General features: G+C 59.6%; 226 protein-coding genes and 7 pseudogenes (1 of these 233 only partly in view). 151 read left to right on the forward strand and 82 right to left on the reverse strand.

Annotation, left to right across the window (positions count from 1 at the left end; all coding sequences use genetic code 11):
- The 22 genes and pseudogenes from YH3_RS26560 to trmD all read left to right on the forward strand — a co-directional run.
- Positions 1–2,152, forward strand: partial view of a pyruvate carboxylase gene (locus YH3_RS26560; protein WP_003942675.1) — the 3' portion only. The gene continues 1,253 nt to the left of window position 1, outside the view; only the last 2,152 of its 3,405 coding nucleotides appear in the window; its start codon lies off the left edge, out of view; it ends in the stop codon at positions 2,150–2,152.
- A complete protein-coding gene (rsmD, locus tag YH3_RS26565; protein ID WP_064444394.1) occupies positions 2,149–2,715 on the forward strand; it encodes a 16S rRNA (guanine(966)-N(2))-methyltransferase RsmD in 567 nt (188 codons plus the stop codon). Before YH3_RS26560 ends, rsmD begins: the two co-directional genes overlap by 4 nt.
- On the forward strand, positions 2,712–3,206 hold the full coding sequence (coaD, locus tag YH3_RS26570) for a pantetheine-phosphate adenylyltransferase (protein WP_003942776.1): 495 nt from the start codon (positions 2,712–2,714) through the stop codon (positions 3,204–3,206). The genes rsmD and coaD overlap by 4 nt, the downstream gene beginning before the upstream one ends.
- 131 nt (positions 3,207–3,337) lie before the next feature.
- Positions 3,338–4,099 (forward strand): DivIVA domain-containing protein, encoded by a 762-nt coding sequence (locus YH3_RS26575; RefSeq protein ID WP_003942696.1) that lies wholly within the window; start codon positions 3,338–3,340, stop codon positions 4,097–4,099.
- A 189-nt stretch (positions 4,100–4,288) separates the two neighbouring features.
- A complete protein-coding gene (locus tag YH3_RS26580) occupies positions 4,289–4,849 on the forward strand; it encodes a DUF177 domain-containing protein (protein WP_007729319.1) in 561 nt (186 codons plus the stop codon).
- 2 nt (positions 4,850–4,851) lie between these two features.
- A complete protein-coding gene (gene rpmF, locus YH3_RS35140) occupies positions 4,852–5,034 on the forward strand; it encodes a 50S ribosomal protein L32 (RefSeq protein ID WP_007729318.1) in 183 nt (60 codons plus the stop codon).
- 19 nt (positions 5,035–5,053) lie between these two features.
- Entirely contained in the window at positions 5,054–5,827 is a 774-nt protein-coding gene (rnc, locus tag YH3_RS26585) for a ribonuclease III (RefSeq protein WP_003942759.1), read from the forward strand.
- 8 nt (positions 5,828–5,835) lie between these two features.
- Positions 5,836–6,705 (forward strand): bifunctional DNA-formamidopyrimidine glycosylase/DNA-(apurinic or apyrimidinic site) lyase, encoded by an 870-nt coding sequence (gene mutM, locus YH3_RS26590; protein WP_003942752.1) that lies wholly within the window; start codon positions 5,836–5,838, stop codon positions 6,703–6,705.
- Positions 6,706–6,747: 42 nt separating this feature from the next.
- The gene (locus YH3_RS26595) at positions 6,748–7,200 is read left to right on the forward strand and encodes an OsmC family protein (protein WP_003942740.1); all 453 of its coding nucleotides are present in this window, start codon (positions 6,748–6,750) and stop codon (positions 7,198–7,200) included.
- Positions 7,200–8,123 (forward strand): SMP-30/gluconolactonase/LRE family protein, encoded by a 924-nt coding sequence (locus tag YH3_RS26600; protein WP_064444395.1) that lies wholly within the window; start codon positions 7,200–7,202, stop codon positions 8,121–8,123. The genes YH3_RS26595 and YH3_RS26600 overlap by 1 nt, the downstream gene beginning before the upstream one ends.
- A 5-nt stretch (positions 8,124–8,128) precedes the next feature.
- Positions 8,129–8,413: an acylphosphatase gene (locus YH3_RS26605; protein WP_054187763.1), complete on the forward strand. Its 285-nt coding sequence runs from the start codon at positions 8,129–8,131 to the stop codon at positions 8,411–8,413.
- Between the two features lie 26 nt (positions 8,414–8,439).
- A pseudogene (smc, locus tag YH3_RS26610) lies at positions 8,440–11,954 on the forward strand (chromosome segregation protein SMC).
- 42 nt (positions 11,955–11,996) lie between these two features.
- Complete coding sequence (gene ftsY / locus YH3_RS26615; protein ID WP_030535428.1) at positions 11,997–13,424, forward strand: signal recognition particle-docking protein FtsY; 1,428 nt, start codon at positions 11,997–11,999, stop codon at positions 13,422–13,424.
- Positions 13,425–13,671: 247 nt separating this feature from the next.
- Positions 13,672–14,931 carry an ammonium transporter gene (locus YH3_RS26620; RefSeq protein ID WP_042450902.1) on the forward strand — a complete coding sequence of 420 codons (1,260 nt, stop codon included), beginning with the start codon at positions 13,672–13,674 and terminating at the stop codon, positions 14,929–14,931.
- A 56-nt stretch (positions 14,932–14,987) separates the two neighbouring features.
- Complete coding sequence (locus tag YH3_RS26625) at positions 14,988–15,326, forward strand: P-II family nitrogen regulator (RefSeq protein WP_003942772.1); 339 nt, start codon at positions 14,988–14,990, stop codon at positions 15,324–15,326.
- Positions 15,316–17,823, forward strand: coding sequence for a [protein-PII] uridylyltransferase (locus YH3_RS26630; RefSeq protein WP_054187792.1), 2,508 nt, complete (start codon positions 15,316–15,318; stop codon positions 17,821–17,823). Before YH3_RS26625 ends, YH3_RS26630 begins: the two co-directional genes overlap by 11 nt.
- Positions 17,824–17,938: 115 nt before the next feature.
- Complete coding sequence (gene ffh, locus YH3_RS26635; RefSeq protein WP_003942713.1) at positions 17,939–19,516, forward strand: signal recognition particle protein; 1,578 nt, start codon at positions 17,939–17,941, stop codon at positions 19,514–19,516.
- 3 nt (positions 19,517–19,519) lie between these two features.
- On the forward strand, positions 19,520–20,602 hold the full coding sequence (locus YH3_RS26640) for an amidohydrolase family protein (protein ID WP_054187760.1): 1,083 nt from the start codon (positions 19,520–19,522) through the stop codon (positions 20,600–20,602).
- Positions 20,603–20,811: 209 nt separating this feature from the next.
- On the forward strand, positions 20,812–21,282 hold the full coding sequence (gene rpsP / locus YH3_RS26645; protein ID WP_003942818.1) for a 30S ribosomal protein S16: 471 nt from the start codon (positions 20,812–20,814) through the stop codon (positions 21,280–21,282).
- Positions 21,279–21,521, forward strand: coding sequence for an RNA-binding protein (locus YH3_RS26650; RefSeq protein ID WP_003939023.1), 243 nt, complete (start codon positions 21,279–21,281; stop codon positions 21,519–21,521). The genes rpsP and YH3_RS26650 overlap by 4 nt, the downstream gene beginning before the upstream one ends.
- 14 nt (positions 21,522–21,535) lie before the next feature.
- The gene (gene rimM / locus YH3_RS26655) at positions 21,536–22,108 is read left to right on the forward strand and encodes a ribosome maturation factor RimM (RefSeq protein WP_064444396.1); all 573 of its coding nucleotides are present in this window, start codon (positions 21,536–21,538) and stop codon (positions 22,106–22,108) included.
- A gap of 9 nt (positions 22,109–22,117) precedes the next feature.
- Positions 22,118–22,822: a tRNA (guanosine(37)-N1)-methyltransferase TrmD gene (gene trmD, locus YH3_RS26660; protein WP_003942745.1), complete on the forward strand. Its 705-nt coding sequence runs from the start codon at positions 22,118–22,120 to the stop codon at positions 22,820–22,822.
- On the opposite strand, the gene YH3_RS26665 is transcribed toward trmD, so the two are convergent.
- The gene (locus YH3_RS26665; protein WP_054187758.1) at positions 22,819–23,394 is read right to left on the reverse strand and encodes a dihydrofolate reductase family protein; all 576 of its coding nucleotides are present in this window, start codon (positions 23,392–23,394) and stop codon (positions 22,819–22,821) included. The genes trmD and YH3_RS26665 overlap by 4 nt on opposite strands.
- 68 nt (positions 23,395–23,462) lie before the next feature.
- On the opposite strand from YH3_RS26665, the gene YH3_RS26670 reads away from it, so the two are divergent.
- Positions 23,463–24,041 (forward strand): TetR/AcrR family transcriptional regulator, encoded by a 579-nt coding sequence (locus tag YH3_RS26670; RefSeq protein WP_003942695.1) that lies wholly within the window; start codon positions 23,463–23,465, stop codon positions 24,039–24,041.
- A 4-nt stretch (positions 24,042–24,045) separates the two neighbouring features.
- Here the strand turns inward: YH3_RS26670 and YH3_RS26675 are convergent, their stop codons facing one another.
- A complete protein-coding gene (locus tag YH3_RS26675; RefSeq protein WP_007729301.1) occupies positions 24,046–24,492 on the reverse strand; it encodes a GtrA family protein in 447 nt (148 codons plus the stop codon).
- Entirely contained in the window at positions 24,489–26,687 is a 2,199-nt protein-coding gene (locus YH3_RS26680; protein ID WP_064444658.1) for a hypothetical protein, read from the reverse strand. The genes YH3_RS26675 and YH3_RS26680 overlap by 4 nt, the downstream gene beginning before the upstream one ends.
- Positions 26,688–26,859: 172 nt before the next feature.
- Here YH3_RS26680 and YH3_RS26685 point away from each other — a divergent pair, with 172 nt between their 5' ends.
- Positions 26,860–27,846, forward strand: coding sequence for a glycosyltransferase (locus tag YH3_RS26685; protein WP_003942691.1), 987 nt, complete (start codon positions 26,860–26,862; stop codon positions 27,844–27,846).
- Complete coding sequence (gene rffA, locus YH3_RS26690; RefSeq protein WP_003942806.1) at positions 27,836–28,978, forward strand: dTDP-4-amino-4,6-dideoxygalactose transaminase; 1,143 nt, start codon at positions 27,836–27,838, stop codon at positions 28,976–28,978. The genes YH3_RS26685 and rffA overlap by 11 nt, the downstream gene beginning before the upstream one ends.
- A 26-nt stretch (positions 28,979–29,004) precedes the next feature.
- Here the strand turns inward: rffA and YH3_RS26695 are convergent, their stop codons facing one another.
- On the reverse strand, positions 29,005–29,991 hold the full coding sequence (locus YH3_RS26695; protein ID WP_007729299.1) for a serine hydrolase: 987 nt from the start codon (positions 29,989–29,991) through the stop codon (positions 29,005–29,007).
- A 75-nt stretch (positions 29,992–30,066) separates the two neighbouring features.
- Here YH3_RS26695 and YH3_RS26700 point away from each other — a divergent pair, with 75 nt between their 5' ends.
- The 6 genes from YH3_RS26700 to YH3_RS26725 all read left to right on the forward strand — a co-directional run bounded on the left by YH3_RS26700 (position 30,067) and on the right by YH3_RS26725 (position 35,762).
- Positions 30,067–32,406 (forward strand): Tex family protein, encoded by a 2,340-nt coding sequence (locus YH3_RS26700; RefSeq protein ID WP_003942690.1) that lies wholly within the window; start codon positions 30,067–30,069, stop codon positions 32,404–32,406.
- A gap of 104 nt (positions 32,407–32,510) precedes the next feature.
- The gene (locus tag YH3_RS26705) at positions 32,511–33,398 is read left to right on the forward strand and encodes a hypothetical protein (protein WP_003942742.1); all 888 of its coding nucleotides are present in this window, start codon (positions 32,511–32,513) and stop codon (positions 33,396–33,398) included.
- An 89-nt stretch (positions 33,399–33,487) separates the two neighbouring features.
- The gene (gene rplS, locus YH3_RS26710) at positions 33,488–33,829 is read left to right on the forward strand and encodes a 50S ribosomal protein L19 (protein WP_003942791.1); all 342 of its coding nucleotides are present in this window, start codon (positions 33,488–33,490) and stop codon (positions 33,827–33,829) included.
- Between the two features lie 55 nt (positions 33,830–33,884).
- Complete coding sequence (gene lepB / locus YH3_RS26715) at positions 33,885–34,688, forward strand: signal peptidase I (RefSeq protein ID WP_003942787.1); 804 nt, start codon at positions 33,885–33,887, stop codon at positions 34,686–34,688.
- 50 nt (positions 34,689–34,738) lie between these two features.
- Positions 34,739–35,419, forward strand: a complete 681-nt coding sequence (locus YH3_RS26720) for a ribonuclease HII (protein WP_024487346.1) — start codon at positions 34,739–34,741, stop codon at positions 35,417–35,419.
- A 37-nt stretch (positions 35,420–35,456) separates the two neighbouring features.
- Positions 35,457–35,762: a DUF2469 domain-containing protein gene (locus tag YH3_RS26725; RefSeq protein ID WP_003942715.1), complete on the forward strand. Its 306-nt coding sequence runs from the start codon at positions 35,457–35,459 to the stop codon at positions 35,760–35,762.
- Positions 35,763–35,846: 84 nt separating this feature from the next.
- Here YH3_RS26725 and YH3_RS26730 read toward each other — a convergent pair whose 3' ends face one another.
- From YH3_RS26730 to YH3_RS26740, 3 genes are all read right to left on the reverse strand, one after another.
- A complete protein-coding gene (locus tag YH3_RS26730; protein ID WP_007734861.1) occupies positions 35,847–37,028 on the reverse strand; it encodes an RtcB family protein in 1,182 nt (393 codons plus the stop codon).
- 97 nt (positions 37,029–37,125) lie between these two features.
- Positions 37,126–37,344, reverse strand: coding sequence for a hypothetical protein (locus YH3_RS26735; protein ID WP_003942716.1), 219 nt, complete (start codon positions 37,342–37,344; stop codon positions 37,126–37,128).
- A gap of 81 nt (positions 37,345–37,425) precedes the next feature.
- Positions 37,426–38,433: an iron-siderophore ABC transporter substrate-binding protein gene (locus YH3_RS26740; RefSeq protein ID WP_030535438.1), complete on the reverse strand. Its 1,008-nt coding sequence runs from the start codon at positions 38,431–38,433 to the stop codon at positions 37,426–37,428.
- A gap of 144 nt (positions 38,434–38,577) precedes the next feature.
- On the opposite strand from YH3_RS26740, the gene YH3_RS26745 reads away from it, so the two are divergent.
- A complete protein-coding gene (locus YH3_RS26745) occupies positions 38,578–39,384 on the forward strand; it encodes an AraC family transcriptional regulator (RefSeq protein ID WP_007734863.1) in 807 nt (268 codons plus the stop codon).
- Positions 39,385–39,498: 114 nt separating this feature from the next.
- On the opposite strand, the gene YH3_RS26750 is transcribed toward YH3_RS26745, so the two are convergent.
- The gene (locus YH3_RS26750; protein ID WP_007734864.1) at positions 39,499–40,233 is read right to left on the reverse strand and encodes a hypothetical protein; all 735 of its coding nucleotides are present in this window, start codon (positions 40,231–40,233) and stop codon (positions 39,499–39,501) included.
- A 262-nt stretch (positions 40,234–40,495) separates the two neighbouring features.
- Here YH3_RS26750 and YH3_RS26755 point away from each other — a divergent pair, with 262 nt between their 5' ends.
- The 4 genes and pseudogenes from YH3_RS26755 to YH3_RS37405 all read left to right on the forward strand — a co-directional run bounded on the left by YH3_RS26755 (position 40,496) and on the right by YH3_RS37405 (position 43,224).
- Positions 40,496–40,852 (forward strand): YraN family protein, encoded by a 357-nt coding sequence (locus YH3_RS26755; RefSeq protein ID WP_039973464.1) that lies wholly within the window; start codon positions 40,496–40,498, stop codon positions 40,850–40,852.
- Positions 40,852–41,766 (forward strand): annotated as a pseudogene (locus YH3_RS26760) (YifB family Mg chelatase-like AAA ATPase); the annotation flags it as partial. The gene YH3_RS26755 and the pseudogene YH3_RS26760, both read left to right, overlap by 1 nt.
- A 342-nt stretch (positions 41,767–42,108) precedes the next feature.
- On the forward strand, positions 42,109–42,417 hold the full coding sequence (locus YH3_RS26765) for a hypothetical protein (protein WP_064444397.1): 309 nt from the start codon (positions 42,109–42,111) through the stop codon (positions 42,415–42,417).
- Between the two features lie 465 nt (positions 42,418–42,882).
- The gene (locus YH3_RS37405; RefSeq protein WP_178377385.1) at positions 42,883–43,224 is read left to right on the forward strand and encodes an HNH endonuclease; all 342 of its coding nucleotides are present in this window, start codon (positions 42,883–42,885) and stop codon (positions 43,222–43,224) included.
- 38 nt (positions 43,225–43,262) lie between these two features.
- On the opposite strand, the gene YH3_RS26770 is transcribed toward YH3_RS37405, so the two are convergent.
- A complete protein-coding gene (locus tag YH3_RS26770; protein ID WP_082920676.1) occupies positions 43,263–43,760 on the reverse strand; it encodes a DUF3846 domain-containing protein in 498 nt (165 codons plus the stop codon).
- Between the two features lie 66 nt (positions 43,761–43,826).
- Entirely contained in the window at positions 43,827–44,354 is a 528-nt protein-coding gene (locus YH3_RS26775; RefSeq protein ID WP_064444399.1) for a hypothetical protein, read from the reverse strand.
- Positions 44,355–44,662: 308 nt separating this feature from the next.
- Between YH3_RS26775 and YH3_RS26780 the strand changes: the two genes are divergently transcribed.
- Positions 44,663–45,670, forward strand: coding sequence for an IS481 family transposase (locus tag YH3_RS26780; protein WP_154100305.1), 1,008 nt, complete (start codon positions 44,663–44,665; stop codon positions 45,668–45,670).
- Positions 45,671–47,141: 1,471 nt separating this feature from the next.
- On the opposite strand, the gene YH3_RS37410 is transcribed toward YH3_RS26780, so the two are convergent.
- Positions 47,142–47,372 (reverse strand): hypothetical protein, encoded by a 231-nt coding sequence (locus YH3_RS37410; protein ID WP_064444400.1) that lies wholly within the window; start codon positions 47,370–47,372, stop codon positions 47,142–47,144.
- Positions 47,373–47,551: 179 nt separating this feature from the next.
- Between YH3_RS37410 and YH3_RS26790 the strand changes: the two genes are divergently transcribed.
- Positions 47,552–47,833, forward strand: coding sequence for a transposase (locus tag YH3_RS26790; RefSeq protein WP_047269524.1), 282 nt, complete (start codon positions 47,552–47,554; stop codon positions 47,831–47,833).
- A 235-nt stretch (positions 47,834–48,068) separates the two neighbouring features.
- Positions 48,069–48,419: pseudogene (locus YH3_RS36250) on the forward strand (integrase core domain-containing protein); the annotation flags it as partial.
- Positions 48,420–49,890: 1,471 nt separating this feature from the next.
- Here the strand turns inward: YH3_RS36250 and YH3_RS37415 are convergent.
- Positions 49,891–50,121 (reverse strand): hypothetical protein, encoded by a 231-nt coding sequence (locus YH3_RS37415; protein WP_064444400.1) that lies wholly within the window; start codon positions 50,119–50,121, stop codon positions 49,891–49,893.
- A 179-nt stretch (positions 50,122–50,300) separates the two neighbouring features.
- Between YH3_RS37415 and YH3_RS36880 the strand changes: the two are divergent.
- Both YH3_RS36880 and YH3_RS26810 read left to right on the forward strand, forming a co-directional pair.
- Positions 50,301–50,468, forward strand: a pseudogene (locus YH3_RS36880) (transposase); the annotation flags it as partial.
- Positions 50,435–51,418, forward strand: a complete 984-nt coding sequence (locus YH3_RS26810) for an IS3 family transposase (protein WP_238592737.1) — start codon at positions 50,435–50,437, stop codon at positions 51,416–51,418. The pseudogene YH3_RS36880 and the gene YH3_RS26810, both read left to right, overlap by 34 nt.
- A gap of 524 nt (positions 51,419–51,942) precedes the next feature.
- Here the strand turns inward: YH3_RS26810 and YH3_RS26815 are convergent.
- The 7 genes from YH3_RS26815 to YH3_RS26850 all read right to left on the reverse strand — a co-directional run bounded on the left by YH3_RS26815 (position 51,943) and on the right by YH3_RS26850 (position 54,699).
- Positions 51,943–52,224 carry a hypothetical protein gene (locus tag YH3_RS26815; protein ID WP_064444401.1) on the reverse strand — a complete coding sequence of 94 codons (282 nt, stop codon included), beginning with the start codon at positions 52,222–52,224 and terminating at the stop codon, positions 51,943–51,945.
- Between the two features lie 25 nt (positions 52,225–52,249).
- Entirely contained in the window at positions 52,250–52,390 is a 141-nt protein-coding gene (locus YH3_RS36255; protein WP_158304207.1) for a hypothetical protein, read from the reverse strand.
- Positions 52,387–52,653 carry a hypothetical protein gene (locus YH3_RS26820; RefSeq protein ID WP_064444402.1) on the reverse strand — a complete coding sequence of 89 codons (267 nt, stop codon included), beginning with the start codon at positions 52,651–52,653 and terminating at the stop codon, positions 52,387–52,389. The genes YH3_RS36255 and YH3_RS26820 overlap by 4 nt, the downstream gene beginning before the upstream one ends.
- Entirely contained in the window at positions 52,650–52,865 is a 216-nt protein-coding gene (locus YH3_RS26825) for a hypothetical protein (RefSeq protein ID WP_064444403.1), read from the reverse strand. The genes YH3_RS26820 and YH3_RS26825 overlap by 4 nt, the downstream gene beginning before the upstream one ends.
- A complete protein-coding gene (locus tag YH3_RS26830; RefSeq protein ID WP_030537810.1) occupies positions 52,865–53,104 on the reverse strand; it encodes a hypothetical protein in 240 nt (79 codons plus the stop codon). Before YH3_RS26830 ends, YH3_RS26825 begins: the two co-directional genes overlap by 1 nt.
- Before the next feature lie 268 nt (positions 53,105–53,372).
- A complete protein-coding gene (locus YH3_RS26840) occupies positions 53,373–53,792 on the reverse strand; it encodes a YopX family protein (protein ID WP_064444405.1) in 420 nt (139 codons plus the stop codon).
- A gap of 256 nt (positions 53,793–54,048) precedes the next feature.
- Positions 54,049–54,699 carry a recombinase family protein gene (locus YH3_RS26850; protein ID WP_064444407.1) on the reverse strand — a complete coding sequence of 217 codons (651 nt, stop codon included), beginning with the start codon at positions 54,697–54,699 and terminating at the stop codon, positions 54,049–54,051.
- Between the two features lie 59 nt (positions 54,700–54,758).
- On the opposite strand from YH3_RS26850, the gene YH3_RS26855 reads away from it, so the two are divergent.
- The gene (locus YH3_RS26855; RefSeq protein ID WP_154100355.1) at positions 54,759–54,941 is read left to right on the forward strand and encodes a hypothetical protein; all 183 of its coding nucleotides are present in this window, start codon (positions 54,759–54,761) and stop codon (positions 54,939–54,941) included.
- On the opposite strand, the gene YH3_RS26860 is transcribed toward YH3_RS26855, so the two are convergent.
- The 6 genes from YH3_RS26860 to YH3_RS26885 all read right to left on the reverse strand — a co-directional run bounded on the left by YH3_RS26860 (position 54,938) and on the right by YH3_RS26885 (position 58,777).
- Positions 54,938–55,426 (reverse strand): hypothetical protein, encoded by a 489-nt coding sequence (locus tag YH3_RS26860; protein ID WP_154100356.1) that lies wholly within the window; start codon positions 55,424–55,426, stop codon positions 54,938–54,940. The two genes, YH3_RS26855 and YH3_RS26860, sit on opposite strands and share 4 nt — an antisense overlap.
- An 83-nt stretch (positions 55,427–55,509) precedes the next feature.
- Positions 55,510–56,229 carry a ParB N-terminal domain-containing protein gene (locus YH3_RS26865; protein WP_064444410.1) on the reverse strand — a complete coding sequence of 240 codons (720 nt, stop codon included), beginning with the start codon at positions 56,227–56,229 and terminating at the stop codon, positions 55,510–55,512.
- Between the two features lie 41 nt (positions 56,230–56,270).
- Positions 56,271–56,870, reverse strand: a complete 600-nt coding sequence (locus tag YH3_RS35705; protein WP_154100358.1) for a hypothetical protein — start codon at positions 56,868–56,870, stop codon at positions 56,271–56,273.
- Positions 56,857–57,066, reverse strand: coding sequence for a general stress protein (locus YH3_RS26875; protein WP_064444660.1), 210 nt, complete (start codon positions 57,064–57,066; stop codon positions 56,857–56,859). Before YH3_RS26875 ends, YH3_RS35705 begins: the two co-directional genes overlap by 14 nt.
- Positions 57,063–57,602, reverse strand: coding sequence for a hypothetical protein (locus tag YH3_RS26880; RefSeq protein WP_154100359.1), 540 nt, complete (start codon positions 57,600–57,602; stop codon positions 57,063–57,065). The genes YH3_RS26875 and YH3_RS26880 overlap by 4 nt, the downstream gene beginning before the upstream one ends.
- A gap of 203 nt (positions 57,603–57,805) precedes the next feature.
- Positions 57,806–58,777, reverse strand: a complete 972-nt coding sequence (locus YH3_RS26885; protein ID WP_064444413.1) for an ERF family protein — start codon at positions 58,775–58,777, stop codon at positions 57,806–57,808.
- A 555-nt stretch (positions 58,778–59,332) separates the two neighbouring features.
- On the opposite strand from YH3_RS26885, the gene YH3_RS35160 reads away from it, so the two are divergent.
- From YH3_RS35160 to YH3_RS26930, 9 genes are all read left to right on the forward strand, one after another.
- On the forward strand, positions 59,333–60,040 hold the full coding sequence (locus tag YH3_RS35160) for a replication-relaxation family protein (RefSeq protein ID WP_193777203.1): 708 nt from the start codon (positions 59,333–59,335) through the stop codon (positions 60,038–60,040).
- A gap of 102 nt (positions 60,041–60,142) precedes the next feature.
- A complete protein-coding gene (locus YH3_RS26895; RefSeq protein WP_082920681.1) occupies positions 60,143–60,715 on the forward strand; it encodes a DUF3560 domain-containing protein in 573 nt (190 codons plus the stop codon).
- 2,007 nt (positions 60,716–62,722) lie between these two features.
- On the forward strand, positions 62,723–63,178 hold the full coding sequence (locus YH3_RS26900; RefSeq protein ID WP_064444416.1) for a hypothetical protein: 456 nt from the start codon (positions 62,723–62,725) through the stop codon (positions 63,176–63,178).
- A 163-nt stretch (positions 63,179–63,341) separates the two neighbouring features.
- Complete coding sequence (locus YH3_RS26905; protein ID WP_064444417.1) at positions 63,342–63,893, forward strand: CAP domain-containing protein; 552 nt, start codon at positions 63,342–63,344, stop codon at positions 63,891–63,893.
- Complete coding sequence (locus YH3_RS26910) at positions 63,890–64,159, forward strand: hypothetical protein (RefSeq protein WP_064444418.1); 270 nt, start codon at positions 63,890–63,892, stop codon at positions 64,157–64,159. Before YH3_RS26905 ends, YH3_RS26910 begins: the two co-directional genes overlap by 4 nt.
- Positions 64,156–64,698 (forward strand): YopX family protein, encoded by a 543-nt coding sequence (locus tag YH3_RS26915; RefSeq protein ID WP_064444419.1) that lies wholly within the window; start codon positions 64,156–64,158, stop codon positions 64,696–64,698. Before YH3_RS26910 ends, YH3_RS26915 begins: the two co-directional genes overlap by 4 nt.
- A complete protein-coding gene (locus YH3_RS26920; RefSeq protein WP_064444420.1) occupies positions 64,695–64,991 on the forward strand; it encodes a hypothetical protein in 297 nt (98 codons plus the stop codon). Before YH3_RS26915 ends, YH3_RS26920 begins: the two co-directional genes overlap by 4 nt.
- A gap of 1 nt (position 64,992) precedes the next feature.
- Positions 64,993–65,676: a GIY-YIG nuclease family protein gene (locus YH3_RS26925; RefSeq protein WP_064444421.1), complete on the forward strand. Its 684-nt coding sequence runs from the start codon at positions 64,993–64,995 to the stop codon at positions 65,674–65,676.
- A gap of 153 nt (positions 65,677–65,829) precedes the next feature.
- Entirely contained in the window at positions 65,830–66,264 is a 435-nt protein-coding gene (locus YH3_RS26930; RefSeq protein ID WP_064444422.1) for a hypothetical protein, read from the forward strand.
- Here YH3_RS26930 and YH3_RS26935 read toward each other — a convergent pair.
- Positions 66,261–66,491, reverse strand: a complete 231-nt coding sequence (locus YH3_RS26935; RefSeq protein WP_064444423.1) for a hypothetical protein — start codon at positions 66,489–66,491, stop codon at positions 66,261–66,263. The genes YH3_RS26930 and YH3_RS26935 overlap by 4 nt on opposite strands.
- A 101-nt stretch (positions 66,492–66,592) precedes the next feature.
- Between YH3_RS26935 and YH3_RS26940 the strand changes: the two genes are divergently transcribed.
- Positions 66,593–66,997, forward strand: a complete 405-nt coding sequence (locus tag YH3_RS26940; RefSeq protein WP_064444424.1) for a hypothetical protein — start codon at positions 66,593–66,595, stop codon at positions 66,995–66,997.
- Here YH3_RS26940 and YH3_RS26945 read toward each other — a convergent pair whose 3' ends face one another.
- On the reverse strand, positions 66,998–67,966 hold the full coding sequence (locus YH3_RS26945; protein ID WP_082920682.1) for a transglycosylase domain-containing protein: 969 nt from the start codon (positions 67,964–67,966) through the stop codon (positions 66,998–67,000).
- Positions 67,967–68,387: 421 nt separating this feature from the next.
- Between YH3_RS26945 and YH3_RS26950 the strand changes: the two genes are divergently transcribed.
- The 6 genes from YH3_RS26950 to YH3_RS26980 all read left to right on the forward strand — a co-directional run bounded on the left by YH3_RS26950 (position 68,388) and on the right by YH3_RS26980 (position 72,729).
- Entirely contained in the window at positions 68,388–68,759 is a 372-nt protein-coding gene (locus YH3_RS26950; protein WP_064444426.1) for a hypothetical protein, read from the forward strand.
- Positions 68,756–69,172 carry a YopX family protein gene (locus YH3_RS26955; protein ID WP_064444427.1) on the forward strand — a complete coding sequence of 139 codons (417 nt, stop codon included), beginning with the start codon at positions 68,756–68,758 and terminating at the stop codon, positions 69,170–69,172. The genes YH3_RS26950 and YH3_RS26955 overlap by 4 nt, the downstream gene beginning before the upstream one ends.
- A complete protein-coding gene (locus YH3_RS26960; protein ID WP_064444428.1) occupies positions 69,169–69,426 on the forward strand; it encodes a hypothetical protein in 258 nt (85 codons plus the stop codon). Before YH3_RS26955 ends, YH3_RS26960 begins: the two co-directional genes overlap by 4 nt.
- Positions 69,423–69,722: a hypothetical protein gene (locus YH3_RS35710; protein ID WP_154100360.1), complete on the forward strand. Its 300-nt coding sequence runs from the start codon at positions 69,423–69,425 to the stop codon at positions 69,720–69,722. Before YH3_RS26960 ends, YH3_RS35710 begins: the two co-directional genes overlap by 4 nt.
- 800 nt (positions 69,723–70,522) lie before the next feature.
- Positions 70,523–71,530: an IS481 family transposase gene (locus YH3_RS26970; RefSeq protein WP_154100349.1), complete on the forward strand. Its 1,008-nt coding sequence runs from the start codon at positions 70,523–70,525 to the stop codon at positions 71,528–71,530.
- Positions 71,531–71,892: 362 nt separating this feature from the next.
- Positions 71,893–72,729, forward strand: coding sequence for a hypothetical protein (locus YH3_RS26980; RefSeq protein ID WP_064444431.1), 837 nt, complete (start codon positions 71,893–71,895; stop codon positions 72,727–72,729).
- Between the two features lie 85 nt (positions 72,730–72,814).
- On the opposite strand, the gene YH3_RS26985 is transcribed toward YH3_RS26980, so the two are convergent.
- From YH3_RS26985 to YH3_RS26995, 3 genes are all read right to left on the reverse strand, one after another.
- Complete coding sequence (locus YH3_RS26985; protein WP_193777204.1) at positions 72,815–73,306, reverse strand: Pycsar system effector family protein; 492 nt, start codon at positions 73,304–73,306, stop codon at positions 72,815–72,817.
- The gene (locus YH3_RS26990) at positions 73,303–74,043 is read right to left on the reverse strand and encodes a hypothetical protein (RefSeq protein ID WP_238592711.1); all 741 of its coding nucleotides are present in this window, start codon (positions 74,041–74,043) and stop codon (positions 73,303–73,305) included. Before YH3_RS26990 ends, YH3_RS26985 begins: the two co-directional genes overlap by 4 nt.
- Positions 74,044–74,110: 67 nt before the next feature.
- Entirely contained in the window at positions 74,111–74,830 is a 720-nt protein-coding gene (locus YH3_RS26995) for an adenylate/guanylate cyclase domain-containing protein (RefSeq protein WP_030537842.1), read from the reverse strand.
- Between the two features lie 111 nt (positions 74,831–74,941).
- On the opposite strand from YH3_RS26995, the gene YH3_RS27000 reads away from it, so the two are divergent.
- From YH3_RS27000 to YH3_RS27060, 13 genes are all read left to right on the forward strand, one after another.
- Positions 74,942–75,475 carry a terminase small subunit gene (locus YH3_RS27000; RefSeq protein ID WP_064444432.1) on the forward strand — a complete coding sequence of 178 codons (534 nt, stop codon included), beginning with the start codon at positions 74,942–74,944 and terminating at the stop codon, positions 75,473–75,475.
- Positions 75,447–75,845 carry a hypothetical protein gene (locus YH3_RS27005; protein ID WP_064444433.1) on the forward strand — a complete coding sequence of 133 codons (399 nt, stop codon included), beginning with the start codon at positions 75,447–75,449 and terminating at the stop codon, positions 75,843–75,845. The genes YH3_RS27000 and YH3_RS27005 overlap by 29 nt, the downstream gene beginning before the upstream one ends.
- An 85-nt stretch (positions 75,846–75,930) precedes the next feature.
- Positions 75,931–76,938 (forward strand): IS481 family transposase, encoded by a 1,008-nt coding sequence (locus tag YH3_RS27010; RefSeq protein ID WP_154100361.1) that lies wholly within the window; start codon positions 75,931–75,933, stop codon positions 76,936–76,938.
- Positions 76,922–77,965 carry a hypothetical protein gene (locus tag YH3_RS27015; protein ID WP_154100362.1) on the forward strand — a complete coding sequence of 348 codons (1,044 nt, stop codon included), beginning with the start codon at positions 76,922–76,924 and terminating at the stop codon, positions 77,963–77,965. The genes YH3_RS27010 and YH3_RS27015 overlap by 17 nt, the downstream gene beginning before the upstream one ends.
- 16 nt (positions 77,966–77,981) lie before the next feature.
- On the forward strand, positions 77,982–79,970 hold the full coding sequence (locus tag YH3_RS27020; RefSeq protein WP_082920684.1) for a DUF935 family protein: 1,989 nt from the start codon (positions 77,982–77,984) through the stop codon (positions 79,968–79,970).
- Positions 79,971–80,155: 185 nt separating this feature from the next.
- Positions 80,156–80,572: a transposase gene (locus YH3_RS27025; protein WP_030537394.1), complete on the forward strand. Its 417-nt coding sequence runs from the start codon at positions 80,156–80,158 to the stop codon at positions 80,570–80,572.
- Positions 80,573–80,751: 179 nt separating this feature from the next.
- Entirely contained in the window at positions 80,752–81,570 is an 819-nt protein-coding gene (locus tag YH3_RS27030) for a DDE-type integrase/transposase/recombinase (protein ID WP_081377669.1), read from the forward strand.
- A gap of 91 nt (positions 81,571–81,661) precedes the next feature.
- Entirely contained in the window at positions 81,662–82,255 is a 594-nt protein-coding gene (locus YH3_RS27035) for a phage minor head protein (RefSeq protein ID WP_064444437.1), read from the forward strand.
- 677 nt (positions 82,256–82,932) lie between these two features.
- The gene (locus tag YH3_RS27040) at positions 82,933–84,198 is read left to right on the forward strand and encodes a phage protease (protein WP_154100363.1); all 1,266 of its coding nucleotides are present in this window, start codon (positions 82,933–82,935) and stop codon (positions 84,196–84,198) included.
- Positions 84,199–84,573, forward strand: coding sequence for a DUF2190 family protein (locus YH3_RS27045; RefSeq protein ID WP_064444439.1), 375 nt, complete (start codon positions 84,199–84,201; stop codon positions 84,571–84,573). It abuts the gene before it with no gap.
- A 19-nt stretch (positions 84,574–84,592) separates the two neighbouring features.
- Entirely contained in the window at positions 84,593–85,522 is a 930-nt protein-coding gene (locus tag YH3_RS27050; protein WP_064444440.1) for a hypothetical protein, read from the forward strand.
- A gap of 18 nt (positions 85,523–85,540) precedes the next feature.
- The gene (locus YH3_RS27055; RefSeq protein WP_064444441.1) at positions 85,541–85,759 is read left to right on the forward strand and encodes a head fiber protein; all 219 of its coding nucleotides are present in this window, start codon (positions 85,541–85,543) and stop codon (positions 85,757–85,759) included.
- Positions 85,759–86,163 (forward strand): hypothetical protein, encoded by a 405-nt coding sequence (locus YH3_RS27060; protein WP_064444442.1) that lies wholly within the window; start codon positions 85,759–85,761, stop codon positions 86,161–86,163. Before YH3_RS27055 ends, YH3_RS27060 begins: the two co-directional genes overlap by 1 nt.
- A 72-nt stretch (positions 86,164–86,235) precedes the next feature.
- Here YH3_RS27060 and YH3_RS35715 read toward each other — a convergent pair whose 3' ends face one another.
- Both YH3_RS35715 and YH3_RS36260 read right to left on the reverse strand, forming a co-directional pair.
- Positions 86,236–86,553 (reverse strand): hypothetical protein, encoded by a 318-nt coding sequence (locus tag YH3_RS35715; RefSeq protein WP_154100364.1) that lies wholly within the window; start codon positions 86,551–86,553, stop codon positions 86,236–86,238.
- A gap of 15 nt (positions 86,554–86,568) precedes the next feature.
- Entirely contained in the window at positions 86,569–86,739 is a 171-nt protein-coding gene (locus YH3_RS36260) for a hypothetical protein (RefSeq protein ID WP_193777205.1), read from the reverse strand.
- Positions 86,740–86,986: 247 nt separating this feature from the next.
- Here YH3_RS36260 and YH3_RS35165 point away from each other — a divergent pair, with 247 nt between their 5' ends.
- The 25 genes and pseudogenes from YH3_RS35165 (at position 86,987) to YH3_RS27170 (ending at position 103,712) form a co-directional block, all read left to right on the forward strand.
- Complete coding sequence (locus YH3_RS35165; RefSeq protein WP_082920685.1) at positions 86,987–88,786, forward strand: hypothetical protein; 1,800 nt, start codon at positions 86,987–86,989, stop codon at positions 88,784–88,786.
- Between the two features lie 19 nt (positions 88,787–88,805).
- Positions 88,806–89,060: a hypothetical protein gene (locus YH3_RS35720; RefSeq protein WP_154100365.1), complete on the forward strand. Its 255-nt coding sequence runs from the start codon at positions 88,806–88,808 to the stop codon at positions 89,058–89,060.
- Positions 89,061–89,069: 9 nt separating this feature from the next.
- Positions 89,070–89,528, forward strand: coding sequence for a restriction endonuclease (locus tag YH3_RS27070; protein WP_064444444.1), 459 nt, complete (start codon positions 89,070–89,072; stop codon positions 89,526–89,528).
- Positions 89,529–89,698: 170 nt separating this feature from the next.
- Complete coding sequence (locus YH3_RS27075; protein WP_064444445.1) at positions 89,699–90,217, forward strand: hypothetical protein; 519 nt, start codon at positions 89,699–89,701, stop codon at positions 90,215–90,217.
- A gap of 56 nt (positions 90,218–90,273) precedes the next feature.
- Positions 90,274–90,441, forward strand: a pseudogene (locus YH3_RS36885) (transposase); the annotation flags it as partial.
- A complete protein-coding gene (locus YH3_RS27085) occupies positions 90,408–91,391 on the forward strand; it encodes an IS3 family transposase (protein ID WP_238592737.1) in 984 nt (327 codons plus the stop codon). The pseudogene YH3_RS36885 and the gene YH3_RS27085, both read left to right, overlap by 34 nt.
- Positions 91,392–91,496: 105 nt before the next feature.
- Positions 91,497–91,835 (forward strand): phage protein Gp36 family protein, encoded by a 339-nt coding sequence (locus YH3_RS37420; protein ID WP_371595643.1) that lies wholly within the window; start codon positions 91,497–91,499, stop codon positions 91,833–91,835.
- Between the two features lie 3 nt (positions 91,836–91,838).
- Positions 91,839–92,309 carry a phage virion morphogenesis protein gene (locus YH3_RS27095; RefSeq protein ID WP_064444447.1) on the forward strand — a complete coding sequence of 157 codons (471 nt, stop codon included), beginning with the start codon at positions 91,839–91,841 and terminating at the stop codon, positions 92,307–92,309.
- A 38-nt stretch (positions 92,310–92,347) separates the two neighbouring features.
- Positions 92,348–92,809: a hypothetical protein gene (locus YH3_RS27100; RefSeq protein ID WP_154100366.1), complete on the forward strand. Its 462-nt coding sequence runs from the start codon at positions 92,348–92,350 to the stop codon at positions 92,807–92,809.
- Positions 92,810–92,847: 38 nt separating this feature from the next.
- Complete coding sequence (locus YH3_RS36265; RefSeq protein WP_193777206.1) at positions 92,848–93,015, forward strand: hypothetical protein; 168 nt, start codon at positions 92,848–92,850, stop codon at positions 93,013–93,015.
- The gene (locus YH3_RS27110) at positions 93,005–93,964 is read left to right on the forward strand and encodes a phage tail tube protein (protein ID WP_274522696.1); all 960 of its coding nucleotides are present in this window, start codon (positions 93,005–93,007) and stop codon (positions 93,962–93,964) included. Before YH3_RS36265 ends, YH3_RS27110 begins: the two co-directional genes overlap by 11 nt.
- A 148-nt stretch (positions 93,965–94,112) precedes the next feature.
- A complete protein-coding gene (locus YH3_RS27115; protein WP_064444451.1) occupies positions 94,113–94,379 on the forward strand; it encodes a hypothetical protein in 267 nt (88 codons plus the stop codon).
- A gap of 329 nt (positions 94,380–94,708) precedes the next feature.
- Complete coding sequence (locus YH3_RS27120; RefSeq protein WP_154100367.1) at positions 94,709–96,832, forward strand: phage tail tape measure protein; 2,124 nt, start codon at positions 94,709–94,711, stop codon at positions 96,830–96,832.
- Positions 96,829–97,653, forward strand: coding sequence for a phage tail domain-containing protein (locus tag YH3_RS27125; RefSeq protein WP_064444453.1), 825 nt, complete (start codon positions 96,829–96,831; stop codon positions 97,651–97,653). The genes YH3_RS27120 and YH3_RS27125 overlap by 4 nt, the downstream gene beginning before the upstream one ends.
- Before the next feature lie 57 nt (positions 97,654–97,710).
- Positions 97,711–98,742: a hypothetical protein gene (locus tag YH3_RS27130; protein WP_064444454.1), complete on the forward strand. Its 1,032-nt coding sequence runs from the start codon at positions 97,711–97,713 to the stop codon at positions 98,740–98,742.
- Positions 98,739–99,260: a hypothetical protein gene (locus YH3_RS27135; protein ID WP_064444455.1), complete on the forward strand. Its 522-nt coding sequence runs from the start codon at positions 98,739–98,741 to the stop codon at positions 99,258–99,260. The genes YH3_RS27130 and YH3_RS27135 overlap by 4 nt, the downstream gene beginning before the upstream one ends.
- Entirely contained in the window at positions 99,261–99,770 is a 510-nt protein-coding gene (locus YH3_RS27140) for a hypothetical protein (RefSeq protein ID WP_064444456.1), read from the forward strand.
- The gene (locus YH3_RS27145; RefSeq protein WP_064444457.1) at positions 99,767–100,201 is read left to right on the forward strand and encodes a hypothetical protein; all 435 of its coding nucleotides are present in this window, start codon (positions 99,767–99,769) and stop codon (positions 100,199–100,201) included. Before YH3_RS27140 ends, YH3_RS27145 begins: the two co-directional genes overlap by 4 nt.
- 24 nt (positions 100,202–100,225) lie before the next feature.
- A complete protein-coding gene (locus YH3_RS35725) occupies positions 100,226–101,209 on the forward strand; it encodes a hypothetical protein (protein WP_154100368.1) in 984 nt (327 codons plus the stop codon).
- A 22-nt stretch (positions 101,210–101,231) separates the two neighbouring features.
- Positions 101,232–101,579, forward strand: coding sequence for a hypothetical protein (locus YH3_RS27150; protein WP_042951595.1), 348 nt, complete (start codon positions 101,232–101,234; stop codon positions 101,577–101,579).
- Position 101,580: 1 nt separating this feature from the next.
- Positions 101,581–101,937: pseudogene (locus YH3_RS37425) on the forward strand (M23 family metallopeptidase); the annotation flags it as partial.
- Between the two features lie 99 nt (positions 101,938–102,036).
- A complete protein-coding gene (locus tag YH3_RS36895; protein ID WP_238592740.1) occupies positions 102,037–102,459 on the forward strand; it encodes a hypothetical protein in 423 nt (140 codons plus the stop codon).
- A 10-nt stretch (positions 102,460–102,469) separates the two neighbouring features.
- Entirely contained in the window at positions 102,470–102,667 is a 198-nt protein-coding gene (locus tag YH3_RS27160) for a hypothetical protein (RefSeq protein ID WP_064444459.1), read from the forward strand.
- A 150-nt stretch (positions 102,668–102,817) separates the two neighbouring features.
- Positions 102,818–103,177, forward strand: a complete 360-nt coding sequence (locus YH3_RS27165; protein WP_064444460.1) for an Lsr2 family protein — start codon at positions 102,818–102,820, stop codon at positions 103,175–103,177.
- A 229-nt stretch (positions 103,178–103,406) separates the two neighbouring features.
- Positions 103,407–103,712 (forward strand): hypothetical protein, encoded by a 306-nt coding sequence (locus tag YH3_RS27170; RefSeq protein ID WP_148209200.1) that lies wholly within the window; start codon positions 103,407–103,409, stop codon positions 103,710–103,712.
- 70 nt (positions 103,713–103,782) lie between these two features.
- Here the strand turns inward: YH3_RS27170 and YH3_RS27175 are convergent, their stop codons facing one another.
- The 9 genes from YH3_RS27175 to YH3_RS27210 all read right to left on the reverse strand — a co-directional run bounded on the left by YH3_RS27175 (position 103,783) and on the right by YH3_RS27210 (position 109,362).
- Positions 103,783–104,052, reverse strand: a complete 270-nt coding sequence (locus tag YH3_RS27175; RefSeq protein WP_064444461.1) for a hypothetical protein — start codon at positions 104,050–104,052, stop codon at positions 103,783–103,785.
- Complete coding sequence (locus YH3_RS27180) at positions 104,045–104,335, reverse strand: hypothetical protein (RefSeq protein ID WP_064444462.1); 291 nt, start codon at positions 104,333–104,335, stop codon at positions 104,045–104,047. Before YH3_RS27180 ends, YH3_RS27175 begins: the two co-directional genes overlap by 8 nt.
- Positions 104,332–104,586, reverse strand: a complete 255-nt coding sequence (locus tag YH3_RS27185) for a hypothetical protein (protein ID WP_154100369.1) — start codon at positions 104,584–104,586, stop codon at positions 104,332–104,334. The genes YH3_RS27180 and YH3_RS27185 overlap by 4 nt, the downstream gene beginning before the upstream one ends.
- Positions 104,587–104,609: 23 nt before the next feature.
- Positions 104,610–104,798, reverse strand: coding sequence for a hypothetical protein (locus tag YH3_RS27190; protein WP_064444464.1), 189 nt, complete (start codon positions 104,796–104,798; stop codon positions 104,610–104,612).
- The gene (locus YH3_RS27195; protein WP_064444465.1) at positions 104,782–107,034 is read right to left on the reverse strand and encodes a type IV secretory system conjugative DNA transfer family protein; all 2,253 of its coding nucleotides are present in this window, start codon (positions 107,032–107,034) and stop codon (positions 104,782–104,784) included. Before YH3_RS27195 ends, YH3_RS27190 begins: the two co-directional genes overlap by 17 nt.
- A 118-nt stretch (positions 107,035–107,152) precedes the next feature.
- Positions 107,153–107,323, reverse strand: a complete 171-nt coding sequence (locus tag YH3_RS36270) for a hypothetical protein (RefSeq protein ID WP_193777207.1) — start codon at positions 107,321–107,323, stop codon at positions 107,153–107,155.
- Positions 107,324–107,483: 160 nt separating this feature from the next.
- Complete coding sequence (locus tag YH3_RS27200; RefSeq protein ID WP_154100370.1) at positions 107,484–108,491, reverse strand: IS481 family transposase; 1,008 nt, start codon at positions 108,489–108,491, stop codon at positions 107,484–107,486.
- A gap of 317 nt (positions 108,492–108,808) precedes the next feature.
- The gene (locus YH3_RS27205; RefSeq protein WP_154100371.1) at positions 108,809–109,072 is read right to left on the reverse strand and encodes a hypothetical protein; all 264 of its coding nucleotides are present in this window, start codon (positions 109,070–109,072) and stop codon (positions 108,809–108,811) included.
- Entirely contained in the window at positions 109,069–109,362 is a 294-nt protein-coding gene (locus YH3_RS27210) for a hypothetical protein (protein ID WP_154100372.1), read from the reverse strand. The genes YH3_RS27205 and YH3_RS27210 overlap by 4 nt, the downstream gene beginning before the upstream one ends.
- A 263-nt stretch (positions 109,363–109,625) precedes the next feature.
- On the opposite strand from YH3_RS27210, the gene YH3_RS35175 reads away from it, so the two are divergent.
- Positions 109,626–110,396 (forward strand): TetR/AcrR family transcriptional regulator, encoded by a 771-nt coding sequence (locus YH3_RS35175; RefSeq protein ID WP_154100373.1) that lies wholly within the window; start codon positions 109,626–109,628, stop codon positions 110,394–110,396.
- Here YH3_RS35175 and YH3_RS27215 read toward each other — a convergent pair.
- The gene (locus YH3_RS27215; protein WP_082920691.1) at positions 110,347–111,822 is read right to left on the reverse strand and encodes a recombinase family protein; all 1,476 of its coding nucleotides are present in this window, start codon (positions 111,820–111,822) and stop codon (positions 110,347–110,349) included. The two genes, YH3_RS35175 and YH3_RS27215, sit on opposite strands and share 50 nt — an antisense overlap.
- Before the next feature lie 46 nt (positions 111,823–111,868).
- Between YH3_RS27215 and YH3_RS27220 the strand changes: the two are divergent.
- The 4 genes and pseudogenes from YH3_RS27220 to YH3_RS27235 form a co-directional block, all read left to right on the forward strand.
- Positions 111,869–112,468 (forward strand): annotated as a pseudogene (locus YH3_RS27220) (ATP-binding protein); the annotation flags it as partial.
- Entirely contained in the window at positions 112,465–113,592 is a 1,128-nt protein-coding gene (dprA, locus tag YH3_RS27225) for a DNA-processing protein DprA (protein WP_007734867.1), read from the forward strand. The pseudogene YH3_RS27220 and the gene dprA, both read left to right, overlap by 4 nt.
- A 460-nt stretch (positions 113,593–114,052) precedes the next feature.
- Positions 114,053–114,412, forward strand: coding sequence for an Lsr2 family protein (locus tag YH3_RS27230; protein WP_003942721.1), 360 nt, complete (start codon positions 114,053–114,055; stop codon positions 114,410–114,412).
- 293 nt (positions 114,413–114,705) lie between these two features.
- On the forward strand, positions 114,706–115,476 hold the full coding sequence (locus YH3_RS27235; protein ID WP_007734868.1) for a siderophore-interacting protein: 771 nt from the start codon (positions 114,706–114,708) through the stop codon (positions 115,474–115,476).
- On the opposite strand, the gene YH3_RS27240 is transcribed toward YH3_RS27235, so the two are convergent.
- Positions 115,473–116,645: a multidrug effflux MFS transporter gene (locus tag YH3_RS27240; protein WP_007734871.1), complete on the reverse strand. Its 1,173-nt coding sequence runs from the start codon at positions 116,643–116,645 to the stop codon at positions 115,473–115,475. The two genes, YH3_RS27235 and YH3_RS27240, sit on opposite strands and share 4 nt — an antisense overlap.
- A gap of 84 nt (positions 116,646–116,729) precedes the next feature.
- On the opposite strand from YH3_RS27240, the gene YH3_RS27245 reads away from it, so the two are divergent.
- Both YH3_RS27245 and YH3_RS27250 read left to right on the forward strand, forming a co-directional pair.
- Positions 116,730–117,656 carry a tyrosine recombinase XerC gene (locus tag YH3_RS27245; RefSeq protein ID WP_003942767.1) on the forward strand — a complete coding sequence of 309 codons (927 nt, stop codon included), beginning with the start codon at positions 116,730–116,732 and terminating at the stop codon, positions 117,654–117,656.
- Between the two features lie 123 nt (positions 117,657–117,779).
- Positions 117,780–118,889 carry a MinD/ParA family protein gene (locus tag YH3_RS27250; RefSeq protein ID WP_003942711.1) on the forward strand — a complete coding sequence of 370 codons (1,110 nt, stop codon included), beginning with the start codon at positions 117,780–117,782 and terminating at the stop codon, positions 118,887–118,889.
- Positions 118,890–118,914: 25 nt separating this feature from the next.
- Here the strand turns inward: YH3_RS27250 and YH3_RS27255 are convergent, their stop codons facing one another.
- Complete coding sequence (locus YH3_RS27255; RefSeq protein ID WP_007734876.1) at positions 118,915–119,409, reverse strand: M23 family metallopeptidase; 495 nt, start codon at positions 119,407–119,409, stop codon at positions 118,915–118,917.
- Between the two features lie 313 nt (positions 119,410–119,722).
- On the opposite strand from YH3_RS27255, the gene rpsB reads away from it, so the two are divergent.
- The 6 genes from rpsB (at position 119,723) to YH3_RS27285 (ending at position 124,770) form a co-directional block, all read left to right on the forward strand.
- Positions 119,723–120,580, forward strand: a complete 858-nt coding sequence (rpsB, locus tag YH3_RS27260; protein ID WP_003942709.1) for a 30S ribosomal protein S2 — start codon at positions 119,723–119,725, stop codon at positions 120,578–120,580.
- 152 nt (positions 120,581–120,732) lie between these two features.
- Entirely contained in the window at positions 120,733–121,560 is an 828-nt protein-coding gene (gene tsf, locus YH3_RS27265; protein ID WP_007734877.1) for a translation elongation factor Ts, read from the forward strand.
- A gap of 200 nt (positions 121,561–121,760) precedes the next feature.
- On the forward strand, positions 121,761–122,489 hold the full coding sequence (pyrH, locus tag YH3_RS27270; protein WP_003942722.1) for a UMP kinase: 729 nt from the start codon (positions 121,761–121,763) through the stop codon (positions 122,487–122,489).
- 43 nt (positions 122,490–122,532) lie between these two features.
- Positions 122,533–123,090 (forward strand): ribosome recycling factor, encoded by a 558-nt coding sequence (gene frr / locus YH3_RS27275; protein WP_003942777.1) that lies wholly within the window; start codon positions 122,533–122,535, stop codon positions 123,088–123,090.
- 48 nt (positions 123,091–123,138) lie between these two features.
- Entirely contained in the window at positions 123,139–124,035 is an 897-nt protein-coding gene (locus YH3_RS27280; protein ID WP_003942673.1) for a phosphatidate cytidylyltransferase, read from the forward strand.
- Between the two features lie 6 nt (positions 124,036–124,041).
- Entirely contained in the window at positions 124,042–124,770 is a 729-nt protein-coding gene (locus tag YH3_RS27285; RefSeq protein WP_058038631.1) for a class I SAM-dependent methyltransferase, read from the forward strand.
- 79 nt (positions 124,771–124,849) lie between these two features.
- On the opposite strand, the gene YH3_RS27290 is transcribed toward YH3_RS27285, so the two are convergent.
- Both YH3_RS27290 and YH3_RS27295 read right to left on the reverse strand, forming a co-directional pair.
- Entirely contained in the window at positions 124,850–125,692 is an 843-nt protein-coding gene (locus YH3_RS27290) for a CoA ester lyase (protein ID WP_030535660.1), read from the reverse strand.
- 95 nt (positions 125,693–125,787) lie between these two features.
- Positions 125,788–126,198: a lipopolysaccharide assembly LapA domain-containing protein gene (locus YH3_RS27295; protein WP_073512295.1), complete on the reverse strand. Its 411-nt coding sequence runs from the start codon at positions 126,196–126,198 to the stop codon at positions 125,788–125,790.
- Between the two features lie 102 nt (positions 126,199–126,300).
- Between YH3_RS27295 and rlmN the strand changes: the two genes are divergently transcribed.
- On the forward strand, positions 126,301–127,410 hold the full coding sequence (gene rlmN, locus YH3_RS27300) for a 23S rRNA (adenine(2503)-C(2))-methyltransferase RlmN (protein ID WP_003942816.1): 1,110 nt from the start codon (positions 126,301–126,303) through the stop codon (positions 127,408–127,410).
- A gap of 78 nt (positions 127,411–127,488) precedes the next feature.
- Here rlmN and YH3_RS27305 read toward each other — a convergent pair whose 3' ends face one another.
- The gene (locus YH3_RS27305) at positions 127,489–127,758 is read right to left on the reverse strand and encodes a DUF2631 domain-containing protein (protein ID WP_003942762.1); all 270 of its coding nucleotides are present in this window, start codon (positions 127,756–127,758) and stop codon (positions 127,489–127,491) included.
- Positions 127,759–127,878: 120 nt separating this feature from the next.
- Between YH3_RS27305 and dxr the strand changes: the two genes are divergently transcribed.
- The 5 genes from dxr to YH3_RS27330 all read left to right on the forward strand — a co-directional run bounded on the left by dxr (position 127,879) and on the right by YH3_RS27330 (position 134,338).
- Positions 127,879–129,036 carry a 1-deoxy-D-xylulose-5-phosphate reductoisomerase gene (gene dxr, locus YH3_RS27310; RefSeq protein WP_054187754.1) on the forward strand — a complete coding sequence of 386 codons (1,158 nt, stop codon included), beginning with the start codon at positions 127,879–127,881 and terminating at the stop codon, positions 129,034–129,036.
- Positions 129,037–129,043: 7 nt separating this feature from the next.
- Positions 129,044–130,261: an RIP metalloprotease gene (locus YH3_RS27315; RefSeq protein WP_007734886.1), complete on the forward strand. Its 1,218-nt coding sequence runs from the start codon at positions 129,044–129,046 to the stop codon at positions 130,259–130,261.
- Between the two features lie 87 nt (positions 130,262–130,348).
- Positions 130,349–131,506, forward strand: a complete 1,158-nt coding sequence (gene ispG, locus YH3_RS27320) for a flavodoxin-dependent (E)-4-hydroxy-3-methylbut-2-enyl-diphosphate synthase (protein ID WP_007734888.1) — start codon at positions 130,349–130,351, stop codon at positions 131,504–131,506.
- 111 nt (positions 131,507–131,617) lie between these two features.
- Positions 131,618–132,454: a GNAT family N-acetyltransferase gene (locus tag YH3_RS27325; protein ID WP_003942692.1), complete on the forward strand. Its 837-nt coding sequence runs from the start codon at positions 131,618–131,620 to the stop codon at positions 132,452–132,454.
- A 69-nt stretch (positions 132,455–132,523) separates the two neighbouring features.
- Positions 132,524–134,338 (forward strand): penicillin-binding transpeptidase domain-containing protein, encoded by a 1,815-nt coding sequence (locus YH3_RS27330; protein WP_042450801.1) that lies wholly within the window; start codon positions 132,524–132,526, stop codon positions 134,336–134,338.
- 4 nt (positions 134,339–134,342) lie between these two features.
- On the opposite strand, the gene YH3_RS27335 is transcribed toward YH3_RS27330, so the two are convergent.
- A complete protein-coding gene (locus YH3_RS27335; RefSeq protein WP_042450799.1) occupies positions 134,343–135,152 on the reverse strand; it encodes a LuxR C-terminal-related transcriptional regulator in 810 nt (269 codons plus the stop codon).
- 178 nt (positions 135,153–135,330) lie between these two features.
- Here YH3_RS27335 and YH3_RS27340 point away from each other — a divergent pair, with 178 nt between their 5' ends.
- Positions 135,331–136,953 carry an AMP-binding protein gene (locus YH3_RS27340; protein ID WP_007734891.1) on the forward strand — a complete coding sequence of 541 codons (1,623 nt, stop codon included), beginning with the start codon at positions 135,331–135,333 and terminating at the stop codon, positions 136,951–136,953.
- Between the two features lie 55 nt (positions 136,954–137,008).
- Here YH3_RS27340 and YH3_RS27345 read toward each other — a convergent pair whose 3' ends face one another.
- Genes YH3_RS27345 through YH3_RS27370 form a run of 6 tightly spaced genes read right to left on the reverse strand, consistent with a single transcriptional unit; the run spans position 137,009 to position 142,751 of the window.
- The gene (locus tag YH3_RS27345; protein WP_007734892.1) at positions 137,009–137,794 is read right to left on the reverse strand and encodes an ABC transporter permease; all 786 of its coding nucleotides are present in this window, start codon (positions 137,792–137,794) and stop codon (positions 137,009–137,011) included.
- Positions 137,769–138,671 (reverse strand): 2-aminoethylphosphonate ABC transporter permease subunit, encoded by a 903-nt coding sequence (locus YH3_RS27350; RefSeq protein WP_007734893.1) that lies wholly within the window; start codon positions 138,669–138,671, stop codon positions 137,769–137,771. Before YH3_RS27350 ends, YH3_RS27345 begins: the two co-directional genes overlap by 26 nt.
- Complete coding sequence (locus YH3_RS27355) at positions 138,668–139,843, reverse strand: ABC transporter ATP-binding protein (protein ID WP_007734894.1); 1,176 nt, start codon at positions 139,841–139,843, stop codon at positions 138,668–138,670. Before YH3_RS27355 ends, YH3_RS27350 begins: the two co-directional genes overlap by 4 nt.
- Positions 139,844–139,845: 2 nt before the next feature.
- On the reverse strand, positions 139,846–140,895 hold the full coding sequence (locus YH3_RS27360) for a 2-aminoethylphosphonate ABC transporter substrate-binding protein (protein ID WP_007734895.1): 1,050 nt from the start codon (positions 140,893–140,895) through the stop codon (positions 139,846–139,848).
- Between the two features lie 25 nt (positions 140,896–140,920).
- Positions 140,921–141,598 carry a phosphonatase-like hydrolase gene (locus tag YH3_RS27365; RefSeq protein ID WP_007734897.1) on the reverse strand — a complete coding sequence of 226 codons (678 nt, stop codon included), beginning with the start codon at positions 141,596–141,598 and terminating at the stop codon, positions 140,921–140,923.
- 25 nt (positions 141,599–141,623) lie between these two features.
- Positions 141,624–142,751, reverse strand: a complete 1,128-nt coding sequence (locus YH3_RS27370) for a TIGR03364 family FAD-dependent oxidoreductase (protein ID WP_007734899.1) — start codon at positions 142,749–142,751, stop codon at positions 141,624–141,626.
- 96 nt (positions 142,752–142,847) lie between these two features.
- Here YH3_RS27370 and YH3_RS27375 point away from each other — a divergent pair, with 96 nt between their 5' ends.
- Together YH3_RS27375 and YH3_RS27380 are read left to right on the forward strand one after the other, a co-directional pair.
- Entirely contained in the window at positions 142,848–143,591 is a 744-nt protein-coding gene (locus YH3_RS27375; RefSeq protein ID WP_042450792.1) for a GntR family transcriptional regulator, read from the forward strand.
- A 102-nt stretch (positions 143,592–143,693) separates the two neighbouring features.
- The gene (locus tag YH3_RS27380; protein WP_030535650.1) at positions 143,694–144,545 is read left to right on the forward strand and encodes an SDR family oxidoreductase; all 852 of its coding nucleotides are present in this window, start codon (positions 143,694–143,696) and stop codon (positions 144,543–144,545) included.
- Between the two features lie 15 nt (positions 144,546–144,560).
- On the opposite strand, the gene YH3_RS27385 is transcribed toward YH3_RS27380, so the two are convergent.
- The 7 genes from YH3_RS27385 to YH3_RS27415 form a co-directional block, all read right to left on the reverse strand.
- Positions 144,561–145,688 (reverse strand): NAD(P)/FAD-dependent oxidoreductase, encoded by a 1,128-nt coding sequence (locus YH3_RS27385; protein WP_064444470.1) that lies wholly within the window; start codon positions 145,686–145,688, stop codon positions 144,561–144,563.
- Between the two features lie 9 nt (positions 145,689–145,697).
- Positions 145,698–146,384: a TetR/AcrR family transcriptional regulator C-terminal domain-containing protein gene (locus YH3_RS27390; protein ID WP_064444663.1), complete on the reverse strand. Its 687-nt coding sequence runs from the start codon at positions 146,382–146,384 to the stop codon at positions 145,698–145,700.
- A 305-nt stretch (positions 146,385–146,689) separates the two neighbouring features.
- Positions 146,690–147,835 carry a serine hydrolase gene (locus tag YH3_RS27395; protein ID WP_064444471.1) on the reverse strand — a complete coding sequence of 382 codons (1,146 nt, stop codon included), beginning with the start codon at positions 147,833–147,835 and terminating at the stop codon, positions 146,690–146,692.
- A 126-nt stretch (positions 147,836–147,961) separates the two neighbouring features.
- Positions 147,962–148,867: a hypothetical protein gene (locus tag YH3_RS27400; protein ID WP_238592712.1), complete on the reverse strand. Its 906-nt coding sequence runs from the start codon at positions 148,865–148,867 to the stop codon at positions 147,962–147,964.
- Between the two features lie 126 nt (positions 148,868–148,993).
- A complete protein-coding gene (locus YH3_RS27405) occupies positions 148,994–150,352 on the reverse strand; it encodes an L-serine ammonia-lyase (protein ID WP_064444473.1) in 1,359 nt (452 codons plus the stop codon).
- Positions 150,349–151,563 (reverse strand): amidohydrolase, encoded by a 1,215-nt coding sequence (locus tag YH3_RS27410; RefSeq protein ID WP_064444474.1) that lies wholly within the window; start codon positions 151,561–151,563, stop codon positions 150,349–150,351. Before YH3_RS27410 ends, YH3_RS27405 begins: the two co-directional genes overlap by 4 nt.
- A gap of 84 nt (positions 151,564–151,647) precedes the next feature.
- Positions 151,648–152,991: a DUF3100 domain-containing protein gene (locus YH3_RS27415; protein WP_064444475.1), complete on the reverse strand. Its 1,344-nt coding sequence runs from the start codon at positions 152,989–152,991 to the stop codon at positions 151,648–151,650.
- Positions 152,992–153,127: 136 nt separating this feature from the next.
- On the opposite strand from YH3_RS27415, the gene YH3_RS27420 reads away from it, so the two are divergent.
- Positions 153,128–154,126 (forward strand): Lrp/AsnC family transcriptional regulator, encoded by a 999-nt coding sequence (locus YH3_RS27420; protein ID WP_238592713.1) that lies wholly within the window; start codon positions 153,128–153,130, stop codon positions 154,124–154,126.
- Positions 154,127–154,162: 36 nt separating this feature from the next.
- Here YH3_RS27420 and YH3_RS27425 read toward each other — a convergent pair whose 3' ends face one another.
- The 4 genes from YH3_RS27425 to ppk2 are packed head-to-tail and all read right to left on the reverse strand — an operon-like array spanning position 154,163 to position 160,488.
- A complete protein-coding gene (locus tag YH3_RS27425; protein WP_064444477.1) occupies positions 154,163–155,128 on the reverse strand; it encodes an endonuclease/exonuclease/phosphatase family protein in 966 nt (321 codons plus the stop codon).
- A 48-nt stretch (positions 155,129–155,176) separates the two neighbouring features.
- Entirely contained in the window at positions 155,177–156,871 is a 1,695-nt protein-coding gene (locus YH3_RS27430; protein ID WP_003942720.1) for a SulP family inorganic anion transporter, read from the reverse strand.
- 17 nt (positions 156,872–156,888) lie between these two features.
- On the reverse strand, positions 156,889–159,630 hold the full coding sequence (locus tag YH3_RS27435; RefSeq protein ID WP_064444478.1) for a cation-translocating P-type ATPase: 2,742 nt from the start codon (positions 159,628–159,630) through the stop codon (positions 156,889–156,891).
- 27 nt (positions 159,631–159,657) lie between these two features.
- Entirely contained in the window at positions 159,658–160,488 is an 831-nt protein-coding gene (gene ppk2 / locus YH3_RS27440) for a polyphosphate kinase 2 (RefSeq protein ID WP_238592738.1), read from the reverse strand.
- A gap of 191 nt (positions 160,489–160,679) precedes the next feature.
- On the opposite strand from ppk2, the gene YH3_RS27445 reads away from it, so the two are divergent.
- Together YH3_RS27445 and YH3_RS27450 are read left to right on the forward strand one after the other, a co-directional pair.
- A complete protein-coding gene (locus YH3_RS27445) occupies positions 160,680–160,931 on the forward strand; it encodes a three-helix bundle dimerization domain-containing protein (protein WP_007734945.1) in 252 nt (83 codons plus the stop codon).
- Positions 160,932–161,064: 133 nt separating this feature from the next.
- Positions 161,065–161,442, forward strand: coding sequence for an SHOCT domain-containing protein (locus tag YH3_RS27450; protein WP_007734948.1), 378 nt, complete (start codon positions 161,065–161,067; stop codon positions 161,440–161,442).
- Here the strand turns inward: YH3_RS27450 and YH3_RS27455 are convergent.
- Both YH3_RS27455 and YH3_RS27460 read right to left on the reverse strand, forming a co-directional pair.
- Positions 161,420–162,865: a hypothetical protein gene (locus tag YH3_RS27455; RefSeq protein WP_064444479.1), complete on the reverse strand. Its 1,446-nt coding sequence runs from the start codon at positions 162,863–162,865 to the stop codon at positions 161,420–161,422. The two genes, YH3_RS27450 and YH3_RS27455, sit on opposite strands and share 23 nt — an antisense overlap.
- Before the next feature lie 75 nt (positions 162,866–162,940).
- Positions 162,941–163,339, reverse strand: a complete 399-nt coding sequence (locus tag YH3_RS27460) for a hypothetical protein (RefSeq protein ID WP_064444480.1) — start codon at positions 163,337–163,339, stop codon at positions 162,941–162,943.
- Positions 163,340–163,501: 162 nt separating this feature from the next.
- Between YH3_RS27460 and YH3_RS27465 the strand changes: the two genes are divergently transcribed.
- Positions 163,502–164,095, forward strand: coding sequence for a GNAT family N-acetyltransferase (locus YH3_RS27465; protein WP_050656477.1), 594 nt, complete (start codon positions 163,502–163,504; stop codon positions 164,093–164,095).
- 17 nt (positions 164,096–164,112) lie between these two features.
- Here YH3_RS27465 and YH3_RS27470 read toward each other — a convergent pair whose 3' ends face one another.
- The 4 genes from YH3_RS27470 to YH3_RS27485 form a co-directional block, all read right to left on the reverse strand.
- Positions 164,113–165,189, reverse strand: a complete 1,077-nt coding sequence (locus YH3_RS27470; protein WP_223304443.1) for an iron-siderophore ABC transporter substrate-binding protein — start codon at positions 165,187–165,189, stop codon at positions 164,113–164,115.
- Between the two features lie 142 nt (positions 165,190–165,331).
- A complete protein-coding gene (locus YH3_RS27475; protein ID WP_007734963.1) occupies positions 165,332–166,168 on the reverse strand; it encodes an AraC family transcriptional regulator in 837 nt (278 codons plus the stop codon).
- Between the two features lie 55 nt (positions 166,169–166,223).
- Entirely contained in the window at positions 166,224–166,550 is a 327-nt protein-coding gene (locus YH3_RS27480) for a multidrug efflux SMR transporter (protein WP_007734966.1), read from the reverse strand.
- Positions 166,547–166,897: a multidrug efflux SMR transporter gene (locus tag YH3_RS27485; RefSeq protein WP_003942817.1), complete on the reverse strand. Its 351-nt coding sequence runs from the start codon at positions 166,895–166,897 to the stop codon at positions 166,547–166,549. The genes YH3_RS27480 and YH3_RS27485 overlap by 4 nt, the downstream gene beginning before the upstream one ends.
- Before the next feature lie 53 nt (positions 166,898–166,950).
- Between YH3_RS27485 and YH3_RS27490 the strand changes: the two genes are divergently transcribed.
- The 5 genes from YH3_RS27490 (at position 166,951) to YH3_RS27510 (ending at position 171,641) form a co-directional block, all read left to right on the forward strand.
- A complete protein-coding gene (locus tag YH3_RS27490) occupies positions 166,951–167,670 on the forward strand; it encodes a transglutaminase domain-containing protein (RefSeq protein WP_007734968.1) in 720 nt (239 codons plus the stop codon).
- Between the two features lie 29 nt (positions 167,671–167,699).
- Entirely contained in the window at positions 167,700–168,557 is an 858-nt protein-coding gene (map, locus tag YH3_RS27495) for a type I methionyl aminopeptidase (protein WP_007734970.1), read from the forward strand.
- 8 nt (positions 168,558–168,565) lie between these two features.
- Complete coding sequence (locus YH3_RS27500) at positions 168,566–170,077, forward strand: cobyric acid synthase (protein WP_007734972.1); 1,512 nt, start codon at positions 168,566–168,568, stop codon at positions 170,075–170,077.
- Positions 170,078–170,161: 84 nt separating this feature from the next.
- Complete coding sequence (locus YH3_RS27505; RefSeq protein WP_007734974.1) at positions 170,162–170,731, forward strand: RNA polymerase sigma factor; 570 nt, start codon at positions 170,162–170,164, stop codon at positions 170,729–170,731.
- Between the two features lie 76 nt (positions 170,732–170,807).
- Entirely contained in the window at positions 170,808–171,641 is an 834-nt protein-coding gene (locus YH3_RS27510; protein WP_030535633.1) for a GAF and ANTAR domain-containing protein, read from the forward strand.
- On the opposite strand, the gene YH3_RS27515 is transcribed toward YH3_RS27510, so the two are convergent.
- Both YH3_RS27515 and YH3_RS27520 read right to left on the reverse strand, forming a co-directional pair.
- Positions 171,638–172,063 carry a DUF6069 family protein gene (locus tag YH3_RS27515; protein WP_007734977.1) on the reverse strand — a complete coding sequence of 142 codons (426 nt, stop codon included), beginning with the start codon at positions 172,061–172,063 and terminating at the stop codon, positions 171,638–171,640. The genes YH3_RS27510 and YH3_RS27515 overlap by 4 nt on opposite strands.
- Positions 172,064–172,148: 85 nt before the next feature.
- Complete coding sequence (locus YH3_RS27520; RefSeq protein ID WP_238565257.1) at positions 172,149–173,018, reverse strand: PhzF family phenazine biosynthesis protein; 870 nt, start codon at positions 173,016–173,018, stop codon at positions 172,149–172,151.
- Between the two features lie 121 nt (positions 173,019–173,139).
- On the opposite strand from YH3_RS27520, the gene YH3_RS27525 reads away from it, so the two are divergent.
- Both YH3_RS27525 and YH3_RS27530 read left to right on the forward strand, forming a co-directional pair.
- Positions 173,140–173,601 carry a PPOX class F420-dependent oxidoreductase gene (locus tag YH3_RS27525; protein WP_039973451.1) on the forward strand — a complete coding sequence of 154 codons (462 nt, stop codon included), beginning with the start codon at positions 173,140–173,142 and terminating at the stop codon, positions 173,599–173,601.
- 209 nt (positions 173,602–173,810) lie between these two features.
- Complete coding sequence (locus YH3_RS27530) at positions 173,811–174,356, forward strand: alpha/beta fold hydrolase (protein ID WP_003942671.1); 546 nt, start codon at positions 173,811–173,813, stop codon at positions 174,354–174,356.
- A gap of 77 nt (positions 174,357–174,433) precedes the next feature.
- On the opposite strand, the gene mtr is transcribed toward YH3_RS27530, so the two are convergent.
- Positions 174,434–175,810: a mycothione reductase gene (gene mtr, locus YH3_RS27535; protein ID WP_007734989.1), complete on the reverse strand. Its 1,377-nt coding sequence runs from the start codon at positions 175,808–175,810 to the stop codon at positions 174,434–174,436.
- Positions 175,807–176,856: an alpha/beta hydrolase gene (locus YH3_RS27540; protein ID WP_003942674.1), complete on the reverse strand. Its 1,050-nt coding sequence runs from the start codon at positions 176,854–176,856 to the stop codon at positions 175,807–175,809. The genes mtr and YH3_RS27540 overlap by 4 nt, the downstream gene beginning before the upstream one ends.
- A 146-nt stretch (positions 176,857–177,002) precedes the next feature.
- Between YH3_RS27540 and mqo the strand changes: the two genes are divergently transcribed.
- From mqo to YH3_RS27590, 10 genes are all read left to right on the forward strand, one after another.
- Positions 177,003–178,541 (forward strand): malate dehydrogenase (quinone), encoded by a 1,539-nt coding sequence (gene mqo, locus YH3_RS27545; protein ID WP_003942820.1) that lies wholly within the window; start codon positions 177,003–177,005, stop codon positions 178,539–178,541.
- Positions 178,542–178,552: 11 nt separating this feature from the next.
- The gene (locus YH3_RS27550; protein ID WP_064444665.1) at positions 178,553–179,029 is read left to right on the forward strand and encodes a GNAT family N-acetyltransferase; all 477 of its coding nucleotides are present in this window, start codon (positions 178,553–178,555) and stop codon (positions 179,027–179,029) included.
- A gap of 224 nt (positions 179,030–179,253) precedes the next feature.
- A complete protein-coding gene (locus YH3_RS27555) occupies positions 179,254–181,215 on the forward strand; it encodes a magnesium chelatase subunit D family protein (RefSeq protein ID WP_064444666.1) in 1,962 nt (653 codons plus the stop codon).
- 21 nt (positions 181,216–181,236) lie between these two features.
- Positions 181,237–181,851: a cob(I)yrinic acid a,c-diamide adenosyltransferase gene (cobO, locus tag YH3_RS27560; protein WP_003942784.1), complete on the forward strand. Its 615-nt coding sequence runs from the start codon at positions 181,237–181,239 to the stop codon at positions 181,849–181,851.
- The gene (locus YH3_RS27565; protein ID WP_064444481.1) at positions 181,845–183,221 is read left to right on the forward strand and encodes a cobyrinate a,c-diamide synthase; all 1,377 of its coding nucleotides are present in this window, start codon (positions 181,845–181,847) and stop codon (positions 183,219–183,221) included. The genes cobO and YH3_RS27565 overlap by 7 nt, the downstream gene beginning before the upstream one ends.
- A 13-nt stretch (positions 183,222–183,234) precedes the next feature.
- On the forward strand, positions 183,235–183,618 hold the full coding sequence (locus YH3_RS27570) for a cobalamin biosynthesis protein (RefSeq protein WP_082920707.1): 384 nt from the start codon (positions 183,235–183,237) through the stop codon (positions 183,616–183,618).
- Positions 183,615–184,841: a uroporphyrinogen-III C-methyltransferase gene (gene cobA, locus YH3_RS27575; RefSeq protein ID WP_007735001.1), complete on the forward strand. Its 1,227-nt coding sequence runs from the start codon at positions 183,615–183,617 to the stop codon at positions 184,839–184,841. The genes YH3_RS27570 and cobA overlap by 4 nt, the downstream gene beginning before the upstream one ends.
- An 11-nt stretch (positions 184,842–184,852) precedes the next feature.
- The gene (locus tag YH3_RS27580; RefSeq protein ID WP_064444483.1) at positions 184,853–186,349 is read left to right on the forward strand and encodes an MFS transporter; all 1,497 of its coding nucleotides are present in this window, start codon (positions 184,853–184,855) and stop codon (positions 186,347–186,349) included.
- An 80-nt stretch (positions 186,350–186,429) separates the two neighbouring features.
- Complete coding sequence (locus YH3_RS27585; RefSeq protein ID WP_007735005.1) at positions 186,430–186,858, forward strand: CBS domain-containing protein; 429 nt, start codon at positions 186,430–186,432, stop codon at positions 186,856–186,858.
- 35 nt (positions 186,859–186,893) lie between these two features.
- Positions 186,894–188,402 carry a YdiU family protein gene (locus tag YH3_RS27590; protein ID WP_064444484.1) on the forward strand — a complete coding sequence of 503 codons (1,509 nt, stop codon included), beginning with the start codon at positions 186,894–186,896 and terminating at the stop codon, positions 188,400–188,402.
- A gap of 12 nt (positions 188,403–188,414) precedes the next feature.
- Here YH3_RS27590 and yaaA read toward each other — a convergent pair whose 3' ends face one another.
- A complete protein-coding gene (gene yaaA, locus YH3_RS27595) occupies positions 188,415–189,158 on the reverse strand; it encodes a peroxide stress protein YaaA (RefSeq protein ID WP_047271360.1) in 744 nt (247 codons plus the stop codon).
- 55 nt (positions 189,159–189,213) lie between these two features.
- Here yaaA and YH3_RS27600 point away from each other — a divergent pair, with 55 nt between their 5' ends.
- From YH3_RS27600 to YH3_RS27620, 5 genes are all read left to right on the forward strand, one after another.
- Entirely contained in the window at positions 189,214–190,959 is a 1,746-nt protein-coding gene (locus YH3_RS27600) for a proline--tRNA ligase (protein WP_042450750.1), read from the forward strand.
- Positions 190,960–191,038: 79 nt separating this feature from the next.
- On the forward strand, positions 191,039–191,710 hold the full coding sequence (locus YH3_RS27605; protein WP_042450748.1) for an O-methyltransferase: 672 nt from the start codon (positions 191,039–191,041) through the stop codon (positions 191,708–191,710).
- Between the two features lie 22 nt (positions 191,711–191,732).
- Positions 191,733–192,392, forward strand: a complete 660-nt coding sequence (locus YH3_RS27610; RefSeq protein WP_021343988.1) for a rhomboid-like protein — start codon at positions 191,733–191,735, stop codon at positions 192,390–192,392.
- A gap of 58 nt (positions 192,393–192,450) precedes the next feature.
- Positions 192,451–194,181 carry an acyl-CoA dehydrogenase family protein gene (locus YH3_RS27615; protein WP_007735018.1) on the forward strand — a complete coding sequence of 577 codons (1,731 nt, stop codon included), beginning with the start codon at positions 192,451–192,453 and terminating at the stop codon, positions 194,179–194,181.
- Complete coding sequence (locus YH3_RS27620; protein ID WP_030535621.1) at positions 194,178–194,957, forward strand: nuclear transport factor 2 family protein; 780 nt, start codon at positions 194,178–194,180, stop codon at positions 194,955–194,957. The genes YH3_RS27615 and YH3_RS27620 overlap by 4 nt, the downstream gene beginning before the upstream one ends.
- Positions 194,958–195,032: 75 nt before the next feature.
- On the opposite strand, the gene YH3_RS27625 is transcribed toward YH3_RS27620, so the two are convergent.
- The gene (locus YH3_RS27625) at positions 195,033–195,458 is read right to left on the reverse strand and encodes a pyridoxamine 5'-phosphate oxidase family protein (RefSeq protein WP_003942732.1); all 426 of its coding nucleotides are present in this window, start codon (positions 195,456–195,458) and stop codon (positions 195,033–195,035) included.
- Between the two features lie 159 nt (positions 195,459–195,617).
- Between YH3_RS27625 and YH3_RS27630 the strand changes: the two genes are divergently transcribed.
- Positions 195,618–196,910 carry an aromatic acid/H+ symport family MFS transporter gene (locus YH3_RS27630; RefSeq protein WP_064444667.1) on the forward strand — a complete coding sequence of 431 codons (1,293 nt, stop codon included), beginning with the start codon at positions 195,618–195,620 and terminating at the stop codon, positions 196,908–196,910.
- A gap of 91 nt (positions 196,911–197,001) precedes the next feature.
- A complete protein-coding gene (locus YH3_RS27635) occupies positions 197,002–197,958 on the forward strand; it encodes a DMT family transporter (RefSeq protein ID WP_007735024.1) in 957 nt (318 codons plus the stop codon).
- Here YH3_RS27635 and YH3_RS27640 read toward each other — a convergent pair.
- The 3 genes from YH3_RS27640 to YH3_RS27650 form a co-directional block, all read right to left on the reverse strand.
- Entirely contained in the window at positions 197,920–198,753 is an 834-nt protein-coding gene (locus tag YH3_RS27640; protein ID WP_064444485.1) for an SDR family NAD(P)-dependent oxidoreductase, read from the reverse strand. The genes YH3_RS27635 and YH3_RS27640 overlap by 39 nt on opposite strands.
- Positions 198,750–199,247 carry a nuclear transport factor 2 family protein gene (locus tag YH3_RS27645; RefSeq protein ID WP_064444486.1) on the reverse strand — a complete coding sequence of 166 codons (498 nt, stop codon included), beginning with the start codon at positions 199,245–199,247 and terminating at the stop codon, positions 198,750–198,752. Before YH3_RS27645 ends, YH3_RS27640 begins: the two co-directional genes overlap by 4 nt.
- Before the next feature lie 93 nt (positions 199,248–199,340).
- Positions 199,341–199,976, reverse strand: a complete 636-nt coding sequence (locus YH3_RS27650; RefSeq protein ID WP_003942694.1) for a TetR/AcrR family transcriptional regulator — start codon at positions 199,974–199,976, stop codon at positions 199,341–199,343.
- A gap of 83 nt (positions 199,977–200,059) precedes the next feature.
- Between YH3_RS27650 and YH3_RS27655 the strand changes: the two genes are divergently transcribed.
- Positions 200,060–201,484, forward strand: a complete 1,425-nt coding sequence (locus YH3_RS27655) for an MFS transporter (protein WP_064073682.1) — start codon at positions 200,060–200,062, stop codon at positions 201,482–201,484.
- A 51-nt stretch (positions 201,485–201,535) separates the two neighbouring features.
- Here the strand turns inward: YH3_RS27655 and YH3_RS27660 are convergent, their stop codons facing one another.
- Both YH3_RS27660 and YH3_RS27665 read right to left on the reverse strand, forming a co-directional pair.
- Positions 201,536–201,991, reverse strand: a complete 456-nt coding sequence (locus YH3_RS27660) for a ferritin-like domain-containing protein (protein WP_064444487.1) — start codon at positions 201,989–201,991, stop codon at positions 201,536–201,538.
- Complete coding sequence (locus YH3_RS27665; protein WP_042450877.1) at positions 201,988–202,437, reverse strand: hypothetical protein; 450 nt, start codon at positions 202,435–202,437, stop codon at positions 201,988–201,990. The genes YH3_RS27660 and YH3_RS27665 overlap by 4 nt, the downstream gene beginning before the upstream one ends.
- Positions 202,438–202,708: 271 nt before the next feature.
- On the opposite strand from YH3_RS27665, the gene rimP reads away from it, so the two are divergent.
- From rimP to YH3_RS36900, 4 genes are all read left to right on the forward strand, one after another.
- On the forward strand, positions 202,709–203,329 hold the full coding sequence (rimP, locus tag YH3_RS27670; RefSeq protein WP_064444488.1) for a ribosome maturation factor RimP: 621 nt from the start codon (positions 202,709–202,711) through the stop codon (positions 203,327–203,329).
- Positions 203,326–204,357, forward strand: coding sequence for a transcription termination factor NusA (gene nusA, locus YH3_RS27675; RefSeq protein ID WP_003942738.1), 1,032 nt, complete (start codon positions 203,326–203,328; stop codon positions 204,355–204,357). Before rimP ends, nusA begins: the two co-directional genes overlap by 4 nt.
- A gap of 44 nt (positions 204,358–204,401) precedes the next feature.
- Positions 204,402–204,752: a YlxR family protein gene (locus YH3_RS27680; protein WP_019748063.1), complete on the forward strand. Its 351-nt coding sequence runs from the start codon at positions 204,402–204,404 to the stop codon at positions 204,750–204,752.
- 108 nt (positions 204,753–204,860) lie between these two features.
- The coding region (locus YH3_RS36900; protein ID WP_154100380.1) for a translation initiation factor IF-2 N-terminal domain-containing protein at positions 204,861–205,100 on the forward strand (240 nt) is incomplete at its 3' end.

Consider the following 205,100-nt stretch of genomic DNA (forward strand, 5'->3'; position numbering starts at 1 on the left):
CTCGACCAACATTCCGTTCCTGCAGGCGGTTCTCGACGACCCGGACTTCCGGGCGGGACGCGTGACAACCTCCTTCATCGAGGAACGTCCTCAGCTGCTGACTCTGCGTTCTTCGGCAGACCGCGGCACGAAGATCCTGACCTACCTCGCGGATGTGACTGTCAACAAGCCGCACGGGGAGCGGCCCTCGGCGGTGTACCCGCAGGACAAGCTGCCCAAGATCGATCTTTCGACGCCTCCTCCTGCCGGTAGCCGTCAGCGCCTGCTCGAACTCGGACCCGAAGGTTTCGCGAAGGCACTGCGTGAGCAGAAGGCCGTCGGCGTCACCGACACCACCTTCCGTGACGCGCACCAGTCGTTGTTGGCCACGCGAGTTCGGACCAGCGGACTGCTCGGAGTAGCCGGGCACGTTGCGCGGTTGACGCCGGAACTGCTCTCGATCGAAGCCTGGGGCGGCGCGACCTATGATGTGGGACTTCGCTTCCTGCACGAGGATCCGTGGTACCGGCTCGCCGCACTCCGCGAGGCGATCCCGAACATCTGCCTTCAGATGCTTCTTCGCGGCCGAAACACGGTGGGCTACACGCCGTATCCCGAAAAGGTCACGCGCGCATTCGTTCAGGAAGCCACCGACACCGGTATCGACATCTTCCGAATCTTCGACGCGCTCAACAACGTCGACCAGATGCGGCCTGCCATCGACGCGGTGCGTGAGACCGGAACGGCCCTCGCGGAGGTGGCGCTGAGCTACACCGGTGATCTGTCGGATCCGAACGAAACTCTGTACACGCTCGACTACTACCTGAAGTTGGCCGAAGAGATCGTCGATGCCGGCGCTCACGTGCTCGCGATCAAGGACATGGCAGGCCTGCTGCGCGCTCCGGCAGCTACCAAGCTGGTGACCGCGCTACGCAGCAACTTCGATCTGCCGGTTCACGTTCACACGCACGACACTCCCGGTGGACAGCTGGCGACGTACTTCGCCGCTTGGCAGGCGGGCGCCGACGCAGTCGACGGTGCTTCCGCGGCACTGGCCGGAACCACCAGCCAGCCTGCGCTCTCGGCCATCGTCGCCGCTGCCGCGCACTCCGAGTTCGACACCGGACTGAACCTGCAGAACGTGTGCGACCTCGAGCCGTACTGGGAGGCGCTGCGAAAGGTGTACGCGCCGTTCGAATCCGGATTGCCGGCGCCGACGGGTCGCGTGTACACGCACGAGATTCCGGGAGGCCAGCTCTCCAACCTCCGGACCCAGGCCGTTGCTCTCGGTCTCGGCGACCGGTTCGAAGAGGTCGAAGCCAAGTACGCCGACGCGGACCGCATGCTCGGGCATCTCGTGAAGGTGACGCCGTCGTCGAAGGTCGTCGGCGACCTCGCCCTCCACCTTGTCGGCGCCGGCGTGCCTTCGGAGGAGTTTGCCGCAGATCCGGCGAAGTTCGACATTCCCGACTCCGTGGTGGGCTTCCTGCGCGGTGAACTCGGTACGCCTCCCGGTGGTTGGCCGGAACCGTTCCGCAGCAAGGCACTCGAAGGACGTGGCCAGGCCAAGCCCGAAGCGACGTTGTCCGCTGAGGACGAGGTGCTGCTCGAGGGCTCGTCGAAGGACCGTCAGGCGACGCTGAATCGTCTGCTGTTCCCCGGCCCGACAAAGGAATTCCTCGAACACCGCGAGAAGTACGGTGACACGTCGCGGCTTTCGGCGAACCAGTTCTTCTACGGTTTGCGGCGCGGCGACGAACACCGCGTCGAGTTGGCTCCCGGCGTTGAGCTGATCATCGGTCTCGAAGCGATCTCCGAGCCCGACGAGCGCGGCTACCGCACTGTCATGTGCATCCTGAACGGCCAATTGCGCCCGGTCTCGATCCGCGATCGCTCCATTGCCAGTGACGTACCGGTGGCGGAGAAGGCCGACAAGAACAACCCGGGCCACGTGGCTGCACCGTTCGCGGGCGTCGTGACGCTCGCGGTGAAGGAAGGCCAGAAGATCGAGGCCGGCGACACCGTGGCCACGATCGAAGCAATGAAGATGGAAGCGGCGATCACCTCGCCGCGCGCCGGCGTCGTCTCTCGGATCGCGATCAGCGCCGTCCAACAGGTCGAGGGCGGAGACCTGCTGGTAGTCGTCTCGACGGGGGAGAGCGCCGCAGAGTGACACGCATCATCTCGGGACTCGCGGGCGGTCGACGCCTGCGAGTCCCGCCGAGCGGCACCCGTCCGACGTCGGATCGGGTTCGTGAGGCGCTGTTCAGTGCTCTCGAAGCGCGCATCGATCTCGAAGGGTGCGCGGTTCTCGACCTCTTTGCGGGTTCGGGTGCTCTCGGCCTCGAGGCGCTCTCGCGGGGAGCCGAGCACGTTGTTCTCGTGGAATCGGATGCCAAGGCTGCTGCCGTCATCAAGGCGAACATCGGCACTGTCGCGTTGCCTGGGGCGACGGTTCGCGCAGCTCCGGTTGCGGCCGTGGTCTCGGGTCCGAGCGCGCGTGAATACGACATCGTGATCGCGGACCCACCGTATGCGGTGACCGACGAGGCCGTCGTGTCCATGCTCACCGATCTGCAGGCCAACAAATGGGTGGGGGAGGGCACGATCGTGGTACTCGAACGATCGTCGCGCTCGCCGGAGACCGTGTGGCCTCAGGGCTACGAGCCGATCAAGGTCAAGAACTACGGTGAAGCCCGCATCGAGCTGGCCACCTGCTACGGTCTGGACTCATGACTGGCGCCGTCTGCCCCGGATCCTTCGACCCTGTGACCAACGGTCACCTCGACGTAATCGGAAGAGTTGCTGCGCAATTCGACGAGGTCGTGGTCACCGTGCTGATCAACAAGAGCAAGCGTGGCATGTTCACGATCGACGAGCGGATCGAGATGCTCGAAGACGCGACGAGTCACCTGCCCAACGTTCGCGTCACGTCGTGGCACGGATTGTTGGTCGACTACGCGAAACAAGAAGGTCTCAGCGCGATCGTCAAGGGTCTGCGCGGCGCGAACGACTTCGATTACGAGCTGCAGATGGCTCAGATGAATCAGAAGCTCACGGGCGTCGACACACTGTTCGTCGCCACGAATCCGACGTACAGCTACCTGTCGAGTTCTCTGGTGAAGGAAGTCGCGACTTTCGGCGGCGACGTCTCCGACATGTTGCCGGCCAAAGTGCATTCTCGGCTACTCGCACGTATCGCCGAGCGAGCAGCCGAAAACAGCTGATCCCCGACACACCGACCACGACGACACCCCGTTGGCCGTTCTTCCGGCAAACTTGGACAGGAACGGGCACAGGTCCGAGTGGACCGGTGACGATGTGGGCCGATTTCGGCCGGTAGAGATTGGGGTTGCTTGTGTACCGCGTATTCGAGGCACTGGACGAACTGGTCGCAATTGTCGAAGAGGCGCGCGGTGTTCCCATGACCGCAGGGTGTGTTGTGCCTCGCGGTGACGTACTCGAGCTACTCGACGACGTCCGGGACGCAATTCCGAGCGAGCTGGACGACGCTCAGGACGTCCTCGATCATCGCGACAAATTGGTCGGTGACGCGCGAGCAAACGCCGAGAAGACGGTCAGCAGCGCCAATGCCGAGGCAACCTCGACTGTGGAGAACGCACGCGACGACGCCGACCGGATTCTGTCCGATGCCAAGGCTCAGGCCGATCGCATGGTTGCCGAAGCGCGTGCGCACGCCGATCAGTTGGTCGAGGACGCCGAAGCAGAAGCGGAACGGACCGTCACCGACGGCCGTCGTGAGTACGAGGCCGTCACCGGACGGGCGCGTGCCGAGGCCGATCGGATGATCGAGTCCGGCCAGGCCTCGTACGAACATTCGGTGGCGGAGGGAACGGCGGAGCAGGCTCGTCTGGTGTCGCAGACCGAGGTTGTCCAGTCAGCTCACGCGGAATCCGCGCGAGTGATCGACGCCGCTCATGCCGAGTCCGACAGGATGCGTTCAGAGTGTGACCTGTACGTGGACACCAAGTTGGCCGAGTTCGAAGAGTTCCTCACCGGAACGGTTCGATCGGTCGGGCGTGGTCGTCAACAGCTTCGAACGGGTTCGGGGGTTCCCGACTACCAGGACGACGATCGTCGTTCCGAGCGGCGCCGATAGAGCAGACAAGTCAGTCGAGGGTGGGTCGTCCGATATGGGGCGGCCCACTTTTTCGTGGATCGAATTGGGATTTGCCTTGTAGCTGCCGTATTGTGGAGTGGTTGCCCATACCAGTTTCAACAGTTAGGTGAGTTCTCTTTGTCAACGCATCGTCGTAGTTCGTCGCATCAGTCAAGTGATGCGGGATTTTTGCTGGACACGGTCAAGCTCGGTCGTCGTCCAGGGTCGATGCGTACCGTCGAGAGAACAATTCAGTCCCCGAACCGTATCGGTCTCGATCTGATCGCGATCGAAGCGGGCGCGGACATAGATCTCGATCTTCGTCTCGAAGCAGTGTCCGAAGGCGTTCTCGTCACCGGAAACGTGCACGCACCCACCAAGGGTGAATGCTCGCGGTGCCTTGAACCTTTCACCGACACCGTGGACATCTATCTCACGGAGTTGTTCGCTTACCCGGACAGCACCACCGAGGAGACGACGGAAGAGGGAGAGGTCTACGCGGTCGAAGACGACGAAATCGACCTCGAACCGGTCATCGTCGATGCAGTCGGGCTGGCGCTTCCGCTCCAGCCTCTGTGCAGTGACGATTGCCTGGGATTGTGCTCAGAATGTGGCATTCGCCTGGCGATTGCGGAATCTGGGCATGGGCATGACATACTTGATCCTCGCTGGGCTGGTCTCGCGGCCAAATTTGGCGTGGAATCAAACACCAGCGAAAATCTTGTGATCACCGAAGCCGAGGAGAAGTAGAAGTGGCTGTCCCCAAGCGCAAAATGTCGCGATCCAACACGCGGTCGCGTCGTAGCCAGTGGAAGACCACTGTGCCCACCCTCGTTACCTGCCCCAACCGTGGCTGTGGCGAGCAGACCCTTCCCCACATCGCATGCCCGTCATGCGGTACTTACAAGGGCCGCCAGGTAACCGCTGCTGTCTAGTTCTCCCCGGAGAAAGACTATGACGAGCGAAAATACAGTTTCAGCCGCCGGCGGCGAGGGCAATCACGACAAGCTCCTCGCCGCTGTCGGCGTAGATATAGAGCCCGGTCTTCTGACCCTGGCTCTCACGCACCGCTCGTACGCGTACGAGAACGGCGGACTGCCCACGAACGAGCGCCTCGAGTTCCTCGGGGATTCCGTTCTCGGCGTCACGGTGACCGAAAATCTCTACCTGTCCCACCCGGACAAATCCGAAGGTGATCTGGCGAAGATCCGTGCCAGCGTGGTCAACATGCATGCACTCGCCGAGGTTGCCAGGACTCTGGGTGAAGGTGGACTCGGAGCACACCTGCTGCTGGGTAAGGGCGAGGAAATGACGGGCGGCCGTGACAAGCCGTCCATTCTCGCCGACGGTATGGAGTCGATTCTCGGCGCCATCCACCTGCAGCACGGCATCGAGACTGCGCGACGCGTCGTCCTCGATCTGTTCGACGATCTCCTCACTCGCGCACCGCTTCTGGGCGCGGGTCTGGATTGGAAGACGAGTCTGCAGGAACTGACCGCAGAACACGGTGCCGGAGTTCCCGTTTACGAGATCACCGCCACAGGACCCGATCACGACAAGGAATTCACGGCCACCGTTCTCATCAGTGGCAAACCCTTGGGTGTCGGTGTCGGTCGTTCCAAGAAGGAAGCCGAGCAGAAGGCAGCAAGTTCGGCATGGAAGACGATGTCGGAGAATGCCGCTGCTACCGCAGTCGCTGCTGACGACACGCCTGATCTTGCCGGCTGAGTTCACTCTTGCCTGAGCTTCCCGAAGTCGAAGTCGTTCGCCGCGGCCTACAGTCTCATGCTGTAGGTGCGGCGATCGAGGCCGTCGAGGTACTCCATCCCCGCGCGATCAGGCGCCACATTCTCGGTTCCGAGGACTTGATCGGCCAACTCACCGGGCAGACCATCGCTTCGGCAGAGCGTCGCGGCAAGTACCTGTGGCTGGTTCTCGAGCCTGCCGGTGTCGGACTGGTGGTTCATCTCGGGATGAGCGGACAGATGCTGGTCCAACCCCCGACAGTCGACTGGGAAAAGCACCTACGCATTCGGTTGGCCCTCGATTCCGGGGCCGATCTTCGATTCGTCGATCAGCGGACCTTCGGTGGCTGGTCGATTTCACCCCTCGTCGAGGTCGATGGAACGATGCTGCCCGAGTCGGTGGCGCACATCGCCCGCGATCCCATGGATGCGGCGTTCGATCTCGAATCCGTCGTGAAAGTCCTGCGGGGCAAGCACACCGAGATCAAGCGCGCGATTCTCGACCAGACGGTGGTCTCCGGAATCGGAAACATCTACGCCGACGAATCATTGTGGCGCGCCAAGATTCACGGCAACCGAATCGCCGAAACGCTTACCAGGCCCAAACTTCGAGAGCTGTTGACCGCGGCACACTCGGTGATGGGTGAAGCGCTCGATCAGGGCGGTACGTCCTTCGACGCGCTGTACGTGAACGTCAACGGGGAATCGGGCTACTTCGACCGGTCGCTGTCGGCGTACGGGCAGGAAAACCTCCCGTGCCCGCGATGCGGCGCGCCGATCAAGCGTGAGAAGTTCATGAATCGATCGTCGTTCAGTTGCCCGCGGTGCCAGCCGACCCCGAGGGCACGGCGAATCGCCTAGGTCTCCCGCCCCTTCGGTTCGGCGGAGTGGCAAGATTGCGTCATGGCTGAACAGACTCCCGACACCACTGCAACCGCCCCGGCTCACACGGAGCTTTGGGTCGAACGAACCGGAACCCGCCTCTACACCGGCAAGAGTTCGCGCGGCGCAGAGGTTCTCATCGGCTCCGAATCGGTGCCAGGAGTCTTCACGCCCGGCGAACTCCTCAAAATTGCACTGGCCGCATGCACCGGGATGAGCTCCGACTTCCCGATCTCGCGCCGGCTCGGTGACAACTACGACGCGACGGTCCGAGTGTCCGGAGCCGCCGATCGTGAAAACGAGGTCTACCCGCAGCTCGACGAGGTCCTCGAGCTCGATCTCAGCGAGTTGGATGCCGAGGCACAGCAGCGCCTCATCACTCTCGTCGAGCGTTCCGTGGACAAGGTATGCACGGTCGGGCGCACGCTCAAGGCCGGAACCAAGGTCACTCTGTCGTTCGACACGGAAGCCTGATGTTCCGCGCCGGCAGCGTTGTCGCTGCGATCGCACTGGGTTCCGTTGTGGCGCTGAGTGCTCCAGCGCAGGCCTCGGTCCCGGCCGACGGCTCGGCCGGTAGTTGCGGCACATGGACGTCGAGCGTCGTGACGACTGGTGCCGGAATGCTCGAGAACCTCGAATTCGACGGCAACGGATCGATGGTGTTGTCGCAGTCGGCTCTGATCGGGCCGGGTGCACTGCTGAAAGTGGCGCCGGACGGAACACGGACAACTTTGGTCGGTGACGTCACCGGACCTGGCGGTCTGGTCGCGCGTGAGGGATCCGTGTACTTCACCACGGGCAACTCGACTGTCTCGGGACTGTTCGGAATCGCCGACGGCAGCCTCCGCAAGGTCGACGTCGCAGACGGGTCGGTGACAACGATCGCCGACGGTCTGGTGATGCCGAACGGGCTTGTGCAGCTGGACGATAACCGTTTCCTCACTGCCCGCACACTCACCAGGCCGGGGCTCACGGTCGTCAACAGTGACGGAAGCAGTTCGATCGTTCGTGAAGACCTCGGCACCGTCGACGGCCTCGCACGCTCCGGTTCGACGATCTACGTGAGCACGACCTTCGACATGGTCACCGCCGTCCACATCCTCGACGCAAACGATCTGGGCGGGCCGGTGCGAACGATCACGCTCCCCGGGTTCGGTCCGGCAAACATGGCGGACGATCTGACCGTCGGACCGGACGGCGCGTTGTACGTCGCATTCAATGCAGGCGGCAAAGTTGTTCGCGTCGATCCTGATTCGGGATCTTCGTGTGAGATCGCCTCGGGTCTGCCGTTCACATCTGCGGTCAAGTTCGGCGCCGGACCGGGCTGGGATCCCAACGCGCTCTACACCACCGGATTCCTGGGTGACGTTCACCGTCTCGAACGTGTGGCGGGCTGAGCGTCATGGCTGAAGCAGCGCCCGTGCGGTTGACGGCGTGGGTTCACGGATACGTTCAAGGCGTCGGGTTCCGGTGGTGGACCAGGGCCCGCGCTCTCGAACTCGGATTGATCGGATATGCGTCCAATCAGCGTGACGGTCGAGTGCTCGTCGTGGCGGAAGGCCAACGCACGCAGCTCGAGCGATTGGTGGAGATGCTGCGCTCCGGCACTACCCCGGGCACGGTGGATCTCGTGGTCGACAGCTGGGACACCGCCAGGGGCGACCTGACAGGGTTCGTCGAACGCTGACCGGTTTGGCGGTAAAGTTTCCCCCCATGCACCTCAAGAGTCTGACACTCAAGGGATTCAAATCCTTTGCGTCGGCAACGACTCTTCGGTTCGAGCCGGGAATTACCTGTGTGGTCGGCCCGAACGGCTCGGGTAAATCCAACGTCGTCGATGCGTTGACCTGGGTGATGGGCGAGCAGGGCGCCAAGGCCCTGCGCGGCGGCAAGATGGAAGATGTCATCTTTGCCGGCACCTCCGGCCGCGCGCCGCTGGGCCGCGCCGAGGTGACCTTGACCATCGACAACGCCGACGGGGCGCTCCCGATCGAGTACTCCGAGGTGTCGATCACGCGCCGGATGTTCCGCGACGGTGCGGGGGAGTACGAGATCAACGGCTCGTCCTGCCGTCTGATGGACGTCCAGGAACTGCTCAGCGACTCCGGCATCGGCCGCGAAATGCATGTCATCGTCGGGCAGGGACGGCTCGCCGCGATCCTCGAATCCCGTCCCGAAGATCGACGCGCCTTCATCGAAGAAGCCGCGGGAGTCCTCAAACATCGCCGCCGCAAGGAAAAAGCGGTGCGCAAACTCGATTCCATGCAGGCCAATCTCGCTCGCCTCAGTGACCTCACCGCGGAACTGCGTCGGCAACTCAAACCGCTGGGACGCCAAGCCGAGGTCGCTCGGCGAGCACAGACGGTCCAGGCTGACCTGCGTGATGCAAAGATGCGTCTGGCCGCTGACGATCTGGTGACCCGTCGAAACCAGTTGAACGACCAGGCGCAGGACGAGAAAGCGGCCCGTGAACAGCACAACCAGGTGGCGGCTGCGCTCGACGAGGCCAACCTCGAACTCGGGCGCCAGGAGCAAGCTCTCGCTCGTCTGACTCCGGGATCGGAAGCGGCTGCGCAGAGTTGGTTCCAGCTTTCCGCGCTTGCCGAACGCGTCAACGCCACCGTGCGCATCGCCCGCGAGCGTGCGCGTCATCTCGACTCCGAACCCGTCGGCAACCGCGGCCAGGACCCGGACGAGATGGAGGCGCGCGCCGAACGTCTTGCTGCCGAGGAGGCCGAACTCCTCGAAGGCGTCGAAATCGCGCGAGCGGCGTCGGAAGCTGCTCGGGACCAGCTCGCAGCCACCGAAGATGCTGCAGCAGAAGCGGAACGGGCGCACATGGCAGAAGTTCGTGCCGTCGCCGACCGCCGTGAAGGTCTTGCTCGACTCTCCGGTCAGGTCGACACTCTGCGTACCCGCGTCGAATCCGTCGACGCGGAAGTGTCTCGGCTGACCGAGGCGATCGACGAGGCTCGTCTGCGTGGCGATGCCGCACAGGCCGAGTTCGACACGGTGCAAGAAAGCATCGGGGACCTCGACGCCGGTGAAGTCGGCCTCGATACCAATCACGAACGCGCCATCGAGGCTCTCGAGATGATCGACGCGCGCGTCGAAGAGCTTCGTGAGGAAGAAAAAACGAGCGGGCAACGCATCGCTTCGCTCCGGGCGCGCATCGAGGCACTGTCGATGGGTTTGCAGCGCAAGGACGGTGGCGGCTGGCTGCTCGAACACCGCGGCGACGACGGCATCACCTCGCTGGTCGGATTGATTCACGTCGAACCCGGCTACGAAGCTGCGATCGCTGCCGCGATGGGGCCGGCGGCGGACGCCGTCGTGGCGCAGTCGCTGGACTCGGCTCGCTCCGCTGTCACAGCACTGGCCGATCAGGACGGTGGACGTGCATCACTGATCGTGAGCGGTGAACCGGCGATCAAGCGCGAGGCCGAGATCGTGCCGGGTAGTCGTCCGGCCGTCGACGTCATCGACTGCCCTGACGAGTTGCGTGCCGGATTGACCGCCATCCTCGATGGCGTCGTCCTGGTCGAGACTCTCGATGACGCGATTCGAGTTGTTGCTGACCGCAAGGGAATTCGCGCAGTGACGCGTTCCGGCGATCTGCACGGTTCGGGGTGGATGATCGGTGGCTCGGATCGGCAACCGAGCACGCTCGAGGTGCAGGCGGCGATCGACGCGTCAGCAGCGGAACTGGCGGCAACGGAGAGCCGATCCGAGGAACTCGACGCTGCGCTGTCCGGCGCTCTGGCCGAACAAGCCGCTCGACGCGAGACCGCGGAGCAAACTTTGGCCGCGCTCAACGAGTCGGACGCCGCCATGTCCGCCATCTACGAGCAGTTGGGCAGATTGGGGCAGGCAGCACGAGTCGCCCACGCGGAATCCGAGCGGTTGACCGCCCAGCGAGTGCGTGCCGAGGAGGGCCGCGGTGAGTCGCTGACAAAGCTCGCGGATCTGGAGGAACGTCTGCGCGTCGCCGAAACCGACGGCAGTGCACCGGGACACGGTGCGGAATCGACCGCTGCCGATCGCGAAATGGCCGCAGCAGCGCTCGCGGAAGTGCGCATCGTCGAAATGGATGCTCGCCTTGCCGTGCGCACCGCCGAAGAGCGTGCGGAATCCGTACGCGGAAAGGCTGATTCGCTTCGCCGCGCCGCGGCCGCCGAACGAGAAGCGCGGAGCGTGTGGCGGCCGAACTCGAGACCGTCGTCGCCGCGGCTCTTGCTCACCGTGACGAGTTGGCTCGGGCCCGCACCGAGTGCACGGCCAAGCTGGATCAGGTCCGCGAGACAGTCCGAGCACTGACTGGACAACTCGCTTCGCTCACCGACGCCGTCCACCGCGACGAGGTAGCGAAGGCACAGGCAGCGCTGCGCATCGAACAACTCGAGGAGTCGATCCTCGATCAGTACGGTATCGGCCTCGACGATCTGATCGCCGAGTACGGGCCCGAGGTCGAACTGCCGCCGACCGCTCTCGAAATCGAGGAGTACGAGCAGGCCAAGGAGCGTGGGGAGCAGGTCACCGCCCCCGCTCCGCTTCCGTACGACCGCGCGACTCAGGAACGGCGCGCCAAGCGGGCCGAGAAGGACCTCGCCACCCTCGGCAAGGTCAATCCGCTGGCGCTCGAGGAATTCGCAGCTCTCGAGGAGCGGTACACCTTCCTCTCCACTCAGCTCGAGGACGTCAAGACCGCACGCAAGGACCTTCTTGCTGTGGTCGCAGACGTCGACGCACGAATTCTGCAGGTGTTCACCGAGGCCTATGCCGACGTCGAGCGTGAGTTCGTGGGAGTGTTCGAGAAATTGTTTCCCGGGGGAGAAGGGCGGCTGGTCCTCACCGATCCCTCGGACATGCTCACCACCGGCATCGAAGTCGAGGCGCGTCCGCCCGGTAAGAAGGTCAAACGGTTGTCGTTGCTGTCGGGCGGCGAGAAGTCGTTGACCGCGGTGGCCATGCTGGTCGCGATCTTCCGGGCACGCCCGTCCCCGTTCTACGTGATGGACGAAGTCGAGGCGGCGTTGGACGACACCAACCTGCGGCGGCTGATCGGACTCTTCGAACAATTGCGGGAGAAGTCGCAGTTGATCGTGATCACTCACCAGAAACCGACGATGGAAATCGCCGATGCGTTGTACGGCGTCAGCATGCGCGGCGACGGCATCACCACCGTGATTTCGCAGCGACTTCGCGGTCAAGACATGGCCTCGACGTAAGCCCTGCTCACTTTCCGGGTCGGAGCCTGAAACAATGGGCCGGTGACTACCCAGGCTTGGATCATCATCGCGGCTGTAGCGGCCGTACTACTCGTCGTTCTCGTTGCCGGATTCCTGCGCTACCGCAAGGGGCAGGTATCGCTGAAGGCGCCCGAGACGAAGCCGGAGCTCGGCGCCCCCGAGAAGGACAAGTCAGGCGGCTACAAGGCCGGTGGCGGGTTCAACTTCAGTCAGGGGTCGACGGCAACGGCGCCACCTCCGGTAGTTCCGACACCGCCGGTCGCCGAGATGCCGCCCGTCGTCGAAGAACCTGTCGTCGAAAAACCGATCGTCGAAGAACCGGTTGCGGAGAAGCCGGCCGTTGTCGAGGAGCCGGTTGTCGAAGAACCCGCTGTTGTCGAGGAACCGGTTGTCGAAGAGCCGGTAATCGAAAAGCCGGTCGTAGAAGAACCAGCGGTAGCAGAACCTGTTGTCGAAGAACCTGTCGTTCCCGAACCTGTCGTCGTTCCCGCGCCAGTCGAGCCTGCACCGCGCGTGCTGGACGAGATCGACCCGACCGAGGGTCGGTTGGACCGACTGCGCGGGCGCCTTTCCCGCTCGCAGTCAGCAGTCGGCAAGAGCTTGCTGGGTCTGCTCGGTGGCGGCGATCTGGACGAGGACTCGTGGGAAGAAGTCGAGGACACCCTCCTCATCGCAGACCTCGGCTCCGCGACCACGGAAAAAGTCGTCACGAAGCTTCGTGAGCAGATGGCGGCCCGCAGCGTCCGGACCGAGGCTGCCGCCCGCGCCCTTCTGCGCGAGGTGTTGATCGCCGAACTGCGTCCCGAACTGGACCGCTCCATCCGCGCATTGCCGCACGATGATCACCCGGCTGTTCTGCTCGTCGTCGGCGTCAACGGGACCGGCAAGACAACGACCACCGGCAAGCTGGCTCGCGTGCTCGTCGCCGACGGTCGTCGCGTCGTGCTCGGTGCCGCGGACACGTTCCGCGCCGCCGCCGCCGATCAGCTCCAGACGTGGGCCGAGCGTGTCGGCGCTGAAGTTGTTCGTGGCAAGGAGGGTGGCGATCCCGCTGCGATTGCCTTCGACGCGGTCTCACGGGGCATCGCGGACGGCGTCGACGTGGTCCTGATCGACACCGCCGGCCGTCTGCACACCAAGACCGGTCTGATGGACGAGCTCGGCAAGGTCAAGCGGGTTATCGAGAAGAAGGCCTCGGTCGACGACGTTCTGCTGGTTCTCGATGCGACGGTCGGCCAGAACGGATTGGCGCAGGCTCGAGTGTTCGCGGAGGTCGTGGACATCACCGGCGTCGTACTGACCAAGCTGGACGGAACCGCCAAGGGCGGAATCGTCTTCCAGGTTCAGCATGAACTGGGTGTGCCGGTGAAGTTGGTCGGTCTCGGTGAAGGTGCCGACGACCTGGCGCCCTTCGAGCCGGGTGCGTTCGTCGACGCCCTCCTGGGCTGACGCCCCCGTGCGCCTTTTTGGTAGCGCGAACTACCAAAAAGGCGCACAGGGTTGGTAGAACCCCCTGGCGAAACCTGTTTGCAACAAAGTTGGGCAATTGGTTCACGTCTGCGAAACGCGACAGCGCCATGGACGAAACACCAGCCCAGCACTCTTCTCCTTAACGACGTGCTGCCCGGCACGTGCGACTAGGAGGTAGTAAGTGAGTACCGACGATTTGTTGGCGAACTCCGGTAACGCCGCATGGATGCTGATGGCTGCATCTCTGGTCTTGCTGATGACACCCGGCCTCGCTTTCTTCTACGGCGGGATGTCTCGGTCCAAGTCCGTCCTGAACATGATGATGATGTCCTTCGGGGCCATGGCCGTCATCGGCGTCATCTACGTTCTGTGGGGATGGTCGATGTCCTACGGCACCGAGAACATCGGGGGCATTTTTGCCAACCCGTTCGAGTTCTTCGGCCTCAAGAACAGCATCACCGATGCTGACGGCAACTTCATCGCCGGCGCCTGGGGCTACCCCAACGTCATCGACATCGCGTTCCAGGTGACATTCGCGATCATCACCACCGCCCTCATCAGTGGTGCCCTGGCCGAGCGGGTCAAGTTCGGCACCTGGCTCCTGTTCTCGGGTATCTGGGTCACCGTCGTCTACTTCCCGCTCGCACACATGGTGTGGGGTGGCGGACTCCTCTCGGGTTCCGAGGACGGCATCGCGGCAAAGCTCTTCGGCACCACGGTCAACGACGACGGAGTCACCGTCGCCAACGTCGCTCCGATCGACTTCGCCGGTGGCACAGTCGTTCACATCAACGCGGGTATGGCCGGTCTGGTCCTCGCACTCATCGTCGGCAAGCGTCTCGGCTTCGGCAAGACCGCCTTCCGTCCGCACAACCTGCCCTTCGTGATGCTCGGCGCCGCACTCCTCTGGTTCGGTTGGTTCGGCTTCAACGCCGGCTCGGCATTCGCCGCCGACGGTAACGCCGGTCTCGCCTGGGTCAACACGACCACCGCGACGTGTGCCGCAGTCCTGGCCTGGCTCGCTACCGAGCGTATTCGTGACGGCCACGCCACCAGCCTCGGCGCAGCTTCCGGTGCGGTCGCCGGTCTGGTCGCCATCACCCCTGCTGCCGGTGCGCTCAACCCGGTCGGTTCCATCTTCCTCGGCGCAGTAGCCGGCATCCTGTCCGCTCTCGCAGTCGGCCTGAAGTTCCGCTTCGGCTTCGACGACTCGCTCGACGTCGTCGGTGTTCACCTTGTCTCCGGCCTGTGGGGCACGATCGGTATCGGATTCTTCGGCACCGCAACCGGCCTCTTCTACGGCGGCGACTACAAGCAACTGGTGGTTCAGATCGTGATCGCACTCGCAGCACTCGTCTTCACCGGCGTTCTGACGACGATCATCGGCTTCGCACTCAAGCCCCTGGGCTGGCGAATCTCGGCCGAGGACGAGGCACGCGGCATCGATGAGACCGAACACGCAGAGACCGCATACGACCTCGCGTGATCAGCACGTGATTAAAGTGAATTCAGGCACTTCAGAGTTTGGAAAGGGATGAGCACATGAAGCTGATCACAGCAATCGTCAAGCCGTTCACGCTCGAGGACGTCAAGACCGGACTCGAGCAGGCCGGAGTGCTGGGTATGACAGTCAGCGAAGTTCAGGGCTACGGCCGACAGAAGGGCCACACCGAGGTGTACCGAGGCGCGGAGTACTCCGTGGACTTCGTACCCAAGGTCCGGGTCGAGGTCGTCGTCGACGACGCGGCCGTTGACAAGGTGGTCGAGGTGATCGTCGAGGCCGCTCGAACCGGCAAGATCGGTGACGGCAAGGTGTGGGTCTCGCCAGTCGAGTCGGTCATCCGGGTTCGCACCGGGGAACGCGGTGGCGATGCACTCTGACCCGAAAGGGTCCGAGAACTTCGGCCCTGGTTCCGTCGCGAAAGCGACGGGGCCAGGGCCGGTCTCGTCAGGGGGATCCGACGAAGCTGCGGACCTGGCCCGCGCACGCAAGGCCCTACTCACCGGAGGCGTCAAGAACAGGAGGCTCGACGCCCCCGCGCTGCGACATGCACTGGTCGATCTGCACGAATTCTGGTTGACCACCAAGGGGACCGAACTGGGCATCAAACCGGATTGTGGGTTTGCCATCGTCGCCGTGGGTGGTCTCGGCCGACGCGAACTGCTGCCGTATTCCGATCTCGATCTGATTCTGCTGCATGACGACATGGACCCGGCGGTCGTGGCCCAGGTCGCGGACAGCCTGTGGTACCCGCTGTGGGACGCGCACATCAAACTCGACCACAGCGTGCGGACGCTTCCGCAGGCGCTTCAGGTTGCGGCCACCGACATGACGGCAGCACTCGGAATGCTCGAAGCACGCCACATTGCCGGCGACGTGGAGCTGAGCAACTTGTTGATCAGTGGTGTCCGACGACAGTGGCGCATGGACATCCGCAGCCGATTCGACGAATTGATCACCCAGACCCGTACGAGGTGGGAGCGCAGCGGCGAGATCGCCCATCGCGCCGAACCGGATCTCAAGAGCGGTCGTGGCGGGCTGCGAGACGTCCAACTGCTCAACGCCCTGTCCATCGCGCAATTGACCGACGGGATGCCAGGGCTGGGACCCAACTCGCCCGGCGGCGGTCTGGCACTCGCGCACAGGCGGTTGCTCGACGTGCGCACCGAACTTCACCGCGTTGCCGGTCGCGCCCGCGACCAACTGCGAGCACAGGACGCCGACGAGATCGGTGCGGCGCTACGGATCGGTGATCGCTTCGATCTGGCCCGCCTTCTCAGCGAATCGGCGCGCACCATCAGCTATTCGGTCGACGTCGGTATCCGTACCGCCGGAAACTCCTTGCCCCGGCGTGGTTTGTCGCGGCTGCGTCGCGCGCCGGTGCGACGACCACTGGACGAGGGTGTCGTCGAGCATGCCGGCGAAGTAGTTCTGGCGCGCGATGCGAGACCGAAGAAGGATCCCGGTCTGGTGATGCGGGTCGCGGCAGCGGCGGCCACCAACGGCATGCCGATCTCCGCGTCGACGCTCAATCGCCTGGCGGACAATGCCCCCGAATTGCGTGAACCGTGGCCGAAAAATGCAGTCAACGATCTCTTGGTCGTGCTGGGTTCGGGATCGCGTGCGGTTCCGGTGATCGAGGCGATGGACCGGACCGGGCTCTGGGGTCGACTCCTGCCGGAGTGGGGGACCATTCGCGATCTTCCGCCGCGCGACGCCGTCCACACGTGGACGGTGGATCGGCACCTGGTCGAAACCGCCGCGTATGCAAGCGGATTCACCACTCGCGTCGCTCGGCCGGATCTGCTCATGCTCGGTGCGTTGATCCACGACATCGGGAAGGGGCGAGGGGGAGACCACAGCGTCGTCGGTGCCGAATTGGCCACCGCGATCGGAAATCGCTTGGGACTTTGGCCTTCCGACGTCGCGACGTTGACGGCGATGGTGCGCTACCACTTGCTGTTGCCGGAAACCGCCACCCGTCGCGACCTCGACGATCCGGCAACGGTGCAGCGAGTGGTCGACGCACTCGAGGGAGACGGGACCCTTCTCGATCTCCTGCATTCGTTGGCGGAAGCGGATTCGCTGGCCACCGGGCCTGGTGTCTGGGGCGACTGGAAGTCGTCGTTGATCGGCGAGCTGGTGCGTCGTTGTCGTTTGCTGATGGCAGGGGAGGAGCTCCCGCAACCCGATCCACTCGCTCCCGAGCAATTGGCCATCGCCGAGGAGGGCGGGGTTCACGTCTCGCTCGTTCCGGCCGAGAATGCGCACACCTACGTCGTGACCGTCATCGCGCCCGACGCTCCCGGGCTGCTGTCTCGGGCTGCCGGAGTTCTGGCGCTGCAGTCCTTGCGGGTGCATTCCGCATCGGTGGGGTCGCATGCAGGTTCGGCGGTCAACTCGTTTGTCGTGACGCCGAGGTTCGGCACACCCCCGCAGGCGGTGCTGCTCCGGCAGGAATTGATCCGGGCTTCGGCCGGTGAACTGAATTTGCTCGAACTTCTCGACGCGAAGGACGAGGAGGCACGGGCAGAGCAGTGGGACGACCCGATCCAGACCAACAAGGATTCCGCGGTTCCGGTGCTCTATGCGCAGGCGCCGCCGCGGGTCATCTGGTTCGACGCGCCCGGTGACGGTCAGGCGATCCTCGAATTGCGTACCGAGGACCGCGTCGGCCTGCTCTGCCGACTGGCCGCAGCACTCGAACACAGTGGAGCCGACATCCGGTGGGCGAAGGTCGCCACCTTGGGTTCCTCGGTGGTCGACGCGTTCTGCCTCGACTTCGGTGAGGCCGATACCCGCGCGGCGCGAGAGCGCGTCGAGGAGGCGGTGCTGGCGGTGGTTCCGGTGCCACAACCCAAGAAGAAAGAGGATTGACGGACCGGTTTCGGCAGTTACGCCCGCATCGGCTGGGATCGGTGCGGGCGTAGCGGCTAGGCTGGTGCCCGAGAATATCCACGGCTAACTCGCACGACCTTCAGGAGCGCACTCGGTGTTCGAATCCCTTTCCGACAGATTGACCGGATCTCTCAAGGATCTGCGTGGCAAGGGTCGTCTGTCCGGCGCCGACATCGACGCTACGGCCCGCGAGATCCGCCTTGCCCTGCTCGAGGCCGACGTCGCGCTTCCCGTAGTGCGCAGCTTCATCGCCAAGATCAAGGAACGCGCCAAGGGCGCCGAGGTCTCGGGTGCACTGAACCCGGCTCAGCAGGTCGTCAAGATCGTCAACGAAGAGCTGGTCGAGGTTCTCGGCGGCGAAACTCGTCGACTGCAGTTCGCCAAGACTCCGCCGACGGTCATCATGTTGGCCGGTCTGCAGGGTTCCGGTAAGACCACGCTGGCCGGAAAGTTGGCCAAGTGGCTCAAGGATCAGGGGCACACGCCCCTCCTCGTCGCCTGTGACCTTCAGCGTCCCGGCGCCGTCACTCAGCTTCAGATCGTCGGTGAGCGTGCAGGCGCCGCAGTCTTCGCGCCGCATCCCGGTACCTCCATCGGCGGCGGCGAGAACGCACTGGGCGTGTCCGCAGCCGACCCCGTCGAGGTCGCCCGCGCCGGCGTCGAAGAAGCACGCAACAAGCATTACGACGTCGTGATCGTCGACACCGCCGGTCGCCTCGGTATCGACTCGGAGCTGATGGCGCAGGCCGCCGGTATCCGTGACGCCGTCAACCCGGACGAGACCATCTTCGTCCTCGACGCCATGATCGGTCAGGACGCGGTCAGCACGGCCGACGCTTTCCGTGAGGGAGTCGGCATCACCGGTGTCGTCCTCACCAAGCTCGACGGCGACGCCCGCGGTGGTGCCGCGCTGAGCGTCCGCGAGGTCACCGGCCAGCCGATCCTCTTCGCGTCCACCGGCGAGAAGCTCGAAGACTTCGACGTCTTCCATCCCGATCGCATGGCCAGCCGGATCCTCGGCATGGGCGATGTCCTGAGCCTCATCGAGCAGGCCGAGCAGGTGTTCGACGCCGATCAGGCCGAAGCGACCGCAGCGAAGATCGGTTCCGGTCAGCTCACCCTCGAAGACTTCCTCGATCAGATGATGGCCGTCCGCAAGATGGGCCCGATCGGCAACCTCCTCGGTATGTTGCCGGGTGCCGGCGGCATGAAGGACGCGCTGGCCAACGTCGACGAGAAGCAACTCGATCGCATTCAGGCCATCATCCGCGGTATGACGCCGGCCGAGCGCGACGATCCGAAGATCATCAACGCCTCACGCCGACTGCGCATCGCGAACGGTTCGGGCGTCAAGGTTTCCGACGTCAACCAGTTGGTGGATCGTTTCTTCGAAGCCCGCAAGATGATGGCTGCCATGGCCGGCCGTATGGGCATGCCCGGCGCGCGTAAGCAGGTTCGCAGCAAGAAGGGCAAGAAGGGCAAGAAGGGCGGCAAGGGCCCGACGCAGCCCAAGATGCGCGGAGGATTCCCCGGCATGGGCGGATTCCCGGGTATGCCCGGCGGAATGCCGGCCGGCATGCCCGACCTGTCGAACATGCCCAAGGGTCTCGATCAGTTGCCGCCCGGACTGGAAGGCATCGATCTCTCCCAGCTCAAGCTGCCCAAGAAGTAGTCGGTGGCTGCGCTTCATCTGCGGGGTATCGGTCTGCCCGATGCCGAGCCGATCGAATTGTGGATCGTCGACGGGCTGATTTCCTTCGAGCCGGTGTCCGGTGCGGAGACGATCGTCGAATCGGGTTGGATCACACCGGGTCTCGTGGATGCGCACTGTCACGTCGGTATCCGCTACGGCGGTGGCGGCGGCGAAACCGTCGACGGCTTGCTGGGGCAGGCGAAGACCGAACGTGACGCGGGCGTGCTGTTGCTTCGTGACGCCGGATCGCCGGTCGACACCAGGTTCATCGACGAGCGCCTCGATCTGCCGCGGATCATTCGCGCAGGTCAGCACATCGCAGCACCGAAGCGGTACATCGCGGGCCTGCCGGTCGACCTGGACGACGAATCTCAGTTGCCGGCCGAGGTGGTGCGTCAGGCACGCGCCGGTGACGGTTGGGTCAAGCTCGTCGGGGACTGGATCGATCGTTCCATCGGTGACCTCGCCCCGTTGTGGAGCGACGAGATTCTGGTCGAGGCCATCGCTGCCGCCCATGCCGAAGGCGCAAGGGTCACCGCTCACGTCTTTGCCGAGGATGCTCTGCCCGGCCTGATCAACGCCGGCATCGACTGCATCGAGCACGGCACCGGATTGACGGACGCGACCATCGAGTTGATGGTCGCTCACGGCACCGCCTTGGTTCCGACGCTGATCAACATCGCAACTTTCCCCGAGATCGCGGACTCTGCCACCCGGTATCCGATCTACGCGGCGCACATGCGGGATCTGCACGCTCGTCGACATCGGACGATCGGTGCCGCTCACGAGGCCGGGATTCCGATCTATGCCGGAACGGATGCCGGCGGATCGATCAGGCACGGGCGGATCGCCGACGAGATCGCCGAACTCGAAGTTGCCGGTTTGACGGCGCATCAGGCGCTGGGCGCAGCCTGCTGGGACGCGCGGAGTTGGTTGGGTGCGCAGGGGATCGCAGAAGGAGCGCCCGCCGACCTGGTGGTTTACTCTGAAGATCCGCGCGGAAACCCCGATGTGCTCGCGAAGCCGATGCGTGTGATCCTCCGCGGAACCCCCGTGAGTGGTTAGGGAGTCCCCGCACTCTCGAAGCGCGCACAGGGTGGTTTCCGAACGAGCCCACCCATCTGGCACAATGGACCATTGTTCGTCGCAACCGGTTACGTACCGCTGCGACGGTCACAGGATAGAGGCAAAACCGGGCTCACAAATCGTGTGGGTCGCTGAATTGCACGTGACATGCGCAGCACTGTTGTGCGCGCTGAAGGAGAACTGCAGCTGTGGCTGTCAAAATCAAGCTCACCCGCCTCGGCAAGATCCGCAACGCTCAGTACCGCGTTGTCATCGCCGACTCGCGCACCCGTCGTGACGGCCGTGCGATCGAGACCATCGGCAAGTACCACCCCAAGGAAGAGCCCTCGCTGATCGACATCGATTCCGAGCGCGCTCAGTACTGGCTGTCCGTGGGCGCACAGCCCACCGAGCCCGTCGAGGCACTCCTCAAGATCACCGGTGACTGGCAGAAGTTCAAGGGCCTGCCGGGCACCGAAGGCACCCTGCGCGTCAAGGAAGCCAAGCCCACCAAGCTCGAGCTCTTCCAGGCTGCGCTCGCGCAGGCCGAGAACGAGCCGGTTGCAGAAGCAATCACCCCCAAGAAGAAGAAGGCTGCAAAGGCTGACGAGGCCAAGGCAGAAGACACCGCGGCTGACGCCGAGGCTCCCGCTGCAGACGCCGAGGCTGCTGACAAGTGAGTGCCGTCGTCGCTGATGCGGTAGAGCATCTCGTGCGTGGCATCGTCGCCAATCCCGACGATGTGCGCGTCGAGCTGATCACCGGACGTCGGGGACGGACCGTCGAGGTGCACGTGCACCCAGACGATCTCGGCAAGGTCATCGGTCGGGGTGGTCGCACTGCGACCGCTCTGCGGACCTTGGTCTCCGGCATCGGTGGCCGCGGTATCCGTGTTGATGTCGTCGACACCGATCAGTAGACGGCAGTAAACAGGTGGAACTCGTAGTCGGTCGTGTCGCGAAGTCGCATGGCATCAAAGGTGAATTGGTAGTCGAGGTTCGTACAGACGAGCCCGAAGATCGTTTTGCCGTAGGTTCCGTGCTGCGTGGGCGCAAGCCGCGCGAGTCCACACTGAAGTCGTACACAGTGGAAGCCGCCCGGGATCATTCCGGGCGGCTTCTGCTGCGCCTCGAAGGCGTCAGTGACCGTGGCGACGCAGATGCGTTGCGCGGCACACTGTTCGTCATCGACAGTTCCGAACTCGAGCCTTCGGATGATCCGGACGAGTTCTACGATCACGAACTCGAAGGACTGAAGGTCGTCCTCACGGACGGTGTCGAGGTCGGTTCGGTCATCGAGGTATTGCATTCCGCCGCAGGCGAATTGCTTTCGATTCGCCGTACCGGTGAGGCATCCGGCGAATTGCTGATCCCGTTTGTCGCCGCCATCGTCACCTCGGTGTCGATCGCCGACGGTGTCGTGGTGATCGAGCCTCCCGAGGGACTGCTCGACCCGGACTTCGGCGACAAGTCGAACAGCGACAAATCGAACTCAGACAACGACTGATCGTTTGTTATGCGTCTCGACGTCGTCACCATCTTTCCCGAGTATCTCGAACCGCTTCGTGCTGCCTTGCTGGGCAAGGCAATCGAACGTGGCTTGATCTCGGTCGACGTCCACGATCTTCGGTCGTGGACCCATGACGTGCACAAAGCCGTCGACGATTCTCCGTATGGCGGCGGACCCGGCATGGTCATGAAACCCACCGTCTGGGGCCCGGCACTGGACGACGTGATCGGGCGCTCCGATTCTTCCGGCCCCGATGATGCCGAGACCATTCTGGTGGTGCCCACTCCCGCCGGCGTTCCGTTCACCCAGGAGACCGCGCACCGCTGGTCCAACGCCAAGCACCTTGTGTTTGCCTGCGGCCGATACGAAGGTATCGATCAACGGGTTTTCGACGACGCCGCCAAGCGGGTCAGAGTCGAAGAAGTCAGCATCGGCGATTACGTCCTGATCGGCGGCGAAGCAGCCGTGCTGGTGATGGTCGAGGCTGTCGTGCGACTGATGCCCGGCGTTCTCGGCAATCAGCTTTCACACCAAGAGGATTCGTTTTCCGACGGCCTTCTCGAAGGGCCTAGCTACACTCGCCCGGCTGTGTGGCGCGACCTCGAAGTTCCGCCGGTGCTTCTCTCCGGTGATCACGCGAAGATCAAAGCGTGGCGCCATGAGCAGTCGCTGCAGCGCACGGCCGAGCGTCGACCGGATCTTCTTCCTTAGGTATTTCGCTTCAACCAGGTGATGCTTGCGCCGTCGTCGAGCGATTCGGTTGCAGTCGGTGTGAACGGTGTCGGCTCGAAGTTACCTCTGATCATCGGTATGCCTGCGCCGGCGACTACCGGATACCTCTTGATGATCAACTCGTCGATCTCCGGTAGTAGTTCGCCGGCGAGAGTTCCGCCGCCACACAGCCAGATATCTTGTCCTTCTTCCTCTTTGAGAGATCTGACTACCCCAAGCGGATGGGCGCGAACGATGGTGACGGGGGGATCCTCGGCGTCAGGGATGGTTGTGGAGACGACGAACTGACGCAGGTGCGCGAAGGGGCTTTTCACTCCGGCGGCCAGCCCGGGCTCGTAGGAGCCGCGGCCCATGACGACCGTGTCGAAGGTCTTGTTGGGCGCGTCCTCGATTCCGAGAGCGGGCCGCACATGCGTTGGCACGGTTTCAGGATATCGATCGCATATCCAGGCCGTGATCTGTTCGGAGACCGGGAGGAAATCGAATTCGCCACCAGGCCCCGCGATGTATCCGTCGAGGGAAGCTCCCACGTAGTACACAAGCTTTCGCATATAACGCTCTGTTCGTAGTACTATGTTTGTAGTGGTTTAACTTAGGGTCGTGTCAGGAGTGATGTCAAGTGCGAAAGAACCCGGAACGCCGGCTTGCCCTGATCGACGCGGCAATCGAGGTGTTGGCCCGAGAGGGTGCTCGAGGCTTGACGTTTCGAGCCGTTGACGCCCAGGCAGCAGTGCCGAACGGGACAGCGTCAAACTACTTCTCCAATCGCGACGACCTGCTCACTCAAGCGGGTGGCCGGATCTACGAGCGACTGATTCCGGAGGACCTCGAAGGGATGATCGATCCCGTCAACGGCACCGATCGTGAGCGCCTGGTGACGCTCATGCTCGACGTGGTCGAGCGCGTCACCTCGTTCGGAACGGGTTTCCTCGCGCTCATGGAGTTGCGACTGGAGGCGACGCGTCGACCGGACCTGCGTGCGGTACTGACCGTCCGCATCCGAGAAGACTTCGATCTGAACGTAGCCAATCATCTGGCGTCGGGCGTGCCGGGTGATGCGATGACCGTTCGCCTGCTCTATTTGTCGCTGAACTGGCTCGCACTGGATCGACTCACATTGCCGAACCTGTTCGGAGAGGAAGATATTCGGACGATCGTCGAGGCGGCAGTGGATCGAGCGCTACCCCGCGAATCGTAGAAGGTCAGTGCCGTTCGGCAGGTTTGCGGCGGAACGAGAAGTATCGATGACCGAAGAAGCTCACACCGGCAACGATCAACATGACAACCGCCTGGGCGGGAAGCGGCGGGGCATGCAGAATCGACACCGCGATTGTTCCGAGTATCAGATTCAGCACCAGGCCACCGGAATTGACGACGATGAACGCTCCCAGGTCGCGTGCCACATGTCCGCGGACGCGGAAAACGAGAGTCCGATGCAGAACGAAAGCGATGAGGACGCTGATGGAGTACGCGCCGATCACAGCCACTTGATACAGATCCTTGTTGTCGAGGATCAGTGACCAGACCACGAAGAGCGCGTATCCGATCGCCGTATTAGCCACTCCGACAATGGCAAATGCGATGGGCTGATGCTTGACCACCCGAAGCAGTGGGCCGGGGTTCTCGGGTGATGCGATGTCTTCGGTCATGAAGACTCGGTTTTCACGGTGTTGATCCCGTCCTTGCGTCGGTTCCGCAGATACATCCACTCGAGCACGCCGAGTCCGAGGACTCCGGCGACCATCGAAGCGCCGCCGACCTTCCATCCCGGGGGACGCCACGTCAGGACAAGTTCCGCGTCTTTCGTACCGGCTGGAACGTCCACGGTGACAAAGGACTTCGCGACGACGTCGATCGGGACAGGCTGACCGTCGATGCTCGCCCGATATCCGGGCCAGCCGAGCCGTGCGAACACAACCTTGCCGCCGGTCTCCGAACTGACACGAAGGGTGCTCGACATGTTCGATTCCGCGATCGACGTAGCCTCGACGCCGTGGGCGTCGGCGATGCGTCCGTTGCGTGTCGAGACGGGGCCGTCGACGCGTTCGAGCACCGAGATGTAGTTCTCGTGTCCGGGGTAGTCGACCCATTTCCATCCGTCGGGAGCCGGGTTCTTGCGTGCATCGGGGTAGAGAGCGTTCTGAAGTACGACGCGGTCCACGTTCATCAGGTCGACGATGGTGCGGCCGGTGGTGGGTTCGACGGTGAATGCGCGTCGGAAGGCGTCGGGGCAGACACTCATGTCCCAGCGCATGCAGAGCAGATCACCGAAGTAGAAGTGCCCGTTGGGGGTGTAGCCGCTGGTGTAGGTCAGTTCGAGGTCTTTGGGGTAGTTGCCGAAAGCCAGGGAACCGTACGCTCCGTCGAGGGTCTTGTCCCCGGGGGCGATGAGCGCACGGTCGCCCAGTTGCAGTGTCGTGCCTTCGAAGTCGGGGAAGGCGTCTTTCATCTCCGAGCGGGATTCGGGCAGGTTCCAGCTCATCGGGGTTGGTTGCGCGGCCCGAACCTGGGCGTACGCGATGGGGGAGACCGCGACGATCGCTACGAGGCATGCGAAAGCAGTGCCCTTGGTACGGCCGAGCCAGACCATCGCGGCGCCGAGTGCGGCAACGAGCAGGGCCGAGATCACATGCCATTTCGCGAGCCCGGGAGCTGCCGAGGCTGACCGAATCAGAAGCAGGCCCACGAGGATTCCCGCTGCAACGCAGCGCCCGCGCAACTTGTCGGTCGTGGCGTAACGCCCGAGCAGGATGCACACCAGAAGCAGGAGTCCGATGGCCACCATCGGAAGTACGCGCGCGGGCCACCGCAGTGGGCCGATCGTGCTCGGCCCGGCAGTCCACATGAGGACGGCGACCGTGAAGATCCCGACGGCGGTCAATTCGCGTGCCGCGGCGCGTGCCTTGCCCCAGTCGATGAATGCCAGGGCGGGTATGAGGAACCAGGCGATGTAGACCATGGGCATGGTCTGGATGTATCCCCACCACGAGGTGAACGCGGGCATCGTGCTCGGCAGGCTCGCGTTCAGCGATTCCGACCACGGGACGGCGAGGAATGCATCGTTCTTGACTTCGGATGCACCGCGCCAGGTGACGTCCGCGGTGAGCAGGCTCGGCAGATACGTCGCGAGACCGGCCAGAGCGGCACACGCGGACACCGCCAGAAGCCGCAGTGACGGCAGCCAACGCCGCTGATAGACAACTTCGCCGATTGCGACCGCGCCGATCATCAAGCCGGATTCGACTGCGGGGAAAACATATTGGACCGACATCGCGAGATACAAGAACACGAAGGTCGGGATCGGACCGCTCTTACCTCGGGCGTAGCGGATTGCCGACGCCCACGCCTGAACCATCCAGGCAGTGCCGGTGAAGGCAGTCATCCAACTGGCCGAGTCGAAGAACAGCAGGAAACCGGTGAACGGAATCGAGACGCCGGCGACGGCAGCCCACGTGGGCTTCGAGCCGTACTCGAGGCAGATCCGATAGACGCCGAGTGCAAGGATGATCGCGAAGATCAACTTCACGATCGTCGCGTACAACGCCAGGTTGTCGAAGGACGGTGCGATCAGGTCGATCAGGAGTTGCGGTGGATTGAGAAGGCCTGCTTCCTCGATCGCGTAGTTGCCCGCCATCCAGTTCTCGGGGACGAGCACCGGGAGGTGTCCTTCTCGCAGACTGCGGCCGAGCATGACCCACAGCGGCGCGTATTGGGACTCGGTGTCGTCGGTGTAGAAGTGACGAGCATTCGCGAGCACCACGGCCAGATAACCGGCGATGACACCGATCGCCGTGACGGCGCCCCACTTGTACACGTCTGCCCGGGCGAGAGTGCGAGTTTCCACCACGAGTTCCAGACCTTAACAGGGCAGGTGGGGCGTACGGAGACGCGAGCGCGTCACGCGCCGCCGGCATCCGAAGTCAAGACATCTCTGCGTGTTAAAGTTCGCGACGGTGTGGGCCCGATCGTGCCTGTCTCTCGGCGCCAGTCGAGCCCCCTGAAGGGAGTGGAAGCGAGTGCACTCGATTTCCGTCGTAGTGCCCGTTTATCAGGGCGAAAAGACGATCACGGCGCTCGTCGAGGAGTTGGACGGCCTGGGCACACCGAGTGCGACGCCCGGTGGTGCGCAGTTCTCCGTCGACGAGATCGTGCTGGTTCACGACAACGGCCCGGACCGCTCCGACGTCGTGTTACTCGAATTGGAGCGCCGTTTCGAGCAGGTGCGTGTCGTGTGGCTCAGCCGCAACTACGGCCAGGACGCGGCGACCATCGCTGGCATGGCCGCTGCAACTGGACAGTGGATCGTGACGATGGACGAGGACGGCCAGCACGACCCGGTGCACATCGGGGCTTTCCTCGACACCGCGCTGACGGAGCGATCCGATCTCGTGTATTCCAAACCCACGAACACACGCCCGCACGGATTCTTGCGGAACCTGACCTCGCGCGGCGCAAAGATCGTCTTGGCGACGGTATTCGCGTTCCCTGATTCGACGAGATTCGAAAGTTACCGCCTGATCCGCGGTGACATCGGCCGACAGTTGGCCGGCGTCGCGGCCAACGGCGTGTATCTGGACGTTGCGCTGACGTGGGTTGTCGGTAACACGGCCACGGCGCCGGTGACACTTCGAGCCGAAGGCCGCGAAGAATCCGGGTACAACTACCGCCGTTTGTTCTCGTTGTTCTGGAAGATGGTGTTGTGTAGCGGAACACGCGGTCTGCGGCTGGTCAGCCTGCTCGGAGTCACCCTGGCGTCGGCCGGCGTGATCATGGCCGCGGTGATCTTCATCGGGGCCATGACCGGCGACAACAATGATCCCGAAGGATGGGCGTCGATCATCATGGCGCTGCTGGTCTGTTCGGGTGCGATTCTGTTCTCGCTCGGGCTCATTGCCGAATATCTCGGTGTGGCACTGCACGTCCTTGTCGGAAAGCCGCTGTATCTGACTGTCGACTCCCCGCGGCCCGGAACCTCGATCGATCGGCGTAGTCGTGAGCACTGATCGCATCATCTTCTCCCGCCCCTATCGGGCATCGAACGAATTGTCGAATCTGGCAACGGTTCTGGAGTCCGACCACATTCACGGTGACGGACGTTTCACCAAGTCCGCGACTGCAGCGCTCAAGGCGATCACCGGATCCACGCATGCTCTGCTGACCACCTCGTGCACGCATGCACTCGAATTGGGTGCGCTGCTACTCGAATTGGGCCCGGGCGACGAGGTAATAGTTCCGAGCTTCGCGTTCAGTTCGGCGGCAACCGCCGTCGCGTTGCGCGGGGCCACTGTTGTTTTCGTCGACATCGATCCGAGTACCGGCAACATCGACCCGGCGTGCGTCGCGGCGGCGATCACCGAACGCACCAAAGCTGTACTGGTCATGCATTACGGCGGAGTCGCCGCGGACATGGAACCTCTCCTCGACCTCGCGGAACTCCACGGCGTTGCGTTGATCGAAGACAACGCTCACGGACTCGGCGGAAAGTGGCGCGGGCGCTCGCTCGGCACCATCGGAACTATCGGAACGCAGAGTTTTCACGACACCAAGAACGTTCACTGCGGTGAGGGCGGCGCGCTGTTGCTCTCCGACGATCAGTTGATGACTCGCGCCGAAATCATCCGTGAGAAGGGGACCGACCGTGCGCGTTTCCTGCGCGGGCAGGTCGACAAGTATTCGTGGCAGGACATCGGGTCGAGTTATCTGCCCAGTGAACTCAATGCCGCCGTCCTCGACGCACAACTCTCCGAGTTCGACGCGATTCAGGCGGCCAGGCATCGCGTCTGGGACGCCTACAGCGTGAGTCTGGGCGAGTGGGCGGCCGCGAACGGTGTCGTGCCCATGGCGGTGCCCGATGATCGCGAGCACACTGCGCACCTGTTCTATCTCAAGATGCCGACCGAAGAGAGCCGTGACGGCTTGATTCGGCACCTTGCCGGTGACGGAATCGTGGCGCCGTTCCACTACGTTCCGCTCGATACGAGTGCGGCCGGTGTGCGCTACGGACGAACACCGCAGCCGTGCGTGCGTAGTGCCGAGTTCTCCGCGTCGATCCTTCGACTGCCGCTGTGGCCCATGCTCACGTTCGAACAACAGGACCGTGTCATCGGTTCGGTGCTCGAGTACAAGCAGGCTTGAGGACGAACACGACCGCGTGGATCGAATCAGGGCCCGGAAGCTTCGGGCATCGCCGAATCCGCGGTCGTGGATGCCGCTGCCCAGTCGTCGATGCTTCCGCTCGGGAAGAGAATCTGCGTGACGCCGGTGACCGTGTCGCGTGCGTGCAGTGCACTTTCGTCGTCGACGGCATCGGTGAACGAGGTGTCGGGATAGAAGCTGTCCTCATCCGTGTACTGGACGTCTTCTCGCGAACCGATCGCGATGATGTATCGGTTGTCGTCACCGACGATGCCGGTGGACAGATGGATCCACTTGTCCTCGACACAGCACATCCAGCCCTGTTTGACTCCTATGACGGGCTCGCCGAACAAGGCCTCGGGCAGGCCGAATCTCTGGTCGTAACCGTCGGTTCCTTCGGGAGTGGATTGCCGCAGGTACTCGACGAACTGCTCGACCCGTTCAGGTCCGAGTTGATCGGAGTCGTCGAGGACACCGCTGTAGAAGGTGACCAGGTCACGTGTCGTGGTCTCGGTGTTCCACCACATTCCGTCCCAGGGCGGCGTCGTCGCGGTCAGTGCGTAACGCTCGGCGACGCGGGTGATCACCTCTTGGCCGCCGACCTCGTCCCACAGGAGGTTGGCTGCGGTGTCGTCGGAGGATTCGAGCATCGCCGCCATGAGGGTGCGATCGTCGTCCGTGATGGGTCGCTCACCGCGCGCATCCTGATGAAGTAGATCCTCGGCGATGAAAAGTTTTGCCACCGAGGCTGTTTCGATCTGCTGGTCACCGGCGACGTCGAGGTACTTGTCCGAGGAGCGGTCGAGGATGGCGATGGAGACGTCCGCACCACGCCCGAGCGCAGCCACCTGAGCCTGTCCCAGACGGCCGTCGAGGGTCTCGGCTACCGGAACATTGGTGTCGGGAAAGGCGGGGGTCTGCATCGGATCATCCGGGTTCTGTCCACCGCTGCACGAAGCCGCAAAAGTAACTGCGGCCACCATTGCGGCAATCCGGACGTACCGCGTACTCATTTGTTTCCCCCGGTAGCCCTGACACGGCACTGTTGCCGATCTTCTTGTCTCAGGATAGCGGTAGGGTCGGATCTCGTGATTCTCAAGACCGTGAACCAGCGCATTGCCGAGGAACTCGACGTCCGCGAAGGCCAGGTTGCAGCAGCAGTCGACCTTCTCGACGGCGGAGCCACGGTGCCCTTCATCGCCCGGTACCGCAAGGAAGTCACCGGCACGCTCGACGACGCCCAGCTGCGACTCCTGGACGAGCGGCTGCGGTATCTCCGCGAGCTCGACGACCGTCGTGACGCCGTGCTCACGGAGATCGACTCTCAGGGCAAACTCGACGATCAACTGCGCGGTCAGATCATGCTGGCCGAGACGAAAGCGCGGCTGGAGGACATCTACCTCCCCTTCAAGCCGAAGCGGCGCACCAAGGCGCAGATCGCCCGCGAGGCCGGCCACGAGCCCGTCGCCGATGCTCTCATCGGAGATCCCACCACCGATCCCGCGCAGTATTCGGACGAGCAGCTCGACGGTGCCCGGTCGATCCTCGTCGAGCGCTTCGCCGAGGACGCCGATCTGGTCGGTGAATTGCGTGAGCTGATGTGGAATCGCGGCCAGGTCGTCTCCTCGGTCCGCAAGGGCAAGGAAACCGATGGCTCGAAGTTTGCTGACTACTTCGAGTTCTCGGAACCGTTCTCCAAATTGCCCTCGCACCGCATCCTCGCCGTCCTGCGCGGCGAGAAGGAAGAAGTGCTGTCGCTCAACATGGCGGCAGACACCGAAGAACTCGCGCCGGGGGAGCGCACGGTCTACGAAGGCCGCATCGCGTCGCGGTTCGAGATCGCCGACCGTGGTCGGGCCGCCGACGGGTGGCTTCTCGACACCGTCAAGTGGGCGTGGAAGACGAAGTTCGCCGTCACGCTCGGTATCGACACTCGGATGCGTCTGCGGCAGTCGGCCGAAAAGGACGCCGTCGACGTCTTCGCCACCAACCTCAAGGATCTACTCCTCGCAGCTCCCGCCGGCGCCCGACCCACCATGGGACTCGACCCCGGATTCCGCACCGGAACGAAGGTTGCCGTCGTCGACGGAACCGGCAAAGTTGTTGCCTACGAGACGATTTACCCGCACCAGCCGCAGAACAAGTGGGACGCGGCTCTCGCGACGCTTGCCGGACTGGTCGCCGAACACGGCGTCGAACTGATCGCCATCGGCAACGGCACGGCCTCACGCGAGACCGACACGCTCGCTACCGAACTGATCAAGAAGACCGGCGCGCCCAACCTGACCAAGATCGTCGTCTCCGAGGCAGGCGCATCGGTGTACTCGGCTTCGGCCTACGCGTCGCAGGAACTTCCCGACCTCGACGTCTCGATTCGCGGTGCGGTGTCCATTGCGCGTCGCTTGCAGGATCCGTTGGCGGAGTTGGTCAAGATCGATCCCAAGTCCATCGGCGTCGGTCAGTACCAGCACGACATCACCGAATCGCTGCTCTCGCGTTCCCTCGACGCCGTCGTCGAGGATGCCGTCAACTCGGTCGGCGTCGACGTCAACACCGCGTCCGTGCCGCTGCTTGCTCGGGTGTCCGGAATTGCAGGATCCCTTGCAGAGAGCATCGTCGCGCATCGGGACCAGAACGGTCCGTTCAAATCCCGCAAGGGTCTCAAGGATGTCTCCCGACTGGGACCCAAGGCATTCGAGCAGTGCGCAGGCTTCCTGCGGATCACCGACGGCGACGACCCTCTCGACGCGTCGAGCGTCCACCCGGAGGCATATCCGGTGGTTCGCAAGATCGTCGCGAGTGCAGGCGGGGACGTGCGCACCGTGATCGGAAACTCGCAGGCACTTCGATCGGTCAAGGCGTCCGACTACGTCGACGAGCGATTTGGTCTACCGACCGTCACCGACATCATCTCCGAGTTGGAGAAGCCGGGACGAGATCCACGACCCGAATTCAAGACCGCGACTTTTGCCGCAGGTATCGAGAAGGTCGCGCATCTCAAGCCCGGCATGACCCTCGAAGGCGTGGTCACCAACGTCGCAGCCTTCGGTGCCTTCGTCGACATCGGAGTTCATCAGGACGGTCTGGTTCACGTCTCGGCGATGTCGCACAACTTCGTCAAGGACCCACGCGAGGTCGTCAAGTCAGGTGACGTCGTCAAGGTGAAGGTCCTCGAAGTGGACGAGGCACGCCAACGCATCGGGCTGACGCTTCGTCTCGACGACGAGGTGGGAGCGCCCCGCAAGTCCGAAGGCCAGCGAGGTGGGCAACCTCAGCGGCAGGGCCAGCCGCAGGGCCAGCGTCAGGGGCAGGGTCAGCAACGAGGAAATGGCGGACGCCAGGGCGGACGCGAGCAGCGACCGGACAACCGCGCGCCTGCTGCCGGGTCGATGGCCGACGCTCTGCGCAAGGCGGGCTTCGGCAAGTAAATCCGTCCGCCGGGTTTTCGAAGTCCGTATCGTCACAATCGAGTCGGTTGGCGGTATGAATCCGATCAGGGTCGGATCATGAATTCGGTGAAGGGAGGACAGTGATGCGGGAGTGGCTCGAGCGCGAGATCATCGCCCATGGCCGATTGCCGTTGCTGTTCTTCCTGCTCGGGTTCCTGTCCGCCTTCCTTTTCATCCGCCTCAGCGTCCGGATGATTCGCGCGCAAGTGAAATGGTGGCCGGGCAACATCGCGCCCGGAGGCCAGCATGTGCATCACGTCGTGTTCGGTGTGATCGCCATGATGATCTCCGGTGGTGCGTTGATTGCGGTCTACGTCGATGGTTCGCAGACCACCGGTGCCGTCCTGGCGGCGATCTTCGGTATGGGTGCGGCGTTGGTGCTCGACGAGTTCGCACTGATCTTCTATCTGAAGGATGTGTACTGGTCCGAACAAGGTCGGACCTCGGTGGATGCGGTCTTCGTCGCGATCGCCGTGACCGGTCTGGTGCTGCTGGGTTTCCGCCCGCTCGAACTTCTCGACGTCGCCGGATTCCGTGAAGAACGCGATCCGTGGATCAAATTGGTCTTCGTTTTCGTCGCGTTGATCAACTTCGCCTTGGCAGCCATCGTGATTCTCAAAGGGAAGATCTGGACGGGGCTCGTCGGCCTGTTCGTTTTCCCGTTGCTGGTAATCGGAGCGGTCCGCCTGAGCCGGCCGGGTGCACCGTGGGCTCGCTGGCGGTACACGCGCAAGCCGAAACGGATGAACCGCGCGCTCGAACGCGAACGGAAATGGCGTCGGCCCGTCATCCGGGCCAAGATCTACGTCCAGGATCTGATAGCCGGATCGCCGAGCGTCGAACATGCGATGACCGCGGCCGAGCAGGAACTGGACCACACCATCCACGCAGCTCCGCCGCCACCGATTTCCCCGCTGGTATCCGCGTCTGGCACAATGGACGGGTTGCCTGGACCAGGCAGCAGCACTTGATCTGGGCACGAACCAGACGAGCGCCGTTTCGGGAGACCGAAACGCGTGCCGCTCGGTTCCTCTGCTCCTGCGAAATACAAGGATGACATATGAACACCCTGGACTTCCTGGACAAAAAGTCGCTCCGCGACGACATCCCCGAGTTCCGTCCCGGCGACACGCTCAACGTGAACGTCAAGGTTATCGAAGGCTCCAAGGAGCGCGTGCAGGTCTTCAAGGGCGTCGTTATTCGTCGCCAGGGCGGCGGCGTTCGCGAGACCTTCACCGTCCGTAAGGTCTCCTTCGGCGTCGGCGTCGAGCGCACCTTCCCGGTTCACAGCCCCACGCTGGCCTCCATCGAGGTTCTGACCCGCGGTGACGTCCGTCGCGCCAAGCTGTACTACCTCCGTGAGCTTCGTGGCAAGAAGGCGAAGATCAAGGAAAAGCGCTGATCTTTCCGATGAGCCCGGCACCGCGTACGCGCGGTGTCGGGCTAATCTGGTTTCTGTGGCAGATTCTTCGAAGGAGCAGGCATTGTCGTCCGGACCCGAGAATCACGAGGGATCAAGCGGTTCCGCGGAACCGACCTCACATCGGCCGCAGAAGAAACAGCGATCGTTTCTGCGAGAACTCCCTGTTCTGATCGGCGTAGCGCTGGTACTCAGCATCGTCCTTCAGGCATTTGTCTTCAGAGTTTTTCTCATCCCATCCGAGTCGATGGAACCGACACTGCACGGCTGTGCGGGATGTACCGGTGACCGCATCGTGGTGGAGAAGATCGGATACCGCTTCGGCGATCCGGAACCCGGCGACGTCGTCGTCTTCAAGGGACCCGATTCGTGGAACACGAAATATGTGTCCAATCGGTCCGACAACGTTGTCGTCCGCGGTATTCAAGAGGTCGGTTCGTGGGTCGGCCTCGTTCCGCCGGACGAGAACGACTTGGTCAAGCGAGTGATCGCTACCGGCGGCCAGACCGTCGAATGCTGTGACGATCAGGGCCGAGTCCTGGTCGATGGCAAGCCGCTCGACGAGCCGTACATCAAGATGGATTTCCCGTTCACTCCGGGAACGCAAACGTGTGACACCGAATTGAAGTCGGGCCGCTGCTTCGGACCGATCACCGTTCCCGAGGGCCACGTGTGGGTCATGGGTGACAACCGCAGCAATTCCGCCGACTCGCGCTACCACGTCGACGACGAGTTCCAGGGAACCGTCCCGATCGACAACATCATCGGTCAAGCTCGTTTCATCGTTCTTCCCCCGTCGCGAATGGGCGGCATCGATGCGCCTGATATTCAGGGCAACTGAGTTGTCGGACCGCACACATGGATTCGCGTAGTTCCGAGTAGGCAGAGACAGTGAGTAGTTGGCCCCCTCGCGTTGTCATTCGCAGATCGGCAGGTCTGCGGACGATGGAGTCTGCGTTGGCGCGAACCGGACTCGGTCCGGTGGCCGGCGTCGACGAGGCCGGGCGCGGAGCGTGCGCTGGTCCACTTGTCATTGCAGCGTGTGTCCTGGCGCCGAAACCGCAAGCAGCCCTCGCGCGGCTCGACGATTCGAAGAAGCTGACCGAACGTGCGCGCGAGGAGCTTTTCCCGGCGATCAAGCGCTTGGCGTTGGCGTGGAGTGTCATCTCTGTTCCCGCTGCGGAAGTCGATCAGATCGGCATCCACGTCGCCAACATCGAGGGGATGCGACGAGCAGTTGCGGGCCTCGACCTCGAACCGGGCTACGTTCTCACCGACGGATTCCGGGTTCCGGGTCTGACGGCTCCGTCGCTACCGGTCATCGGCGGTGACGGCGCCGCTGCATGCATCGCCGCGGCGAGCGTTCTCGCGAAGGTGACCCGAGATCGTGTGATGACCGAGATGGACGACACTCATCCGGGATACGGCTTCGCGATTCACAAGGGATACAGCACGCCACTGCACATGGACGCACTCGACGAGCTGGGGCCGTGCCCTGAGCACCGCATGACCTATGCCAACGTGGTGGCTGCGGGAGTCCGGTTGGAACAACGCGCGGGCCGTACGGGATGATGGACGTTCAGACGAACTGGGAGGACTGGCTAAACCGATGAGTGCCGAGGATCTCGAGAAGTACGAAACCGAGATGGAGCTGTCGCTCTACCGTGAATACCGGGACATCGTCGGACAGTTCTCCTACGTCGTGGAGACCGAACGACGTTTCTACCTGGCCAACACGGTCGAGTTGCTGCCCCACAATTCAGACGGGGAGATCTACTTCGAGCTGCGGATGTCCGACGCCTGGGTGTGGGACATGTACCGCCCGGCGCGATTCGTGAAATACGTACGCGTCGTGACCTTCAAGGACGTCAACATCGAAGAGCTGGACAAGCCGGATCTGCGCCTTCCTGACTGATCTGCGCTTGCCGGACTGATCTCGACAACGAAGTGCCCCGCCGATATCGGCGGGGCACTTCGTATTTCGCGGAGTTGTGCGGGGTCAGTTGCCCTTGACGTTCACAATCTGACGCAGCGTGTGTCGAATCTCGACCAAGTCCTTCGCGTCGTCCATCACGACGTCGATGTCCTTGTACGCACCCGGGATCTCGTCGAGGAACGCCGCGGAACGCTTGTATTCGATGCCGACCATTGCCTTGTCGAGATCTTCGATGGTGAAGGTCTTGCGTGCCTGGTTACGTCCGTACACCCGACCCGCGCCGTGGGGGCTGGACTTGAACGACGGTACGTTTCCCTTCCCGACGACGACGTAACTCGCCGTCCCCATCGAACCGGGGATGAGCCCGGGCGTGCCCTCGTCTGCCTTGATCGCACCCTTACGGCTCAGCCACACACCCCTGCCCATGTGGAACTCCTTCTGGGTGAAGTTGTGGTGGCAGTTGATCCGCTCGACTTCGTCGATGATCGCGGGTTTGCCGTCTCCCATGAAGTGCGCGAAGTCCTTCACGACGCGGTCCATCATCTCTTCGCGGTTGAGCAGAGCGAAGTGCTGAGCCCAGTTGAGATCGGTGATGTACGAGTCGAATTCGGGCGTCTTCTCGACCAGGTAGGCAAGATCCGGATCGGGAAGGTTGATGTACCACCGCTCGCACAAGTCCTTGGCGATCTTGATGTGATGCTGCGCGAGCTTGTTTCCGATACCGCGGCTTCCCGAGTGCAGGAACAGCCAGACGCCGTCGCTCTCGTCGAGCGTCACCTCGATGAAGTGGTTACCAGAGCCCAGCGTTCCGAGCTGAAACCTCCAGTCGTTCTTGAACTTGTCGTAGAAGGACAGGCGATCGCCCGCCATCGCCTCGAGTTCTGCGATGCGGATTTTCGCCGTGTCGCTCAGCGTCTTGTTGTAGACACCTGCCGAGAGCGGGACGGAGCGTTCGATGCTGTGGCGAAGTACGGTCAGGTCGCGGCCTTGAAGGTCGCGTGCGCTGAACTGGGTTTTGACCGCGATCATTCCGCAGCCGATATCGACTCCGACGGCGGCGGGCATGATTGCGCCTTCCGTCGGAATGACCGAACCCACCGTCGCTCCCGCACCGAGGTGCGCATCCGGCATAAGCGCCAGATGTGGACGGACAAAAGGCATCTGGGACGTACGCAGCGCTTGCTCGCGAGTGTTCTCGTCGAGTATCGATGCCCAGTTCCACAACCTCTTGGTGATCTTCTCCATCAGATTTCTCCCACATAGTTCACAGCCGAACCCATCGGTCCGGTGTGTCGTGCAGGAATGACCATGCGCTCGGTCAGTGGTTGTGTGCAACCCCTTTTCAGGTTCGCAGGCCGTCTGCGAGTTCGTAGATTCGTCCGACGTACTTCTCCTGGAAGGCTTTTCGGGCAGCATCTGCCTGTTGCCGTGCGCCCATCTGGGAGTAGAGGTACTCGAGATGAACCAAACTCTCGCCGATGTCGACGCGTCGCTGGTCGAGAACCGTCAGCTCGTCGACCAGTCGAGCCAGATCTAACGCGGTGTCCGGTACCTCGTCCATGGTGATCCTCGATGTCCGTGAGTGCTTCCTGACCCCGAGGCTAACACTCTTCGAACATATTTTCGATACCCGCCCTGTAGTTTACTTCGACAACGTGGCTGTCAGTTGGTCGATGGCATACGGAATGCTCAGGACGGTATTGCCGGACATCGCCGCGCCGACGGGTGGATCTGCGGTGTACCGCACGACCATCGCATTTCCGCTCTTCACGGCGGGTAGTCGCTGGTAGAGCGTGTTGCCGGCGAGGGCCTTCTCTCCCTCCGGGTCGGCCATCACGATCAAACGATCAACGGGTTCGAGGATGTCGTATCGCTCGTTCGGCATCCAGTCGCCGAACTGGTCGCCGACGAATGCGTCGACGGTCGCGGGGAGGGTGAACCCGAGTGACGAGAGGAAAATGCCGCGTGGGTCGTGCGACGAGAACACGTAGCCCTCGGGAGTGTCGAGGTTGACGATCGTTGCGGTTTGCCCGGCAAACTCCGGGTGTGCAGCGCGGGCGGCGGCAAACGCGTTTTCGGTATCCGTGATCAGTTGCTGAGCTTGTGGTCCTTTGCCGAGGGCGCGCCCGGCGGTGAGCGTCATGTCGGTCCACGGCGTTGTGTACGCGTCGTAGTCCTTGCTCTGCGCGACAGTCGGCGCAATCGAGGTCAGCTTCTTGTAGGTTTCCGTGTCGATGTCGGCGTACAGCGCGAGGATCAGATCTGGTGCGAGGGAGGCGATTTGCTCGAAGTTGAAGTCTCCGCCGCTGTTGATGTAGGTCGGAGTTTTCCCCTTCCAGTAATTCTTCGTCCACGGCCAGCTTTCATCCATGCCGGACCCCCACCATTCGGCCATGCCTACGGGTTCGACTCCCAAGGCGAGCAGTGGTTCGTGATCGGTGTATCCGAGTGTCACTACCCGCTGCGGTTCGGCATCGATTGTCGTCGAACCCTGTGCGTGCTCGATCGTCACGGGGAATGCGTCGTTGCTCTGGGTCGCTGATGCGGTGTCGACGCCTTGCGAGGTTCCACAGGCGGTCGAGAACCCGATGATCGCGGCCGTCGTGAATAAGGCGGCGAGGATTCGGGTGCTATGTGAGGGCACGTGCATGCTCCTTCGAAGTGGTGGGCGAAGTGATCTGAGGTCCGCGTGAAGTGCTGAGCTGGTCGCGTCAGCAATAAAGTGAGGCTAACCTTTGCAGGATCGTCGGTCCATCCTTCAGGATGGACTCGGATACGCCCAGAAAGACGCAAAATGTCCACTATCGAGTACTCGACTCGCCCAAAGTCCTTGCTAGCGCTGCCCGATAGTCGCGGACGGACATTCAAAGATTTTCAGGTCTACACCAACGTCGTCGAGGGCGTGACCGCGTACGGGGCTCACCGCCACCCGGAGCATCAGATCGCCTGGATGAGTGAAGGGACGATGCAGATTGCTGCCGGGGGCAACGTGTGGCACCTGCACAGCGAGCACTTGGTCTGGTTGCCGGGCACCGTTCTCCACGACATGACGCTTCTGTCGGCGGGATGCATGATCGCGGCCTATGCGCGTCCGGATCTACGCCCTGGCGGGCCCAGGTGGACTCAGCCACTGGTTCTCGAAGTCGATGCTCTGTCCGCTCAATTGCTGCGCCATCTCGCAGATCGGACCATCGACGATGCTCGGCGGTTGATGAGTCAGGAGTTGCTCTACGACATTCTTGCTGCCGCGCCCGAACGGCACGACGTCCTCGCGGTTCCTCGCAATGCTGCGGCGAGTTCGGTTTCTGCCCGCATCCTTGCCGATCCGGCAGACTCGCGAACATTAGGGGAGTGGGCGGGTGAACTCGGGGTCAGTTCCAAGACTTTGATGCGTGCCTTTGTCGCCGATACCGGGATTACCTTCGGACAGTGGAGGACTCGCGCCCGAATGTATGCGTCGCTCGAGATGCTCGCGCGGGGTGAGGGTGTCAACGACGTTGCCCCGCAGGTGGGTTACCGAACCAGTAGCGGGTTCATCGCCGCATTTCGGGAAACCTTCGGTACGACGCCGGCCCGGTACGGCGGAAAGCTGACGCGGTGATTTGCTGATGATTTCTTGAACTCGGTTGACGGCAAAGCTTTGTTCGGCAACGTAGAAATGGGCCGAGCTACCAGCATGTGCTGGTGGCTCGGCCCATTTCTAATTCGAACTGAGTCAGCTCATGTTGCCGAGCACATTGCCCAGGACACCGCTGATGACATTGGTCATCGACCCCTGCGGATCGGTGAGGGAACCGAATACCTGGCCCGATCCGGAGTTGAGTGAGCCGAAGCCCATGTCCTCGAGGCTTCCGGCGCCCGCCTCGACGGGGTTCGGCTGCCGGATGGTGACGCACACGCCCATCGGATTGATGTTCCAGTCGCCCGCCGCCAGCACAATGTTGGTGCCGGCGCCGCTGTCGAGCTGAGAGCCGACAACTGCGTTATCGGGAACCTTGTAGGTGGTCTCCAATGCGATGATGCCGCCACCAGCAGTGGTCCATCCGCCGCCCTTTGCCACCACGGAGTTGTTGCCGACGACGACGGTCTTGGTGACGTCGTCCCACTTCTGGTCGCCGATAAGCCATTTGACGTTCAGGCGAGCCTTGACCAGCTGGAATCCTGCCGGGTGGAAATCGCGGATCTGATTGACGAGTGCTCCCGAACCGGAAACCTTTGTCAGGTAGGTGACCGTCTGTCCCGGGGCGACCTTGCCGTCGCCGACAACCTCCTTGCTGACGGTGTACGGCGTCCCGAGGGAACCGGCCCAACTGTCGGTGACCGACTGGTTGAGCGCGCATGCCGGTGCTGCTTGCGCCACCGAGGCTCCAAGTCCAACAGTGACGCCGGCGGCGATGAGAACGAGGGATGTAGTGGTTGCTACTGCGTGGCGAAGTGAGCGGCGGGCCATGTAGAACTCCATTCAGCGGGGTGCGTGACGGTTTGAGCAAAACTGTAACTAGTTCTACTGGACTTTCGTCCAAGATGTGGCTGATTTCAGAAAATTGTCAGGTTTCGGGTCGCCGTTGGTGTGTCGCGCTGCCGAATTCCACAGGTTCCGAGTTGTGAACAGGTTGTTTTCGGATGGCTTGGTTTTGTGGTGGTGGGTTGAGGGTGGTGGTTGGGACGCGTTTCGTATGGGCGGGCGCGGGGTGTGAGTGGTGGGGGCTGCGATGGCGAGGAATATGGCGTTGGGGGCTCGGGGCGAGGATGTGGCTGTCGAGTTCCTGATTGATGCGGGTTTGGAGATTGTCGAACGCAATTGGCGTTGTCGGTACGGCGAGTTGGATGTTGTTGCGACGTCCGGTGATCGAATTGTGTTCGTGGAGGTGAAGACTCGCTCGGGTGCCGGGTACGGGAGTCCGGCGGAGTCGGTGACGTTCGCGAAGCAGCGTCGGATTCGGGTGTTGGCGATGCACTGGCTCACTGATTCGGGCCGGTCGTGGTCGAGGGTCCGTTTCGATGTGGTGGCGGTGTTGATCGGCCGGGACGGCGTGCCTTCGGTCGAGCATTTTGTGGATGCGTTCTGATGGCGTTGGGGCGGGCGCATTCTGTTGCGGTCAGTGGTGTGGACGGGCAGATAGTGGAGATCGAGGCGGATATCGGGCGCGGGTTGCCTGCGGTGCATTTGGTGGGGCTGCCTGATACGGCGTTGCACGAGTCGCGTGATCGGATTCGAGCGGCGGTGACCAATTCTGGTGAGGAGTGGCCGGACAGCAAGGTGATTTTGGCGTTGTCGCCGGCGACGTTGCCGAAGGTGGGCAGTGTTTACGATTTGGCTTTGTCGTTGTCAGTTCTCGATGCGGCGAAGAAGTTGCCGCGGAAGTTGTTGCGGGAGACTGTGTTTTTGGGGGAGTTGGCGCTCGACGGTCGTTTGCGGACGGTGCGTGGTGTGTTGCCTGCGGTGCTTGCGGCGAAGCGGGCGGGGTGGGGGACTGTGGTGGTTCCGGCTCGGGCGTTGGCTGAGGCGGGCTTGGTGAAGGGGATCGAGGTGCTGGGCGCTGACGATCTGTCCGCGGTGATCGGGTGGTTGCGTGGGGAGTTGGCGCTTGCTGTTCCTGATGTTTTCGAGCGTGCTGGTGTGGTGGCGGTGCGGGATTTGAGTGAGGTTGTCGGGCAGACGGATGCTCGGTGGGCGATCGAGGTTGCTGCGGCGGGTGCGCATCATTTGATGTTGACGGGTCCGCCGGGGATCGGGAAAACGATGTTGGCGCAGAGGCTTCCGGGGATTCTTCCGCCGTTGACGGAGGGGGAGTCGTTGGAGGTGACGGCGATTCATTCGGTGGCGGGGGTGTTGCCGGAGGATCGGCCGTTGATCGATATGCCGCCTTTCATTGCGCCGCATCACAGTTCGTCGGTCAGTTCGCTGGTGGGTGGTGGTAGTGGGATGGCTCGTCCTGGTGCGGTCAGCCGCGCCCATCGCGGCGTGCTGTTTCTCGACGAGTCTGTCAATAGCGAAACACCCCACACTCACGGATCGTCCATAATGCCACAAAACCCCACGTGAGAGGGGTTACTGGGGCGATTGCGGGGTGTGTCGCTTGTTAGCGAGAAGCGAGCGCTAGGCGCGCAATAGCTGCGACTGTCGGTTGATGGATCACGCGCAGGGGAACCCCACTAGCCTGTGTGGATTTCGCAAGATAGGTAGCGAGATCAAATCCGTCTTTCATGTACCTCTATTGTCTCACATTTCCCTATTTACTTAAAGATTCAACTATGTCTAACTAGAAGTATCGCAATGGCAAAAGTCGTTGTGTCGCATCTAGTTTGAAAGTTGGTGAGAGCAATGGGTTTCAGAAGCGTTCGCGTATCTGACCTTACGGGTATCGAGCTCGATGATGACCAGGTGGTCAACGTCGTCGTTCGACATCCCGAGCACGAAGAGGCTCGTCAATTCGACGCCTCGCAGGAAGAGCTGAAGGCGCTCAAGACAGTGGGAAACCTCGTGAGTCTCGAACTTCGGTTTGCAAATGGGACTTCGCAGGACGTATTCGCCACTGCTGTCGAATTCGCAAAACTGGTCCCTGCGGAGAAGTTGACGACATTTGACCAGCTTCGTGGTCGGCGTAAGGGGTATCGCCCGAACGTGGACTGACTCCCTGTTTCATCTACACAACTAAATACGCTCCTCGTTTCACCTTGAGATTCGTCTCGGTGAAGCGAGGAGCTTTCAATTTCTGACATCCCTGCCATAATGGAAAGATAACAATAAAACCCCGAAGTAGTAGTTCGGGGCCGTGTCTTCATTATAGAGCGTGGCCTCCATTTCGGGAAGGAGGTTTCTATGCCAGTTGCAACTAAATGTAGGGTTTGTGGTCACGAGAAGATGCTTCCGCCGAGTCATGCGGCCAGCCGACAGACGTGCTCTCGGAAGTGTAAGGGGCTGCTTCAGACTGCCACAATCCTCGCTGGTCGACCGAAAGTGAAGCAGCCCGATGACCATAGGATTATCGTTCTAGCTGGTGGGCAACATGCCATGGTATCTATCGAAGACTTCGAGGCGGCTTCGAGGATTGCATGGAGTTCGACTCCAGATGGGTATGTGAGGAATAGAGATAGCATGTTTCTTCATCAGCTAGTGCTACAAAGGATGGTAGGGGACTATCATCCGCTTCTTCCGGACCATGAAAACCGAAACCCTCTTGATAATCGACGCGAGAACCTTAGGGCGGTAACAAAAGCAAATAATGCAACCAACAAATCTATTTATAGAAATTCAAAGTCTGGACTCAAAGGGGTGCGGGAGCTCCCGAATGGTAAATGGCAGGCTTATATAACCTGCTCTGGCACCCTTATTCGTTGTGGAAACTACGGATCAGCGCATGAGGCGGCCTATGTACGCGATCAATTTGCGATGCAGCTGCACCGTGAATTTGCTGTACTAAATTACGTTTACGAATGAGAAAAGCCCGTCGATATCGACGGGCTGATCCCACGATCTTAAGCGGCGACGATGCGCACCTCTTTGACGAGTTGCCACCGTGAAGCCAGCTCCAGAACGCTGTGCGAAGCATCCCAGTAGTTGTCGAAAACCAAGTTGTTTCCGCTCCATGAGTCTTCGTCGTTCAGTGTGGTGACTTCCGCTCGGTATTTCGCAGTGCTGAGCATCAGATCTACAAGCTCCTGTGGCACTGAGGTGGTCTCTCCGTCTTCATCGGACAAACCGGTGATGAACGCATTGCCTGCGACGAAGTCCTGGAAACGCCAACGACTATCGCTAGACCACAACTCCATCGTGGCACGCTGGTTCTTCGGGAGGTGCTCAATCTTGCCGCTCTCGTTGAACCACAGAGTTGCCTTCGGCTGTTCAAGATCGACGGCCTGGACGAGACCTCCTACGAGTCCCTGCATGGCTGATAAATCGCCTTCGAAAAACTCCAACGTATCCACCTCTACTGAGATGTCCGCTGGGATTACAAGTGCCTGGATCTTCTTCATGAACTGCTCCGATCGTGGGGTGCTTCCGCAGTCGGCTGACTACGGAGGTGGCCCCGCGATCGGGCGCTACTTCTTGACCTTGGGCTTCTTGTAGGTCGAGCTGAATGCGCAGTGCTTGTCGAGACACTTGTTGCTGCCTGGGCTTGTTATGTGCCCGTTCCTGCAGGTCGAGACGCCAGTTGGTTGTTTGATCGCCACAGCCTTCTCGACGGCCTCACCGACGCTTAGAACGGTCGGTGTGCGTAAGTCTGCGATCTCGGCAGTGAGGTCTCGGATCTGAACTGCGAGGTTAACCAGGTCATCGAACGGGATGCAGGCGAGTACGTCATCATCTGCGTTGAACACGAGTGTAGGGATTCGACCAGGACTCGTGCCGGCCTTTGTCTGTCGCATCCACTCTTTAATCGCGATGGACTTGTGATTTTTTGCTTCGATTGAGAATGGGGTGTCTTGGAAGTAGTCGGTCAAATCCATCTTCTGATGCGAACCTGCACCACTTCGCTTGTCCCGCTGGACTCTTGCTCCTAGCTTCTTGCGGAGGGTCTTGGCGATGTGCTCTTCGAGGGACTTGCCCTTCTCGCTCGACACGCTCATGACATGTCCTCTTCGACGAGCGCTTTTAGGTGTTCGTCACCAGACAGGTCAACGATCCTCTGAACGATCGCTGCAAGAACGCGAGGTTCAACGTATCCATGCTGGATCATCCCGTTCAGAGTCAACAAGTGCGGTTGTGGCTGCAGCTTGGCTAACGTCATTACTCGACCACCCGTACGCGCTTCTTCCGTGACTTAGCTGTTGTGGGTATGGACGTTGTTGACGCGGGACTGAAGTAGACGGGCTGGTCCTCGGCGTAAGAATGGGAGTTGCGACACAACCGTTCTCGACCAAAAAGGACCAGCCCTGTGACACACCGTAATGCCCCACTCACTGTCGAAGGAAGACGACGACTCGTCGAGCGGTGCCAGAGCCGTCCGATCGCCCACGTCGCCGCAGAAATGGGTATCTCACGCCAATGCGCATCCAAGTGGGTCAACCGGCACCGCAAGTACGGTGACCTGGGACTGCAGGACCGATCCAGCACACCAATACACCAACCGGCCGCCACCGCGGCAGGGATCGTGACCGAGATCGAATCCATGCGACGAACCCGAAAATGGTCGGCCTCACGCATCACCTTCGAACTGGGAACCGACGGCATCGTCATTGCTCGTCGAACAGTCACGAAAATTCTGCGGAACCTAGGATTGCACCGTCGCCGGTTCATCGACCCGAACGGCGAAACCAACCGAAAACCCCAGGTCATCATTGCGAAACGACCTGGTCAGATGGTCCACGTCGATGTGAAGAAAGTCGGGAAGATCCCCGACGGCGGCGGCTGGCGTGCCCACGGCCGCGGCTCCGAGCAGGCCAAACGATCCGAGCGCCGGAAAAAGAAGAACAAACAGGCCCGCCTCGGCTACACCTATCTGCATTCCGCGATCGACGGCAACACCCGCCTGGCGTACACCGAAGCCCGCGACAACGAAACCGCTGCAACAGCCATCGATTTCATGAACAACGCCCGCGTCTTCTTCGCCGCACACGGAATCGCTCGCATCGAGCGCGTGATCACCGACAACGGATCATGCTATCGCGCAGCAGATTTCACATCTTCACTGCGAGAGGCACGGCACTACCGGATCAAGCCGTACACCCCGAAACACAACGGGAAGGTCGAGCGCTACAACCGCATCCTCGCCGAAGAACTGCTGTACTCCCGCGAGTACACCAGCGAAGCCCAGCGTCGCACCGCCGTCGAAATCTGGAATGTTCACTATAATTATCACCGACCGCATTCAACACGCGGAGGACGACCGCCTGCCGCTTACCGCCGGCACCGCGTAACTAACGTCCGTGCCTCATACACCTAGATACCCGTCATGAGTCCACGTACTAGCCGAATGTGTGCGGATTACGTTCCACTGGTGGTACTTCAGAGAAGCTGGAGGGCAAACTTTGAAGCGGTACAGATGTGGGAACTCGTGACAGGTACGAAGTGCTGATCCAGGTGCAGAGATCAGCGACTTTGGATCAGGGGGTGAGCTGGGCTTGAAAGGAGAGTTACTCGAAAGCTTCACTTGCGCCTTATTAATCGGCGCGACCCTCTCACCTAAACCCTGACCAGTAGAGCGCACGAACTGTGGGTTCATGCGCCCACTTCCCAGCACACGATGAATATGCCGGGAAGTGGAAGTGGTTCATGCGGTTAAATGGCTGCTAGTAGCAAGTAGATTCTAATTACCTCGAAATCGAGGGTTTTAGAATAGAAGCCCCATCACCCCAGGTCTAGGGCTGCGTTCGCTACGGTCATACTGGGTTTTGCCGTAATCTACTCTATTTCACTAGCCCTACTACTAGCAGTTGGACTATGTAAGCCACGAGACTTTACTCGAAACCCTGTTTTGATTGCTCGAAAGAGCCTGTCTTACATGGTCCATGTTGTGCATACAAGGCAGGGATTCGACGAGATGGAGCGCCCGCTACTGTCTCCAATTTGTAAAGCGATCACCTTGTTACTCGTATAGTCACCCTGCATGTCGCCAGAGGTAGTGTACATCTAGCTCCCCTCACACCTGATTGGATACAGTTCCTATTGGGAGTGCGACCACACTCTTACCCGAGCCAGGTCTGTGCGCGTTTACCTATTCCGCCACTTGTATGCACATTAGAACGCACCAGGTAGCTGTAAAAAATCGCAATTCAATGCTCTAATTATTTTCTGATGCGCCCATTTAACTGCATGAACTGTATTGAGCGTATGGTGCTAGTAGCAACAGGCAGTCCCGTTATTTCTGCTCTGGTTTAGTTATATTCCGCCAGTTTCCATCTAGCTGGACTAGCGCCACGAATGACGTATGTGAGGGCTTCCCGTTAAGGCTAGTGTCACCTCTTGATTCGTTACTGCCAGCACTACTACGCTCAATACTCTAATTCTGTAAAGGTGCAACTCGGCCGCCCTCGCTGTGCGGCTAAGTGTGGTGCTTGGTTGCCGTCCTGATCAGACATGGCCTTACCGTTCGAGACGGGGTTTTGCGGGCAACCTTGCTACCTTCTGGGTCTCACTATCGCAGTGAACGCTTTCGTGAGATGAAAGACTGTGAGCGCGATAATATTGGCTCCTTGTCTTTGCGAGCCTCACGTGCTCGGCGCTTCGTCTTGTACTGGCCGATCAACCGTAGAAACGGTGTGTCATCGGCGTGCTCGTACTCAAGATTGATGTTCACGATTTCACGCTCTGTATTCATTGCTTTGGTGTTCCCCTCTGCGAATAACTATGAGCCAAACCGTCTTCTTTTGCAATAGCGAAATGTCACGAAATGCGTTGTGGTTGTGGATAACTCGCTACTTGGTGAACAGGTACAGATGGCCGTCATCATCTTCAACAGAGTGGATGGTGTTCAGGGCGAAGTCGTGCGCGATACCTGCCTCATCCCAGTTGACATGTTGCCTCATGTCTTCGGGTAGGTACTGCCTCAACTGATCCAGCTGAGCTTCGAGTCCACTCTCGATCAAGTAGTCGGCTGCGTACGCCTCGATGCTCTCGAAGTGGCCCAGGTAGTGGTCCTCGAACATGTTGATCGCTGCTTCTAGCTCTTCACCGTTCCTGAAGCCGACGTACTCAAGCCAGTGGGCGACTGCGATTCCCTTACCCGTGACAGCCTGCTCGACCCGTTTGGCATGACCCCCGTGAAGTGACCCGCAAGTTATGAGAATCCTTCCGCCCTGATCAAGGGCATGAAAGGCTTCATCTCATGGCTGGACGCAAACGGCACACACCCGAACAGATCATCCGCAAACTGCGCCACGGCGACGAACTCGCCGCCACAGGCGCCGACGTCGAGGAAATCGCCCGACAACTCGACGTCTCGGTGCCGACGCTCTACAACTGGCGCAAGCAGTACGGCGGTATGAAAGCCGACGACGCCAAAGAGTTCAAGGAACTCAAGAACGAGAACGCCCTGCTCAAGAAGCTCCTCGCCGAAGCCGAGCTCGAAAAGGCTGCCCTCAAGGAGATTGCTCGGGGAAAATTCTGAGCCCGACCGCCAAACGAAACGCCGTGATGATGCTCCAGGAAACAATGGGGCTCTCGCAGCGTTTCGCCTGCAGAATCGTCGGGCAACCACGATCGACCCAACGCAAGAAAGTAGCAAGGAACACCTCGGATGATCCGGATGCCGATCTGCGGAAGTGGTTGCGGGACTGGGCCAAAGTCAACCAGCGAAAAGGGTTCCGGCGGGCATGGGCGGACTTGCGTGCCGCGGGAACAACGCCCGCGTCTTCTTCGCCGCACACGGAATCGCTCGCATCGAGCGCGTGATCACCGACAACGGATCATGCTATCGCGCAGCAGATTTCACATCTTCACTGCGAGAGGCACGGCACTACCGGATCAAGCCGTACACCCCGAAACACAACGGGAAGGTCGAGCGCTACAACCGCATCCTCGCCGAAGAACTGCTGTACTCCCGCGAGTACACCAGCGAAGCCCAGCGTCGCACCGCCGTCGAAATCTGGAATGTTCACTATAATTATCACCGACCGCATTCAACACGCGGAGGACGACCGCCTGCCGCTTACCGCCGGCACCGCGTAACTAACGTCCGTGCCTCATACACCTAGATACCCGTCATGAGTCCACGTACTAGCCGAATGTGTGCGGATTACGTTCCACTGGTGGTACTTCAGAGAAGCTGGAGGGCAAACTTTGAAGCGGTACAGATGTGGGAACTCGTGACAGGTACGAAGTGCTGATCCAGGTGCAGAGATCAGCGACTTTGGATCAGGGGGTGAGCTGGGCTTGAAAGGAGAGTTACTCGAAAGCTTCACTTGCGCCTTATTAATCGGCGCGACCCTCTCACCTAAACCCTGACCAGTAGAGCGCACGAACTGTGGGTTCATGCGCCCACTTCCCAGCACACGATGAATATGCCGGGAAGTGGAAGTGGTTCATGCGGTTAAATGGCTGCTAGTAGCAAGTAGATTCTAATTACCTCGAAATCGAGGGTTTTAGAATAGAAGCCCCATCACCCCAGGTCTAGGGCTGCGTTCGCTACGGTCATACTGGGTTTTGCCGTAATCTACTCTATTTCACTAGCCCTACTACTAGCAGTTGGACTATGTAAGCCACGAGACTTTACTCGAAACCCTGTTTTGATTGCTCGAAAGAGCCTGTCTTACATGGTCCATGTTGTGCATACAAGGCAGGGATTCGACGAGATGGAGCGCCCGCTACTGTCTCCAATTTGTAAAGCGATCACCTTGTTACTCGTATAGTCACCCTGCATGTCGCCAGAGGTAGTGTACATCTAGCTCCCCTCACACCTGATTGGATACAGTTCCTATTGGGAGTGCGACCACACTCTTACCCGAGCCAGGTCTGTGCGCGTTTACCTATTCCGCCACTTGTATGCACATTAGAACGCACCAGGTAGCTGTAAAAAATCGCAATTCAATGCTCTAATTATTTTCTGATGCGCCCATTTAACTGCATGAACTGTATTGAGCGTATGGTGCTAGTAGCAACAGGCAGTCCCGTTATTTCTGCTCTGGTTTAGTTATATTCCGCCAGTTTCCATCTAGCTGGACTAGCGCCACGAATGACGTATGTGAGGGCTTCCCGTTAAGGCTAGTGTCACCTCTTGATTCGTTACTGCCAGCACTACTACGCTCAATACTCTAATTCTGTAAAGGTGCAACTCGGCCGCCCTCGCTGTGCGGCTAAGTGTGGTGCTTGGTTGCCGTCCTGATCAGACATGGCCTTACCGTTCGAGACGGGGTTTTGCGGGCAACCTTGCTACCTTCTGGGTCTCACTATCGCAGTGAACGCTTTCGTGAGATGAAAGACTGTGAGCGCGATAATATTGGCTCCTTGTCTTTGCGAGCCTCACGTGCTCGGCGCTTCGTCTTGTACTGGCCGATCAACCGTAGAAACGGTGTGTCATCGGCGTGCTCGTACTCAAGATTGATGTTCACGATTTCACGCTCTGTATTCATTGCTTTGGTGTTCCCCTCTGCGAATAACTATGAGCCAAACCGTCTTCTTTTGCAATAGCGAAATGTCACGAAATGCGTTGTGGTTGTGGATAACTCGCTACTTGGTGAACAGGTACAGATGGCCGTCATCATCTTCAACAGAGTGGATGGTGTTCAGGGCGAAGTCGTGCGCGATACCTGCCTCATCCCAGTTGACATGTTGCCTCATGTCTTCGGGTAGGTACTGCCTCAACTGATCCAGCTGAGCTTCGAGTCCACTCTCGATCAAGTAGTCGGCTGCGTACGCCTCGATGCTCTCGAAGTGGCCCAGGTAGTGGTCCTCGAACATGTTGATCGCTGCTTCTAGCTCTTCACCGTTCCTGAAGCCGACGTACTCAAGCCAGTGGGCGACTGCGATTCCCTTACCCGTGACAGCCTGCTCGACCCGTTTGGCATGACCCCCGTGAAGTGACCCGCAAGTTATGAGAATCCTTCCGCCCTGATCAAGGGCATGAAAGGCTTCATCTCATGGCTGGACGCAAACGGCACACACCCGAACAGATCATCCGCAAACTGCGCCACGGCGACGAACTCGCCGCCACAGGCGCCGACGTCGAGGAAATCGCCCGACAACTCGACGTCTCGGTGCCGACGCTCTACAACTGGCGCAAGCAGTACGGCGGTATGAAAGCCGACGACGCCAAAGAGTTCAAGGAACTCAAGAACGAGAACGCCCTGCTCAAGAAGCTCCTCGCCGAAGCCGAGCTCGAAAAGGCTGCCCTCAAGGAGATTGCTCGGGGAAAATTCTGAGCCCGACCGCCAAACGAAACGCCGTGATGATGCTCCAGGAAACAATGGGGCTCTCGCAGCGTTTCGCCTGCAGAATCGTCGGGCAACCACGATCGACCCAACGCAAGAAAGTAGCAAGGAACACCTCGGATGATCCGGATGCCGATCTGCGGAAGTGGTTGCGGGACTGGGCCAAAGCGAATGCCCGCAAGGGATTTCGTCGGGCGTGGGCGGACTTGCGTGCCGCGGGCTGGGTGATTAACAAGAAGAAGGTTCAGCGACTCTGGCGCGAGGAAGGACTGCGGGTGAACGTCCGCAAGATACGTAAACGGGCCGGCGCCTCGACTACTCCGATCACCGAGGCAGATGCACCGAAGGTTGTGTGGGCGATCGACTTTCAGTTCGACTCGACCACCGAGGGCCGGAAGTTCAAGATCGCGTCGATGGTCGACGAACACACCCGCCAGTCCGTACTGAACATTGTCGAGCGATCCATCCCGGCAGAGGACCTCGTCGCAGCGTTGAAGAAGGCGTTCGCGCTCTGGGGCGGCCCACCGCAGGTCCTGCGGTGCGACAACGGGCCCGAGTTCATCTCCGAGGCGCTGAGGACGTTCTGCGAGGATCAGGTCGGTATCGGCTACGTTCCACCTGGTCAGCCGTGGAAAAACGGCTACATCGAGTCCTTCAACAACCGTGTCCGTGACGAATGCCTGAACATGAACGAATTCCACAGCCTCCTCGAAGCTCGGGTGGTCATCGAGGACTGGAAGGAGGACTACAACAACCGGCACCGTCATTCATCGCTGGCGTATCGAACTCCAAATGAGTACGCTGCCAGCTGTATTCACACGCATTGATTCTCTGATAGCGAGTGGCTCACCAAATGGGGTCCTGCCACGTTCAAGTAGCTCGGGATCTTCTTCGCCGAGTGGGCAACCTACGGAGTGAGGGGCGGATATGTGAGCTCGACAGGCGGGGCAGAAGTCGTCTTGTTCAGTTGGTTCATCTGGGGGCGTGAGCCACTGCTTCGACCATCCTTCGACGGGATCATGTGACTCACGTGCCATGACGTACGCGCCAAGGGCTTCAAGGTGTTCGCGGTTGTAGTCGGTGTCGGCGTTAGCCCAAGACTCGTTGATCTCAGCGACTACCTGGGGTAGATCGATAGCTCCAGTACTGGTGAGGCTGTAGAGGGCGCTGGACGCGCCGCCATGCCATTGCGAGGCGATCACGCGTGCGCCAGCGTCTCCAATTGAGCGTTCTTCTGATGTGGCGCTTGCTATTTCGTGGTCGATGAGTTGTTCATCTGACCAGTGTTCGGATCTATTTAGTTGTTCCATGGTAGTAGTTCTCGTTTAAGTGGTGTTAGTCGCGGTTGTAGTCAGTCTGGGACCGCTTCGCTCGTATAGAGCTGTGCTTTGCCGACCGCTTCTTGTGTGGGCTCGATCCCAACCTGGTAGGCCGCGACGAGCCGACAGACTTCATTGTTGTAATCGACTAGCCCTTCGATGCGAATCATGTTCGGCCCCCAATCAAGGTCTGTTGCTTGCACTCTGACGCTCAGTTCGCCGTGGTCGGTGCACAGCACAAGAGTGGTTACCTCTGGTGACGGAATCGTGTAGGGATTGCCATCGATCGCGAGTATGAGTGGGTAGCGAACCATGAAGTCAAGCTAGCTCAGTGAAGGGCTACGTGTGCCAGATCAGCACTGGAACGATGAACAGCGACAGGTACAGGGTTCCAACGATGATCACGGCGATTACCAGGAACATCGCGATCCATCGGCCGGCCAGCTTGAGTGCGGGGATCAAGTAGGGGAGAAGGTTCATGCAGCCACTCCGTGAAGCTCGTTGTACATCACGGCATGGTTCTCTGCATTCGTGATGTCCCCGTTCATCGCCTGGTACCAGCTGCCGCCATCCAGACTGAGTTCGCCGCATTTACAGGTAACCCAGTCGTGTCGGTTCTTGCTACGGATGATCCACCCGCACTTGGTGTGCCGTACCTGGTTGATGAAAATGTCGCCAACGTCCAGCTTCCGACGCTCGATTGAAGGGGTGTTTATGGTGGTGAACTCGAGGTAGTCGGTCATGCCGCCACTCCGTCATCCTGGTGCCCGTCATAGATGTAGAACCACAGCGATCCCTTGTCGTGGATACTGCGGATCAGATGACCTTCGTGTTTCAGGTCGAGGACGCGAGCGGGGTAGCGCCACGCGACCTTGCGGAGTTCAAGATTGCTGACTTTGCCCTTCGCCTTGAGCAGTTTGAGGATCTTGGCTGTGTGAGTTTCCTTGGTAGCCATTACGAATTGACTCGTCCATCTGGTGACACCCCGACGTACAGCCGTGACTCACCATCTACGTAACCGCCAACCCAACCCTCGGCATAGCCTGGACACATTGCTGCATCAGGTGGGTAGACGTAGTAGTCGTCAGCTCGGTACTCCACGCCGTAGCGGTGGCAGAGGTTGCGTAGTGCTTCCTCTTGAGCAGTGTTGATCTTGTAGCGTTCGGGTTCTTCGGGGGAGGGGAAGCGTTCCATCAGTTGCTCCCTCGCTGGGGTTTTCGTTCAACCCAGGGGAGGCGATCGCCTTTATCGCCGTTTGCTTTGGCAACGGCCAGTGCATCTGACAGACCCCTCTTAATGCCACGCAGACGTCCGCGTACTTCGTGAAGTGCCGCAACGTCTGGTGTGTGGGCGAGTGCGTTGGTTGCTTCGCCCAGCAGTAGTTCAATGTCAATGCGGCCCAACGCAATCCAGTACTGGCGCTTGCCGGATGGTGCGATTTGATCGTGTCTGAATCTCATAGTTAGTTCTCCTTGTTTAGACCGGTGTGGATGCTTCCGACAATCCGGTAGTTCGATTGAGTGGGGTTGTCAGCCCCGAACGAAACGACGCCGGAGGCTGTGTCCCGATCTTCGTATTCCAGGAAGAATCCGACGCCCTGTTGATCGCCAGTGTCGAACGATCCAAAGTGCAGAGCGCCGATTCGACCCTTCGGGTCCTCAAGTAGATCGCCCTGAAAGATGTCCAGGCCACGGGTGTCGCGTAGTCCCGTAAATAGACCTGCGGTTTCAGGCCGAATATGGACTACGGTCGATGGTCGTCCGCCCTTGCCGTTTCCCGGATCGAGCATGTTGATGAAGTCAAATCCCATGTACATCCGCGGTGAGGTGTAGATCCACTTATTGCCGCCCCTGGCAAGCGCTCGTAGTTTCAGTTGTTTCATAAATGGCTCTCCTTATTAAGTTATGTGCTCGCTGGCACAGCCTGACGACGAGCGGGTGTATAGCAACTAACATCGCGATTTCGCTTGGATGGTTAGTTACGCTCGACGGCCAGCAATGCCAGCGGTTTGTCAAGAGAAAAGTTGTTCACTTGACGATTTTCTATTTCAATGTGCTGCTACCTGTGAACAAGTTTCCCATTGACTTTCGCTGCGATTTGATGTCGCAACTACGTCCAGCAGATCTTGCATATATTTACTAATTGGTGGTTTTGTTGTGGCGTCTCCATAACAATTCCCGGTCCAAATTTTGACGTTTGATGTAGCGATTCAATGTTTCGCGGTTCACGTCAAACATGCGAGCGATCGCGGCCTTGGAGACTCGTTTCAGCTGAAGTTCGAGGATCTGCTCGTCTTTGCCATACAGCTTGAGGTTTTCGACCTTGCCCGAACCAACTGGCCGGCCCAGGATCATGCCTTCAGCTTTCTTACGTGCCAACGCTTCCCGTGTTCGTGCCGAGATGAGATTGCGCTCTATCTCAGCAGACAGTCCGAACGCGAACGCGAGCACCTTGGAGTTGATGTCGTCCTTGAAGACGATGTTCTCCTTGACCGCGACGACACCGATGCCACGATCGAGTAGGTCATGGATCGTGTTCTGTACGTCCAAAAGCCGACGCGAGATACGACTGGTCTCGCTCACGACGAGCATGTCGCCGCGTTCAAGCCCTTCGAGTACTTCGCTTAACTTTCGTTCGGTGAGGGCGCTCTTGTAGCCACTGATCGTCTCGCCCACAGTCTCAGTGATCTCGATACGTTCTCGCTCGGCAAAGATGCGTATGCCGCTGAGTTGGTTCTCCACGTCTTGCTTGTTGGTACTGACTCGCACATAGGCGATGACTCTTGGCATATGCCTCCTCTTGGTGGTTGCTGGTGATTGGTGTCTGGGCGGACCTGTACGGTCATCCGATGAACTTTGGTGAATTTGTCTTGTCGATCCTGCTGGTTGCTGCGCTCTTCGCCTTTAGTTTGTGGGCGATGACGGAGAAAGCGTGGGCAACCGCTGCCGCGCTCAGTGGGTTCTTCGCGATCTGCGGGGCTATCGGGGTCATCTGGACCGCCCTAGCATGGCTCGGCCACGTTCTGTTTTAGTCCTTCTTCACCCGCAACGTGCCAGCTGTGAGGTCGAGCCTCTTCTCTAGCTCGGCTATGGAGAGTTCGGTGATCTCTTCAGGTGGGGTGTCTTGTTTGACTGTCCAGCCTCTAGCTTTTAGTTCCGCAACCGACCAAAGCGCATCCACCACGTCGAGATCGTCAGCCTTACTAAGAGCTGCGCTATTTGGGAAAACGTCGATGACCATCTTGGTTTGTCCGAACTCTGCTTCGATCAGATCGCCTACTTCGAGGTTGTCAAACGTCTTGACGCTACGGACGAGTTCTAAGTGCCCGCTGTATACGCCGTTGCCATCGGTGTCGTTGTAGTAGACGGTGTCGCTCTCACTCCAGTTATTTGAGCTCACTCTGGCGATAGTGAATACCCGGCCAAATGTCCAGCCAGCTCCACCTCTACTCTCCTGTGGATCTCTGGGAGTAATACAGCGTACCTTCTGTCCTACTTGAAATTTCGTTGCTTTCATATCACCTCCTTCGGTGTTGGTTGGCTTAAATTGGATGATCGATCGACAACGTGGGTGACGGGGTTGGTGTTCACCCGTCATTGCTAGAACAGTCTCAGCTTGCTTTCCTCAGCCACTCCCTTGTTGAAGATCTTCTCGAGTTGCCGCTTGTATTCAAGGACGACCGCACGATCAGGGAGCTGGTAACCGAATCGAGTCAGCTTGCGGATCATCGTTTTGTGGTCGTACTGCGGACTTTTGATGACACCGACAACAGCCTGGCTGAACGGCTCGCCGAAACGATCTGCACCAGCAGCCTGAAGCACCTCGTGAAGAAGTACTGCGACTTCGTAGGCACGCGCCCTGTCGTTGATCACTAGTTCTCCAGCCATGAACGGGCTTGCCGCCATGCCTCGTCCGCCACACGCCGCCTCTCCCACGATCAACATGGCGCATCGATAGCTCAGGCCAAACTTATTGACGAAGGATAGAAACCACTCGTACTCGGTGTTTCCGAGATCAGCGTATGAGACCGCCATGTCCCGCCAACTCCAGTTGCGGCCACCCCTGTTGATATGTCGAACGGTGTCGATATTGGCGTGAGGTTGCACGATGTATGAAACGTCATATCCAAGTTCGCGCAGTGCTGCCAGACGGTGTTGGCCATCGATGACGTACATGTCCTTGGTGACAACGATCGGAAACTGGCCTGTCAGATTCCCGTTCTCAAGTATGAGATTCTGCAGCTCAACAGCGTGAGCTGGATTGACTGATCGATTACCTGGCAATGTCTTGAACTGGTCGAGATTGCGGGTGTTCTGCACCCTTAACGATCGGCTACCGGAGATGTTTCGATTCCTCACGACTATGCCTTTGTTCCTTTCCTTGCAGTTGTCACCTTCTTCGGTCGTCCGACAGGCTTCGCAGCCGTGGTCTTGATCGAGGTGCGTTTGGCCGGCTTCTTCGCGCTGATCTTGAATGCCTCGAACTGATCCAGCTCGTCTTGCGTCATGTAGGCAGGTTCTACGGCAAACACCTCGACGAAGTAGTTCGGCTCGTCTTCAACAGCTTTGCGGGGGTAGGTGACGGTCTTGCGTCCATGCTCGTCTTCGTACTTGATGAAGCTCTGGTCGAGGACGGTGTAGTCCTGGTCTCCGTCGTCACATTTCTCTTGTACGAGTGCGCCTTTGGTGAGTTCTGGTAGTTCTTTGGTTAGTTTAAATGTTCGTCGTTTCATAATTGTTACTCCGTAGTTTATTGGTTGCAAGTCTGCCTCAGTGAAAAAGTCTCCACCATGACCAGACTGAAGTTCGTGAACGGTATAGGTGTTAGGGCCCTCGGAGCCAACCTCGGTAATCCAGCAGATTCCGTTGACACTTCTTTTATGGACATTGCTGCTTCGTAGATCTCCGTAGATGGATTTGCTGATCATCCTTACCTGATCGCCTTTTCTAAATTTGCTCATCCTTCACCTCCTTCTTTCCTCGTTTACTTATTCGTCCACCTTTCGCACCTGCGATCCGTGCTAGCTTGCGGTCGGCAGCAAAGCCGCCAGTCGTGCCCAGACGTCCACCGATCGCGCCGATCTTCTTGTAGAAATCTGGGTCTTTCGCGAGGTTACGGTCCCTAGCTTTTAGCCCGCCGGCCTTCGTACCGCTCACCTGTTGCTCCACGGGAACCATGAACGGTTGCTCCTGTTGATCGCCACCGTGCTTCGAGAATCAGCGTCCTGAAGTGCCTTGATCGCAGACTGGTTGCGTCGGTTATCTAGCTTGAGTGAGTCGTGTTGCAGGCTCAGATCTTCAAGTCGCTCGGATAGCTTCTCGACCAATGCCGTTAACTGACGATTCGTAGCCTGGCTCTCTTCATACGCCTCGTTGAGCATGTGGGCAGTCACTTCATCATGACGCAGCTCAGGGGTGGGCTGAGGAGCCTTCATAGGTTTTGGTGGGCGGTGTGTCTTTGTCGCAACGGGTCGCGGTGCTGGGTTCATTGCTCTCTTGGCAGATATACGCTGCGCTTGTGCGTTCCGGCGTCTTTGGAACTCCTCCCAGGTCTTCGCCCGGCGGATGAGGTTGACCGTAGATACCTTGTACCCGGTTTGCATTGCGATTTCTTCTGGAGTTGATTTCTTCGATCGTGCAACGATGCTGTCGAATTTCTCCTTATTGATCTTGGTTGAGCCACTTGCTGGCATAGTTGGTTTCTCCCGAGGTCTCCACCTCTCTAATTGTTATTGCGCTGGCTCGTTTGACCTGCTTGATGCTGCGAGCAGCGTCCCTATCGCTTGAAGCAACGATTTCTCGTGCTCTGATAGCGGTTTCGGGTTGTCTAGTTGAACGTCAGCTTCCATCTCGTATTGACGAACCTCCCGTGGATCGTTCCACCAGGCGAGACTCATTACGCAGTCTCTACCGGGGGAGTGATGCTGTCATCAGTCCACTCGGGTGGTAGGTCATACGTTCCCGCTTTGATTTCCTCAACTGCTTCAGCGATCGCGGTGATCTCTTCAGCCGTACAGTTCTTCAGGAAGGGTTTGCTCGTCCCGAACTTACTTCCAGTCACGTGACCGACCAGGTTGCGCCGTGCCTTGTCCGATATAGGTAGATCCAACATGTGTCGTTGGAGGTTCAGAACTACATCGTCCTTACCAGAGGTCTTTACGATGATCTCGTTCGGTACAACTTGGTCGCGATCACCAGTGAATACAGGTGTGGCAGGCGTTTCGTCATTCCTCAAGATTCGTGCTTTCTCGGACACAAGCTTGCGTAGATTCGCGATCGCTACAGTTGCGTGGTCCTCTGTTCGGAGGGACACGAGACGAGTATCGATCTGCTCCTTTGGAAACTTCAGATCTACGCACAGTTGTCGGATCTCGCTGATTTGTTCGTCGGTGGGCTTAGCCTGCCGGTTGGCGGCCTTGTTCCCGTCGTCGTCATCGTCCTCTGCAGATAGTCCGAGAATCGCCATCGTAGTCTGTCGCCGTTGATACGTGATTGCTGAACCCAGTCCTTGAGGATCGTTCTTGACCAGTAGAAGGTCAGTGTCATGCATTACTCCCACACCTGATTCGTGTACCAGGTAGCTGCGGAGGAAGTGCTTGCCGTCCTTCGACATCACCCACTGCGTGAGTGCTAGTTTGTGCTTCGAGAGCAGTGGAAGAGCGGCATTTTGGACGTCTGCAAGTTCGGCGTAAGTATTGCCGTAGTGTGCGTTCTTTGCGCCTTTGATGACCGTCTTAACCTCGCCCTGAAGCTTTACAAGAGCTGCTGCGATGGCTGGTGGCATTAGAAGGGGAAGCTCAGGCGCAGCCGGCATCTCTGCTGGCTTCTTAACCTCGCTTGGTTCTTCCTGCTTTTCCTTTTCTGCCATCTGCAATCTCCTTATTAAGTTGTTTCTCTATCCGCTGCAGGTCGGGATCTCTCATCACTAGATCATCTAGGACCATGGATCGCGACACTGTGTGCCCAAGTTCTTCGGTCAGCTTCTCCGCTCGCACATCGACTGCTTTAGCTCGTGTAGCTGGAAACAGGACGCTGAACATTGATTTCTTGGTTCCCCATTTGCGGACTTGCTTCGGGTATCTCTCGTTCGGTTTGTTCATAATTTAAGAATCTTCCATCTATTTAGTTACAGCCCCCTGCTTAATGTCTTGTGTGTCGAATCGGTTAGTCTGTCCAGCTCACAATGTGCTGCGTTGATTCACTAATAACTATGAGCCAAACACGTAAATTATGCAATAGCGAAATGTGACCTGTGGAAAACTCAGTTCATGACATTGTGTGGTTAAATGTTAAGGAGATGAGCTATGTTTCAACCCAGTACCAGCCACCAGGCAGCCCCCAGGGTCGAGACATACCCTTGGAGCCTCCTACCAGCGGAGACGAACCACCGCACGCTGCCGTTCAGTACCTGTATCGTTCTTCTATGCAGTTACTTGCCCGCGACAGGGAGATCCTCAACTTGGTCAGTCGCTTCTCTCAGCTGTCCAGCGGACATATTGATGCCCTGATCTTTTCCGAACTTGCATCCAGAACGCCATGCTCAAATGCTTTGCGACGACTAACTGGACTCGGCTTGCTGCACCGTGTCAATCAGATGTTGCCTGGTGGTGCTCGTGGGGGATCGCAGCGGTATTGCTATGCCCTCGGGCCGAACGCTTGGCGCATGTACTCAAGTACTCGATACCGACCGCAGCGGACATTGAACCCCCACACTCTCGCAATCGCTGATGCTTACGTGGCAATCAAACAGGCTGAGCGCGAGAAGTGGGTGGATGTACTGACTTACGGGACTGAGCCTGACAGTTGGATTGATGTTGCTGGTGCTGATCTTCGCCCTGATTTGTATGTCGAGCTTGGACTGCGGGAGAAGCGCGAGCGAGTGGTGCTGTGGCTGGAGGTAGATATGGGCAGTGAACGACAGAAGCAGATCCTTGAAAAAGTCGACCGTTACAAGTACGCGCTCGAACACTCGGCTGAGTACCCGCTCGATGTGTTCCCTAGCGTGCTTTTTCTGGCCTGTGACGAGGCTCGGGCAGATGAGTTGAGAACTATCCTCCGTCGTGCACCGCAGTCACCTGAGGGCTTTATATCAGTTGCGTTGTTGTCGAGTTTTCCACAGCTCTTGAGGTAGATAGCACAACGCTTTGGCTATTGGTTATTTGCGGGGGTGGTGAGATAATAGGTATAGAGGTGGCGACACCTGAATAACAATATAAAAGCTGGAGATTTGAATATGACATATAGGGAACGAAGATTAGCAAGGGCCGCTCGACTTGAAGAATGGGCAGAGAAACGAGCAGCCAAGGCAGAAGACAACTTCACTACGGTTCGTAATCTGGTAAAGGATGTACCGTTTGGCCAACCAGTACTAGTAGGGCATCACTCTGAACGTGCATCTCTGCGACACCGTGATCGAGTAATCGGTGCCATGGATCGCGGCGTGGAGAACTCGCAGAAGTCAGAAGAGATGAAGTCCAAGGCAAGTAACATTCGATCTGCCGTAGACCGCGCAATCTATGACGATGACGCGGACGCGATCGATCGGCTGAGAAAACAGATAGCCAAGGCTGAAAAACTGCGCTATGAAATAAAGGCCTATAACTTGTCTGTAAAAGCTGGGCATGCGGACGAGTCGCTGCTTGGTGAGGATATGAGAAGGAATCTACACAAGCTGCAGGGCATGCCAGGCATGATGGGTAAGGGTGGACAGCTGCCGTCATCTCTTTGTAGTGGTCTATCGTCAGGTATATCTAAGAATAGAAAGCGGCTTGCGAGGCTCGAACGTGACAGTTCGGCAAATCGTTGATACGAGAACGGGCGAGATCATGGATCTCGCCCCAAGTAAGAAGTCGGTCAGGCCTAACCCTGTGCTCTACAGACGCAGAGCGGCCGGAGATGACTCCGCACTGTTTATAAGTTTGCTCGGCCTCCTGCTGGCCTCCATAGCACTTGCAAACTAAAGAAGAACCCCGCTACTTAGCGGGGTTCTTCTTGTCTGAGGCACCCTTACGGGCGGGGCTAGGCCTCCTATACATATTACGACGATCGTAGTTCATCATGAAAGTTTTGTGGCGTTTCAGGTTCTCTGCGAGATCAGCTTGTCTTGCTGCGTCTGTGGTGGGTGACGGCGTTTGAGGGATGACGATGCGTCTGTTGGTAAGAGGGAGTTGTTTTTCGTTATCCACCATGCTGTCTTCAGTATGGCATGAGGCGGGGGATTGTGGAATATGGAAAACGTCAAGTATTGCAAATTGTGTCGATCTGCTTATAATGAAGTACAGCAAGCATCTATCTTCAAATGGTGTAAGTCTTGCTCCTGAGATTTACCTCGGAGGGCGTTGCAATTTATTGAGGTTTCTATATAATAGGACGTGAAGATAGATGCTAAGGCACTCCGTAAGGGGTGCTTTTCTTGTATCTCGTGGGAGACTTGAAGACCGTTACGGTTCGGATGCGAGCATAAAGAAGTGATGAAATGAACGGCTCAGCGTTTTAGGGGTATCGTAACAACCCTCGCTTTGTACTGATAGTGCTCTGCTAACTCTAGCTACCTTTACAATTCGGCAAGTTATAGACACGCATCCGCCACCCTCCACGCTGGGATAATTACCAGTAAGAGCATGGATTGACAGATTCCAGGACAACGTGGGCATCGGGTGACACTAAACGCTAAGACGTACGGGCGCGGTGATGGAGAGAGTAGGAGTTAGCGACTCTGAGGGCATCCAGAACGTATCGATGCCAAAGCTAGATGAGAGCGCAAGCAACACGGCTAGCCATCGGAGAGAGGGTGGTCGGTGTGTGTCTATAACAACTTCAGAACACACATGAGCAGTGAGTGGCGGAATAGGTAGACGCATATGGGTGAACGCACGGAGTGGAAGTGCTGACCGTTACCTCAAGTCTATAAAACATCCACGACACCACCCTGAAAGCTAGCAGTAGAAGCACTCTAATAGGGATGTTCGGAGACGAGATGGTGGGCGATGGGAGACGACAGCGTTCATGCAGGGTGACTATACGAGTACTCCAGGGTAATAGGTGAGTCCTGGCTCAATTTCTCGTCAAATCCCTGCCTTACTGCTCTTGCGTGTTCTGAAGTCTTGAATCCACCGAGAAGTCTTGTACCGATCAACTGGAAAAGGGAGTTAGTACTCAAGCTATCCCTGATCTAGCCGCCGTGTCCGACCTACTCAGGGAATGCTGGATTATTAACTCCCCCCCGTTTTACCGGACAAAAGAGGGAGTGCTTAGAGACTCAAAACTAAGACATTCCCTATCGTTGGCGGGTGGCAACTCTGGATGCGGGGGGACCTGCGGGATTGCCTGTTGATTACTTATGGTCGTAGTTTTCCACAGCTTCTCTCATTTCGCTATTGCATTTATCGTTAGTTTGGCTCATAGTTATTTATAGAAAAGATAATCATAGAAAGGCAATAAAGCTATGAACACAACCCAAGTAACAATACCAAGCAAGATGGCAAGTGAACTGCGAAGTCGACTGGATGAGTGTGGTGCTTACAGTATCCACGACGATCGTCATCCCTTATATAAGCGGTTACTAAGATCAAATACAGTTCGTGTTAACGACGACGAGCTCATGGAACTTATATATCACGCGCAGACCATGATCGAAATCGCACAAGAGAATGACGATCCCGTGATGGACACCGAGGCTGAAGGTGCACGTGAGTTCTTTAGGAGCCGGGCCGTGAGTCAGGCAGGCTTACGACTAGCAATACGAGTTTAGTTTTGTGACCTTGGTAAGTCCCTAAACTGCCTTGCCTAAAAATTAAGCAGGAATCAATGCAATATGAGTTCATACGATCAACCCAATAAGAACCGCCGCGGCCTCGTAGTCTTTCTACTAGTAATCGTCGCCTTCATCACCGTCGCAGCCTTCAATCAAAAGAGCGACCAACCAACTGGCCTCGTAGTTCCAACTGGAACCTCGACATCAGCACCCGCGCAACAGAAGTCCTGGCACAAGGTCATCGAGCTATCCGGCTCGACAAGCAAGCGCAGTGATATCTTCCAGCTGAACAGCTCCAAGCAACGGATCACGTACACAGTGAACGGTGAGTACAGCCCGTTCGTGAACATCTACGTGATGGCAGAGGGGAAGTCTCTCGACAAGCACGGCGGAATCCCTGAGGTCACAATGGCTTCAGTAAGTGGAGATACGTTGATGTACAAAACATCTGGCGGCTACTACCTCGATGTAAGCGGCAATGGTGAGTGGACGGTGATCATCGAGGAGGAGCGGTAGTCATGGGGGCACTACTACGAACTCCCACTGAGGAAGGTAAGCGTGAAGAGGAGACGTTCGGCGCAAGGATTATGGCGCGTGTACTTGAGTGGGAAAAGGCCTGGGCAGAGTCCAATGCCTCTCTATCATCCGACTCGACGTGTCCGAGTGATGAGGCGAAGTCATGAAATTCAAGCGCTTCAACTTCACGGCAGTCGATCCCGCAGCTATCATCTTGTTGGTCGGTCTCATTGTCGTTATGGTGGTGTTCATTCCGATTGAAATATCTACGATGAATAGATCCGAGCCTTCTTTGGCTGGACCGGCCGCTGTGTCCACTGATTCTAAGGGCCAGAACTCTGTCGAATCCCTCGTCAACGCCGAGAGAACCAAAGCAAGGAAGCAACCCTTCACAACAAGCGACACACTTCGATCGAGCGCGTGCGCCAAAGCGGATCACATGCTCGCACAGAGCTATTGGTCGCACACCTCACCAGATGGCGTGACTCCCTGGACCTTCATCGAAAAGGCCGGCTACCGCTACACAACTGCGGGGGAGAACCTTGCGAAGTCATACCCTGACGATGCGAGTCTTGTTGCTGCCTGGATGAACAGTCCGTCTCACCGAGAGAACGTGCTTGGTGACTTCAAAGAACAGGGGATCTGTCAGAAGACTGGGACGTTGCAGGGTAAGACGACGACCGTGACTGTGCAGCATGTTGGAGTGCGGTCATGAAAACAACTCTGCGAGAGGAGATCCTGGCCAGTCCTGTGACGGTTGATGAGAAGAACATCCTTGATTTCTTCACGACTCTCTCGATCATCCTATTCGGTCGTGAGCTGTCGATTGAATGCGTGCAGTTCATCGTCCTGGTCATGAGGCTTGGCGCTAGGCGGCGGGTTGAACCGCAAGTCATCACTCCCATGATCCAGGTTGTCGACTACTCAGCCGTACGAACCCAGGAGTTGGCGGCAATGCACTCGATGAGGATGCGGTCATGAATCGTGTGATCAAGTTTCGCGCTTGGGACCGTCGCAACAAAAAGATCTACCCCGTCGTATCGGTCAGGTGGTCGTACGGGTCTGTGTTGCGCCACTTTCACCGTGGAGTTCCGGAAGGCGACTGGCTGCCGGATGAAGTCGTAGTCATCCTCGGTAATGACAAGATGCGTACGTTCTCTTACTTTCCTCATCCAAGGTCGTACATCCGCATCGGATCACGCAGAGTGCTGAGCAGACACGCAGGGCGGCACATCCGTGACCTGACTCTCTTGGAGTTCACCGGCCTAATGGACAAGAACGGCATCGAGATCTACGACAGCGACATCGTACGGCTCAAGTTCCGAGAAGCGCCTGATGAGTACTCGTTCGAACTAGGGGTCGTTAAATGGCACGAGTCATCGTCGGCCTTCAAGTGGTTTGCACTGGAAGAAGATCTATCTGACGGTAACAACTACTGGTTGACTCATGCCGACTGCGACGGTCGCGAGGTAGTTGGCAACCTCTACGAGCATCCTCACCTGCTGGAAGAGTCGTCATGACAGTGACACTCAAGATCGCCCCGTCGATCGAAGAGCTACGTGACGCGCCGACGCTGAGACCAGTGTCAGTAGAACTTGAGATCACTCAACCTGACAGCGATTCATCGTTAGAGGCACTCACCCAACACTTCGAAGAGACGGCACGTGCGTTCAACCGCGTTTGGGAAGTAGTCGGTTTGGTAGATCCGGAAGGATTGAAAGCCTTTCTCTCCCTGTTGCGTCCGACGCTCCAGGGAACAGGACTTCGGATCGTGAACAAGCGTGGGCGAAACAAGCTGGTGGTGAGGGGCTGACGTGGCGAAGTTCTACGTCTACATCACCGATCGACTTCATGGTGACCAGAACTTTGGCTTCGCTCACGAACGCGTGTTCACCGAGATCTACGAAGCTGAGAGCAAAGCTGATGTCAAAGAGCTGGTGCTGAAGGACTTCGATTACATGCCGAAGGTGCGGGAGAAGATGACGGCGAAAGTGCCTGATACTGAACGGTTCATCACTAGCATCCATGAACTCAACGACTACTGGCATGACATCTGGTTGACCCCGCACAGGTGCAGGGAGTGCCTTAACGAGTACACGAAGATCGAGAAGGCGAAGTTTCGCATGAGCGGCTCACCTGAGTTCTGCTCTAGCGAGTGCCAGAAGCATTACGACATCCGCTTCGAGGCAACGGCGGTGGATAGCTACAACACCGCGACCGTCTACATGATCACCCACAAGCCGAGCGGAAAGAGGTACATCGGCGTGACCACACGTTGGTTGATGCAGCGCTGGTGGGAGCACATCAAGGCGCAGAGCGGATCGCCATTCCATCAACTCGTACAGGCGAGCAGCATCACCGACTTCACGTTCGAAGTGCTGGAGGTGTTCAAGCCGAGTGAACATGACCCTTATGAACGTGAGTCGATCTACATCAAGCAGTACGACGCAGTGGAACTGGGCCTTAACGCTGTAAGCGGTCACGCTGCGAAGAAGTAAGCCGACATGACCACACACCCATCTTTGCCGCTCGAACCCCACGAGCGGCCTTCTGTGCGTTCCTAGTGACATATTTCAAGCATTGTCGTACGTTAAGAACATATGGGTAGCCAACCAATCATTATCCGGCGCAGTCTCTTTGGCCTAGCTGGGTTGATTCTGGTTGGACTTCTGATCGCTGGATTCATCTATGGACTGGCGTACTTCCTTCACACTCAGAACCCACGGGACACGACACCGATTGCGATTCTCCAGCTGATGGGCGTCGTCGTCCTGATCTCAACAGCAGTTACGGCCATCGTCTACAACCTCCACTCGATGACACTCAACGACAGCGGTGTGACGATCAAGAACTGGGGGAGTCTGTTCTTTAGCAGCGAGACACACTGCGATTGGAATGAGATCGAAGACCTCAACGTGCAGCGTGGGGGACCGTTGGCGTTCGTTGGCGGTTACGGCAATCTTCTAATCCAAACAGCAGGCACCGAGACGAACCTTCGTTTCAACTACTGCCCTCGCCCCGAGTACTGGCGTGACTACATCGACCAGCGTAGCGAGAGCACACCTGAACTAGTTCGCAACGTCTAGAGCGCGAGTGCAACGCCCGAACCGATCGCAAGCACCAAGCCGACGACCATCATCTTGATGCCAAGTTGGAGTTCCGACGTTTTCGCTGCCTTCTTGTCGGCAAAGCTCTTGTCAGACTCGAACCAACCCTTCTTAGCTGGCTTGTTCAGTGACTCGAAGATGCCAGTGCCGCCAGCGAGGGTGACGAAGACACCGACAACCAAGACCACGATCAGGAGCCATTTCATGGTGAAGTCTTACCACGGCACACCGTCAGCAACGCCGGTGCCACGGGTTCTCGCGCAGTTATCTGTTACTAGTTGTTGCGGCCAATCGCCCTGTCGCGGTCGTGATTAAGCTGGTGGGACCAATCAGCGCACGGGAGTACATCATGCACCGGCTCTTTATCAGTATGGGACTCGATTCAGAGATCGGGATCTACGAGTTGTACGACCGAACGATGGCATTCGTCAGGCGTTGCTTGAGCGAACTTGGCTACTTCATAGGCCCTTCGACGCTTGAGGATCGGTCTGAGCAGCTTGGTCGTGGGTTCAGTCAGTACTTCGTGTTGGAACCTGAGGGTCAGCTGGTTTCGACGGTCATTGAGATGGATCAGATAGTTCTCTTCGAGCTACATATCGATGCACTGGAACGGGAACTCAACCGTGGGTTGCAGTCGATCGTCAACGATTTGATTGACACTTATGACGACATCCACGCGTCTGTTCGCATCGCTGACGACGTTCGTGACTGATCAGCGTTGGCCGAATTCGGATTCCAGTCGTTCAGCAACGCTGTCGGGCATGGTCGAGCATGAATCTTCACCGCGCTCTTCCGCGTGATCTAGAGCTGCATCCGTAATCCCCACCGTCGCAACAGTGCCTTCCCATCCACCAAGCGCAGCGATCGAGCCAGGGTTGAACCTCGCGGCTATGTTCACCTTCTCAATAGCGAGCTGATCTGCATCGGGTCCGAGGTAGATCCCGCCGTCTGCTGCACGTTCGATGTACGCGGGCCGAGGCAGCACTCCCGACAGTTGGTTGGCGTTGTACTCACTCATGAACCAGGGCGGGGTGTTGAAGTAGTACCAACTCGCAGCACAGACCCCGTAAAGGCCAGGACCGAACTGTGCGTAGTTGAGATACAGCTCCAAGATCCGCTGATCTGACATTGAGTAGCTGAACTCTGTCGCCATAACTGCTTCGAGTCCCTTACGGATAGCGCTACGTCCAGGCCAAAGAAAGATATTCTTCACCAACTGCTGGGGGACGGTTGATCCACCTACTCCAGCATCGCCGTCCATGTATTCCCTTGCCTTAGAGGTCAAGTCGCTGATCTCAAACCCACCAGCTCGCATACCAAGTCGCTGATCCTCGTGAGCGATCACTGCCGCAATCATGTATCGGCTGATGTGGTCGAGATCCACGTACTGGTAAACGATCGGGCCTTCGTCTTGCAGCATGAACGACGTCCGAGGTGGCGTGAACCATCGGTATGAGAGCGTCACCATCTCCGAAAGCACTAGGGGAGTGAGTATTACGAGCGCAACGTCCATCGTCCATCGACGCCAGCGAGGGCGATGCCTGCGGGTGGCCGGCGGCTGTTCCGGCTCGTAGATCTCGTACTCGGGTTCTGGTGTGTGTACCCGCTGAGACTCGGGGAGAAGATCGTCAAGGGAGAGTCCCCGTGACCTATCGAAAGCGGTGGTGTTGGCGGTATCCATGGGTGGCCTCCCAATTCTCTGGAAAATCGCGCACGGGACAAATAGCCGAATGCGGATTTCGACCCATTTTATGCGAGATTGCGAGAAAGGGGATGGCGAGTCTCGGGGGTGGGGAATGGGGAGAATCGCGAGGTGGGGTTAGCGATTCGAAGAGGGGGTGTAGCCGTCCATCGTCTGATGGGTGAATAAGTAATCGATCTTATCTGCGTACTTGCGAACGTACGGGGTAAGGGTGATCTTTGCTGTTAGGGGGATATTTAGTGAACCGTTTGTTTTAACTATCATTACGCTACTTATTTAAACACAAAGTCTAAAGAATTGCAATAGTAAAGTTGAAAGCTGTGGATAAGTCCGATCATTTCGCTATTGCATTTATTGGTCTTTTGGCTCATAGTTATTTGCATAGGAGAAACATGAATATATGAATCTAGAAAAGACATCCACACCCGAGTACATCAGCACCAAGTACTCCTCACTTCGCGATGAAGTCCTGCATCACCTCTCACTAGAAGGCTGGGCCAACCAAAGCTCAGGGGACACCGCATCTACCACGAGTTACTTCGCCAGGATCAGCAACAGTGAAGCCGAACTCCAAGAGCTGACAACCAACTTCGAGGAAGCCATCCAGTCTGCCGACCTCGCTGATCCGTCTGCCTTAATCGGTCACTACCTCCTCGTTGAAACCGACGATGGCTTCGTTCACGTAGGTGCGTACAAGTCCGAGGAAGAGGTGATCGCTGACTACCAGAAGCTCGAAGCTGCTTATGAGGACTGGGCGGGGGAGATGGCATGAGTCATCGCATCAAACTCCGAGCATGGGACGGTAAACGGTTCGTGTACTTTACGCCCTTCACCCTGATTATCGATTCTGTTGAAGGCGAGGGGCTTCTCGACAATATCTCGACGCTGTATGACCTTGCCAGAAAGGACCCAGACTTCAAGTTCGATCGGTTTACAGGTCTGAAGGATAAGGACGGCGTGGAGATCTACGAGGGCGACATAGTTAGGGCGACCAAGAACTGGCCAGGTAAGGGGTCGCAGGCGTTCATCTCGACTTTCAGAGACAACACCGCCACGTTCGCGTTTCGTGAAGCATTCACCAACGGGGATGGTGAGAAGTACTTCTATGACGCACTGCAAGTCAGTGGCATCGAGGTCATCGGCAACATCCACGAGAATCCAGAACTCCTGGAGGTCACCTCATGACCCCAACCCAAACCCTGCGCGCTGCAATCAAACTCGCCAACTCCAACGGCTACGACAACCCTGCACTCTTCGGAACCATGGATCTGATTAACCAGTGGAACATGCCACCTCGTGCAGTACTGGGGATCTTGCTGATGAACCACGACTTCTGCCGAGCACTTTGGGGTGAGGAGTGGATGGTTCGTACCCAGACTGTCGCTGTAGCTGATGATCCGTTCGGGTATCTCGCGGGGAGTTTGGAGGAGCGGGGATGAAGAAGCTTGAATATAACCTAAAGAATCTATCTTTACTTCCGACATTCGATTTGATCGTTTCGGAGTCCGTGCCGGACAATCAAATGATATTCATGGAGCGGGCAGATACATTGCGTGACGGTGCGTTCGCGCCACATAAAATTACGATTTGGAATCTAGAGACAGGTGAGATGCACGGTAATGCTGACCCAACATACTCAAGAGAACTTTGTATGTCTTCAAAGAGATGCGCTCAACTGATTCGCGAAGTTGAAAAAGCTGAAGACGAACGAATGACAGGGCGTCTATGGGGGTAGTAATGACTAACACCCCTACAGAGTCAGAGTTCGATAAAGAGCTACGAGAGATACTCGACAATCATCGGTTCGATCAGGACTGGATGAATACTAAACACGAGAATCACGAAGGCATATCGGAGCATGTCAATAGTTGTATCGTGTGCAATAAAATGGAGACGATAAGTCGCCAGAACATCGAAGCTATAAAGAAGGCATTTAATAAACAAGTCGATCAGCTACAGACCTACAAATTCACCGACGGTAGTGAAGACAAGATGGTCATGCTGGATGACGTTAAAGCCCTATATGGGGGAGATAAGAAGTAATGAGTTGTATCGCAAAGAAATTGGGGTTTAAATCGCCACATAAAGGGACGATCGCGCCAAGGAAATTCATACGACCGACAGATGGCGCGAGTTGGATAGTCATGGGTTGGTGTGAAGGTCATTTTAACGAGAACAAGGAGGCCTCTAATGACCAACCCTACTAAACCAACAATCAACCTAACGCGAGCGTCGTCATGCAGCGTGGGGGAATGTGATCGGCAGGCTAGATCGGTGAGGATGTGCAACGCGCACTATCAAAAACAATACACCAGCCCGGAGCGTCATAGTTACAACTCAATGAGAGGTCGGTGCCAGAATCCAAATCGGAAAGATTATCAAAGCTATGGCGCATGTGGCAGAACGATTGCAGAGCGATGGCTAGGTGTTGTGGGTATGGACGTTGCTGACGCGGGACTGAAGGGGACGGGCTGGTCCTCGGCGTAAGAATGGGAGTTGCGACACAACCGTTCTCGACCAAAAAGGACCAGCCCTGTGACACACCGTAATGCCCCACTTACTGTTGAAGGAAGACGCCGCCTGATCGAGCGGTGCCAGAGTCGTCCGATCGCCCACGTAGCCGCCGAAATGGGTATCTCCCGCCAATGCGCCTCCAAGTGGGTCAACCGGTATCGCAAATACGGTGACCTGGGAATTCAGGACCGGTCCAGCGCACCGAAACATCACCCGACTGCCACAGCAACGGAGGTCGTGGCCGAGATCGAAGCGATGCGCCGGACCCGGAAATGGTCGGCCTCGCGCATCACGTTCGAACTGCGTACCGACGGCATCGTCATTGCTCGTCGAACAGTCACGAAAATTCTGCGGAACCTAGGATTGCACCGTCGCCGGTTCATCGACCCGAACGGCGAAACCAACCGAAAACCACAGGTCATCGTCGCAAAACGGCCCGGTCAAATGGTGCACGTCGATGTCAAGAAGGTCGGGAAAATCCCGGACGGTGGAGGCTGGCGTGCCCACGGCCGTGGGTCCGACAAGGCCAAACGATCCCAGCGTAGGAAAACGAAGAACAAGCAGGCCCGTGTCGGTTACACCTACCTGCATTCCGCGATCGACGGCAACACCCGCCTGGCGTACACCGAGGCCCGCGACAACGAAACCGCAGCAACAGCCATCGATTTCATGAACAACGCCCGATTCTTCTTCGCCGCCCACGGCATCACCCGTATCGAGCGCGTGATCACGGACAACGGATCATGCTACAGGGCAGCAGATTTCACATCTTCACTGCGAGAAACGCGGCACTACCGCATCAAGCCGTACACCCCGAAACATAACGGGAAGGTCGAACGCTACAACCGTATCCTCGCCGAAGAACTGCTGTACTCCCGCGAGTACACCAGCGAAGCCGAGCGGCGCACTGCCGTCGAAATCTGGAATGTTCACTATAATTACCACCGACCGCATTCAACACGCGGAGGACGACCGCCTGCCGCTTACCGCCGGCATCGCGTAACTAACGTCCGTGCCTCGTACAGCTAGGTGAGGGTGGCTTCGAGCGATTTTTGATCGATATGGGCAATCGCCCGAAAGGTACAACCCTGGACAGAATTGATGGATCGCTGGGGTATTCGCCTGAAAACTGCCGCTGGTCAACCTATTTCGAACAGCAAGTGAATACTGGGATTGGCAGTAGGAATACATCGGGAGTGAAAGGCCTGTACTTCAATAAAGAAAATAGCAATTGGAATGTCTACATAAACGTAATGTATACGCGCATCAATCTTGGCACCTTTGCGAATAAGGACGACGCTACTACCGTGCGGAGAGTGGCTGAGGAAATATTCTTCGGCAGGTGTCTTGACGCCCTCAATACTAATCAGGAGGTAGCTAACTAGCCCCATATGGAAAGAACCAAATCCAAAAGAAAATACAAGCGAGCTGAAGTCCCACCCGAGCTGTTGGAAGCGACCAACCTCGACTTACTTGACCAGATCCTCAACATGCCAGGAGAACAGGGCGACACGTACACCCGCTATGTGAACCTAAGTCTCGGCAATCAAGCGTTGCTCATGATGCAGGGTGTCGATGAGCCGGTGAACACTCTGAAGCGCTGGGGCGAGGACTATGGGCGCACCGTCAAGAAGGGCTCAAAGGCCGCCTACATCCGCCGTCCAGTCTTCAGGAAGGAAGAGAACGATCAGGGCAAGGAAGAACAGCGCCTCACGGGATTCGTACTGTCCAAGAGCATGATCCGTGCATCTGACACGGAGGGTGAACCACTGCCAGCGATTGAGCTACCTGAGTGGAGCGAGACTCTCGCCATGCAGAATCTCAAGGTGGATGAGGTTCCGTTCGAAGGCCACGACGGAAATATCCAAGGGTGGTCCATCAACCGCAACTATGCGATTAACCCAGTCGCTCGTTACCCGTTCAAGACAAAGATCCACGAGTGGAGTCACATCGAAGCGGGACACACTGTTCCCGATGCTCATGCCGACTATCTGCAGCACCGTGGCGAGCGTGAGTTTGAGGCCGAAGGCAGCGCGTACATTGTCCTGAATCGTCTTGGGGCGCTAGCACTTTTCAACGCTGCCGAGAGTCGCCACTATGTGCAGACCTGGATGAAAGATCAGAAACCATCACCCGAATCTGCCGGCCGAGTCATACGAGTAGCGGAGAAGATCATCAAGGCTGGTCGCCATACGCCTGAATCTGCACCTCAACCTATCGAAGCCTGACGACAAGGCGATCCGTGCGGTGTTCAGTACGACGGACAAGATCGTGAGGGCGGGGCTTGAACCAGTTTCACCCCACCTCCAGCGATCAGTAGGTTGCGCTGAACCCTAGGAAGACGACGCCGACAGGTGCAAGGGTCATCGATACCTGAACCATGCGGTGCTTAATCCACGCAATCTTGCTCATCTCCACTAGTTGCTTAGACAGGGCAGGCAGGATCGGTGTGTTTTCCAGGTGGTCCTGCACGGTATCGGGAGTCAACTCACGTAGATGACCGAAGTAGATGAAGTTGCTTTGCGACTCGGGCACGAGGTTTGACGATCGGAGTCGAGGACGAACGACCCAGGCCGCACAGATAACTCCTAGAACAAGCAGAGAGTTACCGATGACGTACCAGACCACTGCCCATCCACTCAGGTGCTCGAACACTCGATCTTTGCTCGAGAGCGTGATCACTCCGACGAGGAGTGCACTTTCGATCGTCAGTGCGAACGAAGCTTTTGTGTCGACCTTGCCCGTCCAGTCGGTGAGTGCGGAGTGGATCTTCCAGGCCGTATCAACGGGATCGGGAGCAGTCATTTGAACGACCAATGGTACGACGAGCGATAGTAAGCGTACTCCTTACCACCAAACGTCTTTGTGTATGTCCCTTGCCACATGTCCTTTCCATTCGACAACTTGGCGACGTCTGACAAGCCAGAGTAAGTACCCTTCCCGATTCGAGTCACGAATTTAGCATCGTCGCCAGTGCTGCGAATGTCACTGAGCTTTGCAGCAAGGTTGGGGGCTACGCCAATGGAGATCATGTCGTCGTTGTCACGGAATCCTGCACGCGCGAGAAGTGTTTTACCCGTGGCGATTCCACTTGATTGTTTGAGATTCCAGCCGTTTGATTTCAGTGAGGGGATCTCGGCGTGGATGGCGGGAGTTACGTGAGTGTCAACCGCCCACTTGATCCGCATTGCAGCCTTCACAGCGCGATCTTCTTTGTCGGGGCCGGTAAACACCCCCATCACTCGATCCCCGTCGAAGCTCCTGATGTGACCGTCGAGCGAGCGAATAATCTTGGTGCTTACGTTGAGGAACCCACGAAAGACTCGGGCAGCTTCTTCACGCGATGCCGTAGCTGCGAGGGTCGACGAATCATGCATGTCGGTATAGAGATAGGTGGCGGAGATGATCTTTCCGCCATTGTAAGCAAGGTCTTCTGGTTTTGGAACCGACGTGTCTGACGAAGTAGATGACCGCGTCGTGACAGTCATTGATGTCTTGATCGTCTTCTCGATCTGGGTGTTGATGTCATCAAGCAGGCTCAAGAGAGTTAACCTTCCATGTCTGAGGATTGGACTAGCGTGCGCAATCGCGTCGCCTGGTTCTGCCTACCTACACACCCCAGCGTCCGTGCGAGCCGTAAACTTCGACGTGCTTGTCGCCGACAGTTTGGCCGTAACGCAGCCTCGACCAGACGTTTGAGGTTCTACCTGATGCAGTCGGAAAGTGGATCAGCTCATCGTCCAAGTCCTCATGGACGGCCTTCGTTATGTAGATGGAGTATCCCTCCTTGAGGTCACTCAGTTTCGCAGCGACATTCGGCGCACTACCTACAGAGATCAAGTCGCTGTTGTTGCGCGCGCCTCCGCGCACGATCAAACTCTCACCCGTGTCGATCCCGACCCTGTGGGAGATGTCCTTGAAGTCTTTACCATCGCTCCAAGCTGCCTCGATCGCCTCCGGTATCACCTCTTGAACGGCCCAGTTAATTGCGAAGGCAGCGCGGACAGCCTTTCGGTTTTTGTCATCACCGATGAAGATTGCCATCACTCTATCGCCGTCGAAGCTTCTGATCTCCCCGCCGTACTCGCGGAATATTCTGGTTGCCGAGTTGATGTACGCGCGGATGATCTTTGCCACGGTTTCGTCGTACAGCGTGGACTGAACCAGTTTGGTAGAACCGGCTAGATCTGCGTACGCATAGGTGGCGTCGATCCGGCGACCGCCGTCCTTCATTACGATGTCGTCGGTCTTGGGCACTACGCGAGCGTCAGTGATCTTCCATGTCGTCGTCATGATCTCTCTGACGCTTGTTTCGATAGTGGGATACACAGAAAGCTCTCCTGGCGCTCGGCGTTACTGCAGATTTGTAACATTACTTGAACGGTCCGACAGCTCGGTTACTCTTCACAAAATCGCCCTGACGTGCGTAAATAGTAGTACATGGCAGAAAAAACTCCTCAAGAAGAAAAGAACAACAAGGGCGGACGACCGCTCAAGTACCAGACGGTCGAGGAACTTGATCTTGCAATTCAGAACTACTTCGCTGAGTGCGACCCACACACGACGAAGGCACTTGTCGAGACTGGACGAGACGGCCAGGGCAACATGTTGTTCGATACCCGGACGATCTTGACTGAGCAGAAGCCGTACACGATGGCGGGTCTCGCTCGGGCGCTTGGGATTAGTCGCCAAACACTTCTCGACTACTCCAATCGTGATGAGTTTCTGGACTCGCTTAGAGGGGCCAAGCAACGGTGCGAGGAGTACGCAGAGTCCCAGCTGTTCGGTCCGTTCGCGAATGGTGCCAAGTTCAATCTGACGAACAACTACCGAGGTAAGTACCAGGATTGGTCTGACAAACAGTCGATCGACCACACCTCTGATGGCAAGCGGATTGAGGCACCTGCTGTCTACATGAGCACTATCGCTCCACGAGATCCTGAGGATGCTCCAGCTCAAACCGAAACAGATTGAGGCCGTCCAAGCGGTCAATGATCCAACGGTCGACACGTTGGTTCTTCTAGGTGTAGTCGGATCTGGCAAGACAGACGTAGCGGCACACATCGACATCTCGATCGCGCTCCAGTTCCCCAAGACCTACTGGCCTGTCTTCCGTCAAAACATAAGCACTGCAATCAAAACCATCATTCCGTCGTATCTAGAGATGGCTGACAAAATGGGTCTGGTTGAAAACGAAGACTTCACCTACAACCAGCAGGCCAAGACCATCACCTTCCCGAACAAGTCGGTGATCGTGTTTGTCGAAGCTGATCCAACCAAGGACCGCGGCGGTAAGAAGATCAAGGGAATCAACGCTAGCTGTTGTGGGTATGGACGTTGTTGACGCGGGACTGAAGTAGACGGGCTGGTCCTCGGCGTAAGAATGGGAGTTGCGACACAACCGTTCTCGACCAAAAAGGACCAGCCCTGTGACACACCGTAATGCCCCACTCACTGTCGAAGGAAGACGACGACTCGTCGAGCGGTGCCAGAGCCGTCCGATCGCCCACGTCGCCGCAGAAATGGGTATCTCACGCCAATGCGCATCCAAGTGGGTCAACCGGCACCGCAAGTACGGTGACCTGGGACTGCAGGACCGATCCAGCACACCAATACACCAACCGGCCGCCACCGCGGCAGGGATCGTGACCGAGATCGAATCCATGCGACGAACCCGAAAATGGTCGGCCTCACGCATCACCTTCGAACTGGGAACCGACGGCATCGTCATTGCTCGTCGAACAGTCACGAAAATTCTGCGGAACCTAGGATTGCACCGTCGCCGGTTCATCGACCCGAACGGCGAAACCAACCGAAAACCCCAGGTCATCATTGCGAAACGACCTGGTCAGATGGTCCACGTCGATGTGAAGAAAGTCGGGAAGATCCCCGACGGCGGCGGCTGGCGTGCCCACGGCCGCGGCTCCGAGCAGGCCAAACGATCCGAGCGCCGGAAAAAGAAGAACAAACAGGCCCGCCTCGGCTACACCTATCTGCATTCCGCGATCGACGGCAACACCCGCCTGGCGTACACCGAAGCCCGCGACAACGAAACCGCTGCAACAGCCATCGATTTCATGAACAACGCCCGCGTCTTCTTCGCCGCACACGGAATCGCTCGCATCGAGCGCGTGATCACCGACAACGGATCATGCTATCGCGCAGCAGATTTCACATCTTCACTGCGAGAGGCACGGCACTACCGGATCAAGCCGTACACCCCGAAACACAACGGGAAGGTCGAGCGCTACAACCGCATCCTCGCCGAAGAACTGCTGTACTCCCGCGAGTACACCAGCGAAGCCCAGCGTCGCACCGCCGTCGAAATCTGGAATGTTCACTATAATTATCACCGACCGCATTCAACACGCGGAGGACGACCGCCTGCCGCTTACCGCCGGCACCGCGTAACTAACGTCCGTGCCTCATACAGCTAGCGGCAACCACATCGATGAAGCCGACGAACTTGAGTACGAGATGTTCATCCAGGCGACCTCACGTAAAGGGCGTCGCAACGAGGCTGGTCAGCCTTCGATCTCCATTGTGACGATGAACCCGAACGACGGATGGGCGAAGGAGCTGTACTACGACCGATGGCGGGCAGGGACGCTACCGGCGAACATCCGGGTGATCGAGTTCGACCTTTCCGACAGCTGGTTGTCACCACGCGACATCGCAGCCCTGATGACAAACCCGGACTGGTGGGTTCAGCGCTACATGATGAACAACTGGAACTTCAGCGATGAATCGACCTCGCTGTTCAAGTCCCGGCACTGGGCCGCATCACTGACTGACAAGCTTGAAGCGACGGATCTACGTGTGGCCGGCTACGACGTTGCCCGCAGCGGAACTGATCGATCGGTGAGGGCGCTCGTCTACGGTACGACGATTGCCGACATCTTGATTACCAAGGACAAGACAGAACAGATCGACACCTCAGTCCAGGCAGACATGCTGGTGGAAGACACGGTTGAGTTCGAGTACGGACTCGACAACATGGCAGTCGATGCGGTGGGTCTAGGTGTTGGCGTGGTGGATGCGCTCGCTAAGCAGGGCTATCACGTCCACGAGTACATGAGTGGTGCTAAGCCAGATCCAGACGTCATGCTCAGTGCCGAGGATTCCATGCCCGTCAACTTCGACAACCTCCGCTCTCAGATGATCTACCTCTACGCCCGTGGGGTGGAGTTGGGAATTATCAAGCACTACAGCGGATGTCCGTATGTCAGGGAGTTGCAGAAAGAAGCGATGATCCACAACTTCGAGATCACCGACAAGGTTCTGAAAGTGGAGAGCAAGGACAAGATCAAGAAACGACTGGGATCAAGCCCGGATCTTCTCGACGCAGTGATCATGGCACTTTACGTTGCACTACGGCCGATCCAAGCCTTTCCAAATCAGGGAGATAGCGATCGAAACTCAAGCGCCCCAATCACTTCGGGCTTGTTCGGCTCATCGTTCTGATTTACATTGAAGGTAGATGGCAAAAGGCACTTCCAAGAAGAATCCACTAGAACTCGGGGACTCTGGCGTTCAGATCTTGAACGGCATTATTACTGGTGACGAATATCGACCGGAGCTTCGTGGCCGTGCTCTGATGAGAACGATCGAAGAGATGCGCCGTGGTGACGCCACTGTTCATGCGGGCTTGATGGCGGTGAAGATGCCGATCGTTGCCGCCGAGTGGAGCGTTGAATCTGGGGGAGAGGACGAGCAGGACACTGCCGCCGCTGAACTTATCGACTACAACTTCAATCAGGTGCTCAACTGGAAGGCTGTTCTTACCGAGGCTCTGACCATGCTGGACTTCGGTTTCTCCGTGTTCGAACTCGTCTTTGACTGGGCGAACGTCAACGGCGTCGATCGTGTGGTGTTGGTGAAGATTGCTTACCGCAAGCAGACGACGATCGAGAAGTGGACGCAAGAGGACGGTAGTCCAGGGATCGTGCAGCGCAAGGCAGATGGCACTGCGGTTTCAATCCCCGATGACAAGCTCCTAGTCCTCACTCACCAACAAGAGGGCGACAACTGGCAGGGTGTCTCGATACTGCGTTCGGCCTACCAGAACTGGTACTACAAGAAGACCTTCTACCAAATCGATGCGGTCAAGCATGAGCGTCAGGCGCTTGGCGTCGTGAAGATCAAGTATCCGAAGGGCGCTACGCCTGCGATGCGCGAAGAAGCGAAGGCAGCAGCACAGAACGTGCGAGCAAATGAGCGCGCTTACATCGAGGAGCCAGACGGCTGGGACATCAACTTTATGGACATGATGGCCAGTACGACTGCTGATCCGAAGGAATCAATCTCCCATCACGATCGCCAGATCCTCAAGAACATGGCAGTGCAGTACATCGACATTGGTTCAGCTGGATCAAGCGGCTCGTACTCTGCATCGACTGATCAGCGCCGATTGCTTGAGCTTCAAGACCAGGCGATCGCGTCGCAGATAGCTGCTCGGATCAATGACAAGGTGGTCAAGGCCATCGTCGACATGAACTTCAACGTCACCGACTACCCGAAGTGGAAGGTCGGCCAGATCGGTCAAGAGAACGTCCAGGAACTTACCGAGGCAGTGGCGAAGATGACCAGCTCGAAGCTTCTCACTCCAACTGACCAGGATGAAGAGCACGTTCGCAAGGTGTTGCGCTTCCCTGACATGCCGGAAGACATCAAAGATCAGCCGCGGGAACAGGTGAAGCCAGAGTCCAAGGTCGAGCCGGAGCAACCTGAAAAGACAGACATCAAGGAAGATGAGCCTGCGACCAAGCAGCTCGAAGCAAGTACGAAATCTAAAGTGCGCCCGATCAATGCACAGGTAAGTGCTCGGGACTTCCCTGGTCTGCACGAAGGACTTGGAATCGAGACTGACAAACTCGGCTGCATCATGCTCGACACCGAAACTATCGATGTTCTCAAGCACGTTGAGGGAGGCGAGTCGGACCTAGTTGAATCCACGGCGGAGCACGATCACGCTATGGGAGCTGTGGCTGAGACCGAGCCTCATGTGACGTTGCTATTCGGCTTACTCAAGAACGGGAACGTCTGGAAGGACGAAGTCGATACCGTGCTCGATGGGTGGAAGATGGACGCCGTCACGATCAGTGAGATCGGGTTCTTCGATCTCACTGACAAGTTCGCGATCGTGGCACACATTGAGACCACACCTGAATTACTCGACGGCCATGATCGACTGACTCTGTTGCCTCACGTTCAGACCTTCAGTGAATACAAGCCTCACATGACGTTGGCCTATGTCGCGCACGACCAGGCAATCGCCGATAAGTGGGTGGATGCACTTGGGGCACAGTACAACGGTGCGACTCTCAAAGCTAAGGGGATCAACTACGGTGATCTGCCAACTGACGACGAAGATACCGACAAGAAGATCGAGGCATCACTGATCTCAACGGCACGGAAGTTCAAGGACGCAGTAATGGACAAACTCTATGGATCGCACAACGCTGCTTAGAGTCAAATCTGAACTGACGCAATCGATCCGAGCAAGTGAAGACTGGCAACCCAGCTACAAGGCTCATCCTGAGACGTTCAAAGCGCTTCTATTGCACGAAGCGGAATTCCCTCTCTGTCAGGATTTAGTGAGACACTCGGAGGCAACCGAGATCACTCACTGAGGGCATGAAACGAGCACCACCGATGAGCAGCCCGAACCCCGAAACACCGTCAGATTCGCCGGCGGATCCTGCCCCGAAACCGACCCGCAGAACCTTCACCACTGAATACCGCAACCGCATCCTCGACGAATACAACAACGCCCCACACGGAGAGAAATCTGCAGTCCTGCGCCGCGAAGGTTTGTACCAATCTCAACTCCGAGAATGGGCCCAAGCCAGAACCGCAGCGGCCGGGAAGTCTCGACCGAAAGCGGTCGCCCATCCCGACACCGACGCCGCGACACGTAAGGAAATGGCCCGACTGACACGCGAGAACGCTCGTCTGGCAAAGCAATTGACGCAGACGGAGGCCGCGCTCGAGATCATGGGAAAACTTCACGTGCTCTTGGAATCCATCTCCGAGAGCACGGACACACCGCCCTTACCGAAGACGCACTGAACAGCACATTCGCCGACCTGCGAGCCGCCGAAATCCCCACCAGGCGATCCTGCATCCTGATCGGGCGATCCCGCGCCACCCACTACCGTCACCAGCAACCACCCGTTCAAGGTCCCCGGAAACCAAGACCCATCCCGGACAACGGCCAAGCGCTCACCGCATCCGAGCGAGCGAAAGTTTTGACCGTCATCAACAGCGACAAGAACGCTGACCTGGCCATATGTCAGATCTGGGCGCGGGAACTCGACGAGGGAAACTACTGGTGTTCACTGTCGAGCATGTATCGGATCGCCGCCGCGGCCGGACAAAACCGTGAACGCCGACGAACAGCGACACATCCACCGAAGGCGATCCCCGAACTCCTCGCCGACGGACCTTCACAGGTCTGGACCTGGGACATCACCAAACTTCGCGGGCCCACCAAGGGCGTGTGGTTTCACCTGTACGTACTGATCGACATCTACTCTCGCTACAACCCGTCGTGGATCGTGGCTGCACACGAAAGTGCTGAATTGGCAGCTGAATTCATTGCGGAAGCAATCGAGCGCAACGGCATCGCCCCGCACACCGTCCACGCGGACCGCGGCACTTCGATGACCTCAGGATTGGTGTCGGAACTGCTCACCAACCTCGGCATCACCCGGTCGCATTCACGACCGCGAGTATCGAACGACAACCCGTACTCCGAGTCGCAATTCAAGACTCTGAAATACCTGCATGATTTCCCGACTTCGTTTGCATCACTGGATGATGCACGAGTGTTCTTGGAAGGATTCTTCAACGAGTACAACCATATTCACCGTCATTCGGGAATTGCCTGGCATACGCCGGCGTCGGTGCACTTCGGGACCGCTGACGCGGTCGACGAGGCCCGGCAGATCACTCTGAACGAGGCTTACGTCGCGAACCCTGCCCGGTTTTCGCGCCGGCCAAGTCCGCCCGAGATGCCGACCGTATTCTTCATCAACGAACCGGTCTCGGAATCGCAGATCAACTGAACGTCACTGTCTCACTTGACTTGACACATAGCGATTAGAGCAAGCCGTGGCCGAATATCTCGCTGGCCTAGCTCAGAGAGCGCCACAGTACGTGGATTGGTCACTCGTTCCTGAACCCGTCAAGGCTGCTGCCAGCCCACTCGCCAACAAAGACGACGACTTGTGGAAGGCCGAAGAGTTCGATCTGACGAAGGCTGTCATCGATGCGATCACCATGCTCACCACCACGGGAGCGCAGGCCGGCGAACTGGCATCGGGGATCTACATCGGCGTTTCGTCGTTGTCTCAAACAGTGCTCGTAGCTGCTCGTGAACAGGTAGCGACGCTCGTGAGCCAGGTGACGGAGACGAATCGCAAGCTCATCCGAGAAGCGATCAAACAGTCGATCGCCAGGGGAGAAGATGTCGCTGGGGCCATCGAACGCATCAAGACCGTCGTGAACAACCCTGTACGAGCAGAGATGATCGCGCAGACAGAAAGTGTGAACGCGTATCAAACGGGGCTGAAGAACTTCGCTGCGGAGACGAACGCGGTGGGTAAAGTGTGGGAATCACTGGCAGGCGCATGTAAGCAGTGCTCTCCACTGGATGGTGAGGAACGGAAGATCGACGAGCTGTTCAGCAACGGCAAGGATCGGCCAAGCGCTCATCCACGTTGCCGCTGCGGTGTCTACTACCAATACTGATGGTAGCTCCCAGTACTACGCGTCCCAGAGGATTGCTTCTGCACCGATACGTGCAGATATGGCTTCGTCAAGATCATCGAATCGACCCAGCCTTATCAGTTTTCCACCACTACCTATGCACGCTGTGTATCGAAGCCCGGATGTTGTACGGACGTGATCGACTCCTCGGACTCCGTACGGGTTCCCTTTGGGAGCTCTTCTATTCTGTGCCTGCTCGCTTGACGTCGCCCAGCGACAATTCTCAGGACTGTAATCGCCGTTGTTGTCGATCCTGTCGATTGAATGCTTGGCGCTCGGACGCTTTCCCATATCCGTGAAAAAGGCTTGGTAGTTAGTGCGCCATCTACTGCAAACGCGAATGCCACGTCCGCCGTAGTGTCTGTACGCTTCACTATTCACGTTATAGCACCGACTTTTCAATGCGTGCCAAGCATCATATTCTGGGGTGCCATATAGTCCGTGTTTTCCAACTATGCGACGGACTAGCGTAGTTCCATTTCTTCGTACACGTTCGTAGTGCTTCCGGCACATACTTTTTGAGTAGCTAGTCATTTCGCAACCGCTAATGATACAATTAGCCATAAGATATCTCCTTGTGGTTTAAGCGCTTAAGGAGGTATTTTTTATACCTCGCTAATAATATTACCACTAAAGGCTGATGGTCTATTGACTTTTGGGTGCAGGTAAATGATATTCATGACATGGCAAAAGGTTTCCACAACTTAGTAAAAATCAAAGCTGATTCAACAGGTCAGGCACCAAAGACGATCGAGCTACTTCGCACGGGCGAGTGGCACACACCATGGCACGGTGATTTCGAGATCACCAAACAGGATCTACAACAGTTCGCAGCCAACGTACAGGCGGGCGTCGGACTGGTTGCAGACGATCCGAAAGTTCCTCTCAACTACGGCCACGCATCGTATGACAAAGCTGCGGGCTGGATTTCGCATGTCTACGTCAGTGATGACGGCGAGGCATTGCTTGGAGATCCTGACTGGACTCCAGCCGCTGAAGAAGCGATCAAAGCTGGTGAGTGGCGATATCTTTCGCCAGAGTTCAACCCACGCGATTGGCCGTGGGAAGACCCTGAAGAGGAGTACCACTTCGTCAACAACGTACTGACGGGTGCTGCCCTCACCAACATCCCACTTTTCAAGAAACTGAAACCGATCACAGCCTCGCGCATCAAGCCTGAGAAGGCAATCAGAGCGAGCGCTGCCGGTGACGGTGATAAACATAATCAAGGAGAACCTATGGATCTAAAGGAGATTCGAGCAAAACAAGTTGCTGACCTTACTGAGGAAGAGAAGACATTCCTGAGCGAGAATAAAGCAGACCTCACAGCGGAAGAGCTGACAACTTTCGGACTCGAAAAGACTGATGACGAAGCGGCAAATGCCGACGCAGCAAAAGAAGCTGCCGACAAGGCAGCCGTAGAGCAAGCGGAAGCAGACGCGAAAGCTGCTGCAGAACAAGCAGAGAAGGACAAGATCGAAGCAAGCCGCAACGGTGGTGTCTCGATCACTGCTGACCGTCTAGCAAAGCTTGAAGCTGATGCTCAAGCTGGCCGCGAAGCGCGACAGCAACTCGACCAACGTGATGCGGAAGAGATCGTAGATCGCAGCATCAAAGCTGGTCAGATCAAGAGCGGCGACAAGACTCGCTGGACGAAACAACTACTTGCATCACGTGGAGATGACCGCAAGAACCTCGAAGAGCTTCTAGCCGGCCTTCCTAAGAACGAGATCGATGGCAAGGAACTTGGCGATGCAGGCCGCACTGTCTCAGTTGAGGCAAGCACCGAAGTCCACAACCGTGTCGTCAAGATCCAGGCAGATGCACGTGCAGCAGGAGGCAGTGTTGCTTACTCGACGGCACGTAAGCAAGTGCTCGATGCAGACGCGAATCTAAAAGAACAATTGAAAGAGGAGGAGAAATAGATGTCATACCAACCAGGTGACCGATACACGGCAGTCGCAGGTGCAGACCTGACAGGCAAGCGATACCACATCGCAAAACTCGATGCTAACGGCGAAGTAGTTCTAGCAGCAGCGGCAACAGACAACATCCTTGGTGTTCTCGATAACGAGGTCAAAAAGGGTGGAGTTGCCGAGGTGGTCCTAGCGAACGGTCAAGGCACATTCAAGGTTAAAGCTGCGAACGCAGTAATTGCCAAGGATGCATTCATTACAACTGATGCAAGCGGTAAGGCAGTTGCCACTACCACTGCAGGCAACCGGGTCATCGGTCGCGCAGTACGCGCAGGTGTAGCGAATGAGGTGATCGAATACGTAAAACATAACGAAAAATACTAAGAAAGGCTGACAACTTAATATGGCAAATCAACCACTATATGTAGACCAAGCTCTGACAAATGTCAGCACCGCGTGGCTCAACAACGATCGCGATTTCATCTCGGACATAATCTTCCCTGAAGTGCTCGTCTCGCAACCAACATTTGAAGTAGCTGCGTACGGCAAAGATGCGACTCGCGTCCCAAATAGCTCAGTTCGTACAGGTGAAGCTCTCGCGAAACGTGTAAGCCTTAACCGTAGCGTCAACACACTCGGACCTCTTCAGGAGCACGCACTCAGCGACTTCGTCACGAAGATGGACTACAAGCTCTCCAAAGAGCTATTCGAGCCTGAAGCAGATGCAGTCGAGAACATTCACCAGAAGCTCGCCTTGATCGATGAGAAATCGCTTGCAACTCAGCTCGCTGACACATCAGTGATCACACAGAACACTACTCTCAGTGGAGCAAGTCAGTGGAATGACGCGAACTCAACTCCGTTCCAGGACATAGCAACCGGTTCAGCGACGGCTGGCTTCAAGCAGTACAACACTCTCTTCATGGGGTCAGAGGCGTTCAGCGCATTGATGTTGCACCCTGAACTACTTGATCGCATCAAGTGGAGCCAGACAGGTGTACTTACTGAGGAAGCGATTCTTACCCTTTTCCGACCATTCAACATCGAGCGAATCGTCGTCGGTCGTGCGAAGAACGACGTTGCCAAGGAAGGCACAGGCTCAAGCTCATTCCAGAGCGTATGGGGCAAGAACGCATGGCTTGGATACGTGACCAACCGTCCAGCTCGCAAAGAGCTCAACGGTGGCTACAAGTTCCGACTCGAAGAAGGTCGCGAAGTAACACGTGAAGTGAAAGCAAACCCATCAGGAACTGAGATCGTTGTGAGCGACTACTACGACCACATCATCATGAACCCTGAAGCTTTCTACCTTCTAAAAAACGTAGTGGCTTAGTCCGAAGGAATTATTGACATGGTAAGAATAGAACCAGGATTCAAAGGAGCGAAACTCGTTGGCGCGGTGGTAGACACCGCTGCCAACCCAGTGCCAGCGGCAACCGCTACGGTAGTCGGTGGAGTGAAGAAGGGGGCAGCAGTCGCACCTATCACTCCCGCTGCTGACGGCACGGCCGCAGGGACAGCGCTCAACGCACTCATTGCCTCGTTGAAGGCTGCGGGAGTAATCGCGTAATGGCACAAGTAACACTCATCAGCGCGGTTAAGCACGATAGCAAAAACTACAAACCAGGGGACACGTTCGAAGGCGACAAGAAGATCGTTGACGAACTGATCCGAGCTGGCGCAGCACAAGATCCAAGCACGGTAGTCGAGCAGACTTCGGCAGTCGAAACGGCCGAAGATGAAGCGAAAACTATTGTGGCAGAAGCTCAGAAAGACGCAGACAAGATCAAGTCTGACGCCGAAGATGAAGCGAAAACTATCATCGGGAAAGCGGAGGAAGCATCAGGCCTGAAGATCAAGGAAGCAGAGAAAGCGCTCGCTGACGCCAAGGCTGAAGCTGAGAAGCTCGTCAAAGACGCTCAGGACGCCGCTAAGAAGGCTCCGGACACAAAGACCAACACATCTGCGAAGTAGAAGCTACGACGCAACAGAACACACGAGACCGCCTGATGAGGGCGGTCTCGTGCGTTCTGCTTTAGCCATGTCTTACTTCAGGTATTCGTACTTCTCGTAAAATGCCCCCACGGTCGTCTGAAGGCTGCGGAATCCTGGGGCTTTCGATCGGTCGGCGCTGGGGTCCATCCACAATGGTGTGATGGAATGGACTACCCAGTACATCAATGGCTCGACAATCGTTTCGTACACTTCGGTCGATGGGCCGAAGAACCCAACGATGCCCTCCATTTTTTCGACTATTGATCGACCTGCTGACACTGGGTCGACGGCACCGCTGAGTACAGAGCGCTGCAGCACACCGACCTCATCTAGTGCGCTACCAGCTTGCTCTCGGGTCAAGATGATCACGGTCGTGGCTCCATGTCAGTAGCGGACGTTTAGGGAATCGAGTGCGCGGCGCAAACCTGGAAGATTACGAGCCTTGGAATCGAGGCTCTGGTAAATGCTGTTGGACGCCAGGAGCGCTCCCTTAGCTGAGAGATCCCGGAGGTAGTTGAAGTCTTTTCGGTAGGAATCTGGGATGTCGCCGGACATGCTATTCTCCCTTGCCTGGATGGAATGTGCGAGTTGTCGTCAGTGCAATGGCTTGTTCATTTAAGCACTTGGGTACCGAATCCACAATCATCCGTTTGGAGGACACGATTGGTTGTTGTGAACTATGCAATCAGGGTGTCCTGTGCTTAATTAGAAGTAGATGCAATTCGACAACCACGTCAACCTACTGATCGGCACAGTCCGAGTCGCTCCAGATCCCTCGACTACGGGGGAGTCCTTTACGCTGATGCCAGGAGATGCAGCCCCGTTCAAGCCGAACATGCCAGTCACCCTGGTCGCCCCTGACGTAGAGATGCCCACGCGGGACAACGCGGAGATCGCCTACGTACGCGAGGTCAACGATCACGAGCTGGTAGTCACACGCGCACAAGAGGGCACGCTTCCAATGCAGGTGAAGTCTGGGTGGAGGGTGGTAGCCAGTCTGACGGTGAAGACGATCACCGATATTGAGCATGCTGTGGCTCAGAAGGTGTCGCCGGAAGATCTCGCTGAGGTTGCCATGAGCGGTGAGTACCAAGACATACTCAATATCCCTGAGCCAGTAGATATCTCAGGAAAAGCCGACACAGCCTACGTCGACGCACGCGATGCCTTGGTCGCACAGACATCTGAACTTGCCTTGGAGGAAGCGGTCACCAAGCTGTCTCCACGCACGTACGAGGTCCCTGATGGCGTAGAGAACTATCAAATTCCTACGGATGCGAGTGTCGTCATTGCTCTTGGGTCTCAGATCGGCTCGTGGATACTGCCCGTCCCCGTGGAGAATAAACAGATAACCGTCATTAACTCTAGTGGTGACCCCGTGTCTGTAGACGGGGCGTATGCACCTCATTCAATCGTGAGTGGCGGGCAGACGACATTTACTGCGGTGAGCGTATCGGGAGATGATTTGCTGTGGGCATTCATCGAAACAGGAAGTGTGGATGCGATAACGAAGCTCTCCAGTATAGAGGCTGGGGCACAGGTGAATGAAGTCAATTCAGTAAATAGCAAGCAAGGCGCTATAGTGCTTACTAAATCAGACATAGGCCTCGGCAACGCAGACAACACCTCCGACCTAGATAAACCAGTGAGTGCCGCTACGCAGACGGCATTGAATGGAAAAGTAGATAGATCGAGTACGGCCAACGTGATCTACGGTAGAAACTCGGCCAATGTGGAATCAGCGATACCAATGACGGAAACAGCAGCCACGCCCTGGACTATACCAAGACGGGATAGTGCGGGACGCATGAAGGTTGTGGCGGCAGCTGCCGCAGAGGATGCTGTGAATAAGTTCCAAATGGACGCAGCAGACGCCCTAAAGGTGAATAAGGCTGGGGATACGATGACGGGGCAACTCAGGATGGCTAGCTCTGCCGCAAATGGACTAATAAGAGTTGAGCAAGCAGCAAACAACTCAAATAACGGCATCCGAATGGTTAATGCAGGAGTGACACTTGGTGCCAATGTCTACTTTTCTGATGCCTCAACGCTTTCAGTAATTTCTGACGGTACATTAAATCTTAACGGGGCTGGAAACAGAGTTCGCATATCTGGCTCAGAAGTAATATCAGGCACTGGCTTCCCTAACGGCGTAGTATCTGCTCCTGTAGGCTCTACTTACATAGACACTAACGCTACAAATGGTGCTATAGAATGGAAAAAAGCAACAGGCATAGGTAATACTGGGTGGGTTGTGAGTGTGGGGGATATATCAACTACAATTCCAGCGTCTGACTTACTTAACGGTTGGGACTATGAAAGTGCTATTTTTGGTATGCGACTTGCAAGGACTGGGAATATAGTTACTCTAATAATCCCTTCTATTGGGTTGCGTGGAACATCTGCGACAGCTAACATATTCTATGCACTTCCTGCAGGGTATCGTATAAACACTACTGGAAATTACGGAATGGTGGGTTATATTGCTGCTGGTGGTGTGATTGCTGTAACTAGAGACTTCAATAATCTATCATGCTCGGCTAGAACTAACATCAGTGGAATACTATCATGGAGAACTTCAGAACCGTGGCCAGCAGCATAAAACAATAAGGAGAACAATCATGGACCCATTCGACACAAGCAAATATAATATTCAAAGAAAAGAAGACGGTACACTCGTCAGAGTAGACGGCCTAGGCGGTGAAACACCCGAAATGACCATTGACTACTACGACTCACAAATTGCCTACCACGAGCAAGTAGTGGCAAATCTTGAAGCGCAAAAGATGAAATTGGCTGATTGGTTGGTGGATAATCCAGAGGTAGAAGCGGACGAGCCAGCGGAGCTACAAGTACCAGAAAACGCCGCCAACTAGAGACGTCAGATGAACTACATCACCACTCCCCACGAAGCTGAACTGAACGCAGCAGAGAAAATGAAGTCCTGGGGCTTCACCGATGCCGTCGCTACAACTGGAGGAGCAGATGGTGGGATCGACGTTCGGTCGTCATCCGCGTTGGCGCAGGTGAAGTGGAAAGGCGGTGCTGCGGGCAGGCCTGAGATGCAGCAGCTGTACGGGGCGCGGGGGACTGATACCAAGAAGGCGCTATTCTTCTTTGCAGCGTCGAGTTACAGCAAGGCTGCGGTCGCCTATGCGGATGAGGTAGGTATCGGGTTGTTCACCTATGACCCGCTGGGCGAGGTGACGGCTGTGAATGCGCAGGCAGCTGCGGTGCTCAAAAGCCCGAAGGTTGTCGTCTCTTTTCCTGGTTGGGACTTTGGGCTTATCGGCGCGCTTATCGCTGTAGCTGCCCTCTTACTGGTATTCATTTTCACAATCTGATGTATATTCAGAGATGAAATGTACGGCGCAACGCAATTCGGTCAGATCCCTTTCGGCGGCAGTATCCGTCGAGTTGTTCACGATCTCGGACGCCGGGCGTTGTACGCGACAGTCTTGACGTCTAGTTCGAGCGCGACCGTACTGGAAAGCGTTAAACGGTAACAACTCTCATGGCAACAACACTTCAAGTAGATTCATTCAGTCTCAACAATATTCGTGAACGCACCACACTGGTTGAGGGTGTATCCGAGGGCGCAACAGAAATCAGAGTCGCGAGCACTCAAGGCTACGTACCTGGTTCGATCATCTACGTAGGTGAACTGGCGCGTGATCGGTGTGAGAAGGCCGTGGTTGCATCCGTGACGGGCGGATCGACTGTGAGTCTGGTTTCACCGCTCGAGTACCCTCACGCAGCGTTTGGTGATGTCACAGCCGTACTTGGCGACATGATCCACTTCTACCGAGCAGCCAATGTGGACGGGAAAGTGCCGGCCGATGACCTGTTCAGTGTTCTCGCTACGCGTGACATCGATCCTGACCAACCATCGACGTACATGACAGATTCGGCGGGTGGGTCTGGATTTTGGTATCGCAGCACCTATTTTAATGCGAGCACGAACGAGGAGACTGCGCTCACCGACAGTGAAGCTCGGCGGGGCCAGGACTGTGGCATGACCCCCGTGAAGTGACCCGCAAGTTATGAGAATCCTTCCGCCCTGATCAAGGGCATGAAAGGCTTCATCTCATGGCTGGACGCAAACGGCACACACCCGAACAGATCATCCGCAAACTGCGCCACGGCGACGAACTCGCCGCCACAGGCGCCGACGTCGAGGAAATCGCCCGACAACTCGACGTCTCGGTGCCGACGCTCTACAACTGGCGCAAGCAGTACGGCGGTATGAAAGCCGACGACGCCAAAGAGTTCAAGGAACTCAAGAACGAGAACGCCCTGCTCAAGAAGCTCCTCGCCGAAGCCGAGCTCGAAAAGGCTGCCCTCAAGGAGATTGCTCGGGGAAAATTCTGAGCCCGACCGCCAAACGAAACGCCGTGATGATGCTCCAGGAAACAATGGGGCTCTCGCAGCGTTTCGCCTGCAGAATCGTCGGGCAACCACGATCGACCCAACGCAAGAAAGTAGCAAGGAACACCTCGGATGATCCGGATGCCGATCTGCGGAAGTGGTTGCGGGACTGGGCCAAAGCGAATGCCCGCAAGGGATTTCGTCGGGCGTGGGCGGACTTGCGTGCCGCGGGCTGGGTGATTAACAAGAAGAAGGTTCAGCGACTCTGGCGCGAGGAAGGACTGCGGGTGAACGTCCGCAAGATACGTAAACGGGCCGGCGCCTCGACTACTCCGATCACCGAGGCAGATGCACCGAAGGTTGTGTGGGCGATCGACTTTCAGTTCGACTCGACCACCGAGGGCCGGAAGTTCAAGATCGCGTCGATGGTCGACGAACACACCCGCCAGTCCGTACTGAACATTGTCGAGCGATCCATCCCGGCAGAGGACCTCGTCGCAGCGTTGAAGAAGGCGTTCGCGCTCTGGGGCGGCCCACCGCAGGTCCTGCGGTGCGACAACGGGCCCGAGTTCATCTCCGAGGCGCTGAGGACGTTCTGCGAGGATCAGGTCGGTATCGGCTACGTTCCACCTGGTCAGCCGTGGAAAAACGGCTACATCGAGTCCTTCAACAACCGTGTCCGTGACGAATGCCTGAACATGAACGAATTCCACAGCCTCCTCGAAGCTCGGGTGGTCATCGAGGACTGGAAGGAGGACTACAACAACCGGCACCGTCATTCATCGCTGGCGTATCGAACTCCAAATGAGTACGCTGCCAGCTGTATTCACACGCATTGATTCTCTGATAGCGAGTGGCTCACCAAATGGGGTCCTGCCAACTGGGGTAACTACTGTTCGCTCGATGAGATCCGCACTGAGGCAGGATTTACCAGTGCTTTCAACCTGAACGACAGCCTGATCTTCCAGCATCGACGATCGGCGCAGAGCGAGATCAATACTGCACTTGGATCTGTCTACACAGTGCCATTCAAGCCTGTCCCTGAAATCATCCGCACACTGACAATCAAGCTCGCTGCAGGGATGCTCCTGCAATCGGCTTACGGTGAGCGATCCTCACAGGCCAGTCTCAAGCTAAAAGAAGCACGCAACCAGATCAAAGCAATGCAGGATCGAGATCAGACCATCTCAGACGAGGACGGTCATTCGATTGCTGGTGGCGGGATCACTAGCTGGCCAGGTGAAGACCAGCCACGAGCGTTCCATATGGGTGATCGGTTCTAGCTGATGGCGGGATCTGTTGTCCGCGTCAAAATTTCGGGCGACAAGGATGTCGTCAAGATGCTCAACGATGTCGGGTTAGAACTCAAAGACATGCAACTCGCGATGAAGGATGTCGGTAAGTACCTCAAAGGTCTGTACTCGGGTGAGGTCTTTGCTTCCAGGGGCGGGATTATTGGCGAGAGCTGGCCGCGCCTGAGTACGAAGTATGCAGCGTGGAAGGCCAAGAGGTTTCCCGGTCGCCCCGTCTTGGTTCGAACGGGGCTGATGCAGAGGTCGTTCAGCTACGCAGCGCAGCCATTGCAGGTTGAGATCAGCAACAAGGCCGCGCACTTCCGATACCACCAGAGCGATGAACCGCGCACGATCATGCCGTACCGCCCGATGATGAAGGTCGAGGACGCTCAGTACAACGAGATCGTGAAAACCATCAACGCTCGACTCGAGGCAACGATCAAGGCGAAGGGAGGAATCTAGCCATGTACGAGGAAACAACACAACGGATCGTCGACCTGATGAAGGAGACCTTCGTCGGTGGTCCCTTCGTAGAGTTCTACGACGGAGACCCCGATGAGATCCCGGCATTCAACTTGCCGTGCATCGTGGTTGACCAGACCAACGACAACACTGCTCGTGCTACGTGGGGTGAGGACGACATCACTGACAGCATCATCATCAAGGTGATCTTCAACAAGGCCGACGACTGGACTGCCGACGTAAATCCAAATGACCTGACATCGAGGAAGATTCGCCAGATCATCGCAGCGCGTGATCCCAAGACCGGGCGCTACATGCCAAACACGGTCAAACATGCGATCCGATACTTCGCTACCAAGGGGCTGACAGCCGTAGCGAGTGACATGGAAATCGAGTACGGCATGGTCCCGCGTGTGAACGGCGACAAGGGGATCATTACTCAGGAAGGTTGGGTGAAATTCTCGGTCCAGTATGTCGCGGAAGTCGTTGAGGCGCAATAGCTATTCTCTTAAATGGCCGAATGCAATATATTACGGGCATGGGAAAGTCTATAGAGAAAAACAAGAGTGTTCCTGAGGAACCTCGCGAAGAGTCAACAGATAAACAGACGTTCTTCCTGCCGTTCGAGCGCAAGGTCATCGAGGCCGAAACACTTGAGGAGGTAGTGGAACTGACGAAGAAAGAAGAGGACGGTGATGCCAACTGAACCATACATAGGAAGGCGTGAAGCGATTGGCTTCGGCGTAGGATCAGATCCAGCAGTGACGGTCGCGCCGCAAGCGTGGATTCACTGGTTGGACCAGGACATACAGTCAAAAACCGAGACGATCGAGAACGAAAGCGCCCTGGGCGTTGTCGAGAAGATCAACGACAGCGCAGTTGTCGGCAAGTGGGTCGAAGGAACGATCGGCGGCAAGGTTACCGAGGTTGGCGTTGGGTTTCCATTACTAGGGATCTTCGGATCTGTCACGACCGGAACGGCAGTCACTGGGATCTATCCGCACACGTTCAACGTCAATCAGTCGAGTATCCCACCCGCAATAACTCTCGCGAAGGTCACTCCGATCCAATCGAAGCGGCACAGCTACGTAACCTTCGATACGTTCGAGCTGACGGCTGAGGAAAAGGGCTGGGTACAGGTCAGCTCTGCAGTTAAGGCTCGAATCGGTGAGACATCAACTGAGGTAGTCGCGCTCACAACTGAGAAAGAGTTTACGAGCAAGAACATCGTGCTCAAGACAGCATCTTCAAGTGCTGGCCTGGCTGCTGCGCCGGCCATTGCTGCCAAGAGTCTGAAACTCAACATCGAGCGACCATCGGAGATGACGTTGCTGCTAGGTGGTGACGATAACCCTGTGTTTGATCGTGGTGTCTTCGAAGCCAAGGGGGAGTTCGTGATTCGCTACCTCAGCACTGACGTGGAAGACGACTATCTTTCGAACGCAATCAAGGCGATGAGCATCAAGATGACCAACGACGCAACAAGTCTGGAGTTTATCGCTACCAAGGTGCGCTTCCGTGAACTTGAGAAGTCGAGCGACCGCGACGAGATCGTGACGCAGACGGTGAGCTTCTACTGCGAGTTCGATACGACGGCAGGTAAAGCAATCCAAGCTGTGCTCAAGAACCCTCGCGCATCGTACGCAGCTGCGTAGATCTCTATTGACCAATGATATGCCCCTTGCTTAAATAGGGGCATATTTAATTGGAGAATTTATGGGACTAAATATTGTTGTTGATCGTAGGGTTGATCTTTCTGACTTTGGGCAAGGATGGGACGGTTGCTACCTTCTCGTTCGTGCTATGAACAGTGATCAGTTGAACGAATACCAAGAAAAGATTCTCGGCGTAGCGCAGGACGACACAGCGAGCACATTGATGGACGAGAAGCTCACTGAACTGATAATCGGTGGCAAGATCATGAATACTGACGAAGGGACCGGTAAAACGAAGGCATTGATGTTCGATGTGGAGGACATACCTGATGTAATTGCGGCGCTCGGTTTAACGTTCAAGCAGCGTGCCCTCATGGTGAGTGCTGGTACCTACGGTTTAAAAGGGGTGAACTAGACGATCTCCGAAGATCGTACGAAGACTTCATAGTGCGTGATCTGGCGCAAGATGTTCCGGCTGATGTGCAGCTATCTGTATTCAAGTTCAGGTACAGGGAGCGCTTCGGCTTGTCTGTAAGCCAGATGGCGTCAGAACCATGGGAAGCGATTTGGGAAGCGGACGTAATCTGGTCGTTGGATAGAAAACGCGAACAGTTAGAAGAACAGAGACGATTAAACAGCCGAAATTAGCGGCTGTTCTTTGTATGGTCGTATCATTGTCTGCGTGTTAGGTTAGAGATAGAAAGGCAGCGCCAATAACAGTAGCTGTCGGAGTTTTAATACCGCGTGGCAAACAAGATCAATATCGTCATATCTGCAGACGGAAAATCAGCTCGACACGAGTTCGACATGACTGGCAAGTCCGTTGATGGTTTAACGGACAGTACGGATAAAAACGCCAAATCCTCAAAGGCTATGGGGATGGCTGCTGCCGCTGCGAAGGTAGCTATCGTCGCTACTGGGGTGGCTGCGGTGGCCGCTGCGAAGTATGCCATTACAAGCGCGGCTGACTACGAGCAGTCGCTCAACATCTTCGCTTCGGTAGCCGGTGCAACTGCCGAACAGATGAAACTTGTTGCGGCACAGTCACGGGCGCTTGGTAAGGATATTTCTCTACCAGGAGTCAGTGCTGCCGATGCAGCCTTGGCGATGACGGAACTCGCGAAGGCCGGCTTGTCTGTCAACGATTCGATGGCTGCCTCCAAAGGTGTTCTGTCACTGGCTAAAGCTGGACAGATGGAGACTGCTCAGGCTGCTGAGATTGCTGGCAACGCCCTCATGGCGTTTGGACTCAAAGGTGAAGAAGCGAACCGTGTTGCGGATCTCCTCGCTGCCGCTGCCAATGCATCAAGTGCTGGGGTCCATGATTTAGGAATTTCTCTCAGCCAGGCGAGTGCGGTTGCGGCGATGACCAAGCGTCCGGTCGAGGATGTCGTGACTCAACTCAGTCTCATGGCGAACGCAGGCCTGAAGGGTTCTGACGCTGGTACATCCGTGAAATCAATGTTGATGGCGTTGATCTCGCCGTCGAGCACTGCGGCCGGTGCGATGAAAGAAATCGGGTTCAACGCCTACACCGCAGGCGGACAACTCAAATCGACACGCGAAATCATCCAGGACATGACCAAGGCACTCAACGGAAAGACTGATGCGCAGAAGAACAGCTTGATGGCGGACATCTTCGGTAGCGATGGCATCAGGGCTGCGTCGATTGTCATGAAGGATGGTGTCGAGGGGTACGACAAGATGCGGAAGGCAGTCACCAAACAAGGTGCCTCTGCGGATCTTGCTGCCGCCCAAAACGCAGGATTCAAGGGTGCCCTAGATGCACTGAAGAGTTCAGTCGAGACTGTGGGTATCGATCTCGGCATGAAGATGCTTCCCGCATTAACCGGCGCGGTTACCTACATCGGAAACAAGGTTGAACCGACCTTCAACAGTTTAGTTGGCACCTCCGAGCGGATCTGGAAAGTACTGAGTAAGGTCGGAACAGAAGTCGCAACATACTTGAGTCCGAAACTGTCCGCGCTCTGGTCGACAGTAAATACCAGTCTTATTCCATCGTTCGTAAAGTTCTGGGATGCAATACAACCGCTCCTCCCAGTCATCGGTACGGTACTCGTGGTCGCGTTCGGACTCCTTCTTGACAGCGTGAATCTAGTGGTAGCCGCCTTTTCTGGCGTCATCTCGTTCGTGGCTGGTCTGGTGACTGCATTCAATGATGGCAATCCGATCGTCGTAGGCTTAGCTCTCGCCTTTGGATCGCTGGCTCTTGCAATGGGATTCAACGCAGTCTTCGGTGCACTGACTGCCGGGTTCGCAACTCTGACAACCACCACTATTCCAGGTGCGGTCCTATCCATCACTGGACTGAAAACCCTTATTACTACGCCGATCATCATGCCTGCGATCGCTATCGCTGCTGCCCTTATTGCGATTCAGCAAGTCGCAAATGCGTATGACCAAATGAAATCGGCAATCGAAGAGAAAGATCGATCAATCCGCAACACTCTCGCCATTACGATGCAACAGATCGATCGCAATGCCCGAATCCAGGCCGATCATGTGACATCGCTTGAGGGGAAGGCGAAGTCGCAGGACCTTACGAACAAGATGATCCGTTTAGACCAGGCGGCGGGGTTAGCCCCTAACGGTGGACGCGCGATCGGTTCGGTATACGCACCTGGTGGTCGCACGCTCGTCGGTGAGCACGGTCCGGAATATGTTGACCTCCCTCAGGGATCGAAAGTCACGCAGGCCTACCGCACCAGAAATGAGCTGTCATCAGGTGGTGGCGCTCAAACAAGTCCCGCAGGTCACAGCGTTTATATCAAGGAAGTTCACAACCACAACGATGTGGATGTTGATCGCATGATCCGAAGCATTGGCTTCAAGTTGGCTACAGCATGAAAGTAACACTCAACAATTTCGCACTCAATGACGCGAGCAACTACACATACCTCGATTCGATTACAGGACTTGATATTCCACCGATTCGCACGTCGAGCGGAAACAGTAGTGGGCAATCAGGTGGATACATCGGCCCACAGCTCTACGGCATGAGGCCCATCACTCTTCCAGGACGAATTTTCAGCGCTGACAAAGTAGTCCACGAAACTCGACGCAAACAACTGCAGGCTGCTCTGAGCACTGGTGACGTGGAGATGCGAGTCACCACAGATGGCGGAAACTGTTACATCATCTACTGCAAGCTGATTGACTTCGACATGCCGATCTCGCGGATCGTGGATAAGTCTTCGTTCAACATCGAGCTGATGGCACCTGACGCGGTGATCTACGACGATTCAATCAGCGGATTAAACAAGACACCGTTGCACCGTTTCGTCTCTGGTGGCCTGACGTGGCCTCTGAGTTGGCCGTTGGTATGGGCACCAGGTTCCCAACCGACGATCATCAACAACACCGGCACGGTCGTCTTGTTCCCCGTGATCACTCTGACAGGTTCGATGAGCAGCCCGACAATCACCAACCAGACCACTGGTCAGTCCTTCACCATGCCGGGGTTCACGACAGGACCGACCGACGTTGTAGTGATCGATATGCGCGCTCACACCGTGCTGTTGAACGGTGAGAACGTACTCGGACTGACAGCGGAGAAGCCGGCAATCGCGTTGATAACTGGCAATAACCAGCTGTTCCTCCGTACGTCCAGCGGCTCGGACACCGTTGTTGGCGAGGTGAGTTGGAAGCCAGGGGTCATGGGGATTTAGCCGATGCTCTTGTCAAATAAGCGATACGAGATTGAGCTGTGGGATATGTCTGGTCACATGTTGGCCGACATCAGCCACATGGCACGGGACCGCGAGTTCACACTTGAACGCAATGAAGCTGAGACGCTTCAGTTTTCACTGGATCTAAACGAGTTCCAAGCATTTGCGCGTTCGATCAACACTCACCCGCGCAATCTCATTCAGGTCTATCAAACCGATGTGAAGGTCAAGCGCGACGGTCAGTACTTGTTCGGAACACAAATCGTCGATATGCCAGTCACTCTCGGCGAAGAGTCCAGCACCATCGCTGTGACCTGCAAGGGCTACCTCAACCTGTTTAAGGATCGGTACATCACGAAGAACTACGTAGCTACTGATGCCGCGATGATTGCCCGCGACATGATCACCTACGTCCAAAGCCTTCCGTACGGCAACGTCGGGGTGTTGATGCTGCCGTTTCCATACCTCACCAGCAAGTTCCGTGACCGCACCTACAGCCTGTCGAATGTGAAGACGAGCCTTCAAAACCTCACTGAACTGATCGATGGTCGCTTCGATTTCGCCTTCACCTGGGACAAGAAGTTTCAGACCTACGAGCGTCTGGGCGCTGTACGCGCTGATCTACCACTGACCTACGGGGGAGTGGGAAGCAACATCAAGTCTGTCGTCGTTCCCAGAAGTGGCACTAGCCTGTTTAACCGTGTGATCGGGCTGGGATCAGGATTCGGTGACGACCAGCTGAGAAGCACGAAAGACGATGTTCAAAGTCAGATGGCCTACTACCTCCGTGAGGACATCAAGCAATTCAACAGCGTGGAGATCCAGACGACCCTCGATCAGAACACGTCGGCTGCCCTCGCGCTCGAGAAAGACATCCTGGAGATACCTGAGGTCGTCGTCACGAGCGCAGTCTTCGAAGGGAAACCGTTCGTATCAATCGGAGACCGGTTCCCTCTTGCGATCCTCGGTCATCCGCTGCTCGATGACATTGCCGGCCAATACCAGGTAGAGCAACTCACTGTGAGACTCGATGAGAACGACTTCGAGCAGATCACCCTTAAGTTCGACAACTACAGGGAGCTGGCATGAGTCGCATAGATCGACTTCCAGAGAACATCCTGTACGAGAAGATCACTCGACTCGACGCCGATGTCACCGAGTTCAAGAATCGTCAGTTCGTGAGCGGTAAGTCAGGTGTACTCGGATACCTTAGTCAGACAACGAACACGTGGGACTACGCGCAGACCGTCAATTCCGGCAGTACGAGCCACACCATCCTTCTCGATTTTCTGCTGCTCTACACGGGCGACGGATCGCAGGATTACCCGATGATCAACCCGTTCATTGATGTGTTCTGCGGATCGCCAGTCGAAGCAAACCGACTTAGGCCCGGAAAGTCCACCTACGTCAACGGGGCGAACTCTGTCTACATGATGCGTTGGATGGCCAGAGACAAGGAATCGACGGGGAGGCCCTTGCTAACCGATCCACTCAAGCTTCAGTGGGTCACTGGGTTTGCCGTGACTGGAAGCGTTCCGTTCTACGTCAAGTTCTACGCGAGCGGAACGAGTGCTGGCACAACACAACTGACAGCGAGGATTTCGTAGATGAGCCGTCTGGACTCTCTTCCAGACGAACGACTGAGCGCGACCCTCGACAAGGTATCCGCTACTCTCCACGACTTGAAGACCTCGGCTCAGATTGCCGGAAGTGCTTCTCTTCAAGGGGTTCCATTCGATTCGGGTGCAGCATACGACTGGTCAGGCAAGCTCAACCAAGATCCACAAGCGCCGTCCGGATACGGGGCACTGTCGCTTGAAGTGACGCTGACTGCGGCGAACATGGACAACCTCTTCGGGCAGCTCTACGCATATCTCTATGTCGGAACTTCGACCAACTGGTACCGACCTAGTAACTACATCTACGATGTCGGGCTGTTCAACCCGGCAATCAAGCCGTGGCTTTGCAACGTGACGGATGGATCTGTGCCCGTTGCGAATCGCAAGCAGAAGCGGTGGTTGGTCTATCTCAACGGCGACACAACGAAGACCGTCTACCTGAAGTTCTACGGCAACGTCAGCGACAGTGCGTCGATCTCGATACAGGTGTTGTCATGACGCGAATCGATCGACTTCCTGAGGAGTATCTGTTCACCCGGATCATCGACCTCGACCGGGAGTTTCAAGAGTTGCGAACCAGCGTGCAGTGGCTCGGCAGTTCGAGCGTTCGGAGCTACCCGATCTTCACGACGTCAACCTATGACATCGTGGTCTCGTCGGTCGGAACGGGCAACCGGATCATCGAGTTGACCTTCACGCCAGCTGATCGCAAGACCGATCGTATGGGGATGGTCTACAGCATGGCTTACACGAAAGTAATCAGCAATGATTCGGTCGGTGAGTTCGTCGAGTGGTTAAAACCTGTAAACGGAATACAGAAGATTCGTCTATATCTAAACGGGAGCGATTTCAGTCCGACAGTGACTGCTTCCTACAAGTTCTATCTCACCGCAAATGGGGCTGGTTCATTTACTGCAAGCTTAGTATGATAAAGAAAGAAGGGTATTAAAGGCATGGCGAAACTACTAATCAATCCAGCGGCAGGAGGAAACTCAGACTACTACGGGACATTCATCAACACGACGAACTTCTTTACAGGGAATGTCTTCAAGGGATTAAACGTCACACAGACGGCATCAGCGAGTATGGCTGTGGTCGTCAACCCAGGCAGCGGACTGATCCGGGAGGGTACGTTCCCAGGTCAGATCGGCTACCACGTTGCGATAGATACCGTTGGGGGAGAAACAGTTACGATCGCAACGGCCAATGTGAGCAATCCTCGAATCGATGCGATCGTCGGCTACATTGATAAGTCAGTGACAGTGCCAAGTGGAACGAACAACACCAACATCTACAAACTCGCTGCGGTGGCTGGAACTCCAGGTGTATCACCTGTCGCGCCGACAGATGCGCAGATCAAGGCCGCTATCGGGGCAGCGAATCCTTACGATACCTATGCAACGGTGCTAGTTGGTACCAGCGTATCGCAAGTTGCCACTTCGAATATTACCGACCGGAGGAACACTGCGATCGGTGGGATTGCAGCGAGTATTCCGGATTATTCAATACCCGTCACGTCGCTCGCGTCTGCAAGAGACGTGCTATATAACTCGACCGATACTTCGACATTCAGCGTGGCGACTCCTGGTTCCTTTGTTACATTTGGTCCGAATTTGACTTTTACGACGCCGCGAGACAAGACTGAGGTAGAGATAAAAGTATTTCTTCCGAAGGTTACCGTTGGTGGCACATTGCAAGCCGACTGGCGTCTCTATGACAGCACTGGTTCAGTCGAAATCCTAAGTACGACATCTACTACAACAAACATCGGGTCGGGGGCTTGGTTTCCGAACGGAATACGTTTAGAGACGACCTATCAATATGCTGTTGCTGGAACGTACACAATTAATGTTCAGCAGAATGCCAGTGGGGTTAACAATCCGAGCTATCAGTCCAGGAAGTTGTATCAAGTTAAGTTGAATCGCTTCTACAGCTGATTATCCTAGGATTAGAGCTTGAATGAATGACCAAGAAAAGATTAACCGACTTGTCACCGATGTAGCTGTCATTAAGACAGTAATTAAGCATTCAGACGAACGGCACGCCGAGATGGTCGAGAACGACCGTCGGATTATTGAGCGCCTAGACAGCCTGGCGGTCGTCAAGACTGAGGACTTCACTGCGTATAAGAAACAAGTGGAGGATACGTATGTCCCGCGCACGGAGTTGGCAGGCCTGCTCAAAGCGTGGAGCATCGCAACCAATTGGATTACCAGGGTGCTCGTGCTCAGCCTGGTCGGCCTGGCTCTTTGGGGAGCAGTTCAGAGCCAGGACATGACGGAGATAATCAGGATAGATAGGAGGTGACATGGCTAGATTCTTAACGCCAGTTTCGGATCGGATCACGCAACAGTTCGGCGAGAACCCCGACTACTACAGGTCGCTTGGGCAACTGGGTCATACGGGCATTGATTACGGATGCTCTCTAGGAACTGCTGTACGGGCGACTGGCGACGGAAGAGTTAGTTTCGCAGGACCAGGAGCAAATCATGGTGGGTTCCTGTCAGTAGCCGGAAACGCGATTCTTCTCGACCACGGCGACATTTACAGCGCTTACTCACACCTGAGTCGGTTCGCAGTGAGCCAGGGTCAGCAAGTGAGTCAAGGACAGGTAATCGGATACTCGGGAAACACCGGCCAAGTCACAGGTCCTCACCTACATTTCGAATTCTGGGGTAAGCCGACGAACTGGCAGAACGGATGGTCTGGCCGTTTGAATCCAAACAACTATTTAAGTTCCGCAATAGCGGGAGGAGGTGAAGTTATGAACTATGACGATGGAGTAGCACTGTATCGAACTGGATTGCACCGCGAACCTGAAAATGATTCAGCAGCGCGAAGTATGGTGGGGATGACGCCGCGATCTGCCATGGATAACTTCCGAGGCAGTGAGGAGTGGTTGAATCAAAATCACAAGATCGTGTACTTCGATCAAGTCAACGCTCAGCTGCAGGAAGCGAACGCAAGAATCGCTCAACTAATTCAACGACCGGATGTCTCTCCAGAGCTGACTGCCCAACTGGAAAAACTTCGAGATGAGAATGAAATTGCGTTGGAGAAAAACAGTGAACTTGAAAAACGGAAGATGGAACTCGAAAGCGTGCAGCGCGCAGACAAAGAAGCAGGCGAATCGCTCCTACGCAGGCTTGGGCAGTTCGTCAGCAAATACATACCAGGATTGAAATAAGGAGGTGAACATGAACCATACATACGATCAACCAACATCAGCCCCAACATCGAAAGTAGCAGCAGCCGGAATCGGTGGATCTGTCGCAATCGTACTCATCTGGCTTGCCGGACAGTTCGGTGTCGAACTCAGTGCGGAGGTTGCATCTGCAATCACAGCGATCGTCGCGTTTGCGGCTGGATACTTCAAACGAAGCAGCACTAATTAGCTCTCAAAAGCATTTTGCGTCGCGCCTGACACGTGTTGTCAGGCGCTTTTGATATGTAAGTCCTGCGAGTTGCGCGGCGTCTCCTGCAAGCTCTGATACGCTCGGACTCACTGAATAAGTCTGTTGTTCAATTCCTAAGGGGGAACCAAAGTGGCTGAACGCATCATCAAGCAACTGATCGATGATCTCGATGGGAAGGATATTCAGGATGGCTTCGGTCAGAAGGTCGAATTCTCCTACCAGGGAACCGATTACACGATCGACCTGCGTGACTCGAATGTGGACAAGCTGGAGAAGGCACTCAAGCCTTACATCGAAGCTGCACAGAAGGTCGGCGTAGCCCGCAAGACCCGCAAGGGAAGCGGAACACCCAATGCCGCAAGTGGTTCCGGTCGTTCAAAGGAACAGCTTCAGGCGATTCGTGACTGGGCTGTGAAGAATGGCTTCGAGGTTGCACCCCGTGGGCGTATCAAGGCTGAAGTGATCGACGCCTTCGACGCAGCACACTAGCGTCTCTGCACCACTTCTCCGCCGCTATATGTGGTGGCATCAGACTCCCCTGGCTGAAATCTGGTTGGGGGAGTCTTTTTGTCTGCTCACCCCTGTTAATCCGTGGAGGATCGGCGGGGTAGGGGAGTGCTACTGGAGTTTGTCACCCCTGGAGAACGCCTTTCAGCGTGACGGGTAGGGGAGTGCCGGAGTGAGCGTGATTGTCGTGGGCACTCAGTATGGTGTGTGGATGCCAACTTATGGAGTCTGGAAGTCGAGTCGATACTTCATGATCACTGATCTCGATCCTGCGAAAGAGTCTGACTCGTTGTCCGAGCTTGAGTCATTTGCCCTGCAGCGCAACTGGTATGCACCAGCTCCGGCATTGATCGCCCGACGGAACGGTAGCGCCTGGGTTCCACTTGACTGGGTACGTAAGGATGGACGCGACCCGCTCACACCGGACCAGCCGATCAAGTACCAGGAAGTGCGCGAAGGTAAGCGAGCGTGGGCGAAACATCTTGGTAAGCGGCCTACTGATCTCACGCAGGCATAGCCAAGAAAGACCGAACCCCAGCAACGAAACTGTCTGCTGGGGTTCGGTCGTAGATCGACGTGATGGGGCGTCACCTGATGTCCGTGAAGTCTCTCAAGGTGTCTCGGATTCGGATGAAGTCGTGGTTCGCGAGTGAATCGACTTCACCAGTGATTGCCTGGATGCGTGCGCGAGTCGGAGAGTCGAGATAGTTGTTCGGATCAATCTCATCTCCCATCATGCGGCGCGCTTCGTGTGCGATTTCTCGACACTCGATCATGACGGACTCGGCGTGCATCTCCAGTCGTTCCGCTGCCTCGACCATGGCTTGCAGGTCATTGATTCGATCGGCGTCACCCACGGGTCTCCTCCTGAATCTTCCGGAGCTCTTGGAAGACCCGAACATCCTCCAGCCAGGCCGCCCTGTCTTTGTCGCGTTCAACGCGGTGCTCAAGTTCCTGTTTGAACCACTCGACGAGATCGACTTCGTTTGGGGAGGCAGTACCCGCTTCGATCTTCTCGCAGCACTCCTTGATTACATCCATGATCGGGCGTCCGCCCTCGTTGGTGAAGTTGACGAAGTAGGTCAAGATGGAGTCGTTGATCTGCTGCCATTCAGTGCGCTGTTCATCCATGATGATCATCCCATCCTCAAGGCTCGTAGTGGCTGAAGAACATTCGTGGTCGAAGCAGTTCTGAGTTCGTTCAAGTTGTAGGAGACCTGGAACAATCGCAGAAGTGATTCAGTGCCGTATTGCTCGATCGCTTGACGATGTTTCTCGGCTTCGAAGATCAGCTCTTCGCTGACTCGTGTGATCGTCTGTCCAAGTTTTCTCATCGCAAATGCCTGATCGATGAGGTTGTCGAGGATCTGGACGGGCGGAAGATCTGTCATCACTGCTCCAATCGGCAGGTCGGTCATGGTGAGTGCTGGACGGCTTGGCTGATGCGGAACTGAATGTGCTCCAGGTAGGCGTTCAGGCTGACTAGCATGATCATCGCGAGTGCGGGATTCTCTTCGCGTAGATCGTCTACAGCACTTGCCATCTCGTGCGCATCTTCGACCAGCTTCTCAATCGTGGTAACTGCTTCAGCTTGCAGCGTCATCTTTGATCTCCCGGTTCTGATCGTCGGGCACGTCGTATGTTGAAGTGCCAATGGGTTTGTGCGACTGCTGCGTTGGCATAGTTGGTCTACGACGCTGAACTTCCGCAGCATCGATGGACTCGATACTCCTTCCGTACTTCTGCTCCGAGATTTGGAAGGCGCGTTGGCCGTGCCCGTAGCCGATCGCTTCGGGATAGGTGTGCATCGTGAACGGCCTACTCGTGCCCTCTTTGGTGTTGATTCGGGCAAGGGCGTCGAACGCTTTCAGGTTGACGATCTGTTCTGCAGTGATCGTGCGGTCTGCGAAGTCACGTTGATGGATCTGTGCGCTCTTCGGGCTGGACTGGAAGATAATCTTCGAACGGGCATTCGCTGCAATCGCGTCTTGAGTTGAGGTCGGGAGGCGTTCAACGTACTGAGTTGCTAGGACTAGTCCGAGCTTCTTACGACGGGCGGTGGCAAGCATGTCCTCGAAGTCCGAGTTCAGTCTGCTGAAGTACTGGAACTCATCGATGAACATCAGGTTGAGCTTCTCAGGGGCTGATGCACTTGCAGCTCGCCACAGCGCCGACACGATGAAGCTGCCGATCAACGATGCGACCTGTTCCGATACTCCTGCGAAGTTCACGAACAACAGACGGTTGTTGTTGATCACGTCGAACGGATCGAACGACGACGTTTCTTGAGTAACCAAGTATCGCGACTCGGCAGGCGTCAAGATCTCCCAGAGTCGGTTTTCGAGCGCCTGACTGTCCTTCTCTCGTGTTTCCTTGCTCTTGCCGAGCCAGTCGGTGAGGAACTGCTTGATCGGGCGATCTTTCTGCTTGCCGGCCACATCGCGTGCCCATGCGAGTTCGACTGGGTTACGCGGGTTCGCCATGACCAGGACGTCTGCGAGGGTCGCGTTGGGGACGACTTCGAGTGCGGGAATGATGTGGCTGATCAGTTTTCGTGTGTAGACGCTCTTGTTGTCGGGGTAGATCGCTTCGAGCAAGGTAGTGAGCTGTCCTGCAACTAGACTCGGCGAACCGAGCTTGATGATGTTCAACCCCACCGGGAACTGGTTTCGAGTGAAGTCGATAACGATCACATCATCGAGTCGGTGTGCGGGAACCTGGTTGAGCCCTTTGTTGAGCAGGTTGCCCTCGTACTCGAACACGAAAGCCCCATAGCCCTTGTCGATCGTCTGTCTCAAGAGTCGTTCAGCAAGCGTTGTCTTACCGACTTCAGTTGCCCCACCGATGTACAGGTGAGTGAGCGCTTTCTCCCAGTCCAGTGCGATCGGGCGTTCTACTCCGGGCATCGTGCTGCGACCAAGCACCAGCCCACTTCGAGGAACCCCGTTTGTCGGTGGGCGGTGTTGTGTTGTCCCTCTGACCAACCCTGGAATGTCAGGCACACGAGAACCCATGGGCCAGGCGATGACTCCGCTCAGCTCCTTGGTCGAAAGTTCAGCAGTCATGATCAACGGGGTGCGGGCAAACTCAATTTGATCCGACAGCTTCACCGGATCGACAGGTTTCGTCTTGAAGTAAGCTGCACCCGATTCGCTGGTCAGCGCAGTCACGACATCGTTCACGAGACGCATCGCTCGCTTCTGGTTGGCGGCCTTTGCAGCGATACGCCCCGTTGCCAGGAACATTTGATCAGACTGCTTCGCCCGACGATCACCGATCTCTTCAGGACTAGCAATGGTCTTGCCCATCAAGGCCTGCCAGATGGTGGTGTTGGCACTTGAGACGTTCTCTGTCCCGTGAGCGATTCGTTTCGCGTTGGAGTGGCAGATCACCCACTGCAGTATCAGTTCGTCGCCGTCTTCCACAGCGTCTTGCATCGAACCGAGAAGCCGAGCGCTGTAATCAGATTCGCTCGCCAAGGCCAGAGTTCTTGCCCCGTTGTGCATCTTGATCGAGACGCCGTAGTCGTACTTGTAAGCAACCTTGTCGTCGTACTCCTGGTATCCGATGCCGTCTACCGAAGTTCGCAGCATCTTCATGAGGTACTGCCCTTTCCCCTTCGGAAAACGGATGATGTGCTGAATCCCGTTGGGGGAGACGACAACCTCGAAGACGATGGTCGGTGTGCCATCGAAGGCGTGAGAGCCGGGGAGAAGTGACGTGCCGATCGAGCGGAGAAACGCAGTGACACGTTCTTCCGGAAGCTCAGGCTGGAAGGTGAGGATGAACGAGTCACGCGAAGTGTCGTACGCGCGTTGATGTTTCGAGAAGAAGCCCATCAGGAATCGCCCCTCTCAAGGGGATCTGGTGGGTACAAGACTGGGAGTAGACGTTCGATCATTGTCTACTCCCAGCTTGACACACTCTTGATAATTCGTCACTTGACGAAAGTGACGGCTAGAGACGCAGGTAGAACTTTGCGGCTCGCCATGCGATGACCGAGACGGCGATCGCGATGACCACGGTGATGATCAGGGGAGCTGCTGCTTGGATGACCGGCACCGCGATCGAAAGAGCGATCGCGATGCCGATCATCGACGCGGCAACGGAGGGAAGGCGTTTGATCATGAGTCGTACCTCCTTCGAAAGTACTGGTCGATGATCTCTGCCTCATTGGCGTAGGTTGCGGCTCGCTCCTCGACCTTCTGGACGTACTCGTTGACTGCGCGTCTCTTCAGGCGCTTGTCGAAGAAGGCGAGGGCGAGGAGTACCAGCCAGATCGGGATTCCTAGGTGTACGAGGCACGGACGTTAGTTACGCGATGCCGGCGGTAAGCGGCAGGCGGTCGTCCTCCGCGTGTTGAATGCGGTCGGTGGTAATTATAGTGAACATTCCAGATTTCGACGGCAGTGCGCCGCTCGGCTTCGCTGGTGTACTCGCGGGAGTACAGCAGTTCTTCGGCGAGGATACGGTTGTAGCGTTCGACCTTCCCGTTATGTTTCGGGGTGTACGGCTTGATGCGGTAGTGCCGCGTTTCTCGCAGTGAAGATGTGAAATCTGCTGCCCTGTAGCATGATCCGTTGTCCGTGATCACGCGCTCGATACGGGTGATGCCGTGGGCGGCGAAGAAGAATCGGGCGTTGTTCATGAAATCGATGGCTGTTGCTGCGGTTTCGTTGTCGCGGGCCTCGGTGTACGCCAGGCGGGTGTTGCCGTCGATCGCGGAATGCAGGTAGGTGTAACCGACACGGGCCTGCTTGTTCTTCGTTTTCCGGCGTTGGGATCGTTTGGCCTTGTCGGAGCCGCGGCCGTGGGCACGCCACCCGCCGCCGTCCGGGATCTTCCCGACTTTCTTGACGTCGACGTGGACCATCTGACCAGGTCGCTTGGCGGCGATGACCTGGGGTTTTCGGTTGGTTTCGCCGTTCGGGTCGATGAACCGGCGACGGTGCAATCCCAGGTTCCGCAGGATTTTCGTGACTGTTCGACGAGCAATGACGATGCCGTCGGTACGCAGTTCGAACGTGATGCGCGAGGCCGACCATTTCCGGGTCCGGCGCATCGCTTCGATCTCGGCCACGACCTCCGTTGCTGTGGCAGTCGGGTGATGTTTCGGTGCGCTGGACCGGTCCTGAATTCCCAGGTCACCGTATTTGCGATACCGGTTGACCCACTTGGAGGCGCATTGGCGGGAGATACCCATTTCGGCGGCTACGTGGGCGATCGGACGACTCTGGCACCGCTCGATCAGGCGGCGTCTTCCTTCAACAGTAAGTGGGGCATTACGGTGTGTCACAGGGCTGGTCCTTTTTGGTCGAGAACGGTTGTGTCGCAACTCCCATTCTTACGCCGAGGACCAGCCCGTCCCCTTCAGTCCCGCGTCAGCAACGTCCATACCCACAACACCTAGGATGAACAGAAATGCAAGTGCGCTTAACAGCTCCATGATTTACCCTTCGGGGCTTCAGTATCTTCCGATGTTCATTCGGCGACTCTCGGTTGAGTGGATCTGAATCGAGAGTTACGCGGCAGATGCCACCTGAGACGTGAAGTAAAGTCGCCACACTTACGGGGACAGGCAGCGTCTCCTGTCCCCGTAAGTGGTCCTGCGACCTAATGGCGATATTTCATCGCGTTCGGAGTGCGGAGTACGTACTCATCAAGTGCGCGATTCATAGCGATCATGCTGCGTACGTACTCCATGCGATCGGCGTCTTGATCGAGCAGACGGCGATCGTGGACTGAGAGTGGCGCGGGTTGAACTGTGGTTTCGCGCCGACTATCAGGTTGAGACTTGTTGCGCTGGAAGGCCCACCAGAACATGCCAGCAAACCAGACTGCGATGACTGCCGCTGCAATGATCATTTCCATGGTCACTGCCCCATCATGCGTCGGCGCTGGCGCTCGGTGACGTTTGACGCGAATGCCGTCACGAAACCGTGAACAATGGCATTGCCAACCTCGTCATTGCCTACTCGTGCACGTCCGGCCTCGGAAATATTGAGAGCCCAGTGCAAGTTGTCCGTGCTGGCCATGTACTCGAAGGCGTTAGCTTCTTGTTCCAGTGCCACCCGAAGTGCGTACTGTTCCAACAGCCCGCTCGGTGATGTGGTGCTGACTTCGGTCGGTGTCCCGTTGTACTCACCGCGAGTAAGTTGCTTCTTCACTTGAATCTCCTTGTGGGAGTTGAGGCACCGCCACAAGTGGCGCGGTGCGAAGCGGTTGGAAGCGACGTTCAAACCGCCTGTATCGAACTGCGGTTGAAGGCGCTTCCTGTGTGGAGTTTTCAATCTGCGTCGATCCGTTGGCTTGCGATCTGGAATGAACGTAACAGCTGTGAAGTTCGTCGTCAACGAGAAAGTTCAGCATCGAACGGCAAATCTGACACGCGGCATATAGCTTGCGCCGACAAGTGACGTACGCTACGGGCATGACTGATCGCTCAGACGTTCCTCGGGATGCTGCAATGACTGCAAGCGCACGAACCAAGCGTCGGCGGACGCGGAACTTCATCCTTGACGCGCTTGGTGAGCAGAGGTGGGATGACCGCAAGATGTTTACCGTGATCAATGTGGCGAAGGCGGCAGGCATCAGCACTCCGACCTTCTATAGCTACTTCCACGGGCTTGACGAAGCTGTGAGGGCCTACTTGCTTCGCCTTATTGCTCCGAGTGAAGTGGTCCACGAAGAGCCGCCGCAGGAATTTCATGAATCCTGGCAAAGGTTGAGAGTGATGTCCGCGGACGCGATTTCACTACTGACAACGTCGGATGCTGCGCCTAGTGCATTTGATCAATCCATCGAAAGTCATCGCGTACCAGACGATTTGGAGTTTTCCGCACCCAATGTTCTCAGGGATCGGCTGTTCTACGCCATTCTGATCGGCTATCGGGTTAGTGTCGAACTAGATGTTCGGTTTCCGTTGGCGCGCGTAGACGTGACTGCCGGACTCTTCGTGAAAGAGGCAATCGATGTTGTAGAGCGATACCTGAATTCGGTTCTAGACAACGAAGATCAAGTAGCAATCAACTACCACGTATACGGCGCAATCTATGCCCGCCGCATCTTGAACTTTACTGACGAAGAGGATGGTTGGGCCACTGCTAGGAAGGCCGCTGATGCTCTCACTGAGTACCTGACCGCTAAGTACCCTACGCCTTCCATTCAATCTGAATCAGTTCAGGATCAAACCTCCACTTAGACTTGTACTTTGGGTACTTGTAACCCGACACGCGAGGGAGGGGGTGGACAGAGATCCGATCAATGAGTAGAAACAACAGTGAACGCTGCCATTCAAGTGTCTCGTTCTCCCACCGTTCACGGAGGTCGCCGCTTACGTCTGTCGTGTTGACTGCCTCGCTCACTAACTCGGCATCAATTTGCTTGGTGATGAGCGCTAAGTCGTTGTCTGCCTGCGTCTTTGCGCGTTCGAACTGCTCGCGTGTGAGAAGTTTGTTGACGTAGTAGTCATCCGTGATCTCGTTGATTGACGATTCTAAGGCTCGCTGTTGGTCGTTCAGTGTCTTCAACGTGTCTGCGCTCGTCTTGTGTTTGTGGAGTGTCGTAGCGAGCTCGGGTGAGTTGAGACGGAACATAATTGAGTCCACAACCAGGTCGATGATCGGCTCGACCATTCGCGAAACCTTCCCGCATCCGTGCTGGCGACCCGTTTGGTTGTCAGTCTTTCCACACGCGGCCGTGGTCTTGTACGACCCGTCTCTTTGCTGCTTGCTTTTGTGGAACATCTTCTCGCCACAGGCCCCGCAGATGAGGAACCCTTTCAATAGATGCTTGCGCGCCCGTCCGGGATGAGGTGACTTCCTTCGGCTGATGTCGATCGCAAGCTTGAGGTTCGCCCACTCGTCTGGGCTGAGGATTGCAGGTGACTGGGCGGGATACTCGACACCCTTGTGCAGCACGATCCCTGCATTGATCGGTCGGATCAAGACGTTGCGAACCTTGAGTGAGTTCCAGTCCTTGCCGTGGGTTGTTCGGATTCCTCGTTGATTCAAGCTGACTGCAATCGACCACCATGACCGCCCGACGACGAACCTCTCGTACATGTCACGGATGATGGCGGCCTCGCTCTCGCGGATAGCTTTGCGCTGAGGCTCGAAGCCGAAGGGGCGTTGCCCTCCGAGGTACTTGCCATCCTTGGCGGCTTGCAACTTGGCGGTCTGCTGGCGCTCGATCATGTGTTCGACTTCGTACCGGGCCGCCGCACCGATGATCCGGGCGTTGAAACGGCCTGAGGGTGTGGACAGGTCAATGTGGCCGGCAAGAACGGTGTGGGTCGTCACACGATGGATCTCGGATACGTCGACATATTCCTCGAGTTCGACGGGAGATCTCTGCAAGCGGTCCTGGTGGTATGCCAGAACCGTCCCGACAGCGCCTGTCCTCATCAGCTCCAGCAACTGTTTGTAGCCGGGCCTGGGCTTTCCGGAGTACGCGCTGATGTCGTTGTCTACGAGTACGTGCTGAACCGAGAGGCCGAGGCGATCGGCCATTACGCGGCAGTCTGATTGCTGGCGTTCGACTCCAGCGCTTTTGCCTGTTTTATCGCTACTGATTCGGCAGTAGATTGCCGCGAAGGTGTTGGGAGAGTTGGTAATTCGGTCTTGCATCTGTACCCCTTATTGTATCAACGTGTGGGGCATTTCACAATCTTTCGACGAATGTGCCGAGATCGGGGTGAAGGTGCTCGAAGCGCTACGCACACCACTCGAAGACGGGGAAGTGCGAATCGCCCGGCGGGACGGAGTTGCTCGGTACCCGGCGCGGTTCCAGCTGATCCTGGCCGCGAATCCGTGCCCATGCGCGCCGCCGCGAGACGCGGACTGCGTCTGCGCACCCGCGGCGCGTCGCCGTTACCTGGGGAAATTGTCTGGCCCGTTGTTGGACCGAGTCGACATCAGGGTCCGGATGCAGGCGGTAGCAACCGGAGCGCTGATCGACGAAGTGGGGGAAAGCACCAGCGATGTTCGTGCGCGCGTGGCGGCAGCTCGAGACACTGCAGCCCAGCGGTGGAGTGAGTACGGGTGGCGGACCAACGCGGAGGTGCCAGGGCCGGCGTTGAGACAGAAGTTCAGACTCTCGCGTGCAGCGCTGGCGCCGGTGGAACGGGCGCTGCGTAAAGGTGTCATCACTGCTCGTGGGGCGGACCGAGCGTTGCGGGTTGCCTGGAGTGTCGCCGATCTGGCAGGTGAGGCGATGCCCGGACCAGACCAAGTTGTCACCGCACTCGACTTCCGAGACAGGGGATTCCAATGACTGCGCACGATCCGCGACTACTCGCTTGGGCATATCTGTCCCGCGTCGTGCAGGGCCCAAGCGCGTATATGTCCATGTTGATCGACGAGCTCGGGGTCGAAGAAACTGCGAGGGCGGTCCGCAACGGCGATCTGCCACCCGCGATCGAGGAGAAGACACGAGCCCGCGCTCACATCGACACAGCCCAACGAGACCTCGACCTGATGGAGGCGATGGGTGGCAGGCTCGTAACACCGAACTGCGCCGATTGGCCGGCGTGGCGAATGCTTTCCTTCGACGGACTCGATGCCTCCGGGGGTGAGACGGCGCCATTTGTGTTGTGGGTGTTGGGGTCCGGGGATTTGGTTGATCTGACCGAGAGGTCGGTTGGGATTGTCGGCACGCGAGCATCTACTGCGTACGGCGAACACGTGACGGCAGAGATTGCCGGTGACCTGGCTGTCGACGGATGGACCGTGATTTCCGGGGCGGCCTTCGGTATCGACGGGGCCGCGCACCGCGCTGCATTGGGCGTAGGTGGAACCACACTGGCTGTCTTGGCCTGTGGCGTGGATCGAGCGTATCCGTCAGGGCATGCGCGACTACTCAAACAGATAGCGAGTTCGGGTGCAGTGATAAGTGAATATCCACCGGGCACAACACCTGCAAAGTTCCGGTTTCTGGCAAGGAATCGACTGGTAGCTGCGTTGTCGGACGGAGTAGTGGTGGTCGAGGCGGGTTGGCGCAGTGGTGCACGCAATACCGCCAATTGGGCTCGGAAGTTAGGCCGTCCCGTGATGGCGGTGCCCGGACCGGTTACCTCGGCATCGTCGACCGGATGTCACCGGATGATCCGCGAAGGTGAAGCGCAACTCGTTTCCAATGCCGTGGATGTAGTCGAAGCGTCAGGCCCATTTGGTGTCGGGGATTCCGCGGAGGATGCGGCCGCGACGCGTGACATCGACGCATTGCGAGGCAATTCTCGATTGGTATACGAAGCATTGCCGGGAACGGGGTCTCGCAGTACGCGTGAGTTGTCCGAGGAATCGGGATTGCTCATAGCTCAGGTTCGTGCCACTCTTCCTCTGCTCGAACTGGAGGGATTTGCAAGTTCTGATTCCAGTGGTTGGTTTCGGACGCGGTAGTACGTGAACTACTTCTGCGCCCGTCAGACCATGCGTGGCGATGCTCACTAATCGTTTGTGAAGACCGTGAATCGTCAATACCCGCAGCGCATCGAAAATGGCACGTCAGGGCTATCTTTCACGAATTTGCTCGACTGTGTGCAATGTAATTCTCGATGCTTTCGCCGACCCGACCTGCAAGTTCGACGGGTCTCAGGAAAGCCTCAGGTCAATGTGCGTGGAAGTCCGATTAGTCTGGATCACGATGACGGCGGGCATTGATTGACACCCGGCATCCGAGGGATGAATGTGCAGAATTTTCAGGGTCGTGTTCGGTCGAGGCAATGCCGCTAACCCGCTGCTAATTCGGACCATTGAGTCTGTTCGGAAACGGTGAAGGCTTTCGAACTTCTTTTGTTCATCAACGCTCTATCTGTGTATTGTGAAGGAGAATTGAATCGATCATTGAAAGAGGAGTGCAATGGCTGAGAAGCTGATTCGGCAACTCATCGACGACCTTGATGGTAAGCCGATTGACGATGGATTCGGTGATCGAATTGAGTTCTCTTACCAGGGAACGGATTACGTGATCGATCTGCGCGCCACCAATGCAGAGAAGTTCGACGCTGCGGTGAAGCCGTTCGTGGAGGCTGCTGCGAAGGTGAGCGGGAAGCGCGGCAAGAAGGCTCAGGCTGCATCTCCGCAGGCCACATCAGGTTCCGGACGCTCCAAGGAGACGCTCCAGGCCATCCGTGACTGGGCAGGTAAGAACGGTTACGAAGTTGCTCCGCGTGGGCGTATCAAAGCGGAAATCATCGACGCTTTCGACGCTGCACACTAGATTGAATTAAATACACCTCTGGCTCTCGGCGAACTCGCCGGGAGCCAGAGGTGTATTTTACTGTTGCTTTGCCGAGTTCTCGGACAGCTTTGTCCGACAGGTCGTCCGTGTGAAGCTGATCAGATAATTCGTCTAAACAGCACCGAATTTACCCAGCAGATTGGTCGGTTTCTTTCGCTCTGCACAAAGGTCGACAGAGCGCTATGTGGAGTCGCCGGCGAGGTATTTCGCCCTCGTGCTGCAATTGTCGTGTACATTAGTTAGGTAACACTAACTTTCGGAAGGATCTTTCTGTGGCCAAGCCGACAACTGCATTGACGGTTCTGCGGACCGAACAATTGACCCCCCATATGGTACGAGTGTTTCTCGGGGGACCAGGCTTCGAGTCGTTCACTCCCAGCGAATACAGCGATTCCTATGTAAAGATCGAATTCGGCACTCCTGATCAGCCGACACTGCGCACCTACACGATTCGTTCGTACGATCTTGATGCCAAAGAGATTGCAATCGATTTTGTCGTCCACGGCGACATGGGTGTCGCAGGTCCGTGGGCCGCGTCAGTTCAGCCGGGCGCTGAGATTACTCTGCGGGGACCCGGTGGCGCGTTTTCGCCGTCACCAACCGCTGATTGGTATCTCTTCGTCGGAGACGAGACCGCAATACCCGCTATTTCCGCGTCGATAGCGCGATTGGCGCCGAATGCGGTCGGCTACGCCGTCGTCGAGGTCGGGGGACCGGAAGACGAAATCGCGCTCGATGCCCCAGAAGGTATTGCCGTGACCTGGCTGCATCGCGGGGCATCGTCCGACGCGGTCGGCGAAGAATTGGCGGGCGACAACGCTCCGGTTGTCGCCGCGGTCAAGGCGCTCGAGTGGTTGCCGGGCGAACCGCACGTGTTCATTCACGGTGAAGCGCAAGCCGTCATGCACAACCTCCGGCCGTACATTCGCAAGGAACGAAATGTCCCGGCGTCGGCTGCTTCTATTTCCGGCTATTGGCGTCGTGGTCGCACCGAAGAGGGCTTCCGGGTCTGGAAGTCCGAACTCGCTGCGGCCGAAAACTAACTCGCGGCGGCCGTGCCGCGAGTCAGCAACACGAGCGCAACGGCCGCGAGAACTCCGAAGGTGGGAATTGCGATTGCCATCGGAACTGCCGTGTCTTCTCCCGCAATTCCCACCAACGGCGAAACCAGCGCCGCCAAGCCGAACTGGCCCGCTCCCATCAGCGCTGAACCGGTCCCGGCCGCGTTGGTGACCTCTCCTTGGGCGAGAGCGGTCGCATTGCCCATGATGAACCCGATGCTCGAAATTGCCACGAACAGTGGGACCAAGATCAACCAGGTATTCGTGGAACTGAAAACCACGCTGGTGCAGAACAATACGGCGCCGCCCATGAGGAGTAGGCACACCCCGAAACGCAGCAGCGTGCGTGCTCCGACGCGACCGAGCAGGCGAGTGGTGATCATCGCTGCCGTGACCATTCCGGTGGCGTTCACTGCGAACGCGATCGAGAATTGTGACGGACTCAGCCCGAGAACGTTCTGAACGACGAACGGTGACGCGGAGATGTACGCGAACAAGGCGCCGAATCCGAAGACGAATGCGAGCGCATATCCGAGGTAGTGCCGATTGCGGACCACGTATCGCAGATTCGAGATCAGGGCCTTCAATCCGCCGCCGTGGCGTCGCTCGGGCGGAAGTGTCTCGGGAACGAGCAAAACGACACCAGCCACCATTACAGCGCCCGCGACCGCCAGGACCCAGAAGATCCCGCGCCACCCGACGGGGCCGAGAAGTGCGCCGCCGATCAGTGGCGCGACGACGGGAGCGATACCGCCGATGATCATCATGATGCTGAAGAGCTTCGCTGCGTCGTCGCCGCGCGCTCGGTCGGCAATACAAGCGCGGGCAAGAACGATGGCAGCGCCTCCACTCAAGCCCTGGACGAGTCGTGCACCGATGAGAAACTCGATGTTCGGCGCCACCGCGCATGCCGCGCCGCTCAGTGCCGTGATGATTGTCGCGGCCAGCAGTATTCGTCGCCTGCCAAGTCCGTCGGAGATCGGACCGATGATCAGCTGGCCGATTCCGAGGCCTGCCATGAAGGTGGTCAGCGTGAGCTGAACGCTGGCCGCAGTAGTGTCGAGTGCATCCGCCATCAACGGTAGGCCGGGCAGGTACATGTCGATGGACAGTGGAGCGATTGCGGAAATCAGTGCCAGTACGCACAACATCTTCAGAGGAATTGCTCGATTCACCGATCAACCCTATCGGCGAGGGAGCTTGCAGTTTCAATCGCGGCGAGCGAGCGTGTGTTCATGACTGACGCATTGCCGGCGAGCTTGAGCGTTCACCTCGATGCGTATGCCGAGCACCTCCGACTGAGCCGAGGCCGGTCGGAACACACGATCCGCGCCTACGTCGGTGACGCGCGGGCATTGCTGACCCATTTCTCCGCGGGTTCGGAGAATGCAGATCTCGACCGCCTCGACCTAAGTGTCATGCGTTCGTGGTTGGCCGCCCAGAATGCCGTAGGAACAGCCCGTACGACGGTAGCTCGACGGGCTTCTTCGGCGCGTGGGTTCACTGCGTGGCTCGCGCAGACCGGACGCATTTCCGTCGACCCGGGCACACGTCTGGCGGCTCCACCAGCTCGCCGGACGCTGCCGACGGTGCTGCGTCAGAGCCAGGCCCTCGACGCAATGGATGCGGCGGAAAGCGGTGCGCAGCAACAAGAGCCGCTCGCCCTGCGAGACCGACTCATCGTGGAATTGTTGTACTCCACCGGAATTCGCGTCGGCGAGTTGTGTGGACTGGACGTCGAGTCGGTCGATGCCGATCGACGATTGCTTCGTGTTCTCGGCAAGGGGAACAAGGAGCGGTCGGTGCCATACGGCCTGCCCGCAGAATCGGCACTGAACGGCTGGCTGGAGCACGGACGACCCGCGCTGTGTTCGGATCGATCCGGGCGAGCGTTGCTCCTCGGAGTTCGAGGCGGCCGGCTCGATCAGCGTCAGGCGCGTTCGGTGGTCCACGAAACCATGGCTGCAATTCCAGGGGCTCCCGACATGGGTCCGCACGGGCTTCGGCACTCGGCTGCGACACATTTGCTGGAGGGTGGTGCGGACCTTCGTGTGGTCCAAGAACTCCTCGGTCATGCGAGTTTGGCGACCACTCAGCTGTACACGCACGTGTCGGTCGAACGGCTTCGATCCGTCCACGATCAGGCCCATCCGCGCGCCTGATTTGTGGAGCGACGCGAGTTCTCGGCTGGTATTTGGTAGCGTCGCAGCTCAGAAGAGTGAACAATCGGCAAAGTTCGATCGTCGTGTCGAGACACTCGATTACATGCGATATCCGGGGGATTCGTGAACCGCCAAGATGTGAAGCACCTGCCGAACAGCGGCCAACCAGCCTGGCTGTCCGAATCGCCGCAACCGGCTCCCGAGCCGGCGCCGACGCCGGAGCCTGTGGCGCGACTGCAAGAGGTCTGGTCCACGCCACCGCCACCGTCGAGCCAACAGCAGGTGACAAACCAGGATCTGGTTGCCGAAGCTTTACTGAAACGCCCGAAACGGACGCCGCGTGGCGGCTGGCGTAGGGGATTGCATCGTGCGACCGGAGGTGTGGTCAATCTGGGGGATTCGACCAACGAACAGCGCAACCGTGCACTGGCCGCCCGAATCGAGCAGCCGATCCGCAACGACTACCGAGTCGCTCTGCTCTCGCTCAAAGGGGGAGTGGGCAAGACGACGGTCACGGTCGGACTCGGTGCGACGTTTGCTTCGCTGCGTGGTGACTGCGTCGTGGCGGTTGACGCCAATCCCGATTTCGGGACCTTGGCACAACGTGTTCCGCTGCAGACCAATTCGACAGTGCGCGATCTGATTGCTGCTAGACCGGACATAAAGAGCTATTCGGACGTTCGAGTGCACACATCCCAGTCGTCGAGTCGTCTCGAGGTGCTGGCGAGTGAGCAGGATCCGGCGATTTCGGAGGCATTCAGCGAGGCCGACTATCGCCAGGTCATCGACATCTTGCAGGTCTACTACAACATCATCCTCACTGATTGCGGTACCGGGATCATGCACTCGGCGATGAACGGCGTTCTCGATCTTGCCAATTCGTTGGTTCTGGTCAGTTCGCCGGCAATCGACGGAGCGCGCAGTGCAGCGGCAACGCTCGACTGGCTTCAGTTGCACGGATACGGCCATCTGGTCGAGCGGACCGTCGTCGTCATCAGCGCCGCCAGACCAGGGTCGAGCGTCATCGACATGGACGCGTTGGTGGACTATTTCATGCGTCGATGCCGCGCCGTCGAGGTCATTCCTTTCGACGAGCATCTCGCGGAGGGGTCGGTGATGGACCTCGAATTGATGCGACCGGCCACCAGACGAGCGTTCATGGAACTGGCAGCGATGGTGGCCGACGACTTCGCGGACGCTGTGGGTCGGCACGCCGTTTCCGAGTGGCACTGATTCTGCGACCGATTTCTGCGACCGATCAGCCTCCTTTCAATGGCTTGAGCCTGAGCGGTTGCGACCGAACCAGTCCGAGTGGATCGAGATACTCGCGTCCTCTGCGCAAGCCCCAGTGCAAACATGCTTCGACAGCGCACCCTTCGTGCCCGGTTTCGAGGGTTCCGATCACTGACCTGGCTGCGACGCGTTCACCTGTGCGAACGACTGCGGTGACGGGTTCGTAGGTCGTGCGTAGGCCGCCGGAATGATCGATCGACACCGTCGGCTTTCCGGCGACCACTCCCGCGAACACCACGATGCCGTCACCGGCCGCGAGGACGGATTGGCCGGCGCTGCCGCCGAGATCGACCCCGCGATGACCCGGCAGCCAGTTCTCGGCCGGTTTGTCGAAAGCGCGTTCCACGTGCGGCCGAGGAGCGAGCGGCCAGTCGAATCGCGTGTCTGCTGACGCCGTGCCTACGGCGACACAGCAGGAGATCACGGCGAAGGCCACGCCTCGTCGAGCTCCGCGCAACATCGTCATTCCTTGATCTTGCGTGGAGTAGCGCACGCTTCAATGCAGATCAGACGGGTAATCCACAAGGTAACCGCCGATCCACAACCGCCGGTTCGGTCTGTTGCTTCCGGGGTGGTTATGGCATCGGGGGACGAGGACGTACACTTGTCGAGCGGTCTGTGCTCGCACAGTCCGACTTCGCGCGCCCGCGCACGTTTTCCGGCCTCGGCTGGTCCTGGTTCTCACGAAACAGGTCCGACGGCCGTGCGGGTGCCAGGGCAGGGATCACCCGATCGCCTGCATCAACCGGATTGAAAGTTTGAGGTACACAGCCATGGCTGTCGTAACCATGAAGCAGATGCTCGATAGTGGAACCCACTTCGGACATCAGACCCGTCGCTGGAACCCGAAGATGAAGCGATTCATCTTGACCGACCGCAACGGCATCTACATCATCGACCTCCAGCAGACGCTGACGTACATCGACAAGGCGTACGAGTTCGTCAAGGAGACCGTTGCCCACGGCGGCACCGTCCTCTTCGTCGGTACCAAGAAGCAGGCGCAGGAGTCCATCGCTTCCGAAGCGACTCGCGTCGGAATGCCCTACGTCAACCAGCGTTGGCTCGGCGGCATGCTCACCAACTTCACCACCGTTCACAAGCGTCTGCTTCGCCTCAAGGAGCTCGAGGCAATGGAGCAGACCGGTGGATTCGAAGGTCGCACCAAGAAGGAAATCCTCATGCTCACGCGTGAGATGACCAAGCTGGATCGCACCCTTGGTGGTATCCGCGACATGGCCAAGGTTCCTTCCGCGGTGTGGATCGTCGACACCAACAAGGAGCACCTGGCAGTTGCCGAGGCTCGCAAGCTGAACATCCCGGTCATCGCGATCCTGGACACCAACTGCGACCCCGACCTCGTCGACTACCCGATCCCGGGCAACGACGACGCCATCCGTTCCGCAGCACTGCTGACCAAGGTTGTCGCTTCCGCGGTTGCCGAAGGTGTGCAGGCACGTGCAGGACTGAGCGCCGACAAGGACGCGAAGCCCGAAGCCGGCGCAGGCGAGCCCCTCGCCGAGTGGGAGCAGGAACTGCTCTCGCAGGCAGCTCCGGCCGCAGAGGCTGAGGCAGCTCCGGCTGCAGAGGCTGAGGCAGCCCCCGCCGCAGAGGCACCGGCCACCGAGGCCTGATTCGTTGAAACCGGCCCTGACCAAGAGTTCTTTTGGTCAGGGCCGTTTCACCGTTAGGCCCGAGCACCACCGTCAGGCCGTGCTTCACCGTTAGGCCGTGCTTCACCGTTAGTCCTAGGTCCGAAACAGACACATGAGGAGGCTCGCTAATCATGGCGAACTACACCGCCGCTGACGTCAAGCGGCTCCGTGAGCTCACCGGCTCCGGAATGATGGCATGTAAGAACGCACTCGCAGATGCAGACGGCGATTTCGACAAGGCCGTCGAGCAGCTGCGCATCAAGGGCGCGAAGGATGTCGGAAAGCGCGCAGAGCGCACCACCGCTGAGGGTCTCGTCGTCGCCAAGGACGGCGTCATGATCGAGATCAACTGCGAGACCGACTTCGTCGCCAAGAACGACGAGTTCATCAAGCTGGCCGACGAGATCGTGACCGTCGCTGCTGCTGGTAAGCCTGCTGACCTCGACGCTCTCAAGGCGCTCGAGCTCGACGGCAAGACCATCGACACCGTCATTGCGGAGCAGTCCGCGAAGATCGGTGAGAAGCTCGAACTGAGCCGCGTCGCTTCCTTCGACGGCCCCGTTGCCGTTTACCTGCACAAGCGCAGCTCCGACTTGCCGCCCGCTGTCGGCGTTCTCGTCGAGTACACCGGTGAAGGCGATGCTGCTGCTGAGGCCGCTCGCGGCGCTGCAATGCAGGTCGCAGCACTCAAGGCGAAGTACGTCACGCGTGACGAGGTTCCCGAGGAGATCGTCGCTTCCGAGCGTCACATCGCCGAAGAGACCGCCCGCGCAGAAGGCAAGCCCGAGCAGGCACTGCCGAAGATCATCGAAGGCCGCGTCAACGGTTACTTCAAGGACGTCGTTCTGACCGAGCAGTCTTCGGTCACGGACTCCAAGAAGACCGTCAAGGCGATCCTCGACGAGGCAGGCGTGACCATCAAGCGCTTCGTGCGTTTCGAGGTCGGCGCCTCCGCTTAATTCGGAGCCCGCACACATGGACCCCGCCTGAAGAGCATTTGCTCTACCGGCGGGGTCTACGTGTACCTGGGGCCTCCGATGAGGCAGGATGAGAGTGCCTCGGGACGAGTCCCGGGGGCTTTCCTATGCCGCGGTGTCCGATTCGGCGGCAGAAGAAGAATGAAGGACCTACAAGGTCTTGTATCGAACTGAGGAGAACAATGTCCGAACCAGCCAACGAACGTCCAGGATTCAAGCGGGTCCTGCTCAAACTCGGCGGCGAAATGTTCGGAGGCGGCAAAGTCGGTCTCGATCCCGACGTGGTCACCAAGGTGGCTGAGCAGATCGCAGAGGTCGTTCGATCGGGCGTACAGGTTGCAGTGGTCATCGGCGGCGGAAACTTCTTCCGCGGGGCGGAACTGCAGCAGCGTGGCCTCGATCGCGCGCGCTCCGACTACATGGGCATGCTAGGCACCGTCATGAACTGCCTCGCTCTGCAGGATTTCCTGGAGAAGGCGGGCGTCGATTCTCGCGTGCAGACGGCCATCACCATGGGCCAGGTCGCCGAGCCGTACCTCCCCCTTCGCGCACGCAGGCACCTCGAGAAGGGGCGCGTAGTCATCTTCGGTGCCGGGATGGGTATGCCCTACTTCTCCACCGACACCACTGCTGCGCAGCGCGCGCTGGAGATCGGTGCCGAGGTAGTGCTGATGGCCAAGGCTGTCGACGGCGTCTACTCGGCCGACCCGCGTCTCGACCCGGACGCGACGATGTACGAACAGATCACGCACCGTGAGGTCATCGAACGTGAGCTCAAGGTCGCGGACGCGACGGCATTCAGCCTGTGCATGGACAACTCGATGCCGATGATGGTGTTCAACCTCCTCACCGAAGGAAACATCGCTCGCGCGGTGTCCGGTGAGAAGATCGGCACCCTGATCAAGTCGTGAGTGACACCCAAAAAATGATGCAGAACAACATGGAGGAACAGCCGTGATCGATGAAGCGCTCTTCGAGGCAGAAGAGAAGATGGAAAAGGCTGTCACGGTAGCCAAGGACGATCTCGGCTCGGTTCGCACCGGACGCGCGAACCCCGGTATGTTCTCGCGCATCGTGATCGACTACTACGGTTCGATCACGCCGATCACGCAGCTCGCGAGCATCAACGTCCCCGAGGCCCGCATGGTCATCGTCAAGCCGTACGAGGCTTCGCAGCTCAACGCGATCGAGACGGCGATCCGCAACTCGGATCTCGGTGTGAACCCGTCCAACGACGGCAGCATCATCCGCATTTCGGTTCCGCAGCTCACGGAAGAGCGTCGACGTGAACTGGTGAAGCAGGCCAAGTCCAAGGGCGAGGATTCGAAGGTCACGCTGCGCAACATCCGCCGCAAGGCGATGGACGAACTCGGCCGGATCCAGAAGGACGGTGAAGCCGGCGAGGACGAGGTCGGTCGCGCAGAGAAAGAACTCGACAAGACCACGGCGAAGTACGTGCACACGGTCGAGGAACTCGTCAAGCACAAGGAAGCAGAGTTGATGGAGGTATAGCCTCCTCATTTGCAGTGTTTGTCGTCGGGAGTAGATCAGGGAGTTTGGGTGCACGCACAAGAGGGAACCGCCGGTGGTCCCGTCACGGACGGGCCTACGGGCGGCGCTGAGGGCGCGCAACCGCCGAAGTCGAAGGCGGGCAGGAACCTACCTGCCGCCATCGGCGTCGGAGCTGGCCTCGGCGCCTTGGTCATCGGCACTTTGATCTTCCTGCCCCCCGGATGGATCGCCGTCGTTGCGATCGCGATGTTCATCGCGACGTGGGAGGTCACCACGCGGCTTCGTGAAGCCGACATCGAGGTGCCGCGAATTCCGCTTCTCGTCGGCGGGCAAGCCACGATCTGGCTCGGCTGGCCGTGGGGACCGGTCGGGGTGCTCAGCGGATTCACCGCGACCGTCCTGGTATGCATGGTGTGGCGGTTGTTCGACCACGGCCTCAAGGCGACCCCGAAGAACTTCCTGAGAGACACCTCCATCACGGTGTTCGTTCTGGCGTGGATCCCGCTGTTGGCGTCATTCGGTGCGTTGATGGTGCTCGAAGACGACGGCCCCGGTCGCGTCTTCGTCCTGATGATCGGTGTCGTGTGCTCCGACATCGGCGGCTACGCGGCTGGAGTGCTGTTCGGGAAGCATCCGATGGTGCCCGCTGTGAGCCCGAAGAAGTCCTGGGAGGGATTCGTCGGCTCCCTCATTTTCTGCGTCATCGGCAGTTTGCTTTCGGTGACGTTGATACTCGACGCGAATTCGATGATCGGCGTCCTGCTCGGTGTCGTCCTGGTGGTAGTCGCGACGGTCGGCGACCTGATCGAATCGCAGATCAAGCGTGAACTCGGCATCAAGGACATGGGAACCTTGCTTCCCGGCCACGGCGGAATCATGGACCGCCTGGATTCACTCCTGCCGTCGGCATTTGTCACCTGGCTGATTCTGTACGCACTCGTCTGATTTCTCGTGCGTGATTTCTTCTCCGGCCGATCCAAGCCCATTCCCAGTCCGAACATCTGGCATTGGCCGGACGTGTACGAAATCGAGAACCGCGCGCAGGACGTCGACGGTTCCCTCTGGGCGGCGATGCGAGCCCGGGTCGACTGGACTGGACGCGATGTCGTCGATGTCGGCTGTGGGGCGGGGTTCCATCTACCGGAGTTCGCTCGTACTGCCCGTCGTGTTGTCGGAGTGGAGCCGCACGCACCGCTGGTGAAGGCCGCGCGGGAACGAACCCGCGATTCGGCGTCGATCGACGTAGTCCAGGGTTCAGCAGAGTCCACGGGTCTGGTGGATGCTTCAGTCGATCTCGTCCATGCCCGTACGGCGTACTTCTTCGGAAAAGGCTGCGGCCCGGGAATTCGTGAAGCAATGCGCATCCTGAGGCCCGGGGGAGCCCTGCTGATCGTGGATCTCGATGTGAGCGCCGGCCCGTACGGGGAGTGGATGAGGGCGGATCTGCCCAAATACGATCCCGCGGCGGTCGAAGCGTTCTTCGAGGCTCAAGGATTCTCGCTCACGCGCGTCGAGACCCGGTGGGAGTTCGAGAATCGAGACGATATGCGGCGGGTACTCGGAATCGAGTTCACCGAGAAGACTGCCGAGCGTGCGTTCTCGCAAGTAACGGGATTGGGCTTCACGGTGCGATACCGGATCCATGTTCGGTCCAAACCACGATCACTCGAACTTGCGTGAAGGCGGGCTCAAAAGACGAACGTCAGGCGCTCCGACTTGAGCGCCTGACGTTTTCTGCACCGATTCAGTAGTAAAAAAATCAGTGATCGGTGGGGATGTGGAACAGGGTGGCGAGCTTGTGAATCTTCTTCGCCTTGGCGAGCTTGGGCAAGTCGCTGCCGTCGCGCACGCGTGAGCCATCTTCGCCGAGATCGTCGATGACATTCTGAGCCCAGATCGCGTCGGCCACGGAGGGACTCAGTCCCGCGTTGACGGGGGCAGTCTGCGCGGTGGTCATGCAGAGTTTGCCGGCCATGCCGAGTGACAAGGTGATCGCACAGTCTCGGGCGAGCAGATCCAGATCGGGGCCGAGCGTGGGACCGTCGATCGGCGGAGCGATGCGTGCCGCGCGGCTGGCGATGGTGAGCCGCGAACGCGGGTACGACATCGACGTGGGGGAGTCGTCCATCCCAGTGTCGCGCCGGAAGTCGCCGCTGCCGAATGCGAGACGGAAGATGCCGTCAGTGCGTGCGATCTCGGGCGCAGCCTCGAGTCCCACCGCGGATTCGACGAGAGCAAGAATCTTGGTGCCGTCGGGAAGTCGCTCGGCCGTGGCGTCGGCCTGCTGACCGCTTTCGGTCTTTGCGAGCATGACACCCTCGAGTCCGGGGAGGCCCGCGAGTACGGCCAGATCCTCTTCCCAGAACGGTGTCGTGGCGTCGTTGATCCGAACCCAGGCGTGATTGTGTTCGCTCAGGAATGCGGCGACATCGCGGCGGGCAGCTGGTTTGTTGGGTGCGGTGACGGCATCCTCGAGGTCGAGAATGACGGCGTCGGCCGCACTCGCGAGTGCGGCGTCGAAGGTGTCCGGTTTGGACGCGGGGACGAGGAGCCAGGATCTTGCCTGCTGCGGGGCAATTCGCGAGGTCACAGGTCTCTCCATGTGAGTAGTCACATCAGGGCCTTTCCGGTGATTTCCACGACATCAATGATGCCTGCTGGCCCATCGATCGACCCAATTGCGTAACTAGATTTCAGTCACATCTGCCGCTTCGCTGCGCGCCGGATCTGAATGATGCGAACGCCACCTGCCAACGCCATGATCAACGCGCCCGCGATGGCGGAAAGCAGGATCGTGATTCCGAGCGGAAAGTCGATCTGCCAGGCGAGGATCTTGACGGAGACGCTCTCGAGGTTCTGCAGGATGAACACCAGCAGTAAGATCAGCACAATTGCGCCTATGACCAGGCCAACCCAGGTCGTCGCAGCCCTGGTTCGGTCGGTGACCGACGTTCCGGTCGGCACCGGTTCAGGCGTCGGTGTCGGTTCCGGATCGTGTTTTTCCACTGCCTTGTTCTCGTCCACCTTCGGAAGTTCCGGATCGGGGCCGAAACCGTCGGCTGGGCCGTACACGGGGGAATTCGACGGATCCTCTGGTGTGGTTGACATGACATGATCATCACTCAACCTGCGCGAAGTTGCACGGGTAATCCGGCCACAATCGGGTGGCAGTGGGGTAGCACCCCAAAACAATGGGACAATGGTGTAACTATGGCTGCCTCTCTTCCCCTCGTTTTCACTGCACCCAAGCGCGGAATGCCTCCACGGCACCTCGCCGATCTCGATTCCGCCGAGCGCAAAGAAGCGGTGAAAGAGCTCGGCCTTCCGGCTTTCCGGGCCGATCAGCTGGCGCGTCAGTACTACGCGCGGCTGGAAGCCGATCCGGAGAAGATGACCGATCTCCCCGCATCGGTGCGCGAGAAGGTTGGGGAGTCGCTGTTCCCGACCTTGTTGACCCCGATCAAGCACCTCGCGTGCGATTCGGGCGACACTCGCAAGACCCTGTGGAAGGCACATGACGGAACGCTGCTCGAAAGCGTCTTGATGCGCTATCCCGACCGGGCAACACTTTGCATCTCGAGTCAGGCAGGCTGCGGAATGGCCTGCCCGTTCTGTGCGACGGGTCAGGGCGGCCTCGACCGCAACCTCTCGACCGCCGAGATCGTCGATCAGGTTCGCGAGGCAGCGGCTGCCATGCGCGACGGTGAAGTTGCCGGCGGCCCCGGACGCCTCTCGAACGTCGTGTTCATGGGTATGGGCGAGCCTTTGGCGAACTACAAGCGCGTGGTGGCAGCGGTACGACGGATCACCTCGCCTGCACCCGACGGCCTCGGCCTGTCTCAGCGGTCCGTCACGGTCTCGACCGTCGGCCTAGCTCCCGCTATCCGCAAGCTCGCTGACGAAGGCCTGAGCGTCACGCTGGCGGTATCGCTGCACACACCGGACGACGAACTGCGCGACACTCTTGTCCCGGTCAACAATCGCTGGTCAGTGTCGGAGGTACTTCAGGCTGCCCGGTACTACGCAGACAAGACCGGTCGCCGTGTGTCCATCGAGTACGCGATGATCAAGAACGTCAACGATCAGCCGTGGCGCGCGGACATGCTGGGCAAGAAGCTGAAGAAAGCACTCGGCGGGTTGGTGCACGTCAACCTGATTCCGCTCAACCCCACTCCGGGCAGCGAGTGGGACGCGAGCCCCAAGGACGTCGAGCGTGAGTTCGTGCGTCGGGTCATCGCCCAGGGCGTCTCGTGCACGGTGCGCGATACGCGCGGTCAGGAAATCGCCGCAGCCTGTGGCCAGCTGGCAGCCGAGAACTGAAGCGTTCCAGGCCTGAAACACGTAAAGAGAAGGCCTCCACGAACTTTCGTTGGTGGAGGCCTTCTCTTTGTCAGGTTTCTAGCGCGGGCGGCGACGGATGACGATGTCGCGGACCAGAATGAAGATCATCAATCCGGCGGTGCCGATGAGCCACAGATCCTCGACCTTGCCGTGATGGTTTCCGATCATCATCAGAAGCAGGAATATTGCGAAGAACCATCCGAGGAAACGGAAAAACTTGAGTCCTTCACCACTCCACCCCCATGCGGCAGAGGGAACCTCGGCCTCATCGACGTGCGAGACCACGACGGGGGCGCTGGACTTGACGTCCAACTGGGTATCGGCCACGGTCGATCCTCCTGCTCATTCGGTTGCACTACTGCCCAATATGGTGACATACGACTGCCTGTCGTACGTAGTTGGGCGTCGATAAGGTTGTTCTCAGGTGTTATCAGGAACAATGGGCGAGTGCAGGAAACCACACGTACCCGCGTCCTCCTCCTCGGCAGTACCGGTTCGATCGGTACCCAAGCGCTGGAGGTCATCGCTGCCAACCCCGACCGTTTCGAAGTAGTCGGTCTTGCAGCGGGCGGCAACAACGTCGAGTTGTTGGCCGAACAGATTCGTGCAACCGGCGTCACGGACGTCGCCGTCGCCGATCCTGCAGCGGCATCGGCGCTGGAATCGGTAACCGCCCGTTCGGGACCGAGCGCCGTGACGGAACTGGTTCGGGACAGCGGTGCCGATGTTGTCCTCAATGCGCTCGTCGGTTCTTTGGGACTCGAACCGACACTGGCGGCTTTGAACTCGGGAGCGCGCCTGGCGCTGGCGAACAAGGAATCGCTTGTCGCCGGCGGAGCGCTGGTGACGAAAGCCGCCGCCCCGGGTCAGATCGTGCCGGTCGACTCGGAGCATTCGGCGCTTGCCCAGTGCCTACGTGGTGGAACAGGCGACGAGGTGGCCCGGTTGGTTCTCACCGCTTCGGGTGGGCCGTTCCGTGGCTGGAGCGCCGAGGATCTCGAAAGTGTGAATCCGGCTCAGGCAAAAGCGCACCCCACCTGGTCGATGGGCCCCATGAACACCCTCAACTCGGCAACTCTGGTCAACAAGGGCCTCGAGTTGATCGAGACGAACCTGCTGTTCGGGATCGACTACGACCGCATCGACGTCACCGTGCATCCGCAGTCGATCGTGCATTCCATGGTGACCTTCTTCGACGGATCGACGCTGGCACAGGCGAGTCCACCGGACATGAAGCTCCCGATTGCTCTCGCTCTCGGCTGGCCGGACCGCATCGAAGGTGCGGCGTCGGCATGCGACTTCACCACCGCCTCCACCTGGGAATTCGAGCCGCTCGATTCGTCGGTGTTCCCCGCCGTCGATCTGGCGCGAAGCGCAGGCAAATCCGGAGGTTGCTTCACCGCGATCTACAACGCGGCCAACGAAGTGGCGGCTCAGGCATTCCTCGACGGTGTCATTTCCTTCCCGGCGATCGTCCGCACGGTGGCTGCTGTTCTCGACGATGCAGGTCAATGGTCCGCAGAACCGGTTACCGTGGACGACGTTCTGGCCGCAGACGGCTGGGCACGCACACGAGCGCGTCAGCTCGTGAAGCAGGAGGGCTAGAGCTTTCATGGTTTTTGCACTGGGCGTAGTGCTGTTTGCCCTCGGCATCGGCGTGTCCATCGCCCTGCACGAAGCCGGTCACATGTGGACGGCCAAGGCTTTGGGAATGAAGGTTCGCCGCTACTACATCGGCTTCGGACCGAAGATCTTCTCGTTCCGTCGAGGTGAGACCGAGTACGGCCTCAAGGCGCTGCCGCTGGGCGGATTCTGCGACATCGCGGGCATGACGGCCCTCGACGAGATGACGCCTGAAGAAGAGCCGCACGCGATGTACAAGAAGGCGGCGTGGAAGCGCGTCGTCGTCATGTCCGGCGGTATCGCGATGAACTTCATTCTCGGGTTCCTCCTGATCTACGCATTGCTCCTCGGTTGGGGTCGAACCAGTACGGAGCCGGCACCGCCTGTTGTCAAGGGCGTGACGTGTGTTGCTCCGACGCAGCTCGGACAGGATCAGGGGTGGAAACTCGCGGATTGCACCGGTACCGGCCCGGCGGAGGCAGCCGGAATTGCTGCCGGCGATCGGATCGTCGCGGTGGACGGTCAACCGACGGACACTTTCGCCAAGGTTTCCGCGGCGATCCGCGACAAGTCCGGGACAGTCACGCTCACAGTCGAGCGCGGCGACGAGACTGTTCAAGTTCCGGTCGACGTATCGCCGGTTGAGCGTTACGTAGCCAAAGACGGCAGCACAACGCCGGAACTGGCAAAGGTAGGCGCTGTCGGAATTGAGGGTGTCAGCAATCTGATCGAGTACAACGCGCTCACTGCTGTTCCGGCGGCCTTCGACTTCACCGGCCAGATCATGGTCGACTCGGTAAAGGCGTTGGCTGACATTCCGTCGAAGGTGGGGGCTCTGTGGGAGTCGATCACGGGCGGCGAACGCGCCCAGGACACACCGATCAGCGTGGTTGGTGCCAGCGTTATCGGCGGTGAAGCGGCGGACCGTGCACAGTGGGCGACGTTCGTCGGACTGCTCGCATCGATCAACTTCTTCCTCGGTGTTTTCAACATCCTGCCGCTGTTGCCGCTCGACGGCGGTCACATCGCGGTGGTCTTCTACGAGAAGATCCGTGATTGGTTCCGCGCCCGCCGAGGCTTGATTCCCGGCGGCCCGGTCGACTACACGCGACTCCTTCCGATTACTTACGTATTCATCGTGATCGGTGGCGCGTTCATGTTGCTGACACTCACGGCTGACATCGTTAATCCGATCAAGATCTTCTGACCGTGTGAGAAGGGTGACGGTTGCCGCGCGGTAGTGCGGCGATCGCCCGGCTAAACTTGCAGTGAAGCTATGAAAGAAGGCACAGACGTGACCATCCCTATCGGACTGGGAATGCCCTCGGCACCCGCAGCGATCCTTGCTCCTCGACGCAAGACACGGCAGCTGCAGGTCGGCACGGTAGGTGTGGGCAGCGATTTCCCCATCTCGGTGCAGTCCATGTGCACCACGAAGACGCACGACGTCAATGCAACGCTCCAGCAGATCGCGGAACTGACCGCGTCCGGTTGCGACATCGTCCGTGTCGCCTGCCCGCGTCAGGAAGACGCGGACGCGTTGTCGATCATTGCGAAGAAGAGCCAGATCCCGGTTATCGCCGACATCCACTTCCAGCCGCGCTACATCTTCGCGGCAATCGATGCGGGATGCGCTGCGGTGCGCGTCAATCCGGGCAACATCAAGGAATTCGACGGCCGTGTCAAAGAGGTAGCCAAGGCTGCCGGTGATGCAGGCATTCCGATTCGTATCGGTGTCAACGCGGGATCGCTTGATCCTCGGTTGATGGAGAAGTACGGCAAGGCGACGCCCGAAGCGTTGGTCGAGTCCGCGCTGTGGGAGGCCGGGTTGTTCGAAGAGCACGGCTTCGGTGACATCAAGATCTCCGTCAAGCACAACGATCCGGTGATCATGGTCGAGGCTTACCGCCAACTCGCCGCCAAATGCGATTATCCGTTGCACCTCGGCGTCACGGAGGCAGGGCCGGCGTTTCAGGGCACGATCAAGTCCGCGGTCGCCTTCGGTGCGCTGCTCGCGGAGGGTATCGGCGACACCATCCGGGTTTCGCTCTCGGCCCCGCCGGCCGAGGAAATCAAGGTCGGTAACCAGATTCTGCAGTCTCTGAACCTGCGTCCCCGCAAGCTCGAGATCGTCTCTTGCCCCTCGTGCGGCCGTGCACAGGTCGATGTCTACACACTCGCCGACGAGGTCTCCGCCGGCCTCGAAGGCATGGAGATCCCGCTGCGCGTGGCAGTCATGGGTTGCGTCGTGAACGGACCGGGTGAAGCGCGTGAGGCCGACCTCGGTGTGGCGTCCGGCAACGGCAAGGGCCAGATATTCGTCAAGGGCAAGGTCATCAAGACGGTGCCCGAGGCGCAGATCGTCGAGACGTTGATCGAAGAGGCGATGAAAATTGCCGAAAGCATGGAGGGTGACGCTTCGGAGGGTGCGCCGGTCGTCACCGTGAGTTGAGTGATTGCCGGATGAATCTTCCCCGTCGGTGTCAGGTTCGTGGCAATCTGAGTGCATCATGATCGGGTAGTGATATTCGTGGACGCGCAGTCGAGTCGAGGGGGTTGACGGATGCTCAAACTCCTCGGAGCCAAGCAGGTCGGAAGTCGAGATCTCGAAGACGTCCGACGGGTACTCGACGCCGATCCGGTGGCGGCCTGCATGATTGCCGCGCGCGTCGAAGAATGCGGCGTCGACCCACGAATGATTCACGGCGAGCTGTGGAGTCGAGGCGGGCCGTTGTCCTCACTGTGCTTTGCCGGGGCGAATCTGGTTCCGCTTCGAGGCGATCCGGATGACATTCGGGCATTCGCCGACCGTGCCTGTCGGATTCCGCGCATGTGCTCGTCGGTGGTCGGCCGCGCCGAATTGGCGTTGCCGCTGTGGGAGATGCTCGAGCTCGACTGGGGAACTGCGCGGGAGGTGCGCCCCGAACAGCCGTTGCTCGCGGTTTCCGAGCCGTTGGCGTGTCCGTCGGATCCGCTGGTCCGGCAGGTTCGCTCGGACGAACTCGAGATCTATCTGCCTGCCGCGATCGCGATGTTCATCGAAGAGGTCGGAGTCGACCCGCGTGCCAACGACGGTGGGCGCGGATACCGGCACCGTGTCGCTAGCCTGATCGCCGCTGGTCGAGCGTGGGCGCACATCGAGGACGGCCAGGTCGTTTTCAAGGCGGAGGTCGGTTCGATGTCTGCTCGCTGTGGCCAGATCCAGGGTGTGTGGGTCAACCCGGAATTTCGTGGGCAGGGCTTCGGCGTGACCGGTACAGCGGCTGTAGCGGAGTCGATCATGGCGACCGGTCGCATTGCGAGCCTGTACGTCAACAGCTTCAATACGATTGCGCGGTCGACCTATTCGCGGGTGGGGTTCCGACAGGTCGCGACCTTCTCGACGGTGCTGCTCGACTGACCGTACAAGCTGCGTGCAATGGTCGCGCCTACGCTGGGTGGAGCATTTGTCGCCCTACTATGGGGCTCGATGAACACTCGGCATTTCTCTCGTAGTCGCTCGGCCCAACTGTTGGCCTCCTGCACCGTGATTTTCTTGGCGGTGGGGATCAGTTCGTGTACTCCGAAACCCGCCGGCCCCGAGCCCGTCGCGCAGCAGTTCCTGAGTGCGTTCGGTGACAGGGATATCGACGAGGCAGCAAAACTGACGGACCGGCCTGACTCCGCGGGTCCTGTATTGAGTGACACCTGGGATGCGCTCCAGGCCGAGTCGATGACTGCCGAGACCACGTCGGTGAAGATGAACGGTGACACTGCGACGGTCGGCTACACCTACGAGTGGCACCTTCCGAAGGACCGCGTGTGGACGTACGACGGCGAGCTGCAGATGGGACGCAAGGACGGCGACTGGTCCGTGCGGTGGAGTTCGACGGACGTTCATCCGCGTCTCGGTGACAAGCAGACGATGTCGTTGCGGGCAACCGCGGCGCCGCGAGCGCGGGTCAACGAGCATTCGGGGACCGACGTCCTGGTGCCGGGAATCGTCTACCGAGTGAAGTTCGATCGCTCCAAGAGCAACGACATCATCGGTTCCGCAAACAATCTCGCAAGTGTTCTCGGTCGCTTCGATTCTTCGCTGACGGGTCAATCGATCGCCGAATCTTCGACGGCCGTCAAGGGCGACTATCTGGTGACCCGCCTGCGCAGTGACGACTACGACCAGGTATCGGCGCAACTGGGAGCCATTTCGGGAGTATCTGTCTCGGACGAATCGGATCTCGTCTCGACGGACCCGGAGTTCGCGCCCGACCTTCTCGGGCAGATCAAGAAGACGATCATCGACGAGGTCGACGGCAAAGCCGGCTGGAGTGTCGTCACGGTCAACCAGAACGGCGTCGACACCGATGTGCTGACCGAGACTGCGCCGCAACCTGTTCCGTCGTTCAGTATCAGTTTGGATCGCAACATTCAGATCGCTGCTCAGCGTGCCGTGAACGTGAACAAGGATCAGGCGATGATGGTGGTCATCGAACCGTCGAGTGGGGCGATCCTGGCTGTCGCACAGAACAAGGCAGCAGACCGCGACGGACCGGTCGCGACGATGGGTCAGTACCCGCCCGGTTCGACGTTCAAGATCATCACGGCAGGCGCCGCAATTTCGACCGGTCAGGCGACCCCCGACACGATGGTGCCATGCCCGGGCCGGATCGAGATCGGTGAGCGCAGCGTCCCCAACTACAACGAGTTCTCACTCGGCACGGTGCCGATGGCAACGGCCTTCGCGCGTTCGTGCAACACGTCCTTCGCCAAGCTGGCCAGCGAGATGCAACCAGACACGTTGACCACTGCCGCAGCGCAGTTCGGCATCGGCCAGGACTACAACGTGGTGGGATTGCCCATCGATTCCGGTTCGGTGCCGCCGGCGTCGGACCTGGTGCAGCGGACCGAAGACGGGTTCGGTCAGGGAAAGGTCGTGGTCAGTCCGTTCGGAATGGCGATGGCAGCGGCGACGGTCGCGAACGGTTCGACTCCGGTGCCGCAACTGATTTCAGGGCGCGAAACCACCATCGACGGTGAGCGCCCGGCGATCTCGCCCGCCATGGTCGACGGCCTGCGCGGCATGATGCGACTCGTGGTCACCAGCGGTACTGCAGAACGCGTCGAAGATCAGGGTGAGGTGTACGGCAAGACCGGTGAAGCCGAGGTCGAAGGGGGATCGCACGCGTGGTTCGTCGGCTATCGCGGGAACCTGGCATTCGCGACTCTGGTTGTGCGGGGCGGAAGTTCGGACAACGCCGTCGCAGTCACCCGCGACATGCTCACCGCCCTGCCTGAAGGCTACTGACCCGTCAGGGGAGCAGTCCCAACCTCCGGGCGGTCACCACGGCTTCGTGGCGTGAGCTCGCGTCCAGCTTTCCCATCGCGCTTCGCAGATAGCTCTTGACTGTTTCCGGGCGAAGGGAAAGCCGTTGGCCGGCTTCGATGTTGGTGCAGCCGAGTGCGACCTGAGAGAGAACGTCCACTTCACGCGGGGTGAGCGTGACGTCGGATTCGGCGTCGGCGGTAGGACGCAGCAGGTTGGCCAAACGCTGGGAGAGTCCGCGGAGTTTGGTCTGCAAGTCGGTGTCGGTGACGGTCTGGGCGACACTGCGTAGTTCGGCGTGGACTCCGCGGATCTCTTCCGAAGACATACCGTCGGCGGTAGTCGCGGCGGCGGCCTGCAGTAGTTGCAGGCGACGATCGACTTCGTCGCGGATGGCGAACTCCATCCCGAGACGCCGGGATGCGCCGACCATGACGTCTGCTGTTCGGTCACCCAAGGGAGCGGAATCGCGGATCGCGGCGTAGAGCACAGCGCGCGATTTTCCCGAAACCATGACCGGAACGGCGATGATCGAATGCAGGCCCTCGCTGAGAACAGGACGGTCGAAGTGATGAGTGATGGACTGCGAATTGCCGTAATCGTTGACGGTGATCGGTGAACCCTGGGCTACGACGCGTCCGCCCATGCCCGAGCGCGGCGGGATGGCCAAGCCCTTGAGGTTGTTGGTGCGGGTGCCGACGAATTCGCTCAGGTGCAGGGTTCCGTCCTGGACCTCGCCTCCGAACAGCACGGGAACAACGCCCTGAGCTGCGATTGTTCGGAGTTCACCTCGCATTGCGTCCCCGTCGCGGGGGCGCAGAAGTGACGAAGCATGTCGGTTCACGCAGGTACCCCTTTCTGGGGGTAGTGAAGTTCTCTTGTGAGCTAGATCATAGGGGGTGAACAGTACGTATGACGAGCCGCCAACGTAACCGGTCGGGCCAACCATACGACGATCGATAAGGAGCAAGTTGATGAGCACCGATCCCACCGCACGGGTGCGCGAGCTGCTGGACCAGTACGACACCCCGCATGCCAGCGCCGCAGAATTGCTCTGCGATCGGCATCCCGCGGATGGCGTTGCATTCACCGTCGTCGAGGCAGACCTTAGCTCGGTGGACCTCACTTACGGTCATCTACGTGAGCAGTCGGCGCGTTTCGCGGCAGCTCTGGCCGACCTCGGAGTCGAGCCGGGTGACAACGTCGCGACCTTGATGGGTAAGTCTGCGGACCTGGTGGTCGCGCTCCTCGGAATCTGGCGCCTAGGAGCAGTCCACGTGCCCTTGTTCACGGCGTTCGCTTCGCCGGCCATCGCTTTCCGCTTGACCGCCAGCGGCGCGAAGGTGGTCATTTCCGACGCCAATCAGCTCGAGAAGCTCGCGCCGGGAGAGGACATCCCCGCCGACGCAGCGTGGCAGGTCATCGTCGCGGGCGGCGCGGCCGGTGACGAGTTGGACTTCGACGCACTTGTCGCAGCTCAGGATGCCGAAGACCCGAAGGGCGCTGCTCAGGCAGTCGGCGGTAACGCACCGATGGTGCAGTTGTTCACCAGTGGCACCACGGGAACACCCAAGGGCGTGCCGGTTCCGGTGCGCGCGCTCGCCTCGTTCCACGCATACCAGGAGTTCGGCCTCGACGTCCGAGAGGACGACGTGTTCTGGAACGCCGCAGATCCGGGCTGGGCGTACGGGCTGTACTACGCGTTGCTCGGCCCGCTTGCCGCCGGCACGCGAAGCCTTCTGCTGCACGCCGGATTCTCCGCGCCGCTGACGTGGCAGATCATCGAGAAGTTCGGTGTCACCAATTTTGCCGCCGCTCCGACCGTCTACCGCAGTCTGCGTGCCGACAAGGCTCCCGTTCCGGAAGGCATCTCGCTGCGCCGCGCTTCCTCGGCCGGTGAGCCCTTGACTCCGGATGTTGTTGCGTGGTCGAAGAACTCGTTGGGCGTCGAGGTCCGTGATCACTACGGCCAGACCGAGCACGGCATGTTCATCGTCAACGCCTGGGCCGACGGACTTCGCGACGATGTCCGTCCCGGATCCATGGGCCGTCCGTTGCCGGGTTGGTCTGCCGCTGTGCTGGAAGACAATTCGGATGACATTGCACCGGCCCGCACTCAGGGCCGCGTGGCGATCGATACTCACAACAGCCCGTTGATGTGGTTCACCGGGTACGTCGATGCGCCGGAGAAGACGAAGCAGCGATTCAGCGAAGACGGCCGCTGGTACATCACCGGTGATGCGGGAATGACGGACGAGGACGGATTCTTCTTCTTCTCCTCGCGCGACGACGACGTCATCATCATGGCGGGCTACCGCATCGGTCCCTTCGACGTCGAGAGCGTGCTGGTCATGCACGAGCACGTCATCGAGGCCGCCGTGGTGGGCATGCCCGACGAGTTGCGCGGTGAGGTCCTCGAAGCGTTCGTCGTACTTCGCGAAGGCGTCGACGGCGACGACGAACTCGAGAAGGAACTGCAAACCCTGGTGAAGAAGAAGTTTGCAGCGCACGCATACCCGCGCACAGTGCACTTTGTTCCGAACCTGCCCAAGACCCCGAGTGGCAAGGTTCAGCGGTACATCTTGAGGAAGGGATAAACCCTGCTGTGCGCCTTTATTAACCCCCGGCGGTTAATAAAGGCGCACAGCAAGGTCAGCGCCGACGAATTCTGCCGACCACCATGAGGGCGACCAGGGTGACTGCAAGCAGCAGTGTCGTATTTGCTGCGGCAAGAAATACCTGGCCACGGTCGGTGAGTCCGAAGATGCTGACCGGCAAGGTCTTCCATGTCGCCGGGTAGACCATGACCGTTGCGCCCAGCTCACCCATCGACAGTGCGATGGAAAGCCCGGTGGCCGCACCCAACGCTGGGAGCAGCAGCGGTAGCGTTACCCGTGTCAGCACCCGCACCGGGCCGGCGCCGAGTGATTCGGCAGCTTGACGGTAGGCGGGATCGAGCCGTTCGAGCGCGGCCGATACGGAACTGAAGGCAAAGGCAAGCACCAAAACCGTGTGAGCGAGAATCACGATCCACTTGGTGCCGCCGAGCAGTAGCGGGCGCTCGTTGAAAGTGATGAGCAGACCCAAGCCGATCGCGACCGACGGAACCGCAATCGGTAAATGGAATACGGCATCGGTGATGCGCCGCAGCCACATCGGTGCCTCACGCGCGGCCAGCGCGGCCCACGTTCCGACGATCAAAGCCAATGCCCCCGCGATGAATGCAGTCTGCAAACTGACGATCAGGCTGGCGAAGTTCTCGTCGGACAGCGCCGTGGAGAAGTTCTTGCCGCCGAGATTCGACGGAAGTGGACCGGTCCACGATCCGGCCAAGGCAGCCGCGACGACGGTGGCGATGGGCGCGACAAAAACCACCGCGACGACCAGGGTGAAGAATCCGAGTACGAGGGCCCTAGAGCTTCGTGTCCACAGCAGCACGGCTGCCTCCCATCAATCTGTTGAAGGTGAATCGGTAGAGGCAGTACAGGCCGAGTGAGAGTGCGACCTGGACCGTCGCGATCACTGCTGCGCCGGGCAAGTCGAAGGTGACAATGCCGCGGGTGTAGATGAGGACCGGAAGAGTTACGACGTCTTTTGCTCCGGTGAAGAGCACGATGCCGAATTCATTCAGTGTCATCAGAAGTACGAGCGATCCACCGGCCAGGAGGGCCGGCCACGCTTCCGGCATCACCACCTGTCGCAGAACTCGGACGGGTGACGCGCCGAGACTGGCTGCCACGTCGAGTTGTTCACGCGGAATCTGGGTGAACGCTGCCAATAGCGGACGCACGACAAAGGGTGTGAAGAAAGTGATTTCGGCCGCGATCACACCGAACGGAGTGTTGAGGAAATTCAGTGGGCCGCTCGCATCGCCGGTGATGCGGACGATCAAGGCGTTGACGGCGCCGGCTGTCCCGTACAGGAACGTGAACGCCAGCGTGATCAGGAAAGACGGCAGGGCGAGCACCGTGTCGATCAATCGCCCCACCACCTTGGATCCGGCGAACGGAACGAAGGCAAGCACCAAGGCGAGGAAGGTGCCCAGGATCAGGCAACCCAGGGTCGACGCCACGGCGATTTGGATGGTCCGCCAGAGCGCGGTTCTGAACAGTTCCGAACCGACCACCGAAGACCACGTGGACAACCCTGTGCCATCTGCGGTGCTCAGAGATTCCGTGAGGACACGTGCGGTGGGATAGACAGCAAACACGAGGACAAGAAGCAGTGGTGGCAGCGTCCAGCCGATCCGGCGCCACGGGATCGGGTCTTTGTGCTGGGGCGCAGCGGTTTCGGGGCGTTCCAGGGTTGTCGTCATGGGTGGCGATCCGCCGGAACCAGGACACTGCCGTCCGTGGGCAGGACGACGCCCACTTCGGTGTCGACCGGTCGTTCGTCGTGCCCTGGAACATCCGCGTCGACGCGGACATCGTCGAGGCCACGTACAGCCAGCGTCAGACGCGTCGTGGAACCGCGCCAGACGCTCGAGACGATGCGCGCCGGGAATGATCCTCGTGCGCCGACACCGGTTACGGCTACCGCGTGTGGACGAACACACAGGTAGGCGTCCATGTCGGACTCCCATTCGATGTGCCCGATCTCGGGCTGCGGGGCGTGAGCAGTGAACGGCGTGCCACCGATCGAGACCAGCGCGGAGGTGCCGATGACGCGTGTGACGGTGCAGGGCAGCAGGTTGGCACCCCCGAGGAACGCCGCGGTGAAGCTGGACGGCGGACGTTTCCACAAGGCCTCAGCGGTGTCGATGTCCGCGAGTCTGGCGTTGCGCATCACTGCGATACGGTCTGCGAGCGCCAGGGCTTCACTCTGATCGTGCGTCACGTAGAGCATGGCTGTGTCAGGTAGTGCTGCGCGCAGTCTCGCCAGTTCGCCGAGCATGCTCTCGCGAAGTTGAGCATCCAGGGCGGCCAACGGTTCGTCGAGGAGGAGTACTCCAGGGCGAATTGCCAACGCTCGGGCAATGGCGATTCGCTGCTGTTGACCGCCGGAAAGTTCACGGGGAAGCCGCTTTCCGTACGCCGACATCCCGACCATGTCCAGGGCTTCGGCCACGCGAGTGCCGATCTCCGACCGCGGCACGCGATGGGCTCGGAGTCCGAAGGCTACGTTTTCGGATACTCGCATGTGCGGGAAGAGAGCGTACGACTGAACGACGACGCCGATACCGCGTTGTGCGGGAGGCAGATTGGTGATGTCTCGGGTGCCGAGCTTGACGGAACCGGACGTGGGGCGGACAAATCCCGCGAGGGCCTTCAGGGCGGTCGACTTGCCGGATCCACTGGGCCCCAGCAGTGCCACAGTTTCACCGGGTGCCACTCGCAGATTGAAATCGACGAGTGCATGGGTTGCGGTCTTCCCGCGGCCGTAGGCGACGTTGACGCGATCGAAGGTGATGGCCGGAGCAGAATGTTCGATCGCTCCGTGAACACCGACGGTCTCGGGGAGCGTCCGCCCCAGTCTGGTTCTTGCCATGATCAGCTCCCGGTGGCTTTCTGGTAAGCGGCGATGTCGGCGTCGAGCGAGCTGAGGACGTCGTTCCAGTTCGGGGTCCACACGTTGACGCCCTGCAGAACTCCGGAAGGCGTGTTCTTGTCGGTGGATTCACCGGCAGCGCTTCGGACGTCCTCGCGGACCGATACGCCGAGTGCATCGGTGGCGACGGTCTTCTGGGATTCTTCGGAGAGCAGGAACTCCATCAACTTCTTGGCTTGTTCGCTGCTCGGTGCGCTCTTGGCGAGGCCCATCACGTAGGGCAGTGCAATGGTGGTGCGAGTGCCGTCGGCTCCAGCGGGGAAGAAGATGTCGAACTTCGATCCGTCGTCGGCGATGGAGGCGAGGTTCATCTGGACGTCACCGTTGGCGACCAGCAGCTCTCCGTTACTGACCTTGGGCTGGAGCTTTCCGGTGGAAGACGAGGGTCCGACGTTGTTGGCCTGGAGCTTTCCGAGGTAGTCGAGTGCTCCTTCCTTACCCATCAGGTGCTGGAGCAGCAAGAGCACCGCGGTGCCGTCGCCGGCCTGGCCGGGCGTGGAGTACTGCAACTTGCCCTTGAACTGGTCAGTGAGCAGATCGTCCCAAGATTGTGGGGCGGGTGATGCAGTCGGATTGGCGATGAACGAGAGGTAATTCTCGACGACGGGCACGTACTTGCCGGCGTCGTCCTTGTCTCCGGCAGGAACGGCGGAGGTGTCGATTCCGCTGGGCTCGAGCAGACCTTGGGCGTCGGCCTTCTGGATGAACGGGGGCAGCGTAATGATCACGTCTGCCTGTGGGTTGGACTGCTCCTTTTCGACGCGGGAGACGACCTCTCCGGATCCGGCTTCCACGAGGTTGACGGCGATACCGGTCTGCGCGGTGAAGGCGTCGAATCTTCCCTTGTACCAACCGGACAGACCGTCGGCGCTGTAGACGGTGACGGTGTCGGTATCTGATCCGGCAGCAGTGCCGGTGCCACCGCAGGCAGTGGTGAACGAAAGGACGGACACGGCGAGAGCGGCCGCAGCGATGCTCGGGCGTAGACGCATGACGATTCCTTTTTCGGAGGTGAGATCAGGAGTGGGTGAGGAGTTCGGCGAACTCCTTCACTGACGGGACGATGTGGGTGGCTCCGGCGTCGCGAAGCTGTTGCTCGTCGTGTGCGCCGGTCAGAGTTCCGGCGACGATGGATGCGCCGGAACGAATGCCGCTGAGCACGTCGTTGGACGTGTCGCCGAGTACGGCGATCTGGTGGACGTCGTCGATCGAAAGTTTGAGCAGGGCAGTCAGAATCAGGTCCGGGTACGGTCGACCGCGACCGGCCTCGGCGGGGGAGAGGGTGAGATCGGCGAGGGTTTTCCAGCCGAGCGCGACGAGGAGTTTGTCCTGGGTCGATCGGCTGAACCCGGTGGTCAAGGCAACTTTGATGCCGGCCTCGCGCAAAGTGGTGATGGCTTTCTCGGCGCCGGGGATCGGTTCGGCCAGGCCCTGGTCGATGAGGGAGTCGTACGTGGTTTCGAAGGCGGCGTTCGCGGCCTGGGCGCGGTCTTCGTCACCGAAGATCGCCCGGAACACGACGATCTTCGACTGGCCCATCGTGTCGAGGACGTACTGGCGAGCGGCGTCGGCTTCCGGGCCTTCGGCGGGCAGTCCGCCGGCTTCAGCGGCGGCAGCGAAGGCGCGAAGAACCAGTCCGTCGTCGGCGACGGTGGTGCCGGCCATGTCGAGAACGGCAAGGGTGATCGGAGACATGAGAAGTCTTTCTTGTCGGAGAGATTCAGAGACCGAGCTGGTCGGCGGTTTGTTCCGCCAGTGCCGGGCCGAGCGTCATACCGCGGCCACCGGGGCCGGCAACCACCCAGACGTTGTCGGCGGCTTGTGCGCGGTGAACAAGTTGTGAGGGGTCGATGCACTGGCTGTAGACGCCCGCCCAACGCTTGACGATTGGCGGAAGATCGCGTCCCAGAAGTGTTTCCACGACTCCGGACAGATGGCGATAGGGCGCCTCGTCGACATCGAAGTCGAAGGGTTCCTCGTATTCGTGGGTGTCGCCGATGGTCAGCCCGCCGTGCAAGCGCTGCACGCACAGGAGTTGCATGCGGTGCTCCTCGGCAGTCGGTTCCTGCGGCTGTACTGTACGGAGGTGATCGAGGGCAGATCCGGCGAAACCCGGGTAGTAACGGAAGCTGTCACCGTCAGCGATTGCGGTGGTGAGCTTTTCGCCGAGTGGGGCGCTCTGCATCATCTGCAGGCGCACACGGCGCAACGGGAGATCGCCGGCGAGATCGCGAGCCAATCCGCCGAGTGTTGCTCCGGGGCAGACGATCACGAGATCGGCGTCGAAGCTGCGACCGTGGTCGTCGCGGATGTGTGCGCCGGAGGTGGTCGTCGTGATCTCGCGGGCTTCCGTTCCGGCGTGGAAGGTGTAACGGCCGGTGGATTCGAGGTAAGAACGGATGGCGGGGAGCGCTTGCCGTGACTCGACAGCGGCGTCCAGCGTGCAGTGCAGTCCGCCGAGAAACTTGCCCCGGAGCGCGGGGTTGACGACGCGAACGGCGTCGGGATCCAGAAGCGCGAACCCTCGGTTGTCGGCGTCCGGCCGAGAGAACGCTTCCTGCGCGACCGCGACCTCCTCCTCGGTGCGCATGAGGGTGATGGAGCCGGCTGGGCGGTATCCGACGCCGGGGACACGGGCGGCAAGGTCTGCCCACAGTTCGCGCGAGCGCAGCGCAGCTTCGAGTTCGTGCGGGGCTCGCCCGGATACCCAGACGAGGCCGAAGTTCCGTACCGTGGCACCGCGGGCTTCGGGCTCACGTTCGAGATGGATGACGTCGTGTCCCCGACGGATTGCCTCGTCGGCGTGCGCCGTTCCGAGGATCCCTCCGCCCACAATCAAAATTCGCATGTAGAGATAGTGACGTTTGGTCTAGACCAATAGGGGGAATCGAGACGAACTCCAGGTTAACAATTGGTATAGACCGAATTCTTGTACGCTTGCGCCATGAATCAGCAGACGTCCACCGGGCCGGGGACCTCGAGCGTCGTGATCGAACCGGAGTTGAAGTACTACCGGGTGCGCACCGAGATCGAGACCATTCTCAGTGGGCTCGAGGAGGGCGACGCAGTCCCGTCCGAGCGGGAATTGGCGGCGCGGTTCACAGTCGCTCGCGAGACGGTCCGTCAAGCGCTTCGTGATCTTCTTGTCGAAGGGCGAATCGAGCGGCGGGGGCGGGGCACTGTCGTCGCGAGTCCGAAGTTGGTTCAGCCGCTATCGATTCGTTCCTATACCGAAGGTGCTCTGAGCGCTGGGCGAGTACCCAGTCGTAAGGTTGTGACCTTCGAACGAATGTCGGCCGACGACGGTCTCGCCACGGAATTGGGTATCGAACCAGGTGACAGCGTCGTTCACCTCGAGCGTGTTCTCTTCGCCGACGGAGAGAAGATCGGACTCGAATCAACGTTCCTGCCGGACAGCAGGTTCGGTGAGATGCTCGACGCTTTCGATGCGACGACGTCGCTGTACGCGGCTATCCGTTCCATCGGCGTGGTCTTTGCCTCCGCAACCGAACGGATCGAGACGGTGCTCGCTTCACCGCGGGAGGCAACCCTCGTCGAGTCCACCACCTCGATGCCGATGCTTCTATTGCACCGGACCTCCGTCGATCCGGAGGGTGTGCCGATCGAGCGCGTTCGTTCGCTCTACCGCGGCGACCGTATTGCCTTCTTGACGACTCTTCGCGAGTAGGAGGGGCGTCGAGGGGGTCTGCTGTTACCGGGAACGATAGGCACTCCCAGGCCCGTGGAATCTGTTCTGTACTGGACTCCATCAAACGGGAGGACAGTGAACATGGGTGACAAGAAAGTCTGGTTCGTAACCGGCGCAGGCCGGGGCATGGGAGTCGACATTGCTCAGGCGGCTCTTGCCGGCGGGCACGCGGTGGTGGCAACGGGGCGTGATGCGGACCGTGTTTCTGCAGCGATCGGTGAGCATGACGACCTGTTGGTGATTGCCTTGGACATCACCGACGAACAAGCCGCATATGCTGCGGTGGACACGGCAGTTGCACGATTTGGTGGAATCGATGTACTGGTGAACAACGCCGGAAACTTCTACGCCGGGTTCTTCGAGGTTGTCAGTCCGGCGCAACTTCGCGCTCAGATGGAGACCAACTTTTTCGGGCCGATCAATGTGACACGGGCGGTGTTGCCGGTAATGCGTAGGCAACGGAGTGGACGTGTCGTGACTGTCAGCTCGCTTGCGGGCCTGGTTGGTCAGGAGTTTTGCGCAGCCTACGCGGCGTCGAAGTTTGCGCTGGAGGGTTGGATGGAATCATTGCAATTCGATGTCGAACCGTACGGAATCGGGACGATGATCGTGGAGCCGGGATTCTTCCGGACCGAACTGCTTGTCGAGGGTGCGTCGTCGGTCTGGCCGGAATTGTCGATAGACGACTACGACGCTCGGACTGGCGAGACCGTCGAAGCGTGGAAGAGTATGAACGGTGCCCAGGGCGGGGATCCGGTGAAACTTGCCGCGGCACTTGTGGCACTTGTCGATTCGCCGCTACCCCCACGTCGTTGGGTCGCCGGTGCCGATGCAGTGTCCGTGGTTGAGCAGAAAGCCCACCAACTACTCGATCAAGTTGAAGCCCATCGCGGTTTGTCCTCGTCGCTTGCCCACGTGGACGTGACGACCTGATCCGAGTTTGTCAGGTCACGGGAGTGAGGTGAACATGTCCACGAGCCCCTGGGGTGCGTTCTCGCCGAAGCACATGTCCAGTCCATCAGCGGACTGTTGTGCCGATGCGGCGCTGCGTGGGAATAGGCGCTCTTCGTAGACAGCTAGCCCTTCCTCCGTGCTGCTGTGCGACGCGATCGCCTGGCCGAGTTCCGCGCCGTCGAGCATTGCCAGGTTCGCACCCTCTCCGGCAAACGGCGACATGACGTGTGCCGCGTCCCCGAGCAGAGTGACCCCGGGAGTACGGCTCCAACTGTGGCCGATGGGAAGGGCATGGATGGGGCGAGGGGTCAGCGAGCTGTCGGCTTCGACGATCAGTGAACGCAGTGACTCGTCCCAGTCCGAGAAGTGTTCCAGCAGAACCTTCTTCGCGATGTGATCGTCGGAGAAGTCGACACTCGCTGCCCAGCTCTCGGGAACTCGCAGGGCGGCATAGATGTGCAGACTGTTGTCGGTCTCACGGTGGGCAAGAAAGCCCTTGTCGGCACTGAGCGCGAACATCATTCCGTCGCCTACTGTTTCAGCGGCCTTCGCGTGCTGGTTGTCGGCGTCGTGAAGGTCGAACTCCACGAAAGATACTCCGGTATAGGCAGGAGTGTCGTTTGAAACCAATGGACGGATTTTCGACCACGCACCGTCGGCGCCGACCAGGAGATCGGTGGTGAAGTGGGTTCCATCCGCGAGGTGAACTTCGTGTCGACCATCCGGCAACGGATGAGCCCTGCGGACCTTGGCTCCCCAGTGGATTGTTTCCTTCGGAATTGAGCTGAGCAGTAGGTCACGCAGCTGGCCGCGGTCGATTTCCGGGCGGTCGCCGTCTCCGGTGTCCTGCTCGCTCAGGTGCACGACGGCATTTCGATCGAGGACGCGTGTCTCTTCCCCGCCTTGATGAACGAGGCAGCGGAACTCCTCATAGAGGCCGGCGGCACGAAGCGCGATCTGACCCGAGTCTTCGTGGATGTCGAGCATCCCGCCTTGAGTTCTGGCTGTCGGTCCGGATTCGAGATCGAATACCGCCGAATCGATTCCGCGGAGATGGAGGACTCGGGCGAGGGTGAGGCCACCGAGGCCGGCGCCGATGATTGCGATGGGGTAGTGGTTCATGGTGGGTTCCTAAGAAGTGAGTGGGGTGTTCTCGATGCCCGTGATGAGCGTGCGGAATCCCCAGGAGAGGCGCGCGGTGGGTTCACCGGCAAGTAGAGCTGTCGCATGCCTTGCGACGAGTGGGTGCGTCTGCGGGTTTGCGTTCTGGATTGCGTCGGTCAACGCGCTCCATCGGGCATCCGCGTCGGCGGAATTGTTCGGCGCCGAGTGTTCGGCAGCAGTGGACGTCGCGTACTGCAGTAGCAAGTCCACGCCCCACGCGGCTTGACCTGGAGGGACTTCGCCTTCGTCGAGCAATGCCAGCAGGCGCTCGAGCAGGCGTACGTAGTGAACTCCGCTGGGTCGGGAAACGAGTGCCGACTGGGCGAGACCGGGATGATCGAACAGCACGGCCGTGTACGAGGTCAACACCCGTTCAAGGCGAGCTTGCCAAGTGCCGGAGGAATTTTCGGCGAGGTCGACCACTCCGAGAAGTGTGTCCAGAACGGCGGCGTGCAATTCGGCGGTATTGCGCACGTACACGTACATCGATGCCGGCCCGGTGTCGAGTTCGAGGGCGAGTCGACGCATCGTCAATTTCTGCAAGCCCTCCGACCGCAAGATTTCCACCGCGGTACTGACGATGCCCTCGCGTGTCAGAGCGGGTTTGGCCGGACGATTGCGACGGCTCGACGTACCTGTTGGCTGAGTGGGCATGATTTCACCGTACACGAACATGTTCGTAACGAACATGTTCGTTAGATCACGCACTGAACGTCCACCCTGTGCGGAGCCATATCGGGAGCGGTGGGTTACATGCCTGAACCGCCGGAGAGCATTGCGATCGTCAGTAGGATGCCACCCACAATCCCCACGAGCGGGCTGTCGCTGTCGAGAAGCCAGTCGTTCAACGATCCCATGAGTGCCTCTTTCGGGTTTCGATCTGTCGACGGTCGAGCCTATCGACAGATCGAAACCCGAGATGTCACTTTCGTCCGAATTGTCGATCGGACCCGAGGTGATCAGCCGTAGACGTTGCCCGGGCTGATCAACTTGGTGATCGGCACCATCAAAGCGCTGGTCAGGTCGGTCTCTCCGTCGATGTCGGTGTTGATGAAGACGACCAGGGTGGTGTCCTTCTCGGGCAGGTAGACCGAGACTGTTTTGTAGCCGGGCAGGCTTCCGTTGTGACCGATCCAGCCGCCGCTGTTGAACAATCCGAGTCCGTACCCGGAGTTGTCGTCCCCTTCGCCCAGGGGCTCGGTGTGCAGGCGCTGCTTCTGAGTGTCGTCGGCGAGGAGATCGCCCTTGGCCAAGGCCGGAACCCAGATGCGCATGTCGTCCAACGACGAGATCATTGCGCCCGCGGCGCCTCCCCACGACGGGTTCCAGTCCGTTGCTGCGGTCACGGATTCGTCGAGTGTTTGGTTGGTGTATCCCTGTGCGTGGGGGTTCGGGAACGCGTTGGTGGTGGGAAAGCTGGTGTGCTCCATTCCGAGTGGTGTGGTGATCTTGGTGTCGATGACTTCCGACAGTGTTGAGCCGGTGACCTTCTCGATGACCATGCCGAGCAGAAGGGTGTTGGTATTCGAGTAGTCGACAGTGGTTCCTGGTCGAATTTGGAGTGGGAGGTCCTTGACGTATCCGAAGAGCTCTTCGGATGTGAATGATCGGCGAGGGTCGGAAAGAACATCCATGACAAACTGTTCGGACGTCGTGTAGGCCACGAGGCCGCTGCGCATCCCCGCCAGCTGGCGCAGGCTGATCGCATCGCCTTCCATGACGCCGTCGACGTACTTGGAGATCGGATCATCGAGACCGATCTTTCCCTCGTCGACCAATTGCAGCAGGGCGGTCACGGTAAATGTTTTGGTGACGCTACCGATCCGGTGGTAGAAGTCGGTTTCCATCGGCGCTTTGGTTGCCGTATCCGAGACTCCTGCAACCTTGACGTAGTTGCCGTCGGGCCCCCAAATGCCCACCATCGCACCGGGAATCCCGGTCGAATTCACCGCTGCGTCGACGATCGAATCGAGCTGGTCGGTGATGGTCGAGTCCATGATCTTGTCGGATGTGTCTGTGGATTTGTCCGTGCTGCAGCTGATTACAGCTCCAACCATGGCGCTGCACAGGCCGACAAGCAGGATGCGTCTTGCTCCGGTTTTCATGAGTCGAACTCTGCCTGCCCGAGGGCACTCACACATCGACCCCGGGTACGGCAGACGCAGTCCCCAGGTACCTCCTCAACCGGTACCGGGGGACTACGGAACCCTGGCCTGAACCCTTGACTTGGGTCAGAGTCCGCCGTTGAAGAACGCCGCCAGCGCGGGTGCCGGGTCTGCCGCGGTGCCCATATTTGCTACGCCGACAACGATCAATCCCAGCGTGAACAGTGCAGCGAGAAGACCGATCGACCCCGACACGAATCTCGTCCGTCGCTCGGATCGCGCCGTTCTCGCGAAGCGTGCCCACACGACCACAGTCACGATCAGTGATATTGCTGCCGCGATCAGCGCGATCACCGCCATGGCCAAGTGATACCGCGCGAAGTCGCTGATCATCAGTTCGAGGACAGGGCTTTGCTGGTTTCCGGTGCCCGTCGACTGAGCGAGCTGTTGGCGGACCTGCCCGACAGTGTCGCCAGGTGCCCCATCCGCCTGGGCCACGGGCAACATCGAGATCAGCGAAGAGAAGGGTGCAACGGCACCTTGGATATTTGCCATCACGAGTACCGAGGAAAACATCGCGAGGAGCGTGACCAGCCCTCCCGCCGAGACGAATGCGAGTTTCTTTCCAGCCGTCAGAGGGCCGGCGTTCACGAACGACGCCTTGAGCATCCGGCCGAGTGCGAGCAGAACCGTCAGCAGGATTACCGCGATCACGGCCTTGGCCACGTGGTACCGCAGCCAGTAGTCGACAGCGGACTCCAAGCTCGGCGAGAAGGCTTGGACACCGGAACTCCAGTATTCGACGAACGCGGCGCGGACCGTCTCGACGAGTTCTCCCTGGTCTGCGTACCCATCACCCGGCCTACTCGTCAGCATGCCCGGGGCGAGAACGAAGGCAGCGGAGAAACCGGCGACCAGCGCGATCAACGCGGCGATCTTGCGACCTGAGGACTGCGTCGAGCGCGACGGCCCCGCAGTGTTGTGCCGTGAAGAATTGTGCAGTGGGATTCCTCCAGCGTGATGAGCGATCATCTGGTCACCGTCCACAAAGTCATGTCACCGAGTGTAGAAATCGGTACACCGGACTTCATCGTTCGAGAGGATGATATTTCCGGCGACGGCGTCCGCCCGCCCTCGCCGCTGCCGTCGACATCCTCCTCAGCACTCGACGACATTGACGGCGAGCCCGCCTTCACTGGTTTCCTTGTAACGCACGGACATGTCGTTTCCGGTTTGGCGCATGGTTTCGATGACGGTATCGAGGCTCACCACATGCGTCCCGTCACCGAGGTATGCGAGCTGAGCTGCGGTGACTGCAGTCGAGGCGGCTACGGCATTTCGTTCGATGCATGGGATTTGGACCAGGCCACCAACCGGATCGCAGGTCAGCCCCAGATGGTGTTCCATGGCAATCTCAGCTGCATTCTCGATTTGTCGTGGCGATCCGCCCATGACAGCGCACAAGCCGGCTGCCGCCATCGCGCAGGCAGCTCCGACCTCGCCTTGGCACCCCGCCTCCGCGCCCGAGATCGAGGCATTCGCCTTGATGATCGATCCGATTGCGGCAGCGGTGAGGAGAAAGGTTCGAACGTCGTGAACACCGGCGCCCGCCGCACGTATGTGGTGGTATAGCACTGCCGGCACGATGCCTGCGGCACCGTTCGTCGGAGCCGTTACCACGCGGCCACCTGCTGCATTTTCTTCGTTGACCGCCATGGCGTAGACGGTCAGCCACTCGCGTGAGGAGGGTGCGCAGTTACGTTGTTCCAGTTGAATGTTCGCAGACCGTGCTCTTCGGCGAACTCCGAGACGCCCGGGCAATACACCTTCGGTCTGGGTGCCGCGTTCGATGCATGCGCGCATCGCGGACCAGATCGCGTCGATGCCGGTGAATGCCCGATCCTGGCCGTGCATCGCGATTTCGTCCGACAGTGCCAACTCGGCGATAGTTCCGGAGCCGCATTCCGCCAGTAGCTCTTTCGCGGTTCGATAGCGTGAGTTGATCGAATGCGCGCTTGCTTGCGTCTCCGTTCCGGCGCGCAGTACGAATCCGCCACCGATCGACAGATATGTACTCGTACAGACGATTTCGCGACCGCTGAAGGCGGTCAGTGTCATCGAGTTGGGGTGCCCGTGACGGCGAACGAGCGGCTCGAACACCATGTCCTCGTGAGTGAACACAACGTGCCCGAGTGAGCCGCCGACGAGCTTCACCGATCCGCCGTCCGAGAGCTCGGCCCAGCGCCCGTGAACGTCGTTCGGCTCGCACGTTTCAGGATCCAACCCACGAAGTCCCGCGATCACCGCGTCGGGAGTGCAGTGCCCTATTCCGGTGGCGGCGAGAGAACCGTGCAGATTGCAGCGAATTCGGTCGACCGACGCGGTCAAGCCGGCGTCGGAGAGCTCGCCGACAAAAGTGCGGGCGGCTCGCATCGGACCGACCGTGTGTGAACTGGAGGGCCCGATGCCGATGGAGAAGAATTCGAGCGCGGAAACATAGACGCCGGTGGTGCTCATTCGGCGCTCGTGACGGTAGTCGCTCCTGACTCGCGCTGGGCCGCAATCGTCAGGAGGTTGGAGCGCGAGTCCCCGGTGGCGGCTCGGATCACAGTGCGTGCCATTGCAATTGCTCCGTGCAAAACAGCTTCGTCGCCCGCTGCGGAGCGGGCATCAGCGGCAAACTCGATCGTGTGAGGAACTCCGGTAACGCCGCGTAACGCGATCATCGGGTGGATCGAGGGAACCACCTTCGACACGTTGCCCATGTCTGTCGAGCCGCCGGTCAGGGGAGTTCGGGCGGCCGCGGTGCGGCCCAGGCTCGCGATCTCCTCGTCCCAGATCGTCGCCAGCACGCGATGTTGAACAAGCTCCTCGTAGCGCGGTTCGGCGCGTTCGGTCGACCAGGAGCAGTCGCTGGCCACAGCTGCGCCCTCGAAGCAGGCGAGCATACGACGCTTGGCGTCCAACAGCACGTCGAGTTCTGCGGCCCGAACTTCCGCTCGCACCAACGTCGAGGCCGGAATGATGTTTGTTGCTTCGCCGCCGTGCTCGACATAGGCGTTGAGCCTGACGTCGGACGGAAGTTGTTGACGGAGAAGTCCGATGGCGACCAAGGCGATCGTGGCGGCGTCGCCTGCGTTGATGCCCTTGTGTGGCGCAGCGGCCGCGTGTGCGGCTCGTCCGGTGTAGGTCACGTCGAACCGGTCGACTGCCTGCGTTCCGGTGACGGTGCAACTGACGTCTTCACCTGCAGCGCCGTGGACCATGATCGACATCGCCGCGCCCTCCCATGCGCCACGTTCGAGCAGCAAGACTTTCCCGCCGCCATGTTCTTCGGCCGGCGTACCGAGAAGGACGACGGTCAGGCCGTGTTCCTCCGCGACCTCTCCGAGCGCGACAGCTGCTCCCAGTCCGGCAGCGGCGATGACATTGTGTCCACACGCATGACCGATGTCGGGAAGGGCGTCGTACTCGGCGCAGACGACGACGCGGAAAGGGCCGGAGCCCCGCACCGCTTCGAATGCCGTCTCGAGGCCGTAGGCGGCGCGAGTAACCGTGAAGCCGGCTTCCTGCGCGGCGTCCGCCAAGAGGGCCGACGCATGATGCTCTTCGAATGCCAACTCTGGGTGAGCATGGATGGTGTGGCTGACGTCGATGAGGCGTGATGCCCACTTCTCGATCGTGCTCGAAACGGAGTCCGTGGGGGTGCGGGTGTCAGCGATGGACATGGGTATTGCTTCCTTTCAACATCTTTGGTTCTCTGTGTCTTCGGATCGCGGTGTCTTCGGTTCTCAGCGTCTTCGGGTGCAGTTCTAGTGCCAGAGGCCCAGCGCGAACTCCGCGACGACCACGGAAAGTAGGTAAGAGGCGAGGATCGCGACGATTCCGACGGGCACGATCTTCCAGCCGATCGTCTTGAGCAAGGGAAGGTCCTTGCCGAGGCTGAGACCTGCGACAGTCAAGGTGAGGGTGCAGATCGAGAGAAAGTCGACAGTCCCGACGGTGCTCGAGACGAAATCACCGATGGGGGACCACGGTGTTGTCGCCAAGGCGCCGATGGTGATGATTGCGATCATCGCCGCGATCTTGCCGCGGGTCAGGCGGGCCACGCCGACGCCCAGGAGCAACAATCCGGTGAGGATCAAGTAACCGACGATGATCGATCGAGATACGCCACCCGCTGCGATCGAGGAGACGATGACCCCACCGACGAACAGAATCGGAACGATCGTGGTCAGCGGCACGGTGACGCTCGGCGCAACCGCTCGTGGGGCAGTGTCGGCTTTCCGTTCGCTGGTCGTCTTCGAGCGCTTGGTGAGGGCGCCGTAGATTCGATCAGCAAGGGGGAGTGCGACATACATGCCGACATACACGCCGAGGAGGCCGGTGATGATGTTGGATGTGGCCGCCACGGCGAGTACCTGGTCGGCCATCTCGGGGTGCGCCGAAACGACGCTGGCGGCAGCGGCAGCCATCATCGAGCCGGATCCGACGCCGGCACCCATCGCCAATGCGAGGGGGTCGAAGATGTTGAAGGATGTAGCCAGTGACGCAATCAGGCTGATCAGCACGGCACCGAACAGAGTGCCGAAGACGTACATCGACAGGACTCCACGGTACTGGTCGGAATCGGGGCCGTAGCGTTCGCTGACCATCGCGAAGGAGCCCTCGCGGTCGATGGAGAAGGTTGCTCCGACGGTGGCCGGCCCCATCCGAAGGAGTACCGCCAGCGGGAGTGCGAGAGCGATAGTGCCGAACAAGTGCCCCAATTCCTGCAGTAGCAGTGCGGGGCCCGCCTCGAACAACAATTGGATGTTCGGGCCGATGGTGAAAGACAACCTTGCACAAAGCAAGAGAACAGCCAGGCCCATGATTGCCGAGGCTGCAGCCTGAAGGTCGAGGCCGAGTGGTTTCCACTTCTGGCTCGAGACGACACCGCCGGCAATCAGTCCCCACACCATGGGCAGGATCGTGATGGCGGCAGCGCCGACGGGAATCACTGCGGGGCCGATCAGTTGCGCGCCTGCCGCAAGCGCGAGGAGCAGAATCGCCACGATCCACAGCCGTGGCGACCTCAAGGCGAAAACGATCTTTTGCGTCGGGGTTTGATCGCTGACCGGAGAATCGTCATGCGAGACAGGGAATGCTTCGGTCATGTCGGTGTCTTTCTCGAGGGGGCGAACGAACGCAAGAAGTAAGCGTTCTCGAGGCTCAGGATTTGGTGGACTATTGATGTGATGAAGTTAGGATCGACGCGTTTCGATCCTGTTTCGGTGCAGCATTCTTTTGAAAGTGAGGTCCTCGGTGCAGGATCAGATGCTCAAGGACGACGATCTTCGGCTGTTGAACGCACTGCAGATCAGGCCGCGAGCGTCGTGGTCCGAGCTTTCACGCGCGATCGGTTCCGACCCGGTCACCCTGACCAGGCGTTGGGAGCGTCTGCACTCGCAAGGAATAGCGTGGATCGCTGCGTACCGTGGTGGACCCATCGTGTCGGCGACCGCACTTCTCGAGATCGAATGCGCACCGGCACAGACCATGAGCGTTGCCGAACAGATCGCGCACGATCCCGAAGTTCTCACAGTCGATCTCACAACCGGCAATCGGGATCTGCTCGTCACGCTCACCTGCACTGACCTCGATCAATTGTCCAGGTACGTGTTGGAGCGAACACAATCCCTGCCGATGATCACCGCGATGCGAACTCAGATCGTGTCCTCGGCGAACTCCGACGCGAGGAACTGGCGTCTACGTGCTCTCGATGCGGAAGAAATTGCCGCGCTCGAGTCGGCCCCGGCGGGAAAGATTCGTGGTGTACGCGCCGGCGAAGAGGAACAGTCGCAGCTGTTCGACATTCTTTCTCGCGAACCACGTGTCACCGTCTCGGCACTCGCTGCGGCCCTCGGAGTCACGCCGACTCGCGCTGGGGCGCTCCTTTCTCACGAGCTGTCGACGGGGCGACTGGTCGTCCGCACGGAGATTGCTCGGCCCTACTCCGGCTGGCCGGTCTACGCCTGGTACTTCTTACGTCTCGACGGGCGAAAGGAGGCAATTGCTCAGCGTCTTTCGCACCTGCGTGAGGCGAGGCTTGTTGCTTCTACGATCGGCAGCTACGACATCGCATTGGCGGTGTGGCTGCGCTCGATCGACGACGTGCAGCGTCTGGAAGGTTATCTCGCCGACCAGTTTCCGGGCGTATCCGTGGTGGACCGGTCGATCGTCCTGCGTACGCCGCATCACCTGCATCGGACGATCGATGTGTCGGGTCGAAGCATGCCGAAGCACGGGTGATCCGCAACGCGTTCGCTCGGGTCGGGTGCTCTCCGACTAGTTGGGGATCGCCACGTCGACGATCAAGCCGAAGTGATCGGAACCTTCGATCTCGATCCGCTCGAGTGACTTCGCCTGACCGCCCCGCAGAAGTACATGGTCGATGCCGACGATCGCGGGAAATTTCTTGTCCGCCGGATAGGTGCGCACGATGCCTACTCCCAATTGGTCTGCGGCATCGGAGTAGCCGACATCGAGGAGGTCACGGAATTGCTTGTGCGTGAATGTGGTGTTGAAGTCGCCACTGACGATGACGGTTTCCTCGGCGGCAGCAGCGTCGAGCGCGTTTCGCAAAGTGCTCAGCTCGGCAGTCCACACGTCGGGCGGGGTCACGTACGCCGGTCCGGGGTGAACCGCCAGAAGGGTGAACGAAGTTGAGAAGCCCACTTCGGCAATAAGATTGGTCGGTCCGAATCCGTTCAATTCCCGAGTGTCCGTCAGCGGATAACGGCTGTAAATACCGGCGCCACCCCCGCCGGCCTCGTCCGGTACCAAGTAGTGATGCGGCAGCAGTTGCTCGAGTCCTTGATCTCTGAGAGAGCCTTCGAGTGATGTGGTCAGTTCCTGAACCGTCAGGACGTCGACTGCCTTCTCGCGCACCGTCGCAGTCAAACTGGCGGGATCTGCCTGCCCGAAGAGAAGGTTTGCTTGCATTACGCGCAGAGTCGGCCCGTCGATTTCGGAACTGTTTGCCACATACAGTGGACTGATCACCGACGCGCCCACCGCAATCAGTACCACCGAGATCGCCAGCAGGATCCAGCGGCGAAAGACCAGGCATATCAGGGACGCTGCGAGTGTGACCGCAAGCAGTATCGGGACGAAGGAGGCCACGGCGATCAACGGGTTGATCGGCTTGGTGGAGTACAACGCGATCAGCGAGACAACGCCGACGGCGATACCGCCCACGCCGGCGACCTGAGCGATACGGCGTGCCGGAACATTGTCCGTCGTGAATCCCATACCAAACGGTACCCAATGCAGCCACGGCTCCCGACTGCCTGGCGTTTGTCAGTCGCCGGTTCGGGTGCGGAATGCGTTCACGGCGGCTTCGACGGTCGGGTAGAAGTGCGTCGAATCGAATCGATCCCCGACTCCGAATCGGATGAGTCGATCCTTGATCGGACCTTTCATCTCTGCGAATGCCAACCGAATTCCTTTGCCTTCGAGGAATGTATCCAGATCGACGAGTTCGTCGACTGCCGTTGTATCGAGTCCGGTGATCGGTTCGGCGGCTATAACCACCCAGTCGACCGGATCTGGCGCCTTGGCGACGACGGAGCGAACGTACTCGTCGAAGATCTCGCCGTTCGCGAAAAACAGTGGCGCGTCAAACCTCACCAACACCAGGCCGGGGATGCGATGCCCATCTGGATGGCGTTCGATGTCGTGGAATCCGGCGGGTTCGCCCGTCTCGACGAGTTCGGTTCGATGTGGCTGCCATACCTGCGCGATGACCGCTGCGAAGGACAGTCCGATCGCTACAAGGATGCCTTGTAGCACACCGACCAGGGCGACGCCCAGAAACGCCGCGACGGCGAGGCCGAATTCCACGGTGCTCATGCGCCACATGCGGACCATGCCGCCCACGTCGATCAGTGCACACGCGGCGACGATGACGACGGCGGCCAGTGTTGCATCGGGCAGATATGCCGTGAGTCCGGGAGCGACGAGGACGAACACCAGGACCGCGAGCGCCCCGACGACGCCGGCCAATTGTGTGTGCGCCCCACTCTGTTCGGCTACCGGAGTTCGTGACCCGCTCGCCGAGATCGGAAACCCGCCGAACAGCCCGCCGGCCACGTTCGCGACACCGATCGCCTTCATTTCGGTACTGCCGTTCACGTCCTCGCCGTGGCGGGCGGCGAAGGTGCGCGAGAGAACGCCGGTGTCGGCGAAGGCAATCAATGCGATACCGGCGGCGGGCCCGATCAGATGGCCGACGTCCTGCCAGGTGACTCCACCGACGGAAGGGAGGGGGAGTCCTTCCGGCAGTGCGCCGACCATGCCGATGTCATCGGTGAGACCGGCGGCAGCGGACAAGACTATGGCCGCGACAACGGCCACCAGAACGCCGGGAACAACAGGTACCCAGAGCCGGAAGGCGACTATGACGACTAGCGAACCGACACCGATGGCGGCAGCGAGGGGGTCGACGTCGCCACCCACCAGGGCCTTTGAGATCCCGCCGATTTCACCGAGTAGACCGGACGCGTCGACGGAGAATCCGAGCAGCTTGGGAATCTGACCAACTACGACGACGAGTGCAATGGCGTTGAGGTAGCCGAGGCGGATCGGTTTCGAGAGGAGTTCGGTCACGAAGCCGAGACGAAGGAATCCGCCGATCACGAGGATGAGTCCGACAAGAATGGCGAGAACACCGGCTAGTGCAAGCGCATTCTCCGAATCGCCGACCACTGCCAGCGGTATGACCGCGGCGGCAATCAGCGGCGCCAGTGACGAATCAGGTCCGAGTACAAGGATTTTCGAGGGCCCGACTACCGCGTAGGCGAGCAAAGGCACGATGGTGGCGTACAGCCCGGCGTACGCAGGCAACCCGGCGGCCTCGGCGTAGCCCATGCCTGCCGGGATGAGCAGGGCAGTCAAGACGAGTCCGGCAGTGACGTCTGTTCGCAACCACTCGCGGCGATACCCACGGGCAGTCGCGACGCCCGGTAGCCGACCTAGACTCTCCGCCCACATCATCGTTTGATTGTCCTCCCTCAGTGGAGCGAACGGGCGCGCTCGGGGGCAACCGCGGTGGTCGCAGGGAGGGGCGCAGGTGCCTGTGCGAGGCGGCGGCGTCGAATTGCCTTGTCCAGCTCGACGACAACCGGGATGATCAGCGACCAACCCAGGCAGGCGAGCCACTGGGCGCCGGTCAGTGAGGTTGTCATGAGGAGGTCCTGGAGGACGCCCGCCTCGACGGCGAATACGGTCACGACCGTGGGGATCGTCAAGATCTTGATGGCACCGAGAACCGGTGGAACCACGCCGGACTCGGGATCACGCCGCATGGTAAGCCCCGCGAGAATCGAACCGAGAGAGAGCACTACGAATGCTGTGGTCATGGGAACATTCGCCTCGGAAGTACTCGTTTCACCGGGTGCGAGAAGCATCGCCGCGAGTGTCACGGCAAATTGCAGGACACCGTACGCGAGCCACTGAGCGACTGCGCTTCGATGTGCGATCGGCATCTTGGGATCGCGCGGAGGCTTGTTCATCAGATCCGGTGGCGGCGGGTCGAGCATGATCACGGCGACGGGGAACAGTGTGATGAAGAAGTGCTGGAACAGCACCATTAGTGGCGTCAGTGCCACACCCTCGTTGATGTTGAAGATGCTCGCAGCGAGGAAGAGGAGAACCAAGGAGAAGAGTTTCGACATCTGGTAGCGGATGTACGAGACGATTTTTCCGTAGATGTTGCGGCCCAAAGTGATCGCGGTGATGAGGGTGCCGAAGTTGTCGTCGGTGAGCACCATCTTGCCCGCCTGTTTGGTCACCTCACTGCCCGAGCCCATGGCGACGCCGATGTCTGCCTTCTTCAACGCGGCGGCGTCGTTGACCGCGTCTCCGGTCATCGCGACGACGGCGCCACCGCTCTGCATGACATCGACCAAGCGAAGTTTGTCCTGCGGAGTGACGCGGCCGAACACGTGCAGGTTCGGCAACGCGGTCGACAGTTCTTCATCGGTCATCGCTTGCAACTCGCCGCCGCCCACCGAGCCCGGGCCGAGTCCGAGTTCGGCACCGATCGCTGCGGCGGTGATGGCATGGTCGCCGGTGATCATGCGGACCTCGATGCCGGCCCGGTGTGCGGTTCGCACCGAATCGACCGCCTCCGGACGCAGCGGGTCGATGATGCCTGCCATACCGACAAACGTCAGGTCCTCGACAAAGGACATGGGGTCGGCCACGACAGCGTCTTCCCGTCCGTCGAGGCGTCTGACCGCGAATGCCAGCACCCGAAGACCCTTTTCGGACATGGACTGATTTGCTGAAGTGAGTTCGTCTCGGACTTCCTCGATCGGGACCTGCCGACGGCCGGGGAGAATGGCCGAAGAACACCGAGCGAGGACGACATCGGGTCCGCCTTTGACCAATCCGACGAACTGACTTACGCCGTCGACTTCGAGGTGGTGGTACGTGGCCATGAACTTGTACGCGGAATCGAACGGAACCGTCGCCACCCGCGGGTAGGTCCGTCTGGTGAGTGGGGCGTCGGCACCGATCTTTGCCGCGAGCACCACGAGCGCGGCCTCGGTCGGGTCGCCGACAACTTCCCCGGAATCGGAAACCGTTGCATCGCTGTCGAGACACAGTCCGTATGCGAGAAGGGTGAAGTCGGGTGGTGCCTCGCCGGCAACCTGCGTGATCCTTCCCGCTTTGGCGTAGCCTTCGCCGTCGACCGTGTACCAACGGCCGTGGACGTACAGCGATCGGACGGTCATCTGGTTCATTGTCAGCGTGCCGGTCTTGTCCGAGTTGATTGCACTGGTCGCGCCGAGTGTTTCGACGTCGGTCAGGTTCTTCACGACGGCCTTGGCGTCGGCCAGTTGACGGGCACCGTAGGCCAGCATCGCCTGGACGAATGTTGGCAGGCCGGTCGGAATCGCGGACACTCCCATTGCGATACCAAGGAGCAGAAGCGTAGTCAGGTCCTGCCCACGAAGGAGCCCGATGACGACGATGACGATCACTGCCGTCCACGCGATGATTCCGAGAAGTTTGGTGAGAGAGTCCAATTCACGTTGAAGTGGCGACTTGCCAGGGGCGACCGCCGACAACATCGACGCGATCTGGCCTATCTGCGTCTGCATCCCGGTCTCGGTGACCACCATGGTCGCCGTGCCGCGGGTGACCGAGGTGTTCTGGAAGACCAGATTGCTGCGGTCTCCGAGCGGAATATCCTCGTTGTTCAGCGTATTCGGGTCCTTCGGTATCGGCGCGCTTTCCCCGGTCAATGCGGCTTCCTGCGTCTCCAGGGTGGTGGTGGCGAGCAACCGTCCGTCGGCAGCGATGATGTCTCCTGCCTCGACTTGGACGATGTCACCCGGCACCAGTTCGGTAGCGTCGAGTTGTATCAGGTTCCCGTCACGAATGACCCGTGCTTGGGGCGTCTGCATCTTGGCGAGGGCGTCGACGCTCGCCCGTGCCTTCAACTCCTGTCGAGTTCCGAGGACGATGTTGAGCACGACGAGCACCGCCACCACGATTGCTGTCGGCACTTCACCGATGGCGATGCTGACCGCGGCCACGGCGACGAGCATCAAGTTCATCGGATCTTTCAGCTGCAACAGCGCGATCGACCACGTCGACGGCGGTGGCGTCGAGGTGATTTCGTTCGACCCGTAGCGTCGTCGCCGTTGGTCGGCCTCATCCGACTGCAGTCCGCGCTCCGGGTCCGACTGCAGTACGGACACGACTGATTCGCCACTCTGCGCATGCCACGGCGTGGGGCTCATGACCGCACATCCTTTCCTTGGCGATCGTCAATACCGGGTCGGAATCCAGTGCAGCGGTTGTTTGGGCGTCTGGTAGCCGTGAGCCTTCTGCCGTTTCGGCAGGGTGATGTCCGTGGATTGCACGGGCTCGTAGGGGATCTGACTCAGAATGTGGCTGATGATGTTGAGTCGTCCGCGTTTCTTGTCATTGTTGTTTGCGACATACCATGGCGCCCAGCCGGTGTCGGTGAAGCGAAACATCTCGTCGCGGGCACGCGAGTAGTCGTACCAATGACTGAACGACTTCAGATCGAGATTCGACAGCTTCCAGATCTTTCGAGGGTCGTCGATCCGGCTCTGCAGACGTAAGAGCTGCTGTTCTTCGCTGACCTCGAGCCAGTACTTGAGCAGAATGACTCCCGATTCGACGATCGCGCGTTCGACGGTCGGAATGAGCTGGAGAAATTGATGTGCTTGTTCTTCGGTGCAAAAGCCCATTACTCGTTCTACACCGGCACGGTTGTACCAACTTCGGTCGAAGATGACGATCTCACCGGCAGCCGGAAGATGCGGGACGTAGCGTTGGACATACATCTGCGAATGCTCTCGCTCGGTCGGGGCGGGTAACGCAACGACCCGGAACACTCGCGGACTCACTCGCTCGGTGATGGCTTTGATGACACCGCCCTTCCCCGCGGTATCTCGACCTTCGAATACGATGCAGACCTTGGCTCCAGACGATTTGACCCACTCCTGCAAAGCCACGAGTTCGCCGTGCAACGGCTTGAGTTTGCGGCGGTACACCTTGTTCTTCATCGGCTTTTGTGCCACGGGCGGCGCGTCGTCGGTAAGGGTCGACGGGGTGTCGTCGTGAAGAATCCGAGCGTTCTTTCCCACTTCCACTCCCTGGCATCATGAGCGCAACGCGAGCGCGCGGGGAACCGTCCGCCCTTATGTGTATGCCCCATATTCGGTGAACCTATTCTCTTCGCAATCGAGACCCGAATCGTGTTGTTTTCGAACCCTTTCCGAGTCTTGACGTGCTCGGCTGGACGGACGACCATTAATGGATGACTGGCGACGAAGAGTTGCTCCACGTCGAGCGGGTGATCACTCGCCTGATTTCCCGCTATCCCGCCGTTCCTCCACCGGAGATCGAAAACAGAGTGCGAACAATTCACCAGCGTTTTGCGGGATGTCGGATCCGCGACTTCGTGCCTCTTCTGGTCGAAAAGGCGGCCAGACAAGAGATCTCGGATCGGAGAATCGTGATTCCGATAATGGATGAGCGGTCGGCGAGTCTGAACTCTCTCGAGCTGTAGCCGGAACGGGGATCGTCGGCGCATACTGAAATGACCTTGGACCAGGGAGTTCTGGCCGAATGCAGGAGCTCAGGCGCGGAACGTCAGCCTCCCGAACTCCTGATGTGTAAAACCGAGTACAGGGAGCGTTGACATGGAAGGCTTCTGGGAATTCTTCTGGTTCATCTTCGTCTGCTTTGCCTTTGTGGCGTACTTGAGCGTGTTGTTCTCGATCATCACCGACTTGTTCCGTGATCACGAGACTTCAGGCTGGGCCAAGGCGTTGTGGATGATATTCCTCTTCGTCATTCCATTCCTGTCCGCGATGATCTACGTGGTCGTCAAGAATGACGGAATGACGAGGCGGTCGATGGAAGCCGCTCAAGAGCACATACACGCGCAGAGTGATTACATTCGAAAGGTCGCCGGGAAATCGCCGACTCAGCAGATCGCCGACGCCAGAGAGCTTCTCGACTCAGGCGCGATCAACGAAGAGGAATTCCAGGCCATCAAGGCAAAGGCGCTGGCGTAGTTTTCGTATCTTCTGCCCCGGGCCTGGCGTCGTCGGTTCCGCCGTCGTCAGGCGCGGCGTCCTGCGCGGCGGCGCGTGCGGGACGAACCAATACTTCCAGTGCGACGAGAGCAACGAGCGCAATGACGACGATCCAACCAACGACCAATCCGGTGGGGTAGCGCCAGAAGAGCAGCAACAGGGCGGCGATGCCGATGATGGCACAGCGCAGTGGGACACGAAGCTGATTGGCCCACCGCTCCACCTGATTCGGCGTTCGGCCGCTTGCAGAATGCCGGACGAAGTCCAACGCCTGCCCGTAGCCTCGACGAACGGCGATCGCCGACGACGACCCACCGATCAGGTAGGCGCCGAGCCCCACCACCACACCGAGGACCGCAACCGCGCGAAGGCTCGTCCGAAGCGGAACCAGAACTGTGTCGATGACAGCGGTGGCGGCGTCTGGCGAGAGGATATCGGTAGGGACACTGTCGAGGTAGATTGCGCGCCCGATCAGAATTCCGATCGCAAGAACAAGCATTCCCAACGCAATCGACAGTCCGACCAGGGACAGCGTACGAAGCCTGCGACCGGTTGGCGCAACGGCGACAGCGGCTGCTGCGCAAGCGATTCCCAACCACGGCAGCACCGCCGAGACCTTGTCGAGTGCCGAGACGGCTCGCTGCGCCTTCACCAGCTCGGGGGACTGGAAGAGAACAAACTCCTTGTCCACGGACGGGATTTTGTCTGCGAAAGCGAAGCCGCGGTCGGTCAGCGCCGTTTTCACCCGGTCGATGATCGTGCTCAGTGAAATGCTGACCGTTCCGCTCTGGTCGACCTCGACCGAGTCGGGTCCGTAGTTTCCGGTCATGACGGCGACGAGGGAGTTGTGCGCCGCTCGGTTCGCCTGAATCCAAAGGTCTTCGAACTGCTGCGTCCGAACGAGCGAGGCCACTGTGTCGTGGACGAAACTCTTCGCCTGGCCGGCGATCACCGGTGCCAAACCCACCAACGCCTGGTCCACGCGAGGGGTGTTGGCTTCGAGATTCGACACGTCCGTCAATGCTGTGAGTGCCTCGGTGGTGAGCCCTTCGACGTCGACGCGATCGAAGATCTCGTCCGTGACTTGATTCGTGATCTCCGCTTGCACGGCTGGATTCTCACCCAGTGGCGCTACCGTGCTGACGTAGCGGTCCGTGTCGAGGATCTGACTACGTACGAAGCGGGTGGTTACCGACAAGACTGCGAGCAGTGCGACCAGCACCAGCAGGATTGTCACCGCGGTCCACCGCAGCCCATGTCGAGGTGGTCGGGAGACTTTCTCGACGGTCGTTTCGCGGGCGCTGGGAGTCTGCTCGCGAAGTGTTGCTACCTCTTCGCGCAACCGGGCTAGTTCGGCACGTTCGTCCTCCTGGAGTGGTCCGTCGCTCGTGCCGTTTGCCATGATGGTCCTCCCGGGACGGAAACTACTGGCGCACAGTTGAAATGCTGAACTGCGAAGATGATTCGGCGGGTGACCTCAGATGACCTCGGTATTCCAGGTCGCGACGGCCCAGATGACGAATACGTCGAGCGCGATGATGATGATCGACCACCACGGCGAGTGGGGTAGCCACAGGAAATTCGCGAGGATCGACAGAGAACAGATGACTATCGCGCCTACCCGTGCCCACGTCGCGCCGGTGAAGAGCATGATTCCGACAGCGGTGACGAGCACACCGAGTACGAGGTGGATCCATCCCCACGAAGTGAGGTCGAATTGGTACGTGTATTCCGGGCCGACGACTGTCACGTCGTCCTCCGATATCGCCGAGATGCCTTGGAGGATTTCGAGCACGCCGACTGTGATGAGGAGAACGGCTCCGCCCAGCGCGCTTCCTTTTGCCACACCCTGCTTTACCAGTGAATCCTCGGACATGACCGCCCCTAGATTTCAAGCGCGAAATAGCCTGGCATATTTCCCTGTCCCGACCTTTTACGGTGGTGAAGTAGCCCGTCGGAGGGCAAATCAAACATTGAGCGCTGCACAGCATTGCGATATTCATTCGCCTACGAATTCGAAAGAACCTACCGTGACGGCATGGATATGGCGGACGTAGGTGTGGCGATGAGGCCTGCACCGGGTGTGATCCGGACGGACCGGCTGGTGCTCCGTACCTACCGCCCAGGCGATCACCGGGATCTTCTCACCTTCTACGGGCGCAGCGACGTATGCCGATATTTGCTCAACGAACCCTGGAGTCTCGCGGAGGCTCGGGAGGCCGTGCAGACCAGAATGTCTCGCCGCGACCTGGCATCGGGCGCGGTGGCACTTGTTGTCGAGTACGGGGGCCGGGTTGTCGGAAGCGTGAGTGCTTGGCGAGTCGAAGAATCTGATTGCACAGCCGAAGTCGAGCACACCGCCGAACTCGGGTGGGCATTTTCGCCCGAGTTCGGCGGCCGAGGATTCGCGACGGAAGCAGTGACCGCTCTGATCGACCTCGCGTTCGCGACACCCCGATTGCGCCGCGTGGTCGCGCGAATGGATTCGAGAAACGAATCCTCGGCGCGACTCGCGCAGCGGATCGGTATGAGGCGAGAGGGACATTTTCGGCAGAACGCGTGGATCAAGAACGAGTGGACCGACACCGTGGTTTTCGCGACACTTCGCGGTGAGTGGCCTTCAGTTGCTTGATCAGACCGAGCGGGCTGCTATTTTGCGACCAGTTCGGTCAACTGTGGCACGAGTTCGTCGGTCGCCCACGGAACACTCAGAAGGCTGACGTACATTGTCGCTGCAGTCAGGCGATTGTCGGTGATCCACAGGTCCTTGCCGTTGGCGATGACCGGCCACCGCGAGAACAGAGTGTTGGCCAATGTGCTGTCGACTTCCGACTGATCGCTTGCCCAACCGAGATACACGTCGGTGTCGATCGTGTCGAGCTTTTCCATACTGATGCCGAAAAGGAACGAGTCGCCGGCAAAGTTCTTGGCGCCGTTCACCACGTCGGGAGCGACTGTGAGCCCGAGGTTTTCGACAAACTTGACGCGCGGATCGTCCGGACCGTAGATGGCGGTTTCGGTTTCTCCTTCACGGATGTAGGAACCGAAGGCGAAAGTGACTCCGTTGAATTCGGGATGACTCGCCTTCGATTCCTGGACCGATTCCTCAACCGACTTGATCAGCGCCGCGGTTTGAGCGGGACGCCCGAGTGCCTTGCCGACATCGGTGGCGAGGTTTTGCCACGAGCTGGGCTGATACGGCTTGGTGTCGTACGGGAGGGTCGGGGCGATCGAGCTCAGGCGCTGGTAATCCTGCTCGGAGAAGCCCGAGTACGGGGCAAGAATCAGATCAGGCGCGGCATTGAGAATCTGCTCGAACAGTAGCTCGCCGCTGTCGGAGTAGTACGGCGCAGGCGTGGGCAGCGTCTGGCCCGACTTTTCGAGTTCGGCGCGGGTCCACGGCAGGAACCCGTCGGCGTCGCCGGCCCAAGAGTCCTTCTGCATCGCGATCGGAGTGACACCCAGGGCGATGACCGTGTCTGCCGCTGCGGAATCGAGGGTGAGGATCCGTGTCGGCTCCTTGTCGATGGTGGTCCCGCCGAAAGCGTGCTTGATCGTCACGGGATAGGCGCCGTCCTCGACGGCGGATGCCGATGAATTGTTTTCCTGGGCGTCCGATGACGACTGTGTGCAGGCGGTCAGAGGCAGTGCCGCCGCCAGCATGAGCGCAACAACGATTCGTCGCCTCCGCTGGGGACGAATTCTCTGACGGGCAGATCTGAACACGCGAAACTCCTCGGGATTGATCAGGGAAGTGCTTGCACGACTCAGCGCAGTACGCGCATGAGAGCAGGCTTACCTAAGTGAATGTAGGGCGCGTGCGTGTAGCGAAGGGGCCAGCCGATGTCGACAACAGGTCAGGCTCGAGTCAGTTGACAGCGGCGAGCGCATTGCCGGGGGTGTAGCCGACCGTCTTGCGAAAAGCGGCGATGAAGGAACTCGACGTCCCGTAACCGACACGGCGGCTGACGGCGTTCACACTCATTCCAGTCCCGAGCATGCCGAGGGCCGTGCTCATACGAACCAGAGTGCGCCACTGCGCAAAGCTCAAGGCGAGTTCCGCGGCAAAAATCCGGGTGACCGTACGTCGGCTGAGATTGAGAACGTGAGCCCACTGATCGAGTGATCGATCGTCGGCGGGATCCGACAGCACTTTGTCGACGAGCATCCGTAGCCGCGGATCTCGGGGGATCGGTACGTCGAAGTGAGGTGCTGATGCCGGGGTGAGGAGATCGACACAAACCTGCTGTGCCCGAAGGCGTTGTTCTGCAGGCATTCCAGTGTGGGCGAGGTGTATCAGCAGTGCCCGGGCTGCCTCACTCAGTGTCACGATGCACGGTTCGTTCCAGGCGGGGGTCCACAGCTCGGGGGTGAAGAGCGTGGCGCGGAATGCGACGTGGGGATTTGCCTGACCTTCGTGGAGGACCCCGCGGGGGATCCATAGGCCGACGCCGGGCGTGACGGTCCAGAGTTGATTGTCGATGATCATGTTGACGACACCGCGGTCGGACCAGATCAGTTCGTGCTCGATGTGAGCGTGCTCTGGCCACCGGGTGATGTGGTCGGTCTCGACGATGTACGTCGTGAGTTGGAACGGCGCCGGGACGGCGCGCGCCATCGGAGTGTGGCGGTCGGATTCCCGTAAGTGGGAATCGTCGTCCAGCTGTGGACCGTCGTCGATTTCACGAAGGGCAGGGATCAGCACCGTGGACTACCTCCAGAGCAAAGTTAGGTAAACCTTACACTGATGTGGGCAGCGATCAGTGACTCGCACCGAGTTCGATGAGAAGCACGCCTGCCGCGATGAGGCCGATCCCGACCATCATGAGCCTGGTCAGCGGTTCGCGAAAGAGAATACGGGATGCGATTGCCGTCAACGCCACTCCGCATGCGGTCCAGATTCCGTATGCGACGCCGATGGTGAGGCCCGCGTCGAGCGCGAGGGCCAGGAAGGCGAAAGCGGCGAGATACCCCACGGTGACAACCGCGAGCCATCGTTTGTCGCTGCCGTCCTGCGACGCCATCCGTAGTGACAATGTCGCGGTGACCTCGGAAATAATTGCAGCGATCAGAAATACGAAGGTCATGCTGGGTCCGCCGGCCCGCTGTCGGCGGCAGCCTGAGAGCCGAGTTCGACGCACAGCACTCCGCCGATGACCAGTGCAATCCCGACGCCCATGGTGGCCGTCAGAGGATCTCCGAAAAGGGCCGTTGCGAATACTGCGGTCAGGACAACTCCGGTTGCGCCCCAGATTCCGTATGCAACACCGAGTCCCATGCCCTCCCGCAGGACGAACGACAAGGCGGTGAATGCTGCGAGATATCCGCCGACGACCACGATGTACCAAGCCGGGTGATCGAGGGCGGCGCGCAACGACAGCGTCGCAGACACCTCGGTAAGGATCGCGGTGATCAACAACAGCCATTTCTTCACGGTTGGGATTCTGTCAGGCTCCACGGATTCCGGTCGCGCACTACGGTTGAGACATGACGTGCGTACTGCTCGGTGGAATCCGCAAAGGTGACATCCGCCACGACGCGTCGGGTGGCGATGTGGCCGCAACTCCGATCCTCGACTGGGGCCACGACGACGTGGCCCGCCTCTACGAGGACATTGCAGAAGGTGCGATCCAGTCGGCGCAGGAGTTCCTGGTGTCGGCGCATCGCAGCGTCGCTGCAAATATTCGGCCGGTGTACGGCCTCGACGACCGGCAACCCGTCTCGGTGACATTGAGTCGAGAGCGCGGATCCTGCAGTCAGAGACTGGCTATCGTCGAAGCGTTGGCTCGCCGCCGAGGTATCGCCACCCGAGTACGCGGTCTCGTACTACGCGGGGAATTCTGGTACCCGAGATTTCGGCGTCTACATGCGGTGATTCCGAAGTCAGTGCTGCTGGCGTGGCCGGAATTTCTGGTCGACGGACGCTGGCAGGACATCTCCGAGATCGTTTCACCTGCGGTGGTCTCAGCGCTCGAACCGTTCACGAACACCGGCGAGGAGACACTGTTCGACGCGATCGGACGCGCTCCGATCAGTTGGGGCAAGTCTGTTTCGTGTGATTGCTTGGACTTCTCCGAATTCGTCGACCGCGATCTGGGCACCTTCGAATCTCGCGACGTGCTCTTCGAGGAATTCGGACAGACGATGTCGACCCCCGTCAGAATTCTCGTCGACCCGGTTTTCCGGAACTGGAGTGCATCCGGCTGACGCGCGACGCGAGGTCTAGGCTGTTCTGCATGTCTGTGCGTACCCCATTGGTCCCTGGAACCGTCTCTCCCGTCCTCGCTGTGCCCTCGAAGATCGAGCGGCCCGAGTACGCGTGGAAGCCGACCGCCAAAGAGGGCAACGAGCCCTGGGTTCAGACGCCGGAAACGATCGAGGCGATGCGCATCGCCAGCAAGATCGCTGCAGGCGCGCTGCAGGAAGCCGGCAAGGCTGTCGCTCCCGGTGTCACGACCGACGAACTCGACCGCATCGCACACGAGTTCATGCTCGACCACGGTGCATACCCGTCGACGTTGGGCTACAAGAGCTTTCCCAAGTCGTGCTGCACGTCTCTCAACGAGGTGATCTGCCACGGAATCCCCGACTCGACTGTGATCCAGGACGGCGACATCGTCAATATCGACGTCACCGCGTACATCAACGGGGTACACGGCGACACCAATGCGACATTCCTCGCCGGTGACGTGTCCGAAGAGAACCGCTTGCTCGTCGAGCGCACACACGAGGCAACGATGCGGGCCATCAAAGCCGTCAAGCCCGGCCGCGCGCTCAACGTGATCGGACGTGTCATCGAGTCCTACGCCCATCGGTTCGGGTACGGCGTCGTCCGGGACTTCACCGGACACGGAATCGGCGAGACCTTCCACAACGGCCTCGTGATCCTGCACTACGACGAGCCCGCGGTCGAGACGATCATCGAACCGGGCATGGTCTTCACGATCGAACCGATGATCAACCTCGGTGGTATCGACTACGAGATCTGGGAGGACGGTTGGACCGTCGTCACCAAGGACCGTAAGTGGACGGCGCAGTTCGAGCACACCTTGGTGGTCACCGAGACCGGTGCAGAGATTCTCACCCTGCCTTGAGTTCGGAGATGCGCGGCGCTCTGCTGGTAGCCGGCACTACTTCCGACGCAGGCAAGAGCGTTCTTGTGGCCGGATTGTGTCGCATGTTGGCGCGTCGAGGCATCCGAGTGGCGCCGTTCAAGGCGCAGAACATGTCGAACAACTCCGTGGTCACGCTGGACGGCGGAGAGATCGGCCGTGCGCAGGCACTTCAGGCGCGTGCATGCGGTCTGGAGCCGAGTGTTCGATTCAATCCGGTGCTGCTCAAGCCTGGAAGTGACCGCACGTCGCAATTGGTTGTTCGGGGCAAGGCGATGACCACAGTGGGTGCTCGCGACTACATGCAGCATCGGCAGTGGCTTCGCGCCGTCGTGGCCGAAGATCTCGAATCGCTTCGATCCGAGTTCGACGTCGTGATCTGTGAAGGCGCCGGTTCACCGGCCGAAATCAACTTGCGCGCAACGGATCTTGCCAACATGGGATTGGCTGAGGCTGCGCGGATTCCGGTCGTCGTCGTCGGTGACATCGATCGCGGCGGCGTCCTGGCCCATCTGTTCGGGACCGTTGCTGTGCTCTCGCCCAGCGACCAGGCATTGATCGCGGGATTTGTGATCAACAAATTCCGCGGTGACGTTGCACTGTTGGAACCCGGACTGGAACAACTGCGCAGCCTCACCGGTCGACCCACTCTCGGAGTGATCCCGTTTGCCGACGATCTTTGGCTCGACGCCGAGGATTCGCTTGGCGTCACCGGCAATGCCCCGGTAGGGCGCCCGGGCCCACCCGTCGGTTCGGCCTGGCTCACCGTTGCTGCGGTTCGGCTCCCGCGCATCTCCAACTCCACGGACGTCGAGGCACTGGCATGTGAACCGGGCGTGGCAGTTTCGTGGGTGACCGATCCGTCGCGAATTCGCGACGCGGACCTCGTGGTGATCCCCGGTAGTAAGTCCACCGTGAGTGACCTCGAGTGGTTGCGAAGTAGCGGCCTGGCCGACGAGATCGTCGCGCGAGCAGGTCGCGGGCAAGCAGTCCTGGGAATCTGCGGCGGTTACCAGATGCTGGGTAATTCCATCGTCGACGACGTCGAATCAGGATCAGGGACCACCGCGGGACTGGGTCTGCTGGACCTCGATGTCGAGTTCGCTCCGGACAAGGTGCTGGCGCAGATGACCGGTACGGCAGACGGTATCTCGGTGTCCGGGTACGAGATTCATCACGGACGCGTCGTGCGCAACGGGGACCACCCATTGCTGGCGGACTCGAGCGGTATGCCGGAAGGCAGTGTGCGAGGGCCTGTTCGCGGGACACACTGGCACGGTCTCCTGGAAAGTGACGACTTTCGGCGCAGCCTGCTGCGTGAGCTCGCGGTTCCCGGTTTTGTTGCTGCACCCGACACCGCGGTTGCCGCGGTGCGAGAACAACAACTCGACCTTCTCGCTGATCTCGTCGAGCAGCACCTCGATCAGGATCTACTCGAGAAACTGATCAACGGTGGGGCGCCTATCGGGCTCCCCGTCATTGCTTCCGCACTCGAAGCCTGAGAGCGCTCCCGCGGGTGTCGACGTGGACGCGGTAGAATAGCCAGGCCTCACTCCCGCGACGGCTCCCTAGTAGGAGTGTGCGCGGTGACAGATCAATTCGACGGCTTGCTGACCGACTTCAGTGACGAGGTGCTGGTCGACTCGGCAATGCTCGGCGATCACGCGGCCTTCGACGTCATCGTCCGCCGATACGGCCCGCACTTGTATCGATTTGCCCGTCGACTGCTCGCGAGCGAGAGTGACGTCGACGACATCGTCCAGGAAACCTGCGTCGCTGCGTGGCGCCAACTTCCGGGGTTTCAGCGGCGCTCGAGCACCAAGACCTGGTTGTTCGCGATCTGTTCTCGCAAGATCTCGGATTTCTATCGAAAAGTCGGCTCCTGCGCCGCCGATATGGACGAACTCCGGGAAGAAGCTGATCCCCGTTTGCGTGATCCGAGCGAAGAAGTCTGCGGCACAGCATTTCTCGATGCCCTGGAATCCGAACTCGATCGCCTGCCACTGCGTCAGCGCGCCGCCTGGGTCTTGCGAGAAGTGGAGGGCATGACGTATCCGCAGATCGCTGTTGTCCTGGAACTGAGTCCGGACGCGGTTCGTGGCCAGCACACTCGGGCGAGGCGGAATCTCGGTGTCGCACTCGATCGATGGCGATGACGACTCGGCGGTTTGCCGGGTTCTGTCACCGAACTCACTCTCCTTGGTGCCCGTGAAACTGGAAGAATGCTTCGTCGTGGATACCGCTTTCGACCCCAGAGGCTTCGACCCGAGAACCGAGGATTCGGTGCCGTCGGTACTGCCGGACGATGCGACGGCAACGGGTGCTGACGTCGCCGTCGAGGCTGCGGAAACTCGGCTGACGGCACGTGCGGTCAGAGAGTTGCTGGCAGCGCTCGGGGGAAGTATCGGCGACGAGGACGAACTCGTGGTTCTGCTCCAGCGCGCCGTCGAAATCGCGAACGACGCCATCGACGGCGCCGACAGCATCGGCGTCACCATCGATCTTGCCGGGCAGACCTACACCGCCGTTCACACCGATTCGCGGACCCTGCGCGTCGACATCGAGCAATACGACGCCGGCGACGGACCATGTCTGCACGCGGCTCGAACCGGTGAAACCGTAGTCGTTGATGCCGAGACCAGCGCGGAACGCTGGCCGCGGTTCGCGGCGGCCGCGAAGGACGAAGGGATCAAGTCCTTTCTCGCGGCGCCGCTCTTCACGCCGGATCAGCGACTCGGTTCGTTCAACCTGTACGGACGTGCCCCAGCGGCCTTCGACAGCGTCGACGCGGAAGTCATGGAGATTCTCACGACAACAGTCTCACGCGCGATCGGAGACTTCTCCCGTTTCAAATCTGCCAAGGCCGTAGCTGACGCCCTGCAACGCGCGCTCGAGACTCGGGCGCCGATCGAACAGGCCAAAGGCATGCTGATGGCCATCCATCGAATCGACGCCGACACCGCATTTCACATGCTGCGCAAGCAGTCTCAGACCACGAACACCAAGTTGCGTGACGTGGCAGCCGAGATCGTCGAGACGTATTCCGCGCCGCCTACCGCGGTCTAGTTCGACGGAGACCGACGTACGGCCTCGAGCGCGACGACCACGCTCGCGGCGACAACCACGTGCATCAGCGCGAGCGTGACCGTGCTGGCGGCGTCGAAGTCCGCGGCGATCGTCAGGGCGATGGTGCCGAGCGCAAACACTGCACCCACGACCTGAGCGATGCGGATGATCGGCTCCCACTTCAGTGAGATCAACATTGCGAGCGACAAACCGACCAGCAACGGCACTACCGTAAGTGTGATGACCCCGCCGGGAGCTACGCTCGCCACCTTTCCCTGATCTGTCATCTCGAACGATCCGCCCGATGCCAGGCCGATCAACCACAGGATCAGGTTGGCGACGAGGGCCATGACCGTGGCCCCGAGTACGGCACGCGGCTTGGTGAGGTGGAGGTTGTGTGCGGTTGAAGCGATTGCAGACATGATGTTCTCCCGGCTCGATGCGATGGTCTTGTGACGTCGCTCTGGTGAATAGACCCGCCGGCCGGGAGAAACTCATCGCTGGTGGTTACCGGGGGTCGTCTGTCGGCACGGCGGTGCCGGTGACCGCGATACCGCCGTCGACCGGGATCTCGACCGCGAGCACGCTGGGACGCCCGACGTGTCGGCCCTGGTGGATGGTGATCCGCCGCGGAGTGGCCGCGGGTTCGAGTTTGCGCAGGTAACCGCCGGTCGACGCCGCTGCGGACCCGGTCGCGGGATCCTCGACGATGTTTCCCACCGGAAACAGATTTCGAGCTTCGAAGGTGTTGTCGTCGAGGGGATGCAGGATCGTCACCGTGCCCGCCCACCCCTGCGCGTCCATCAGAGTTCGCATTGCGGATGGATCGAAGGTGAACTCGTCGAAGGCTGCCTGATCACGAAGTACGACGATCGGGTGCGTGTTGCCGGCGTACGAGAGCATTGCGGGATACCGCGCGTCGAGCGCAGACGAATCGACGCCGATGAGCCCGAGCAGTGCTGTCAGTACAGCATGATCGATCGGCGAGACCGATGGTTCGACGCTGGTGAAGGTCGCGGTGGACGTTCCGTCCTCGTCGGTCGCCGTGTCGATGGATACCGGTCCGATCGGTGTTTCGAATGTGAAGGTTCCGTCACCGTCTCGCTCGGTGAGCGCGATGGCCGTCGCAATAGTGGCATGACCGCAGAACGGTACTTCGGCGATAGGGGAGAAGTACCGGATCCGGCTGTGGCGCGGGTTGCCTCCGAGTACCGGTTCGATGAGGAACGCCGTCTCGGCATACCCGACTTCGGCTGCAACGGATTGTAATTCGGAGTCGTCGAGTCCACGCGCGTCGAGCATTACGCCGGCCGGATTACCGCCGGCCGGATCCGAACTGAACGCAGTCAGCCGGAGGATGTCGCGAGAAGTTGCCATGTCGACCATCTTTGTCCGCTGTCGTCCATCGGGGGAAGAGACATCGCGCGATTGCGGTCCGCGATCTTCGAACTGGACTGCCTCCGGAACAAACCGGCCGCACGGCGTCGTTGCTGCAGACATGAGCAATGACACAGACACCGACGAAGCGTTGTTCGCACTCGTGGCCGAGGGAAAACAAGGTGTGTTGGCAACCGTCAAGCGTGACGGCCGCCCACAGTTGTCCAACATCATTTACCGCTGGGATGACGAGTCGAAGACGGCTTCCGTGTCCATCACTGCCGATCGCGCCAAGAGTAAAAATGCGATCCGCGATCCGCGGGTTTCCCTTCACGTCAGCGCGCCCGACTTCTGGAGCTACGCCGTGATGGAAGGACTTGCCGTGGTGACACCCGTCGCGGCCGATCCTCACGACGAAGTGTCTGACGCCCTGGTCGAGCTGTACCGGGACATCAGCGGCCAGGAGCATCCCGATTGGGAGGAGTACCGCGAAGCGATGGTTGCGGAGCGTCGACAGATCCTCACGGTGCGCGCTGATCACGTCTACGGAATGACGAGGCTCCCCAAGCCGTCCGGTACCTAGAGCCGCGCCCCACTGGAGTTCGGCCCACCCCCACTTTCGAGCGAACGGTACGCCCGTCGCCTCAGATGCGCCGAAAGCCACTTTCGCTCGGAAGGGAGGGGGCCAAGAGCGAACAAATCGGGCCCGCAGCGGCGCGTGAATGTATGAGTGGTCATACTTCTGTCGACTCCAGGGTCCTCCACTGTGTGGATCGCGTACCGTTTCCAGACATGGAATTGACTCGAGTAGCGGTGGGCAGTGGTTCGTGCACCGTTCGGATCGACGGGCCGGTCAGCAAGCATGCGGTACTCCTGCTCCCCGGCAAGGGCGACCCCGTCGACTTGTACGACGATGTGTGTGAGCGACTGCACCATTCGGATCTGCGGACCGTCGCGGTGGAATCGATCGAGAATCTCGACGAGACCTCGGCAGTGGTACTTCTGGACGAGTTGAACATCGCCTGGGTGAACCTGGTCGGTCACCGGGAGGGCGCCGATCTCGCGTGGCTGTTGGCTGCACGTCAGTTCGGCCGCTTCGCGAGTTTGATCGCCGTGGACCGTGGACATCCGTCGGCCAGCGATATTGCCGGCGTACCGCCGGTCGAGGTTCCGACCACCGTAGTCGTGGGCAGTGGAGGTCGGGCCATCGCCGACGCCAGCGGTCGTTTCGTGTACTCCGACTTCCGCGTGACGGAACTTCCGGGTGTCGACGACGTCGTCAAGTCGGCACCGGCCGAACTCGCAACCGAGATCGTGCTGCGTACCAGCCCCTGGTGAAACTCTGACCTACGAAAAGGCGGGCGCTCCCATTGCGAGGAGTGCCCGCTTTTTCGGCGTCATAAGGGCTGCGGGGCTCAGATGTCGAGGCCGAGCAGCGCGTTCTCGACCACTTCGGCCAGGGCCGGGTGGATCCAGTACTGGCCGCGCGCCATGTCCTGAGCTGACAAACCGAAGCTCATCGCCTGAATGAGCGGCTGGATGACGGTCGGAGCCTGCGTACCCATGACGTGGGCGCCGAGGATGCGTCCGGTGCCGCGCTCGGCGATCACCTTGCAGATGCCCTCCTGATCCTCCATCGCCCAGCCGTACGCGACGTCGCCGTAAGCCTGCACCTTGACGGTGATGTCGAGTCCGGTGTCGCGAGCCTGCTTCTCCGTCATTCCGACGTCGGCGATCTGCGGGTCGGTGAACACGGCTGCCGGTACGAAGCGGTGATCGGTGCTGCGAAGCCCGGACGTGTCCTTCCACGCGTCCTGGAGCAGGTTGTGCTGAACAACGCGCGCTTCATGGTTGGCGACGTGCTTGAGCTGGTACGGCGAGGAGACGTCACCGAGTGCGAAGACGCCCTCGGCGGTGGTGCGTTGGTATTCGTCGACCACGATCGAGCCCTTGTCGTCGAGTTCGACGCCGGCCTTGTCGAGACCGAGTAGGTCACCGTTCGGCTGACGACCCACCGCGACGAGGAGAACGTCACCGGAAACGACTGTGCCATTTGCCAGTTCGACGGCGATGTTGTCGCCATCGCCGCGTACCGACGTGAGGGGGGAGCCCAGATGGACGTCCCACTTCTGTTCGGCCAACTCGGTGAAGCGCTCGGAGATCTCGTCGTCGAGGTGCCGCAGCAGTCGCTGGCTGCGACCGATGATCGACACGCGAGAACCCAACGCGGAGAACACGTGTGCGAACTCGGTGGCGATGAATCCAGAGCCGACGATCACGAGGTGCTCGGGAAGTTCGGGCAGTCGCATGATGTCTTCGTTGGTGTAGTACTTCACACCACTCGACGCGATCTCGTCCGGGATGATCGGACGCGAACCGGCTGCGATGACCACCTGGTCAGCGGTGATCGTCTCGCCGGTTCCGGTGTCGATCGTCTTGTCGCCGGTGAACGTGGCGTGGCCGCGGTAGACGGTGGTGTTGGGACTGTCTTCGCTGCGGTACCGCTCACCACCTGCAGAAATGGGATCGATGCGGCCGAAGACGCGCTTGACGATGTCGGACCAACGAACGCCGTCGAGAGTGGCGTCGACGCCGTACTTCTCGGCAGTGGTGACGGTGCGTGCCACCTCGGCGGCGTAGACGAACATCTTGGTCGGGATACACCCGACATTGAGGCACGTTCCGCCGAAGGTGCCCTCTTCGAGGATTGCGATCTTCTTGCCGTCGAACCGCTCGTCTGGCAGCGAGTTTCCGGATCCGCTGCCGATGATTGCAAGGTCGTAGTGCGTCACTGCGCGATCTCCTGTGTGTTGCTTGCTGTGCTTGCCGAACTTTCTGCGGCCGGGGTGAGGTGGCCGTCGAGCCACTCCAACCACAGGTCGAGTTCGGAAAAGGCTGTGGCCAAGGGCTTCTCGGTCGAAAGGAACACGTCGTGACGGGCGCCGTCGATCGGGACGATGGTGGTGCGATCGCCGAGGCAACCGGCCCAACGTGCGATCTGCTTGACGTCGAGCACGGAATCGGCGAGGTCGACGCTCGGGTTGTACGCCTTCGCGAACTGCGACTTCTTCGAGCGCAGAATCAGCGCGGGCACTCCGATGTCTAGGCCGCGGTGAAGTTTTGCGTGACCCGCTCGGACGGCCCGCATCCAGCCGAAGGTAACGGGGCAGCCTGCCAGTGGCTTCCAGTCGAGGTTGTAATCCCAGACGCCGTTGGCCGAAACATGAAGACTGGAACCGTAAGTCGGTAGCCCAGTTCCCGGGATCACCGTCTTCGCCGATACCCGTCCGAGCGCATCGATCGCCGTAGTACCGACGTTGCGAACCACTGAGGGACCCTGAAGGTCGAACCAGGGGCTGTTGAGTACCAGCCCGCAGATTCCGGCGCCGTCGCTGCCACCGGGCTTGCGCTGCAAACGGTTCAGCCAGAGCGGAACGATCAGACCGCCGGTGGAGTGCGCCATGAGCAGCACCTCGCTGCCCTCGGTCTCGCTGCGGACGATGCGCAGCGCTTCGTTCAGTTCGGCGTCGTAGAGCGCAAGGTCGGAGACGTAATGAGCTGTGTGCCCCGGTTTGAGGGAGCGGCCGCACTTACGCAGGTCGAGTGCGAAGAAGGCGTAACCCTGCTCGGCAAAGTGCTCGGCGAGGTGCTTCTGGAAGAAGTAATCGGTGAAGCCGTGCACGTACAAAACGGCACGGTGTGTCTTCACCGCCTCCTTCTGCGGTTGGTAGCGGACCAGTGTTGCGTCCACCTCGCCTTCGCCGTCCGGATCCGTTCCGAGCGGGATCGTCAGCTGCTGATATCCGTCACCGAGGACGTCTGGAACCCAAGTAGTCACAAATCACAATCTAATCGTCGTTTCGAGTGCGCGTTGTAGAGCACAATTGGGGGTGGTGAACCGCGCGTGTACGCACGGGTAACCTATTCGGCGTAACACAGCAGGCGGATGCGCGCACGGCTAATGACAAGGAAGTCGATTCTCCAGTGTCGAATCAGAACGCGGTAGAGACGAAGACGGATGTAGTGCTCGTGGGCGCAGGCATCATGAGCGCCACGCTGGGTGCATTGCTGCGCCAGCTGCAGCCCGATTGGTCGATCTCGACCTTCGAGCGGCTCGATGCCGTCGCAGCCGAGAGCAGCGACCCCTGGAACAACGCGGGAACCGGTCACTCAGCCCTGTGTGAGCTCAATTACACACCTGAGAACTCGGACGGCACGGTCGACATCAAGAAGGCCGTCAACGTCAACGAGCAGTTCCAGGTGTCACGCCAGTTCTGGGCACACGCGGTAGAGCAGGGCGTCCTGACACAGCCCAAGGAATTCATCAACCCCATCGCGCACGTGAGCTTCGTTCACGGTGAGGCCAACGCCAAGTACCTCCGTGCTCGTTACGACGCACTTGCCGGCCACACGCTCTTCCGCGGTATGGAGTACATCGACGATCCGGCCGAGTTCAGCAAGCGTTTGCCGCTCATGGCCAAGGGACGCGACTTCTCCGATCCCATCGCCCTGAACTGGAGCCAGGACGGCACCGACGTCGATTTCGGAGCGCTCACCAAGCAGCTCATCGGCTACATCGGCAAGACCGGCGGCAAGATGTACTTCGGCCACGAGGTCACCAACCTGACCCAGAACTCGGACAAGTCCTGGACCGTCAAGGTCACCAACCGTCGCACCGGTGAAAAGCGCACCGTTCGCTCGCGCTTCGTGTTCGTCGGTGCCGGTGGCGGCGCCCTGCACCTGCTGCAGAAGTCGGGCATCAAGGAAGCCAAGGGCTTCGGTGGCTTCCCGGTCAGCGGTGCCTTCCTGCGATGCACCAACCCCGAACTCATCGACCAGCACAGCGCCAAGGTCTACGGCAAGGCTGCCGTCGGCGCCCCGCCCATGTCGGTGCCTCACCTGGACACCCGTGTCATCGGCAACAAGCCGGGTCTGCTGTTCGGTCCCTACGCTGGTTGGTCGCCGAAGTTCCTCAAGCAGGGTCGCGTCACGGACCTGCCCGGCTCGGTCAAGCCGAACAACATCCTCTCGATGCTCGGTGTCGGTGTCAGCGAGCTCGGCCTGGTCAAGTACCTGGTCAGCGAGCTTGCCAAGAACGAAGCCGGTCGCATCTGGGATCTGCGTGAGTTCGCGCCCAAGGCGCAGGCCCAGGACTGGGAACTCATCACCGCGGGCCAGCGCGTCCAGGTGATCCGCCGTGCCAAGGGCAAGGGTGGTGTCCTCGAATTCGGTACCGCTGTGGTCGCCGCTGAGGACGGTTCCATCGCCGGCCTGCTCGGTGCTTCGCCCGGTGCGTCCACGGCCGTCCCGGCGATGCTGGACGTACTCGAGCGCTGCTTCCCGACCGAGTTCCAGGGTTGGAAGGGCAAGCTCCGCGAGATGGTTCCGTCCATCGGCGTCAAGCTCACCGACAACGAAGGCCTGTTCAACCAGGTCTGGGATTGGTCCTCGAAGGTTCTCGAGCTCGATTCCGCCGGTGCTTCCGAATCGGCTCCGGTCGCGGATACCGCCGCGACTGTGTGATAGTCCAACCCATGACGGCAACAGCAGCTTTGAAGCGTTCATGGGCACTCGATCTCGACAACAAGACGTTCTACGAGTTGTTGAAGCTTCGAGTGGAGGTCTTTGTCGTCGAGCAGGCTTGCCCGTATCCCGAGTTGGACGGGCGGGACCTGCTGACGGAAACACGCCACTTCTGGCTCGAGCAGGACGGCCAGGTGGTGTGCACGCTCCGGCTGCTCGAAGAGCACGACGACGGAAACAAGAGCTTCCGAATCGGACGCCTGTGCACGTCGCGTCAGGCTCGCGGCCAGGGCCACACGACCCGCCTCCTGCAGGCCTCACTGGCCGAGGTCGGCGAAGCGCCGTGTCGGATCAACGCCCAGACCTACTTGGTCGAGATGTACGCCAAGCACGGATTCAAGGCTGACGGCGAAGAGTTCATCGAAGACGGCATCCCGCACACCCCGATGCGTCGTGGTGGGGGAGAGCCTTTCGTGGCCGTCAGCTAGTTTGTCGGAGAATTGACCCTGGTCGGCTCGTGGGAAAGCGAGCCGACTAGGGTTTTTTCGATACCGAATGTTCGCGGGGAAGTCCTGTTCGATCCAGGCGCGGTCCCGCCACTGTGAAAGATCTCTCCTCTACCGATAAACCGGGAGATCTCAGCCAGGTTGCCGCGACATTCGAGTGCAGCCAAATTCTCGGCGAGGAAACCGAGAGGTGGAGGGATATCGACGTGCGAAGTGAAGAAGATCGACCAGTGGCGGGCTTCCCGTTCAGTGCTGTGGTCGGCCAGGATCAATTGCGATTGGCGCTGATCCTGTGTGCGGTGCATCCAGGGATCGGTGGGGTCCTGGTCCGCGGTGAGAAGGGAACTGCCAAGTCGACGGTCGTGCGCGCGCTGACTGCGCTGCTGCCCGCGGTCGACGACGCCGGAACGAGACGACCGGCCCGCTTGGTCGAACTGCCCGTGGGCGCCACCGAAGACCGGGTGATCGGTTCGATCGACCTGGAGAAGGTTCTGCGTGACGGTGAGCGCGCATTCCAACCTGGACTGCTCGCCGCTGCTCACCAGGGTGTTCTGTACGTCGACGAGGTGAATCTGCTTCACGACCACCTGGTCGACGTGCTTCTCGACGCCGCGGCGATGGGCCGGGTTCACATCGAGCGTGACGGCATCTCCCATTCGCATCCGGCCAAGTTCGTACTCGTCGGCACGATGAATCCCGAAGAGGGAGAACTGCGTCCGCAACTTCTGGACCGTTTCGGTCTGGCTGTCGACGTCGCCGCTTCCCGCGACGTCGACATTCGCATGGAAGTGGTGCGTCGCCGACTCGACTACGAGCGTGACCCCGATGCATTTGTCGCTCGGTACGTATCCGCCGATGAGGAGTTGGCGTCCGAAATCCTCACGGCGCGTGAGAAATTGGACTCGGTCGAGCTGAGCAACCGCGAACTGCGTCGTATCGCCTCGCTGTGTGCGTCGTTCGACGTCGACGGTATGCGCGCGGACTTGGTGCTGGCGCGCACCGCGACGGCCCACGCTGCCTGGCGCGGCGACAGTGAAGTCACTGCGGAGGACGTACGAGTAGCGGCGGAACTGACGCTGCCGCATCGCCGCCGCCGCGATCCGTTCGACGAGCCCGGCTTGGATCAGCAGCAGTTGGACGATGCGCTCGAGCAGGCCGATCAGGATGCTCAGTCGCAGGTAGAGGACGACGCGCGCGACGGAGAGCCCGAACCTCCCGAGAATCCCGAAGACCGTGGCCCGGAAGATGGCGGCTCCGATGACGGCGGTCCCGGAGACGAAGGGCCGGACGACGACGGGCCTGACGACGACGGCCCGGACGACCCTGACGGACCTGGTGGGGGAGTGCGCGCCACCGATCGTCCCTCGGCTCCACCGGCCGGCGAATTCAAGGCCAAGCTCCTCGAAGTTCCGGGAGTCGGTGAAGGTGCACCGGGACGACGCTCGCGGTCCATGTCGTCCCGTGGACGAGTTGTGCGGTCCACGCGGGAGCGTGGGCACGGATTGCATCTGACGAGCACGGTCTTTGCCGCAGCCGAGTCTCAAGTTGCCCGTGGTCGCACTGCTGGACGGTTGCGGCTGGCACCGGCTGACCTCCGCGGCGCGATACGTGAAGGGCGAGAAGGCAATCTGATCGTTTTCGTTGTCGACGCGTCGGGGTCGATGGCAGCACGCGACCGCCTCTCCGCGGTCACCGGTGCGGTTGTCTCGTTGCTCCGCGACGCCTATCAGCGCCGCGACAAGGTCGCCGTCATCACTGTCCGTGGTCGTGAAGCGGAGCTCGTACTGCCGCCGACATCTTCGGTGGACATCGCTGTCCGTCGCTTGCAGTCGATGCGTACCGGCGGCAAATCCCCACTCGCAGAGGGATTCCTGCGTGCTCGCGAAGTGGTTCTGCGTGAACGACTTCGTGACCCGCAGCGTCGCGCCCTCGTCGTCACACTCACCGACGGCCGGGCAACCGGCGGCAAGGACGCGCTGCACCGCGCCCGCGTCGCCGCGCATCTTCTCGCCGACGCGTCCGTCGCGTCCATCGTCGTCGACTGCGAGACCGGCCTCGTGCGTCTGGGGCTGGCGGCGGAGTTGGCGCGAGAACTACGTGGCGGATACGTCCGCCTCGCCGAATTGTCAGCGCAGCAGGTCGCGGGTGTCGTCCGCGCCGCAGCCTAGATCCCAGTTCAGGAGTTCACGATGCCCAAGGGTGTTCCCGAGACAGTTCCCGACGACGGTCTGACCACGCGTCAGCGTCGTAACGCGCCGGTACTTGCCGTGCACACCGGCCCGGGAAAGGGTAAGTCCACCGCCGCTTTCGGCATGGCGCTGCGTGCCTGGAATCAGGGGTTCGACATCGGCGTGTTCCAGTTCGTGAAGAGTGCCAAGTGGAAGGTCGGAGAGGAAGCCGCGTTCCGCGCGCTCGGAAACCTGCACGACGAAACCGGCGTCGGTGGGCCGGTGCAGTGGCACAAGATGGGCGAAGGTTGGTCATGGACACGCAAGGCCGGTAGCGAGGAAGATCATGCTGCTGCCGCTGCGGAGGGTTGGCAGGAGATCGCGAGAAGGCTTGCGAGCGAGGAACATCGATTCTATGTCCTCGACGAGTTCACCTATCCGCTCAAGTGGGGCTGGGTCGACGTCGACGAGGTCGTGCAGACACTGCGTGATCGTCCGGGCAACCAGCACGTTGTCATCACGGGACGCGACGCCCCGCAGGCGTTGATCGACGCCGCCGACCTCGTGACCGAGATGACCAAGATCAAGCACCCGATGGATGCCGGCCGAAAGGGCCAACGGGGCATCGAATGGTAAGTCCTTCCACTCCGGCCGTGGTGATCGCCGCTCCTGCCTCGGGTAGCGGAAAGACTACGGTGGCAACGGGATTGATCGGCGCGCTGCGACGGTCCGGTAGCAGCGTTGCGCCCTTCAAGGTGGGGCCGGACTACATCGACCCGGGTTATCACGGACTCGCGGCAGGGCGGCCCGGACGCAACCTCGACACTGTTCTGGTGGGCCCGGATCGCATCGGACCGCTCTACCGGCATGGAACCGCTGGTTGCGACATCGCCGTGGTCGAAGGCGTCATGGGTCTGTTCGACGGGAAGATCGACGAGGCAAACTCGCAGCCGTCGGCGGAGGGATCGACGGCGCAGGTCGCGTCGATCCTCGGTTCGCCGGTAGTCCTCGTGATCGACGCCCGTGGGCACAGTCAGAGTCTGGCCGCCGTACTCCACGGCTTCGCGACCTACGACGCAGGTGTGCGCATCGGCGGCGTCATTCTCAATCGCGTCGGGAGCGCTCGTCACGAGCAGGTGTTGCGTCATGCGTGCGACAAGGTCGGCGTCGCAGTGCTCGGAGTTGTGCCACGGTTGACGGAACTCGAAGTTCCCTCCCGGCACCTCGGCCTGATTCCGGCGGCCGAGCACGGCGCCGCCGCTGTGGCCGCAGTGGACGCGATGTCCGACTTGATTGCCTCGCACGTCGATCTGGGTGCTGTTCGCGCACTGGCCGCCTCGAACGTGAGTGCAGCTGCATGGGATCCGGTTGCCGAGGTCGGCGCACACGCAGAGTCTCGGCCTGTGGTTGCCATGGCGGGTGGCCCGGCCTTCACCTTCGGCTATGCCGAGCACCGGGAGCTGTTGACTGCCGCCGGCGCGGACGTGCAGGTGTTCGACCCGTTGCGGGACGAGCTTCCTGCGGGAACTGCCGCTCTGGTCCTTCCCGGTGGCTTCCCGGAAGAACACGCGGTAGACCTTGCGGCCAATACCGTTCTGCTGCAGCAGGTTCGCGATCTGGCGGACGGCGGTGCACCGATTCATGCAGAGTGTGCGGGCCTGCTCTACCTCGCTCGCAGCTTGGACGGTCACAGCATGGCCGGTGTGGTCGGAGTGGATGCGACGTTCGGGAAACGCCTGACCCTCGGGTATCGCGAAGCAGTCGCGATCAGCGACTCCAGCCTCTTCGACGCAGGCTCCCGCGTCACCGGTCACGAGTTCCACCGAACGTCTCTCGTCTCGGCAGACGCGGACGGTTGCGGAAGTGCGTGGGGGTGGCGGCCCTGGGACGGCGGCAGTGTCCGCGAAGGGTTTGTTCGCGGTGGCGTCCACGCGTCGTATCTGCACACTCATCCGGTGGGGCAGCCCGAATCGATCGCGAAGTTCGTCGATGCCGCACGGCGATGACCTCTGTATAGGCGTGGGATTCACGACGAGTGTCACCGCGAAGGACATCGTCGCTGCGGTGAAGGCTGTGCCCGCGGCGCAAGGGAAGATCGTGGTACTCGCCACTGTGGCGGCAAAAGCTGAGTCTTCGGCTCTTCTGACAGCGGCCCTTGAACTGAACGTCCCGATTGTGAGTTTCGCCCCGGACGTACTTGCGCGAGTTCAAGTTCCGTCACCATCGCCTCGCGTCGAGAACGCCGTCGGAACGGCAAGCGTCGCGGAAGCGGCTGCGATCCTCGCGTCCGGGGGCGGCCGACTTGTGCTGGCCAAGACTGCCAGGGATGGAGTGACCGTGGCCGCGGCCCGTAAAGTTCCCTCCAGCTTGACCAATTCTGACAACGAAACGGAGTGCGAGTGAGCGAGTCCACCGCAGACGAGACCAACTACCTGGTCGGCCTCAACCTGACCGATCGACGCGTGGTCGTGTTCGGTGGCGGCACTGTGGCTCAGCGCCGACTCGGACTGCTGGTCGCCTCTGGTGCCCGCGTTCACGTCATCAGTCGCGCGTTCACTCCAGCCGTCGAAGGTATGGCCACTGCCGGTCAGATCACGGTCGAAGAGCGTCCGTACGCCGACGGCGACCTCGAAGGTGCGTGGTACGCCATCGCCTCGACCGACGAGCCGGAAACCAATGCGGCGATCGTCGCCGAAGCGGAGCGTCGCCACATCTTCTGCGTGCGCGCCGACAACGCGAAGCACGGCACCGCCGTCACTCCCGCGAGCGCCGAGTACGACGGTATGAGCATCGGAATTCTGGCGGGCGGCGATCACCGTCGTTCGGCAGCGGTCCGCACCGCCGTCGTCGAGGGTCTTCAGTCGGGCGTGCTCGCCGATACGGCCGAGCCTGCCGCTGCGGGTGTTGCTCTCGTCGGTGGTGGCCCCGGTGATCCCGATCTGATCACCGTGCGCGGACGCCGTTTGCTCGCCCGCGCCGACGTCGTCGTGGCCGACCGATTGGCTCCGCCGGAGTTGCTCGCCGAACTGGGTCCGGACGTAGAGGTGATCGACGCCGCGAAGATCCCGTACGGCCGTGCCATGGCTCAGGAGGCCATCAACGCCGCGCTGATCGACAACGCGAAGGCAGGCAAGTTCGTGGTCCGCCTCAAGGGCGGGGACCCGTACGTCTTCGGACGGGGATACGAAGAACTCGAAGCGTGTGCCGCTGCCGGCGTTCCGGTGACCGTAGTGCCCGGAATCACGAGCGCGATCTCGGTCCCGTCGGCCGCAGGCATCCCGGTCACCCACCGCGGCGTCACCCACGAGTTCGTCGTCGTCAGTGGGCACGTGGCTCCGGATCATCCGGATTCGCTGGTCGACTGGTCGGCGCTGGCCAAGTTGCGCGGCACGATCGTGCTGCTCATGGCGGTCGAGCGCATCGATCAGTTCGCGAAGGCACTCGTCGACGGTGGACGCCCGGCAACCACGCCGGTCACCGTCATCCAAGAGGGCACGCTGCGCACTCAGCGTGAACTTCGGGCCGATCTGGCGACCGTTGCTCAGCGCGTCAAGGACGAGGAGATCAAGCCTCCGGCGATCATCGTGATCGGGCCGGTCGCGGGCTTTTCCGTCGACGCTGGGTAACGTGAAGTCTTGTGTCTGACTCCCCAACATCTGAAACCGCTTCGGCGAATGCCCCGGTAGCGACTCGAGTCATCGGGCTTGCCATCATCGTCCTGAGTGGTTTGCAGATGATGGTGGTGCTCGACGGTACTGTCGCGAACCTCGCTCTGGCGCCATTGCAGGCCGACCTCGGGCTGAGCGACAGCGGCCGCAACTGGGTGTTGACCTCCTACGCGCTTGCGTTTGGTGGGCTCATGCTCCTCGGTGGTCGGCTCGGCGACGCGTTCGGACGCAAGAAGATGTTCATCGCGGGAGTCTCGCTGTTCACGGTGGCGTCGTTGCTCTGTGGACTCGCCCTGAACGAGGGCATGTTGATCGCAGCGCGGGCGCTTCAAGGTGTCGGCGCAGCCGTGGCGTCGCCCACTGCCTTCGCCCTTGTTGCCACGACTTTCGCCGCGGGTCCGGCTCGTAATCAGGCCATCGCGATTTTTGCCGCCATGACGGGCGTCGGATCGATCGCCGGTCTGATCATCGGCGGCGCATTGACCGAGGTGTCGTGGCGTCTGATCTTCCTCATCAACGTCCCGATCGGCATCGCGCTCGTCGGCATGGCGTTCCGCGCCCTTCGCGAGACGAATCAGACGCGTCTGGCTTTGGATGTCCCCGGCGCGATCCTCGCGACCCTCGGTTGTACCGGTGTTGTTTTTGCTCTCACCGAAGGCCCGGAAATGGGATGGGGGAGCATCGCCGTCATCGGTGCATTGGCGGCCGGATTGGTCGCCCTCGCCGCCTTCCTCTTTGTCGAGCGAACTGCAGACAACCCGCTCTTGCCCTTCTCGTTGTTCGCCGATCGCAACCGTGTCGCGACGTTCCTCGCCATCTTCTTCGTCGGTGGCGCGATGTTCAGCATGACGGCCTTCGTCGCACTGTTCGTGCAGGACATCATGCAGTATTCGCCGTTGCGTGCCGGTATCGCGGTCATTCCGTTCGCGTTCGGATTGGGCGCCGCCGCGTCGGTTGCTTCCAAGCTCGCCGTGAAGGTTCAACCCCGCTGGCTGGTCCTCACCGGCGTCGTGATCATGATCGTCGGACTCCTCTACGGCTCTACTCTCGATTCCGACTCCACCTACCTGGCCAACTTGTTCGTGCCCGTGATCGGGATCGGATTCGGTATCGGCCTCGCGATGGTGCCCTTGCCACTGTGCGCGATCGCCGGTGTCCCGGAGACCGAGATCGGCCCGCTGACCGCAATCTCCCAAGTTGCCCAGACGCTCGGTGGACCATTGGCGCTGTCGGTGATCGGTGCAATGGCGACGTCCAAGACGCTCTCGCTCGGCGGCACTTCGGGCAAGGCAGCGGACATGAATCCGGCGCAATTGATCGCACTCGGAGAGGGGTACACCTTCGCACTTGTGGGCTGCGCGGTCTGCGCCGTGTTCGCCGGTATCGCGGCGCTGTGCATCAGGTTCACACCTTCTCAGGTAGCCCAGGCTCAGGCTGCGGAGAAGGCAGCTCAGGGAATCGCCTGATCAGTCCTGTTTTTCCGCTTCGCTAGCCGATACGATCGTTGCAGGACGTGCCGAGAGTCTCGACGGATCGGGGTGCCGTGATGCGGATCGCGGACATATTGCGAAACAAGGGCAACAGCATCGTCACGATCGACGCCCACACGACGGTCAACGGGCTGCTGTGCGATCTTGCCCGCCACAACATCGGAGCCATGGTGGTGGTCGACGACGACGCGGTGGTGGGCATCATCTCCGAACGCGATGTCGTTCGACGCCTGCACGAGCGTGGCCCGGACCTTCTCGGGATCCAGGTTTCCGAGGTCATGACCGCTCTGATGTACACGTGCGTTCCGGCAGACGCAGTGGACAGCATTGCCGCGATCATGACCGAGCGTCGAATCCGGCATCTGCCGGTGATCGAGGACGGCAACCTCCTCGGCATCGTCAGTATCGGTGACGTGGTGAAGAGCCGCATCGACGAGCTCAAGAGCGAACGCGATCAGCTCGAGTCGTACATCGATCAGGGCTGATCGATAGGTTGTCGCACGGTGACTACTCTCGTGTGATGGCCGCATTCCAGGAATCCACAGCAGACACGGTCACCATCGTGGCCGGCCTCGAGAGCACGTTCGCCGACGAACTCGGCGCTCTGACGGTGCCGTGGCAAGGTGCTGCCGCGCCCGACCCGCAGTTGCTCGTGCTGAACGAGCAGTTGGCTGCGTCGTTGAGATTGGACGTAGCAGCGCTGCGAAGTGTGGACGGGATCGGCGTCCTGTCCGGTTCGACGGTGCCGGTCGGGGCCACACCGGTGGCGATGGCGTATGCGGGTCATCAGTTCGGTGGGTATGTACCAATTCTCGGAGACGGTCGGGCGTTGTTACTCGGCGAACTCGTCAGCAGTGCCGGGCAGCGAGTGGACTTGCATCTGAAAGGCTCCGGGCGCACACCGTTCTCTCGGGGCGGCGACGGGTATGCGGTCGTAGGGCCGATGCTGCGCGAATATCTCGTCAGCGAGGCGATGAATGCCCTCGGTGTCCCCACTACGCGCGCGCTGTCGGTGGTGGCGACGGGCCGAGACGTTCGCCGCAACGGCGCAGAACCCGGTGCCGTGCTTGCACGGATCGCGTCGAGTCACCTACGCGTTGGGACCTTCGAGTTCGCGGCCCGGCAGGGCGAGGTCTTGCAGCCGCTCACCGACTACGCGATCGCCCGGCACTACCCGGAGCTGACCGAACTTCCGTCAACGGGTACACACAATCGCTATCTGAGGTTCCTCGAGGCGGTCGTCGAGGCGCAGGCGTCACTGGTGGCGAGGTGGATGCTCATCGGTTTCGTGCACGGGGTCATGAACACCGACAACACGACAATTTCGGGAGAGACCATCGATTACGGTCCGTGCGCCTTCCTCGACGCATTCGATCCGGCGGCAGTGTTCAGCTCGATCGACCACGGGGGCCGCTATGCGTTCGGCAATCAGCCCGCTGTACTGAAGTGGAATCTTGCGCGCTTGGCAGAAACACTGTTGCCGCTGATCGATTCCGCACCCGACAATGCGATTTCCGCGGCGTCGGCAGTTCTCGAGACCTTCGACGAGCGCTACGAGGGACACTATGCTGCCGGTTTCGCGGAAAAGCTCGGTCTGGCCCAGCCGTTTGGCGATCGGGCGCTCGTCGACGATCTGCTGACGTTGTTGGCGGAACACGGAGCTGATTGGACAGGCAGTTTCCGCGCTCTCGCGGACGAATTGCGCGGAAATTCGGCGCCTCTCGACCAACTCGTGCCACGGGAGCACATCGCGCCCTGGTTGCAGCGGTGGCAGGGAGCCCTGACCGAAAACGGACAAGGGGCCGCGGAGACCGCGAGCGCGATGGATCGCGTCAACCCGCTGTACATTCCGCGTAATCATCGGCTCGACGCTGCCCTGCGCGCCGCGACCGACGGCGACCTCGTTCCCTTCGAGAAGCTGCTGGAGGTGGTCACGCATCCATTCGACCGACGCGACGAGTGGGCTGACTACACCGAGGCGGCTCCGCAGTCTTTCAGCGAAACATTCCAAACCTTCTGTGGCACTTGACAGACGAAGCCATCAATCCGTCAGGATGATCAGTTCACGCTCCGACGCGATTTCCACCCGCAGGCCGGCCTTCGACGCCACCCGCGCGACACCCTTGATATCGGTCGGTTCGGCGCGCGAGACCACCAGCGCACGGGCGAGCAGACCCTTGTGGTGCTTGTTGAAGTGACTGACCACCGTCCGGGTGCCGTCCGGCTTCTCGGTGAGGACCGTTGCAATCAAGGCGTCCGGAACGGGACCGAGGTCTTGGTACGTACCCGATCGCAGATCGACGACCAGCCCGTCGGCTTCGGCAGCCAACGCCTTCGGCAGTTCCGGCTTCCACAGGGAGCGGAGCGTGCCCATTCCGGGCAGCTTGGACCCGCCGGAAAGGCGGTAGGCGGGGATCAGATCTCCTGCGCGGACAGCACCGAACAGAGCGGAACCAATGGCGATCCGATCGAGCGCCTTCGCCTTCTGGGCGCGGGTGAACGACTTTGCGTCGAGGGCGTCGAAGAGCACGCCGGTGTAGCGCTGCAGTGCGGGCCGCGTCGCGGACACCCACAGCTTGGCGTTGCGTTCCACTTCGTCTGCTTGCGTCGGACCGAGCCCGAGCGCTTCGCACGACGCCTCGACGTCAGCGGCCAGATCGACCAGCGTCTGAACCAGCAATTCGCGCGTTTCGGTCAACTGTGGCATCGACAGTTCGGCCAGATCGAGGGGCGCATCCTTGCCGCCGTCGGACTTGGTTTCTGAGGGAGGCAGCAGTACAAGCACGCTGTAACCGTACCGAGGCCCGCTCGGCCGACTGCGGCGACTATCCTTACACCTCGTGATTACCCGTCTGTCCCACCTGTTCCTGCGTACCCTGCGTGACGATCCCTCGGACGCCGAAGTTGCCAGCCACAAACTGCTGGTTCGCGCCGGCTACGTGCGTCGTATCGCTCCAGGCGTCTACTCGTGGTTGCCGCTGGGATTGCGGGTGCTGCGCGAGGTAGAGCGTGTCGTCCGTGAAGAAATGAATGCAATTGGCGGACAGGAAATCCTGCTGCCTGCGCTGCTCCCGCGCGATCCCTACGAAGCGTCGAACCGCTGGACCGAGTACGGCCCCAACCTGTTCCGCCTCAAGGACCGCAAGGGCAACGACTACATGCTCGGCCCGACCCACGAGGAGCTCTTTGCTCTGACGGTCAAGGGTGAGTACAACTCCTACAAGGACTTCCCGGTCACCCTGTACCAGGTGCAGACCAAGTACCGCGACGAAGAGCGTCCGCGTGCCGGCATTCTGCGTGGCCGCGAGTTCCTCATGAAGGATTCCTACTCCTTCGACCTGACCGACGAAGGCCTGACGGAGTCGTACCAGGCGCATCGCGGCGCCTACGAGAAGATCTTCACGCGTCTGGGCGTCAAGTACGTCATCGTCTCGGCCACCTCCGGTGCGATGGGCGGCAGCGCGTCCGAGGAGTTCCTTGCCGAGAGCGAGATCGGCGAAGACACCTACGTCCGCTGCCTCGAATCCGGCTACGCCGCAAACGTCGAGGCCGTCAAGACTGTCGTTCCCGACTCGATTCCGTTTGACGGGCTGCCCGAAGCCAAGGTGTACGACACCGCGAACACACCCACCATCGACACCCTGGTGGACTGGGCGAACGGCGCTGATCTCGGCCGTACCGTGACCGCCGCCGACACTCTCAAGAACATCATGGTCAAGACCCGCCTGCCCGGCGGCGAATGGGAACTTCTCGGCATCGGCATCCCCGGCGACCGTGAGGTCGACGAAAAGCGCCTCGAGGCTTCGCTGGAGCCGGCCGAGTTCGTGATGATCACCGAGACCGACTTCAAGAACAACCCGTTCCTGGCCAAGGGTTATATCGGCCCGAAGGCGCTGCAGGCCAACGGAGTTCGCTACCTTGTCGACCCGCGCGTCGTCGACGGCACCAGCTGGATCACCGGCGCCGACGAAGACGGCAAGCACGTGGTCGGCCTCGTTGCCGGTCGCGACTTCACCCCTGACGGAACCATCGAAGCCGCCGAGGTTCGTGACGGCGACGCCTCTCCCGATGGAGCCGGCACGCTGGTCTCGGCTCGCGGTATCGAGATCGGGCACGTCTTCCAGCTCGGCCGCAAGTACACCGACGTCTTCACCGTCGACGTCCTCGCCGAGAACGGCAAGCCCGTCCGCCCGACCATGGGTTCGTACGGCGTCGGCGTCTCGCGTCTGGTGGCCGTCATTGCCGAGCAGCACCATGACGAGAAGGGTCTGCGTTGGCCCGCTGAGGTCTCACCGGCCGACGTTTACCTCGTCATTGCGAACAAGGACGAGACCGCTCGCGAAGGCGCCGAAGGCCTCGCCGCGCAGCTCGACCGCGCGGGACTCGAAGTGATCCTCGACGACCGCAAGGCATCGCCGGGCGTGAAGTTCAAGGACTCCGAGCTGATCGGTGTTCCGCTGATCGTTGTCGTCGGCCGTGGTTGGGCCGACGGCAAGGTCGAGATTCGCGACCGCTTCACCGGCGAGAGCCGTGAGATCGACGCCAATTCAGCGATCGAGGAGATCATCGCCGCAGTTCGCGGCTGATTCGAATAGCTGTCCGGGCCGCCGCAGTCACCTTCCGAGGTGTCTGCGGCGGCCCTTCTTTTCTGCCACAATCGTGGCTATGGAACGCGAACCGGATTGGGCAGAAGTCGACGGCTATCTCGTTTCCACGTTGGTAGGTGAAGATCCGGTTCTCGACGCGGCACTCGCCGCCAATTCCGAGGCAGGTCTCCCGCCCATCGACGTGGCGCCGAACCAGGGCAAGCTCCTCAACCTTCTGGCGCGAATGTGCTTGGCGCGCAATGTTCTCGAGATCGGAACGCTCGGCGGATACAGCACGATCTGGCTCGCTCGCGCGGTCGGTCCCTCGGGCCAGGTCATCACGCTGGAATTCGATCCCACCCATGCGGATGTCGCTCGGGCGAATATCGAGCGTGCCGAACTGGCTGACCGTGTCGACATCCGCGTCGGCGCTGCGCTCGACAGTCTCCCGTTGATCGCGAAAGAAGAGTTGGGACCTTTCGACTTGGTCTTCATCGACGCCGACAAGGAGAACAACACCGAGTACGTGCGGTGGGCGTTGGCCCTTTCGCATCCCGGAACCGTCATCATCGTGGACAACGTGGTGCGTGGGGGACATGTGTCCAACCCGGATATCGACGACGAGCGCGTCAAAGCGAGTCGAGCGGTGTTGGAGATGATCGCGGCCGAGCCGAAACTCGACGGCACCGCCATTCAAACCGTGGGTTCGAAGGGATGGGACGGGTTTGCCGTTGCAGTAGTGAACGAGTGAGCGCAGACTCGAAGCGGTGAGGATGCTGGGGGCAGCAAAGGCGGCATGGCGATGGGTGCGCAGTGCTCCCGGTACCTACGTCTGGTTGCTGGCCCTGCTGTTCACCACGCTCTTCCTTCGGCATCTGCCCGACAATGTCGAGGAGCGTTTTCTCGGCAAGCGCTCGACCAATCTGCATCACCTGGCCGAAGACCCGCTGCGAGTCCTGTTCTCAAGTGCCTTCTGGCTCGAAGGTGGCGGTTGGTTGGGATACCTGGTTCTCTTCACCATCTTTCATGCAACGGCTGAGCGTTGGCTCGGGACGTGGCGGTGGCTGTGTGTTGTCGTCATCGCCCACGTCGGAGCCACGTACATCAGCGAAGGTGTTCTGTACGAAGGTATTCGGCACGGATACGTGGCGGAGTCGGCGGTCAACACTCTCGACGTGGGTGTGAGCTACGGTCTGGCCGGCATCATGGGGATTCTGGTGTACCGCATCGTCGATCCGTGGCGATACGTCTATCTCGCGGGGCTGTTGCTCTTCTACGGTGTACCTCTGATTTTCGCCACCAATTTCACCGCCATCGGCCACATGTCTGCGTTGTTGCTCGGGTTGGCGTGCTACCCGATCACGCGTGCTCGGGCGGGCACGTGGAATCCGATGGACCTGTGGCATTCGCGAAGAATCGCAGGTCTTCCATGAATCGCACCGCGGAAAGTTACCCGCTGGTAGTTTAGCGTCATCGACGAAAGGTAATGACGTGTCTGGCACCGATGGATTGCTCTTCAACCCCCATACTTACGACCCCGCTCAGTTCGATCCGGAGACCCGCCGTTTGCTGCGAGCCACCATCGAATGGTTCGAGAGCCGCGGTAAGAAGCAACTGCTTCAGGACGACCTCGACGCCGTGTGGGTCTCCGACTTTCTCGAATTCGTCGGCAAGGAGAAGTTGTTCGCGACGTTCCAGACTCCGGCGGCATTCGCCGACGGTGACGAGAACCGTCGTTGGGACGGTGCCCGCAACGCGGCCTTGAGTGAGATCTTCGGTTTTTACGGACTCGCTTACTGGTACGCCTGGCAGGTCACGATCCTCGGACTCGGACCGATCTGGATGAGTGACAACGACGCTGCGAAGAAGCGTGCAGCGCAGGAACTTGCCGACGGTGGTGTCATGGCGTTCGGGCTGTCCGAGCGCGACCACGGCGCCGACGTGTACTCCACCGACATGCTCCTCACTCCCACCGACGGCGACGTCGCCTTCCGCGCGAGCGGCGAGAAGTACTACATCGGAAACGGCAACGTAGCCGGAATGGTGTCTGTGTTCGGGCGTCGTACCGACGTCGAGGGCCCCGAAGGCTACGTGTTCTTTGTCGCCGACAGTGCACATCCGAACTATCAGCTCGTGGACAACGTCCTGCGCGGGCAGATGTATGTCAGCAATTTCCGCCTCGACGATTACCCGGTGCGCGAGGAAGACATTCTGCACACCGGCGTCGCCGCATTCGAGGCCGCGCTCAACACGGTCAACGTCGGAAAGTTCAACCTCTGCACCGGCTCCATCGGCATCACCGAGCATGCGTTCTTCGAGGCAATCACTCACGCGCAGAATCGAATTCTGTACGGCAATCCCGTCACGGATTTTGCCCACGTTCGCGCCGCCTTCGTCGACGCGTACTCACGTCTGATCGCGATGAAGCAGTTCAGTGCGCGGGCGGTCGACTACTTCCGCAGCGCCAGCCTCGAGGACCGTCGCTACCTGCTGTTCAATCCCATGACCAAGGCCAAGGTCACCTCCGAAGGTGAGAAGGTGGTCGGGTTGCTGCACGATGTGATCGCAGCCAAGGGATACGAGAAGTCAACGTACTTCCGCGAGGCAGCGCAGATGATCGGCACGCTGCCCAAGCTCGAGGGCACCGTCCACGTCAACGTCGGCCTGATTCTCAAGTTCTTGCCGAACTATCTGTTCAACTCGGCGCAGTTCCCGGAGATCGTCACGCGCGACGACGCCGCCGACGACGAGTTCTTCTGGAACCAGGGGCCTACCCGCGGCGCTGCGAAGATTCAGTTCCACGAGTGGAAGCCCGTCTACGAGAAGCACTCTTCGATTCCGAACGTCGCCCGTTTTTACGAGCAGGCGATCGCGCTCACCGAATTGCTCACTGCTGCAGCGCCGGACGCGCAGCAGCAGAAGGATCTCGATTTCATGCTCAACGTCGGGCACCTGTTCTCTCTCGTCGTCTACGGTCATCTGATTCTCGAACAGGCCGAGATCAGCGGGCTCGACGCCGACGTTGTCGATCAGATCTTCGACTTCCAGATTCGTGACTTCTCGGGATACGCGATCGCGCTGCACGGAAAGCCGTCGTCGACACCCGAGCAGCAGAAGTGGGCCCTGGCCGCGGTGCGGAAGCCTGTTGTCGACAGTGAACGCTTCGACCGGGTGTGGCAGCAGGTCAAGGCGTACGACGGTGCATACGAGATGCGCGCATGACCGCGCCGGTGACGCGCGAGCAGTTGATGGCCGTCGTGGAGGGATCCCCGAAAGCCGTCGGCGCGCATGACCGCTCGACCTGGGTGGCCCTGTTTGCCGGCGACGGACAGGTCAACGACCCTGTAGGTTCACGTCCGCACAACGGTCAGGCGGCGATCGAGAGTTTCTACGACACGTTCATCGCCCCCAATTCGATCACCTTCCATGTCGAGCGCGACATCGTGTGCGGCCGGACGGTGTGGCGCGATCTGAGCCTCGCTACCGAGATGTCGACCGGAGTCGTTCTCGACGTTCCGATGCACTTGCGCTACGACTTGGTGGGGGAGCCCGATTCCTTGCGGATCGGAACCCTCTACGCGCATTGGGAATTGGCGACGATGTTGAGCCAGCTCGCGACTGCTGGTGTGGCGGGGGTGAAGGCGGCCGCGAAGTTGACGCCGCAGTTGCTCTCGAACCAGGGGATCGGCGGGGCGCTCGGGTTCTCGCGCGGCATCTTCGGCGTCGGAGACAAAGGCAAGAAGGCAGCGTCGCGGTTCCTCGATGCGGCCGCTGTCGGCCGAACGCCGCCGGTACCCGTCGAGCTTCCGGCGGGGACGCAGTTGTCCAACGCTGATGTCAACGCTCTGCTCACCGGCGTGACGAAGAGCAAGATGCTGGTTGCCGGTCGCACCGTGACGGCGAGCGTCATCGTGTGCGGGGAACCGGCCATCGCATTGTTCGGCTTCGAGGCGAGCGGTCATCGACTCAATCGGGTGCGTTTCTTCACCGAGAGCTGACATAGAGCCCTCCACATGCAGGTCAGGCTCGGCGCGCCACTCCGGCGCGCCGAGCCTTCGCTTTTCTGAGAATTGTCAGATCGCCCCGAGATCCGCAGACAGCCAGTGCTGCGGATTCATGTAGATCGCTACCTGTTCGCCCAACTGCGATCGCGCGAATTCGAGATACCCGTCGACCTTGTCCGGAGCCAGGTAACGCCGCGAGACTTCGACCAGCATCTCGTCGGTGCCCGGAACGATCTTGTCGACGGATCCGCTGACGCTGACGTAACGGATTGTCGGATCGAGCCTTTCGGCCATCAACGAGAAATGCCCGGCCGACTCGATGAGTCGTGCCTTTCGCGAATCCTTGCCCGTGAGGATCCATGGTTTGCCACCGGGTGAGTACAGGTACCAGATCGGGACGGTCAACGGACCGCGCTCGGTGCCGTCCGCCACGGACAGCGCCCCGATGTGGGGTTCGGCCAGGAACTGTTCACGCTCATTTTCGGAGAGTGCCATTCCTCGAGATTACCGCGACGTTTGACATGGCGTTGTGACTCCGTACACAATCGATGTGCTCATTATGAACAGGCGTTCGCAATGCGAACACGTTTCGATCCGAACTACTGGATCCCAACCGGTCGCGAACGCCCACAAGCAGTGAATGTCGAGGATCCGATGACCGCACATACGCAGTCGAGTTCAATCACCGGTTCGCCTGGGGCGCGTGCCGCAATGTGGGTAGCACCGTTGTGTTGGATCGCTGTGCTTCTGGACGGATTCGACCTGGTCGTACTCGGCGCGGTCATTCCTTCGCTTCTCGACTACGACGCGTGGGGTTTGAGTACCGGCACGATTACGATGATCTCGACCTTCGGGCTCATCGGCATGACCATCGGCGCCCTCGTCATCGGCACTCTCACTGACGTCATCGGTCGACGCCGCGCGCTGCTGTACGCCGTTGCCGCATTCTCGATTCTGACTCTGTTGTGCGCAATTGCGCCCAATCCGTTCATCTTCGGGCTGCTGCGCTTCCTTGCCGGTGTGGGGCTGGGTGGCGCCCTACCGACGGCATTGGCTCTGGTCAACGAATTCTCGAAGAAACAAGGCGGTGGATCTGCGTCGACCATGCTGATGACCGGCTACCACGTCGGCGCCGTTGCCACCGCAGCGCTGGCGCTCGTCGTGATCGAACCTTTCGGTTGGCGAGCGATGTTCGTTGTGGGCGCACTTCCTGCCGTCGCCCTGATTCCACTCATGTTGCGGTATCTGCCGGAATCCCCGTCGTACCTTCTCGCTCACGGAAAGCGTGCCGAAGCCGAGGAAATCGCTGCCCGTCGCGGAGTCGAACTCGAGATTGCGCCCACGTCCGAAGTTGAGCGCGCCGAAGCCGCCAATCCCGTTCGCGCACTGTTCTCTTCGAAGTTCTTGCGCAACAGCATCGCCATCTGGATCACCAGTTTCATGGGCTTGCTGCTCGTCTACGGATTGAACACATGGCTTCCGACGATCATGCGTGAGGCCGGTTACAACCTCGGGGCGTCGTTGACGTTCCTTCTGATCCTCAATGCCGGCGCCGTCGTCGGGCTGTTGATCGCCGGGGGCGTCGCGAACAAGATCGGCCCGCGGACTGCAGCCATCGTGTGGTTCGCCGGAGCTGCACTGTTCCTGGCGCTTCTGAGTGTGAAGGTGTCGTTCGGAATCTACGTGATGGTCTTCCTCGCCGGATGCTTCGTATTCAGCGCGCAGGTACTGGTCTACGCCTTCACGAGCGCCAATCACCCACCTCAGATTCGCGCGACCGCGCTCGGATGGTCGGCAGGTGTCGGCCGGGTCGGTGCGATCTGTGGCCCGATCCTGGGCGGAGTCCTCCTGGGTGCGGGTTACGCCGTGCCGTGGGGCTTCTACGCTTTCGCGCTCGTCGGACTGCTCGGAGCAATTTCTATCTCCTGCACACGGGTGCGCACCTGAAATGCCAGTTTCGCTGGTTGGCGTGCTACTGCTATCGTAAAACATGAGTATGAAGAGTAGCGCTATCGTCGCGCCGCAGGAACCGCTACCGATGCCATCGTCTCGATCCGGTTTGTGGTGGGGCTTGCTCGGTGTGCTGGCGTTCTCGTTCACCGTTCCGCTCACGAGGGTCGCCGTCGCGGATCTCGACCCCCTGTTCGTCGGTGCGGGCCGCGCCGTCGTTGCCGGGGCCCTTGCGATTGTGATGCTGTCGGTTACTCGCGCGACGCTTCCGACGCTTCGGCAGTGGTTGCGCATCGCACTCGTGACTGTTGGTGCGGTACTGGGGTTTTCACTGTTCACCACGTTTGCGTTGCAGACATCGCCGGCGAGTCACGCGGCAGTCGTGATCGGGCTACTTCCCGCTGCGACCGCGGTATTTGCGGTCGTCCGAGGAAAAGAGCGTCCCAGTAAGGGATTCTGGTGGGCAAGCGCCGCCGGCGCGGTATCGGTCGTAGGGTTCGTGGCGATTGCAAACGGCGGACTCGGCTCGTTTCATCTCGCTGATCTTCTTCTGTTCGCCGCGGTGGTGTGTGCAGCGCTGGCATATTCGGAAGGTGCGTTGCTGGCCCGCGAGATCGGGTCGTGGCAGACGATTGCCTGGGCATTGATTCTCGGACTGCCGGTCACGATTGCGTTGACGGTGGCGTCCATGGCCCAGGCTCCGGTCTCTGCCGATGTGAATTCGTGGCTTTCGTTTGCCTACCTGGGATGCGTGAGTATGTTTCTCGGGTTCTTTCCTTGGTACCGGGGTCTGGCGATCGGTCCCATTTCCACTGTGAGCCAAACACAGTTGGTTCAACCGGTGCTCAGCATTGCCTGGTCGGCGCTGATACTCGGTGAGACGTTGTCACCCTCGATCGTGGCCGGCGGTGTCGTCGTCATCGGGTGTGCCTGGCTTGCCCTGAAGGCGCGAGTGGCAGCGCCGCGTGCTGTGCCGGCACGCGACGCGACCACTGCTACTGATGAATCAGAAAAGCGGGCCGCCACCGAAGGCACTGCGGTGTGACGCCGGTTGTTTCCCGTTGGCGTCGGTGATTCCGTACTCGACGGCCGTCTCGGCGGTGATCAGTGTGTGACCGCTGCGCGCGTTCACTTCTGGATCGTTGGCCAATGCAGTGATGACTTGGCCGACGAATTCCGGGGTTTCGGCCTCGGCCAGTGAGAAGCCTTCGAAGCTCTCGATCCCACTCGCCTCCATCCGCTCGTTGCGGATCAACCCGAGCCAGAAGGAAAGTGCGGTGACGCCGGTCCCCTTCAATTCGACAGCCATGTCCGCGGCCATCTTGTCCAAACCTGCCTTCGACATCCCGTACAGGACAGAGTGCAGGTACCCGCGGGTGCCGAACGACGAGATGTTGCCGATCACTCCACTGCCCCGGGGAACCATCAACTTCGCCGCTTCCACCGAAGCAACGTAGTGGGCGCGCAGTCCGATTCCGATCAGCGAATCCCAATCGTCGATCGGCCTCTTCCAGAACGGATCGGCGAAGCCTGCATAACCCGCCGGGTTTGCCCAGACGTTGTTGACCAAAAGATCGAGGCGGCCTGACCGCTCTTCGGCGATGCGGGCAAACAGGTTGATGATCTGCTGATCGTCGCTGTGATCGCACTGCACGGCAATGCCGTGACCACCGCGCTCGGTGATCTCCACCGCGGTGCGATCGAGTGGGCCGTCGGCGCCCACGGTTCCTCGTGCCGTCACGTACACCGTCCACCCGTCGCTTCCCAGAGCGAGGGCAATGCCCTTGCCGACGCTCCGGCTGGCACCGGTTACGAGCGCAACTTTTCCGTTCGTCGTCATGGCCGCCCACCCAACGAACCCTCGGCGATGTCAGCGTCCGGGGACAGGGGAGTGGTGATCGACCACGCCTCCGTGAAATGGCATTGACTCATTTTCCACATACCGTCCTCGATCACGTACTTGTCGTCGTATTCGCCGGTCATCAACTTCTCGGTGCGCCCGACGGTGTCGATCTGGCGGAACTGCAGAGCCCATCGCCCCACCGCCGACGTCTCCGAGGTCAGTGTGATGTCGGGATGCAATCCGTGATGCATGTCGAGGACCGCGTACCGGCCGTCGACCTTGCGAAGAGCGATCTTCTCGAAGATGTCCGCCATCGGCCCCGCGTCGTCGAAGGCGCCGAGGCGTCCGTAGTCGATCGACGCTCCGGAACGGATGAAGCTGTTGCGGAACCGAACTGGATCCTTGGCGTCACATGCTCGCCAGTAGCCGTGCTTGAGCTTCTTGATTTCCTCGATCTGTTCGAGCGCGTCGAGGCGTTGTGCGAGATCCAACGTCGGTCCTTTTCGTCTGGGTTTCCCGGAGACATGTCGGATCGACTGTAGGGTGTCCTCAGTCACATGTGTGTAGTTTTTCCCAGTGACCGGTCAGGAATCGGTGTCGGTTTCGCTCGAGGATTCGTCGCCGGTGAGCGTGATCGCAGTCGAGTCGCTGAAGACGCTGCCCCAGAGCTCGCCGAGGGCTGGATCTTCTTCGGCGTGTTCGGGCGCCATCATTGCGAGCAGATTGTTGATCAGCATCCCGTTCGCGATGAACAAACGCGCTTGCTCGGGTGTGCAACCGGTGCGCTCGCGCAGCAAGGTGTAGATGCCGGACATGGCGTTCCGGGAGACGGCGGCGACATCATCGGTGCTGGTGGCGAAGCCGTGCAACATGACAAGCAGTAGATCTCGGTCGAGAACCAGCTCGCCGTAGGCGGATCCGAGTTCGGCCCAGAACTGCGGATTGCTCGGATCGATCGTGACCGTATCCAATTTGTCGTTGAAGGTGCGGACGATTTCGTCGAGCGCGCGCGTGAACACTGCGTGGAACAAATCTGCCTTGGTTCCGAACATGCGCACGACGTAGGGCTGCGAGACACCGGCTTCCTTGGCGACGGCGTCCGTACTGGTCCCCGAGTATCCACCCTTTGCGAATGCTCGCGTTGCCGCGGCAAGGACCAACGCGCGACGTTCCGGTGCGCTCATCCTGCGGGTACGTGGTTCAGCTGCACCGATCGACATGTTGACACGTTATCACCGGATAGCTTAGTTTCGACCTAAGTAATCATTCGATGCCTTAAGGCACCTTCACTCGAGGAATCACGATGACCGTTTTGACGAAGTCCGGATCGGACGCCGCATCCGGGTCGGAAAGCAGTGGAGGACGTAAGGTTCCGATCGCGATAGCGATGGTTGCTGCCTCTCTGCCCATGTTCATGGCCACCCTCGACAACCTCGTGATGACGAGCGCGCTGCCGGTGATCGAGAAGGAGCTGAATGCGTCCGTCGGGCAACTTCAGTGGTTCATGAATGCGTACACGCTCTGCTTTGCGACGCTGATGCTTTCGGCGACGACGCTCGGCGATCGGTGGGGGCGCCGCAAGATGTTCGTATTCGGGATCGGGCTGTTCACGGCGGCGTCGATTGCTTCGGCGTTGTCGACGACACCGAGCCTGCTGATCGCGGCCCGAGCTTTTCAGGGCGCCGGCGCTGCCGCGATCATGCCGCTCTCACTCACTCTCCTCGTGGCAGCGGTACCGGAAGCCAAGCGTGCCATGGCAATCGGCGTGTGGGGTGGAGTCTCCGGGCTGGGAATCGCGATGGGTCCGGTTGTCGGTGGAGCAGTAGTCGACGGGTTCTCATGGCAGGGCATCTTCTGGATAAACGTGCCGGTTGCGATCGTCGCTGTTCCTCTCGCGTTGTACGCGCTGCGCGAATCGACCGGTCGCACACAGCCTCTCGACCTTCCCGGTGTCGCACTCGCCGGACTCGGTGTGTTCCTGGCGGTGTGGGGGATCGTTCACGGCAACGACGACGGCTGGGGATCGCTTGGAGTAGTTGCGTCGTTGGTCGGGTCCGCAGTCGCGTTGGCACTGTTCGTTCTTCGCGAGATGAAGACCTCGCATCCGGTGATGCCCCTACGTCTGTTCCGTTCACGCAGCTTCTCGATGGCGAACGTCATCGGCTTGACCTTCTCGATCGGAATCTTCGGGGCGGTGTTCCTGCTCTCGCAGTACCTCCAGATCGTGATGGGCTACAGCCCGTTCCAAGCAGGCCTGCGGACGCTTCCGTGGACGGCAGCGCCGATGATCTTCGCGCCTCTCGCCGGTTTTCTGGCGCCGAAGGTCGGGCTCCGTTCGCTTCTGCTGACCGGTCTGTTGCTCCAGGCCGGAGCATTGTTCTGGTTGGCAGCGTTGATCGGTCCCGACGTGACGTACGGGTCGCTGGTTCCGGCTCTACTGATGGCGGGCATCGGCATGGGCCTGACCTTCGCGCCGAGCTCGACGGCGGTACTCGTCGACATGGACGAGCCTGATCACGGAACGGCCAGTTCGACCAACTCGACGCTTCGTGAGATCGGTGTTGCACTGGGAATCGCGGTTCTCACTGCAGTCTTCCTTGCCGCCGGCGGTGCCCTCACGCCACTCGGTTACGGAGATGCGCTGACACCTGCACTGCGCGTCGGCGGTTGCTTCGTATTGGTTGCGGTTGTCGCGGCGTGGTTCGTGCCCTCGCATCGCAAGGCCTGAGCCGCTGTGCGCCTTTATTAACCGCCGGCGGTTAATAAAGGCGCACAGCAGTTACGAAGTCGGGTCCCCCGGGAACGCTGAGGTGGCCGGAGCGGTTCCCAGCGCGGACCGCCATCCGGCGCCGCGGATAGCCGCATCGGTCAGGCCGTCGATTCCGAACGTGCGGAGTTGGTCGGTATCGACCTGTTCGACGAATGCCCGGTAGGTCACGGCGGTGTCGGATTCGATCTGTGCTGCCAGCTGTGCCGCGGAAACGGCGTCCGTCACCGGAAACGGGATCTCGTACGCTGCCGCGGCTGTCGGCGGGGTCACGCCCGCGTCGGTCGACAGGGCAACCAGCGCATCACGTCGTGCGCGGTGCGCTGCTGTGTGCGTGGCAACCTCGTTGACACGGGCAGGATTCGAAAACGCGGCAACCACTCCGTAAGCGAAGATCGCGGCATTCTCTGATTCGATTGCGGTCAGCAAGGCAGAACTCTCGGATCGACGGGTGTGCGAAATGATCACGGAAGCAACACCGCTACCTGAGTCGAGCACGACGCGCTGATCGAACCGAGCAGGCCCGCGCGATAGCCGGACATCGTCCGAGCGAGATCCGCGGCACTGCGCGCCGAATCGGCCAGCGAGGTACTCAAGGTTTCGACGCCCGTAGGAGCGTTTGCGACCGAGGTGGACGGGGGCGCTGTGGTCGTAGCGGCGCCGCTGCCCGCTGCTCGCGCAATCTCGGCGTCGAGTTCGAGTGCATGCGCTGTGCGTTCGGCGCTGATCGTGGTCAGTGATGCCGACTTGTCCGGTGCGAGTGCGATGGCGGCGGTTGCGGCTGCCGCGTCGGAGCGGGCTCGATCGGCCTGGGCCGTCAGCTGGTCGACTTCTGCAGCCGCCTCCGCTGTGCCGTTGTCGGTGCAGGCGGACAACGAGAAGGCAGCAGCGCCCAACGCTGCTGTTCCCGTCATCTTGAGCGCACTCCGCCGGGAGAGTGGGGTAGTAGTCATGGGCGTCAGCACCAGTCCATCGTGCCAGGTGGTCGGCCGATCGTTCGAATCCGCGGCACGTGTTCAAGTGTGACGTGCGTCGGGCACTCTGGTCACGGAGACGCGCAATGAGCGGTACTCTTGGATGCTTGCAGCATGTGGCACCTGGTGTCTTTTCGTGCTCGCAGCCGCCCACGTCGACAGTCGACACAAGTCGGACAATCGACGACAACTGAAATGAGGAGTTCGCGAGATGCCGGTGCCATCCAGGGAGAGGGTGATCGAGCTGATCTCCGAACTCGTGCACACCCAGGGTTACGACGTCGACGACGTTGTCGTGACCAGTGCGGGCAAGCACAGCGCGGTGCGCATCATGGTCGACAGCGATGCCGGGATCGAGCTCGATGCCGCCGCGGAGATCAGCAGACTCGTTTCGGAACTTTTCGACACCCTCGAGGAAATCGGTGAAACGCCGTACACCCTCGAGGTGACCTCCCCGGGAATCGATCGCCCACTGACGCTCGATCGTCACTGGCGTCGGGCTCGCGGACGTAAAGCGCGAATCGATCTGGCCGGCGAGACCGTGGTGGGCCGTATCGGAACGATGAACGACGATTCCGTGGCAGTTGTCATCGGTGGCCGTGGCGGACCGACCGTGCGCGAGATTGCACTAGGCGACGTTCAGAAGGCTGTAGTTCAGGTGGAGTTCTCGAAGCCCAGTGAGGCGGAGTTGGAACTCGCGGGCGGCATCCCGGAGGGGCGCGCAGTTCCTTCGGATGCGGTTGACCTCACCGAGGACTCGGGCGTGGACAGTGTCGAAGACGACGAAGCAGAATTAGAAGACGTAGAAAACGAAGAAGGGTTCGACAAGTGAATATCGACATTGCAGCGTTGCGAGCGATCGAAGCCGAAAAAGGTGTCTCGATCGAAACTGTGATCGCCACGATCCAGACCGCGCTGCTGACGGCGTACCGCCACACCGAGGGGCACAAGCAGAACGCTCGGATCGATGTCAACATCAAGACAGGTTCGGTGCGAGTGATGGCGCACGACACCGATGCCGACGGCAACATGATCGGTGAGGAGTGGGACGACACTCCCGAGGGATTCGGACGCATCGCGGCGACCACCGCACGCCAGGTCATCCTGCAGCGTCTGCGCGACGCCGAGCACGAGCGCAGTTTCGGTGAGTTCTCGACCCATGAGGGTGAAATCGTCGGCGGTGTCATTCAGCGTGACACGCGTGCGAATTCCCGCGGAATGGTCGTCGTCCGAATCGGCAGCGAATCCAATGGCGCCGAAGGATTGTTGCCGCCTGCAGAACAGGTTCCCGGCGAGAACTACGAGCACGGTGAGCGCATCAAGTGCTACGTCGTCGGGGTTGCTCGCGGAGCCCGCGGCCCACAGATCACCCTCTCGCGGACCCACCCGAACCTGGTTCGCAAGTTGTTCGCACTCGAGGTTCCAGAGATTGCGGACGGCAGCGTCGAGATCATCAACGTCGCGCGCGAAGCGGGGCATCGTTCCAAGATCGCCGTCGCCTCACGTGTGCAGGGGCTCAACGCAAAGGGTGCATGCATCGGCCCGATGGGTCAGCGCGTCCGCAACGTCATGAGCGAACTCGCGGGGGAGAAGATCGACATCATCGACTTCGACGAAGATCCCGCGACGTTTGTGGGCAACGCACTTTCCCCGTCGAAAGTGGTCTCCGTCACTGTCGTCGATCCCGAGGCTCGTGCGGCCCGTGTCATCGTGCCCGATTTCCAGCTTTCGTTGGCCATCGGAAAAGAGGGTCAAAATGCCCGCCTGGCTGCGCGGTTGACGGGTTGGCGTATCGACATTCGTAGCGATGCGGCACCCGTTGGCGACGCGTCCGACCGGCCCGCCACGTCCAACGGATAACGGTGGAATGCAGTGATCGAGACGGTTCGGCGGTAGAGTGGACAATGGTTCGACGTGAGTCCTCGGATTCTGCGCGCGTGAAACCCGGTTCGCCGGTCAGAACGTGTGTGGGATGCAGGGAACAAGGGTCGGCTGTCGATCTGTTGAGGGTCGTGGTTGGTGAGCAGGGGCCGGAGGGTTCCCCGCTCGTCCCCGACGTATCGCGAAGACTCCCCGGTCGAGGTGCATGGCTGCACCTGGATCCGAGTTGTCTGAGCCTGGCAGAGCGGCGCCGAGCATTCAGCAGAGCACTGCGAGTGTCCGGAAATCTGGACACGTCCGCTGTCGACCAGCTGGTCGACGCAGTTCACACAAAAGCAGTACCTCTCGAGAAGAACAGGCACAAGCACTCATGAGCACACCGTGAAGCACCAACGATGAACGTCCATCGGCGATAACCCGAGGTCGTGCGGGACCCACTTCTGTGGGATGCCTCCTGCTCGACCTCATCAGTGAGGAGAGCAGTGGCAGGCAAGGCCCGCGTGCACGAGTTGGCTAAAGAACTCGGTGTCACCAGCAAGGAACTACTCGCAACGCTCAAGGAGCAAGGCGAGTTCGTGAAGTCTGCGTCATCCACAGTGGAGGCGCCCGTCGCCCGTCGTCTGCGGGAGTCATTCCCGTCGGCAGGCGGAGCAGAAACCAAGTCCGAGACCGGCGCAGCCGCTCCGGCGGCTCGCCCCGCGGCAAAGCCCGGCGCACCGTCG

The organism is Rhodococcus sp. YH3-3, from assembly GCF_001653035.1.
GTDB classification, from domain to species: domain Bacteria; phylum Actinomycetota; class Actinomycetes; order Mycobacteriales; family Mycobacteriaceae; genus Rhodococcus_F; species Rhodococcus_F qingshengii.

Excerpts from the sequence above, each read along its gene's own strand:
- coaD (WP_003942776.1), top strand. The coding sequence starts at position 2,712 with ATGACTGGCGCCGTCTGCCCCGGATCCTTCGACCCTGTGACCAACGGT.
- rnc (WP_003942759.1), top strand. The coding sequence starts at position 5,054 with ATGACGAGCGAAAATACAGTTTCAGCCGCCGGCGGCGAGGGCAATCAC.
- YH3_RS26595 (WP_003942740.1), top strand. The coding sequence starts at position 6,748 with ATGGCTGAACAGACTCCCGACACCACTGCAACCGCCCCGGCTCACACG.
- YH3_RS26600 (WP_064444395.1), top strand. The coding sequence starts at position 7,200 with ATGTTCCGCGCCGGCAGCGTTGTCGCTGCGATCGCACTGGGTTCCGTT.
- YH3_RS26605 (WP_054187763.1), top strand. The coding sequence starts at position 8,129 with ATGGCTGAAGCAGCGCCCGTGCGGTTGACGGCGTGGGTTCACGGATAC.
- YH3_RS26620 (WP_042450902.1), top strand. The coding sequence starts at position 13,672 with ATGCTGATGGCTGCATCTCTGGTCTTGCTGATGACACCCGGCCTCGCT.
- YH3_RS26625 (WP_003942772.1), top strand. The coding sequence starts at position 14,988 with ATGAAGCTGATCACAGCAATCGTCAAGCCGTTCACGCTCGAGGACGTC.
- YH3_RS26630 (WP_054187792.1), top strand. The coding sequence starts at position 15,316 with ATGCACTCTGACCCGAAAGGGTCCGAGAACTTCGGCCCTGGTTCCGTC.
- trmD (WP_003942745.1), top strand. The coding sequence starts at position 22,118 with ATGCGTCTCGACGTCGTCACCATCTTTCCCGAGTATCTCGAACCGCTT.
- YH3_RS26665 (WP_054187758.1), bottom strand. The coding sequence starts at position 23,394 with ATGCGAAAGCTTGTGTACTACGTGGGAGCTTCCCTCGACGGATACATC.
- YH3_RS26675 (WP_007729301.1), bottom strand. The coding sequence starts at position 24,492 with ATGACCGAAGACATCGCATCACCCGAGAACCCCGGCCCACTGCTTCGG.
- YH3_RS26695 (WP_007729299.1), bottom strand. The coding sequence starts at position 29,991 with ATGAGTACGCGGTACGTCCGGATTGCCGCAATGGTGGCCGCAGTTACT.
- YH3_RS26705 (WP_003942742.1), top strand. The coding sequence starts at position 32,511 with ATGCGGGAGTGGCTCGAGCGCGAGATCATCGCCCATGGCCGATTGCCG.
- rplS (WP_003942791.1), top strand. The coding sequence starts at position 33,488 with ATGAACACCCTGGACTTCCTGGACAAAAAGTCGCTCCGCGACGACATC.
- YH3_RS26725 (WP_003942715.1), top strand. The coding sequence starts at position 35,457 with ATGAGTGCCGAGGATCTCGAGAAGTACGAAACCGAGATGGAGCTGTCG.
- YH3_RS26730 (WP_007734861.1), bottom strand. The coding sequence starts at position 37,028 with ATGGAGAAGATCACCAAGAGGTTGTGGAACTGGGCATCGATACTCGAC.
- YH3_RS26735 (WP_003942716.1), bottom strand. The coding sequence starts at position 37,344 with ATGGACGAGGTACCGGACACCGCGTTAGATCTGGCTCGACTGGTCGAC.
- YH3_RS26740 (WP_030535438.1), bottom strand. The coding sequence starts at position 38,433 with ATGCACGTGCCCTCACATAGCACCCGAATCCTCGCCGCCTTATTCACG.
- YH3_RS26745 (WP_007734863.1), top strand. The coding sequence starts at position 38,578 with ATGTCCACTATCGAGTACTCGACTCGCCCAAAGTCCTTGCTAGCGCTG.
- YH3_RS26750 (WP_007734864.1), bottom strand. The coding sequence starts at position 40,233 with ATGGCCCGCCGCTCACTTCGCCACGCAGTAGCAACCACTACATCCCTC.
- YH3_RS26755 (WP_039973464.1), top strand. The coding sequence starts at position 40,496 with ATGGCGAGGAATATGGCGTTGGGGGCTCGGGGCGAGGATGTGGCTGTC.
- YH3_RS26765 (WP_064444397.1), top strand. The coding sequence starts at position 42,109 with ATGGGTTTCAGAAGCGTTCGCGTATCTGACCTTACGGGTATCGAGCTC.
- YH3_RS37405 (WP_178377385.1), top strand. The coding sequence starts at position 42,883 with ATGTTTCTTCATCAGCTAGTGCTACAAAGGATGGTAGGGGACTATCAT.
- YH3_RS26770 (WP_082920676.1), bottom strand. The coding sequence starts at position 43,760 with ATGAAGAAGATCCAGGCACTTGTAATCCCAGCGGACATCTCAGTAGAG.
- YH3_RS26775 (WP_064444399.1), bottom strand. The coding sequence starts at position 44,354 with ATGAGCGTGTCGAGCGAGAAGGGCAAGTCCCTCGAAGAGCACATCGCC.
- YH3_RS37410 (WP_064444400.1), bottom strand. The coding sequence starts at position 47,372 with ATGTTCGAGGACCACTACCTGGGCCACTTCGAGAGCATCGAGGCGTAC.
- YH3_RS26790 (WP_047269524.1), top strand. The coding sequence starts at position 47,552 with ATGGCTGGACGCAAACGGCACACACCCGAACAGATCATCCGCAAACTG.
- YH3_RS37415 (WP_064444400.1), bottom strand. The coding sequence starts at position 50,121 with ATGTTCGAGGACCACTACCTGGGCCACTTCGAGAGCATCGAGGCGTAC.
- YH3_RS26815 (WP_064444401.1), bottom strand. The coding sequence starts at position 52,224 with ATGGTTCGCTACCCACTCATACTCGCGATCGATGGCAATCCCTACACG.
- YH3_RS36255 (WP_158304207.1), bottom strand. The coding sequence starts at position 52,390 with ATGAACCTTCTCCCCTACTTGATCCCCGCACTCAAGCTGGCCGGCCGA.
- YH3_RS26820 (WP_064444402.1), bottom strand. The coding sequence starts at position 52,653 with ATGACCGACTACCTCGAGTTCACCACCATAAACACCCCTTCAATCGAG.
- YH3_RS26825 (WP_064444403.1), bottom strand. The coding sequence starts at position 52,865 with ATGGCTACCAAGGAAACTCACACAGCCAAGATCCTCAAACTGCTCAAG.
- YH3_RS26830 (WP_030537810.1), bottom strand. The coding sequence starts at position 53,104 with ATGGAACGCTTCCCCTCCCCCGAAGAACCCGAACGCTACAAGATCAAC.
- YH3_RS26840 (WP_064444405.1), bottom strand. The coding sequence starts at position 53,792 with ATGAAACAACTGAAACTACGAGCGCTTGCCAGGGGCGGCAATAAGTGG.
- YH3_RS26850 (WP_064444407.1), bottom strand. The coding sequence starts at position 54,699 with ATGCCAAGAGTCATCGCCTATGTGCGAGTCAGTACCAACAAGCAAGAC.
- YH3_RS26855 (WP_154100355.1), top strand. The coding sequence starts at position 54,759 with ATGAACTTTGGTGAATTTGTCTTGTCGATCCTGCTGGTTGCTGCGCTC.
- YH3_RS26860 (WP_154100356.1), bottom strand. The coding sequence starts at position 55,426 with ATGAAAGCAACGAAATTTCAAGTAGGACAGAAGGTACGCTGTATTACT.
- YH3_RS35705 (WP_154100358.1), bottom strand. The coding sequence starts at position 56,870 with ATGAGCAAATTTAGAAAAGGCGATCAGGTAAGGATGATCAGCAAATCC.
- YH3_RS26880 (WP_154100359.1), bottom strand. The coding sequence starts at position 57,602 with ATGCCAGCAAGTGGCTCAACCAAGATCAATAAGGAGAAATTCGACAGC.
- YH3_RS26885 (WP_064444413.1), bottom strand. The coding sequence starts at position 58,777 with ATGGCAGAAAAGGAAAAGCAGGAAGAACCAAGCGAGGTTAAGAAGCCA.
- YH3_RS35160 (WP_193777203.1), top strand. The coding sequence starts at position 59,333 with ATGCAGTTACTTGCCCGCGACAGGGAGATCCTCAACTTGGTCAGTCGC.
- YH3_RS26895 (WP_082920681.1), top strand. The coding sequence starts at position 60,143 with ATGACATATAGGGAACGAAGATTAGCAAGGGCCGCTCGACTTGAAGAA.
- YH3_RS26900 (WP_064444416.1), top strand. The coding sequence starts at position 62,723 with ATGAGTTCATACGATCAACCCAATAAGAACCGCCGCGGCCTCGTAGTC.
- YH3_RS26905 (WP_064444417.1), top strand. The coding sequence starts at position 63,342 with ATGAAATTCAAGCGCTTCAACTTCACGGCAGTCGATCCCGCAGCTATC.
- YH3_RS26910 (WP_064444418.1), top strand. The coding sequence starts at position 63,890 with ATGAAAACAACTCTGCGAGAGGAGATCCTGGCCAGTCCTGTGACGGTT.
- YH3_RS26915 (WP_064444419.1), top strand. The coding sequence starts at position 64,156 with ATGAATCGTGTGATCAAGTTTCGCGCTTGGGACCGTCGCAACAAAAAG.
- YH3_RS26920 (WP_064444420.1), top strand. The coding sequence starts at position 64,695 with ATGACAGTGACACTCAAGATCGCCCCGTCGATCGAAGAGCTACGTGAC.
- YH3_RS26935 (WP_064444423.1), bottom strand. The coding sequence starts at position 66,491 with ATGAAATGGCTCCTGATCGTGGTCTTGGTTGTCGGTGTCTTCGTCACC.
- YH3_RS26945 (WP_082920682.1), bottom strand. The coding sequence starts at position 67,966 with ATGGATACCGCCAACACCACCGCTTTCGATAGGTCACGGGGACTCTCC.
- YH3_RS26950 (WP_064444426.1), top strand. The coding sequence starts at position 68,388 with ATGAATCTAGAAAAGACATCCACACCCGAGTACATCAGCACCAAGTAC.
- YH3_RS26955 (WP_064444427.1), top strand. The coding sequence starts at position 68,756 with ATGAGTCATCGCATCAAACTCCGAGCATGGGACGGTAAACGGTTCGTG.
- YH3_RS26960 (WP_064444428.1), top strand. The coding sequence starts at position 69,169 with ATGACCCCAACCCAAACCCTGCGCGCTGCAATCAAACTCGCCAACTCC.
- YH3_RS35710 (WP_154100360.1), top strand. The coding sequence starts at position 69,423 with ATGAAGAAGCTTGAATATAACCTAAAGAATCTATCTTTACTTCCGACA.
- YH3_RS26980 (WP_064444431.1), top strand. The coding sequence starts at position 71,893 with ATGGAAAGAACCAAATCCAAAAGAAAATACAAGCGAGCTGAAGTCCCA.
- YH3_RS26985 (WP_193777204.1), bottom strand. The coding sequence starts at position 73,306 with ATGACTGCTCCCGATCCCGTTGATACGGCCTGGAAGATCCACTCCGCA.
- YH3_RS27000 (WP_064444432.1), top strand. The coding sequence starts at position 74,942 with ATGGCAGAAAAAACTCCTCAAGAAGAAAAGAACAACAAGGGCGGACGA.
- YH3_RS27005 (WP_064444433.1), top strand. The coding sequence starts at position 75,447 with ATGCTCCAGCTCAAACCGAAACAGATTGAGGCCGTCCAAGCGGTCAAT.
- YH3_RS27020 (WP_082920684.1), top strand. The coding sequence starts at position 77,982 with ATGGCAAAAGGCACTTCCAAGAAGAATCCACTAGAACTCGGGGACTCT.
- YH3_RS27025 (WP_030537394.1), top strand. The coding sequence starts at position 80,156 with ATGAGCAGCCCGAACCCCGAAACACCGTCAGATTCGCCGGCGGATCCT.
- YH3_RS27045 (WP_064444439.1), top strand. The coding sequence starts at position 84,199 with ATGTCATACCAACCAGGTGACCGATACACGGCAGTCGCAGGTGCAGAC.
- YH3_RS27050 (WP_064444440.1), top strand. The coding sequence starts at position 84,593 with ATGGCAAATCAACCACTATATGTAGACCAAGCTCTGACAAATGTCAGC.
- YH3_RS27055 (WP_064444441.1), top strand. The coding sequence starts at position 85,541 with ATGGTAAGAATAGAACCAGGATTCAAAGGAGCGAAACTCGTTGGCGCG.
- YH3_RS27060 (WP_064444442.1), top strand. The coding sequence starts at position 85,759 with ATGGCACAAGTAACACTCATCAGCGCGGTTAAGCACGATAGCAAAAAC.
- YH3_RS36260 (WP_193777205.1), bottom strand. The coding sequence starts at position 86,739 with ATGTCCGGCGACATCCCAGATTCCTACCGAAAAGACTTCAACTACCTC.
- YH3_RS35165 (WP_082920685.1), top strand. The coding sequence starts at position 86,987 with ATGCCAGGAGATGCAGCCCCGTTCAAGCCGAACATGCCAGTCACCCTG.
- YH3_RS35720 (WP_154100365.1), top strand. The coding sequence starts at position 88,806 with ATGGACCCATTCGACACAAGCAAATATAATATTCAAAGAAAAGAAGAC.
- YH3_RS27070 (WP_064444444.1), top strand. The coding sequence starts at position 89,070 with ATGAACTACATCACCACTCCCCACGAAGCTGAACTGAACGCAGCAGAG.
- YH3_RS27075 (WP_064444445.1), top strand. The coding sequence starts at position 89,699 with ATGGCAACAACACTTCAAGTAGATTCATTCAGTCTCAACAATATTCGT.
- YH3_RS27095 (WP_064444447.1), top strand. The coding sequence starts at position 91,839 with ATGGCGGGATCTGTTGTCCGCGTCAAAATTTCGGGCGACAAGGATGTC.
- YH3_RS27100 (WP_154100366.1), top strand. The coding sequence starts at position 92,348 with ATGAAGGAGACCTTCGTCGGTGGTCCCTTCGTAGAGTTCTACGACGGA.
- YH3_RS36265 (WP_193777206.1), top strand. The coding sequence starts at position 92,848 with ATGGGAAAGTCTATAGAGAAAAACAAGAGTGTTCCTGAGGAACCTCGC.
- YH3_RS27110 (WP_274522696.1), top strand. The coding sequence starts at position 93,005 with ATGCCAACTGAACCATACATAGGAAGGCGTGAAGCGATTGGCTTCGGC.
- YH3_RS27115 (WP_064444451.1), top strand. The coding sequence starts at position 94,113 with ATGAACAGTGATCAGTTGAACGAATACCAAGAAAAGATTCTCGGCGTA.
- YH3_RS27125 (WP_064444453.1), top strand. The coding sequence starts at position 96,829 with ATGAAAGTAACACTCAACAATTTCGCACTCAATGACGCGAGCAACTAC.
- YH3_RS27130 (WP_064444454.1), top strand. The coding sequence starts at position 97,711 with ATGTTGGCCGACATCAGCCACATGGCACGGGACCGCGAGTTCACACTT.
- YH3_RS27135 (WP_064444455.1), top strand. The coding sequence starts at position 98,739 with ATGAGTCGCATAGATCGACTTCCAGAGAACATCCTGTACGAGAAGATC.
- YH3_RS27140 (WP_064444456.1), top strand. The coding sequence starts at position 99,261 with ATGAGCCGTCTGGACTCTCTTCCAGACGAACGACTGAGCGCGACCCTC.
- YH3_RS27145 (WP_064444457.1), top strand. The coding sequence starts at position 99,767 with ATGACGCGAATCGATCGACTTCCTGAGGAGTATCTGTTCACCCGGATC.
- YH3_RS35725 (WP_154100368.1), top strand. The coding sequence starts at position 100,226 with ATGGCGAAACTACTAATCAATCCAGCGGCAGGAGGAAACTCAGACTAC.
- YH3_RS27150 (WP_042951595.1), top strand. The coding sequence starts at position 101,232 with ATGAATGACCAAGAAAAGATTAACCGACTTGTCACCGATGTAGCTGTC.
- YH3_RS36895 (WP_238592740.1), top strand. The coding sequence starts at position 102,037 with ATGAACTATGACGATGGAGTAGCACTGTATCGAACTGGATTGCACCGC.
- YH3_RS27160 (WP_064444459.1), top strand. The coding sequence starts at position 102,470 with ATGAACCATACATACGATCAACCAACATCAGCCCCAACATCGAAAGTA.
- YH3_RS27170 (WP_148209200.1), top strand. The coding sequence starts at position 103,407 with ATGCCAACTTATGGAGTCTGGAAGTCGAGTCGATACTTCATGATCACT.
- YH3_RS27180 (WP_064444462.1), bottom strand. The coding sequence starts at position 104,335 with ATGATCATCATGGATGAACAGCGCACTGAATGGCAGCAGATCAACGAC.
- YH3_RS27185 (WP_154100369.1), bottom strand. The coding sequence starts at position 104,586 with ATGACAGATCTTCCGCCCGTCCAGATCCTCGACAACCTCATCGATCAG.
- YH3_RS27190 (WP_064444464.1), bottom strand. The coding sequence starts at position 104,798 with ATGACGCTGCAAGCTGAAGCAGTTACCACGATTGAGAAGCTGGTCGAA.
- YH3_RS27195 (WP_064444465.1), bottom strand. The coding sequence starts at position 107,034 with ATGGGCTTCTTCTCGAAACATCAACGCGCGTACGACACTTCGCGTGAC.
- YH3_RS36270 (WP_193777207.1), bottom strand. The coding sequence starts at position 107,323 with ATGATCAAACGCCTTCCCTCCGTTGCCGCGTCGATGATCGGCATCGCG.
- YH3_RS35175 (WP_154100373.1), top strand. The coding sequence starts at position 109,626 with ATGACTGATCGCTCAGACGTTCCTCGGGATGCTGCAATGACTGCAAGC.
- YH3_RS27215 (WP_082920691.1), bottom strand. The coding sequence starts at position 111,822 with ATGCAAGACCGAATTACCAACTCTCCCAACACCTTCGCGGCAATCTAC.
- dprA (WP_007734867.1), top strand. The coding sequence starts at position 112,465 with ATGACTGCGCACGATCCGCGACTACTCGCTTGGGCATATCTGTCCCGC.
- YH3_RS27230 (WP_003942721.1), top strand. The coding sequence starts at position 114,053 with ATGGCTGAGAAGCTGATTCGGCAACTCATCGACGACCTTGATGGTAAG.
- YH3_RS27240 (WP_007734871.1), bottom strand. The coding sequence starts at position 116,645 with ATGTTGTGCGTACTGGCACTGATTTCCGCAATCGCTCCACTGTCCATC.
- YH3_RS27245 (WP_003942767.1), top strand. The coding sequence starts at position 116,730 with ATGACTGACGCATTGCCGGCGAGCTTGAGCGTTCACCTCGATGCGTAT.
- YH3_RS27255 (WP_007734876.1), bottom strand. The coding sequence starts at position 119,409 with ATGTTGCGCGGAGCTCGACGAGGCGTGGCCTTCGCCGTGATCTCCTGC.
- rpsB (WP_003942709.1), top strand. The coding sequence starts at position 119,723 with ATGGCTGTCGTAACCATGAAGCAGATGCTCGATAGTGGAACCCACTTC.
- tsf (WP_007734877.1), top strand. The coding sequence starts at position 120,733 with ATGGCGAACTACACCGCCGCTGACGTCAAGCGGCTCCGTGAGCTCACC.
- pyrH (WP_003942722.1), top strand. The coding sequence starts at position 121,761 with ATGTCCGAACCAGCCAACGAACGTCCAGGATTCAAGCGGGTCCTGCTC.
- YH3_RS27290 (WP_030535660.1), bottom strand. The coding sequence starts at position 125,692 with ATGGAGAGACCTGTGACCTCGCGAATTGCCCCGCAGCAGGCAAGATCC.
- YH3_RS27295 (WP_073512295.1), bottom strand. The coding sequence starts at position 126,198 with ATGTCAACCACACCAGAGGATCCGTCGAATTCCCCCGTGTACGGCCCA.
- rlmN (WP_003942816.1), top strand. The coding sequence starts at position 126,301 with ATGGCTGCCTCTCTTCCCCTCGTTTTCACTGCACCCAAGCGCGGAATG.
- YH3_RS27315 (WP_007734886.1), top strand. The coding sequence starts at position 129,044 with ATGGTTTTTGCACTGGGCGTAGTGCTGTTTGCCCTCGGCATCGGCGTG.
- YH3_RS27325 (WP_003942692.1), top strand. The coding sequence starts at position 131,618 with ATGCTCAAACTCCTCGGAGCCAAGCAGGTCGGAAGTCGAGATCTCGAA.
- YH3_RS27330 (WP_042450801.1), top strand. The coding sequence starts at position 132,524 with ATGAACACTCGGCATTTCTCTCGTAGTCGCTCGGCCCAACTGTTGGCC.
- YH3_RS27335 (WP_042450799.1), bottom strand. The coding sequence starts at position 135,152 with ATGCGAGGTGAACTCCGAACAATCGCAGCTCAGGGCGTTGTTCCCGTG.
- YH3_RS27340 (WP_007734891.1), top strand. The coding sequence starts at position 135,331 with ATGAGCACCGATCCCACCGCACGGGTGCGCGAGCTGCTGGACCAGTAC.
- YH3_RS27350 (WP_007734893.1), bottom strand. The coding sequence starts at position 138,671 with ATGACGACAACCCTGGAACGCCCCGAAACCGCTGCGCCCCAGCACAAA.
- YH3_RS27355 (WP_007734894.1), bottom strand. The coding sequence starts at position 139,843 with ATGGCAAGAACCAGACTGGGGCGGACGCTCCCCGAGACCGTCGGTGTT.
- YH3_RS27360 (WP_007734895.1), bottom strand. The coding sequence starts at position 140,895 with ATGCGTCTACGCCCGAGCATCGCTGCGGCCGCTCTCGCCGTGTCCGTC.
- YH3_RS27365 (WP_007734897.1), bottom strand. The coding sequence starts at position 141,598 with ATGTCTCCGATCACCCTTGCCGTTCTCGACATGGCCGGCACCACCGTC.
- YH3_RS27370 (WP_007734899.1), bottom strand. The coding sequence starts at position 142,751 with ATGCGAATTTTGATTGTGGGCGGAGGGATCCTCGGAACGGCGCACGCC.
- YH3_RS27375 (WP_042450792.1), top strand. The coding sequence starts at position 142,848 with ATGAATCAGCAGACGTCCACCGGGCCGGGGACCTCGAGCGTCGTGATC.
- YH3_RS27380 (WP_030535650.1), top strand. The coding sequence starts at position 143,694 with ATGGGTGACAAGAAAGTCTGGTTCGTAACCGGCGCAGGCCGGGGCATG.
- YH3_RS27385 (WP_064444470.1), bottom strand. The coding sequence starts at position 145,688 with ATGAACCACTACCCCATCGCAATCATCGGCGCCGGCCTCGGTGGCCTC.
- YH3_RS27390 (WP_064444663.1), bottom strand. The coding sequence starts at position 146,384 with ATGCCCACTCAGCCAACAGGTACGTCGAGCCGTCGCAATCGTCCGGCC.
- YH3_RS27395 (WP_064444471.1), bottom strand. The coding sequence starts at position 147,835 with ATGAAAACCGGAGCAAGACGCATCCTGCTTGTCGGCCTGTGCAGCGCC.
- YH3_RS27400 (WP_238592712.1), bottom strand. The coding sequence starts at position 148,867 with ATGATCGCTCATCACGCTGGAGGAATCCCACTGCACAATTCTTCACGG.
- YH3_RS27405 (WP_064444473.1), bottom strand. The coding sequence starts at position 150,352 with ATGAGCACCACCGGCGTCTATGTTTCCGCGCTCGAATTCTTCTCCATC.
- YH3_RS27410 (WP_064444474.1), bottom strand. The coding sequence starts at position 151,563 with ATGTCCATCGCTGACACCCGCACCCCCACGGACTCCGTTTCGAGCACG.
- YH3_RS27415 (WP_064444475.1), bottom strand. The coding sequence starts at position 152,991 with ATGACCGAAGCATTCCCTGTCTCGCATGACGATTCTCCGGTCAGCGAT.
- YH3_RS27425 (WP_064444477.1), bottom strand. The coding sequence starts at position 155,128 with ATGGGATTCACGACGGACAATGTTCCGGCACGCCGTATCGCTCAGGTC.
- YH3_RS27430 (WP_003942720.1), bottom strand. The coding sequence starts at position 156,871 with ATGATGTGGGCGGAGAGTCTAGGTCGGCTACCGGGCGTCGCGACTGCC.
- YH3_RS27435 (WP_064444478.1), bottom strand. The coding sequence starts at position 159,630 with ATGAGCCCCACGCCGTGGCATGCGCAGAGTGGCGAATCAGTCGTGTCC.
- YH3_RS27445 (WP_007734945.1), top strand. The coding sequence starts at position 160,680 with ATGACTGGCGACGAAGAGTTGCTCCACGTCGAGCGGGTGATCACTCGC.
- YH3_RS27450 (WP_007734948.1), top strand. The coding sequence starts at position 161,065 with ATGGAAGGCTTCTGGGAATTCTTCTGGTTCATCTTCGTCTGCTTTGCC.
- YH3_RS27455 (WP_064444479.1), bottom strand. The coding sequence starts at position 162,865 with ATGGCAAACGGCACGAGCGACGGACCACTCCAGGAGGACGAACGTGCC.
- YH3_RS27460 (WP_064444480.1), bottom strand. The coding sequence starts at position 163,339 with ATGTCCGAGGATTCACTGGTAAAGCAGGGTGTGGCAAAAGGAAGCGCG.
- YH3_RS27465 (WP_050656477.1), top strand. The coding sequence starts at position 163,502 with ATGGATATGGCGGACGTAGGTGTGGCGATGAGGCCTGCACCGGGTGTG.
- YH3_RS27480 (WP_007734966.1), bottom strand. The coding sequence starts at position 166,550 with ATGACCTTCGTATTTCTGATCGCTGCAATTATTTCCGAGGTCACCGCG.
- YH3_RS27490 (WP_007734968.1), top strand. The coding sequence starts at position 166,951 with ATGACGTGCGTACTGCTCGGTGGAATCCGCAAAGGTGACATCCGCCAC.
- map (WP_007734970.1), top strand. The coding sequence starts at position 167,700 with ATGTCTGTGCGTACCCCATTGGTCCCTGGAACCGTCTCTCCCGTCCTC.
- YH3_RS27500 (WP_007734972.1), top strand. The coding sequence starts at position 168,566 with ATGCGCGGCGCTCTGCTGGTAGCCGGCACTACTTCCGACGCAGGCAAG.
- YH3_RS27515 (WP_007734977.1), bottom strand. The coding sequence starts at position 172,063 with ATGTCTGCAATCGCTTCAACCGCACACAACCTCCACCTCACCAAGCCG.
- YH3_RS27520 (WP_238565257.1), bottom strand. The coding sequence starts at position 173,018 with ATGGCAACTTCTCGCGACATCCTCCGGCTGACTGCGTTCAGTTCGGAT.
- YH3_RS27525 (WP_039973451.1), top strand. The coding sequence starts at position 173,140 with ATGAGCAATGACACAGACACCGACGAAGCGTTGTTCGCACTCGTGGCC.
- YH3_RS27530 (WP_003942671.1), top strand. The coding sequence starts at position 173,811 with ATGGAATTGACTCGAGTAGCGGTGGGCAGTGGTTCGTGCACCGTTCGG.
- YH3_RS27550 (WP_064444665.1), top strand. The coding sequence starts at position 178,553 with ATGACGGCAACAGCAGCTTTGAAGCGTTCATGGGCACTCGATCTCGAC.
- cobO (WP_003942784.1), top strand. The coding sequence starts at position 181,237 with ATGCCCAAGGGTGTTCCCGAGACAGTTCCCGACGACGGTCTGACCACG.
- YH3_RS27565 (WP_064444481.1), top strand. The coding sequence starts at position 181,845 with ATGGTAAGTCCTTCCACTCCGGCCGTGGTGATCGCCGCTCCTGCCTCG.
- YH3_RS27585 (WP_007735005.1), top strand. The coding sequence starts at position 186,430 with ATGCGGATCGCGGACATATTGCGAAACAAGGGCAACAGCATCGTCACG.
- YH3_RS27590 (WP_064444484.1), top strand. The coding sequence starts at position 186,894 with ATGGCCGCATTCCAGGAATCCACAGCAGACACGGTCACCATCGTGGCC.
- YH3_RS27605 (WP_042450748.1), top strand. The coding sequence starts at position 191,039 with ATGGAACGCGAACCGGATTGGGCAGAAGTCGACGGCTATCTCGTTTCC.
- YH3_RS27610 (WP_021343988.1), top strand. The coding sequence starts at position 191,733 with ATGCTGGGGGCAGCAAAGGCGGCATGGCGATGGGTGCGCAGTGCTCCC.
- YH3_RS27620 (WP_030535621.1), top strand. The coding sequence starts at position 194,178 with ATGACCGCGCCGGTGACGCGCGAGCAGTTGATGGCCGTCGTGGAGGGA.
- YH3_RS27625 (WP_003942732.1), bottom strand. The coding sequence starts at position 195,458 with ATGGCACTCTCCGAAAATGAGCGTGAACAGTTCCTGGCCGAACCCCAC.
- YH3_RS27630 (WP_064444667.1), top strand. The coding sequence starts at position 195,618 with ATGACCGCACATACGCAGTCGAGTTCAATCACCGGTTCGCCTGGGGCG.
- YH3_RS27635 (WP_007735024.1), top strand. The coding sequence starts at position 197,002 with ATGCCATCGTCTCGATCCGGTTTGTGGTGGGGCTTGCTCGGTGTGCTG.
- YH3_RS27640 (WP_064444485.1), bottom strand. The coding sequence starts at position 198,753 with ATGACGACGAACGGAAAAGTTGCGCTCGTAACCGGTGCCAGCCGGAGC.
- YH3_RS27650 (WP_003942694.1), bottom strand. The coding sequence starts at position 199,976 with ATGTCGATCGGTGCAGCTGAACCACGTACCCGCAGGATGAGCGCACCG.
- YH3_RS27655 (WP_064073682.1), top strand. The coding sequence starts at position 200,060 with ATGACCGTTTTGACGAAGTCCGGATCGGACGCCGCATCCGGGTCGGAA.
- YH3_RS27665 (WP_042450877.1), bottom strand. The coding sequence starts at position 202,437 with ATGACGGGAACAGCAGCGTTGGGCGCTGCTGCCTTCTCGTTGTCCGCC.
- rimP (WP_064444488.1), top strand. The coding sequence starts at position 202,709 with ATGCCGGTGCCATCCAGGGAGAGGGTGATCGAGCTGATCTCCGAACTC.
- YH3_RS27680 (WP_019748063.1), top strand. The coding sequence starts at position 204,402 with ATGGTTCGACGTGAGTCCTCGGATTCTGCGCGCGTGAAACCCGGTTCG.